This is a genomic window from Variovorax sp. HW608, from assembly GCF_900090195.1.
Classification (GTDB): Bacteria; Pseudomonadota; Gammaproteobacteria; order Burkholderiales; family Burkholderiaceae_C; genus Variovorax.
This window is the reverse complement of the sequence record NZ_LT607803.1, coordinates 2,057,691-2,279,722: the sequence shown is the minus strand read 5'-3', so window position 1 is coordinate 2,279,722 and position 222,032 is coordinate 2,057,691. Positions and strand designations below refer to the sequence as shown.

Below are 222,032 nucleotides of genomic sequence, written 5' to 3'. Positions count from 1 at the left end.
CAGCGAATCCGAGCTCGACGAGCTGGTCGAACGGCTGGAGCGCGCGCTGGCCGATCTGGCGGACGAAGTGACGCGACTCAAGCTGATCTGAGCGACCGCGCGAATCACTCGCAAGGCGCGCAACGGCGCGAACCCGTTCTGCACCACCCTTCCTTTCTCACGCTCCAACTCCGCAGACCCTCACCGAGGATGACCCCATGACGCTGCCCGCCCTGCTTCGCATCACGCTCGCCTGCACGGGCATCGCCTGCGCCTGTGCGGCCTCCGCGCAGGTGCCCACGGGCAAGGGGCCGCTGCGGCTGATCGTCGGCTACCCCGCGGGCGGCTCGGCCGACGTGCAGGCGCGCACGCTGGCCGACAAGCTCGCGTCGGAACTCGGCACGACGGTCGTGGTGGAGAACCGCACCGGCGCAGGCGGCCAGATCGCCGCCGACTTCGTGCGCGCCGCGCAGCCCGACGGCCTGACCGTGCTGCTGGCCAACATGCACATGATGGTGATGCTGCCGCTGACCTCGAAATCGGTGCGCTACGACCCGCTGAAGGACTTCCAGGCTGTCGGCCGCATCGCGACCTTCTACGAGGGCATCGCGGTGCCGACAGCGGTGCCGGTGCGCAACGTCAACGAATGGCTGATGCTGGCCCGAAATGACAAGTCGAAGTCCGGCTATGGCGTGCCGGCGGCCGGCAGCGTGGCGCAGTTCATGGGCTATCGCCTCGGCCGCGACGCGAAGATCGAACTCACGGCCGTCCCCTATCGCGGCGCGGCGCCGCTGGTCCAGGACCTTCTGGGCAACCAGGTGGTGGCCGGCATCACGCCGATCGCGGATCTCGTGCAGTACCAGCAGAGTGGCAAGCTCAGGGTTCTGGCGGTGAACGGCGTCAAGCGCACCTCGCTGCTGCCGGATGTGCCGACACTGAAGGAACTGGGACAGCCGAATTTCGACACCCTCGAATGGACCGGCCTCTTCGTGCCCGCCGCCACGCCGCGCGCCACCGTCACGCAATTGCATGCGGCACTCGGCAAGGCCCTCGCGCTGCCCGAAGTGCAGGAGCGTCTCGCCAAGCTCGGCAGCGACGCCAACCCCAGCACGGCGGAAGAACTCTCGGCGCTGATCGCCGACGACCTCAAGCGCTGGGGACCGGTGGTCAAGGCCTCGGGCTTCACCACGGAATGAGCCGGCCGATCCCGCCGCACCGCCCGCTGGCCGTGCCGGGCGTGCATGGCTACGCCAGCGCGAAGAGCGTGCATGCCGGCCAGCGCATCGACTTCCATATCAGCAGCGACCGGCCCTACGACATCTCCGTATGGCGCCTCGGCCACGACGCGGACAGCCGCCGCGGCGACACAGAGGTCGCGGATCTCGGCGCATCGGCCGCGTGCGTGCAACCGATTCACCCGGGCTCGTACGTGCATGTCGAGAGGGGCTTGCCCGCGACCTTGCCGTTGCCCGGGCTCACGCTCGAATGCTGGGTCATGCCGTGGCGCAGCACCGGCGCGCGGCAGGCGCTGATCACGCAGTACGACGGGCCGGCGCATTGCGGCTTCGGGCTTTTCATCGAGGCCGATGGCGCACTCTCGCTGTATTTGGGCGATGGCGGTGCGCAGCGTGATGCCGCCCTGCACATCGGCAGCCGGCTGATCGCACGGCGCTGGCAGCATGTGGCCGCGACATGGGATGGCCGATGGGCGGCCTTGTGGATCGACGGCGTGTGCTCCGGCCGCTGGCCGTCGACGGGTCCGGTGTGTCCGGGCCCGGCACCGCTGCGTCTGGGCGCGGCCGGCGAACCCCATGGCACCGACGCGCTCGCCGATGTGGACCTTGCGATGCCCGCGATCTACGAGCGCGCCCTGCCCGCCGACGAGATCGCCGCGCGCGTGGCCTTGCGTGCGCAGCAGCTTCCGTCCGACCCGGCGCTGCGCGCCTGCTGGCCGCTGCGCGAAGGCCGCGGCGATTGCGTGGCCGACGCCAGCGGCCACCAGCGCGACGGTCGCATCGTCAACCACGGCACGTGGATGATCCGCGGCCCGGCCTTCGATGAAGAGGCCGAGGATGCGCGCGACCCATTCGCCGTGCCGGGACAGCGGCAAGGGCTGCGTCTCGCGAGCGACGACCTCTACGACTGCCGGTGGGCCGCGAGCCACGGCATCACGCTGCCCGCCGACGCACGCCCCGGCCTGCATGTGGCGCGGCTGCGCTTCGACTGCGAAGGACGCGAGGCGGTCTACGACATCACCTTCCTCGTCAAGCGCCCTGCCGGTGCGCGGCCCGCGCCGCTGCTGGTGCTTTGCGCGATGAGCAGCTGGCTGGCCTACGCGGCCACGCCCTTCGCGCGCAACCAGGTGGACGACCCGGTGTGGCCGCGCCGCTCCACCGGCTTGCCCAACAGCCATCCGCAGGCGCCCGCCTTCTGCAGCTACACCTGCCACCATGCCGGCCAGCCCAGCTACTTCACCGGGCTGCGCATGCCATGGCCCAACGCGAGCCCGGCCGCGCTCTACGATCCGGCGGGCAGCGGCTTCTCGCAATGGACGCGGCTGGAGCGCCGCCTGCATGCCTGGCTCGAACGTGAAGGCTACCAATTCGACCTCGTCGCCGACCTCGACGTGCACGCCGATCCGGACCTGCTCGCGCGCTACCGCACGGTCGTGGTCAACGGCCACAGCGAGTACTGGTCCACGCCCGTCGTCGATGCCTTCGACGCCATGCTCAGGCGCGGCGGCAACGCGCTGGTGCTCTCGGGCAACACCATGTACCTGCGCGTGAGCTTCGACGAAGCGATGGGCGTGATGGAGCAGCGCAAGAACGAAGAGCGCGGCGCCGATCCGGCCGATGCCGAACTGCGACCGCCCGCCGGCCCCTTCGGCGAAGCGTTCCACAGCCAGGACTGGGCGCGCGGCGGACAGTTGCGTGCGGTGGGCCGTTCGGCCGCGAGCATCATCGGCCTCGAATCCGCAGGCTGGGGCTTCGCCGACGCGGAGGATTTCGGCGTCTACCACGTGGCCGACCCGGGGCATGTGCTGTTCAACCATCCGCACTCGCTGGGCCTGGAACGCGGCCGGACCTTCGGCCATGCGCCCGGCGGCGGCCTGCCGCGCGCCATCGGCCACGAATGGGACCTCTGCACCGCGACCCTGCTGCATATGACGCACGACACACCGCCCGGCGCTACGTTGCCCGAGCCGCCGGCCGGTCTGACCGTGATCGCACAAGGCATCCGCCGCGTGCCCGGCGCGATGGACACCTACCTGGACTGGCACTCGCGCGTGACCGACTCGCTGGACGGCCTGTCGGCGGAGATGATCTACTGGGACCGCCCCCAGGGCGGCCACGTGTTCCACGCCGGCGCCGTCGGTGCCGCATGGGTGGTCGGCAGCGATCCGGTGTTCGACGGCCTGCTGCGCAACGTGCTGCATCGCTTCGGGTGCAAACCGCGCAGACCTAGTGGGGCACTTCCGCCGGCCCGCTGGACGCGCGCCGCGGCTTGCGGATCAGCAGCAGCAGCGGGATCGACACCGCGGTCATCGCCATCATGATCCAGAAGTCGTCGAGGTAGGCGATCATCGCCGCCTGGCGCGTCACCTCCGCGTTCAGCGCGGCCAGGCCGGACTGGGTGCCGATGTTCACCGCGCTTCCCAGATAGGCCAGGGCCGCATTGCCGGGCGCGACCAGGGACGCCAGGTTGGCGTGGGCACTGGTCGAGCCTTCGGTCAGAAGCGCCTGGACGATCGAGATGCCCACGCTGCTGCCGATGTTGCGCAGCAGGCTGAAGATGGGCGTGCCCTGGTGCCGCAGATGCGGGGCCAGCGTGGCGAAGGTGGCGGTCGACAGCGGCACGAAGGTGAAGCCGATGCCCAGGCCCTGGATGAAGCCCGAGGTGATGATCAGCGTGCTGTCCATGTCGGGCGTGAAGCGCGTCATCTGCCACAGCGAGAAGGCCGTGAGCCCGAAGCCCACCGCCATGATCCCGCGCACGTCCACGCGCTGCACCAGCCGGCCGACGACCATCATGGCGATCATCGTGCCCACACCGCGGGGCGCCGTGACCGCGCCGGTGTAGACCACGGGGTAGCCCATCAAGCCCTGAAGGAAGGTGGGCAGCAGCGACATCGTGGCGAACAGGATCATGCCGACGATGAAGGCGAACAGCAGCCCGGTGACGAAGTTGCGGTCCTTGAGCAGCTCGCGGTTGAGGAAGCTCACGCCCTGCACCGTCCAGGTATGGATCGCGAAGAACGCGAGCGCGACCAGTGCGCCCGCGGCTTCCAGGCGGATCTCCCATGAATCGAACCAGTCCAGTTGCTCGCCGCGATCGAGGAACAGCTGCAAAAGGCCGATGCCGAGGCTCAGCGTGACGAAGCCGAAGACATCGAGCTTCTCCGCGCGCGGCCGGCTCTCGGGCAGGAAGCGCCCGATGCCCCACAGCGCGAAGAGGCCCACCGGCAGGTTGATGAAGAACACCCAGCGCCAGTCGAACTGGTCGGTGAGCCAGCCGCCCAGCAGCGGGCCGAGGATGGGGCCGACCATGATGCCGGCACCCCAGATCGCCATCGCCTGGCCGACCTTGTGCGGCGGATTGATGTCCAGCAGCACCGCCTGCGAAAGCGGCACCAGCGCCGCCCCGAAGATGCCCTGCAGGAGCCGCGCCCCCACGATCTGCGCCATCGAGCCCGCGAGTCCGCAGAGCGCGGACGCGATCGTGAAGCCGATCACCGAGACCAGGAACACCCGGCGGCGCCCCCAGTGCCCGCACAGCCAGCCGGTGAGGGGCAGCGCGATCGCGGAGGCGACGATGTAGGAGGTCAGCACCCAGGTGATCTGGTCCTGCGATGCCTGCAGGCTGCCCTGCATGTGCGGCAACGCGACGTTGGCGATGGTGGTGTCCAGCGCCTGCATGATGGTCGCGAGCATGATCGAGATCGTGATCATTCCGCGGTTCGGCACGGCGTAGGTGGATGGGCTCATGCCTTCCCCGCTTCCGTTGCGCCCGGTTCCCAGGCCAGCAGGCCTTCGCGCGCCTTGCGCAGCAGCGCGATGAGCTGCTTGCGCTCGGCCGCGCTGAGGTTGCGCAGGCCGTGCGCCTGCACCTCGTCGCTGATCTTCAGCGCTTCGTCGAATGCGGTCAGCGCGCGCGGCTGCGGATGCACCCAGTTCACCCGGCGGTCGGTGGGGGAAGGCTCCCGGCGTATCCAGCCCGCGGTTTCCATGCGGTCGCACAGGGCGGCCACGCCCATCGCGCTCTGCTCCAGCCGCTGCGCAAGCTCGGCCTGCGAAAGAGGCACCGAGCCTTCATGAATGGCCAGGGCACCGATCAGGCGGCACTGGGCCAGCGAGAGCCCGAGTCGTTCGCGTGCCAGCCGGTCGAAATGCCCACCGTGCAGCTTGGCCACATGGTTGACCAGAAAGCTGAAACGCTGCGTGTGGTCGAATTTCATAAACGCATAGATATTAAACACATTTATGAATTGCTGCAGAAGCAGCCCGCGTCGCCCCTTTCAGGTCAGCACCGACGGCCGCGACAGGGGGGAGAACGCCGACTCGCCGGGCTCGACCTTCAGCGCGAGCGTGAGGCAGGTGCCGCCCTCGGCCGACCCGTCGATGTGGAACTTCGCCCCGATCGAGGCGGCCCGGGAGCGCATGTTGTCCAGGCCGCGTCCGCCGCGCCGCCGGCCGGCACCCGCCGCGGCCGGGCTCCCCCGCAGGCCGACGCCGTTGTCGGCGATCTGCAGGGTCACGGCCGCCCCGTCGTCGCACAGGCGGGCGCGGACGATGATGCGTGTCGCGCGCGCGTGCTTCAGCACATTGGTGAAGGCTTCGAGCAGGATGCGCTGCACGTGCATGACCACGTTGGGAGACAACTCGCGCAGCTGCGGCAGCTCCGCCACGTCCCACACGACGCCGATGCCCGCGGCCTCCAGCCTCGGCTGCAGCCGGTAGCGCAGCGTCGCGAGCACCGTGGCGAGATCGTCGTTCTCGGGCCGCAGCGAATCGACGGCCATGCGCATCTCGTCGAGCGCGACTTGTGCATGCTCGCGCAGCGCCTGCGGATCCGCTCCGGGGTGGGCGACCATGTTCAGGAGCGCGACCAGCTGCGAGCCCACGCCGTCATGGATCTCCCGCATGATCCGCTGGCGTTCGTTCGAGATGGCCTGGTGGTGCTGCTGCTCGCGCAGTACGTCGAAGGCGGACTTGAGCTGCTGCTCGCGCTCGTCCACGCGGCGCGAGAGCTCGGCGTTGAGCGCGTGGAAATTCGCAGCGGTGCGGCTGTAGCGCTCCGCGATCAGCCAGCCCATGATGGGCACGAACGCGAACATCGCGTGCTGGAGATAGGTCGATCGCAGTCCGCTCGCGTTGGACAGCCGGACCAGCAGAAGATCGTGCAGCCCGGCGGCGATCGACGCCGCAAGCGCCGCCGCGAGAAGCCATGCGCCCGCTCCGGCCCGTGCCCAGGCGCGCCTTGCGACAGTCCACAGGCACGCGAGAGCCATCGGCACGATCGTGCAGATCCCGAGGGTCAGCCACAGCGGCTTGCGAAGCGCGAACGAAAGCACGGTGAGCGCGGCGCTGACCAGGATGGCGACATCGACCGCGCGATCGACGGGGCGCGGCGCCGGGCCGGTCGCGAGCACCGCGAAGCGGCACATCAGGGCCATGTGCGACATGTAGCAGATCGCCGCCAGGGCGCCGAGCCAGGGCCACGGCACGGGCACATCGGCCCAGGCCCGGTCGATGATCCGCAGCATGCCCAAGAGGGCCCCCAGGCTGAACCAGCCGTACATCGGCAGGCGCTGCCGGACCCAGAGCACCCCGGTGAACACGCCCATGCCGAGCAGTCCGACCGCGAACACGAGCATGGCGATCTCGCGCCCGCGACGGTTCGCGTCGTACAGGGCCTCGATCTCGTCCTGCGGGCCGTAGCGCAGCACCGACAGCCCGCCGAGGCGTTGCGGCTGGATCGTCACCTCGACCCGCAGTTCGTTCTCGCGGTCGGCATGCAGCAGCGCGGCCGGCACCACGGCCATCACCGGGTGCTTGGCCGCGTCGAAGAGCGGGTCTCCGAGGCGCCCCCAGTGCTGGACGATGCCGCCGTTGACGAGGACTTCGACCTGGTTGCCGACGCGGGAGAACAAGAGCGCCATCGGCGCCTGGCCCTGGTGGGGCGGCAGCATGATGCGGTAGCTCGCGCGGCCGCCCTGCCCCGGGAAATCGCCGTCCCAGCGCCGCGCCAGGTCGACCCGCCCTTCGATGGACGGCTTTCCGTCGGGCTCGAGCACGGCCTCTGCCGCATCGAAGGTCCGGATCGTTCCGGCGGGCTCGGCGGGCGGCGCGATGGCGGCCTTCATGCCCAGGGCGAGAGCGACCACGGCCGCGCATGCGAAGAGCCATCGCAGGGCGCCTGGCGATGAGCTCGATGAACGCACGGTCATGCGCCCGTCTGCCGGTCAGCCCAGGATGCCGAGCTGCCGCGCTTCGAACAGGGCCTCGGCCTTGTTGTGCACGTCGAGCTTGCCGTAGATGTTGCGCACGTGGCTTTGCACCGTCGACAGCAGGATGTCCATGCGGGTCGCCACCTCCGCATAGGTGAAGCCGCGCGCGATCAGGTTCAGCACTTCCGTCTCGCGCGGCGACAGCGCGTCGCTGGAAGGCGCCGCCGCGGGTTGCGAGGGACTGCGCCCCCGCCAGCGCACGAGGAGTTGCCGCGCGATGGTGGGCGACATCGGCGAGCCGCCCGCATGAAGGCTCAGGATGTGCGCGGCCAGGTCGGCTTCGGTGCCGTCCTTCAGCAGATAGCCGCTGGCCCCCGCTTCGAAGGCGCTGAGCATGTTGACCTCGTCGCCGAAGATCGTCAGCACCATCGTCGCGCAGTGCGGCTGCAGCTCGCGGCAGCGCCGGATCACCTCGAGGCCCGGCTGGTCCGGCAGGCCCAGGTCGACCAGCAGCACATCGATCGAATGGACCTCGAACCATGCGAGCAGTTCCGCAGCTGTGGACGCACCGAAGGCAAAGCGCAGGCTGGGTTCGGCGCGGATCACGCGCTCCAGGGCATTGCGCATGGCCGGATCGTCTTCGACAAGGGCGACGCTGATGGAGGCTGGACTCGACATTTCGGGGGTGGGATGGACTGGGCGTGAATATTCGCACGTCCCGGCGATCTTTCGATGCGACCCCGACCCCATGAACTAGGGATGTGGGCCGCGCAGCACACCGATAGCCTCTCTTCGTCGGTCGCGGCCCGAGGGGGGCGGCGGCAAGAACAACAACCTTCGGAACTGAAAGAAAGATCGATGAAATCAGCAAAGCGTTGGGGAATCCATGGTGCCGTCCTGGCACTCGCGGCCTCGTTGGCCGCATGTGGTGGGGGCGGTGGCAGCAGCGGCATCGCCGGGCTGGGCACCGGGAGCGGCACCAGCACCAGCACCAGCACCAGCACGGGCTCGGGCACGGCCAGCGGCGGCGACACGCAGTCGAGCGCCACGATCGCCGGCGTCGCCGCAGTGGGCGCGCCGCTGGTGGGCACCGTCACGGTGAAGGACGCAAAGGGCGCGACCCGGACCGCCCCGATCGGCACCAACGGCAGCTATTCGATCGACGTCAGCGGCATGACCGCGCCGTTCGTGTTCCGCGCCGAGGGCTCGGCCAATGGCGTGTACGCGATCGTGCATTCGATCGCCACCGAGGCCGACCTCAACGGCCGCATCAACATCACGCAGCTCACGGACCTGGTGGTCTCCAACATCGCCGGCCAGCTCGCGCAGAACTATTTCGACAAGTTCGAGCAGAGCGGCAACGCCGACCTCGCGAGCAAGGCGCTGGTGGATGCAGAGGTCGCCAAGCTCAAGGAGAAGCTGCTGCCGGTGCTCACGGCCCTGGGCGTCGATGCCGCGATCGACCTTCTGCACAGCGCGTTCACGCCGCTGTCCGATCCGCTCGACAAGGCGCTCGACGTGATCCGTGTGAGCTACGACACCGCGGCGAACACGGCCACGATCTCCAACGTGGTCAACGCCGTCACGGTCACGGACGATCTCGCGGTCAAGGCCGCGGCAGAGACTTCGCCGGCGACCCTCAGCGATGCCAACGTCGCCTCCGGCGCGACCGACCAGGACCTCGTGCGCCAGGTGCTCAAGGACTTCAGCGCCAAGTTCGCGAACGGACTGCCCACGAATGCGGACCTGACGCCGCTGATGACCAACGGCTTCCTCTGGAACGACATGAACCGCGCGACGGCGCAGGCCGCGCTCACCCAGAACGTGGATCTCATCGGCGGCTCGTTCACCGACATCGAGTTGCGCCAGATCGACTACGCCAACCCCAACGGCGTGACCGCGCACCTGTCGTTCTCCGTCAAGTCCGGTAGCGGCGTGGAGCTCGGCCGCCTCGACAACTGGAAGGTCCGCAAGAGTCTGACGGACGGCCTCTGGCGGCTGCACGGCGACCAGCGTTCGCTCGACCTGGAGTGGTTCGCGGTCACGTCGCAGCACCACGGACTGCCGGGCAGCGGCACCTGCGTGAAGACCGGCCTCGAGTTCAACATCGAGAACCCCAACACCGCCAACGACGGCGGCACCATCGCCTACATCATCGTGCAGGGGCCGGGCCTGCCGGCCGCGGGCCTGCGCTACGAGCAGCCCGCGCTCGGCGGACGGTGGATGATCAAAGGCACCAGCTCGGAGACCTACCTGCTGGCCACGACCTGCGCGAACACCTCGTCGGCCGCGATGAGCGACGACCAGATCGCCGCCATTCCGGACAACGCGCCGTACACGCTGACCGCGTATGACAGCACCGACATGCAGGTGAAGGCGCCTAGCGCACCGTCCGACGGCATCTATCGCTTCAAGATCGAACGGCGCCCGCTCACGCTGGCGGAGGCCGGCGCGAGCGGCGTGTTCCCGGTGATCGACGACGCGACCGTCAGCGCGTTCACGGCCTTCGACACCGCGGGCGGCACGATTTCGTTCGGCGCGAGCAATCTCTATCCTCTGTCGCAGGCCTACGTGCAGATGCGGCGCTCGGATGCGACGCTCGCCAACATCGATGGCGTCGAGAAATCGGTGCTGCCGAACACGTCGGGCGCCGTCTCGACCACCCTCAGCTTCGCGGCGAACGCGTCGGTCGCTTCGCAGACGATGTGGGTCGAGTCGCCGGACGCCCATCGCCGCAGCATCCAGACCTACTATTACAAGTAGTCGCAGGCATCAGCGCCCCGTTCGGGGCGCTGGCTCTTTGCAACGACGGTTTGCCCTTTATCACGATCTGTGATACCACCACCCGATGGAACTCACAGACCTTGATCTCAACCACCTCGTCCTCTTCCATCAACTGACGGTCGAACGCAGTGTCTCCCGCGTTGCGGAAACGCTCGGCGTCTCGCAACCCGCGGTCAGCAATTCACTGGCCAAGCTTCGGCGCCACCTCGGGGACGCCCTGTTCGTTCGCACGGGCGCCGGCATGGTCCCGACGCCCTTCGCCGAGCAGCTCGCGGAGCCGGTCGGCAAGGCGCTGGGCATGATCCACAGCGGCCTGAACCAGCAGCCCCAGTTCGACCCGGCGAGCGCCCGGCGCTTGCTGACGATCGGGATGACCGACATCGGCGAAGTGGTCTTCCTGCCGGCGCTGGTGAAGCGGCTGCGCGAGGTGGCGCCCGGCGTGCGGCTGAACACGGTGCGCAACTCGGCCACCAATCTTCGCGAGGACATGGAGTCCGGCAAGGTCGATCTCGCGATCGGCCCCCTGCCGCAACTCCGGGGCGGCTTCTTCCAGCGGAAGCTCTTCCGCCAGCGCTATGTGTGCCTGTTCCGGCGCGGGCACCGGCTCGACCGCAAGCGCATCACGTTGGCGGATTTCAAGGCCGCCGAGCACCTTGCGATCGTTTCGGCAGGAACCGGACACGGCAGGATCGACGACCTGCTGCGCCGCGCCGGCGTCGATCGCAACATCATCCTTTCAGTGCCGCACTTCGTGAGCGTCGGCCACATTCTTCGCGAGACGGACCTCGTCGCGACGGTGACCGAGACGCTGGCCGCGAGCCTCGTCGAGCCGTTCCAGCTCAGCTATCGCCCGCATCCCGCTCAGCTCCCCGAAGTGGCCATCAACGTGTTCTGGCACGCGAAGGTGCATCGCTCGCCGATCCACCAATGGCTCAGGGAGCTGATCTTCGAACTGTTCGGGCAGGACGGCGGCCCGGTCGGCGCGATCTCGAGCTGACGCCTTTCAGGCGTTCGCGCCCGGCTCGCCGATCTGCACCCGGTGCGCGTGCAGCGCCTCGAAGATCGGCGCGTCGCCGAAGCGGAAGAGATCGAGGCTCGGCACGTCGCGCGCCGCGCGCGCCGTGAAGGGCGCCCATGACGACACGACGAACATGTCGCCGCGCGCGACCTCCCACTGGCGTTCGCCGACGGTCACGGTGCCCGTGCCATCGAACACCTGGTACACCGACGAGCCGACTTCCCGCCGCTCCAGGGATTGGAACCCGCCGCGCAGGCGATGCATCTCGGCGCGGATCGTGGGCATCACGTCGCCGCCGGTGCCCGGATTTGTGAAGCGCACGGCCGCGTGCCCGGGGCTCAGCGTCGCCTGGTGGCCCTCCTGCTCGAGCGCGAGCTGGTCGGCGAGCGCCCTGTCGGTATCGACCCAGCGATAGGCCAGCAAGGGCGTTGCCGCCGGCGAATCGGGCTGCGACAGCGGACGCAGGCCCGGATGCCCCCACAGGCGCTCCGAGCGCGAGCGCTCCGGCGTGCTCTTTTCGGCAGGGCCGATGCGTTCGCGGCCCACCTCGAAGAACTGGCTCTCGGTGTAGTAGGAAAACGGGATGTCCAGGCCGTCGATCCATGCCATCGGCTGCGTGGCCGCGTTGTGGTGCGCGTGCCAGTTCCAGCCCGCCTGCGGCAGGAAGTCGCCGCGCGACATGCGCACCGGGTCGCCATTGACGACGGTCCACACGCCCTCGCCTTCGACGACGAAGCGGAAGGCATGCTGCGTGTGGCGGTGCTCGGGCGCGTCTTCGCCGGGCATCAGGTACTGGATCGCCGCCCACAGCGTCGGCGTCGCGAAGGGCCGGCCGCCGAGCGAGGGGTTGGCGAGCGCGATCGCGCGCCGCTCGCCGCCACGGCCGACCGGAACGATCCGGCCCGCTTCCGAGGCCAGCTCGACGAGGCGGTCCCAGCGCCAGAGGTGCGGGCTCGCCTTGGACTTCGGATGGACCGGCATCAGATCGCCGATCTCGGTCCACAAGGGCACCAGCAACTCGCGCTCGAATCCGCGGTAGAGGCTTTCGAGCGCTTCGGTCGGCTCGGGCTGCCCGCGGCCCTGGACGGCCTTGAGCCGCACCGGGGACGGAACCGAAGCGGTCGGATCGACAGTGGTCATGGCTGCTCCGGCCCCACGTTCAGCACGATGGACCCGATGCCCGCCACGTGGCCTTCGATGCGGTCGCCCGGCTGCAACGGTCCGACGCCCTCGGGCGTGCCGGTGAAGATCAAATCGCCCGGCTGCAGGTGGTAGTACTTCGAGAGATCGGCGATCAGCTCGGGGATCGACCAGATGAGCCGCGACAGGTCGGACTTCTGGCGCAGCTTGCCGTTCACCGTCATCGCGAGCTCGCCGCTGCCCTGCACCACGCCGGGGGCCGGAACGATCTCGGAGACGACGGACGAATCCTCGACGTCCTTGCCGAGGTCCCAGGGGCGGCCTTTCTCGCGCGCCACCAGCTGCAGGTCGCGCCGGGTCATGTCGAGGCCGCAGGCGTAGCCGTAGATCAGCGAAGCGGCCTGGCCCTCGCTCACGCGGAAGCCCGGTGCACCGATCGCGACCACGAGTTCCATCTCGTGCTGGTAGTCGCGCGTGCCCGGCGGATAGGCGACCGTCGCGCCCGAGGCAACCAGCGTCGAGGGGCTCTTGGTGAAATAGAACGGCACCTCGGCCGACTTGTCGACCGGCCGCCCCATCTCGATCGCATGCGCGTGGTAGTTGCGGCCGACGAAGAAGAGCCGGTTGACCGGGTAGCGCTCGCTGCGGCCTTGCACGGCGACCGAAGGCACCGGCGGCGGGTTCCAGAGGTAAGTGGTGGGTTCGTTCATGGCTTGTCCTTTCTTCAGATTTGGCCGAGGGCCGGCTTGCCGCTGCGGTGCGCGGCTCGGGCACGATGCGACGCCGACTTGTCGTGATCGATGAGCAGCACAGCGATCATCCCGATCAACGCCGGCACCGCGATGGCGACGAAGTTCTGCTGCAGCGGGAGGTTCATGCCGACCAGCACACCGATCAGGATCGGGGCGATGATCGCGCCGCTGCGTCCGATCCCGAGCGCCCAGCCGAGCCCGGTCGAGCGCACCGCCATCGGATAGAACTGCCCGGTGTAGGCATTGGCCACGATCTGCGTGCCGATGGTCGAGGCGCCGGCAAGCGCAACGAGCACGTAGAGCGCCGCTGTCGGCATCCTGAAGCCCAGCAAGGTGATCGACACCGCGGCCAGCGCGTACATGCCGGCCAGCACGTGCTTGATGTGGAAACGGTCGGCGAGCCAGCCGCCGCCGACCGAGCCGGCGATCGCGCCGACGTTCAGCACCAGCACGAAGGTCAGCGCCGAGCCGAGGCTGTAGCCCGCATTGGCCATGAGCTTGGTGAGCCAGGAGCTCAGCGCATAGACCATGAACAGGCACATGAAGAACGCGACCCAGAACATCACGGTGCTGAAGCCTCGGCCCTCGGCGAACAGGTGGCGGATGGGCGCGCTGTCGGCCTTGTCCTCGCGCGGCACCACGAACTCGTCGCCGCCTTGCGGACGGTAGTCCGGATCGAGGCGCGCTGCGATCGATTTCAGTTCGTCCACCCGGTCCTTGCCGAGCAGGAAGGGCATCGACTCGGGCATCAGCCGGAGCATCGGCGGGATCAGCACGACCGGCAGCGCCGCCGCGAAGAACACCGATTGCCAACCGTAGGTCTCGATGAGGCCCTTGCCGAGCACCGCCGCGACGATGCCGCCCACCGCGTAGCCGCTGAACATCAGCGTCACGAGCGTCGCGCGCATGCGCCTGGGCGAATACTCGGTCATCTGCGCCACCACGTTCGGCATCACGCCGCCGATGCCGACACCGGCGAAGAAGCGCGCGATGCCGAAGACGAGCGGATCGCGCGTCAGGCCAGCCGCGGCGGTGAACAGGCTGAACAGCAGGATGCAGATCGCGATCGTCCAGCGGCGGCCGATGCGGTCGGCCACGGTGCCGAAGACGATCGCGCCGAACATCATCCCGAACAGGGCCGAGCTCACCATGAAGCCGGCGTGGGTCGGATCGACATGAAGGTCCTTCATGATCGAAGGCAGCGCAGCCCCCACGACGGCGAGGTCATAGCCGTCGAAGATGATGATGAGCGCGCAGATGGCGAGCACCCGCAGATGGAAGCCGCTGAAGCGGGCCTCGTCGGCCAGCGCATGAACATTGATCTTTCGCATGAATTTCGTCTCCGTCGTCGTCGTTTGTCTTGAGGTCGTGTGTCAGATCCTGGCCATCGGCACGTCGGGGTCGGCCAGCCGCGCGGCCTCCACCGGCTTGCGCTGCTCGATGAGGCGGCGCGCGAAGCGCAGGTCGCGTGCGGCATTGGCGCCGATCGCCGCGCGGACGACCTCGCCATCGAGGTAGAACAGCAGGAAGCTGCCGGCGCCGGGCTGGCCTCGCATCACGACGCGATCCGTCGCCGAGGGCATGCCGTAGATCTGCAGGTTCATGTCGTACTGGTCGGACCAGAACCACGGCAGCGGCTGATGGTCCACCGCCTGGCCGAGCGCCGATCGCGCGGCGGCCATGCCCTGCTCCTGCGCGTTCTGCCACGATTCGAGGCGCAGGCGCCGTCCGGCCCAGCGATTCGGCGTCACCGCGACATCGCCGGCGGCGAGGATGTCCGCATCGGAACTCACGCAGCGCGCATCGACGATCACGCCGCCGTCGCATTCCAGGCCCGCCTCGCGTGCCAGCTCGTCGTTCGGGACCAGGCCGACGCCGACGAAGATCGCGTCGGCGCGCAAGCTCTCGCCGTCGCCGAGCTCGACCGTCGAGCGCCCCTCCTCATCCCTGCCGAAGGCTTTGACCTTGGCATCGAGCACGACGCGCGTGCCGTGGGCGCGATGGAGTTCCAGCAGGTGCTCAGACACCTGGGCCGGAACGCTGCGCTCGCAGAGACGGCGCTGCGATTCGAGCACCACCACGTCGAGCCCTTTCTTGCGCGCAGTCGCGGCCACTTCGAGCCCGATCCATCCGCCGCCGATCACGACCAAGCTGCGCGCACTCCCGAGCACCGAACCCAGGCGCTGCGCGTCGTCGATGGTGCGCAGCGTGTGAACGCGCGCCGTATCGGCACCCGGCACGGCGAGCGGCCTTGCACGGCCGCCGGAACAGAGGATCAGCTTGTCGTAGACGATCGGCTCGCCGTCGGCGAGATCGACCCGCTTGAGCGCCCGGTCGATGCGCGTGACGCGCGCCCCGGGGCGCCAGTCGAGACCGAGCGCCGCGAATGCGTCTTCCTTGAAGAGCCAGGTGCTCTCGGGGGCCGCTTCGCCCGCGAGCACCGACTTCGACAGCGGCGGTCGCTCGTGCGGAAGATGGGCCTCGTCGCCGACGAGCACGATGCGGCCGCCGAAGCCTTCGCTGCGCAGGGTCTGCGCAGCCCAGCCGCCGGCCTGTCCCGCGCCGACGATCACGATCGTCGCGTCCGGGCGGACGCCGGCCGCGACACCCATTGCCATGGTGTCCATGTAGACCTCGGGAGTGGAAAAGGACTACTCGATCGCGAGCCAGATGCGGCCGCCTTCGACCTTCACCGGATAGCTGCGGATCGCCTCGGTGACCGGCGCGCAACTCGGCTTGCCGGTACGCACATCGAACCTGCCCTGGTGCAGCGGGCATTCGATCTCGTGGCCCTCGAGGAAGCCGTCGCACAGGCGTGCATGGCCGTGCGAGCAGATGTTGTCGGTGGCGAACACTTCGCCTTCGACGCTGTAGAGCGCGATGTCGCGTCCGGCAACTGCCAGACCGATCACGTCTTCCTGCGGCACGTCTTCGTGTGCGGCCGCGTCAACCCAGTTGATCGTCATGGTCATGGAGTGCCTCTTCAGATGGGATAGATGATCGAGTTCGGGATCATTTCGCTGTCGTAGACGACGACACGCGAGGCGAACCTGAGTCCGCCGGGGGTGCGCACGATCTCGTCGATCGTCCGTCCCACGTTGAAGACCGTGCTCTCCTTGGACAGCCGCGTCCTGAACACCGCGTAGTTTGCTTCGCAGTGGATGCGGCCGTCCGGATCGGTCCGGCGCACGATCGGCGCGCCGACCACGTGGCGCTGGTAGTACGGGTCGTGGAACAGCGTCTCGCGGATGCCGTAGACGCGGTCCTTCAGCATGCCCTTGCTGTCGAAGGCGAGGGTCGCGAGCGGGAAGCCCCGCTCGTGGTTCTCGCGCGGCTGCAGTTTGTAGATGCACTCGTCGATGAAGAACTCGGGCCAGGCATCCCAGTCGGCCCGGTCGAGGGCCGAGGCGTACTCGGCGTAGAGCTGCGTGAGTTCGAAGTAGTCCTGAAATTCCATCATCAGGCCTCCATCGCCTTGCGCCAGTACGCGTACATGCCGCGGATCAGGGTCTCGGTCACCATGTGGTCGGTGTCGCCCACCTCGCGCCCCCCGAGTTCAGCGACCGTGCGGTGGTAGGGCTTGGTCTCGAAGCCTTCCTGGGACCACTCGATCACCTCGCCGTCGTCCGCGGAAACAAAGCCCGCCGGGCCGAAGAGGTTCGCCTGGCGCAGGCGCCGCTGGGTCATCTCCTCGGTGTCGTCCTCGAAGCCGAAATGGGTCCAGACGAAATCGAAGGCGCCATGCCCGTCGGGCTGGATGTGCCGCGTCGACACGCTGTTGACCTGCTGCTGGAAGATCACGCTCGGGAAGATGGTGGTCATCACCGCGGTCGGTCCGCCCCACCAGGGCTCCTGCACGATGTCGAGGAAGCGCGCGTCGTGCAGCTGCATGCTGTCCTTGAAGCTCGACACCTGCGTCACCTGGTCCGCCTTGCCGGCCGCGCCGCGCGTCGACACCATCGCCGCGTGACGATGGCGCTCGTCCATCAGGAGCTGCGACTTGTTGTCCGCACGCCAGAGCCCGAAGGTCACGAACCAGGTGTGGAGCAGCCCGGGGTGGTACGGGTCCTTGATGTTCTCCTGCATCAGCTTCCAGTTGCCCGGGATGCGCTGGCGGTTGTAGCCGAGGATCCTGAGCTTGCGGCCGTTGAAGAGCCGATCGAAGTAGCCGAGGATCACCGGCCCGAGGAAGTCCTCGAGCGGCTCGACCTCGTGGTCGAACGATGCGAACACGACGCCGCCGCGCGTCGCCACCTTGAGCTTGGTGAGCCCGTGGTCCGCAGGCTTGAAGTCCGCCGGCATGCCGCCGTGGACCTTGCCGTCCTGCTTCACGCCGCGCCGGAACGGCACGCCCTGGAGCTCGCCCGAGAGCGTGTAGTTCCACTGGTGGTAGGGGCAGGTGAAGCTCTCGCGGTTGCCGTGCCGCTCGCGGCAAAAAGCCATGCCGCGATGCGCGCAGACGTTCTCGACGACGTGGATCGATCCGTCCTTGTCGCGCACCATGATGACGGAGCGCTCGCCGACCACGGTGCGCTTGAAGTCGCCCGCATTCGGGATCTCGGCTTCGAGGCCGACGTAGCACCAGTGGTTTCGGTAGAAGAAGCGGTCGAGCTCCTTCTTGTAGATGGCTTCGTCGGTGTAGGCCTGGAAGGGAATCCGGCTGGTTCCATCGCTTTCCCACTGGATGCGGGGCGGGAACACCGTGACGGGGCATTCACTCATGGGGTCTCCTTGGCTGTCGGCAGCCACTGGCGGGCGCCTTTGCGGTGATGTTCGAGCCGCACTAGCTCGCGGCTTGGGACGAATCATTGATTTGGCGCAATATTCCGTCAATGCGGCAAGCGTGATTCGACGCATCACCAATCGAAATAACCACCCGGTGGACCCGGCGCGGCGTACCATCCGGCTTCGCCATCCGGAGCCCGCCATGCCCGATGAAAACGCGAAGTTCGACAAGGGTGCCCTGTCCCTGATCGAGTCCCTCAAGGGAAGGCGCAAGCCCGCCAAGCGCGCGCCGCGGAAGAACGCGCCGGCGCAGACCGACAAGCCGCCGGCCAAGACGGCGGTCCAGCGGCGGGCGACGGGTCGCTTCTAGGCCGCGATCATCGATCCAGTGGCCCTCCCCACTCCACCATTCGCTATCGCAGCTTGCCGAGCCAGAGCGCGGTGAGCGCCGAGCGATTCCGCACGCCGAACTTGCTGTAGATCGTCACCTGGGACACGGGGCCGCGCGCCGGTTCGGGCCGGCGCGCCTTGCTCGCCGCCCGCGTGTGCGCTACGCTGAGCCGCGGCCGGACTTCTCCAGGCTGTGGAGTGACACATGTCGATGTACGAACGCATCCTCGTTGCGACCGACGGGTCCGAGCTTTCGGACCTGGCGGTTCAAAGCGCGATCGATCTGGCCCTTTCGATGCAGGCGGAGCTGGTGGCGATCAGGGTCGTGCGCCGCGACCCCACCAGCTACTTCGAAGGATCGGTGGTGCTGCCGCAAGTGGACGTTGCCCGGCTGGCCGAGCAGATGAACGCCGAGGCGCAGCGCACGGTCGATCAGGTCAAGGCCGCGGCCGACGCCAAGGGTGTGAAGAAGACGCAGGCCATCGTCGTGCAGGCCGAGGTGGTCTCCGATGCCATCATCGAGGCCGCCCAGACGCATCAATGCGGGCTGATCGTCATGTCCTCGCACGGCCGCAAGGGCCTCAAGCGGCTGCTGATGGGGAGCGAAACCCTGCAGGTACTGACGCACTCGCACACGCCGGTGCTGGTCCTGCGCTGAGCGCGGGCGCGCAGTCGCGCTTCACAGCAGCCAATCGATGGGCAGGGGCTCGAGCAGCCACACGGCAGCCCGCTGCCACCATGTCGTGGCGGGCTCGACCGACAGGGTCGAAGGCGGCGTGCCGGCGGCGCCGAACCACTGCAGTGCGCCGCTGTCGGGATTCAGCTTCACCTCCCAACTGCGCAAGGGCACGCGCTTCTCGAAGATCTCTGCCATCGCCGCCGCCAACCGGGGGCTGTCGATGATGATCCCCAGCTCGGTGTTGAGCCGGGCCGAGCGCGGGTCGAAGTTGAACGAGCCGACGAAGATGCGTTCCTTGTCCACGCCGAAGGTCTTGGCATGCAGGCTGGAGCCCGAACTGCCGGCACTGCCCGAGCCGCCCGGCATGCGGAATCCTTCGTCCCTTCGCTCGGCCTTGCCGGCCGGCTCGACGAGCTCGGGCTTGAGTTCGTACAAGACCACGCCAGCCTCCAGCAGCCGCTGCCGATGGCGCGCGTAGCCCGAATGCACCGGCAACACGTCGGTGGCGGCCAGCGAGTTGGTGAGGATGCGCACCCGTACGCCGTGGCGGGCCAGGTCCACGAAATAGTCCGTCCCGGGATCGGTCGGCACGAAGTACGGGGAGACCAGGTCCAGCGCAAGCTTCGGCGTGCCCACGGCCTCGTTCATGTGGTGCAGCAGCAGTTGCTCGGGCTCGGCCAGCGCCAGGCCCTTGGCCGGGTCGTCCACCAGCAGGTGCGCAGGCGCCCAGACCAGCAGCAGGTCGCCCCGGATCAGCGCGCCGTACGACGGCAGCTCGCGCACCGCCTTCTTGTAGGTCGCCGCCAGCTCGGAGCGATCGATCAGGGCTTCGCGTGCCGCGATCGCGGCCACGGCTTGCGCGGAAGGCGCCTTCACCATCGAGGCGATCGGATAGGCGGATGCGCTGGCCCAGTAGGCATCGAACGAGTTCGAGATCTGCTCGACCACCGGTCCCGTCGCCAGCACGTCCAGATCGGCGAAGAGCACACCATCGGTGGCGCCGAAGTATTCGTCGCCCACATTGCGGCCGCCGAGGATCGTGATCGCGTTGTCGGCGGTGAAGCTCTTGTTGTGCATGCGCCGGTTGGCGCGCGAGAAGTCGGTCACGAAGCCCAATGGCTTGAAGGGCCGGAACACGAACGGGTTGAACAGGCGCACCTCGATGTTGGGATGCGCATCGAGCGCGGCCAGCTCTTCATCCAGGCCCGCGATGCCGTTGTCGTCCAGCAGCAGACGCACCCGCACGCCACGCTCGGCGGCCGCACGCAGCGCCTCCAGCAGGAGGTGGCCGGTGGTGTCGTTGCGCCAGATGTAGTACTGCACGTCCAGCGTGCGCTCGGCGTGCTGTGCCAGTTGCACCCGCGCAGCGAATGCCTCGTGGGCGTCCAGCAGTGTATGAACCCCGGTGAGGCCCGGATGCAGCTGCGCCGCGGCGGCGACGGCCTGGCCCAGCGCCGTGTTGCGGGCTTCGGCCGCCGGCAGCGCATGCGACTGGCTGCGGCCCTCGAGCGGAGGCAGCGAGCAACAGGCCACCAGGAGCGCAAGCACGCAGGAAACAAGACGGGCGAAGCTGTACATGAGATTTTTCGCACGATTCTGCCCCGAGGCACTTAAGTAAATAGGTTACACTTTGTGTAACATAAAGTTTTATACGCCCGCCGATACAGCTCAGAGTCCGATGACAATGGCCCGCTTGCTCCTGATGCGAAAGAACAGTGCCCCGAAGCAAATCGAACTGTCTGGCGAACGGACGCTCATCGGACGCGACGCGAGCAACGACCTCCAGATCGACCATCCCCAGGTGAGCCGGCACCACGTGGAGCTTCGCGTTGAAGGGGCCACGACCTGGGTCATCGACCTGGGCAGCCGCAACGGCACCCTGGTCAACGGCCGCCGGGTGAAACACTGGCCCTTGCACCACGGGGACGTGGTGTCCATCGGCGACTGCAGCATCCGCTTCCTGACGCGCCACACCCACTTCGAACTGCCCAAGGAGCTGGCGCTGGCGGAGCAGGCTGCTCGCCAATGAGCCGCGAAGTCCGCGTGGAATTTTTACACCGTATTTACGCGGCATGAGTCAGGATGAGGCCCGTGCGCCGCGCCAATAATGAATCCGAATGATGGGAGCGACCATTCAATGAGCAGTTCTCGCTCTTCACTCGGCGCGCTTTGCCTGGGCGCCGTCGGGGTGGTGTACGGCGACATCGGCACATCGCCCTTGTATGCGTTCAAGGAAGTCTTTGCCAGCGGGCACGTTGCGGTCACGCCCGACAACATCCTGGGCATCCTGTCGCTGATCTTCTGGACCCTGACGATCGTCGTCTCGGTCAAGTATGTCGGGCTCGTCATGCGCGCCGACAACCACGGCGAGGGCGGTCTGATGGCCCTCCTCGCGCTCGCGTCTCACTCGGTTCGCGATCGCCCGCAGGTCCGCCGCGTGCTGATGGTGTGCGGGATCTTCGGACTGGCGTTGTTCTTCGGCGACGGCGTGATCACGCCCGCGATCTCGGTGCTGTCGGCAGTGGAAGGCCTCGAGATCGTGACACCGGCGGCCAAGCCCTACGTGCTGCCGATCTCCTTTGCCGTGCTGGGCGCGCTTTTCCTGGCGCAAAAGCACGGGACGGCGCGGATCGGGCGCTACTTCGGCCCGATCATGGTGCTGTGGTTTCTTGCCATCGCGCTTTGCGGCCTGGTGCCGGTGCTGCGCAATCCGTCCGTGCTCTGGGCCCTGTCGCCCCATCACGCGCTGCGATTCGGATTGGCGAATCTGCCGCTTGCCTTCGTGCTGCTCGGCGCGGTCTTTCTTTGCGTCACCGGGGCCGAGGCGCTGTACGCCGACATGGGGCACTTCGGCAAGGCTCCGATCCAATCGGCCTGGTTCGCCCTGGTGATGCCGGCGCTGGTGCTGAACTACTTCGGCCAGGGGGCCCTGGTGCTGGCCGATCCGAAGGCGATCGAAAACCCCTTCTTCCTGATGACACCGACCTGGGCGCTGATGGGCATGGTCGGCCTCGCCACCGCCGCCACCGTGATCGCCTCGCAGGCGCTGATCTCGGGCGCCTTCTCGGCCACCAAGCAGACCATCCAGCTCGGCTACCTGCCGCGCATGACGATCCTGCACACCTCCGAGCACGACAAGGGACAGATCTACGTGCCGGCGGTGAACCTGGCGCTGCTGGTCGGCGTGGTTCTCGCAGTGGCGATGTTCCACTCCTCGTCCGCGCTCGCCGCCGCGTACGGCATCTCGGTCAGTCTGGTGATGGTGATCACCACGGCCATGACCTTCTTCGTCATCCGCTATGGCTGGGGCTATCCGCTGCCACTGTGCATTGCGGCCACGGGTTTCTTCCTGGTGGTCGATACCGTGTTCTTTGCTTCGAACCTGCTCAAGATCGCGGACGGTGGCTGGTTCCCGCTGCTGCTGGCCGCTGCGCTTTACATCATTCTGGCGACGTGGAGCGACGGTCGGGCCATTCTTTCGGACAAGCAGCGCGCCGAGGCGCTGGACCTGAAGACCTTCCTGGAGAGTGTGGTCAGCCATCCGCCGACCCGGGTGCCCGGCACCGCGGTATTCCTCACCGCCCAATCGGAGACGGTCCCCAACGCGTTGCTGCACAACCTGAAGCACAACAAGGTGCTGCACGAACGCAATCTGTTCGTGACCGTTCGCACGCATGAGGTCCCGAGGCTGGAGCCCGACCAGCGCGGCGAGATTGCCCCGATCTGCCCGGGCTGCTGGCGAGTGGCGCTGGACTTCGGCTTCATGCAAAGTCCGGACGTACCCGAGGCGCTCAGGCACGTCACGCACGGCCACTTCGAGCTCGATTCCATGACGACCAGCTACTTCCTTTCGCGCGACATCGTGGTGCCGACCGTCGGCGACGGCATGGCCGACTGGCGCGAAAAGATCTTTGCGGCGATGCACAGCAGCGCGAGCGCCGCTGCCGAATACCTCTACCTGCCCAACAATTCGGTCGTCGAACTGGGGTCGAAGGTCGAGATCTGAGTGCGGGGCCCTGGAATCAGTGCCGGGCGGCACGCTCCAGGTATTCGACCAGCAACTCCGCCGCCTTCGGAAGCTTCTCCTTCGGGCGCCTGCAGATCACGAAGCGGCGCTTCGCCCACGCATCGGCCAACGGGATCACCCGGATTCCGAACGTGCTCACGTAGGTCTCGGCAATCTCGCGCGGGATGATCGAAATCCCGAGATTCGCGCGCACGACCCGCAGTGCCGACTCGAAGTTGGAGACGATCGCGCGGTACTGCACCCGCTTGCCCGCCATGGCCGCCGCGCGCGCCTGCATCTGGTTCGCGGCACTCGCGGGGTCGAGCCCGACATGCTCCCAGGCCAGCGTCTCGACGAACTCGCAGCGGCGCTTCTTCGCGAGCGGGTGCTCGGGGTGGACGACCGCGGCGAGATGATCCGTGCGGTAGGGACTGGTCTGCAGATCGCCCAGGTCCGTACCGTCCCAGAGAACGCCTACCCGGGCGCTGCCCTCGCTGATGCGTCTCACGATATCGCGACTCACCTCTTCTTCGATGTCCACCTTGATCTCGCGGTGCTCGGGCATCTGCATGAATGCGGCGACATCGTCGGGAAGCGCTTCGGAGATCACCGAGACCGACGCCAACAGATGGACCTTGCCGCGCACGCCGGCGGCAAAGGCGGCCATGTCGTTCATGATGCTTCTCGAGGTCGCGAGCATGGACCTGGCGTGATCCATCAGCGTCTCGCCGGCCGGCGTGAGGCGCACGCCCCGGCGCTGCCGCTCGAACAGCGGCACGCCAAGGTCCAGCTCGAGCTGCGCGACGCGCTTGCTGATGGCCGAAGCAACGATGTGCTCCTGCGCGGCAGCCCGCGTGATGTTCCCCGTGTCACCCACCGCCACGAAATACCGCAGGGATACCAGGTCGAGCTCCTTCATCTCCTTTTGTGCCTTTCCGAAACGGAACGTTGATCGTTCCAAAATACCGTTTTTCATTCGATCAGGAAAATCCTAAGCTCCTGTCCATCCCCACGTCAAACAGAGGAGACAACCATGTCCTATCCGGACAAGGTCACGGTACGCGAAGTCGGCATGCGCGATGGGCTGCAGGCCATCGCCACGATCGTCAGTACAGACCACAAGCGCCAGTGGATTGGTGAGGCGCACGCCGCCGGGCAGCGCGAGATCGAGGTCGGCTCGTTCGTCCCACCCAGACTGCTCCCGCAGATGGCCGACACGGCCGAGGTCCTCGCCTATGCCAAGACCCTGCCGGGCCTCTTCGCATCGGTCCTGGTGCCGAACCTCAAGGGCGCGGAGCGCGCGATCGAGGGCGGTGCGGACCTGATGGTGCTGCCGGTCTCTGCCAGCGAGGCGCACAGCCGGGCCAACCTGCGCAAGTCCACCGATGAGGTCGTTGCCGAACTGGGTCGCATCCGTGCAGCACGGGACGCCGCGGGTTCCAGGACCCTGATCGAAGGCGGCGTCGGTACCGCATTCGGTTGCACGCTGCAGGGAGAAGTGAAGCCCTCCGAGGTGCTTCGCGTGATGCAGGGCCTGCTGGACGCCGGCGCCGACCGCGTGAGCATCGCCGACACCGTGGGTTATGCCGATCCGGCGTCCGTCAGCCGCCTCTTCGAGCAGGCCTTGCGGATTGCGGGCGACCGCTTCTGGTGCGGCCACTTCCATGACACCCGAGGCCTGGCCCTGGCGAACATCCATGCCGCCATGCAGCTCGGCGTGGCCCGATTCGATGCCTCCCTGGCAGGCATCGGCGGATGCCCTCATGCACCGGGTGCGAGCGGCAACGCCAGCACCGAAGACCTGGTCTTCATGCTGGAGGCCATGGGCATCGACACCGGCATCGACATCGAAGCGCTCCTGCGCCTGCGCGAACGGATTGCCGGCTGGATTGCCGGCGAGCAGACACACGGGGCCCTGTGGCGCGCCGGCCTGCCGAAGGGCTTTGGCCGGGCGACCTCCGCAGTCGCGGCGTGAGGGCGACCATGACCCACACCGAGACCATCCGTTTCGACGGCCGTATCCTGTTCCTCTGCGAGGACCCCGCCGTCATCGAGCGCCAGCTGGCCGGGCAGGACCTGACCCTGCAAGAGGCGCAGCCGCTGCGCACCGACATCTCCACCGACGAGATCTCGCCGACCTGGATCACCTACCACTACGACGAAAAGCTCGGCGACTATCCCTACCTTGGCCTCAAGGCCGGCGACCGCACGCCGATCGTTCCCAACAGCGTCCGCAACGGCGGCTTTGGCGTGACCGTCGCCGGGCGCCGCTATGGCAAGGGCTCGTCACGGGAGGCCAGTCCCTTCGCCGAGTGGTGTGCAGGCATCCGTCTGGTGATCGCCGAGAACTTCGAGCGCATCTATCGGCAGAACTGCCGCAACCTGGGCATCTTCACCTCGACCGATTTCGGTCTCATCGATCGAATCCGCCGGGGCGAGGCCATTCCGGTCGAGGAATTCACCCGCGGCGAAGACGAACTCACCACCGAGCTCATCCGCCGGCGAGGTCTCTTCAACCTCATGCGCGCCCGCCGCGACGGCTGGACCTTGCCGCCTCGGCCGACGGCCCCGCGTCCGATGACCTACGCCGAGAAGATCATCGCGCGAGCGAGCGGGGGAGCGACTGTCCGGCCCGGGGATTCGGTCTTCGCCAAGGCCGACTGGCGCTATGCGCACGAGTACAGCTCGCCGCTCGGCATCGCCGCGCTGGAGCGCGAGATGGGCACCGATGTACGGCTGCATGACCCGTCGACGATCATCTTCTTCTCGGACCACCTCACCTTCGTCGAACGCGCGATGCCCGAGGAGCGCAAGAAGATCGGCATGCTCGATCTCGCGCAGGCCCTCGCCAAGGTGCAGCAACGCTTCAGCCGGCAGCATGGGGCGACGCTGCATGGTTTCCTCAAGGACCGCGAAGGGTCCGAAGGCATCAGCCACTCGATCATGAGCGAGCGCTATGTCCTGCCGGGACAACTCGCGATCGGCACCGACTCGCACACGACGCACTGCGGTGCCCTGGGCGCGTTTGCCTTCGGCGTGGGCTCCACGGACATGGCATGCGCATGGCTGACCGGCGAGATCCGCACCCAGGTTCCTGCGACCTGCCGGGTGAAACTCCATGGAAGGCTCCGGCCGGGCGTCGAAGCCAAGGACATCGTGCTGCACCTGCTGCGACTGCCGTATGTTCGCGAGGGCCGGGCCATCGGCCAGGTGTTCGAGTACACGGGCGAGGTCGTCGCCACGCTCGGCACCGACGAGCGGTCCACCCTCACGAACATGGTCGCCGAGATCGGGGGCATGACGGGACTCGTCATTCCCGACGCCGAGACGGTGCGATTCCTTCGGGAACGGCGTGGCATCGAGGTGCAGCTGGAACCCTGGATGACAAGCGACCCCGATGCCGAGATCGAGCACGTTCTCGAGGTCGATTGCAGCAGCATCGAGCCCATGCTGGCCCAGCCCGGCGACCCAGGGCGAGGCATGGCCGTATCGGAACTTCCCGCGCCGGTGCGCGTGGACATTGCCTACGGTGGTTCCTGCACGGGTGGCAAGCGCGAGGACCTGCAGCGGGTCCATGAAGTCCTGCACTGGGCTCAAGACCACGGATTGCGGGTGGCCGAAGGCACACGGCTCATCCTGCAGTTCGGCAGCCAGGACGTGCGCGAATACTGCGCCAGGCAAGGCATGCTCGATACGTTCGAGCGCGTCGGGGCTGAACTCATCGAGCCGGGTTGCGGGGCGTGCGTCAACGCCGGCCCGGGCGTCTCCGAGCGCCCGGACCAGGTCACCGTGAGCGCCATCAATCGAAACTTCCCCGGTCGCTCGGGACCCGGCCAGGTCTGGCTGGCCAGCCCTTCGACGGTCGCAGCGAGCGCCATCGCCGGTCACATCCTCAGCTTCGAACAGCTGCGTGCGCGGGCTGTCGCCTGACTCTCAAGGAACATCATGGAAAAGCAAGAAGGAAGCGGCCTGCCGCTGGAAGGCGTTCGCGTCGTCGAGTTCACCCACATGGTCATGGGTCCCACCTGCGGGATGATCCTGGCCGACCTGGGCGCCGAGGTCATCAAGGTCGAGCCACCCGGTGGCGACAAGACCCGCAACCTTCCCGGTCTTGGCATGGGGTTCTTCCGGACCTTCAACCGCAACAAGAAGAGCGTCCTGATCGACATCAACACGCCAAGCGGCCGCGACACGGCCGAGGAGCTCATCGGCCAGTGCGACATCGTGCTGGAGAACTTCCGCCCCGGCCTCATGGCGAAGTTCGGGCTCGACTACGCGCAGCTCTCGAAGAAGTTCCCGTACATCATCTACGTGTCCCACAAGGGCTTCCTGCCCGGACCCTACGAGAGGCGCCTCGCACTCGACGAGGTGGTCCAGAACATGGCCGGCCTCACCTACATGACCGGACCGAAGGGCCAGCCGCTGCGCGCCGGCTCTTCCGTCAACGACATCATGGGCGGCATGTTCGGCGCCATCGGAGCCCTTGCGGCGCTGCAGGAGCGCCATCGCACCGGCCGCGGACAGGAAATCCAGAGCGCGCTGTTCGAGAACTGCACCCTGCTGGCGGCGCAGCACATGCAGCAATTCCTGATGAGCGGCGAGCCGCCCCCGCCCATGCCGTCGCGTGTTTCGGCCTGGAGCGTCTACGACATCTTCACGCTCGCGGACAACGAGCAGCTCTTCATCGGCGCAACGAGCGACAAGCAGTTCGCGATTCTTTGCAACGTGCTCGATCGCCCCGACCTCGCGGCCGATCCCTACCTCGCGACCAACGCGCAGCGCGTCGCGCAACGCCCGCAGCTGCTGGAGCGACTCGGCCAGACGCTCAAGACCCACAAGCTCGCCGAACTGACGCCGAAGCTGGAATCGGCGGGCATCCCCTACGCCCCCATCGTGAGCCCCGACCAGCTCGTGAGCGACCCGCACCTGATCCAATCCGGCGGACTCGTGGACATGCAGACCGAGGACGGCAGCATCACCAAGGCGGTCTTGCTTCCGCTCCTGATGGGCGGCCGGCGCCCCGGCGTGCGTCGCGCATTGCCGCGCGTGGGTGAACACACGGACGAGGTTCTTTCGAGGCTTGAAGCCAGCCGCACTGCGTAATCATTCAAGAGTCAGAGTAGGAATGTCAGTCACCCAACACCCCCTCCACAGATCCGTACGTGCGGAGCTACCGCATACGGCTCCTGCCTTGGGTCATGACGATCAGACGCTGGTTCGGGTAGGGGTGGCAGATGTTCGGGACAGGCAGCCAGCGCGCCATCAAGCGATACATGCGTCGCCAAGGCAGGTCGTGGCTCTGGCTGCGGCGGCACAGCGTGCGATGCCACAGCCCGACGACCTGATGGCGGAATGTCCTCAGCCGCGCGCCGTTGCACGGCACGCCGAAGTAGCGCGCATGCCCAGTCACCACCGCCCGCAGGTACTGGCCCTGCTCCGGGATGGGTTGGTGCATGCGCCTTCTGAGTTCGAGCTTGATCACCTGCAGCTTGGCTCGCAGGCGTTTGGCACTGGTGAGTCGCAGGACCATGAACTTGCCCTTTCGGGTCGTCCCGCAGCAATGCGTGAACCCCAGGAAGTCGAAGGTCTGCGGCTTGCCTTGTCCCTTGCGGCGTCGGTTCTCGTGGGCGAAGCGCCCGAACTCGATCAGCCGCGTCTTCTCGGGATGCAGCTTCAACCCGAACTGGCCCAGCCGCTCGGCCACCGCGCGCTGGAAGCGCTCGGCGTCATCACGGAACTGGAACCCCGCAACCCAATCGTCGGCGTAGCGCACGACGATCACGTCACCCCGGGCATGGCGCCCCCTCCACTGCTTCACCCACAGGTCCAACGCATAGTGCAGGTAGATGTTGGCCAGCAGCGGACTGATGCTCCCGCCCTGAACCGTCCCCAACTCACCTTGCGTGAGCCTGCCGTCCTCCAGCACGCCCGCGTGCAGCCATTTCTTGATCAGCCGCACCACGCGCGTGTCAGCCACGCGATGTTCGATGAACTTCACCAGCCAGTCCCTTTCGATCGTGTCGAAGAACTTGGCGATGTCCGCATCGAGTATCCAGTTCACCTTCCTTGCGCCCACACCCACCGCCACGGCATCCAGCGCGTTGTGCGCGCTGCGCCCGGGCCTGAAGCCGTAGCTGAACCCGAGGAAGTCCTGCTCGTAGATGGCGTTCAACACTTCGACCGTGGCACGCTGGACGAGCTTGTCCTCCAGCGCCGGCACGCCCAGCGGGCGCTTGCTGCCGTCGGCCTTGTCGATGTACGCCCTCTTCACAGGCTGGGGCCGGTAGCCCCCTCGGGCCAGCCGCTCGGACAACTCCAGGAGATTGCCCTCCAGGTCCTGTCCGTACGTCTGCCAGGTCTGGCCGTCCACCCCGGCGGCCGCGTCGCGCTTGAGCGCGAGGTAAGCCGCCCGCAGGCGTTCGACCGCGTAGATGTGATGCAGCAGTCCCGTGAACTTCGCATCACGACGGCCCTTTGCCGTCTGTCGTATGCCATCGAGCGCGGTTCCCATGTCATAGACCCGCACCGATCTGCGGGACATGCGCGCCGCGATGGCATTTCCCTTGGCCTGCCGCCTTCCCTCCACCACCTCCGCCGCCGCAGGAGCTTCCCCCGCAGCCTTGTTCGGCAGCTTCTTCGGTACTACGCAGCAGTCCGACTTCCCGCGCCTGTGGCTCATCGTCGTACGCCCTTGGGCTTCACGATGCGCTCTGCAGCCAGCGCTTCCCAGCGCTGCGCAGAAGGACGCGGGATCTCCCGGTTCCCGAACAAAGTGCTTGCGTGCGTGCTCGGGGTCTTTGACCGCGCGGGGTCCGCCTCTGCCTCGCCAATGCGGCAGCGACGGTGTGACCTTCGGCATTCTCCTACTGCCTCGGCACCCCGGACCACCCGCAGCTGTCGCCACGGGGCATGTATTACGCGGCTCGATACCCGGCCCGCTCGTCCCCCTATCAACGCTTCGCCCACACCCTCGCGGATGTGCACGCATGACTCGGGGCCGCCGTAGCTGGCTAAGCCTTCAACGTATGAAACTTTCATTCACAACACTTTGCCGGTTTTGACCGGCGCACAGGAGACAACATGCAATTCAACCTGACTCGCCGCAGCCTGCTCGCCACCGCCATCGCCGGATTCGCCGCCGGCGCGGTCCATGCAGAGGACAAGCCGCCCGTTCGCTTCATCGTGCCTGCGAGCGCCGGCTCGGGCATCGATATGCAGCTTCGCTCCGTGGCGCCCCAGATGACCAAGGCCCTCGGCCAGCCGCTCGTGGTGGAGAACATTGCCGGCGCCGGTGGCATTCCCGGCACTCAGCAGATCGTCAGGGCCGCGCCTGACGGCAACACCCTGGGGTGGGTTTCCAACAATCACGCGGTGAACCCGAGCGTCTTCAAGAAGATGCCATTCGATTCGCTGAAGGACATCACGCCGATCTGCGTGATCGGCGCCACGCCATTCGTCCTGGTGGTCAATCCCAAGGTTCCGGCCAAGAGCGTGAAGGAGCTGCAGGCGATGCTGAAGGCGAAGCCCGGCAAGTACAACTTCGCATCTTCCGGCAATGGCACGATCATCCACCTGGCTGCGGCGCAACTGCTGGACGAACTGGGCGTGGAGGCCAGGCACATCCCCTACAAGGGAATGGCACCCATGGTGACGGACATCATTGCCGGCGTCGTCGAGTTCGGAATCATTTCCGTGCCGGTTGCGCAGCCCTATGTCCAGAGCGGCGCGCTGCGCCCGCTCGCCGTCGCCACGCGCCAGCGCGTCGCATCGATGCCTGATGTTCCGACCTATGCGGAGCAAGGCTTTCCGAACGTGGACATCAACGGCTGGTTCGCGGTCATCGGCCCTGCCAAAATGAAGCCGGCCGACGTCAACAGGATTCACGACGCAGTGGTCACTGCATTCAACACGCCCGAGGCCAAGCAGGCCATGGCGGAACAACAGAACGTGATCCGGCCGATGTCGGTGGCAGATTCGCGCAGCTACTTCGAAACCGAAATCAACCGGTATGCCGGCCTTGTCAAGAAGGCGGGCGTCCAACTGGACTGATGCCATGACTGATCTCTTCGACAATCCCATGGGCCTGTGCGGCTTCGAGTTCGTCGAATTCGCCTCTCCGGCGCCCAACGTCCTGGAACCGCTCTTCGAGAAGATGGGCTTCGAGCTGGTGGCGCGGCATCGCTCGAAGGACGTGCTGCTGTACCGCCAGGGCGGCATCAACTTCATCGTCAACCGGGAGCCGAAGAGCCAGGCCGCGTACTTCGCCGCGGAGCACGGCGCTTCGGCCTGCGGCCTGGCCTTCCGCGTGAAGGATTCGCACAAGGCCTACCATCGCGCGCTCGAGCTGGGCGCACAGCCGATCGAAATTCCCACCGGACCGATGGAACTGCGCCTGCCTGCCATCAAGGGCATTGGCGGCGCGCCGCTGTACCTCATCGACCGCTTCGAAGACGGCAAGTCGATCTACGACATCGACTTCGAATTCCTCCCGGGCGTGGAGCGCCACCCCGAGGGCCACGGCTTCCAGGTCGTCGACCACCTCACGCACAACGTCTATCGTGGGCGCATGGCCTACTGGGCCGACTTCTACGCCAAGCTCTTCAACTTCCGCGAGATCCGCTACTTCGACATCAGCGGCGAGTACACCGGGCTGACCTCCAAGGCCATGACCGCACCCGACGGGCTGATCCGCATCCCGCTCAACGAGGAGGCGAAGCAGGGCGGCGGCCAGATCGAAGAGTTCCTCATGCAGTTCAATGGCGAGGGCATCCAGCACATCGCCCTCTTGACCGACAACCTGCTCGACTCGATCGACCAACTGCAGATGGCCGGCATTCCCTTGCTGACCGCGCCCAACGACATCTACTACGAGAACCTGGAAAAGCGTCTCCCCGGCCACGGCCAGCCGGTGGGTGAGCTGCAGGCACGCGGCATCCTGCTGGACGGCACGACGGAAGGCGGCCAGCCGCGTCTGCTGCTTCAGATCTTCTCGCAGCCGATGCTCGGACCGGTGTTCTTCGAATTCATCGAGCGCAAGGGCGACTACCGCGAAGGCTTCGGCGAAGGCAACTTCAAGGCGCTGTTCGAATCGCTGGAGCGCGACCAGATCCAGCGCGGCGTCTTGCAGGCCGACTGAGTTCCTTGCAGTGAGAGAGAGCCTGCAGAACGGGCGAAAACGACTTGCTCCGGGATGTGCGTAAACGCACATTCAAGTTCGGCCGCGGCAAGCAAACTCCCGCTCATCGAAGCGCAGCGCCCGAGGGGCTAAGCTGGCTCGAATTCTCAATTCACCCCCCTTTCAAGGAGTTCATCATCAACACGATGTCATTCGTGCTCGCCCGCGCTCTTTCGCAGGCCGAAGCCATGTCAATCGCCCACGCACCCAACCAGAACCTGGAGCATCTGCAATGAACGCGGTAATGGCTGCCCCCGCAACCGACTCCAGGCAGGGGCTGGCTCCATCCTGGGGCGATGACGCCGGCAAGTTGGTCCTGCGCGTGACTGTCGGCGTGCTGGTGCTTCTCCATGGACTGTTCAAGCTCGGCTCCGGTCCCGGCTTCGTCCTCAAGATGCTGGCCGCCCACGACCTGCCCGGTGCGCTGGGCTATCTCGTCTACGTGGGCGAGATCCTCGCGCCTGCCTTGATGATTGCAGGACTGTGGACGCGCGCCGCGGCCGCCGTCGTGGTCGTCAACATGGTCGTGGCCGTCCTGCTGGTGCATACCGGCCACCTCTTCGAGCTGACGAACCAGGGCGGTTGGGCGCTCGAACTGCAGGGCCTGTACCTGTTCGGCGCGTTCGCCGTGATGTTGCTGGGCGCCGGCCGCTACGCACTGGCAGGTCGCCAGCGCGGCCTCAACTAGATCGAGATCCCGAAAGCAAAGCGACGCAGCGTCGGGCTGGAGGAGGATCGGCATTCATTCATGCGGCGCTATGCTCATGCGCCGATGACTTCGTTGCTCAAACAGCCCGCGCTGCCTCCACTTTCCCGCCGCAACCTGCGCTGGGCCAGTGGCTGGGTGCTCATGATCTATGTGGCGCTGCACCTGCTCAACCACGCCATGGGCCTGGTGTCGCTGGAGGCCGCCGAGACGACATTGCGCTGGGCGACCGCGCTCTGGCATTCGTGGCCAGGCACATTGCTGCTGTATGGTGCCGCGTTCATTCATCTCGTGCTGGCGTTCTCGGCCCTTTGGGAGCGCCGCACGCTGCGCATGCCCGTCCCCCAGATGCTTCGAATCGGCCTCGGCCTGGCACTGCCGCTGCTGCTGGCCTCGCACCTGGCAGCGACGCGCGGGCCCTACACGCTGGCCGGATTCGAGGCGACCTATGCGCAGACCTTGCGAAATCTCTGGGGTACCGGCGGCTGGTGGCAGATGTTCATCATGGTGGTGGCCTGGACCCATGGGTGCATGGGACTGCACTTCGCCCTGCGCCAGCGTTCTTCCTGGCGACATGCACAGCCTCTCCTGCTGACGGCCGCCGTCGTCCTGCCCCTCATTGCGGCGCTCGGCTTCTTGTCGATGGGGCGCGAAGCCGCAGCCCAACCGATCGCGAACAGTCAGCCGCCTTCAAGCGTTTCCGCGCTGCTCAAGGACGCTGTCGGCACTGGGCGCATCGGCTACGCTGCCGGCCTGTCGGCTTTCCTGCTCGCGCTCGCATGGAGGGCAAGATCGGAGCGCCTGGGAGGACGAACGATCACGCTGACCTACCCCGACCGGACAGTCAGGGTTCCCTTGGGCTGGAGCGTCCTGGAAGCCAGTCGGAAGCACGGCATCGCGCACTTGTCCGTGTGCGGCGGTCGGGCCCGGTGCTCGACTTGCCGCATTCGGGTTTCGGGCCCCATTGCAAACTCCCCTCCGCCAGGCCCGGATGAACAGCGAACGCTCGCCCGGGTGCGCGCTGGAGAGAACGTCCGACTGGCATGTCAGTTGCGACCGCTGGGTGACCTGCAGGTCACGCCGGTGATGACCGCCCGAACAGCCAGCCTGAACAGGCTCGACAGCGAGCGGGAAGTGGCCGTGCTGTTCGTCGATCTGCGGCGTTGGTCCGGGTTGTCCGAGAAGCAATGGCCCTTCGACCTGGTCTACGTCCTGGACCACTACTTTGCGCTGGTCGGCGACGCAGTCCATGAGTCGGGCGGCGTTGCCAATCAGTACATCGGCGACAGCGTCATGGCCCTCTTCGGCCTGGAAGGAAATCTTCAGAACGCCTGCCGCGGCGCCGTCCACGCCGCAAAGCTCATCGACGAACGCATGCGCGCCTGGAGTGCGGTGTTCGAGGCGGACTTCGGGCAGCCGCTGGCGTTCGGGATTGGAATACACGCTGGCAGCGCCGCCGTGGCCGACGTGGGGCATCGCGGCGTACGTTCGTTCACGGCCGTGGGCGAGGTGGTGAACACGGCGAGCCGCCTTCAGGACCAGACCAAGTTGAGCAGTGCGACGCTCGTGATCTCGGACTTCGCAGCCCGTAACGCAGGCATTCCGGAATCCGAGATGCCACCCGTGCAGCGCATCTCGGTGCGCGGAAGACAGGCCCCCCTGGATGTCCTTGTGCTCGATTCGCCCGCCCTGGCGCGGCTTGAAGTAGACGCTCGAAGTCGATGATCTCTTTCCAAGGAGTTCACCGTGAAACCCTTCATGGCTCGCCGGCGGTCGTTTCTGTTTCTGCTGTTGTTCGTCCTGTCCCTTTCGCCGAGGGCGCAGACCGCAGCCCAGGTGGTCGACATTCCGACACGACCCGGCGTGACGCAGCGCTTCCTCTACCTCGCCCCTGACAAGCCGCGCGCCGCGGTCATTCTGCTGGCCGGCGGTCACGGTGGCCTGCAGATATTTCCTAACGGAAGCGTCAACTGGGGCGATGGCAACTTCCTTGTGCGCACACGCGACCTGTTCAGGCAGCAAGGCCTCGCCGTGGCGGTCGTCGATGCACCCTCGGACCGGCAGTCGGCGCCGTTCCTCAATGGCTTTCGCCAGACGCCCGAGCACGTGGCCGATCTGAAGGCGGTGATCGGATGGATGCGCGACAAGACCGGGGTTCCGGTGTGGCTGGTGGGCACCAGCCGAGGCACACAGTCGGCCGCCTGGATCAGCACGCAACTGCCGCGTGCCGATGGAGGGCCGGACGGCCTGGTGTTGACCTCCACCATCCTGAGCGACCCGCGCGGCCGCCCGGTGCCGGCCATGCCACTGGATCGCGTCACCGTACCGGTGCTGGTGGTGCACCACCAGCAGGACGGTTGCAAGCAGTGCCCCTTCAGCGAGACCTCGGGCCTGATGGAGAAGTTCACCAGCGCGCCGCGCAAGGAACTCATCCCGGTCAGCGGCGGCATCAGCAAGGGCGACCCCTGCGAGGCTTGGAGCCACCACGGCTACAACGGTTTGGAGACCGAGGTGGTGGATCGTATTGCGGCCTGGATCACCGCACATTGATGGCGGCCGCGCTTCATCAGATGGCGTTGGCGCTTCGCATCGACGCGATCTGCTCGTTCATCCAGCCGAGTTCGTGCAGGATGGCGTCCGTGTTCTGGCCAAGGCCGGGCACGGCATCCATCCGCGGGGCGTAAGCCTCCGTCCTTCCGGGCGGCAACAGCGCGGGGATCGGCCCGCCTGGCGTCGAGACCTGGGTCCACCGCTTGCGTGCCTTCAGTTGCGGATGCTCCCAGACATCGTGCATGTCGTTCACGCTGGCGTTGGCGATCTGGGCGTCGTCCAGGCGCTGGACGACCTGCTCGAGCGTGAGCGACGAGAAGCCTTGAGCGATGAGCGCCCGGAGCGCCTCGCGGTTGGCTACGCGCCTGGTGTTCGATGCAAAGCGTTCGTCGACCGCGAGTTCCGGCTGCCCCAGCACCGTCTTGCAGAAGGCCATCCACTCGCGCTCGTTCTGCAGTCCCAGCATGACCGTGCGGCCATCGCCGGCCGGGAATGGCCCATAGGGATAGATCGTGGCATGAGCCGCGCCGGCTCGCGGCGGCGGGGCCGCCCCCTCGAACGCGTAGTAGAGCGGATAGCTCATCCATTCGACCATGCTCTCGAGCATCGAGACATCGATACGGCTCCCCTGGCCCGTCTTGTCGCGCTGGATGAGAGCGGCAAGGATACTGGTGTATGCATACATCCCGGCCGCGATGTCCGCGATGGAGCAACCCGCTTTCGCAGGCTCCGCATCCGATCCGGTCACCGAGAGGAAGCCCGACTCGCTTTGAATCAGGAGGTCATAGGCCTTCTTGTCGCGGTACGGGCCGTCGTCCCCGTAGCCCGAGATGTCGCACACGATGAGTCTGGGATGCTTCTCATGCAGCGCTTCGAAAGACAAGCCCAGCCTGGCGGCCGCACCGGGCGCCAGGTTCTGTACCAGCACGTCCGCGCCTTCGAGCAGCTGTGCCAGCACCTTCTGCGCCTCCGGATGCTTGACGTCCAGCGTCAAACTCTCCTTCGAGCGATTGGTCCAGACGAAATGCGAGGCCATCCCTTGCACCCGCTCGTCATAGGCGCGCGCAAAGTCGCCCACACCGGGGCGTTCCACCTTGATCACACGGGCGCCCAGGTCGGCCAGTTGACGCGTACAGAACGGGGCCGCGATTGCGTGCTCCAGGGTGACGACCGTCACGCCATCCAGAGGTCGTTTCATGACAGGCTCCTCGCAGGGTCAGAACGAACGCGGCAGACCGAGGATGTGCTCGGCAACGTACGCGTAGATCAGATTGGTGGAGATGGGCGCCACCTGGTAGAGGCGGGTCTCCCTGAACTTGCGCTCGATGTCGTATTCCTTCGCGAAGCCGAAGCCGCCATGCGTCTGCAGGCACACGTTGGCCGCCTCCCAGCTCGCCTTGGCGGCGAGAAACTTGGCCATGTTGGCCTGTGCGCCGCAAGGCTGATGCGCATCGAAGCGACGCGCCGCCTCGAAGCGCATGAGGTTGGCCGCTTCGACCTCGATGAACGCATCGGCCAGGGGAAACTGAACCCCCTGGTTCTGCCCGATCGGCCGATCGAACACGATGCGCTCGTTCGCATATTTGCGGGCACGTTCGATGAACCAATAGCCGTCCCCGATGCACTCGGCCGCAATCAGCGTGCGCTCCGCATTGAGGCCGTCGAGGATGTACTTGAAACCCTTGCCCTCCTCGCCGATCAGGTTCTCCTCGGGAATCTCGAGGTTGTCGAAGAAAAGCTCGTTGGTCTCGTGGTTCACGAGGTTGGGAATGGGACGCACCTCGAGGCCCTTGCCGATCGACTGGTGCAAGTCGACGATGAAGACCGACATCCCCTCGGACTTCTTCTTCACCTCGGCCAAGGGCGTCGTACGGGCCAGGAGAATCATCAGGTCGGAATGCTGGACACGCGAGATCCAGACCTTCTGGCCGTTGACAACCCAACGGCCGTCCTTCCTTAGCGCGGTGGTCTTGGTCTTCGTCGTGTCGGTCCCGGTCGTCGGTTCCGTGACGGCCATCGACTGGATGCGCAGCTTGCCGGCTGCGATGCCGGGCAGGTACTTCTCCTTTTGCGCCTTGCTTCCGTTGCGCAGCAACGTGCCCATGTTGTACATCTGGCCGTGCACAGCACCCGCGTTGCCGCCGTTGCGGTTGATCTCTTCCATGATCACCGTGGCCGCCGTGAGGCCCAGCCCGGTGCCGCCGTACTCCTCGGGGATCATGGCCGCCAGCCAGCCGGCCTCCATCAGCGCGTTGACGAACGCTTCGGGGTACGCATCCTTCCGATCGATCTCGCGGAAGTATTCGTCCGGAAACTGGCGGCACAACTGGCGGATGGCGTCACGGATTTCCTGATACTCGTCGCTCTCGTTGAACATGGGTGTCTCCTTGCAGGCGTGTTCAGTACAGACTCGCGGTGGCGTCCATCGCGAGATGGCCCTCCGGGCTGCGGGCCCAGAGCTTCACGGTCTCGGCGTCCTCGCGACGACCACAGACCGTGAAGGGCGCAACGTCGAACAGCGGCTTGATGGCGCGAAATGAGAAGTTCCTGACCTGCGCATCGGGCAGGCTGCGCCGCAGCAGATCCAGCAACAGCGTGGCAATCAGCGGTCCGTGCACGATGAGGCCCGGGTAGCCCTCCACTTCCGTCACATAGCGGCGGTCGTAGTGGATTCGATGGCCGTTGAACGTGAGCGCCGAGTAGCGGAACAACAGCACATCATCGGGTTCGATGCGGCGGCTCCACTCCTCGCCCTCAGGCGCCGCCACGCCGGCCGGAGCGCTCTCGCCGGGAGCAGGCATGTCGCGGTACACGATGTCGTGGCGCTCCGAGATCGCCAGTGTCCCCTCAGCGTGAATCTCGTGATCGACGTTCACGAATACCAGTGGCCCCGTGCGACCTTCCTTCAAGCGAACATCCGCGATCCGCGATGTCCTCGAGATGCGCTGGCCGACGTGCAGAGGACTGTGAAAGCTCAGCTGGCTGCCCGCCCACATCCGTCGCGGGAGCGGCACCGGCGGCAGGAAGCCTCCTCGCCGGGGATGCCCGTCGGGGCCGATTTCCGACTGCTGGGGAAGCGGCAGGAAGTACAACCAATGCCAGCAGGGCGGCACCGCACTATCCGGGCCTACAGGTGGATCGTCGCGATCAAGCGTCGCGGTCAATGCCTTGAGCGGCACAGGTGTCACCAGGTCGTCGATGACGACGGTCTTGTCGATCCAGGTGCGCAGATGATCAATGTCGACAGCCATTGACTTGTCTCCTTTTGAGTGGGGTCCGGTGCAGTCATTCTCGGGATTCGGACGCTCCTTGAGAAATACATAATGGGGCTATCCGATAGACGATTTACGGATAGCCATGGAACTACGGCAACTTCGCTACTTCATCGGCGCCAGCGAGGCCGGAAGCCTGCTCAAGGCCTCGACCCGGCTTCATGTCGCGCAACCGGCGCTGGGTCAGCAGATTGCCGCCCTCGAGTCGGAGGTCGGCGCTCAACTCTTCAATCGGTCGAGCCGCGGCGTCACGTTGACCGATGCTGGAAAGGTCTTCCTGGACCACGCAAAGGTGGTCCTTTCCGACATTGAAAGAGCGCGTGACGCCGTGCGCGAACTTGGCTCGGTGCCGCGAGGCGAGGTGGCCATTGGCCTGCCGACCACCGTTGGCCTGACCGCCACGGTTGCGATCCTCAGCGCCTGCCGGACTCGGCTGCCCGAGGTGCGCCTCAAGGTCGTCGAGGCCTACAGCGGGTTTCTGCGCGAGTGGCTGCAGTCCGGACGACTCGATCTGGCGGTGCTCTTCGGTGACGCCATCGAACCCGGCCTGCTCAAGCAGCCACTGTTGGATGAATGGTTGGTCTTCGTCGATGGGCCAACGGGCCCCAAGCTACCCAAGCGCCTTCCTTTGTCGGCGCTCGCCCGGCGGCCGATGATCCTGCCGGGAAAAGAGCACGGATTGCGCAAGATCATCGACGACGCCTGCGCGCCCCTGTCGATCGAACCCAATGTCGTGGCCGAAGTCGAAGCCCTGCGCAGCGTCAAACTCGCAGTGCAGTCGGGAATCGGCGCAACCATCCTGCCCCTTGGCTCCGTGGCCGAAGAGGTGGCGCAAGGCAATCTTCGAAGCGCCCGCCTGGAAAGCTCCGCGATGACGCGCAGGGTCGTGTGCGCCACCAGCATGGCGCGTCCGACCACTCCGGCGAAGTCGGCCGTCCACTCGTTGGTGCACGACGTGATACGCGATATGGTTCTTTCCAGCGCCTGGCCGGCTCGCTGGATCGGGGAGATTCCCTAGGGAACGGACGATCGATCAGGCGGCTGCTGGCAGACAGCACGCCTGGCCGCCGTCGCGGACGCCGCTCAGAGGGGCATCTGCGCGCCGGTATCGCGGCGGTTGACCGCATAGAAGAGGTCCCGCAACCAGCGGTTCGCGGGGTCGTTCTGCATCCGCCGATGCCAGAACTGCCGCACCTGCAATGGAGGCGGCTTGAACGGCAGCGCGATCTCGCGCACCTTGACCAGTCGCCCGAGGACCGTCGCGATGTCCTGGGGCACCGTGGCGATGAGATCGCTGCCCGGCAGGATCGACACCAGGCTCATGAAATGCGACAACTCCAAAGTCACCGGCCGATGCCAGCCCTTGTCATCGAGGTAGCGGTCCAACAGGTGCTCCCGTCCATCGGGTCTTACAACCACATGTCGAGCCGCAAGGTATTGTTTGAGGGTCATGCGATCGCCGGCCGCATCGTTGCGCGCGCATGCGACGCACGCATAGGAACTCGTGAATAGCGCCTGCTGGAAATAGCCCGCGCGCTGCAGGTCGGGAAAGAAGCCGACCGCCAGATCCGCTTCACCTTTTTCCAGGGATTCCGCAGCCGCCGCTCTGGGCTTGGAGAGCGCATGCAGCCGCACCCGTGGCGCCTCCTGCCGCAGGCGCCGCAGCACGCCCGGCAAGAAAGCCACCTCGCCGATGTCCGGCGTGAGGATGGTGAATGTCCGCTCGGCACGAAGCGGATCGAAGCTCGGCTGCTGAAGGATCTCCGACTGGATGGCCTGAACCACCCTGTGCACTGCCGGCGCAAGTTCCAGCGCCCGCGGCGTGGGCTCCATTCGCGATGCCGTTCGCACGAACAGCGCGTCGTCGAACACTTCCCGCAATCGTGACAGCGCGCCGCTGGTGGCCGATTGGCTCAGGCCGATCTCCTCGGCCGTCTTGTTCACGCTGCGCAGCCGCGCCATCGCATCGAACAGCACCAGGAGATTGAGGTCGACCGAACGAATATCCATGAAACCGATTTTATGTATCGGCCAAAACGGCTGTACAGGATTGACGCCGATTTCTAGGATTGCGCCCCGGAGACAGTCTCGACACGATGAAACATACGACCGCCTGCAACTGCGGCATCGACGTGCATGCGCACGTGGTGCCCGAATCCTTCCCGCGCTATATCGGCGCGAAGGTGCCTGCCGACTGGCCGTCCATGGCCCCCGCACACGCATGTCACCGGCACGTGATGATCGCGGACAAGGTGTACCGAACGGTGTCCGATGCCTGCTGGAGCACCGCCCGCCGCCTGGAGGATCTCCCCGGGATGGGCCTGGCGCTGCAGGTGGTCTCGCCGATGCCCGAGCTGCTGTCGTACTGGATGGCAGCAGGTGACGCGCAGCAACTGCTTCGCTACACGAACGATTGCATCGCGGAGATGGCCCGGCAAGGCGCCGGTCGCATCGCCGGACTGGGGGCCGTGCCGCTGCAGGACATCGACCTGGCGATCTCCGAACTCGAATACGTCGTGAGGACGCTTGGCTTTGCCGGCGTGGAGATCGGCAGCAATATCAATGGCGTCCCGGTTGGCGCCCCGCAACTCGACCCGTTCTTCGAAGCCTGCGAGGACATGGGGGCAGCGGTGTTCGTGCATGCCTTGCGGCCCGCTGGCATGGACCGCCTCGTCGGACCCGCCCCCTTGCAGCAGGTGCTGGCCTATCCGGGTGACGTGGGCCTGGCGGCAGCATCTGTCATCACCAGCAATCTGCTGCTGCGACGACCGCGGTTGCGCATCGCTTTCAGCCACGGCGGCGGCACCTTGGCCTCGCTGCTGCCGCGCCTTCAGCAGGGATGGGGCGTCTTTCCGGCCCTCAAGGAAAGCATCGGCGCCTCCCCTGCCCTGCAGGCACGCCAGCTCTTCTACGACACCCTCGTGTTCGACACGCCGATGCTTCGCCATCTGGTCGATCAGTTCGGTCCCGGTCAACTGCTGGTGGGAACCGACTACCCCTTCAACTTCCACGATCGCACGCCGGTGCAACGCATCGAAGCCGCCGGCTTCGACGCCGACACCGCCTGCGCGCTCGTGCACCGCAACGCCGAGCGCTTTCTCGGCCTGACGACGAAAGAGACCACCCCATGAGTTCACCCTGGATCGAGAGTTTGCGCAGCGTGGCGCTCCTTGTTCCCGACCTGGCGAAGGCCGAGGACTTCTATACACGCACCTGGAACCTCGAAGTGGCGCATCGAGGCGACGACGCGCTGTACCTGCGCGGCACAGGCAGCAACACCTACCTGCTGGCGCTGCATCGCGGTGGCGAGGTGCCGCAGCTTCGACAGGTGACATTGCGTGCGCGCAGCCGCGCGGCGCTCGATGTGATCCAAGGCCAGGTGCTGGCCGCCGGAGGAACCTTGCTTGCGGCGCCTCATGAACTGACGCGCGATCCGGCCGGGGGTATCGGCCTCAAGTTCAAGGATCCGCATGGCCGGGTCTTCCAGGTCGTGCACGGCGACGCGCGTCGCTCCGAGGATGCGCTCGTTGCCGATCGGCCCATCCGTCTCACGCACGTGGTGCTCAACAGCCACGCGGTGGATGAAACGCAAGCATTCCTGCAGCAGGCGCTGGGGTTCCGTCTCGCGGATCGCACCGGGATCATGGCCTTCATGAACTGCGCGAGCGATCACCACACGATCGCCATCGGCATCTCGGACAACGACGCGCTCAACCACATCGCGTTCCTGATGCCGGACTACGAGTCGGTGATGCGCGGCGGCGGTCGCATGAAGGATGCCGGATTCCCAATTCAGTGGGGACCGGGCCGCCACGGGCCCGGCAACAACCTCTTCAATTACTTTCTCGACCCCTTTGGCGTGGTCATTGAATACACGGCCGAAGTGGAACAGATCGACGACAGCTACGCCTCGCACGGCCCCGAACACTGGAAGTGGCCTCCCGGCCGCGTGGACCAATGGGGCATCTCGCCGCCTCCCGGCGCCACGCTGAAGCAGGCGCAAAAGCGCGTCTTCTTCGCTCCGAATCCCTGATCTCCAACCAAGCACCTCTGTCATGAAATTCACCACCTACCTGCGCGATGGCGCGCCCCGCCTGGCCGTCGTCGAAGGCGACACCCTGATTGACCTGAATGACGCGCAACCGCAAGTTCCCAGCGATCTGCGGCGTGCGCTCGAGGCGGGCGTCGACCTGCACGCCGTCGGCCGCGCCGCGCTCGAGAACCCGAAGTCCAAGGCGAAGCTGGCCGACACGCCTCTTGCTCCGCTGGTACCCGAGCCGGGAAAGACCGTCTGCCTCGGCCTGAACTACTTCGATCATGCGAAGGAAGGCGGCCGCGAGAAGCCGGACTACCCGTGGTTCTTCTTCCGCGGGGCGAGCTCGCTGATCGCGCACGGAGATGCGGGCGTGGTGCCCAGCGTGTCCTCGAAGTTCGACTTCGAAGCCGAACTCGCCGTCGTCATCGGACGCAAGGTGCCGCGTCACACCAGGGAAGCCGACGCCCTGCAATACGTCTTCGGCTACAGCTGCTTCAACGACATGAGCGTGCGCGACTACCAGAAGCGCACGCCGCAATGGACCATCGGCAAGAACTTCGACGGCACCGGCGGCTTCGGCCCGGTACTGGTCACGGCCGATGAACTGCCGCCCGGTGCAGTGGGCCTCAAGATCCAGGGCCGCCTCAACGGCGAGGTGATGCAGGACGCCAACACCACCGACATGATCTTCAGCGTCGCCGAGACCATTGCCCTCTTGGCCGACGTGCTCACGCTGGAGCCCGGCGACGTGATCGTGATGGGCACGCCCGCGGGCGTCGGCCAGGCCCGCACGCCTGCCGTCTGGATGAAGGCCGGCGACACCTACGAGGTGGAAATCGAGCGCGTCGGCATGTTGTCCAACCCGATCGTGAACGAGGCGTCATGAGCCCCCGCCCGGCCGTTCCGAAGGGGGCTCGCACCGCAGTGCGGAGCACGGAGGTTACCCAATGAGCGCCGCCGTGTTCGATGTGGCGATCATCGGCTACGGCCCGGTGGGCCAGGTAGCCGCTGGGCTGCTGGGACAACGCGGACTGCGTGTCTATGTGTGCGAGCGCCTCGTCGATGTCTACCAGATCCCCCGCGCGATCGCACTGGACCACGAGATCATGCGCGTGTTCCAGCAACTGGGGGTCGCCGAGGCCGTGCAGCCCTTCTGCGAACCCTTCACCAACTCCGAGTACTTCGGGGTCGACGGCCAGCTCATTCGTCGCATGACGATGGTCGATCCGCCGTACCCCCAGGGGTACACGCCTTCGCTGGTGTTTACGCAGCCGGCGGTCGAGCGCACCCTGCGTGAACGGGTGGCCAGGATGCCGAACGTCGAAGTCGATCTTGGCGTGGAGATGCTGCGCATCGACCAGGACACGGATGGCGTCTCCCTCGCGATCGACAGCCCCGGCAAGGGCATGAAGACCGTCCGTGCCCGCTACGCGATCGCGTGCGATGGCGGGTCGAGTGCCGTGCGCACGCAGCTCGACATGCCGCTCGAGGACCTCGACTTCGATGAGCCGTGGCTCGTCGTGGACGTTCTGGTCAACGAGCGCGGGCTCGCCAAGCTGCCCCAGGTCAGTGTGCAGTACTGCGAACCCGAGCGCCCGTGCACGCTGGTGATCGGCCCCAGGAACCACCGGCGCTGGGAGATTTCGCTGAAGCCCGGCGAGGATCCGCGCCAGGTCGAAAAGGCCGAGGAGACCTGGAAGTTGTTGGCCCGCTGGCTCGGGCCCGAGGATGGGCAGTTGTGGCGCCAGGCAAGCTATCGCTTCCACGCCCTGGTCGCGGTAGAGTGGCGCCGAGGTCGCGTCTTCCTGGCGGGCGATGCCGCCCATATGCAGCCGCCCTTCCTGGGCCAGGGCATGTGCCAGGGCGTGCGCGATGCGGCCAATCTCTCCTGGAAACTCGGCGCCGTCCTCGCCGGCGAGGTGCACGGAGCAGCTGCCGACACGCTGCTCGGCAGCTATGGCACCGAACGCAAGGCGCACGTGCGCGAGCTCACGAGTCGGATCAAGGGCATCGGCGCGGTGATCTGCGAGCGCGATGTCGACAAGGCTCGAGAGCGTGACTCGCGCATGCTGGCCGATTGCGGCGGTCAAGTCCGCGGCACGCCGCGCCAGGACATCCTGCCTCGGCTCGAAGGTGGACTCCTGTCGAAGCAGCCGCATGCCGCCCGGGGAACCCTCTTCCCGCAGCCTTGGCTTCGGACCCGGACGGGCAAGCAGCGCATGGATACGGTTTTCGGCAATGGCTGGCGACTCGTGCTCGCCGATGCCGCGACGTTCCGGGGACCTGCGAGTGCGCCTCCCGGGCTGCAAGTCGTCGATCTCGCATCGGCCCCGGAGACGGAAGGCGTCGCAGCGAACTGGTTCCAACGCAACGAATGCCGGGCGGCCTTGGTGCGGCCCGACAACTATGTCTTCGGCGTGGCCGCTTCCACCAGCGCGGCCGCGGAACTGGTCGACGAAGCCGCTGCAATGCTCGGAGTCGCGCAGGCCTGCCTCGCGTGACCAAGACCCACGAGAACAAGACATACCAACTCAGGAGACATGCAATGAATCGACGTCAATTCACCCTTTCGGTCAGCGCGACGGCGCTCTACGCCGCCACCTTCGCCGCCTCGGCGCAGACCTGGCCCGACAAGCCGGTCAAGCTTGTACTGTCGCAGCCAGCCGGCTCGGGTGCCGATGCCATGGCGCGAATGATCAGCGACCAGCTCTCGAGAAAGTGGAACCAGCCGATCGTCGTGGAGAACAAGCCGGGCGGCCAGAATGCCATCGGTGCTCAGGCGGTCACCAGGGCTGCTCCCGACGGCTACACCTTCTATTTCGCTACTGCGGCGGCGCTCGTCACCAACGTCTACCTCTTCAAGAACCTGCCCTACGAACCCAGGAAGGACTTCGTTCCCGTGGGCATGGTGGGCAAGGTGCCTTTCGCGATCTCCGTCAACGCGAACTCGAAGATCAAATCGCTCTCCGATCTCGTCGCCTACGCAAAGGCAAACCCCGAACAGCTGAGCGTGGCCAACGAAGGCCCCAAGACCTTCAGCGGCATGATGACGCGCCTCATTGCCGCACAGCTCGGCATCCAGGTGAATTCGGTGCCTTATGCATCGGTGTCCGCTGGCGTGACCGACACGGTCGGCGGCCAGACCGAGGTGATCGTGAGCGACGTTCCATCGATCGCTCAAATGGTCAAGGCCGGAAGGCTGCGCCCGATCGCAGTGACCACGGCAAGGCGCATCGCTGGCTGGGAGAGTGTTCCGGCCCTTGCGGAAACCCTTCCCGGCTTTGACTACGCCGGTTGGGTCGGCATCGTCGCGCCCGCTCGCACTCCAGCGGCAGCCATCCAGCGATTCAACCGAGATCTCGATGCAGTGCTGAGCGACAAGGATATGGCAGCGCGCCTGCTCGACATCGGCCCCATGACCGAGGGCGCGGGCACCGTGGATCAGATGGCTGCCTACCTTGCCGCCGAGCACTCGCGCTGGGCCAGGCTCACCAGCGACCTGAACATTCTTCCTGAATAGGAACGAGGAGCACCGGACATGGCATTCCTGATGAACGCCTGGTACGTCGCCGCATGGGCCGACGAACTCGGCGCGAGCATGCTGGCGAAGCAGCTGCTCGGCAAGCCCGTCGTGATGTACCGGCGCAGCGATGGCGTCGCCGTTGCACTCGAAGATCGCTGCCCGCATCGTTTCGCGCCGCTGCACATGGGGCGCCTTGTCGACGACCAGATCGAATGCGCCTACCACGGCCTGCGGTTCGACTGCAGCGGCGCATGCACCCTCAATCCTCACGGCAACGGCAACATCCCGCCGAGGGCGGTGGTGCGTAGCTATCCGCTCGTCGAGCGATACGAGCTTCTCTGGATCTGGATGGGAGACGCAGAAAAGGCCGATGCGGCCGCCATCCCCGAGTTCGACTTCCTGAGCGATCCGAACTTTCAGAACGTCAAGGGCTACACGCTGGCGGAGGGCCACTACGAGCTCATGACGGACAACATCATGGACCTCGGCCATATCGAGTTCCTGCATCCTGGCCTGCTTGGAAGCGACGCTGTGCGGCGTGCCCAAACAGAGATCGTTCAGGAAGGCAACACCGTCTACTCGAATCGCCTGACCAGCAACGAGGTGCTACCGCCGGTGCTGCAGAAGTGGTACGAGGCCGGCGACCGGCGCGTGCAACGCTGGCTCAATGTCCGCTGGGATCCCGCCGGTGTGATGAAGCTCACGGTGGGTGTCCTGCCTGAAGGAGAGCCTCGCGAGAACGCGCACGAAAGCCAGGGCTGTCACCTGATGACGCCCGCGACGGAAACCACGACGCACTACTACTGGGCGCAAGGGCGGAACTGGGGCGAGCGGGACCCGGCGATGGACGCAATGCGGCTGGACTCCCTGCGCAAGGCCTTCGACACCCAGGACAAGCCCATGATCGAGGCCGTACAGCGCAACATGGGCACGACCGACCTCGACTCGCTGCGTCCCGTGATGCTGGCAACCGACGGCGGCCCGGTGCGTGCACGGCGCGTCCTCAAGCAACTGATCGCCAACGAGGAAAAGCCGACTCCAACACGGGCTTGACGCTTTCCAGCGCCCCGCCCCCATCGCAGGGGATCAGCGCGCCCGAGATATAGCTGGCATACGGCGATGCCAGGAACTTCGGGCCGGTGTAGTGTGATTAGCGCAATGTCGTCGTGAATGGTCAGTTCTGCGCTCATCGTCAGGGTCCTTTTCTTGATTGAAACCCACACGAGGCCGTGCGCCCGGTGGGAAACGGGTGCATCACGATGCGCCCCGTCGTTCTTCGTTCCAGCATGGCGTTGAGCATGTGCGGGACGTCCTCCATGTCAACGATCTGCGTGAGACCGAGGGCTCGGACCGGCTTGAGCTCGTCGGCGAGCCTCGCCATCAGTGTGTCCATCAGTTCCGCGTACTCGGTAAGGTTGACGCCGATGATCCTGACGCCTCGCAGGATAAAGGGCAGAAGGTTGGACGCGAAGGTGTTTCCGGCCGCGTTGCCCACACTGGCGATGCAGCCCCTGGGCATCATCCGCCGGATCATCAGATCGAGGCCATCGCCGCCGATGGTGTCGATGGCCGCGGCCCAGGTTGCGCGTTCGAGCGGCTTCCCGGGACGTTCGGTTGCGGTCGTGCTGATCACGTCCGAGGCCCCGAGGTCGAGCAGGTGCTGCCGCATCTCAGGCTTTGCAGTGTGTGCGATCACCTCGTGGCCCAGACGGGCCAGCATCTCGATGGCCATGGTGCCGACGCCGCCAGTGGCGCCCGTGACGAGCACGGGCCCCGCTCCGCACACGAGCCCCTGCGCCTCCAGAAGGTGAAGGGAAAGCGCGGCCGTAATCCCGGCGACGCCCAGGGCGCATATCTCAAAGGCGGACAACGCGGCGGGTAGATGTCGCAGGTGGGTACCGTCGATTCTTACGAATTCGGCAAACCCGCCATCCCGATCCACACCAAGCCCATTCGCGCAGGAGAACACCTTGTCGCCCGGCCGAAAGAAAGGGTCCAAGGACTCCACCACGACGCCGGAGAAGTCGCTGCCACCGATGCGGGGGAAGTGACGCAACACCTTGGAATCGGGCATCGTCGCCAACGCGTCCTTGTAGTTCAATCCCGCGTATTCGACTCGTACAACGATACTGCCTGGGGTTGTCGCCGACAGGGGCCGTCTAAGAAGAGATGCGCCCGGCCGATTCGGACCCAGGATGCAGATGCAGTCAATGTTTCTCATGTTCGACAATCGTGATTGCGATGCTGTCGCAGACCGGTTGGTGAAGAGAGGTCTTCGATAAAATGAAGTAGTTCATTTCCCCATGCAGATGACTCAAAGACCCGCTTCGGATGAGATTCCCGCCCACGCCGAGGCGGCCACCCCTGATCCTTTTTCTCGCAGCCCGCGTTCGCTGGTTCGGGTCCTCAACATCTTCGAGACTCTCGCGAATGTCGAGGAGGGCATGACGTTGACGGAATTGAGCCAGGTGTTGAACTCGCCGAAGAGCAGTTTGTTGGCGCTTCTGCGCCCGCTGGTGGGATCGGACTATTTGGTCCACTCGGCAGGCCGTTACCGGCCGGGCCCGGCCATCCTGCAGTTGTCCATGAATCTCATGGCGGGCCATTCCTACACCAGCCTCGCGCATGGCTTCCTGCAAGAGCTGGCCAGCCAGAGCGACGAAAGCGCATATCTCACTGCTCTGGACCGGCAGCACCGCATCGTCTCGTACATCGACGCTATTGAAAGCCGGCAGGCCGTCCGATACGCCGTCGGAGTCGGCGCGGTCCGACCTCTGTTCGTGTCCGCTGCGGGCCGTGTCTTGCTGGCGTATCAAACGCCTGAGTGGATCGAGTCCTTCCTGTCCACGGGCCCTTTCAACAGTCCCGTCACCGGCGAAGTTGTCGCGATAGAGGAACTGCGCCAGGATCTGCACAAGATCCGCGAGGATGGCTGTGCCATCAGTCTGAGTCAGGCCGTGGAGGGGGCGGCGGGCATCGCCGCGCCCCTCGTTGACGGAATGGGTCAGGTCTCTCATGCCTTGCTGCTTGCTGCCCCGATAGATCGGATGGCGAAGTCGCTGCCCAAGATGCGCGAACTCGTCATCGATGTCGCCGGCCGGGCATCGCGGGCGCTCGCGAACGCGCGCACGTACAGGCCGGCCGGCCGGCGATCCTGAGGCGGCCTCAAACGCCGGTCCGCGCAATCTGACCGGACCATCTGTTCGCCCCATCCTCTCCCAGCCAGTTGCGCAGGGCATCCAGGCTGCTGCGCTCGCTCGGCGCCTCCGGAGGTTTTGGCTCATCTGGCGCGCTGCGGGAAAAGCGCGGCGCCGGGGCCGGCTGCGTCACGCCCGCCACTTCCACGAAGGTTTGACGTGCCTTCAGATGCGGATGCGAGGCTGCCTCGTCGGGCTCCATCACGGGCGAGAAGCATGCATCAGTCCCCTCCAGCAACGCGCACCATTCGTTCCGGGTCCTGGACTCGAAGATCTGCCGAAGTTTCTCCTTCGAAGTGTCCCATGCCTGTCGGTCCTGCTGGAGCCCGATTTCCTCGGACGAATGCCCGAGCAACTTGCAAAGCTCTGCGTAGAACTTTGGCTCGATGGATGCAACGCAGATGTACTTGTCATCCTTGCAGCGGTACACGTCATAGAACGGCGCACCACCATCGAGGATGTTGGTGCCCCGTGCCCCAAGTAGGCCCGCAGCGTGCATACCGAATGCCGAAGTAGCCAAGGACGCAGTGCCATCGACGATGGCGGCGTCGACCACTTGGCCGCGACCGGACGTGCGGCATTCCAGCATGGCGGCGAGCATGCCGAGCGCCAGATAGAGTCCGCCTCCCGCGAAATCGCCGAGCAGGTTGAGAGGAGGCACCGGCTCTTGAGCGCATCGGCCGATCCAGGACAAGACCCCCGTCACAGCAATATAGTTGAGGTCGTGTCCGGCGGCCTGCGCCAATGGGCCCTCCTGGCCCCATCCCGTCATCCGCCCATACACCAGTCGCGGATTGCAGGCCAGGCAGGGATCGGGGCCCAGCCCCAGGCGCTCCGTGACGCCGGGTCGAAACCCTTCAATGAGGCCATCCGCCTTTTGCACCAATTCCAGGACCAATTCCCTGCCCGCCTCGCTCTTGAGGTCGATCGACAGGTTCTGCCTGTTGCGCAACAGCAGGTTGAACTCTAGGGGGCGTTCGATACCGAGTCGAGCCGGAACGGGTCGATCGATCCGTATCACCGTCGCGCCCAGGTCGGCCAGCAGCATAGCCGCGAAGGGTGCGGGACCGATTCCCGCGAGCTCGATGATCTTGACTCCCTGCAGCGGACCCATGCCTTGGTTCTCCCAGAGTGATTGACGAATGGTGTGGCGCGGCTAATCCAGCTTGATGCCGGAGGTCTGTACCACCTTCTCCCAGCGTTTGATCTCGGCATCCATGAAGCTCTTCAATTCCTCGCCTGAGGAGCCCACTGCCTCCGCTCCTTCGGAAGCCAACTTGGCCTTGATGGCAGGATCCCGCAGTGCGGCTCGGTAGGCTTGCCGCACCTTCGCGACGATCTCCGGCGACGTGCCCGCGGGGGCGAACACCGCCTGCCAGGCGCCAATGGTGAAACCAGGCAGAAGAGACTCATCGACCGTCGGTACATCCGGTGCAAGTGCCGAACGCTTCGCGCCCGTGACTGCCAGGGCGGTGACCCGCTTTTCGCGCACATGCGGAAAGGCGGAATTGATGGGATCGGAGAACAGGTCGACACGTCCGGCGATGACGTCCGGGAAAGCTGCGGCGCCCCCTTTGTAAGGAATGTGCGTCGCATCGGCCCCCAGCGCATGCAGGATGACATACATGGCCAGATGCGTGAGGTTGCCGTTGCCCGATGAGGCGTAACTGACCTTGTTGTCGTTCTTGCGAAGGTACTGCCGCAGGGTCGCTGCATCGACGACGCCGGACTGTAGGCTGGACATGATCAGCAGCGGCTGATTGACCGCCAGCGTCACCGGCTGGAGATCCTTCGACAGGTCGTAATGGACCTTCTGCCTGAAGGCGGCAGTAAACGCGATGGAAGAGGTGGTGTGGAGAAAGGTATAGCCGTCAGGCGCCGCCTTCGCGACAAGCTCGGCGCCGATGTTGCCATTTGCTCCGGTGCGGTTGTCGATGATGACTGTGGTGCCCAGTATCGTGCCCATCTTCGAGGCGACAAGCCGAGCGACTTGGTCCGTCGCACCGCCTGCCGCGAAGGGAACGACCAGCTTGATAGGCTGTGTGGGCCATTTGTCCTGGGCGGCCGCTGGCAGCACCATGCCAAAACCGAGGGCGATCGCGCCAAGCCTCTTGCAGATTTGTCTGCGGCTGCTCTTCATGATTCTCTTTCGTGTCAATGGGTGGTGGATCCGGCTCAATTCGCCGCGGCGGGGGGCGGCGACAGAGGTCGGGCCCCTGTCATGTAGAGGCCTCTGCCGCTGGCAACGAGCTTGCCCTGCGCATCCGTGACCTTGGCCGTCGCGACGCCCAAGGTGGAACCGAGATGCGTGATGCTGGCCTCGACCTCGAGGTCGCCTGGCAGGGCGATCCTGTGATAGTCGATGTGTAGATCGATCGTCGGCACCGCGTGGCCTACGTCCGCCGCGATCACGTAGTCCGCTGCGCAGTCGACCAGCGCGGCGATGACCCCGCCGTGGATCGACTGCCTTTCCGGGCTGGAGATCAGTTCGTCGCGCCAACTGATTCGCAAGGTCAAGTTGCTCTCGCCGACGGACACAACCTTCATCCCTAGCCAGCGATTGAACGACGACCGATCGACAACCGCCTGCAGCTGCTCCTCGTTCAAGCGAGTCATCCTGGACATTTCCCTTGCTTAATCCATCCGTACGCCATTGGCGCGGATGATCTGGGACCAGCGCAAGAGCTCGGACTGTATGAATGCGCCATACTGCGACGGCGTGCCATGCCGTGGCTCGGCACCCTGCATCGCGAATTTCTCCAGAAGCGCTTTGTCCTTCAGCGCCGTCCCGACGGCCGCGTTGAGCTTGTCGATGATTTCAGGCCTCGTGCCGGCGGGCGCCATGATGCCCGACCAGGCACCCAACTCAAGGTCCTTGGCCACAGTCTCCGACATGGTAGGGAGCTCTGGAGCGGTCGGCATCCGCTTGAGAGATGCCACGGCCAGTCCCAGTACGCGGCCATCCTTCATCAGCGGGGTCACCCCGGGAGCAGTGCCCAGATAGAACGCCACTTGGCCGCCCGCCACATCCGTGATCGCCGGAGCCTCGCTGCGGTAAGGGATATGCGTGGCCTTGGTACCAGTTGCCTGCAGGAACAAGAGCGCCGAAAGGTGGGTGATGTTTCCGTTACCCGCGGAGGCGTAGTTCAACTGCCCGGGGTGAGCCTTTAGATACGCGACGAAATCCTGCGCTGACTTCAGGCCGAGATTCTTCGCTGCGACCAGGATGATTGGCAAGTTGGCTGTTGGCGAGACCGGCACCAGGTCCTTGCTGACGTCGTAGGACAGCTTGGGATAGAGCGCTGGACTGATCGCGATGGACGAAGTGTTGTAGAGCAGTGTGTAGCCGTCAGGCGTGGCGCGCGCCACTGTCTCGGCAGCGATGTTTCCGTTGGCGCCCGCCTTGTTATCGACGATGACTGGCTGGCCAAGGAGTTCCCCCATCCGTTGAGCCAGGGCACGTGCGATGACGTCGGTGCCGCCACCGGCGGCGAACCCGAGCACCAGACGGATCGGTTTGGCGGGATACGCCTCCTGGGCATGCGACGCTGGAGTCCATGCCATGCCGATGCCAACAGCGGCCAGCAACGATCTGGCAATGGCTTTCAGGCTCATGTGTAGTCTCCTTGATATTTCTTGGTGAATGGCTGCCGCTGCTCAGCCCGCCATCGTCAGGCCACCCGACACGGACAGCACCTGGCCGGTGATGAACGCGGCGTCGTCCGATGAGAGGAAACACACTGCTCCCACCACGTCCTGCGGCTGGCCCAGGCGGCCGAAGGGAATGGCCTTCGCAAGCGCGCCGCGCAGCTTGTCGCCCGACTCGCCGGCACCGGCGAAATCGCGGAACAGCGCTGTCTCGGTGGGACCTGGGCAGACCACATTGACGGTAATCTGCTTCCTGGCGACTTCACGGGCGAGAGTCTTGGAGAAGGAGATGATTCCGCCCTTGCATGCCGAATAGACGGATTCCCCCGACGAGCCGACGCGGCCGGCATCAGATGACACGTTCACAATCCTTCCTGCGCCGCGGGCGATCATGCGTTTGACCACGGTGTGCTGCAGGTTCAGCGGTCCGACCAGGTTGATCGCGATGAGCTTCTGCCAGAGTTGCGGATTGGTGTCCACAAAGCGAGCGGCGTGGTCCCAGCCAGCGTTGTTGACCAGGATCTCAACCGGCCCGAGAGTGGCCTCGATGTCTGCGATCGTCACTTCGACTTGCTCGTAATCGGTGATGTCCAGGCCGTAGGCCTTGGCCGCTACGCCGCTGCGGCCCAACTCATCGGCGAGCGAAGTGGCTGCGTCCTTGTTCAGGTCCAGGATGGCGACCTTGGCGCCCTCCTCGTTCATCCTGCGGCACAGCGCTGCGCCGATGCCGCCTGCGCCCCCGGTGATCACGGCAACCCGGTTTTTCAGTCCATTCATGCTTGGCTCCTTTGGGTGCGGTTGAGCGATCAGGCAGCCACGGCCTTGGACTTGACCATGCGAAGCGGCGTGTAGCTCAACACCACCTGCCCCTTCTGGTTCACAACCTTGTTGGCCGTGCGCACGAGTGCGCGGCCCGGCCGGCTCTTCGACGCGCGCGACTCGATCACCTCGCACTCGACGTGCAGGGTGTCACCCGCGAAGACTGGGCTGTGCACGGTCAGCTCCATATTGAGGAAGGCGTAGCCGGTCTTCTGCATGGTCGACTGAGCCAGCAGGCCCTCGGCGATGCCGTAGATGAAGGCGCCCGGTGCAATGCGTCCCTTGATGTCCGACTCGTTCTTCACGAATTCCATGTCCGTGAAGAGGACCTCGGTCATGTGGATCACGTTGCAGAACGCGCAGATGTCGGCATCCATCACGGTGCGGCCGAGGGTCTTGAACTTTCGGCCGACCGGCAGGTCCTCGAAGTACAGGCCCAAGCCGACTGTCGGCATGTTGTAGTCGCTCATGTGTTTTCCTTTGGAAGAGATCAGTTGGAACGAGGGACGCGGCCGAGCAGGCTGTTGGCCACGATGTTTCGCTGGATCTGGTTGGTGCCTTCGATGATCTGGAGCACCTTGGCATCTCGGAAGTACCTGTTGATCGGGTACTCCGCGGACACGCCCGCAGCGCCGAAGAGCTGCACAGCGTCGGTGGCCACCCTCATCGCCGTGTCGCTGGCAAAGCACTTGGACATTGCGGCGACAGGCGCGAGTTCCGCACTCGGCGAAGATTGGTCGACCATCGATGCGGCGCGATAGACCAGATTGCGCGCGGCCTCGGTCTGGATCGCCATGTCGGCAAGCATCCAACGCACGCCCTGGAAGTCGGAAACATGCTGGCCAAAGGCGTGGCGCTCCTTGACGAAGGCGCTGGCGTGGTCGATGGCACCCTGGGCCAGGCCCACGCCGCGTGCGCCGATGAGGGGCCGGCTGGCGTTGAAGGCTTCCATCACGGCCTTGAATCCGCCGCCGACCAGGTTGATGTCTGGGACGAACACGTCGTCCAGAAAGAGCGGGCAGGAGGGCACGCCACGCGCGCCAATCTTCTCCTCCTTCTTCCCGACCGTGAAGCCAGCTGCGCCCTTTTCGATGATGAACAGGCTGATCCCGTCCTTCCCACCCTGCTCGTACTTGGCGGCTACCAGGACGAAATCGGCCAAGTCGGAATTCGTGCACCAAATCTTGGCGCCATTGATCCGGTAGCCATCCGCCACCTTCACGGCGCGCGTGCGGATCCCGCTGACGTCGGATCCGCTTTGCGCCTCCGTCGTCGAAAACGCACCCCGCATTTCTCCGGACGCTAGGCCGGGAAGCAACCTTTGCTTCTGCTCGGCGGTGCCGCCGTGCAGGATCGCGCCAAAGGGAACCCACTGCACCAGCAGCAGGTAGGCGGTGTTGTAGCAAACGCGCGCCAGCTCTTCGATGGCAATACACGCCGACAGCATGCTGCCCGTGCCGCCGTACTCGGGCGGAAATGGCAGCGTGAAAAGCCCCAGTTCCTTGAGCAATTCGTACATGTCGTGCGGGTACTCGGCCGTACGGTCAATCTCGTCCGCCCGTTTGGCCACCTTTTCTCGGGCCACCCTCCGAAGCAGGTCTTGTATCTGCCGCTGGTCGTCTGTCAATGCGTAGTACATGCTTGTCTCACCTATCCTTCTTCGCTGTTTCAATAACCCCGGAAACCTCGAGCTGCCTGAGTGCGTCTTCCGACAGATCGAGCACGCTCGAAAGAACCTCGTGCGTGTGCTCTGCGCGCAGTGGCGGTGGCCGCAGGTACTCGATCGGCGTCTTCGATAGGCGAATGGGGTTCCTTACGGTGGTGATCGCTCCACCGGCGGCATGCCGCTGGCAAACCTTGAGCTCGCGGGCCACGACCTGCGGATGCTCGAAGACCTTGTCGTACGTATTGATGCTTCCATTGGGCACCTCGCTGTGCTCCAAGGTCTTCAACCAAAAGGCTGTCGTCTCCAGCTCGAAGATGGTCGAGAGCTGGGCAATCAAAGGCTCCCGGTTGAGATTGCGATCGGCCATGCGGGCGAAGCGCGGGTCTTGGGCCAGATGCTCCTGTCCGAGTGCTGCGCAGAGCTTGACGAACTGCCCGTCGTTGCCGCAGGCGACGATGAAGTGCCCATCACGCGTACGGAACGACTGGTACGGCGTGAGATTGGGATGGGCATTACCCCAACGCTTGGGTACCTCGCCCGTGGTGAAGTAGCTGGCGATCTGGTTGGAGCCAAAGTGCACGATCGTGTCCAGCAGCGAGACGTCGATGTGTTGACCTTCACCCGTGTTGCGACGGTGCTCCAGTGCGGCAAGGATGGCGATGGTCGCGTTCAGGCCCGTCAGGACGTCGGTGATTGCGATCGAAGTCTTCATCGGGCCACCGCCGGGCTTGCCGTCCTCCTCGCCATTGATGCTCATCAAGCCGCCCTCACCCTGGAAGATGAAGTCGTAGCCGGGCTTCTCGGCGTAAGGGCCGTCCTGACCGTAGCCGGTGACCGAGCAATAGATCAGAGCTGGGTTGACGACCTTCAGGTCCTCGTACGACAGGCCATAGCGCTTGAGATCGCCGACCTTGTAGTTCTCGGCCAGTACGTCACAGTTTTTCGCGAGATCCTTGATCAGGCGCTGCCCATCCGGCTTCGAGATGTCGACGGCGATGGAGCGCTTGTTCCTGTTGGTGGAAGAGAAATACGCCGAGTCCGTCGTCGGCTCGCCGGATTCGTCCCTGATCCAGGGAGGTCCCCAATGGCGGGTGTCGTCGCCGAGGACGGGGCGCTCCACCTTGATCACATCGGCGCCGAGGTCCGCAAGCATCTGTGTTGACCAAGGCCCCGCCAGCACTCGAGTCAGATCCAGCACGCGCACGCGGGATAACGGTCCGGCCATATTCCTCTTTCCAAAGTTCATATTTAAGAATCTGGGTCGACTATACGAACGATGAGCGTCCAAAACATCAGGGGAAGTACCTATATATGAATCATGGTCGACTATGTGAACAATATGGGCCTGTTACCTCGAAAAGGTGGCGGTTTCCTCCCCCAATCCCTTGTTCCTGAAAGAGCACCGAATGCCTGACTACACCGATATCCAATACGCCGTGAAGGACGGCGTAGCCACCCTGCGTATCAATCGGCCCGAGAAATACAACGCCTTCCGAGGCAGGACCTGCGATGAACTCATCGATGCGCTCCATAGAGCGGGATGGGACAAGTCGATCGGTGCAATCGTCCTTACCGGCGCCGGCGACAAAGCCTTCTGTACCGGGGGGGACCAGTCAGCGCACGACGGCGGCTACGACGGCCGGGGCGTGATCGGCCTGCCGGTCGAGGAGTTGCAGGGACTCATCCGTGAGGTGCCCAAGCCCGTGATCGCGCGGGTGAATGGATTCGCCATCGGCGGGGGCAATGTGCTGGTCACCTGCTGTGACTTGGCGATCGCCTCGGACAAGGCGATCTTCGGGCAGGTTGGCCCCAAGGTCGGTTCGGTGGATCCCGGGTTCGGCACGGCCTTCCTCGCCCGCGTGATCGGCGAGAAGAAGGCTCGGGAGATCTGGTATCTGTGTCGACGCTACAGCGCGCAGGAGGCGCTGGAAATGGGTCTGGTCAACGCGGTCGTGCCGCACGACAAGCTTGATGAGGAAGTGGAGAAGTGGTGTGCCGAGATCATGGAGAAGAGTCCCACAGCCATCGCGATCGCAAAGCGATCCTTCAATGCTGACTCGGACTCCATCCGCGGTATCGCATCGCTGGGGATGCAGGCGCTGGCTCTGTACTACAACACTCCCGAATCCCACGAAGGGGTGGAGGCATTCCTGCAGAAACGCAAACCAAACTTCCGCAGCAAACTATGAAATGAGCGCAGGGATCGAGCACTGCTCGCTCACCAAACGCCAGACGCTCTCGCGCCGGCATCCGGTTTAATCGAGCGCCGCTCCCGACAACTTGGCGATGCGGCTCCACCGCGCCACGTCCTGCCGCAATTGATCGGCCAGTTGCTCAGGCGTACCGGCCACCGGCTCGCCGCCCGCGTCGAGGATCTTCTGGCTGACGGTCGGGCTGCTGAGCACGGTCGTGATCGCGCGGTGCAGGTACGCCACGCGGTCGAGGGATGTGCCGGCCGGCGCGAAGAAGCCATACCAGTCGTCGTAGGTCATGTCCTTGAAGCCCTGCTCCTCAAGGGTCGGTACGCTTTTGAAGACGCCCACTCGCCGCGGGCTGCTCACTGCCAGTGCGCGCAGGCTGCCCTGGTTGATGTACCCCGCGACGGAAGAAGTGGAGGTGATCAACACCTGGACCTGGCCACCCAATACGTCGGCCAGCGCAGGCCCCGCACCCCGGTATGGCACGTGCGTCAGGTTGATCCCCGCGTCCTTCTCGAGCACGACGCCCAGCAGATGCGACAGCGTTCCATTGCCGGGCGATGCGTATGTCACCGCGTGACTCCTCGAGACGGCACGCAGGTCGGCGATGGACTTGATGGGAGAAGCTGCGGGCACAACGACTGCAATCGGCGCCGCATTGACCTGCGTGATCGGCAAGAAGCTGCGGACCGCATCGAAGCCGGGCGCCTTGTACAGCGTGGGGTTGACCGCCATGATCGAAACCTGCGACAGCAGGACGGTGTAGCCATCGGCCTTGGCATCGGCCACGTACTTTGTGCCGATATTGCCGCCCGCACCCCCGCGGTTGTCGGCGACCGCTTGCTGCCCGGTGACTTGCGCAAGCTCGTTCGAGACGAGCCGTAAGTGGAAGTCATTGCCACCGCCCGGCGGGAACGGAGACACCAGCCGGATCGGCTGACTCGGGAAGTCGCCTGCGCGCGGAAGCACGTTGGCCAGCGAAGGCAGGGCCAGCGAACTGAGCGCGGCACCGAGAGTTGCGACGAACTCGCGCCGATTCGCGACATGGTTGGAAGGCATGTGAGGTCTCCTCGTTATCGGTGGATTGATGAAGGGCCAGTCGGTGTGCTAGAGGGCGGCGAAGCCTCGACCCAGGTCGGCGATCAGGTCCACCGGGTCTTCCAGCCCGATGTGCAGGCGCACTACCGGACCGCGTGCGCTCCAGTCCGTGACGGAGCGCGCGCGCTGCATGTTGGCGGCCGTCACCAGGCTTTCGTAGCCGCCCCAGGATGCGCCGAGGCCGAACAAGGACAGGCTGTCGATGAAGCGGTCGACAGCCGCTGGCCCGGTTCCTGGCTGCAGTTCGATCGAGAGCAGTCCGTTCGTGCCGGTGCAGTCCCGCTTCCACAGCGCGTGGCCCGGGTCGGCCGGCAGCGCCGGACAGAACACGGCGCGCACTTCGGCACGCCCGGCGAGCCATTGAGCCACCTGCAAGGCATGCTGCTCGTGCATCTGCAGCCGCGGCGCGAGCGAGCGCATTCCGCGCAGCACCAGCCAGGCGTCGTCAGGACTCGCAGTCATGCCGAATGCCTCGCAGCGCTGTTGGAGGGGCTGCCACACGTCCTTCGTCGTCGAGACGGTCCCCATCGTCACGTCGGAGTGACCCGACAGGTACTTGGTGGCGGCGGTCACGGAGATGTCGGCGCCCAGCGCCAGCGGGCGGTAAAGCACCCCGCAGCCCCAGGTGTTGTCGGCGGCGACCAGCGCGCCCCGCCCGTGGGCGAATCGCGCAAGTTCCGGCAGGTCGCACATCTCGTAGACAAGCGATCCGGGGCATTCGGCAAAGACCATGCGCGTGCCGGCTTGCCAGCGCTGTTCGAGGTCGGACCCATCCGCTGCGAAGAACGTCGTGCGGATGCCGTAGGGCTCCAGGAAGCTCCTCGCCAATGCGCGAGCCGGCTCGTACACGCCATCCGACATGAGCAAATCGTCGCCGGGCTTGAGGTAAGCCAGGAGCGTGAAGCCGATGGCCGCGAGGCCGCTCGGGAAAAGGCGCGTGCGATAGGCGCCCTCCAGCTCGCTCACGGCGTCTTCAAGCGCGAAGGTGGTCGGCGTGCCGCGGGCGCCGTAGGTGAAGAGTCGCTCGCTGTCGCGCCGTGAGCGCATGTCGCGCTGCTGCGCGGTATCCGCGAAAAGCACCGTGCTGGCGCGCACCAGCGGTGGGTTCACCGCATGGCCGCCGGAAGAGACCCCATCCTTGCCCGCCTGAACCAGGCGCGTCTGCAATCCCCGGCCCTTGCGATCCGCTTCATCGGTCATGTGAGCGCTCCGCCGCGGGCAGCCGGAAGGCGGCGATCTCCTGGTCGTCGAGTTGTGCCACCAATCCCGTCTCCCACGCGAGATAGCGGCGCGCGGCCTCCTTGTTGCCATCGTGGCGATCGTGCACGAAGAAGAGGAAGTCGATGCAGTCCGCATCTGGCGGCGTGCCAGTTGTCGCTTCCACGGGCAGGCCCGCTTGCCGCCACGCGGGCAAGCCGCCTTTGAGCAGCAGCGGCTGCGGCAGCGTCTGCGGCCATTCGGTTTCCACGGCCCATCGCGCTGCGGCGTCGTCATCCGCAACGATCACGACCGGGCGGCGTTCGTCGCGCAGGGCTTCAGCCAGGCGCGGACGGATCGTCCATGTCGCCCCCGCGATGTGGGCCTTGCGGAATTCCATGCTGCCGCGCAGGTCGATGATGGCGATCTCGTGCCGATCGGCAAGACGAGCGGCTTCGATTGCGTCGATGCGGGCCGGTGCAGGCGGCGACTGCGTTGCAGTCCGCGACGGCAGCGCGAGGCCACTGGCCAGGCCTTCTTGCAGCACCCACGCCTCATGCCCCATCTGCCGCAGCCAGCTCGCCACAGTGGGCGCGCGGACGCCGTCGTCATCGAACAGCACAAGGCGGGCGCCGCGAACCCCGACGTACTGATCGAACGCCTGCATCAACTGCCCGCCGGGCGTGTGCTGCGCGCCGGGCAGGCTGCCCTGCGCGAACTCTTCGGGCATGCGGACGTCGCAGAGGTACAAGGTGCGGTCGTGTTGCGCGGCCCACTCGCGCACGGTGGCGGCGTCAACGCTTGCTGCGCTGAAGCGCGCCGCCAGCTTTCGTGCGTTGTCGCGCAGCACGGTCGTACCGCTGTCCGGCGCATAGGTTCGCGTGCCGCCGTGCTCCAGCGCATGGTCGCGCAAGTACCAGCCCTGGGTGCCGTTCTCGAGCGCGTACACCGGATTGCGCAGGCCGAGGTTGATCAGCGTCTGCGCGCCGATGATGCTGCGCGTGCGTCCGGCGCAGTTCACCACGATCGGCGTACTCTCGTCCGGCACGATCGATTTGATCCGATATGGAAGTTCGCCGTTTGGGCAGCACAGTGCCGTCGGGATGTTCATCTTGCGGAACTCGCTGAACGGCCGGCCGTCCAGCACCACGAGCTGCTCGCCCCTGGCGAGCCGTTGCGCCAGGTCGTCCGCGCTGATGCGCGGCGTGCGATAGGCGTGCTCCGCCAATTCGCCGAAGCTCTTGGACGGCAGGTTCACACCGGCGAAAAGCGCGTATCCCGCAGCCTGCCACGCGCGGGTGCCGCCTTCGAGCACGCACACGTTCGTCCAGCCGAGCGCTTCCAGGCGGGCTGCGGCCCGCCGTGCGACGTCGAAGCTATCGTGAGCGCCGCTGTCGTAGACCACGCAGCGCACGCTGTTGCGGGGGACGAGACGCCAGATGTCCAGCTCCAGGCGGCTGAAGGGCAGCGGGACGGCATAGAACAAGTGCGATTCGCCGAACTGGCCGTGTTCGCGCACGTCCAGCAGCGCGATCTCGCCGCCATCGTGCAGCCAGGCCTTGAGGATCAGAGGGGAAATCGTTGCAGTCACGATGTTTCCGGTTCAGCGGCGCGTTTGCACGCCGATATCCATCGTCTTGCAGGTGCCGGCGACCAGATCGAAGGCCGTGCGGCGGTCCAGCGTCTCCAGGGCGCGGCCATACATGTGCAAGTGACGGATCACCTGATCGCCCCGGATCTCGACAGAGTGGATGTCGTCGGGCATCAGCGCGATGCCGGCTCCCGGTGCGACCACGATGCATTCGCGCTCCCGCAAGCGCGCAATGCCCGGCACATTGCCTTCGTCGAGCCGTTCGTAGACGCGGTTGTGTTCCGTACCTTCCACTGCGGCGATGCAGGCCCAGGTCGTATGGTCGTGCGGGACGATCTTCTTGCCCGGCCGCATAACGTTGAGATAAAGCGCGTAGCTCTGGTCCGAGTCTTCCGCGATCAGGTAGCGATTCTGGTGCTCACCCGGCTCCGGTGCCTCGAATCCGGACCACAACTCGCGACGGGACGCAAGCTCCAGCAACGTGGCCAGCACCTGTTGCAGCTTCGCGCGGTCGGGGCCGCTCGTTCCGATGATGGACTTCATTCGCGCGATCGCGGACTGGACTGCCTGCGCGCGCTCTTCGATGGTGATGGACACCTGGTGCTCCTCTTGTTCCGGTGGGGAAATCTAGCCGCACTGTACGAAGCGACGCCGCCCCGATCAATGCAGTACTGTCAGTCAATCCATCAGTAAAATTGAACTATGGCCTCGCTGGACCTCGACCTGTTGCGCACCTTGTGTGCGATCGCATCGTTCGACAGCTTCGGCGCGGCAGCGGTGCAGCTCGGCCGCACGCAATCCGCCGTTACGCAGCAAATGCAACGGCTCGAGGAGCAGGTCGGCCATGCCTTGTTCGAGAAGCACGGTCGCGGCAAGCGGCTCACCGAGCACGGCAGGCGGCTGCTGGCGTACGCGCGCCAGCTCCTGGCGATTCATGATGAAGCCCTGCGCGTGGTCCAGCAGGGGGGGCTCGTCGGACACTTGCGCATCGGCGCGCCGCACGATGTGGCGGACACGGTGCTGCCGCCCTTGCTGTCGGAGGTCGTGCGCAACTGGCCCATGCTGCAAGTCAGCATCCAGGTCGGCCGCAGCCCCTTTCTGGCGGAGGCCTTGCGCCGGGGCGACATCGACATGGCGATCAGCAACCGTGCCGAAGAGGACTTCGAGGGGCTGCCGTTGCGCAGCTCTCCCACCGTGTGGCTGTGCGCGGCCGACTACCTGCACCAGCTGGGGCAACCCATTCCGCTGGTAATGGTCGACGGGCCCAGCATCTTCCGCAAGCTGGGGCAGGAGGCACTGGAGGCGGCCGGCATCCCCTATGTCCAGCGCTACTCCTCCAGCAGCCTGATCGGCATCCGGGCTGCACTGCGGGCCGGGCTGGGTGTCACGGCACGCGGGGTCGAGCAGCTCGATGCCAGCCTGCGCGTCCTCGGGCCCAACGAGGGCATGCCTGCCCTGCCCGATCTCGTCTATTCGCTCTACGTGCGTCGGCATGTGGCCAACAACGTCACGCGCGAGGTCTACGAGCACCTTCGCGCTCGTCTGCGGCCGGGCGCCGCGTTCGCCTGAGTCCGCCTAAGGCCACCCGCGGCCTGATCGACGCCAAGGTGCTCGGCGGCATGAAGCGCGGCTCAGGGCGTGTCATGGCAATTTCGGCAGACCCAATGGTGGCCCGGGCACTGGCTGATGGGGGCGTTGAGGTACCCACATCCTGCGAGCAAAGACGCCGTGCCCCTCCCCTGCGAGATCACCTAGATCCGTGCGCCAGCCGACTCCAACGCGGGCTTGACGCTTTCCAGCGCCCCGCCCCCATCGCAGGGGATCAGCGCGCCCGAGATATAGCTGGCATAAGGCGACGCCAGGAACAGCGCAAGGTTCGCGATGTCGTCAAGGCTGCCGAATCGTTTGAGCGGCACCGCGTTGCGCGCTGCCTCACGCTCGCTTTCGGATGGCGCCATCAGTTTGCGAAACCCCTCGGTACCATCGATCGGCCCAGGCGAGATGGAATTGACTCGCACGCCCTGCGCTCCCCACTCGAGCGCGAGCACGCGTGTGAGCTGGTCGACGCCGGCCTTGGCGGCGCAGGCGTGCGCCTGGTAGCGCATCGGCACGAAAGATTGCGGCGCGGTGATATTGATCACCGCCGCACCGGGCTTGCGCAGATGCGCATGCGCCTGTCGCAGCACGTGAAAGCTTCCGACCAGATCGATGTCGACCACCACGCGAAAGCCGTTCGACGACATGTCCTTGGCTTCGCACAGGAAGTTGCCCGCGGCGCCGGACACGAGGACGTCGATCGGACCAAACCGATCGACCGCCCCCTTCAGCGCCGCACCCACCGCATCGTCATCGCGTACGTCGGCCGTGGTGCCGAACACCTTCCCGCCGTGGCTGCGCAGATCGGCCGTCGCGGCCTCGACGTTCTCCACCTTGCGGCTCGCCACCGTGAGATGGGCTCCCTGGCGCGCGAACGCATGCGCGATGCCGAAGTTGATGCCGGTCGTGCCGCCGAACACCACCACATGACGTCCACTGAAATCGAAATCCACCTGCATGAGACTGACCTTCTTGTTACGCGAACTGGTAGCGCGGTGATGCGGCCGCCGGACCGCCATAGAGTGCGAGCTTGCGGCTTCCCGCGAACATTGATTGGGGCGTGAGCCCTTCGGGGTCAGCCGACAGCGCGGGACCGGCCGCGCCAGTAAGGTTCGCGCAGCACGCGCTTGAGGATCTTTCCGCTCGGGTTGCGCGGCAGCTCGGCGACGAAGTCGACCGACTTCGGGCACTTGTAGTGCGCGAGGTTTGCGCGCATGAATTCGATGATGTCGCGCGGTGTCACCGCAGAGCCGGGACGCGGCACCACGCAGGCCTTGACCGCCTCGCCCCAGGTCTCGTCGGGCACGCCGATGATCGCGCCGTCGGCCACGGCCGGGTGGCGCATCAGCACGTTCTCGACCTCGGCCGGATAGATGTTCTCGCCGCCCGAGACGATCATGTCCCTGATGCGGTCGTTGATGAACAGGTAGCCGTTCTTCAGGTAGCCGCCATCGCCCGACCGGAACCAGCCGCCGTTGGCGTTGCGGCCTTCGGGGTACGCCGCCGCCGTCGCTTCGGGGTTGCGCCAGTACTCCTTGAGGTTGCGCTCGGACTCGATCCAGATCTCGCCGGTCTCGCCCTCGGGCAGGTCTTCGAGCGAGATCGGATCGACGATGCGCAGCCGCCCCCCGCCGATCGGCCGCCCCGCGGAGCGCAGCAGTTCGGCATCGCCGCAGCGATGATCTTCAGGCATCAGGAAGGTGGCCGGCCCCGAGACCTCGGTGAGCCCGTAGACCTGCAGGAACTTGCAGCCGAAGGCTTCGAAGGCCTGGTTGAGCACCGTCTCGCTGACCGGCGATCCGCCATAGGCAATGACCTGCAGCGTCCGGTAGTCGCCCCTGCATGCATCGGGCGACTGCAGCATGAAGAGGATCATCGCCGGCACGATGAAGGTGTGCGTGATGCCGTGATCGCCGATCGCTTTGATGTATGCGGCCGGATCGAATTCCGAATGCGCCGAGGTCTGCCCGCCGGTGTAGAGCGTGAGCAAGAGCATGGTCATGCCCGCGACATGGAACACCGGCAGCGGGTTGCCGATCACGTGGCGGCTGTCGAACTCCCATTCCTTCGACACCACGCGCGAGGTCGAGATGAGGCCCGCATGCGTGAGCACGATGCCTTTCGGCAGCCCGGTCGTGCCCGAGGAATAGAGCTGCAGCGCGGCGTCGTTCGCTTCGGCCTCGACGGGCGTGAAGTCTGCCGATTGCTCCGCGTACCAGCTCTCGAACGATGGGAGACCGTCGAGCGATTGTTCCGTGCACACCAGCGTGATCACGCGCGGCAGGTCAGCCTGGCGCACCGTCGGAATGAAGGCCATGTCGGCCATCAGGAAAGGCGCTTCGCCGTTCTGCAGGATGTAGGCGATCTCCGGGCCCGACAGGCGCCAGTTCACCGGCATGCAGACCGCGCCGACCTTGCAGGCCGCCAGTGTCAACAGCAGGGTCGGCGTGTGATGCCTCGTGAGCACCGCCACGCGACTGTCGCGCCCCACGCCCATCGCCACGAACGCATTGGCGATGCGGCTGGTCAGACGCTCCACGTCGGCGAATGTCAGACGGTGGTCGCCCGTTCGGTAGGCCACTGCATCCGGCCGCTCGTGCAACTGGCGCTTGAGGCCATCGATCAGCGTACGGTCTTCCATGCTTGTCTCCGGTCCCATCTTTTCTTGTTCAAGCCGTCGGGTCGGTGTGTTCAACGGCCGGTCCATGTCGGTTCTTGCGCCTTTCGTCGAAAGAGGCGAGGCCTTCTTGCGCGATCGCTTCGATTTCGGCAACGACGCGGCCGGCCGCGACCTGCTCGCCGGTCGCCACATGCACCGCCGTGAGCTTGCCGCTCACCGGTGCGGTGTGGACGTGTTCCATCTTCATCGCCTCCAGCGTGACGATCGGCTGGCCGGCCTGCACGAGTTGGCCGATATCGGCGAGGACCGCGACCACGCGCCCGTTCATCGAGGCCCGCAGCTTGCCGTCGCCGCCGCTCTCGCCTTGGCGGGCCGAAGCGGCGCGTGTCTTGTCTTCGACGCGCAGCGCAAGGCCTCGGTACTGGATCAGCAGTGTCGCGCCGTCGCGGTGATACGCGGCACCTTCGAGCACGCCGTCGCAGACGAAGCGCACCGCATCGTCGGAGAGCGAGGCAAGCTCGACCACGAAGGTCCTGCCGTCGATCGTCACATCGAAATTCCGATGGCTGCCGAGGGTCACGCTCGCGTTGCGCACCGTGCCGCCGAGGTCGAAGCGCAGCGAGATCGGCAGCTTGTGCGGCATACGCCGCCCCGGAGGCCGATGGCGCCCGTCGCCGGTGGTTTCGTGCAGCAGCACCGATACAAGCGCCGCCGCCCTTTCGCGCGCCTGCACATCGGGTGCGAGCAATGCATCCTGGTGCTGGCCGATGAACGCCGTGGTGGCGCCCCCGGCGGCAAACACCGGGTGCAGCAGGCAACTGCGCAGAAAGGCCTGATTGGTCGTCACGCCGAGCACCACCGCATCTTCGAGGCCGGAGGCCAGCTTGCGGCGTGCTTCGTCGCGCGTGCGGCCATGGCTGATGAGCTTGGCGATCATCGAGTCGTAGAACGACGGCACTTCGCTGCCGGAACGCAGGGCGTCCTCCACGCGCAACTGCGCGGGCATCTTCCAGAGCGCAACGGTGCCACTTTGCGGCATGAAGCCCCTGTCGGCGTCCTCCGCGCACAGGCGCACTTCGATCGCGTGGCCCGAGAAGCGGACGTCCGCCTGTGCAATCGGCAGCGGCTCGCCAGCCGCAACCCGCAGTTGCAGCTCCACGAGGTCGAGCCCGGTGATCGCCTCGGTCACCGGATGCTCCACCTGGAGCCGTGTGTTCATCTCCATGAAATAGAAGTTGCCTTCGCGGTCGAGCAGGAATTCGAGCGTCCCTGCACCCTCGTAGCGAATCGCCTTGACGGCGGCCACCGCGGTCGCGCCCATGCGTGCGCGCAACTCGGCATCGACCGCGGGCGAAGGCGCTTCCTCGACCACCTTCTGGTGCCGTCGCTGCACCGAGCAGTCGCGCTCGCCGAGGTGGATCGCGTTGCCGTGTCGGTCCGCGAAGATCTGGATCTCGATGTGGCGCGGCAGGGTGATCGCGCGCTCGAGGATCACTTCCGGATCGCCGAAGGCGCTCTGCGCCTCGGAGCGTGCGCTGCGCAGCAGGCCCGGGAACTCCCTGGCCGACGACACGAGCCGCATGCCGCGGCCGCCGCCGCCGGCCGTGGCCTTGATCATCACCGGGAAGCCGATGCGCGTGGCCTCCTGCGCGAGCCGCTCCTCGCTCTGGTCCTCGCCCTGGTAGCCGGGAATGCAGGGCACGCCGGCCGCCTGCATCAGCGACTTGGCACCGGCCTTGTTGCCCATCGAGACGATGGCCTCGGGCGAAGGGCCGATGAAGACCAGGCCTGCGTCCCTGCAGGCCTGCGCGAAGTCCTCGTTCTCCGCGAGGAAGCCGTAGCCCGGGTGCACCGCATCGGCGCCGGTGAGCTTCGCCGCCTCGATGATGGCCGGGATGCGCAGGTACGACTGCGCCGGCAGCGGCTCGCCGATGCAGACGGCCTGGTCGGCCTCCTGCACGTGGCGCGCGCCGGCGTCGGCGGTCGAGTACACGGCCACCGTGCGGTAGCCGAGCGCGCGTGCGCTGCGGATCACGCGCAGTGCGATCTCGCCGCGGTTGGCGATCAGGATCTTGTGGAACGGCGTCGCGTATGAGGTTGGGGCGGTCATGAATCGGGGTCCGTGATGAATGGCGTTGTACCGGTCACTGCGTCCATGGCGTGCTCAGGGCCGGGCGACCGAGAACTGCATCTTCTGCGGCTGGCGCAGCTCGGCGTCGCGGCAGATCGAGAGCACCTTGGCGAGCACCGCACGCGTGTCCCGCGGATCGATCACGCCATCGTCAAGGACGTGCGCACTGGTCGTGAAGACGCTCATCTGGCTGTCGAAGCGGTCGATGATGCGGCGCTCCATTTCCTGCAGCTTCTCGCGGTCGACCTCGCCGCCCTTGCGCTTCATCGCGGCCTCGGTCACGTTGACCATGGTCTGTGCCGCCTGCTCGCCGCCCATCACCGCTGTCTTCGCGTTCGGCCACGAGAAGCAGAAGCGCGGATGGAAGCCGCGACCGCACATGCCATAGTTGCCCGCGCCGAACGAGGCGCCGCAGTAGATCGTGATCTGCGGCACGGTGGCATTGGTCACCGCCTGGATCATCTTCGAGCCGTGCTTGATGATGCCGCCCTCCTCGTAGGCCCTGCCGACCATGAAGCCGGTCGTGTTGTTGAGGTAGAGGATCGGCGTCTTCGCCTGGCAGCAGGCCTGGATGAAGTGCGTGGCCTTGGTGGCGCCGGCCGGGTCGATCGGACCGTTGTTGGTGATGATGGCCAGCGGAAGGCCTTCGATCTTGATGTGGCCGCAGACGGTGGCGCTGCCGTAGTTCTCGCCGAACTCGAGGAACTTCGAGTCGTCGGCGATGCGCGCGATCACCTGCTTCATGTCGACCGGGCGCTTGGGGTCCATCGGCATGATGCCCAGAAGCTCCTCGGCGTCGTAGCGCGGTGGCTTGAAGCGGCGAGGCGGCTCCAGCGGCATGTCGCGGTTCCAGTCGATGTGTGCCAGGATCTCGCGCGCGATGCGTATGGCGTCGCGATCATCCTCCGCGAGGTAGTCGCCAAGCCCGGAGATCGACGTGTGCATCACGGCGCCCCCGAGTTCCTCTTCCGTCGCGATCTCGCCCGTGGCGGCCTTGAGCAGCGGCGGCCCGGCAAGGAAGGCCCGCGAGCGGCCGCGCACCATCACGATGTGGTCCGACAGGCCCGTCTGGTAGGCGCCGCCGGCCGTCGAAGAGCCGTGCGTGACGGTGATCACCGGAAGTCCCGCTGCCGACATCCGCGCGAGGTTGCGGAACAGATTGCCGCCGGTCACGAACTCCTCGACCTTGTAGGTCATGAGGTTGGCGCCCGCGCTTTCTACCAGCTGCACGTAGGGCAGCTTGTTCTCGAGCGCCAGCTCCTGGATGCGCAGCTGCTTCGGAATGCCCATGGGCTGCAGCGCGCCGGCATCGATGCCGGAGTCGGAGGCATTGATCATCACGCGCACACCCGAGACCCAGCCGATGCCTCCGATCACGCCACCGCCGGGCACGCTCTTCTCCATGTCGGGGTTGTCCAGACCAAGGCCTGCAAGGGAGGAAATCTCGAGGAACGGCGTGCCCGGATCGAGCAGCAGCGACAGGCGCTCACGCGGCAGCAGCTGGCCCCGCTTCTCGAAGCGTTCACGCGACCTGGCAGAGGCATTGACGGTGCGCTGTTCGTAGCCGTGCACGCGCTCGATCAGCGCCAGCATGCCTTCGCGATTGGCCTTGAAGGCCTCGCTGCCTGGGGAGATGGTCGATTCGATGGTGGCCATGTTCTTGGGATGTGTGTGTTGCAGGGACTTTAGGCAGCGGGGCCCGCGCGGTCTTGCGCGAACTGGCTGATGTGCTTCGACTCAGCCGCGCAGGCGGACCCGCAGCTTGGGAATGAGCGCCGCGGGTCCATAGGACCGCTTGCTGCGCCGGAAGCCCGCAAGGCCCATGTCCTGCTCGAAGTTGAGCCAGTCGACAGGACGCGTGAAGTTCCGGCAGAAGTGCTGGAACATGTAGGGATAGATGCCGATGTGCGTATCCAGGCCCTTGGCGAAGCGCATTGCGTAGACGCGGGGCTGAAGCGCCTGCGCGAGCACGAAGCCCACGGGCAGGCCGTCCGCGAAGTGCACGAAGCCTTCGAGGCCGAGGCGCGCGGCATGGGCGATCGCCTCGATGCAGGCCTGTTCGTCGGCTTCTCCCGCCGACTTTCCCTTCTGCCTCATCCAGCCTTGCAGCACCTCTTGCGCCGCCGTGCAGTGCGATTCATCGAAGGGCTTCGCATGCAGGCGATGTGCACCGAGCAGTTGGCGGATCTGGCTGCGCTTGTGCGCCAATGCCCGGCCCGGGTAGTCGGTGAATTGCCGGGCGGCGTAGAGATAGTCGGCGTCGTCGGGCGAGTCGGTCTGGCTGAAGAGACCCGGCGGCAGCCTCTGTGCATCGCACCGCGCGAGCGGGTAGAGGCAGTCATGTCCGCGGAGCAGCTCACGCAGCACATCGACCGGCGCATCGGCCGGCGAAAACAAGGGCATCAGGTGCCGCACGCCGTCATAGGTCCGGCCTGAAATGCAAGGCCACTCGCCCGGCAGGTAGCGATAGTCGTGCGCGTCGCGGAACAGATAGAGATTCGAGAAGGTGCGATCCGACAGGCACTGCTCGGCGCTGCCCTCGCGCAGGCGTGAGAGCGCCGCCTCGATCGGCGCCTGCATCTCGAGCGCCAGCGGAAGGCCCGTCATGCGACGTCGTAGACCACCTTGCGCACGCCGGGTACCGGCGGATCGGCCGGCGGACCCGCAAAGCACTGCGCGATCGAGAGCCATTGCGTTGCACTGCCTTCCGTGCATCGCAGGTCCGCGTCGGCGAGATTGCGCCTTTGCGTGACGACGAGACAGAAGTCGAGCGCCGAGCCGCGCACCGATTCGCTCGACGCGGGATCGCCCCAGCGCCAGGCGCTGCCATCCGGTGCCTGCAGTTCGATGAAAGGCATGACCTCCGGAACCGGCAGCTTGCGATTGACGAAGGTCCAGCCGAAGGTCGTGACGCCGATGTGTGCGATGTGCCTGAGCCGGCCTGTCAGCGGACGCCGGCGGCGCACCACGTCCCATACATCCTGCCCGTGGGCCCAGGTCTCCATGAGGCGTGCGGTGGCGAACGAGCGCGCGCTCATCGTCGGGCCATACCACGGCAGGCGCGCCTTCGGGTCGAGGGCCGCGAGCACGTCGACGAGCCGTATCGCGATCGGCTCCCAGTGCGCGAGCAATGCCGCGCCGCCCAGGTGGCCGTACTTCTCGCGCGCAATGGCGCTGATCTCCTTGCCGGTGTCCAGCATGGCGTTCAGCGCGACGGTGTCGCGGGCGAAAGCCTTCGCATCCGTGGCGGCCAGCAGCGCGGTCTCGTCGAAGAAGCAGAGATGGGCGACCTCATCCCACGGCGTCCAGCCGTAGAACGCACTTTGCAGGCGCCATTGGGCGGGCGTGAGCGTGCGGCAGAGGTCGGCGAGTTCGCGGTATTCGGCGCGGAGGTCGGTGGCAGTGTCCTTCATCGTGTCGAAGGCTATCCGCAGCGGGGCGAACGGTCTTGCGCGGACTGGCTGCGCACCAGGCTGCCTGGTGTCGCTCAGCCACTGAACGCAAGCCAAACGCGGCCAGGCTGTTCTAGCCTCGGGAGGCCCTCCTTCCTCATCCCACCATGCACATCACATCCAATGCCTCGCACCTTCCCGATACGCTCTATGCGGCTTTGCAGGACGCGGCTCAGCGATACCCCGGCGTGGCGGCCTATATCGATTCGGATCAGGCCCATCGGTTTGCTGAGATGCAGGCAGCAGCCGACCTGCTTGCAACAGCCATGCTCCGCCTGGGACTGAGCCGGGGTGACCGCATTGCGATCCTCGCGTACAACCAGATCGAATGGCTGCAGCTCTTCTTCGCAGCCGCGCGCATCGGTGTCGCCGTGGTCGCCCTCAGTCCCCGATACAGGGATGCGGAGATCGAGTACATGCTCGCCGACAGTCGCGTTCGCGCCGTCTTCACCATGTCTCGCGCCGAGGACTTCGACTACCTCGCGATGTTCGAGCACTTGTCTGCACGGCTGTCCGAGCTGCGCGACGTCATCGCCATCGGAGGCGTACGGTTCCGCGAGCTGGCCGCCGTGGCGCCCGATCCGTTCCGGCTGGCCAGCGCGGCGCAGGACGTTTCGCCGGATGACCTTGCCATGGTCATCTACACCTCCGGAACGACGGGCCGCCCGAAGGGCTGCGCGCTGACCCACGCGAGTCTGCTCGCCTCCGCACGCGCTCAAGCGCGCCACACGCGCATCCAGCCGGGCGAACTGTTGCAACTCTCGAACCCCTTGAATCACGTGGGGGGAATCACCTGCGGGGTGCTGTCCCAGATGGTCGCGGGAGGAAGCTGCGAGCTGGTGCCGGTGTTCAAGGCGAAGACAGTGCTCGACATGATCCGACGCCGTCCACCGGCGATCCTGGTCGGCGTGCCGACGATGATGACGCTGCTGCTCACGCACCCCGAAGCACCGCAGATCGACCTGAATACGGTGCGGCTCATCATCACCGGAGGATCCAACGTCGATCAGACGCTTCTGTCGCACCTGCGCCAACGAATGCCCCGCGCGACGGTCATGAACCTTTACGGCCTGTCGGAGGCGTCGGGCGCCCTGGTGATGACGCCATGGGCCTGCTCCGATCGGAATCTCATGGAGACCATCGGCACCGCGCTGCAGGGGGCCGAAGTGCGAATCACGGATCCCGGCGGCCGTGCGCTCTCACCCGGCCAGATCGGCGAACTGCAGTTTCGCGGCCTGGGGGTGGTGCGGGACTACATTGGCGCCGCGTCGAATCCGGACGCATTCGCGGGCGGCTGGCTTCGGACGGGCGACCTGGGTTCGATGGATGAGCGCGGCTACATCACGTTGAAGGGCCGGATGAAGGACATGTACATCCAGGGTGGATTCAACGTGTACCCGGCCGAGGTTGAGGCGCTCATCGCCACACACCCGAATGTGCTGATGGTTGCGGGCATCGGCATTCCCGATCCCGTGCTTGGCGAGGTCGGCCGCTACTTCGTGATCCCCAAGGAAGGCTGCCAGCTCGATGCCGCGGAGATCGTCGCCTGGTGTACGGGCAAGATCGCGGACTACAAGTTGCCAAGGCAGGTCGAGCTGCGCACGCAGTTGCCGCTGACGCCAGCCGGCAAGATTCACAAGGCGCAACTGCGCGCCGAAACTGCCCAGTCCGCGATGCATTGACGCCCGGGCCGAAGACGCGCAGCGAGTTGGCACAAGCAATTCGCGAGCTCGGGCGATAAGCTCAAGCGCATCCACCAAGCACGGAGAAAGCGCGGAGTCCATGACTGAATCCACAAGCAAAGACAAGGTCGTTCGAATCGGGGGTGCCTCCGGCTTCTGGGGCGACAGCATGGTGGCCGCACCCCAATTGGTCGGGCGTGGAGAGATCGACTACCTGGTCTTCGACTATCTGGCCGAGACGACCATGGCGATCCTCGCGTCGGCGCGCGCCAGGAAACCGGAGATGGGCTACGCGACCGACTTCGTGGACATTGCGATGAAGTCGGTGCTTGCCGAAGTGAAGAGGCGCGGCATCAAGGTCATCAGCAACGCCGGCGGCATCAACCCGCAAGGGTGTGCCGACGCACTGCGGGCGCTGGCCCAGGCGGAAGGGATCGAGCTTCGCATCGCGGTGGTGGAAGGCGACGACGTCGCCGCGCAAATGCCTGCTCTGCGCGAGCGTGGCGTCACCGACATGTTCACTGGAGAGCCGTTGCCCGAGAAGGTCCTGAGCGCCAACGCCTACCTTGGCGCCTTGCCCATCGCGGCGGCCCTGGACGCGGGGGCCGAAGTGATCATCACCGGCCGCTGCGTGGACAGCGCCGTGACACTGGGCGCGCTCATGCACGAGTTCGGCTGGAAACCGGGCGACTACGATCTGCTGGCCTCCGGCAGCCTGGCCGGCCACATCATCGAATGCGGCTGCCAGGCGACGGGCGGACTGCATACCGACTGGGAGGAGATCCCGGACTGGGCGCACATGGGCTATCCGGTCGTCGAATGCCACGCCGACGGCAGCTTCGTGGTGACCAAGCCGCCGGGCACCGGCGGCAAGGTGATTCGCGCCGGCGTCGCCGAGCAGATGCTCTACGAGATCGGTGATCCCGGGGCCTATTTCCTGCCCGACGTCACATGTGACTTCCGCGAGGTGACCATCGAACAGCAGGGCGTCGACCGCGTGCGCGTCAGCCCCGCCAAGGGGCGGGCTCCCCTGCCCACCTACAAGGTCTCGGCAACGCAGCTGGATGGATTTCGCTGCGCCGGAAGCATGGTCGTGGTGGGGATCGATGCCGAGAAGAAGGCGCGGCGCACGGCCGAGGCCATCATCGAGCGCACCAGCGAGATCCTGCGCGACAGCGGCCAGGCGCCTTTCACGTCGACCTACGTCGAGGTCATCGGGTCCGAGTCGCTCTATGGACCCCATGCACGGACGCCGGCCGTGCGCGAGGTCATGATGCGCGTGGTGGCCAACCATCCGCAGAAGGCCGCGCTGGCCATGTTTGCGCGCGAGATCGCTCCCTCGGGCACCTCGTGGGCGCCGGGCACGACCAGCCCGGGCGGAGGCCGTCCTGCGGTGTCTCCCCTGATCAAGCCATTTGCCTTTCCGCTGGACAAGCGGGCAGTGCCTGTTTCGTATGTGCTCGATGGGAAGCGGCACGCCGTCGATGTGCCCGCCGAGACGGGAAACGCACTGAACGAGGATCGCGCTCCTGTGCCGTCCGCCTACGTCGAATCCGGAGAGGATCAGGAAGAGGTGCGGCTCGTCGAGCTCGCGTGGGCGCGCAGCGGCGACAAGGGGAATCTCTCGAACATCGGCCTCGTGGCACGCAAGGCAGACTGGTTGCCGCTGCTCTGGAGCCGGGTGACCCCCGAGCGGGTGCGTGCGTACTTCGATCATCTGGTGCACGGGAAGGTCGAACGCTTCTATCTGCCGGGCTCGGCGTCGATGAACCTGCTGCTGCATGAAGCGCTCGACGGCGGGGGGCCCTCCTCCATGCGCATGGATCCACTGGGAAAAGGCATGGGGCAGATGCTCCTGGACATGACTGTCCCGGTCCCGCGCAGCTTCGCGGATGAGCTGCGCAGATAGCCGGTTTCCGCCTCGTTTTCCGGCCCGATTCACCCTTTAGGGGAATTGCGGCTCAGGGGCCCACGGCGTCGAATCAACGCGAGTGATCCGATCACTCGCGAGATTCCACCCATAGGAGACGAGAAATCATGAGCAAAGCCCCCTACGAGCGTTCCGAAGTCCAGCCGGACCTGGATCGTCGCCGACTGAGCATCGCGGCACTTGCAGGCGTCGCGGGAACGGTCCTGCCGGCAGCATCGCGCGCGGCCACCGCGAGGCCATCCGAAGAGGTCGACGTCGACAACATCGCCTACCTGACGGCCGGCGAGGCGATCGCGAGGTTCAAGGCCAGGAAGCTCTCGCCGGTCGAACTGCTGCGGGCGCAGATCAAGCAGGTCGAAGCGTGGGAGCCCGCGCTCAAGGCACTCACCTACACCTATTTCGACGAAGCGCTGGAACAGGCGCGGATCGCGGAGCGCAAGTATGCGCGCGGCGAACCGGTCCGCCCGCTGGAAGGCATCACCTGCGCCATCAAGGACTATCACTCCGTCAAGGGCAAGATCACCACCTACGGCTCAAGGCTCTACAAGGACTTCGTTCCGGATCAAACCGCGCCGACTGTGGAGCGCCTTCTCGCCGCCGGAGCGATCATGCATTGCCGCACGACGACACCGGAGTTCGCGCATTCAGGCGTGACCGCTTCCTCGCTTTGGGGCGTCACGCACAACCCGTGGAACCCTGCGTATACCCCCGGCGGCTCGACAGGCGGAGGCGGCGCGGCCCTGGCCGCCGGCTACACGACCTTGTCGGACGGAACGGACGGCGGCGGGTCCATCCGCATCCCGGCTTCGATGAACGGCGTGTTCGGCTACAAGCCGCCATGGGGGCGCAACCCGAACGACCGCGAACACCCGAACGAGTGGCTGATCCACTACGGCGAACTGGCCCGCAGCGTCGGCGATTGCGCTCTGATGCAGAACGTCACATCCGGCCAGCATCCGGCCGACATGTCGTCCTTGCGGGACAAGGTGGTCATCCCGCCGACGTTCGCCGGCATCGCCGGAATGAGGATCGCGCTGTCGGTGGACCTGGGCTATTTCGCGGTCGACCCCGAAGTCGAGAAGAACACGCGCCATGCTGCGTCGGTCCTGCGTTCGCTCGGCGCCGTGGTCGACGAAGTCGACATCGGCTGGACGCAGGAAATCGAAGAGACATGGAACACCCGGTGGCAAGGTGTCTTCTATGCACTGGCAGGAAGCCTCTTGACCAAGTCGAGGAATGACGTGGACCCCTACGTGATCAAGATCCTCGAAGAAGGGAAGAAGGTCGATGTGTCCCGGTTCTACGGCCTGAACCTCGTGCGCCAGAAGATGTACGCGTCGCTCGCGAAGATCTTCGAGACCCACGATGCGCTGATCTGCCCGACAACAGCGACGACGAAGATCGTGGCCGGGCGCAGCAGCGAGGAACCGCTGGCCATCAACGGGAAGTCGGTGAACCCCTTCATCGGCTGGTTCATGACCTATCCGTTCAACCTCGTCGGCACTTTGCCGGTGATGTCGGTCCCGACCGGCTTCGACGGCCAGACCGGCGTTCCCACGGGGATGCAGATCGTCGGTCCTGCCTATGACGACCTGAAGGTGTTCCGCGTCGCGTCCGCGTTCGAAGGCGCAACGCGTCCCTGGCAGCATCGGCGGCCGAAGTTGATCGCCTAGCCTTGACACGCGCGGGTCGCGGGAGAACCATCGGGAACACCGGCGGCGCCAGCCCTGGCTGCAGAAAGAGGTGATCCATGACGTCTCTCATGTCGGACGAAGCTCCCGCCTCCCTGCAGGGCGACCTGACGGGAGGCCTGGCGGCGGACCTCGAGCAGGCTGCCGATCTCGAATCGGCTCTGGACGCGTTGCATCAGGCCTTGGCGGGCCTGGGCTTTTCATCTTTTGCCTATGGCAGGACCGCCATGCCGAGGCTGCCGGACGGAAGCCTCGCATCCCCGGTCGTGAAGACACGCTCTTTCCCGAGCCGTTGGGACCGGCACTGGAGCCATCTGTGCGACCCTTACTACAGGTTCTGCCTCAACACGACGCTGCCGCTCAAATGGATCGAGGTGCAGAGCGGCGAATGCCTGAGCGCCGGGGAGCGCGCCTGCGTCGACCATCTCAATGACAAGAACCTGCACTAGGGCATCACGATCCCGCTGCACATGCCGAATGGTTCGTTCGCCTTCGTGAGTGCGATCTCCGAAAACTCGACCACGTATCTCGACGGGTCGTCGCAGCCGACCGTCAATACGCTCTTCGCCCTGTGCCACTACTTCCAGAACACGTCGCTTCGAAAGTGGTTGTGGAACGACGCCGCCGCTTCGAAGGCATGGCTCAGCGCGCGCGAGAAGGAGTGCCTGTCCCTCGCCGCACAGGGAAGGACTTCGGACGACATCGCGCTGCTCCTGGGCTTGTCCTGCGAGACGGTGCGCTCCCACATGAAGCGTGCCATCGTGCACCTCAACGCATCGAACAGAGCGCATGCGATCGCCAAGGCGATCCAGCTTCGGCTCATCGACGTGCCGTTCGTCTAGGGCTTGCGTCGGCCTGCCTTGAAAAAATCTACTCGACGAACAGCAGCGCTGGGTCTTGCGTCCACAGTCGCGCCCAGCATGAACCGAAACGCGAACCTGCGCTGGCGCTGGCTGCCCGTGGAAGGCAGCTGGCGATATCACCTGCTGCTCGCGGCGGCGGGCATGCTGGTGCTCGGGCCGCTGGCCGGCGTGACCGCGGCGTACATGAACTTCTCGCTGGGCTTCTTCGTCGGCGGGCAGGTGCTCGCGGGGCTGCTCGGTTCGGCCGTCACCGCGGGCTATGGCGCGGCCGGCCGTCATGGCGCGAACTACATCCAGACCGCCGCGGCCTCGGTCGCGAGCATGAGCGGCTTGGGCGTGCTGCTGCAGGCCATGGCATGGCTCGGCCTGCCGCAACCGCCCGCCTGGCAAATGGTGCTGTATCTCACCTGCGTCGGCATGTTCGGCGTCGGCGTGGGCATGCTCTACACGCCGGTGCTGGTGGATCGCATGCGGCTCGCGTTTCCGTCGGGGCTCGCGGTCGCGAACATCCTTCGGGCGCTCACCGATCCCGATCTGCTGCGGCGCTCGGTGAAGCAGCTCGGCGGCGGTGCGCTGGTGGGCCTCGCGTCGGGGCTGGCCGCGAGCCGCCTGCCGCTGCTGGGTGCGATCGAGCTCTCGGCGTCCACCTTCGGTGCCGGGCTGGTGATCGGCGCGCGCATCGGCGTGCCGGCGGTGGTGGGCGGGTTGATCGGCCTCGCCCTGAAACCCTACTTCGTCGGCATCGGCTGGCTGCAGCCAGGCGATCCGCCGCGCAAGATCATGTTCCTGATCGCGCTCGGCACCATCATGGGGGCGGCGCTGATCGACCTCGTGCGGATCTTCGCGCAGGCGCTGCCGCGCGCGCGCCGCGAAGCCGCCGGCGGTTCATCTCCGCCGGCCGACGCGTGGAAGCGCGTGAACACGGCCCGCCTCGTGCTGTGGGTGCTGTCCTGGGCGATCGCCACCGTGGTCTGCGGGCACGTGCTGCTCGGCCAGCCGGTCCTCTATCTCGCGGTGGCGGTGGGGCTGGTCTTGCTGTTCGCGCTGGTCAACGGCATCTCGGTGGGCATCAGCGACTCCAATCCGATCTCGTCGGCCTTCGTGGTCACGGTGATCATCCTCGCCGCGCTCGGCCTGCGTGACCCCGGCGTGGGCCTGATGGCCGGCGCCGTGCTGCTGGTGGCGACCAGCGTGGCCTGCGACATGCAGCAGGACCGCTCCACCGGCTGGCGGCTCGGAACGCCGCGCGTGCTGCAGTTTCGCTACCAGGTGCTGGGCATCCTGATGGGCGCGACGATGGCCGTGGTGTTCGCGCGGCTCTTCATGGCGGCCTACCCGGTGCTGCTGCAGGACCAGACCGTGATGAAGGCCGAGCAGCAACCCGCCGAATGGGCCTCGGCCATGACCTACAAGCTCGTGGGCGTGCTGCGCGGCCTGACCAACGAGATGCCCCACCAGCGCACCGCGATCGGCATCGGCGTCGCGGCCGGCGCGGTGATCGAGCTGCTGCGCAAGTGGCTGCGGCCGCGCAGCTTCGTGCTCGATGCGATCGTGCTGCCATCGCCTTACGCGCTGTCGTTCGGCGGCTTCGTCAACCTGCCGACTTCGCTGTGGCTGGGCGCGGGCGGCGTGGCGGGCAGCCTGCTGGGCGCACGCACGCCACGACGCAAGGACCTGCCGCAGGACATGGGCAGCGCCTCCCTCTTCGGCGGCGGGCTGATCGCCGGCGATGCGCTGGCGGCGGTCGGGATCGGCATCGCGAGCCTCGTCGCGGCATTGGTCTAGCATGCGGGCGCATCGCATCAACAGCCAGGAAGCACAACCATGACATCCGAAAAAGTAGCACTCGTCACCGCCGGCGGCAGCGGCATGGGCGCGGCAGCCGCCGAACGCCTCGCGGCCGATGGCTTCAAGGTGGCCATCCTTTCATCGTCGGGCAAGGGCGAGGCGCTGGCGCAGCGGCTCGGCGGCGTCGGCGTCACGGGCTCGAACCAGTCGATCGACGACCTGCGCAAGCTCGTCGATCTGGCGATGAACCGGTGGGGCCGCATCGACGTTCTGGTCAACAGCGCGGGCCATGGTCCCCGCGCGCAGATCCTCGACATCAGCGACGAAGACTGGCATCGCGGCATGGACACCTATCTGATGAATGTCATCCGCCCGACGCGTCTCGTCGCGCCGGTGATGCAGCAGCAGAAGGCGGGCGCGATCATCAACATCTCGACCGCGTGGACCTTCGAGCCGAGCGCCCTCTTCCCGACCTCCGCGGTATTCCGCGCCGGGCTGGCGTCGTTCACCAAGATCTTCGCGGACACCTACGCGGCGGACAACGTCCGCATGAACAATGTGCTGCCGGGCTGGATCGACAGCCTTCCGGCCACCGAGCCGCGCCGCGATTCGGTGCCGATGAAGCGCTACGGCAAGCGCGAGGAAATCGCGGCGACGATCGCCTTCCTGGCGTCGGAAGGCGCTGCCTACATCACCGGGCAGAACATCCGCGTCGACGGCGGGCTCATGCGCTCGGTCTGATCGGTCATCACGCCCGGCGGCGCGGCGTTTTTTCGCGCCCCGATTCTGGCGGCAATGTGAGACGATTGCACCTGGTGCACCGACGAGGTTCGCATGATGCCGATCTCATGGAAGCGTCGCTTCATTCTGTTCATCAAGCGTTTCTGGCAGCCGACGAGCGCCTGCATGACCTGCATGCCGGGGAGCCTCGGCAACATCCTGAGCGCGCCCCACTGGGTTCTCGCGCTGCAGACCGGCTTGTTTACCGGCATCCTGGCGCTGGCCCTGACCTTCACGCCGGCGGTGAAGCTCTATGCGAACCGCCTCGGCAATGCGCTGCTGGTCGGGCTCCTGACGATGGTCGGCGACAGCTTCTCGCATCCGGGGCACTACGGCTTTCCCCGCCTGGAGGCCATCGTGACGGGGATCGTGTCCGGCCTGCTCGCGCTGGCCGGCTCCTATCTGTTCGAAGACCGCGCGCGGCGGCTGCGGGCACTCTGGGCGCGACTGCGCGGGCGCGAAGCGCTGCGGCGCTGAACGCTTTTGCTCAGTGCGGCAGACCGGGCTCGCCGAGCAGCTGCAGGATCGCCACCCGCACATGCTTCTGCATGGTCGAGACCGCGCGCCTGTCGCCGTTGAGGTGCCTGAGCAGGCACTGCTGGAACAGGCCGTCGAACACCGCATAGGCGACGCCCGGCGGCACCGTGAGCGGCCGGCCGCCCAGCTCGGAGAAGCGCACCATGACGCGCCAGATCATGCGTTCGAGGCTCTTGTCGATCTCGGCCACGTCGGCGCGGAAGGCGTCCTCGAACAGGGACTGCGAGCGCAGGTCGTACCACAGGCGGTGCAGCGGCGCCTCGTCGCGCACCGTGGCGCCGAGCGCATCGAGGAAGCCTTCCATCAGTTCCTCGAAGCGGGTGGATTCCTCGACCACCTGGTCGTAGCGCTTGACGCACACCGCCTTGTACTGCCGCACGCTGCACAGGATCAGGTCCACCTTGTCCTTGAAGTAGTAGTGCAGCACGCCGTGCGAGTACTCGGAGTTCTGCGCGATCTCGCGCAGGCTGGTGCGCGCGTAGCCGAGCGATGCGAGCGTCTGCAAGGTCGCTTCGCCGAGCTCGGCGCGGCGCTGCGAAAACTTGTCGACCTGAGAGCGGGAAATACGGTCCATCGGCAGTGTGGAAATCGTGAGGGCCCTCGGTGTTTACCCGAGGTGTGACGCTCGAAAAGATAGCACACGAGACGTGTTTTGACACATGCCCAGTTTTTTCTTGACACCTGTCAAGTCGACTCCTAGCATGGCCTCCGCTTCGTTTTCCAGATCCACGAATCACAACCGGAGACAAGACATGACGAAGATCGACCTGACCGGCCGCAAGGCCCTGGTCACCGGTGCCGCGCGCGGCATCGGTGCCGCGATTGCCAAGGCACTGACCGACGCCGGCGCGTCGGTGATGATCGGCGACGTGCTCGTCGATCTCGGCAAGGAAACCGCACACACGCTCGGCAGCGGCGGCGCCACCGCCCGCTTCGTGAAGCTCGACGTCACGAGCGACAGCGACTGGGAAGCCGCCGTCGCCGCCACGGTGAAGGAACTCGGCTCCTTCGACCTGCTCGTCAACAACGCCGGCATCGAGATCACCTCGCTAGTGATCGACGTCAAGGCCGAGGACCTGCGCCGCATGTTCGACGTCAACGCGGTCGGCACGCTGCTCGGCATCAAGCACGCGTTCCGGGCGATGAAGCCCGGCGGCGCGGCAGGCCACGGCGGCTCGATCGTCAACATCGCATCGGTGGCCGCGACGATCGCCTTTCCCGCCATTGCCGGCTATTCGGCCACCAAATCCGCGGTGGACCGCATGACGCGCATCGCCGCGAACGAGTCGGGCAAGCTGGGCTACGGCGTGCGCGTGAACTGCGTCTATCCCGGGCTGGTGCCGACCGAGATGGGCATGAAGCTCGCGAACGACATCGTGGCCGCGGGGCTCGCACCGAGCGTCGACGCGGCCGTGGCGGACGTGATCGGGCAGACGCCGCTGGGGCGTCTCGGCGAAGTCGGCGACATGGCCGATGCGGTCGTGTTCCTGAGTTCCGACGCCGCGCGCTTCATCACCGGCATCGGGCTGCCGGTCGACGGCGGCATGGGCATGTAGCCAGCTCTTCCGCATCAACAGGAGACACGCATGAGCAGCAGCAAGAAACCCGTGGTCGTCTATGGCGCGTCCGGCTACACCGGACGGCTGGTGTGCGAATACCTGCGCGAATACGGCATCCCGTTCATCGCGGCCGGCCGCAACGCCGAGAAGCTCAACGATGCGATGAAGAGCCACGTGCCAGGCATCGAGACCGCAAGCTTCGAGGTGGCCGAGGTGCAGCACAGCACCGAGGCGCTGACCAGAGTCTTCAGCGGCGCGTCGGTGGTGCTGAATACCGTCGGTCCGTTCGCGAAGTTCGGGCCTGAGGTGGTGCAGGCCTGCCTCGCGGCGAAGTGCCACTACACCGACACGACCGGCGAGCAGGACTGGCTGATCACGCTCGAGCGCGAGTACGGCGCGCAGTTCGCGTCCGCGGGGCTGCTGCTCGCGCCGGGCCTCGCGCAGATGTACACCACCGGCGAGATCGCGGCCCAGCTGTGCCTCGAAGCGCCGGGGCTCGACACGCTCGACATCGCGGTGTTCTGGGGCGGCAGCCCGACGATCGCTTCGACCCAGACGATCCTCGTCAACGCCGCGACCTCGAAGGCCTACTACCTCGAGCAGAAGCAGTACGTCGAATGGCCCGCCGACGCGGGCCTGTACCAGGTCGCGATCCCGGGCCAGCACGAGCTCGCGCTGGCGCTGCCGTGGGGCGGCACCTCCCACCCGGTGTGGTTCAAGCGCGATCCGCGCGTCGCCAACGTGAAGGTGCTCGGCGGCGTGTTCAACCGGCCGCTGATGCTGGGGGTGCCGCAGATCGTCGCCGCCGCATTGAAGGCCACCGAGGGCATGAACGACGACGACCGCTACGCGGCGCTGGCGCAGACGGCTGCGAGCGTGATGAACACCATGCCGCCGCGCGAGAACCCGCGCCTGAACCGCTCGCTCGACTCGGTTTACGCCTCGGGGCCGATGGGCCGCGCGCATTGCGTGATCCACGGCCATTGCAACTACAAGCAGACCGGACTGCTGCAGGCCTATGGGGCGTACTCGCTGCTGCAGCAGCCGCCGCGGCGTGCCGGCTTCGCGTCGGGTTGCCAGGCTTTCGGCCACCGAGAACTGCTCGGTGCGCTGAAGACCTTCGGCCTGGTGATGGACCCGGTGTTGACCCGGTCCTGATCGCAGCGTGGTTGCGTCATGCGGCTGACCGACTATCTCGACAAGGGCGCGCAGCTCGGCGCCGATGCGCCCTGCCTGACCATGAACGGGCAGGACCTGAGCTATGCCCAGGTGCAGCGCTTCAGCCACCGGGTCGCGCGGGCCTTGCAGCGCTCGGGCATCGCGCCGGGCGACAAGGTCGCGGTGCTGTCGGGCAACGACGCGCATGCCTTCGCCTGCGTGTTCGGCATCTCGCGTGCCGGCGCCGTGTGGTGCCCGATCAATCCGCGCAACGAGGCGGCCGAGAACAGCTACGTACTCGATGCCTTCGACTGCGCGGCGCTGATCTTCCACAGCGCCTTCCTGCCGATGGTCGAGCAGATGCGCTCGCAGCTGCCCAAGCTGAAGACGCTGGTCTGCCTGGACCGCGCGTGCGCGATCGCTCCCGCGTGCGCCGACTGGCTCGAAGGCGTCCCCGACGAGCCCGTGCAGATCGAGCCGCCCGACGACGTCGCGATGATCGCCGGCACCGGCGGCACCACCGGCCGTCCCAAGGGCGTCATGCTGACCGGCCGCAATCTGGAGACGATGTCGGCACTGACGCTGATGGGCTATCCCTTCATCGGCCGGCCGGTCTATCTCGCGCTCGCGCCGCTGACGCATGCGGCCGGCGTGCTGTGCCTGCCGGTGATGACGCTCGGCGGGCGCATCGTGATCCTGCCCAAGCCCGACATCGGCGATTTCCTCGCGGCGATCGAGCACCACGAGGTCACGCACACCTTCCTGCCGCCGACGCTGATCTACATGCTGCTCGCGCACGAAAAGCTGGCGGCGACGAAGCTCGATTCCCTCCAGTGCTTCTGGTATGGCGCGGCGCCGATCTCGGCCGCGCGGCTCGAAGAGGCGCTCACCAGGATCGGACCGGTGATGGCGCAGCTCTTCGGCCAGACCGAGGCGCCGATGATGATCTCGATGATGCATCCGCGCGATCACTTCAAGGCCGACGGATCGGTCGCGCGCGAGCGCCTCTCGTCGGCGGGCCGGCCGGGCCCCCTGGTGCAGGTGGCGATGATGGACGCCGACGGCCGCCTGCTGCCGCGCGGCGACACCGGCGAGATCGTGGTGCGCAGCTCGCTCGTGATGGCCGGCTACTACAAGGACCCCGAGGCCACCGCCGAAGCCTCGCGCCACGGATGGCACCACACCGGCGACATCGGCTACCTCGATGCCGACAACTTCCTCCACATCGTCGACCGCGCCAAGGACATGATCATCAGCGGCGGCTTCAACGTCTATTCGGTCGAGGTCGAGCAGGCGCTGATGCAGCACCCCGACGTGCAGGACAGCGCGGTGGTCGGCCTGCCCGACGACAAGTGGGGCGAGCGCGTGGTCGCGGTGCTCCAGTTGCGCGCGGGCAAGAGCGTCGATCCCGCGCAGATCCAGGCGTTCGTCAAGACGCGCATCGGCAGCGTGAAGGCGCCCAAGCAGGTCGAGATCTGGCCCGACCTGCCGCGCTCGAAGGTCGGCAAGGTGCTGAAGAAGGAGGTGCGCAGCGCGCTGCTCGACAAGCGCAGCGGCGCGGCGCAATGAGCCTCAGGCGCCGGCGTGTTCCTCGCCGAGCGCGCGCGCCTGCAGGGAGATGTCGATCAGCTTCAGCTTGCTGGCGTAGTAGTGATCGAGCCGCCATTCCTCGAGGATGGACAGCGCCAGCTCGAAGGTCTCGTAGTCGAGCTTGTAGAGGCATGTGACATCGAACGAGGTCTCGCTCTGCAGGGCCAGGACCAGACGGACGAGCGCACGCGATGATTCGCTCTGCGGGTCGCGCTCGATCCGCTGTCGTGCAATCTTGATGGCATTCATCGAGCATCTCCTGGTTGAACCTGTAGCGCAAAAGCATAAGGACCCGGGGCCCGCGTGCCAACGCCCGGCCGTCGGTTCCTTGATCTGGGGCAATCCCGGGCCCAGGTTGCCCCCGTCCGCCGCCTCAAAGCGGCTTGAGCCGCTGCAGCATCGTCGGGATCAGCTCGCTGACGGTGGGATGGATCGGCACGCTCGCCGCGATGCTGCGCACGTCGGCCCCGGCGCTCGTGATCGCGATCAGCGAGTGGATCACCTCGTCGGCCTCGATGCAGACCAGGGTGGCGCCGATGAGCCGCATCGAATCGGCATCGACGAGCACCTTCATGAAGCCGCGCGTCTCGGAGCGCTCGCGCGCGCGGCCCACGTTCTTCATGGGCATGAGCCCGACGAGCACACGCCCGCCGCGTTCGCGTGCCTGCTGCTCCGAATCGCCGATCCGCGCAAGTGGCGGGTCGACGTAGAGTGCGTAGCGCGCCACGCGCTCGTCGACGCTGCGCGCCTCGCCATCGAGCAGGTTCGCGGCCACGATCTCGTGGTCGTTCCACGAGGTGTGCGTGAACGCGCCGCGGCCGTTCACGTCGCCCAGCGCCCAGATGCCGGGGACGCTGGTGCGCAACTGGCTGTCGACGCGGATGAAGCCGCGCGCGTCCAGCGCGACGCCTGCGAGGTCGAGCCCGAGGTCCTCGGTGTTGGGTTGCCGGCCGACGGCCACGAGGACGTGCGTCGCGGCGCGGCGCTCGCGAAGCGGTCCGCACGCGAAGCCCACCACCACCGGCTCGTCCTGGTCCCCCGCCTCGAGGCCGAAGCAGCCCGAGCCGAGCTCGAACCGGACGCCTTCGTCTTCGAGCGCCGCGCGGACTTCCGCCGCGGCCTCCGGATCTTCGCGCGGGAGCAGGCGATCGGCCATTTCGAACACGGTCACCCGGCTGCCCAGGCGCCGGAAGATCTGCGCGAACTCGAGGCCGATCGCGCCGCCGCCCACGATCGCGAGATGGGGCGGCAGCGCCTCCAGCGCGAGCAGCGTTTCGCTGGTGAGGAAGGGAACGGCCGAATTGCGCGCCCAGTCCGGCACCACCGGGCGGCAGCCGACGTTGAGGAAGATCTTCGGCGCCTCGAGCACGCGCTCGCCCACCACGAGGGTGTCGGGCGCGGTGAAGCGTGCATGGCCCGAGACGAGCTCGAGTCCTGCGGTCTGCGTCAGCCACTTTTCAAGGCCGAGCGTCGACTGCCCGACGACGCCGCGCATGCGGGCCATCACGCGTGCGAAATCGATGGCGACTTCGCCGCCGATGGCCACGCCGAAATCCGCCGCCCTGCGCGCCAGCGCGGCGACACGCGCACTGGCGACCAGCGTCTTGGTCGGCGTACAGCCGGTGTTGACGCAGGTGCCGCCCAGGCGGTCGCGCTCGATGAGCGCGGTCCGATGGCCGGCCTGCGCGAGCCGCACGGCCAGTGCGGGCCCCGCCTGGCCGGCCCCGACGACCAGCGCATCCCAATGTTCGGGGGTCATATGCTCTCCTTCGTGTTCAGCGGGGCCGGGTGCGGCACTCAGCCGATCGCGCGCCGCTCGGCGCTTTCCCGCCCGACGCGACTGCGGTAGCTGCCCGGCGAGGTGTTGAACCACCGCTTGCACGCGCGATGGAAGATGCTCTGGTCCGAGAAGCCGAGCAAGTAGGTGGCCTGGACGAGCGAGACCTCCGGTTGCCGCAGATAGCGCTGCGCGAGTTCACGGCGCGTGCCGTCCAGCAGTTGCTGGAAGGAGGTGCCCTCTTCCTGCAGGCGCCGCTGCAGGGTGCGAGCGGTGGCGGCACGGGGTGCTCGCCGTCGAAGAGCTCGAAGGCCAGGCGCCAGCCCGCCGGGACCTCTTCCAGCCGCACATCGCCGGCCTCGGTGACGATGCGCAGGTAGCGCGCGAGCCGCTCCAGGCCGGCGAGCAGGTTGGGGCAGGACATCATCGCGTAGCCCAGCACCTCGAAGCTCGCGAGCTGGGCCATGCACGGCGCGGTCAGCGCAATGTGGGGATTGCCGGAGCGCTCGGCGGCGAGCTCCCACAGATGGTTGAGCTTCTCGGTCTCGACGCGCGCGTCGGAGCGGCCCAGCAGCGCGGGATCGATCGCCAAAGCCTCGAACAGGGCGCGCGGGTCCAGCCCCTGCGACTCGAGCATGCTGGCGATGCCGCCGACCCATGCAGCGGACGTGGTGCGCTTGCTGCCGTTCATCGTTGTCTCCAAGGAAGCGATCCGGATTGTGCTGCAAAGCCAAAAAACTGGCCGCGACGGTCACTGACGCCCGAGGGGCCTCTTCCTACGATGGACGCCCTTTCAAGGACTGCCCACCATGCCTCCCCGCCCCTGGCTCGCCAGCTATGCCGGCTTCGGAATCCCGGCCGACATCGACCTCTGTCCCCATCCTTCGGTGGTGCACATGCTCGACGGCGCGATGACGCGCCATGCCGCCCGGCCGGCCTTCCGCGCCCTCGGCCAGACGCTGAGCTATGCCGACGTCGACCACGGGTCGGCCGCGTTCGCCGCCTGGCTGCAGCATGCGCTCGGCGTGCGCAAGGGCGATCGCATCGCGGTGATGGCGCCCAACCTGCCGGGCTTCGCGATCGCCTTCCTGGGCATCGCACGCGCCGGCGCGGTGCAGGTCAACGTGAACCCGCAGTACACGCCGCGCGAGCTCGAGCACCAGCTCAACGATTCGGGCAGCGAGACCATCGTGATCTTCAACGGCGCCACGCCCACGCTGGCCGAGGTGCTGCATGGCACGCGCATCCGCACGGTCATCACGATGGCGCCGGGCGACGGCTGCGGCGTCGAGCTGCCGGGGCCGGCAGTGGACGAGCGGCTGGCCGGCAGCTTCTCCTTCGCGGAGGTGCTCTGCCGTGGCGCCGCGATGCAGCGCCAGCCGGTGGCGCTGTCGCCGTCGGACCCGCTCTTCCTGCAATACACCGGCGGCACCACCGGCCTGTCGAAGGGCGCGTGCCTGTCGCACGGCAACCTGGTGGCGAACACCGCGCAGTTCCGGGCCTTCCTGCCCGACGCGATGCGGCCCGGCGAGGAGGTCATCGTCACCGCGATCCCGCTCTATCACATCTTCGCGCTGATGGTGAACTTCATCACCTACTTCTCCATCGGCGCGGAGAACTGGCTGGTGCCGGATCCGCGCGACATGGACGGCTTCGTCGACGTGCTGAAGGCCGCCCGGCCCACGGTGTTCATGGGCGTGAACACGCTCTATGCCGGACTCACGATGCATCCGCGCCTCGGCGAGGTGGACTTCTCGCGCCTGAAGCTGGCCGGCGGCGGCGGCGCGGCAGTGCTCGCCGCGACCTCGGCGAAGTGGGAAGCCATCACGGGCACCTTCATCCGCGAGGGCTACGGGCTGTCGGAGACCAGCCCGGTGCTGTCCTTCAATCCCGGCGGCATCGATGCCTTCTCGGGCACGACCGGCCTGCCGCTGCCGGGCACCGACATCAAGCTGCTCGACGCGGACGGCGCGGAGGCGGCACCCGGCGAGCCCGGCGAGGTCTGCGCCAAGGGACCGCAGGTGATGGCCGGCTACTGGAACCAGCCCTCGGCCAACGCCGAGGCATTCACCGAGGACGGCTACTTCCGCACCGGCGACGTCGGCGTGTTCGACGAGCGCGGCTTCCTGCGCATCGTGGACCGCAAGAAGGACATGGTGATCGTCTCGGGCTTCAACGTGTTCCCGAACGAGATCGAGGCCGTCGTCGCCGCCTGCCCCGGCGTGGCCGAATGCGCCTGCATCGGCGTGCCCGATGCGAAGACCGGCGAGGCGCTGCGGCTCTTCGTGGTCCAGGCGCCCGGTGCCGCGTTGACCGAGCAGGACCTCATCGCGCACTGCCGCGCGCACCTCACGCGCTACAAGGTGCCGAGGCTCGTGACCTTCGCCGAGCGCCTGCCCAAGAGCACGGTCGGCAAGGTGCTGCGCCGCGAACTGCACCACATGGCTTGAAGAGGCGGGCTTGGCTTTCGCCTGCTCCTTTGGGAAGATATGTCGGCCGTACTCGGCAGCCCGTCCCCGATGCACGAGCGCCGAGCATCGTTCCATGAAATGGGGAGGTTCATGCTTCAGGCACGTATTGCTGCCGGTCTCGCGCTGATGTTCCTGGCCCTGCCCGGCCTGTCCGGCTGCGCCGGCGCACCGTCGATCCCGCTGGCCGGCGCGTACTTTCCCGCGTGGCTGCTCTGCGCATTGGTCGGCGTGCTGGGTGCGGCGCTTGCGCGCGCCCTCTTCGTCATGAGCGGCGTCGCGCAATTGCTGCCGCTGCAGCTCTTCGTGTGCACGGCCATCGGCGTCGCTGTCGCGGCGCTGCTCTGGTGGGTCTGGGTGGGCCTGTGACGAGGAACGCCAGCCGGTCGGCATGGGGGCGGCGCCTGGCGCTTTCGCTGGCCATCATTGCGGTCTGCATCGTGGTGGCGGTCGGTGTCAATGTGGCGAGCCGGCCTTCGACCGATGACGCGACCATCGATGCCGACATCGTCCACGTGGCGGCGGCGGTGGGCGGCCGCATCATCGAGCTGCCGGTGCGCGAGAACCAGCAGGTGCACAAGGGCGACCTGCTGTTCCAGATCGATCCCCTGCCCTACAAGCTGGCCGTCGCGCAGGCGCTCGCCAATGTCGACGTGGCACGCGCGGCGCTCGATTCGCAGCGGCGCGTCGTCTCCACGCAGCGCTCGGCGGCCGCGACCGCGGCCGACCAGACACGCCGCGCCACCACCAACCTGGGCCTGACCGAGCGCACCGAGGAGCGGCTGCGTCCGCTGGTCCAGAAGGGCTATGTGCCGCAGCAGCAGCTCGATCAGGCACAGACCGCGCGCCAGGACGCCGCCACGTCGCTGCGGCAGGCCCGGGAGCAGGCACTGGCCGCGGAACGGGCAGTCGCCGACGATGCGGGCGGCGTTGCCGCGGTGGCGGCGGCCGATGCCGCGCTCGCCATCGCCAGGCGCGCGCTGGACGACACCACCGTGCGCGCACCGCACGACGGACGCGTCGTCGGGCTCACGGTGTCGGCGGGCGAAATGGTCGTGCCGTCGCAGTCGCTGTTCACGCTCATCAACACCGAGGAATGGTTTGCCATTGCCAACCTGCGCGAGACCGACCTGCACCAGGTGCAGGAAGGCCAGTGTGTGACCGTCTATTCGATGGTCGATCGCCGCCAGCCGATCCGGGGGGTGGTGGACGGCATCGGCTGGGGCGTGCTGGCCGACGACCGCGTCAACCTGCCGCGCTCGCTGCCCTACGTGCAGAGTTCGCTGAACTGGGTGCGGGTGGCACGGCGGTTTCCGGTGCGGGTGCGGCTCGAGGAACCGCCGCCGGCGCTCACGCGTGTCGGCGCCAGTGCGGTGGTCGAGGTGGGGCATGGCGCCGCCTGCCGCTGACACGACCTCATCCGCCGCGACGGATTGGCTGCACCTGCTGGCGCCGGAACCGGGCCGGCTCGAATTCGCGGCCCGCCTCGCGCTGGTCTGCACGCTGACCGTGATGGTCACGGTGCTCTACGGCACGCCCGAACCGGCACTCACGGCCTACGTGGCCTTCTTCCTGGTCAAGCGCGATCGCGCGAGCAGCCTGCTCCTCTGCGTCGCCGCCGCACTGCTGATCACGCTGCTGATCGGCTTCGTGTTCGTTGTCGCCAATGCCACGCTGGAGCGGCCGCCCTGGCGGGTCGCGAGCATGACCGTCATCGCCTTCGGGCTGCTGTTTCTGGTCTCGGCCAGCAAGCTCGGTGCGGGCGGTGGGATCTTCGCGCTGATCGTGGCCTACGCGCTGGATGTGCTCGGCCGCGTGCCGTTCGGCGAACTCGCGACGCGCGGGCTGCTGTATGCCTGGCTGTTCGTCGGCATCCCGGCCGCTGTGGGTGCGGTGGTGGCGCTGCTGATCGCGCCCTCGCCGCGTCAACTGGTGCAGCGCGCGCTGGCACATCGGCTGCGGCTGGTGTCGGCGATGCTGCGCGGCGGCGATGCGCAGGCCGCGCACGCCTTCGCCGACCACGTGCGTGAAGGCGACGGCGAAGTCCGGACCTGGCTGAAGCTCGCGGGCGCCGAGCGCACTTCGCCGGCATCGGAGATGGCCGGGCTGCGGCAGGCGGCCGGCAGCACCGCCGCGCTGATGTCGCTCACGGCCTTCGCCTTGCAGACCCCGCAGGCGCAGCCGCCGCTGGAGGCGCGCGAGGCGATCGCGCGCTCGGTCGACGCGAGGGCGCAGGAGATCACCGGGGGCCGCCTTTTCGCTCCCGGGCCCGCCGCGGCGGACCTCGCGAACACCTTGCCTGCGGCCACGCTGGCCGCGCGCGTGCAGCGCGCCTTCGAAGCCCTGCTGGCCCGCTTCACCCGACCCGCGCAGCAGGTCGCACCCGCTGCGCAGCCGGAACGCGGCGGCTTCCTGCGGCCCGATGCCTTCACCAACACCGACCACGTCCGCTTCGCGCTCAAGACCACCGGCGCGGCGATGTTCTGCTATCTGCTCTATTCGCTGCTGAACTGGCCGACCATCCACACCTGCTTCATCACCGTCTTCATCGTGTCGCTCGGCACGGTCGCCGAGAGCGTGGAGAAGCTCAGCCTGCGCATCGCCGGCGCCCTCGTGGGTGCGGTGCTCGGGCTGGTCACGCTGCTCTACGTCGTGCCCTCGCTCACTTCGATCGGCGGGCTGATGGCGGCGGTGTTCGCGGGCACGCTGCTTGCGGCCTGGGTCGCGGCCGGCAGTCCGCGCATTGCCTATGCGGGCTTCCAGATCGGCTTCGCGTTCCTGCTGTGCGCGGTGCAGGGCCCCGGCCCGTCGTTCGACATGCTGACCATCCGCGATCGCATCATCGGCATCCTGATCGGCAACCTGGTGGCCTACGTCGTGTCTGCCCATTTCTGGCCGCTCGGCGTGGCGCAGCGCATCGAATCGGGCATCGCGGGCCTTCTCGAGCGCATGGCTGCAGAGACGCGCGGCGGTGCACGGCCGACCGAGGCCGCCGGCGAATGGCTCGGCCGCCTGGGCGCGATCGAGTCCGATCTCGACATCGCGCGCTACGAGCCGGATTCGGTCCGGCCCGCCGACGAATGGCTGGCGCATCGCCGAGGCGTCGTGCGGCAGCTCGGTGCACTGCAGGAGCCGCTGGCATTGCTGGCGAGCGAGAGTGAGCTCTGCGCCTTCCAGCCGCGGCTGGACCGCATCGCGGGCGCACCCGTCGATGCGCCGGAGGCATCGCCGATGCCGGACATGCACGATCCGCTCGCGGCGCTGGTGGACCAGCGGCTTCATGACCTGGAAACTGCGCTTGCGGCGTCGGAGCCGAGCGATACGGCACGCGTCGAGACTTCGCCGGAGAGGCCTCATGCGGCGGCGTAGCGCGTCGATGCACCTCGCAGCGGCTTGCCTGCTGGCCGCCTGCGCCGCGCCGCCGGCCGATCTCGCGCCGCCTTCGCCCGACCGGCCGTGGCGTCCCTCGGTCGATGCGGCCGGGAACATCCGGCCCGCCAGGACGGCCGGCGAATCGGGCGGCGCGGCGGTGTCGCATGTGCTGCCGCCCAACCCGGCGCTGGGCGTCCTGCCGCCGGCGCCGCCGACCATCGATGCGGACCATGCCTACACGCTGCCCGAACTCATCGACATCGCGCAGTCCAACAGCCCGCAGACGCGCGTCGCCTGGGCCACCGCGCGCGCGGCCGCTTCGGCGGTGGGCATCGCGCGGGCGGCCTACCTGCCGCATCTGTCGGCCAGCGCGATCGGCGGCTACCAGCGCTTCAATTCGCAGAACTCGACGCTCGGCATCGGCGTGAACAACAACCTGTCCGGCAGCGGTGCGGTGGGTGCGCTGGCGCTGCAATGGCTGCTCTTCGATTTCGGCGAGCGCGATGCGGTGGTCGAGGCGACCGAGCAGCTCTCGTCGGCGTCGAACATCGTTTTCACCTTCGCGCACCAGCGCGTGATCCACGACGTGAGCCTGGCGTTCTATGCGCATGCCGCCGCGCGCACGCATGTCGACGACGCGGAGAAGGCGCTGGTCAACGCGCGCGAGATCGAGGCCGCCGCGCAGGACCGCTACAAGCATGGCGTCGGCACCGTCATCGACGTCGCGCAGACGCACCAGGCGACCGCGCAGGCGCAACTCGCGCGCGTGCAAGCGCAGGGCGCGGCGCAGACCACCTACGTGGCGCTGCTCTCGGCCATGGGCATCTCACCGCTCACGCGGCTCCAGGTGGCGGATGTATCGGGCCGCAAGCTCTCCGCGTCGATGGCAGAGCCGGTCGAGAAGATCGTGTCCGAAGCCCTCGCGCGCCGGCCCGACATGCTGGCCGCGTATGCGGCGCAGAAGGCGAGCATGGCCAAGGCGGCCGCGGCCGAGGCGGCCTTCAAGCCCAAGGTCTTCGCCTCGGCCGTCGGCACCTACGGCACGGGCCGGCTGGGCGTGACGGCGCTCCCGTCGTTCGACCAGCAGTCGATCACCAACAACGTGACCAGCCGCGGAGCGGGCGGATCGCTGCTGTTCGGCGTCTCGGTTCCGCTCTACGACGGCGGCCTGCGCAACTCGGCCCGCGAACAGGCCCGCGCCGACGTGGACAAGGCGATGGCGGTGCTGGACAAGACGCGCTCGGACGCGGTCCTGCAGATCGTGCAGGCACAGGATGCGCTGCAGACCAGCCTCGCCGCCTTCGAGGCGGCGACCGCGCTGGACGCCGCAGCGCGCATCACCTTCGATGCACGCCTGGATGCCTACCGCCACGGCGTCGGCACGGTCACGGAAGTTGCCCTCGCCGACACGCAATGGCTGCTGGCCCGCAATGCGGCGGCCGATGCGTACAGCCACGCGCTCTCGGCGGCGGCGACGCTGGCCTTCGCGACCGGTTCGCTCGGTGCGGCGCTGCCCTAGATTGGCCGCAGCGAAGAAGGCGGCGCCACGGACTTATTGCTGTCGCTGGAAAAGGGCGCGGATTTTTGCAGTCTGCGCAATGCGCCACTCCTGAATGGGTGGTTTTTCTTCCTGGTCCCGCGGCACAAACTTCATCGCACAGGGCAGCCATCCATCGCGCTGCCCTGAATGGCCAGAGTCCTGTCAACCCCTTTCCGAGGAATTCACATGAACCCGAACCACAACGCCAAGACCGTCGCCCTCGTGACCGGTGCGTCCAGCGGCATCGGCGCGATCTACGCCGACAGGCTGGCCCGACGCGGCCACGACCTCATCCTGGTGGCGCGCAGCGCGGACAAGCTCAGGACGCTGGCGGCGAAACTGCACGCCGACACCGGCCGCAGGATCGAAGTGCTTGCTGCAGACCTGACGCGCAAGGAAGACGTGCTGCGCGTCGAGCAGGTGCTGCGGTCCGACGACCGGATCGGCATCCTCGTGAACAACGCCGGCATCGGCGCCACGAGCACGCTCGTCGAGTCCGACGCCGATCGCCTGGAGGAAATGATCCAGCTCAATGTGACGGCGCTGACGCGCCTGACCCGAGCGGCCGCGCCCGGCATGATTCGCCGTGGCACGGGCGCCATCATCAACATCGCCTCGATCGTTGCGCTGACGCCGGAACTACTCAACGGAACCTACGGCGGCAGCAAGGCTTTCGTGCTTGCCTTCACCCAATCGCTGGCACACGAACTCGGCCCGCATGGGATCCAGGTTCAGGCCGTCCTGCCCGGCGCCACGCGCACCGATTTCTGGGAGATCGCAGGCACGCCGGTCGATGCACTGCCGGAGCAGATCGTCATGAGTGCCGAGGACCTGGTCGACGCGTCGCTGGTCGGCTTCGATCGGAAGGAACTGGTTTCCATCCCCGCGCTGCCGGATGTCGGCGACTGGGAGCGCTTCGAAGCCGCACGCCAGGTCCTCGCACCCAATCTCTCGCACGCCAGCGCGGCGCAGCGCTATCGCGTCTGAACCTCTTGCAGGAAGTATTCGTCCTTCTCTCCCACAGGAGCGACGTAGTGCATCGCGCTTTTGGCCGCCTCGATGCCCTCCAGCCGGGCAATCATCCACGCGGCCAGATACTGCGACGCCAGGCAGCCGCCCGCGGTCGCGACATTGCCTTTGGCGACGAACGGCTGGTTCAGGACACAGACGCCGGCCTCCTCGACCCACGGCTTCGTGATCAGATCCGTGCAGGCGGGCACGCCGTCGAGCAGCCCCAGCTTGGCCAGGATGAGCGTGCCGGAGCATTGCGCACCGAGCAGTTGCCGGGACGGGTCGAGCCGCAGTCGGGCCATCAGCGCCGGGTCGGCGACAACTTCGCGCGTCTGCCTGCCACTGCCGACAGCGCGGCAAAAATATAGTTTCCCCCTGCCCATTCGGTGAGCATCGCAAGGAAAGCCAATCAGGAAGCGGCTCCGGCGAGATACGCATCGAGTTATCCACAGAGTCATGCACCGGCGAAGGGGAAAACCGGGGCTTGACGGCTCAAGAAGAAGCTCGAACATGCCCGACCACTTCATGGAGGCGCTCCATCGCCGCGTCGCGGATACCGAGTTCCCTGAGCTTGCGCACGGTCGCATCGAAGTATTCACTACAGGTTCCGAGCACGCCGCGTCCGCAGTTGATGAGGCGTGCGGTCTCCTGCAGCGACAGCTTTCCGACATAGCGCTCATGCCGTCGATCGACGACGAAGACCAGCGCCGGCACGGGCGCCGAGTCGACCCACGCGGTCACCCAGCGTGCCTCGTAGGTGCCCCAGGTCATCTCGCGGCGCCACAGGATGGCCGCCTCTTGGCTGACCTTCGATGCGGGAATGCGCAACAGCACGCCGTTGCAGGAGCCTCCCTTGTCGAGCGCGAGCATCAGGCCCGGGCATTCGGGCGTACCACGGCCGACGAAATTGCGGATGCAGAAGCTGCGATGCCAGCCATGGATGCGCGCCTTGAATTGGCCGTCGTGCTCCAGCGCAGGGTTCCACATCAACGAGCCGTAGGCAAAGACATGAAGCGGATCGCCGGTACGGTGACTGCTCAGGATTCGTTCCCGCGTTCCCTCGAATTCCGCGTGGGTACGCATCCTGAAGCCGGCGGGAGCGCTTGCCCGGGCGTTCGCGAGAAAGTCGGCATGCGACAGCCGCTCGCGCATTCCGAGCGCAGCCGGGTCCAGTTCAATTGGCATCCCATGAATCTACGAAACGGCGCGACAGACAGACACCTCCGCCGAAGCAATAGGCCATTGCGAAACGCGCAACGAGCGGCATCGGCTTCGGATGTGCAGGGGTATCATCCCGCAGCACTTCAGTCGGGAGGGCCTGCAAGCATGGACCGCATTGCCGCAATGACCGCCTTCGTGCGTGTGGTGGAGGCCGGCACCTTCACCAAGGCAGCCGACACGCTCAATCTTCCCAATGCCACGGTCACGCGACTGATCCAGAGCCTCGAGGAAGACCTCAAGATTCGGCTACTCCACCGGACCACCCGGTCGGTCACGGTGACGGCCGAAGGCGCCAGCTACTACGAGCGCGTCGTGCGCCTCCTCGCCGAACTGGCGGACATCGAATCGTCCGCGAAGCAGTCGGCCGCTTCCCCTTCCGGAAACGTACGGATCGAGACCGCCGCCGGCTTGGCCGCGCTGGTCATCGTGCCCGCCCTCGACGAGTTCTACCGGCGCTATCCGCAGGTGCAGGTCGAACTCGGCGCCACCAACCGGCAGGCCGATCTGGTGGCTGAGGGCATCGACTGCGCGATCCGCGTGGGCGAAGTCACGGACCAGTTCCTTGTTGCGCGCCGTGTCGGCGAGTTCCGCTTTACCACCGTCGCGACGCCGCAGTTCCTCGCGGCGCATGGAACGCCCGCGAATCCGCAGGACCTCTACGCATTGCCGACCATCGGCCTGAGTTCGTCACGCGCGGGCAAGCCGCTGCCGTTTCGCTTCAGAAAAGGCGAGGAACGCCTCGAACTCTCCCTTGCGCATCGGCTGGTGGTGAACGACACGAACGCCTATCTCGCCGCGGGCACCGCAGGGCTCGGCATCATCCAGGCGCCCACGTATGGCGTGGAGCCCGCGCTGGCCGACGGCGGCCTGGTCACGCTCTTCGAGGACTGGACGATCGACCGCATCCCGGTCAACGTGATCTACCCGCCGAACCGCTATCTCAGTGCGAAGGTGCGGGTGTTCATCGACTGGGTCGTCGAGCTCTTCGAAGGCCACGAGTTCCTCCAGCGACGGCCCCGGCCAGTCCGCTAGGCAGAACTGCGGCGCGTCACCATCAGCTTGGCCGTCAACTCCTGCACGACGTCGCCCCGCTGCGTCAGGGTCTTCGAGCGCAGCACGACCATGCCCCGGTCGGGACGCGAGCGAGACGGGATCAGTTCGACCACCTCGCTCTCGACATGCAGCACGTCGCCGGGCCGCGTCGGCGCCTTCCACTCGATTCCACCGCCGGCTCCGATGATGCCGTTGGCGAGACGAGGCCCGCCGGTGACGAGCAAGCGCATCGTGAGCGCGGCGGTATGCCAGCCGCTGGCGGCGAGCCCGTCGAAGAAGGTGCCCTGCGCCGCGGACTCGTCGAGATGGAAGGGCTGGGGGTCGAACTCGCTCGCGAAGCGCTTGATGTCCTCGGTCTTCACCTCGTGGCTGCCGGTCGTGAACGTGTCGCCGACCTTCAGATCGTCGAAGTAGAGAAGGGGCTGGGTCATGAGTTGCTCCTCGTTGGGTCGGCGCTCAATCTAAGCCGACTCGCCTCGGCGCGGAAGGGACCTCCCTGCAACGGTCTTTTGCGGGATCCGGAATGCTCGATTGTTGAGACTCCGCGAAAAGCGTTTTGGCCGTTTCGCGCTGTTTCTTCTCCGCTTCGATTCCTACATTGCGATATCGATATTCGACGACTCTCTGGCGGAGATCCTCATCATGACCACGAAGATTGAAGGCACCGATTCCCCCGTCGCGGCGAACCTCGCGAAGCGGCGCAAGTGGCTGACCGCGGTCGGGGCCGTCGTGGCCGTCGGCGCGCTCGCCTACGGCGGCTACTTCGCGGTGTCCGCAAGCCGCCATGAGTCGACGGACAACGCCTATGTGCAAGGCAACATCGTGCAGATCACGCCGCAGGTCAGCGGCACGGTGATCGCCATCGGCGCGGACGACACGGATTTCGTGAAGGCCGGTCAAGACCTGGTGCTGCTCGATGCGGTCGATGCACGGGTGACGCTGGAGCAGGCAGAGGCCCAGCTCGCTCAGACCGTGCGCGAGGTGCGCACGCTCTATGCCAACAACGGCACGCTGGCAGCGCAGGTCAGGCTGCGTGAGGCGGACGTCGACAAGGCGCGCAGCGACGTCGCCAAGGCCGAGGACGATGCGCAGCGGCGCACCGCCCTCCTGCGCGATGGCGCGGTGAGCAAGGAAGAGTTCAATCACACCAACGCGCAGCTCGCTTCGGTGCGCAGCGGCCTGGTTGCCGCGCAGGCCGCCCTGGCGGCCGCGCGCCAGCAGCTCGCCTCGAACCAGGCACTCACCGACGGCACCACCGCCGAGACGCATCCGAGCGTGCTTCGGGCCGCCGCGCGGGTGCGCGAAGCCTTCATCGCGCTTCACCGCACCGCCTTGCCGGCGCCGGTCGACGGATACGTCGCCAAGCGCGGCGTGCAGGTCGGACAGCGGGTTGCGGCCGGAACGCCGCTCATGGCGGTGGTTCCGCTGCGCAGCGTCTGGGTCGATGCCAATTTCAAGGAAGGCCAGTTGCAGAAGCTGCGCATCGGGCAGGCCGCGAGCCTTCAGGCGGACTTCTACGGCAAGAAGGTCGACTACCGCGGCAAGGTGGCCGGACTGGGTGCCGGAACCGGCTCGGCCTTCTCGCTGCTGCCGGCGCAGAACGCCACCGGCAACTGGATCAAGATCGTGCAGCGCGTGCCGGTGCGCATCGAATTGCGGCCCGACGAGCTCGCGGCGCATCCGCTGCGCGTCGGCCTCTCGATGGACGTCAGCGTCGATGTGCGCGACGCCACGGGCAAGACGCTGGCCGATGCGCCGCGCGTCCAAGCCGTGGCGAGCACCGCTGTCTTCGACGACCTGCTGCACAACGCCGACGAACGGGTGCACGACATCGTTGCGGGCAACAGCCCGACGCATGCCACCGCAGCCGCAGCACCCACGGACGTGCGCAAGGTGGCGGGGACGCCGAAGGCGCCCGCCGCGGTGTCCGCCCTCTGAGCGCGAAGGAAAGCTGCGCCATGTCCGCCGCACCGCGCCCGCTCTCCGGCGTCCCGCTCGTCCTGGGCACGCTCGCACTCTCGCTGGCCACGTTCATGAACGTGCTGGACACCTCCATCGCCAACGTGTCGTTGCCCGCGATCGCCGGCAACCTCGGTGCGAGCCCGAACCAGGGCACGTGGATCATCACCAGCTTCGGGGTCGCCAATGCGATCTCGGTGCCGCTGACGGGATGGCTGGCGCAGCGCGTCGGCGCGGTGCGCCTGTTCACCGCGAGCGTGCTGCTCTTCGTGCTCACCTCGTGGCTGTGCGGCTTCGCGCCCACGCTGGAGGCGCTGATCGTCTTCCGCATCCTGCAGGGCCTCGTCGCGGGGCCGATGATCCCGCTGTCGCAGACGCTGCTGCTGTCCACCTATCCGCCGCAGCGCTCGGGCACCGCGCTGTCGATGTGGTCGATGACGACGCTGGTCGCGCCGGTCGCGGGGCCGCTGCTGGGCGGATGGATCACCGACAACGTGTCGTGGCCGTGGATCTTCTACATCAACGTGCCGGTGGGCGTCCTCGCTGCGGCCGTGACCTGGGCCATCTACCGCCACCGCGAGACGCCCACGCGCAAGCTGCCGATCGATGCGGTGGGTCTCGGCCTGCTGGTGCTGTGGGTCGGCACGCTGCAGGTGCTGCTGGACAAGGGCAAGGAGCTCGACTGGTTCCACTCGCCCGCCATCGTCGCGATGGCCGTCGTCGTGGCCATCGGCTTCGTCGTCTTCCTCATCTGGGAACTGACGGCCGAGCACCCGATCGTCGACCTGCGGCTCTTTGCGAGCCGCAACTTCGCCATCGGCGTGATGACGCTGTCGCTGGCCTGGCTGGTCTACTTCGGCAACGTGGTCCTGCTGCCGCTGTGGCTGCAGCAGTACATGGGCTACACCGCCACGGCGGCGGGCTTTGCGCTGGCGCCGGTCGGCGTGCTGGCGGTGCTGCTCTCGCCATTCATCGGGCGGATCCTGCCCCGCGTGGACCCGCGGTGGATCTCGACGACCTCCTTCGCCGTGTTCGTCGCCGTGCTGCTGATGCGCTCGCAGTACACGCCGCAGGTCGACCAGTGGTCGATCATGGTCCCGACCTTCATCCAGGGCGCGGCGGTTGCGTGCCTGTTCACGCCGCTGGTGGCGGTCATCGTCTCGGGGCTCCCGCCCTCGAAGATCGCGTCGGCCACCGGCCTCAGCAACTTCGTGCGCATCACGGCGGGCGCCTTCGGCGCCTCGATCACCACGACGCTCTGGGACAACCGCGCGACCCTGCATCACGCGCACCTGACCGAGTTCTTCACCTACGCGAGCCCCGATGCCGCGGATGGATTCGCCGCGCTCGGCAAGCTGGGTCTCGATGCGCAGCAGGCCGCGGCGCAGCTCAACCGGTTCATCGACCAGCAGGCCTTCACGCGCGCGGCGGACGACATCTTCCTGGGCTCGGCCCTGCTGTTCGCGCTGCTGATCGCGGTGGTCTGGCTGACCCGGCCGGCGCGATCATCGGCACCGGTCGATACGGGCGGTGCGCATTGACGCTCGCGGCGCCGGTCGCCGAAAGCCCGTCTTCTTCGCCACGGTAGCCAAGGGCCCGCTGTCACACTCCTGCCACAACCCGCTGCCATCATGTTCGGTTTCGCGGGTGCGAGTCCGCCCGTCCAAAAGGAGGTCCCATGACTTCAATGATCAGGCGGGCCACCGCCGCTGTCTTGATGGTCGCGGCACTCGTGCCGGTTTGCGCCTTCGCCGAAGAGGCCACGGGCGCCGGCGCCAGCTTCCCGGCGCCGCTGTATTCGAAGTGGGCCTCCGACTTCAACAAGGCCACCGGCGCCAAGATCAACTACCAGTCCGTGGGTTCGGGCGCCGGCATCAAGCAGATCGACGCCAAGACCGTGGACTTCGGCGCCTCGGACATGCCGCTGTCGGACGACGAGCTCAAGAGCAAGGGCCTGATGCAGTTCCCCACCGTCATCGGCGGGGTGGTGCCGGTGGTCAACATCCAGGGCATCAAGGCCGGCGAGCTCAAGCTCAGCGGCCAGGTGCTGGGCGACATCTACCTGGGCAAGATCGCCAAGTGGAACGATGCGGCCATCAAGGCGCTGAACCCGTCGCTGAACCTGCCGGACGCGGCCATCGCGCCGGTGCGCCGCGCGGACGGCTCGGGCACCACGTTCCTGTTCACCAACTACCTGAGCAAGGCCAACCCCGAGTGGAAGGCCAAGGTCGGCGACGGCACGGCCGTGAACTGGCCCACCGGCGCGGGCGGCAAGGGCAACGAGGGCGTTGCCGCGTTCGTGAACCGTCTGCCCAACTCGATCGGCTACGTGGAGTACGCCTACGTCAAGCAGAACAAGATGAACTACGCCCAGATGCAGAACAAGGACGGCCACTTCGTGTCGCCGGACGATTCGGCCTTCAAGGCGGCTGCGGCGGGTGCGGACTGGTCCAAGAGCTTCTACCAGGTGCTGACCGACCAGGCGGGCAAGGAGTCGTGGCCGATCACCGGCGCGACCTTCATCCTGATGCACAAGACGCAGGACAAGCCGGCGCAGGCGACGACCACGCTGAAGTTCTTCGACTGGGCCTACAAGAACGGTGACAAGACCGCCGGCGACCTGGACTACGTGCCGATGCCCGACAAGGTCAAGGGCGTGATCGCCACCGCCTGGGGCGACATCAAGGACGCGTCGGGCAAGCCGATCCCGTTCAAGTAGAGACCAGGCTCAGGCTCTGCGCAGGAGCCACGCGATCGCGCCGACGCCTGCGAGGACGGCAAGGAGGGTCAGGACGAGATCGGCCGCACCGGTGCCCTGCGGTGCCTCGGCAGCCGGGCCGTGCCGGGCTGCCGCACTGCGGGTCGACGGCGTCGGCGCGGCGCTGGAGAAAGGCGTGAACATCGCGCCGCCCGATTCCGCGCCCTCTTCGCGACGGACCGGATCCGGCGGCACGGGCCCGCTGCCTGCGTCATTCGCGGTGTTCGACAAGGGATGCGGCGACACCCATGCCTGCGCCTGCGCGGGCGCGCTCGACTGCTCCGGTTCCGGCGCCACGGCGAGCGTGTTGAAGTCGACCTCCGCACTCCACGTTGCCGACGACGCACACAGTGCGATCAGGGCCGCGCCGAGCGCGGCGGTGGAGAGAAGGCGTTGCATGGGTGAATGTGCTGTCGGAAAGAGCGGGCCATTCTGGAAAGCGCACATGACAGAACCATGACCCCATCCGCGCGCTGCCGACGCCACAATGCGGGCGATGGACGAAATCACAGGACTCTTTCCCATCCCGTTCATGCGCTCGCCGCAAGTGCTCGGGCCTGCGCTGGTGCAAGGACTGGTCGGTCACTTCTCGTCGCTCGCAGTGCAGGACAACAACTCTTCGGCCAAGCTGTCTCACACCGCGATGCTGCAGCCCGGCGACAGCCCGCTGTTGGTCGAATGCGCGGGCCTGATCACGCCCCGGCTGGCGGACTTCGGCGCGCTGCTCTTCGGCGAGCGCATCGGCTGGTCGATCAAGGAGATGTGGGTCAACGTGCTCCACACCGGTGGCCGGCAGGCGATGCACAACCACGCGAACAGCTTCGTCTCCGGCGTGGTGTACCTCACGCCCACGCATGAGGATGCGCGCACCGTGTTCATGAAGTCGCCCGGTGGCCACGACTTCGCCTTCCGCAACGACCACGCGGGCACGGCGCCCGGCCCCTACAGCGCGGACAAGTGGATCAGCCCGATGCCCGAGCCCGGCGACATGGTGCTCTTCCCGAGCTACCTGATGCACGCGGTGCCGCCGAACCCCGGCGAGCGCCGCGTGACGATGGCGTTCAACGCGATCCCTTCGCGGCTGGACTCCTGGGGCTACAAGATCAGCTTCGGCGGCTGAGCGATGCGCCATCGCGTCGCCTGCATGCTGATGGTGGGCTCCGGCTTCGCGGGCCTCGGCTACCAGATCGTGTGGACGCAGCAGAGCGCGCTGTGGCTCGGCCATGAATCGGCCGCGGTGCTCGCGGTGGTGGCGGGCTTCTTCGGCGGCATCGCGCTCGGCACCTTCGCGGTCGGGCCGCGCGTGGTTCGCAGCGCGCGGCCAGAGCGCTGGTATGCCGCGAGCGAAGCACTGATGGCGCTCTGGAGCGTGGCGCTGGCGCTGCTGCTCGCGCCGGTCAGCCAGATGCTGCTCGATGCCACGGGTCCGCAGCCGACGCCCGCGTGGCAGTGGACCCTCGCCTTCTTCGGCACCTTCGTCGTGCTGCTGCCCGCGACCGCCGCCATGGGCGCGACGATGCCCGCGATGGAGCGCGTGATGGCGCGGCTCGGCCACGAGAGGCGCAGCATCGCGGCGCTCTATGCCTGCAACACCTTCGGCGCGGTGCTGGGCGTGCTCGGCGCGGCGTTCTGGCTGGTGCCGCAGTTCGGCCTTGCGCACACCGCCTTCGTGTGTGCCGCGCTGAACCTCCTCTGCGCGGCGGCGGCGTTCTCGCTCGGCCTGCCCGGGGGACGCGATGCCTCCACGGCGATTCGTCCCGCCGGCACGAAGCTGCCGGGCATCCTCGCCGCGACGGGCCTGCTCGGCATCGGCTACGAAGTGCTGGTGGTTCGGGTGCTGAGCCAGGTGGCGCAAGACACGGTCTACACCTTCGCGTTGCTGCTCGCGGTGTATCTCGCGGGCACCGCGATCGGCGCGGCGATCTGGCACCGGCTGGGCGGCGGCGAACGCGATCCGGCACGGGCGCGCGATCGGCTGCTGTCGCTGCAGGGGGCGGCCTGCCTCGTCGGCACGCTGAGCCTCTGGGGTGCGGACGGATTGCGGCGGGCCGTGGTCGAAGCGCTGGGCACGGGCATGGCCTCCGCGCTCGCATCGGAAGCGGCGCCCGCCGTCGCCGCCTTCCTGCTGCCGACGATGGTGATGGGGGCGCTGTTCAGTCATCTGGCGGCGCAGGCTCGTGCAGAGGGCCATGCTTTCGGCAAGGCGCTGGGCTTCAACACGCTCGGTGCGGCCGCCGCGCCGCTGCTGTTCGGTGTGGTCCTCTTGCCTGCGCTGGGCCCGAAGCTCGCGCTGCTGCTGGTCGCGGCCGGCTACCTCGCCCTGACGCTGCCCGGTGCGATCTCCAGGCCGCCCTTCTGGCTGCCGGCGGCCGCATTGCTTGCAGTCGGATGGATTGCGCCGCGGCTGGCCTTCGTCGAAGTGCCCGAGGGCGGGCGCATCGTCAGCTATCGCGAAGGCGCGATGGCCGCGGTCAGCGTGGTCGAGGACGCGGCCGGCGTCGCGCGCCTTCGCATCGACAACCGGCAGCAGGAAGGCAGCAGTGCGACATTGCCGGCCGATGCGCGGCAGGCGCTGATCCCGCTGCTGCTGCATCCGGCGCCGCACCGTGCGTTGTTCCTCGGGCTCGGCACCGGCGTGACGGCCTGGTCGGCCGCGCACGACCCCGCGCTGCAGGTGGACGCGGTGGAGCTGCTGCCCGAAGTGGTCGCATCGTCGTCGTTCTTCACCGAGGCGCTCGAACGCGGAGCGCCCGATCGCCGTCCCCGGGTGATCGTCGCCGATGCGCGCCGCTATGTGCGCACCGCCGCACAGCGCTACGACGTGATCGTCGCGGACAACTACCACCCGGCGCGCAGCGGCACCGGTTCGCTCTACACGACCCAGCATTTCCGCGCGATACGCGAGCGGCTTGCCGAAGGCGGCGTGTTCTGCCAATGGCTGCCGCTGCATCAGCTCGACATCGAGACCTTGCGCAGCATCGTGCAGTCGTTCATCGCGGCGAATCCGCATGCGCTGGCGGTGCTCGCCACCTTCAGCCTCGAAACGCCGGTGCTCGGTCTCGTGGCGCGCGCGGACGACCGTCCGCTGGACCTGGCGGACCTCGACCCCCGGCTCGCGGCCAAGGCGCTTCCGGTGCGCCCCGAGGCGCTCGGCATGGCGGATGCCTTCGGCGTGCTCGGCAATTTCATCGCGGGACCTTCGGCGCTCGCGCGTTTCGCAGGAGCGGCGCCGGCGAATACGGACGACCACCCCGTGGTCGGCTACAAGGCGCCCCGCATCACCTACGCGCCGGATTCGCTGCCGCGCGAGCGCCTCTTCGCGCTGCTGCGCGAGCTCGACGTTACGCCCGCCGATGTGATCGGCGCGGATGCCGCCGCGGTCCGCGCCGAGCGCCTTGCCGCGTACTGGCGGGCGCGCGACCGCTTCCTCGACGCGGGCCAGTCGGTGCGGCCGCTGACCGATGTGCGACGCATGCTCGCGCAGGTGCGCGAACCGCTGCTGTCGGTGCTTCGCATCAGCCCGGATTTCCGCCCGGCCTACGACCCGCTGCTGCGCATGGCGGGTGCGCTGGCGCGCACCGATGCGGGCGCGGCGCGCACGCTTCTGGAAGATCTGCAGCACATCCAGCCCGCGCGCACCGAGGCCGTGCTGGCCTTGCGCCAACTCGCCGGGCCCGCGCCTTGAGCGCAGCGCCGTTCGTCGCCTCGATGCGCGCGGTGTCACGGCGCGGTCATCGCCGATCAGTACTTTCGGCTGCACCAGCGGCGGGGGTGAGGGACCTCATGCGGCTGGTCCTTGCCCGCCCAACCTGATGGAGCCACGCTGATGAAAATCCAATTCACCAAGAACCAGCTCGCCCTCGCTGCGGTCGCGACCGCCGGTGCCGCTGGCCTTCTTGGCATTCCAAGCGCCGCCAGCGCCGGCGGGAAGCCCGCCGGCACCTACGTGACCGGCGACTTCCACAACCACACGACCTGTTCCGACGGCTCGATCTCGATGCAGAAGCTGGTCAAGAAGGCCACCGACACCCAGGACACGCCCTGGGGTCTCGACTGGTTCGTGCAGGCCGGCCACGGCGGCAACGGCAATCGCAATTGCACGCTGGCCGAGGACGAAAGCCTCGGCACGCCGGCCTATCCGTACACCGGCCAGGCCCCCACCACCACCTGGACCGCCACCATCGGCGCAGCCAACCTCAAGGGCCTGAACGGCGGCGTCGGCGGCAACGGCAACATGTGGCGCTGGCAGTCGATCCAGGAGTACCAGTACCCGATCCTGGAGTACCTCGCCCGGCTGCGCGACCTGCCGCTGTTCATCGGCGTCGAATCGGTGTCGGCGGGCCACGAGCACGTGTCGACCTCGGTGATCACGGGCCAGATGCCCAAGTCGATCGATCAAGCAAAGCTGCCGACCACGCCGGGCTACACCCCGCTCGGCAATGCCACCGCGATGGCGCAGTGGGAGTACTGCTTCGATCGCGCCGATGCCGACACCGGCCGCGGCAACACCGTGGTCGGCGGCACCGTCGGCAACAACTGGAACTGCTCGGTGCCGGGCAGCCTGAACGCCGCCGATCCGAGCTGGAACGCGACCGCGCAGAAGCTGATGCCCGCGAGCGGCGCCGGCACCGGCACGCGCGGCCACGCGAAAACCGTCGAGGCGATGAAGTGGATGGCGCAGTTCCACCCGAACGGCTCCTACTACGTGCCCTCGCACCTCGAGCGCGCCGGCCCGTTCAACCCGGACGGCAACAACGGCTTCAACATCGAGCACCTGCGCGACTTCAACAACGCGGCGCCCAAGTCGGCCTTCGGCTTCGAGACGCAGCCGGGCCACCATGCGTCGTCGGATCGCGGCGAGTACTTCCCCAAGCGCAACAACATCGGCGGCGTGCTGGTCGACTCGGTCGGCGGCACCACCTACGGCGGCACCGGCGTCTACGGCGCGCAGGTCGGCGGCGTGTGGGATGCGCTGCTCGGCGAGGGCCGCAACTACTGGTTCTTCGCGAGCTCGGACTGGCACAACCGCGGCATGTTCGGCCCCGATGACCGCCGCTCCACGCAGGACTTCCTTCCCGGCGAATACCAGCGCGACTTCGTGATGGTGCGCAACGGCAAGGGCAACGGCCAAGCCGAGGGCCACGAGAAGAACGGCAAGGACGACCTGACGCCGCAGTCGATCGTCGACGGCTTGCGCAGCGGCAACAGCTTCACGACCACCGGCCAGCTCATCGACCGGCTGGCGTTCGTGGCCTGCGCGTCCTATCCGCGCGGCCGCTCCACGCCGGCGCTCGATGCGGGCGGCAACGCGGTGGTCGAAGGCCTGGCCTTCGCTGCCGCGTTGCAGAACACCGACGTCGACCGCGACGAGTGCGCGACGATGGGCGAGAAGCTCGTGGTGCGCCCCGGCGCGGAGATCATCGTCTCGGTCGTGGTGCGCGATCCGTCGGGCACCAACTACTCGCCGTACAGCTTCCCGAACCCGTCGCTCGCGCAGATCGGCATCAAGCAACCGCTGAACAAGCCGGTGCTCGACCACATCGACGTGATCCGCGGCATGGTCACCGGCTACAGGAACCCGGCCGATCCGTCGCAGTACGCCGGCGAATGGCCGCGCGACTGGCTGACGAACCCGAACCTCGCCAACGTGCCGGCGGCGGCCAAGAACACGACGGCCGCGGTCATCAAGACCTTCAACAGCGCGAACTGGAAGACCGCGCCGGGCGACTTCCGCCGCATGGTCTTCCGCCTGCCGGGCACGGTGACCACGTCGCAGTACCTGCGCCTGCGCGGCACCAACATGCCGCCGAGCGTGCCGCACGAGACCGACGCCAACGGCAACCCGCTGCCCGACCTCGCGACCAATGCGAGCAACGTCGCGAACCTGATGATCCCGTGCAACGACGCCGCCTGCCCCGATCACCTCGCGGTGAACAACGGCCAGAAGTACGTGAGCTACGACGTCGCCGCGTGGTCCGACCTCTGGTTCTACAGCAACCCGATCTATATCGAAGTCCGCGGCGGGGTGACGGTCGCCGGCGTCAAGTAGGGAGTGGCACACAGGCATGGCAAACACGCCCGGCTGGCTGCGCGAACCGCTGCTTCACTTCGTGCTGCTCGGCGCGGCGCTCTTCGCGGTGGACCACTACCTGGTCTCCCGCGAGGACGACCCGCACACCATCGTCGTCGGCGCGGAGGTCGACGAGGAGGCCCGCCGCCTCTTCGCCGCGTCGCGCGGCCGCGAGCCGAACGCGGATGAACTCAAGACGCTGCGCGAGCGCTGGGTCGACAACGAGGTGCTCTACCGCGAGGGCCTCGCGCTGCGCGTGGACCAGGGCGACCCGGCGATCCGCGAGCGCGTGATCTTCAAGGCGCTCAGCGTGGTCGATGCCGGCGTCAAGCTGCCGCCGATCGACGAGAAGGTGCTGCGCGACTGGTTCGAGCGCAAGCGCGCGAAGTACGACGAGCCCGCGCGCTACGACTTCGAGGAAGCGGTGGTCTCGCCGGACACGACCGAGGCGGCGCTGCGCGGGTTCGTAGGCGCATTGAACACCGGCACGCCCGGCGATGCCAAGGCGGGCCTGCGGGTCTTCAAGGGCCGCCCGCGCGCGAACCTCGAGCAAAGCTACGGCGCGGACTTCGTCGCGGCACTCGAGGCCGCAAAGCCGGGCCAGTGGCTCGCCCTTCCGACCCGGGACGGCCTGCGCGCGATCCGGCTCGATGCGGTCACGCCCGCGAAGCCGGCCGACTTCGAGAGGCTGCACGGCGTGGTGCTGCAGGACTGGACCGATGCGACGCTGGCCGATCAGCGCACCGCGGCCGTGCGCACGCTGGCGCGCAAGTACAGCATCCGCTACGAGGGCGCGAAGCCGTGATGGCCTGGCTTCGTCGGCTGATCGGACTACCCTCGCGCAGCGGCGCTTCGGGATTCGCCTCCGGAGCGGCCGCGCGGCTCATCCTCGCGGCGCTCGCGCTCGTCGCGGTGACGGCGCATGCGCACGAGATGAGCATCGCCGAGATGGAGCTGCGCGAAGTCTCGCGCGGCGAGTTCATCTGGCAGTGGACCGCGACCGACCGGCGCGCGGGGACCGAGGACCTCACACCCGCGTGGCCCGAAGGCTGCCGCGCCGACGACGCGAACGCGCTGCATTGCGGCGAGGCCGGCCTCACCGGGCCGCTGTCGCTCGACGGCGTCGGCAAGCGCTACTCGGCGGCACTCGTGAAGATCACCTGGCAGGACGGCCAGTCGCGCGTGTACACGCTCACCGCCGGGCAGCCGACGGTGCATCTCTACGGCTCGGCGGACGACAAGCGAAGCCGCTGGGAGATCGCGTCCGCCTACACCGTGCTCGGCATCGAGCACATCCTCACGGGCTGGGACCACCTGATGTTCGTGATGGGCCTGCTGTTCCTCGTGGGCTTCAACCGCCGGCTGCTGTGGACCATCACGGCCTTCACGGCCGCCCACAGCATCACGCTGGCCAGCAGCGCGCTGGGCCTGCTCACGCTGCGGCCGCCACCGGTGGAAGCGACCATCGCGCTCTCGATCATGCTGGTGGCCGGCGAGGCGCTGCGCGATCGGCAGACGCTCGCGCGCCGATGGCCGGCGCTGGTGGCCTTTCTTTTCGGGCTGGTGCACGGGCTCGGCTTCGCGGGTGCGCTGAAGGAAATCGGCCTGCCCGACAAGGACCTCTGGGTCGCGCTGCTCACCTTCAACGTCGGCGTGGAGATCGGCCAGCTCATGACGGTGGCCGCGGCGTGGGTGGTCTATCGCGCGGTGCGGAACATGCCCATCGTGCCGCTGGCGCGCCGCGCGTCGCTCTATGCCATCGGGACGATGGCCGCCTACTGGTCGCTCGCGCGCATCGTCGCGATCCTCGCCTAGGGCCCTCGGCGTCACCGCAGCGTCACCTTCGGCCCCGATAGTTTGCCCGCGCGTGAGCGCCTCGCGTGCTGCTCACGACCAATCCCGAATTCCATCAATGACCCGGAGGGCAACTCATGTCGAAACACCGCTTCTCGCTTCTTTGCGCGCTGACGATGGTCGCCGCAGGCATCGGACCGATGTACACCCCGGCGCACGCGCAGAATGACGACCACCGCGGCCCTCCCGAGCCGATCAAGGTCAAGATCATCGGCTTCAACGACTACCACGGGAACCTGCAATCGCCGGGCACTTTCGGTGTCAACACGGTGGTGCCGGCGGCGCAGCGGCCCGCGGTGGGCGGTGCCGAGTACCTCGCCGCGTACGTGGCGCGGCTGAAGTCGCAGAACGTCAACAGCGTGGTGGTGGGCGCGGGCGATTTCATCGGCGCGTCGCCGCTGATCTCGGCGCTGTTCTTCGACGAGCCTGCGGTCGAGACGCTCAACAGGATCGGCGTCGAGTTCAACGCGGTCGGCAACCACGAGTTCGACAAGGGTTCGGCCGAACTGCGCCGGCTGCAGAACGGCGGCTGCAAGATCACCAACGGCGTGCCTGATCCGAACAGCTGCAAGGGGCTGGGCTCGAATGCGCCGGGCACCTTCGACGGCGCGCGCTTCAAGTGGCTGTCGGCCAACGTCTTCGAGACCGCGACCGGCCGCACCCTGCTGCCCGCCTACGGCATCAAGAGCTTCCAGGGCGCCAAGGTCGCGTTCATCGGCATGACGCTGAAGGGCACGCCGGGCATCGTCACGCCCACGGGCGTGGCCGGCCTGGAGTTCCGCGATGAAGCGCAGACCGTGAATGCGCTGGTGCCGCGCCTGCGCGCGCAGGGGGTCAAGGCGATCGTGGTGCTGGTGCACCAGGGCGGCTTCCAGACCAGCCCCAATGTCGGCGACATCAACGGCTGCGACGGCAACCTCAAGAACGCCGATGGCACCGATTCCGACATCGCCAGCATCGTGAAGAACCTCGACGATGCGGTGGACCTGGTCATCAGCGGCCACACGCACGCGGCCTACAACTGCTCGGCGAACACGCTCGACGTGAAGAACGCGAGCGGCGCGGCGGTGAGCACGCCGCGCCCGACCGGTCTGCCGAACAGCGTGGGCCGGCTGGTGCCGGTCACGAGCGCCAGCGCCTTCGGCCGCATCCTGACCGACATCGACATCACGCTGCATCCGCGCTCGCACAAGGTGCTGTCGGTGTCGCCGACGAACCGGCTGGTGGATCGCACGGACGTCGCGATCAACAACGCGATCGCTGCCGACCCGAGCGTGAAGAATGTGGTCGCCAGCTACAACGCGCTGGTCTCGCCGCTCGCGAACCAGGTGATCGGCACCATCACCACCGCGCTGCCGAACACCGCCAACGCCGCGGGCGAGATGCCCGCCGGCAGCCTGATCGCCGATGCGCAGCTGCAGGCCACGCAGCCCGCGGCGCTCGGCGGCGCGGTGATGGCGTTCATGAACGCCGGCGGCGTGCGCAGCCCTGGCTTCGTCAATGCGGCCGGCACCTACCCGTACAACGTGACCTACGGCAATGCCTTCACCGTGCAGCCCTTCGGCAACAGCCTGGTGACGATGACGCTGACCGCGCAGCAGCTCAAGGATCTCCTCGAGCAGCAGTTCACCGGCTGCAAGGGCCAGACGGCGCAGCGCGTGATGCAGGCGTCGAACGGCCTGAAGTACGCATGGAGCGCCTCGGCGCCGGCGTGCTCGAAGATCACGAACGTGACGCTGACGCCCACCGACGTGACCGTGACGCCGCCGGTGGTGTCGGGTCCGGCGGACAACATCGTGGTCAACGGCGTGGTGCAGAACCCGACCAGGACCTACCGGGTGACGGTCAACAACTTCATGGCCACGGGCGGCGACGGCTTCACCGTGCTGCTGGGCGGCACCAACACGCTCGGCGGTGCGCAGGACATCGATGCGCTGACCGCCTACCTGAGCGGCGGCTACAAGGCGCCGAAGGCGGCCTATGACCCGTCGCTGCCGGCGATGGCGATCCCGCGCATCACGGTGCTGCCCTGAGGAAAGCGCGTTGCGACCCGGAGCCGGCGTTCTGTTGATGGCGGTGCTCGCGGGCGCGCTGCCGCTGCATGCCGGCGCGCAGGAGCCGCGCGCCGCTGCCGAGATCACCGACTTCCGGGTGAACGATCCGGCGCTGATGGATGCCCGCGCGAAGCTGCTGGCGCAGGCCGAAGGCGAACTCGCGCGCGGCGAAGTCCCGGCGGCCACCGACACCTTCGAACGCGCGGCCATGATGCTGCACGCGCCCGACACCGAGATGGGCCTGGTGCGCGCCTCCATGCAGGCCGGACAGTACCGCCGGGCCCTCGCCTTCTGCGCCCACGTGGCTGGCGCGCACCTCGAATCCGGGCCCGCGGGCGGCCTCTATGCGTGGCTGCTGCGCGCGGGCGGACAGAACGATTTCGCCGACCGCGTGCTGCGCGAGACGCTGGGCCGCCTGCCGCAGGATCCGGTTGCCCTCGAGGTGCGCCGCGCCTTCGCATCGCCCGCGCCGGTCGCGACCGGATCGCTGCTGCGGACACCGCATCGCATGGCGCCGCAGCCGCTGCTGGCGGGCGACCAGCCCCCGGTCGCCGAGGCGGCCCGCGTGGTGTCGGGCGGCGTCTTGATCGGCAACGGGACGATGGCGCTGGTGCCGAGCGCTGCGCTCGCGCCCGACGCAGCAAAGGCGATCTGGGTGCGCGACGGCCTGGGCCGGGCCACGCGCGCGCATGCGGATGCCGCGGCGCAGCCGCTGGCGCCCTTGGCGGTCACGGTGCTGCGGCTCGATCCGCCGCTGCCCGCCGAAGGCCTGCCGCCGCTGGCCGCGCGCGATCCTTTCGCGGGAAGCGCGGGCTTCGCATTCGAATACGCCGCGCAGGAGGACGCGAGCCCCGCCTGGCCGTGGCTGAGCCAGGGCTTCTTCGGCACGCTGCAGAACGGCGACGCGCCGCGCAGGCTCGGCATCGGCGTCGCCGGGGCCACGCATGGCGGGCCGGTGCTCGATGCCGCGGGCCGTCTCGCGGGCATGGTGCTGCCGGGACGCGATGAGCCCGTGATGCTGCCGGCGTCGCGCTGGGCGGATGCGCTGCCCGGCAGCGGCCAGGCCGCGGGGCCGGCCGCCGCGCCGCAAGGCGGTGCCATCGCGCGCCCGGGCGGCGCCATCCCATCCGACGAGGCCTACGAAAGCGGCCTGCGCACCGCGCTGCAGCTGATCGTGCTGCGCTGAACCGAAAACCCGGGCGTGCGTGATCTAGTTCACGCCAGGGGAGCCACCCGACGCGGCCTTGTCATGCGGGCCTCATAGCCTCGCGCCGCATGAATCCACAGAAGTCTCTTCAGCGCCGCCACCTGCTCCAGGCCGCGGCCGCCACCGCCGCGTGCGCCGTGGCCGGTGTTCCGATGCTCGCCATCGCCCAGCCACGTGCCGCCGACAGCGCGGGGCCGCGCGTCACGCAGCTGCTCGACATGTCGCCGGACCAACAGGAATTCTCCCGCGACTACGCAACCGGCATCCGCCTTGCCTTCGCCGAGCTGCACAAGGCCAACGGCACGGCGCCGCAGCTTGCCACCGTGGAGACCGACGGCACCGACATCTCGGCGCGCAACGCGATCCAGCTCGTCAAGAACGACCCCAGCCAGGTGGCCCTGCTCGGCACGGTGGGCGAGGCTCTGGCGCTCGCCAGCCTCAAGGAAGCGGCCGCGGCCAAGATGGACATCGCCCATGTCGCACCGTGGCTCGCCGATTCGCAGTTCGACCGCGATCCGCGGGTGTTCAGCCTCTTCGCCTCGCGCGAGGACCAGATGCGCTACGTGCTCAAGAACCTCGCCGAGATGGGCGTTTCCGAGCTCGGCATCGTGTACCCGAACCCGGCGCGTGCCGAGGCCCTGCGCGCAGGCACCGAGGCGATCGGCGGCCGGCTCAAGATCAAGCTGCGCACGCTGGCCATCCCGGCCGGGCAGGACCCGGCGACCTACGCAGCGCAGCTGCGGCCGGATGCGCCCTTCTTCCTCGTCTTCATGGGCGCGGGCATCGAGCTCGCGCAGTTCACGCAGGGCCTGAGCCGGCGCGGCACGCAGCGCTACGTGGTGTGCCTGGCCGACGTCGACACCAACACCTTCCTGCAGCTCAATCCCGGCAAGTCGGTGCCGATCATCTTCACGCAGGTCGTGCCCAATCCGCGTTCCAGCAAGGTGCCGGTGGTGCGGGCGTACCGCGATGCGCTGCAGCGCCTGTTCGACGAGGCCCCGACGCCGGTGAGCCTGGCCGGCTACCTCGCCGGCCGCTACGCCGCGCAGGTGATCGCGGGCGCGGGCGCGAATCCGTCGCGCGCCAAGGTGCTCGCCGAGTTCCAGCGCCGCCGCTCGATCGACGTCGACGGCTGGCGCATCGAGTATGCGGACGGCGGCCGCGCGAGCAGCTTCGTCAGCCAGACGATGCTGAATACGCAAGGCTACTTCGTCGGCTGAAAGGCGCGGGGCGGCTCCCTATACTGGCGAGCGGGTTCGACGCCCGTCTCGTCCGTTCAGGAATGACCACCACGCACGCCCCCGATTCGATCTCCCCCAGCCACGGCGACCTGACCTCGCGCTCCCTCGGCCCCTTGCTGCGCGAGATCCGCGCGTGCACCCTGTGCGCGGCGCGACTGCCCAAGCCGCCGAGGCCGGTGCTGCAGGCGCATCCTGCCGCGCGCATCCTCATCGCGGGCCAGGCGCCGGGCAGGAAGGTGGATTGCAGCGGCATCCCCTTCGACGACGCGAGCGGCGATCGCCTGCGCCTGTGGATGGGCGTCGACAACGACACCTTCTACGACCCCACCCTCATCGCCATCGTGCCGATGGGCTTCTGCTATCCCGGGACCGGCGCATCGGGTGATCTGCCGCCGCGGCCGGAATGCGCCCCGGCGTGGCGCGATCGGGTGCTGGGCGCGCTGCCCCGGATCGAACTGACGCTCGCGATCGGCCAGTACGCGCAGGCCTGGCATCTCGGTCGTCGCGCGAGGATCGGGGTGACCGAGACGGTCCGCGCGTGGCGGGACCATTGGCCGGGCGTGCTTCCCCTGCCCCACCCGAGCCCGCGCAACAACATCTGGCTGCGCCGCAACCCGTGGTTCGACGAGGAAGTGATCCCGGCGCTCCGGGCGCGGGTCCGGCTGTTGCTGGACGTGGCCTCGGGCGCTGGCGGACCAGATCGTTCTCCGGTTGGAGTCTCCAGATCTTTACAACGCCTCAGGGCCATGCCGGCGCCATAAGATGGGCGAATGGAAACGTCGGCGGCCGCGCTCGGCCCGCCGAACGGCGTCGCTGGGTGGGCCGAACTTTCCCGAGTGGTGTGTGCCGCATTGATCGGCGCGGGTGCGGCCTGCACGATGGGCTGCACCGTGGGCCAGGGCCTGTTTGCCGTCTCGAGCGCAAGCGCCATCGAGTTGCGGCAAAGGGTCGAAACTTCCCGGCAGCGCTCGACCGAGGAGCTGGCAAGAACCAATGAAGACAATGCCCAGCTTCGTCGCAGCGTGCTCGATCTTTCCAACGAGATCGAGCAGTTGCACGACGAATTGGCGACCTTGCGCGGACAAAACGAGACGCTGACACATGACATCGAAACCATGCGCATGTCCGAGCCGGCCAAAGTCGCGGTGGATGGCCCGGAGTTCGTCGCCGAGGCAGCCGAGACGCAGGCCTTCGACGCGGCGCTTGCCGCTTTTCACAAAGGCAACTTTGCCAAGGCGCAGGTCGCATTTGCGTCTTTCGTGAGACGCTATCCGCAAAGCGGCTACAAGGCTTCTGCGCTGCTCTGGCTGGGCAACTGCCAGCTCGAACTCATGGACGTCAAATCGGCCCGCAGGACGTTCGAAGACCTCGTGAAGGCGTATCCGCAGTCCGAAGCGGCGGGTGTGGCCAAGGAGCGCCTCGCCAGGCTCAGGCAGCGCTCACCCTTGTGACGGCACCTTCCTCTTGTCCCGGCCTTCGTACGTCGGGATGAACTGCCGGGGAATCGGACCCTTGATGCGCCCGCCTTGCTGCGTTTGTTCCCACGCGTGAGCAAGTACGCCGACCGACCTCGACAGGCAGAAGAGCCCGCGAGCCAGTGGCGCGGGAAATCCGAGCTCGGCGTAGATGACCGCAGTGGCCCCATCGATGTTCATCGGAATCGGCTTGCCCTTGCCTGCGCCGAGCTTCGCTTCGACGGCCCGGCCAATGCGCGCGAACTCGCCGCTCACCTCGCCCTTCCTGGCCGCCTCGTCGACGAGTTCGAGGAGCGGGGCACTGCGCGGGTCGATCGGGTGGAAGCGATGGCCAAACCCCGAGATCACCTTGCCGTGGACCTCGACGAACGCTTGAAGGCCGGCGGCGACTGCGTCGTCTTCGGTTGCACCGCCGTCCATCCGCCGCGCGATGTCTTCATAGAGTTCCACCGCCTGCTCGCCAGCGCCCCCGTGAACGTCGCCGAGGACGTTGACGGCGGAGGCCATGGCGCTGTTCAAGCCGACGCCGCAGGTTGCCGCCATTCGCGCGATGGCAATGCTCGGCGCCTGCGGACCGTGATCGACCGCCGCCATCAATGCGGCCTCCAGGAGCTCTGCCTGGACGCGGGTAGGCAGTTCGCCGCGTGTCATCAACCAGATCATCTGTGCCAGGCTGACGCGCTCGCGGATCAGGTCCTCGATGGGATAGCCGCGATAGCGGATGACCCCGGGGGACATGTCGATGATGCTCGTGCGCCACCAGTCTTCGGTCATCTTGCGTGCGTCCTGCGTCGTATCCGTCATACCGCCTTCTCCTCTTTCAGCGCCTCGATTTCCAGAGGCGAGTAACCCAGGTCGGCCAGGATTTCCTCGGAGTGCTGCCCCAGGGTCGGGGGCGGTGCGTCGACACGAGGTGCCTGGCCGTTGACCTTGAAACCGGTGCGCACCAGGCGGATGTCCCGTCCGACACCGGGCGCGTTGGCGAAGCTGCCGACCATGCCGCGTCCGGCCACCTGGGGGTGGTCGAGCGCCTGAGGTACCGAGTAGACGGGGCCAGCGGGCACGCCAGCCTGGTTGAATCGCTTCCACCAATCGTCCGTGGACCTGGCGGCCATGGCTTCCTCGAGGAGCGCCTTGAGTTCAACCCGGTGCTGCAGGCGGGCCTGGCGCTCGCTGAAGCGAGGGTCGGCCACGAGCTCGGGTCGGCCCACGACACGGCACACGGCCTCGAATTGCTCTTGCTTGTTGGCAGCGATGTTGAGAAGCCCGTCACCGGTACGGAAGGTCCCGGACGGGCTGGCGGTGACGTTCTCGTTGCCCATGGGCCTGGGTTCGCGGCCGGCAATCAGGTGGTTCGAAACCGCCCATCCCATCGTAGCCATGACGGCTTCGAGCATCGAAACGTCGATGAAGGTTCCGCCGCTGCGCTCACGGTCCGCCAAGGCAGCGGCGACCGCGAATGCCGCAGTGATGCCGCCGATCGTGTCGGCGACCGGGTAGCCGACACGGTACGGGGCGTTCTCGGGCGCCCCGGTGATGCTCATGACGCCGGACATGCCCTGGATGATCTGGTCATAGGCCGGCAGGTCGCGCAGCGGCCCGTCCTGGCCAAAGCCCGAGATGGCGCAGTAGATGAGCCTGGGGTTCTCCTCCAGGAGGTCTTCGTACCCGAGTCCCAGGCGTTTCATGACGCCGGGCCGGAAGTTCTCGACCAGCACGTCGGCCGTGCGCACGAGCTTGCGAAAGACTTCCTTGCCGGTCGGGTGCTTGAAGTCGATGGTGATGGAGCGCTTGCCCGGGTTCTGCGCCAGGAACGAGACGCCCATGTGGCGCTTGTTCAGCTCCGGGTCGGCACCCAGCTGTCGGGCCAGGTCGCCGCCGTTGCGGGTCTCGACCTTGATGACGTCGGCGCCCATGTGGGCCAGTTGGTGGCAGGCGAAGGGCCCGGCGAGCACATTGGTGAGGTCGAGGACGCGGATGCCGCGCAGCGGGTTTGTCATGGCGCCCTCCTCAGTCGGCCTTGATGCCGGCCTGCTTGATGACCGCGCTCCAGCGCTCGATCTCGCTGTTGACCAATTGCGTGGCCTGCGCGGGCGTGTTGGCGACCACCGTCAGGCCCATCTCGGCGATCTTCTTCCTGGCGTCGGGCTGGGCGAGAGACGCGACGAACGCCTTGTTCAGTTTGTCCACGACGGCTTGCGGCGTGCCCGCCGGCGCGCCGATGCCGATCCAGTAGTCCATGTCCATCCTGGGAATGCCGGCCTCCTTGGCCGACGGGACATCGGGCAGCATGGCGTTGCGCTCGGAGCCCGTGACCATGAGGGCACGCAGCTTGCCGCTCCTGATATGTGGAAGCGCGGTCGGCACGGAGGTGATGAGCGCCTGCACCTGGTTGCCCATGAGGTCGGTCAGCACGGCGCCAGCGCCTTTGTACGGGACGTGGACGATGTCGACGCCCGTCGTGCTCTTGAAGAGTTCGCCGGCCAGGTGCGTGTTGGTGCCGTTGCCGCCGGAGCCATAGTTGAGCTTGCCCGGTCGTGCCTTGGCCAGTGCGATGAACTCCTGCACCGTCTTCGCAGGCACTGCGGGATTGACGACCAGGACGTGCGGAACCTTGACCGCCGTGATGACCTGGGTGAAGGCCGTCCTGGGGTCGAAGGGCAGCGTCGGAATCAGGCCGGCGGCGATGGCGTAGGAGAGCTCGACGGTGAGCAAGGTATTGCCGTCCGGGGCGGACCGTGCAGCCGCGCCCCAGCCCACCACGCCACCGCCACCGGTGCGGTTGTCGACGATCATCGGCGCGCCGACGGCAGGCGCAGCGAACTGCGCGATGACGCGCGTCACCAGGTCGGCGCTGCCGCCGGGCGCATACGGAACGATGATGGTGACGGGCTTCTGAGCCAGCGCAGCGTTGCAGATAAGGGATGCGGCGCCGGCGAGGACGAAGGCGCGGCGAGCGGCGTTGAATGTCACTGGGGTCTCCTGGATGTCCGAGGGAAATGTCAGTCGAGCTTGGCGCCCGATTCGCGAACCGCGCTTCCCCAGCGTGCCTGCTCGCTCCTCATGAAGGCGCCGAGTTCTGCCGGCGTACCGCCGCGCGCGACGCTCCCTTCGTCCCGCAGGCGGGCAATGACCTCCGGCCGCTTCAGGGCCGCATTCATGGCTTCGTTCATCCTGGCAATGGCCTCGGGCGGCGTGCCGGCCGGTGCGACAAGCGCCTTCCAGTCCTCGGCGACGAAGCCCTGGTAGCCCGACTCGGCCACCGTGGGAACATCGGGCAGCACTTCGATGCGCCCCAGCGAAGTGACGGCCAGGGCGCGCAGCTTTCCGGCCTTGACCATGGCGATGATGCTGGGCGGGGTGGCGAAGTAGATGTCGACCTGGCCGCCCAGCAGATCGGTCGTGGCAGGAGCGGCGCCCTTGTAGGGCACGTGCATCAGCTTGATGCCCGCGCGGCGGGCGAACATCTCGCCGCCGACATGGCCCACGGTGCCGGTGCCGGCCGAAGCCATCGTCAACTGCTTGCTCTGGCCCTGGGCCTTCAGGTCGGCCAGGTTCCTGATGGGCGAGTCGGCCCGCACCACCAGCACGAGAGGCTGCGATGCCAGGAGCACCACCGGCGCGAAATCCTTCGAAGCATCGAAGGGCATCTTCGTGTAGAGCGCCGGGTTGATGGCCAGGTTGGCGGTCTGCCCTGTTCCCACGCTGTAGCCGTCCTTCTTCGCCTTGGCAACGGCGTCCATGCCGATGTTGCCGCCGGCACCGGGCTTGTTGTCGACGATGAAGGTCCACTTGCCGTCCTTCGACGTCACTTCGTTGGCCACCAGGCGCGTGAGCACGTCGGTACCGCCGGCCGGCGGGAATGGCACGACGACCTTGATGGGCTGGCTGGGATAGGCGGCTTGTGCGCCGGCAGCAACGCTGCAGATGGCGAGCGCAACGGATACGGCCAGGCGGGCGGCGGATTTTTGAGTGTTCAAGAAAGTCTCCTGTTGGAACGGGACGGACCGTCGGGTCGGCTCAGGACTGGGCGAGGCGATAGACCCGGGTCGCCGTCCCTTCGAAAAGTGCCTGGCGCTCGTGGGCACTGGCGCCGGAAGTCAGTCGCTTGAATGCGTTCCAGCACGTGACGTAGCTGTACGAACCCTTGTCGACCGGGAAATTGCTTTCGAACATGCAGCGCTCTGCACCGAAAGCCTCGATGCACGGCTCCATCCAGGGCTTCCAGGTCTGGGCCAGTTGCTCGGAGCTCGGCGGGAGTGCGCCCTTCTCGAAGTCGAATCCGTTGATGCGCATGCCCAGGCCCCCCAGCTTGACGTAGACGTTGGGCAAGCTGGCCAGCTGCTGCATCGAATGCAACCAGCTCTCGTGGACTTGCTGGCGATGCGTCCCGTAGGCACCCACCCGGACGATGCCGCCGCAGTGGTTGATGACGACCGGAGTATCAGGAACCGACTTCGCCAGTTCGAAGAGTTCCGGCAGTTGATGGAAGAACAGCCACGCGTCGTAGGAGAGTTGGAGCGAAGCCAACTGGGCAACCCCACGGCCATAGGCCTTGTCCAGGAGAAGCCCTCGCGCAGCGGCAGACAGTGGATTGACCAGCGAAGCGTCGGCATCCCAGGTGGCGAGGTGCCGCACGCCCTTGAAACGACCTCCACCGGCCTGGACATGCGCCTCCAGCGCTTCCCGGACCTCGTCGCCAAGCCGGAGGTCGACGTGCCCGACGATGCCTTTGGCGAGTTGCGGAAGACCATCGGCGTGCTTGCGTGCGATTGCGTTGACGTAGTCCGTTTCTCCCACGGGCCTGAGCGCCACAGGTCCCTCCGGCCGGTAGCGTGTCTGCGCCTGCATGTAGACCGAAGCGACCACGTTGTGGCCCGAGCGCGCATCGGCCAGGTATTCGTCCTCGAGGTAGGTCCACCCCGGCCGATCGTAGAAGTGGTGGTGGGCGTCGACGATGGGCAGTTCCGGCTCGAGCACCGCCTCCTGGCGCAGCGCGAGCCAGTCCTCGCGGACGGCCAGATAGTTGCTGCTGGTCATTGGTTGCGTCTCCGAATTCTTTCGAGGTAGTTCTATTAGATAGAACCACGATCTGTAGAATAGAACTATACGGACGAGCAACGACCCTTTGAATGCGGGTTAACCCTTTCGTTGCTGCCATTCGGGCGTACTGGCGCCGGCGTGTCACACTTTGCGTCGGCCACCTGGCGAAAGGGGTGCCGTACCGCCTGTCCCTTGTTCCTCATGACTGAATCGACCACCGCATCACAGCCCGCCGAGACCACCGAATCGAGTGGCGTCGCGGTCCTGGACAGAGCGTTTTCGCTGCTCGCCGCTTTTGGACCGGACGATGGCCGTTTGACGCTGACCGAGCTTTCGAGGAGGACCGGGCTCTACAAGAGCACCGTGCTGCGGCTGCTGGGCGCCCTGGAGCACGGTGGTTTCATTCGCAAACTGGCGGACGGCCAGTACTCCATCGGCCCGCAGCCGCTGCGGCTCGCTTCGATCTACCAGCGCTCTTTCCAGGTCGGGCACGTCATCGAGCCTTTGCTGAAGCAACTGAGCGCGACGACTGGAGAGACAGCGTCGTTCTATGTCCGGCACGACGACAAGCGGATTGCGCTGTTCCGCGTCGAGCCCGCAAGGTCCGTTCGTGCATCAGTGCAGATCGGGCAGGCGTACGCCATCGCTCAAGGTGCATCCGGCAAGGTCCTGCTCGCGTTCTCCGTGCCGCAGGCCCAAGGCTACGAGGCGATTCGCGAGCAGCTCTGGGCCGTGTCGTATGGCGAGCGCGACCCCGAGACGGCCTCGGCGGCAGCACCCGTGTTCGGAGTGAGCGGTGAACTTCAGGGCGCGATCGCAGTGTCCGGCCCTAGAGCTCGACTCGAACCGCCCGAAGCCATGCTGACCGCGTGCCGCCAGGTCCTCGAAACAGCCCGCGATGCCACCTCGGCGCTGGGTGGAAGCACCGCTCGCTACCCCCAGTGTCTGGATCAACTCACTGTCGAGCGACTGAAGGAGTGCTCCGCCGTCAGCCAGCCGCACGAGCCTTGACAGGGCACAACGCCCCGGATGCGAGGGAGGTGCATCATGTGCGTTCAGGATTGGCGCCGCTGGCGAGCAGGAGAGAACCATGTCCCTGAGTGAGGAAATCGACCGTCTGGCCGAACTGCACCGCAGCGGCGCGCTGTCGGACGAGGAGTTCGAGCGCGCCAAATCGCGCCTGCTGGGTACCGGGAGCCAGGCATCCGGACAGCCGTGGGCTTCGGCTGTCAATGCGCTGCGCCGCAGCCGCAGCGAGCGCTGGATCGCCGGCGTGTGCGGCGGCCTGGCGCAGGCGACCGGCCTGGAGGTCTGGGCATGGCGACTCATCTTCGCCGCGCTGTTCTTTTGCGGCGGCGCGGGCCTGGTGGTGTACCTGCTCCTTTGGATCTTCGTGCCGAGCGAGTGATGCCGCCTTGACGGTGCTTTGGCGGGCTTGAGCCCGCCTTCGTGTTGTCATACAACAAGGCCCCAAATCCGGCGAATACTCGCCCCTTCTAAGGAATATCCCCAAGATCGAGGCGTCGATCTCGGCGAGAGAATCCGCCTAGTTGTACGACAACATATGACTCCCGGCGCCGAGGCGCGTCAATCAATTCCACAAGGGGACTTCTTCATGCGAGTGCGAACGAGCAGGCTTGGCCGTGCTGCCCTGTTGTCCGGCGTTGCCGTCCTTTTCGGCATGGCGGCCGCCCAGGCGGCCACCTATGTCTACGTGGCGAACGCCGACAGCCAGGAGATCTCGGTGCTCGAGCTCGACCGCGCGCAGGGCCAGCTCAAGCCGGTCGAAACCGTCGGGGTGGCCGGCACCGTGATGCCGATGGCGGTGAGCCCCGACAAGCGCTTCCTCTATGCGGCGCTGCGTTCGCAGCCCTTCCGCGTCGCCAGCTTCGCGATCGACAACGCGAGCGGCCGCTTGCGCAAGCTCGGCGAAGCGCCGCTGGCCGACAGCATGGCCAACATCGACGTGGACGCCACAGGCCGCTGGCTGTTCGCTGCGTCCTATCCCGGCCACAAGATCACGGTCAATTCGATCGGCAGCGATGGCACGGTGGGGGCAATTCAGCAGCTCATTCCGACTTCGCCGAATGCACACGCCATCCACGCCGACGCAGCGAACCGGTTCGTGCTCGCGACCAGCCTGGGCGGCGACAACCTCTCGATCTGGCGCTTCGATGCGGACAAGGGGCAGCTCACGCCGAACGATCCGGCGCTGGTTTCCACCGCCCCGAAATCCGGCGCGCGTCATTTCGTCTGGGACAAGTCGCAGCGCTACCTCTATCTGGTGAACGAACTCGACGCATCGCTGGACGTCTTCGCGTGGGACGACGCGCGCGGCAGCCTGCGCGAGCTGCAGCGAACGACCACCCTGCCCGCCGGCTTTGCAGGCAAGCCATGGGCCGCGGACATGCATCTGACGCCCGATGGGAAGTACCTCTACGCCTCCGAGCGCACGTCGAGCACGCTCTCCACCTTCCGCGTCGATCCGGCCACGGGTCTCTTGCAGCCCCTCGGCCAGACGCCGACCGAAAAGACGCCGCGCGGGTTCGCCATCGATTCGACCGGCCGCTATCTGATCGTGGCCGGACAGGACTCGCATAGCGTGTCCGTGCACCCCATCGACCCGGCAAGCGGCGCCCTGGGCGCGCCGAAGCGCATGGCTGTCGGCAAGAATCCGAACTGGATCGAGATCATCGACCTGCCGTGAATCATGCATGACTACTATTCAGCACGGGCCGCCGAGTACGACAAGATCTATCTGAAGCCCGAGCGACAGCCGAACCTGCGGGAGATGGAGACGTGGATCTCCCGTGTGTTCGAAGGGCGCTCGGTACTCGAGATTGCATGTGGCACGGGATACTGGACGCAGTTCTTCGCGCCACGCGCCGCCAGGGTCCTTGCCCTCGATGCGGCAGAGGAAACCCTGAAGATCGCACGAGCTCGCGTTCCTCCATCGAAGGTCGAATTCGTCCAGGGCGATGCCTATGAGATTCCCGCAGCGACCGGGTCCTTCGACGCCGCCTTTGCCGGCTTCTGGTGGTCGCACATTCCGCTGAACCGCGTGGAGACGTTTCTTTGCGGGCTGCATCAGGCGCTCGAACCGGGCGCCACCGTGGTCTTTATCGACAATCGTTTCGTCCAAGGCAGCAGCACCCCGATCTCGTTGCAGGATGCCGAGGGGAATACCTACCAGACCCGAGCGCTGTCGGACGGCACGACGCACCGCGTCCTGAAGAATTTCCCCGCGCGCGCCGAGTTGCTCGAGGCAGTCCGGCGCTACTCGCAATCCGCGGCGTACCGGGAGTGGGACTACTACTGGGCGCTCGAGTACACATTGGCTGCATAGCGAGCGCCCCTGCGCGCCGGCGGCGCTCAGCCCATGCCGATCGCGGGATCGGTGAAGCTGGCGCGCCCGGTCTCCACATGCCCGGCGATGCGCCGCAGGAAGCCGTCGCTGCCGGAGGTCGTCACCGACAGGTCGTACCACCCATGGCTTCCTGCCAGGACCCAGAAGCTTTCGGCGCTGCCGCCGGGTTTCAGCATGAAGCTCTTCTTTTCGTCGCCGTTGCCGTTGCCGTAGGCATTGGCAACCGAGACCTGGCGCATCGACGTGCCGCGATTCGTCAGCTGCAGGCGGATGTTGCCGGTGGACGTGTCGTAGACGTAGCCCACTTCGATCTCCGTGGGACTGCGATCCTGGTCCGAAGGGAAGTTGCCCTTGAACTGGCACAGGAACCCGTTCGGGCCGTGGACGGAGAAGTCATAGCCGGCCTGCGTCGCCGTCTGCGCGCTCCACGTGTACGCGAGCCGCCTGCCGGCCTCGATCGTGAAGGTCCACGGGCCGTCCGAACGGTTGCCCGCGTTCACGAGGAACGACGCACCGGCCGTGCCGGTGTTGTCGAAATCGATCGAGAGCCTGCGCGTGGCAGCGTCGGCGCGTCCGGTCACGACCAGCTGGTACGGCAGCGCGCGTGCCCGCCGCAGCCCCCGCTCCTGCTTCGGCAGCGACTGGTCAACGGGCGGCACCGGCACATAGTCCGGGTGCCGCAGGCGGTCCGGCGGCGCATAGCGGCTCGTGTCCACCTTCGGCAGGACCGGCCCCTCGCCGTTGGGCTGCGCGAAGTTGAAGGCCGAGCTCAGGTCGCCGCAAACGACCCGGCGCCACGGCGTGATGTTGGATTCGGTGACCGCGAGCTGCCCCGCGAAGCGCTGCTCGATGAAACGGATCAGCGAGGTGTGGTCGAAGACCTGCGAACACGACCAGCCGCCCCGCGTCCAGGGCGACACGATGATCATCGGCACGCGCGGGCCCAGGCCGTAGGGCCCGGCCACGCGGCTGGCGTCGCCGGGGTAGTACTCGTTGGCGGTATCGATGGTCGACGCGCCGTCCTGGCTGGTGTGCGGCGCGTACGGCGGCACCATGTGGTCGAAGAAGCCGTCGTTCTCGTCGTAGGTGATGAACAGCGCGGTCTTGCTCCAGAGCTCGCGGTTCGAGGTCAGGGTCTTGAGCACCTGCTCGATGTACCACGCGCCGTAATTGGCAGGCCAGTTCGGGTGCTCGGTGTAGGCCTCGGGCGCCGCGATCCACGACACCTGCGGCAGGGTTCCCGCGGCGACATCCTTCTTCAGCACGTCGAACAAGGTGCCGGAGACGCTGACGTTGGTGCCGGTGCGAGCCTTCTCGTAGAGCGGGCTGCCCGGCTGGGCGTTCTGGTACTGGTGGAAGTACAAGAGCGAGTTGTCGCCGTAGTTGCCGATGTAGGGGTCCTCGGTCCAGCCCCAGTAGCCGGCCGCATCGAGGCCGACGCCGACGTCCTGGTAGATCTTCCAGGAGACGCCGGCCTTCTCGAGCAGCTCGGGATAGGTCGACCAGTCGTAGCCGACTTCCGCGTTGTTGAGCACGGGACCGCCGCCGTTCCCGTCATTGCCGGTCCAACCGGTCCACATGTAGTAGCGGTTCGGATCGGTCGATCCCATGAAGGAGCAGTGGTACGCGTCGCAGATCGTGAAGGCATCGGCGAGCTGGTAATGGAAGGGGATGTCGCCGCGCGTGAGGTAGGCCATCGTCGTGTTTCCCTTGCTCGGCACCCACTGGTCGTAGCGCCCATGGTTCCACGCGGCATGCGTGTCCTGCCAGCCGTGCGGGAGATCCTGGAGGAACTGCAGCCCCAGGTTCGCGGCGCCGGGATGGAACGGCAGCACGTAGCCCGAACCGCTGGGCTGGTACCAGACCGGCTTGCCGCTCGGCAGCGTGACGGGCCGCGGATCGCCGTAGCCGCGCACGCCGCGCAGGGTGCCGAAGTAATGATCGAAGGAGCGGTTCTCCTGCATCAGGATGACGATGTGCTCGACATCGCGGATCGTCCCGCTGCGGAGACTGGCGGGGATCGCCAGGGCGTCGAGCACTGTCTGCGCAAAAGTGCCTTCCGTGGCAGCGGCGCCTGCCGCGGCAAGCGCGGCCTTCAGGAAACGACGACGATCGTTGGAACTCATGGTGGTGCCTCCTCGATGGGTTGTCGGACTTCGTCATCGCGCCTTCGAGGCGCGGTGCGGGGGGACTCTAGGAGTCGACCGCGACAACCCGATGACAAGGCGAGCCCCATGTCGGTGCGCAAGGGCTACTGACCGCTGCAAGCATTCGGTGTATTGGCCATGCCTGTTGCAAAGCGCTGGGCGTACTCCCTCGGGCTCACGCCCAGACGCCGTGTGAATGCCTTGCGCAATACGTCCACGCTGCGGTAGCCGCACCGGCGCGCAATTTCCTCCAAGGAGCGTCCACCGAACTCGAGCGCCCTGCAGACGGCTTCGAGGCGGACCTCCTCGACGTACTTCGCAGGCGTGGTGTCGAGCTCTCGCTCGAACATCCGCATCAGCGTCCTGACACTGGTCGATAGCCTGTCTGCAAGTACCTCGACCGTGAGGTCCGTGTGGAGATGCTCGCTGATCCATGTCCGCAGCTCTTCCAACCTGGGGCCGACTCCGCGCTGCGCCTGAAGGGAAACGCTGAACTGCGCCTGCCCACCGGGACGCCTCAGGAACAGGACCAGATTCTTGGCGATTTCGAGGGCGAAGTCGTTGCCCAGGTCATCACCGACCAGGGCCAGAGCAAGGTCGATTCCCGCCGATATCCCGGCTGAGGTGTACACGTTGCCGTCTTTCACCCAGATGGGATTTGCATCGACCCGAACCGCAGGATAGAGCTCAGCCAGGCGCCGTGCCATTCCCCAATGCGTTGTCGCCCGGCGACCATCCAGCAGACCCGCATCGGCGAGGGCAAAGGCGCCAACGCATATCGAGCAAATGCGCCGCACGGTGCGCGAGCGCGTGCGAATCCAATCGATGGCTGTGCGGTCCAGGTTCTGGTGGGGACTGAAGCCCGACGCAACAATCAAGGTGTCGATGGGCCTGCTCGCACGGCGCTCCTGTTCGATCGTCCTGTGCGCCCGAAGAGCAATGCCGGATTCACTCTCCAGATCGATGTCAGGCCCCGGGCTCAACAACTCCAGCACGTAGGGCGTCGGCGCCGCGCCATGCAGGCGATTCGCCAGCGTGAACACCTCCGCGGGTCCGATGACGTCGAGCGCGTCCACCGGCGGCAGGGCAAGGATGACGATGCGTCTGCGCGTTGCCACGTCGAGAGGCTTGCCGGGCGCTTTCCGTTGGGTCATCGCGGATTCCTCCTGGTAGCCACACTTTGGCAGAAATCATCCTGAACATGTCATTCATGCCGATTCGTCGGCTCCTACAGTGGAGACCTGTCAACGAATCAACGACTGAAAGGAACACGATCATGACCCAGGCAGACATTCTCGTGACCGGAGCAACAGGCCGCACCGGCGGCGCCGCGATAGACACCCTGTTGAAGATGAACCGGCGCGTGCGAGCCTAAGTTCGTTCGGATGGCGAGGCTGCCCAGGCCTTGCGCGACAAGGGTGTGGAGATCGCCGTGGGCGATTTCACGGACCTCGATGCCATTCGCTCTGCGATGGAAGGAATTCGCTCCGCCTACTTCCTGCATCCCATCAGCCCGGGCATCGTTCACGCAAGCGCCTTCTTCGCGCAGGCGGCAAAGGAGGCGGGGGTCACGGCCATCGTCAACATGTCGCAGATTTCGGCGCGGCGAGACTCCAGGAGCCACGCGGCACAGGACCATTGGGTTGCCGAACGCGTGTTCGATTGGTCGGGCGTGGCGACGACCCACCTGCGTCCCACGTTCTTCGCCGATTGGCTGGTGTACCCCCATTTCGCGCACGAGATCTGGGAGAACAAGCGCATCCTGTTCCCCTTCGGCAATGGCCGTCATGCGCCGATCAGCACCGATGACCAGGGAAGAGTCATCGCGCACATCCTGGACAAGCCTTCAGCGCACGCCGGAAAGACCTACGCCCTCCACGGGCCGGTCGAGATGAATCACGACCAGATTGCCGCCGCCATGAGCGACGTCCTCGGTGCACGGATCGAATATGCGCCGCTGACCATCGAGGAGTTCCGGCATCGGATGGAGCACGCCTACAAGTTCAATCCTTTCCTGGTCCAGCACCTGGTCGAGGTGGCCCAGGACTATCAGGACGGCGTCTTCGCAGGGACCAACGATGCCGTCGAGCAGGTGACGGGCACGCCCGCGCTTTCCGTTGCCGACTTCATCGCCAGGAACCGGGCCGCGTTCGTCTGACGGACTGCTTCGCTGGAACCGATGTCCCGAAACGCCAAGACGGTCAGCGCGAGGGACAGGAGTTCTCGCGAGACACCCTCGAATTCCCAAACTCGAATGTGACAAAGGGTAGCCCTGGCACGTCTGCAGCGTGGGTCGCATCACGCTCAAGTCACGCAGCCTGGCGTAACCTTCCAGGCAAGATTTGGTTACGCATCAACACGAGCGTGCGAGTATGTTTCGCCTCCCATGCGCCGTCCGCGAGGAGAGCGAAACATGTCCCGATACCTCTACGAACTGAAGAATCTGCTGGGCGACCTCGTGGCCCGTTACGGTGAGGACGACGATTCGGTGCAGTTGGTAAAACACGAGCTCGAGGCTGTCGAAGCCAGGGAATCCGGGCATCAGGGCTTGTTCGCCCTGGGTCGCGGCGGCCCTTTGCCTACGGGCGGCAGGCACAGCTGGGAAGGCTACTCAAGCCTGTTGCGCACAACCCAGCGCCCCGCGCCCCTCGGCTCGGACCTGCGAGCGGGATAGGCGTCGTGGGCGACCTCGGGCCGCGCCGGCTCAGTTGCCCTTCTTCTTCGGCCGCCCCGCTTTCAACGGCGTCAGCGAATCAAGCGCGCCTCGCAGTTGGGCGTCGCCGAGCTGCTGAAGCGCATGCAGGCCTGCCCGCAGAAGCTCGCTCTTCTTCGCGGGGCGCTTGAATCCCAGCGCGCGGTCCTTGAGGACGGCAATCAGACCGAAGTCCTGCTCGGGCATGGTGAAGCTGTCGCGCACGAGCTTGGATTTGGCTTTGACCGCGTCATGCGCGCGTTCGTGGGAAGCCGCGGCTTTGACCGGTTTCGCCGGTACAACGGGCGCGGCAGCCTTTGGCACTTGAGGCGGTGCGACCACGGCCTTCGCGGCCCTGGCCTTCAGCGGTCCGCTCTTCTTCGCAACCGCTTTCTTCGCAACTGCTTTCTTCGCGATCGTCTTCTTCACAGCCGCCTTCTTCGCTGGCGTCTTCTTCGCTGGCGTCTTCTTCGCCGTCGTTTTCTTGGCGGTCGTCTTCTTGGCGGTCATCTTCTTCGCCGTCGTTGCCTTCACTACGGGCTTTTTCGCCGCGGCTTTCTTTGCTGGAGACTTCGAAGCCACGGGCTTCGCCGACTTCGGCTCCGAAACTTTCTTGGCCGCAGCTTTCTTGGCGGCGGCTCGCTTGGGACTGCTTGCCGGTGCCTTTTCGACCGTCGCCGCTTCAGGCTCTGTCCGAGCCTCGGCGGCCGCGCTGGACGGAAGCTCTGGTGTCGCGGGCGGCGTTGGCGCCGTTGGCTGCTGAGCCGGCAAATCGATCACCGAGGGTTCGGTCACGCCGCTGGGCTCGGACGCCATGTCGCTGTCAATCAGGTGAAAGTCGGTCATCCAGGTGCCTCAATTATGGTGTAAATGATTTACACCATATTTTGACCCAATCCCGGCTGTCCAACAAGAGCCTGCCGCGGCAGGGCTCGCCCCTCCCGTCCGCTACTACGGCAGGAGCTCGTACTTCAGATCCGCCAGCGGCGTCACCTTCTCGTCGCGTGTCAGCTTGTACTCGGTGTTCGGCCCGAGCCACTTGGCCCAGAGCTTGTCGATCTCGCCGGCCTTGTCCAGCGCGTAGAGCGCCGCGTTGACCTTGGCGAGCAGCACCGGCTCGTCCTTCTTCATGCCGATGCCGATCGGCTGGTACACCATCGGCTCCTTGATCATCTTGAGTTCGACGCCCGAGGTCTTCGACTGGTTGACGAGCTTGGTGATGGTCATGGTGTTCGCCACCATGCCGACCGACTTGTTCTGCTGCACGGCCATGAAGGCGGAGCCGGTGTCCTGGAAGGTCACGGCCTCGGAGCCGTTCATCTTGATCGAGAGCTCGGAGGTCGAGCCCTTGGTCGAGCTGAGCCGCTTGCCCTTGAAGTCGGCCTTGGTCGTGCCGGGGTCGGAGGCCTTCACCGCGAGCATTTCCTTGGCGATGTAGTACGGGTCGCTGAACTGGATCTGCTCGCCCCGGCTCTTGGTGTAGGCGAGGTTCGCGACCGTGACGTCGACGCGCCCGAGCTTGACTTCGGGCACCCGCGCCTCGACCGACAGGGGCGTGATCTTCGCAGTCAGGCCGAGTTGCTTCGCGAGCGCATTGCACAGATCGACGTCGAAGCCGACCATCTCGCGCGTCTTGGGATCGGGCGCGGCAAAAGGCGGAACGTCGGCGAAGGTGCCGCACTTGAGCTCCTTGCGCTGGTTGATCTCGTCCCATTGGTCCGCGTGCGCGAGCACGGCGAGTGCGGACAGGCTACAGCCGATGACGGCCAGACGGATCGCAGTCTTCTTCGACATGATGAACTCCAGGTGACGTGGTGGTTGGCAACGAAGGGTGAAAGAAATTGGCGGCGGATCAATGCGAGCGCAGATCGGAAAGAAAGCGTTTCGCTCGCGGGTGCTGCGGGCTGCTGAAGAAGGCGGCCGGCTCGGCCTTCTCGAGGATCTGGCCAGCGTCCATGAACCAGACACGGTCGGCGACCTCGCGCGCGAAGTTCATCTCGTGCGTGACGCACATCATGGTCATGCCCTCGTTGGCGAGGCTGCGCATGACCGAGAGCACCTCGCCCACCATCTCGGGGTCGAGCGCGCTGGTCGGCTCGTCGAACAGCATGGCGGGCGGCTCCATCGCGAGGGCGCGCGCGATCGCCACGCGCTGCTGCTGGCCGCCGGAGAGCTGCGCGGGATAGGCGCCGGCCTTGTTGGCGAGGCCCACGCGCTCGAGCAGCTGCATCGCCTTGTCGCGCGCCACCGAGCGCTTCACGCCCAGCACCCGCGTCGGCGACAGCATGATGTTCTCGAGCACCGACAGATGCGGGAACAGGTTGAAGCTCTGGAACACGAAGCCGATGCGGCTGCGCAGCCGGTTCAGCGCCGCGCTGCTCATCGGCGCGTGGATGTCGTGCCCGTCGAACAGCAGCTGGCCCGACTTGATCTCCTCCAGCCGGTTGACGGTGCGGATGAGCGTGGATTTGCCCGAGCCCGACGGGCCGCAGACCACGACCACCTCGCCGCGCTTGACTTCGGCGTTGACGTTGGTGAGCGCCTGGTAGTCGCCGTACCACTTGTTGATGTTGGAAAACAGAATCATCGGTGTGTCCTCTGCGGCCGCGTGCGGCCTGCCGTGGGCGGTGTCGGGTTTCATGCTTTCTGTCTCCTTTGTCATCGTGCCGTCGTGCGCGGCCTCATGAATTCGTTGCGACCGTCGGCGACGGCAGGGGGACCTCGCCTTCGGCGGGCTTGGCCGGTGTCATGCCGAGCCGCTTGTGGGCGATGCGGCGCTCCACCCAATGCGCCAGTTGCGTGAGGCTGAAGCACACCACGTAGAAGGTGATGGCCAGGATGAAGAACACCTGGAACGGCTTGGTCAGCAACTGGTTGTTGATCTGGTTCGCGGCGAAGGTGAGCTCCTGCACGTTGATCACGTAGCCGAGCGTGGTCTCCTTGATCGTGGAGATGAACTGGCTCAGCATGCTCGGCAGCATGTTGTAGAGGGCCTGCGGAAGGACCACGTACCACATGGTCCCGAGATGGCTGTGCCCGAGCGACCGCGCCGCCTCGACCTGCCCCTTGGGCAGCGCCTGGATGCCGGCGCGGACGACTTCCGACAGGTAGGCGCCTTCGTAGATCACCAGCGTGCACAGCATGGTGGTGAAGCCCGAGACTTCGCGCCCGATGAGCAGCGGCACGAGGAAGTAGACCCACAGGATCACCATCAGGAGCGGCACGCCGCGCACCACGTACACCAGCACCGCCGCGGGCCAGCTCAAGAGCTTCCAGGGCGACAGGCGGGCCAGCGCGAGGAGCACCGAGAGCGGGAAAGCCATCAGGATGCCAAGCACGGAAAGGATCAGCGTCGCGCAGATGCCGCCCAACGGCCCGCTCGGGTACTGGCCGACCAGCAGCAGCAGCCAGTTGTCGCGCAGGATTTCGAAGATGCTGTACATGGCTTACCTCGCCCCTGCGATGCGATAGCGGCGTGCGACCCAGGCGCCGATCGTCATGATGACCAGCGACAGCACGAGATAGAGCACCGTGGCCACGCTGTAGGCTTCGAAGGCGCGGAAGCTCTGGCTTTCCACTTCCTTCACCGCATGCGTCAGCTCGGCCACGCCGATCGCCATCGCGAGGCTGCTGTTCTTGAACAGCGACACGCTGTGGTTGATCAGCGCGGGAATCGCGTTGCGCATCGCCTGCGGCAGGATGACGTAGCGCATGGAACCGATGAAGCCGTGGCCCAGCGCGCGGGCGGCCTCGGCCTGCCCCGCGGGGATCGCGCGCAGCCCCGAGCGGATGTCCTCGCTGAAGTACGCGGCCTGGCACAAACCGAGCGCGATGACCGAGATCAGCGCTTCCGCGTTGTGGTCCGACAGCCAGCCCTGCACGGCGTCGGGCAGCACGCTGAAGATGCCGAAGTACCAGAACATCAGCTGCACCAGCGTCGGCACGTTGCGGTGGTAGGAGATGTAGGCAGCGACCGTGCGTTCGGCGATGCGGCTGGGTGTGAGCCGCACGACCAGGAGGACGATCGCGATCGACATCGCGAGCAGCCATGAGCCGGCCGCGATCTTCAACGTCATCTCCACGCCGTGCAGCAGCATGGCGCCGAACTCCGGCTTCAGGAGGACGGCCAGTAGATCGAAGTCTTTCATGCCCCGTGCCCTCTCTGTTGGTATTGCGCCGCGGCGGTCCGGCCGATCAGGCCTTGGCCTCTTGCGGACGGGTGGTGGAAAGCCCGCCCGGCACCTGCAGCGTCGGCGTGATTTCCATGTGGCCGACGTTCACCGCGATCGGCGCGGCGATCGCGAAGGCGATGGCGTTGGCGATGTCCTCGGCCTGCGGCAGCTCGAAGCCTTCGACGAAGCGCTTGTAGGTCTCCTCGGATTCGCCGTGCACGTGCGCAAAGATGTCGGTGGCGACGCGGCCCGGGCAGATCTCGGTGACCCGCACGCGCTTGCCGAAGCAATCGATGCGAAGCTGGCGCGACAGCATGCTCACCGCCGCCTTGGTCGCGTGATAGGTGCTGTTGCCGTTGAAGTTGTAGGCGCCCGCGATCGAGCTGATGTTGATCACGTGGCCGCGATCGCGCGCCGCCATGCCCGGCACCACCAGCCGGCACAGGTGCAGCACGGCACGCAGGTTCACGTCCACCAGCAGGTCGATGCCTTCGGCGTCGGCCTGCAGGATCGAGCCCGGCCGGTCCACGCCCGCGTTGTTGACCAGCACGTCGAAGGGAACTTCCTTCGCGAGCCGCGTGATGCCTTCGAGGTCGGCGACGTCGAGCGCATGCGGAATGCAGCCGGTGCGCGAAGCGAGCTCGTCCAGCTTGCCGGCGCTGCGCGCGATCGCATGGACCTGCAGGCCCTCCTTGGAGAGACGCTCGACCACGGCGGCGCCGATGCCCGACGAGGCGCCGGTGACGAGTGCGGTCTTGTAGTCGGAGAACGGCATCTTTGCTTCTTTCGTTAATGAAATTTCACTGTATCGACCGGCGGGAATGGGCGCCAAGACGGAATGTCTGTGGAGAGATAAGGGGTCCTTATGTCCGGGCAGACCCGGCCGTCCGGGCGAGCTGCTGCGAGATCGGCACCACGCGCCCGCCGGCCTCGACCGCGCCGCGCACCGCGCGCGCCAGCGCCACCGCGCCGGGGGTGTCGCCGTGCACCAGGATCGAACGGGCCTTCATCGGAATGCGCTTGCCGCTGTAGCTGGTGACCGTGCCGTCGTCCAGCAGCTGCCGCACCCGGGCCAGCACCGCATCGGGGTCGTGGATCACCGAATCGGGCAGCTTGCGCGGCACCAGGAGGCCGGCGTCGTCGCAGGCGCGATCGGCCAGGAAGGTGGTGGCCACGCGCAGGCCGCATCGCTCGGCCGCACCCTCGATCGCGCGGCTCGCGGAGGAGCTGATGATGAGCTCGGGGTCGAAATCCGCGACCGCGCGCACCAGCGGCGCAGCGAGCGCCGCATCCGCCGCGGCCATGTTGCCCAGGGCACCATGGAAACTCATGTGCGTCACGCGAAGCCCGGCGGCGCGCGCCATGCCGGCCAGCGCGCCGAGCTGGTAGGTCACGTAGGTGGCGAGTTCCGCGGTGTCGATCTGCATCGGGCGGCGCCCGAAACCCATCAGGTCGGGAAAACCCACATGCGCGCCGATGTCCACACCCTTGCTGCCGGCGGTGCGCACGGTGCGGTTCATGATGACCGGATCGCCGGCATGGAAACCGCAGGCGATGTTGGCGGAAGAGACGATGTCCAGCAGCGCCTCGTCCTCGCCCATGCGCCAGGGGCCGAAGCCTTCGCCGAGATCGGCGTTCAGATCGATGTCCATGGGGTGTCCTTCTCAGTCGATGTTCAGTTCGAAAAGCGCGGTGCCGAAGCCCACGGCCGTGCCGTCCTCTTCGCACACGGCACGGACCTGTCCCGCTGCCGGTGCGCTGACCGGCACGAGCAGCGGGCCGATCCGCAACAGGCCGAGGCCCTGCCCCGCCGCCACGCGTTCGCCGATGCGCACCACGGGCCTGTCGTGCAGCGGATGGGCGTGCAGGAACACGCCGACGCCCGGCGCGCTTGCCATGGCCTGCGCGGGCACGGCTTCATCGTCCTGCGCTTCGGCCTCCAGTTGCACGACCTCGCTGCCCGGCGCCGGGTCGCGGCCCAGCCGGATGCTGCCGTTGGGCGTGCGCAGTTCCAGCAGGCCGATGTCGGTATCGGCCAGCCACGCGGCCATCTGTTTGAGCTCGTCCGCAGTCGGCATGTCACTTCCTTTGCGGCGCACTGCGGTGCAGGTCCACGATGCGGCTGACCTTGTGCAGCCACGCCTCGGTTTCGTCGAGGGCGGCGATCGCCTCGGCCCAGCTGACTTCGACGAAGCGGATGCGGCTGCCGATCGGCGCCTGCCCGAGGCGCCAGAGGTCGGCCTCGATGACCGTCCCGAACTTGGGATAGCCGCCCGAGGGCTGCGCATCGCGCATCTGGATGATCGGCTGCCCGCTGTGCGGGACCTGGATCACGCCCGGCACGATGCCGTGCGAGCGGATCTCCATCGGCGCGACGGGCCGCAGGGCCTCGCCCTCCAGCCGGTAGCCGTAGCGGTCGCTCTGCGCCGTGATCTTCCATTCGCCGGCCCAGAAGGCGGCGCGCGAGGATGCCTCGAAGCCCAGGTATTCGGCCGCGGGCAGCACGCGCACCGCGGACACGCCATCGACCTGAAGCGGCAGCGTCAACGAAGGCGGAACGAGCCCGAATTGGGTGCGGCACGGCTCGCCGGCACGGCCGGCGCGCAGCACGTCGCCGCGCCGCAGCGCGCGGCCCTCGTGCCCGCCGAAGGCGCCGCGCAGTTGCGTGCTGCGCGAGCCCAGCACTTCCGGCACGTCCACGCCGCCGGCCACGCACAGCATCGCGCGGCTGCCGCGCTGCGCGCCGCCCTGCGGCAGGCCCAGCGTGAGCACCTGGCCCGCGCGCGCCTGGTGCACCCACCACGGCATGAGCGGCGCGTCGTCCAGGCGTGCGGCGCAATCGGCGCCGGTCAGCGCGAAGGCGCAGTCCTCGTCGAAGCGCACCTTGAACGGGAACACCGGCACCTCGATGGCCGCCGCATTCGCGTCATTGCCGAGCAGCAGGTTGCCGGCCGCCAGCGCCAGGTTGTCCATGGCGCCGGAGGTGCCCACGCCCCAGCGCAGGCTGCCCTTGCGTCCCGCGTCCTGCACGGTCGCGAGCGCGGCGGATGAGAGGACTTCGATCATCGGATGATTCCTTCCACCCGGAAACGGATCATGTCGCCCGGCTGCAGCAGGGCGGGTGGGTCCTGCGCGGGGTCGAAGAAGCACATCGAGGTGCTGCCGATGGTGTTCCACCCGCTCGGGCCGGCGGAGGCCGACACGCCGGTCTGCGCGCCGCCGATCGACACCGAGCCGCCCGGGATGCTCAGCACCGGCACCTTGCGGCGCGGGGTGGCGATGCGCGGGTCCATGCCGCCGAGGTAGCAATAACCCGGATGGCTGCCGAGCGCATACACCGGATAGGTCGGCGCGCTGTGCAGCTCGACGATTTCGTCCACGCTGAGCCCGGTGTGCGAGACCACATCCGCCATGTGCGGCCCGCCCTCGCCGCCGTAGACCACGGGCAGCTCGACCAAGCGGCCTTCGAGCGGCAGTGCGATGGCCGAGGCCCATGCGGCATGCAGCCGCGCTTCCAGCGCTTCGAGCGCCTTGGCATCGCGCGGCGGGCGCTCGAAGGTCAGCATCAGGTTGTTCATGCCCGGTACCGCTTCGCGCACCTCGGGCCAGTCCTGCGCCTCGCGGGACAGGGCCCAGATGCGCTGCTGCGATGCCAGCGCCAGTTCGCCCGGGGCCTCGAACAGCAGCGCGGTGGTCCCGAGCAGGCTGATGGTGCCGGTGGGCGGTGCGGGGGGCGCCTTGACGGACGCGCGCGTCTTCAGGGCGGTCGTCGCCTGCGGATTCATGTCGTGCTCCTTTGCTGAAGCCAACGTTCGAGATGATGGATGTCCACGCCGCCGGCGGCAAAGCCTTCGTCGCGCAGGATGTCGCGATGCAGCGCCACGTTGGTCGCGATGCCTTCGACATGCATCTCGGCCAGCGCGAGCCGCATGCGGTCGAGCGCGTCCTCGCGGCTTGCGCCCTGCACGATGAGCTTGGCGATCATCGAGTCGTAGTACGGCGGCACGCGGTAACCCGCGCCGGCGTGCGAATCCACGCGCACGCCGAAGCCGCCGGGCACCTGCCAGCCGGTGATGCGGCCGGGCGACGGCGCGAAGGTGGCTGGGTCTTCGGCATTGATGCGGCACTCGATCGCATGGCCCTGGCAGCGCACGTCGGCCTGCGCCAGCGCGAGCCGCTCGCCGCGCGCCATGCGGATCTGCTGCTGCACGATGTCGATGCCGGTCGTCATCTCGGTCACCGGATGCTCGACCTGCAGGCGCGTGTTCATCTCGATGAAGTAGAACGCGCCGCGCTCGTAGAGGAATTCGAAGGTGCCGACGCCGCAGTAGCCGATCTGCCGGCACGCGGCCGCGCAGCGCTCGCCGACCTCGGCGATCAGCGCCTCGTCGATGCCGGGCGCGGGCGCTTCCTCGATCACCTTCTGGTGGCGGCGCTGGAGCGAGCAGTCGCGACTGCCGAGCCACACCGCATGGCCGTGGCTGTCGGCCAGCACCTGGATCTCGACATGGCGCGGGTGCAGCAGGAACTTCTCGATGTACACCTCGGGATTGCCGAAGGCCCGGCGGGCTTCCTCGCGCGTCAGCGCCATCGCCTCGGGCAATGAGGCCTCGTCGTGCACCACGCGCATGCCGCGCCCGCCGCCACCGCCGGCGGCCTTCACGATCACCGGATAGCCGACGTCGCGCGCCAGTGCCTTGACGGCTTCCGGATCGTCCGGCAGGCCGTCGTCCGGCCCCGGCACGCAGGGCACGCCGGCCAGCCGCATCGCGCGCTTGGCGGCGACCTTGTCGCCCATGGTGCGGATGCAGTCGGCACTGGGGCCGATGAAGACGAGCCCGGCCTGCGCGACGCGGTCGGCGAAGGCGGCGTTCTCCGACAGGAAGCCGTAGCCCGGATGGATGGCCTGCGCGCCGCTCACTTCGGCGGCGAACAGGATCGCCGACTGGTTGAGGTAGCTGTCGCCCGGCGCCGCGGGCCCGATGCAAAGCGCCTGGTCGGCCTGCGACACGTAGCCTGCTTCGCGGTCGGCCTCCGAATGAACCACCACGGTCTTGAGCCCGAGGCCGCGGCAGGCGCGCAGGATGCGCAGCGCGATCTCTCCGCGGTTGGCGATGAGGACGGTGTCGAACATCGCCTCACCCCTGCGCCAGCCGGAACAGCGGCCGGCCGGCTTCGACTTCTTCGCCGGAGCGCACCAGCACTTCGGCGATCGTGGCGGCATGGTCGATCTGCACCTCGTTGAAGACCTTCATGGCCTCGATCACGCAGAGCGTCTGCCCGGCCTGGATCGATTGGCCCGCCTGCACGAAGGGCGGCTCGCCGGGGCTCGATTGGAGATGAACCACGCCGTAGAGGGGCGCGCACAATTCGGCCGGCGCCGATGCGGCAGGTGCAGGTGCCGGCTCGTTCCTTGCCGGTGCGGCGTCCACCGCGTTCTGCACTGCGCGCGGCAGCGGGCGGCGCGGGGCGCTGCCCGCCGCCGACTGCTTCACCAGCCGGAGCGTGCTGCCGTTTTCGCTGTACTCCAGCTCGGACAGGTCCGAGCCTGCCAGCGCGTCGATGAGCGTCTTGATCTGTTCCTGTTTCATGCCGGGTCCGTCGCCGAGGACCGAACGTCCTTGGTTGGCATGAAAGGTACTGGCCCGGCGGCCTGCTGCCAAAGACGGATTGGCTGTGCCGGGATAAGGGCCGCTTATGACGGAGCGGTCAGGACAAGGCGGTCAGCTCCGGCTCCGGCGTGGACTTGACCGTGCCCGCCAGATCCACCACCAGTTCGAGCAGGATGTCCTTCACCGCCTGCGCGGGTTCGGAGAGCGGCAGATGGTCCGACTGGCACAGCGCGAGCGGCGCCTCGATCACCGGCTCGACGATCTGGAACTGCCAGGCGCCGCAGGCCGCCACCACTTCGCGCGCCATCGAGGCGGGCAGGATGCTCGCACCCAGTCCGTCCGCGATCGCCGCCGTGAGCGTGAACGCCGATTCGATCTCGGCCACCACGCGCGGCACCATGCCCGCGCGCACGAAGGCCGCATCGACCAGCTTGCGCACGACGTTGTACTGGCGCGGCAGCATCAGTTCCATCTCGCGCAGGTCGGCCAGGCGCACCGGTGCCGCCGGGGCGGGCGTGGTGGCCGGGCCGACGAGGTAGAGCGGTTCCTTGAGCAGCGGCAGGAAGGTCAGTCCGTGAATCGCCTTGTCGCCGTAAAGGACGGCCAGGTCCATGCGGCCGTTCATGATGAGTTCGCTCAGCGTGGTGCCGTAGTTCTCGTTGAGGTAGAGCAGGATGCCCGGATGCCGCGCGCGTACGGTGCGCAGCAGCGGCAGCGACAGCGCCGAGGCCGCGGTGCCCGGTGCGAGGCCCACCGACACCTGGCCCGAAAGCCCCTCGCCCGCGGCCTCCATGTCGACCCGCGCTTGCTCGCATTGCCGCAGGATGATCTGGGCGTGGCGGTAGAGCACCTTGCCGGCTTCGGTCGGCGTGACGCCGCGCTTGGTGCGCACCAGCAGCTGCTGCCGCACTTCGCCTTCGAGCGTCGCGAGTTGCTGGCTCAGGGCCGGCTGGGCAATGAAAAGAACCTCGGCGGCCTGCGTCAGGCTGCCGATGTCCACGATTTTGACGAAATATTTGAGGCGTCTGAGATTCACGCCTTGTCCCCAAGCAAAAGCCAAGCCTAGCACCGGGGCGGCGCAGTGCCTATGGGGCCGCACCATAAGCTCTGCCTATCGAACCAGAGCGAACTCGTCTTGGCCGAGTCGGAGGGATCTGCGTACCGTTACGTCCAATGCATCCCCCACCCCAAGGAAGAGCCGTGAACACCTCCCGCATCGCCGCCCGCGTCCGGCGAATCAAGCCGTCGCCGAGCACCTCCGCCGCCGACCGGGCCAATGAACTGCGCCGCCAGGGCAAGTCGATCGTCAACCTGGTGGTCGGCGAACCCGACTTCGACACGCCGGTGCACATCCGCCGCGCCGCCACCGAGGCCATGGACAAGGGCGCGACCCGCTACACGCTGATGGCCGGCACGGTCGAGCTGCGGCAGGCCATCGTCCAGAAGCTGGAACGCGAAAACGGCCTCAAGTTCGAGATGAACGAGATCATCGCGACCAGCGGCGCCAAGAGCGCGATCTACAACGCGCTCGCGGTCACGCTCGAGCCGGGCGACGAGGTCATCATCCCCGCGCCCTACTGGGTCTCGTATCCCGACATGGTGCTCGCCTGCGACGGCGCGCCGGTGATCGTCGCGTGCCCGGAAGCCAACGGCTTCAAGCTCACGCCGGCGCAACTCGAGGCGGCGATCACGCCGCGCACCCGCTGGCTGCTGATCAATTCGCCGAGCAACCCGACCGGCGCCAGCTACACCGCCGCCGAATACCGGGCGCTCGCCGACGTGCTGCTGCGGCACCCGCACGTGATGGTGATGACCGACGACATCTACGAGCACATCCGCTTCGACGGCCAGGCCACGCCGCACATCCTCGCGGTCGAGCCCGGGCTGCGCGACCGGATGCTGGTGGTCAATGGCGTGTCGAAGACCTACGCGATGACCGGCTGGCGCATCGGCTATGCGGCAGGACCGCGGGACCTGATCGTCGCGATGGACACGCTGCTGTCGCAGTCCACCGGCAACTGCTGCTCCGTCAGCCAGGCCGCGGCCGCGGCAGCGCTTTCCGGCGACCAGAGCTTCGTCGCCGAAAGCGTGGTGATCTACAAACAGCGGCGCGACCGCACGCTCGCGCTCATCAATGCGATCCCCGGCCTGAGCTGCGCGACGCCGCCCGGTGCCTTCTATCTCTATATCAACTGCGCCGGCCTGATCGGCAAGACGACGCCCTCGGGCAAGCAGTTGAAGGAAGACGGCGACGTCGTGATGTACCTGCTGGAAAGCGCGGGCGTGGCGACGGTGGCGGGCACGGCCTACGGCCTCTCGCCGTACTTCCGCCTGTCGATCGCGACCTCCATCGAAACCCTCGAGGAAGGCTGCACGCGCATCGCGCGGGTGGTCGCCGAACTGCGCTGAACATCGAAGGAAGCACCATGCCCTACAAAGCCATCCGGAAGAACCCGTCGGCCCCCGCGGTCGAGGCGAAGATCCTCGCCGCATTGCGCGAGATCCCTGTCGCGGCGCTCAGCGACAACATGCACCGCAACATCGGCACCGCGGGACTCGACCCCTATCACAAGCCGGTCGCCGCGACCATGGCGGGCACCGCGGTCACCGCGCGCTCGCGCGGCGGCGACAACCTGACCTACCTGCGCGCGCTGGAGTTCTGCCGCCCCGGCGACGTGCTGGTGGTCGATGCCGGCGGCGACCTGAACAACGCGGTGGTCGGCGGCATCCTGTCGTTCTATGCAGCGCAGATCGGCGTCCAGGGCGTGGTGATCGACGGCGCGATCCGCGACGTGGCCGAGATCCGCGCGCGCGAGTTCCCGGTGTATGCGCGCGGCGTCACGCATCGCGGCCCCTACAAGGACGGCCCCGGCGAGATCAACGTGCCGGTGTGCGTGGGCGGCATGGTGGTCAATCCCGGCGACATCGTGGTCGGCGACCAGGACGGGCTGATGGCCTTCGCACCGGACGAGGCCGAACTGCTGATCGAGAAGGCGCTCGCGCATCTGGCGGCCGAGGCCGAGACGATCAAGGCCATGAAGGAAGGCCGCTGGGACCGCTCCTTCATCGACGTGCTCGAGGCGCGCTGCAACAACTGAGGGCCGAAAGGGCCGTGCAGACATCCAAGGAGACAACGTGCGCCCATCGATCCTCATCACCCGAGCCACCTTCCCCGACGTCACCGCGCGCCTGCAGGCGCATTTCGACGTCGAGGACAACCCGGCCGACACGCCGTGGAACCGCGCCGAGCTGACCCGCCGCCTGCAGGGCAAGCAGGGCGTCATGAGCACCGGCAGCGAGCGCATCGACGCCCCGCTGCTCGATGCCTGCCCTTCCCTCAAGGCGGTCTGCAATGTCGGCGTCGGCTACAACAACATCGATATCGCGGCCTGCACCGCGCGCGGCGTGCTGGTGACCAACACGCCCGACGTGCTGACCGAAACCACGGCCGACTTCGGCTTCGCGCTGATGATGGCGACGGCCCGCCGCATCACCGAATCCGAGCGCTTCCTGCGCGGCGGCGGCTGGACCCGCACCGGCATCTACGACATGTTCATCGGCGGCGACGTGCATGGCGCGACGCTCGGCATCCTCGGCATGGGCCGCATCGGGCAGGCGATCGCGCGGCGCGGCGCGGCCGGCTTCGGCATGAAGGTGATCTATCACAACCGCTCGCGCCTGCCTGAAGCGCTGGAGTCCGCCTGCGGCGCACGCTACGTCGACAAGCAGACCTTGCTCCGGAAAGCGGACCATCTCGTGCTGGTGCTGCCCTACTCCCCCTCTGCGCACCACGCGATCGGCGCGGCCGAGCTGTCGCTGATGAAGCGCAGCGCCACGCTGACCAACATCGCGCGCGGCGGCATCGTCGACGACGCGGCGCTCGCCGAGGCGCTGCGCGACCAGACCATTGCCGCCGCCGGGCTCGACGTCTTCGAGGGCGAACCGGACATCCACCCGGACCTGTTCACGCTGCCGAACGTGGTGCTCACGCCGCACATCGGCAGCGCCTCGGTGCGCACCCGTCTCGCGATGGCTGCGCTCACGGCGGAGAACCTGATCGCGGCGCTGGGCCTGGGCGCTTGTGCAGGCCAGCCGCCGACGCCGGTCAATCCCGAAGTCCTGGCGAGCTGAACGGTGGCTCGAAGCCATCGACAATCACCACTTGAACAAATGGAGACACCCTTGCAGCCCACCCTCAAGCAGTTCGACCTCAGCGGTCGCACCGCCCTCATCACCGGCTCCAGCGCCGGCATCGGCTATGCCATCGCACGCGGGCTGGCCGGCGCCGGCGCGCGCGTGATCCTCAATGCCCGCTCCACCGACAAGCTGGAGCGCGCCGCCGCGCAACTGCGCGAGGAAGGCGCCACCGTCTTCACCTCGGCCTTCGATGTCAGCGCCGGCGACGCGGTGAACGCGGCCGTGGACCGCATCGAGGCCGAGGTCGGACCCATCGACATCCTGGTCAACAACGCCGGCATGCAGCGCCGCGCGCCGCTGGACCAGTTCGAGGAAGCCCACTGGCACGAGCTCATGAAGACCAACCTCGACAGCGTCTTCCTGGTCGGCAAGGCGGTGGCACGCCACATGATCGGGCGCAAGGAGGGCAAGATCATCAACATCTGCTCGGTGCAGAGCGAGCTCGGCCGCCCCGGCATCGCGCCCTACACCGCGAGCAAGGGCGCGGTGAAGATGCTCACCAAGGGCATGGCGATCGACTGGGGCCCGCATGGCCTGCAGGTCAACGGCATCGGGCCGGGCTACTTCAAGACCGAGCTCAACGATGCGCTGGTCAAGAACGCCGACTTCAGCGCCTGGCTGATCGGCCGCACGCCTTCGCGCCGCTGGGGCGATGTCGAGGAGCTGATGGGCGCGGCCGTGTTCCTCGCCAGCGATGCCTCGCGCTTCGTGAACGGCCACATCCTCTATGTCGACGGCGGCGTCACCGCAACGCTCTGAACCAACCGCAAACAGGAACATCGATGGAAGCCCTTGTCATTCACGCGCCCGGCGACCTGCGCGTCGAGGAAGTCCCGACCCCCGCGCTCGAAGCCGGCCAGCTGCTGGTGCGCGTGCGCTGCGGCGGCATCTGCGGCTCGGACCTGCACTACTACCAGCACGGCGGCTTCGGCACCGTGCGCATCCAGGAGCCGATGGTGCTGGGCCATGAAGTGGCCGGCATGATCGAAGCGGTCGGCCCGGGCGCATCGTTCAAGGCCGGCGAACGCGTGGCGATCAGCCCGAGCCGCCCGTGCGGGCGTTGCAAGTACTGCCAGGTGGGCCTGCAGAACCATTGCCTGGACATGCGCTACTACGGCAGCGCGATGCGCACCCCGCATGTGCAGGGGGCGTTCCGCCAGCAGATCGTGGTGGAGCAATGGCAGGCGCATCGCCTGGCCGATTCGGTGAGCGACGGCGAAGGCGCGATGGCCGAGCCGCTGTCGGTGGCCCTGCATGCGGTGCGGCGTGCCGGCCCGCTGCTGGGCAAGCGGGTGCTGGTCACCGGCTGCGGGCCGATCGGCGCGCTGGCGATCATCGCGGCGCGGCGTGCGGGGGCGGCGCACATCGTGGCGACCGACGTCGGCGCGCACACGCTGGGCAAGGCACTCAAGGTCGGCGCGGACGAGACGATCAACGTGGCGGAGCAGCCCGATGGCCTCGACCGCTTCGCGGCCGACAAGGGCAGCTTCGACGTGCTGCTGGAGGCCAGCGGCAATGCACGCGCGCTGGTTGGCGCCTTCGCGGCGCTGCGGCCGCGCGGCGTGATCGTGCAATTGGGGCTGGCGGGCGGCGAGATCCAGCTGCCCATCAACACCATCGTGGCCAAGGAGTTCGAGCTGCGCGGCGCCTTCCGCTTCCACGAGGAATTCGCGGTTGCGGTGGAACTGCTCAACAAGGGCCTGGTGGATGTGAAGCCGCTGATCTCGGCAACGCTCTCCTACCGCGATTCCGCGCGCGCCTTTGCGCTCGCGGCGGACCGCTCGCAGGCGATGAAGGTGCTGCTCAGTTTCGAGTAACGCCTTCGACTCTGCCGCGACCTCAGCCGTGCGCGAGGCCCGCGGCCTGCACGCCCGCGATGCAGATGGCCTCGTCCTCGTCGCCGGTGCCGCCACTCGCGCCCACGGCGCCGATCAGCTTGCCGGCCGCATCGCGGATCACGACCGCGCCGGTCTGCGGCAGGAACTTGCCGTCGGCGGTGGCGGCGAGCGAGACGAAGAAATTGGGGTTGTCCTTGGCGCGCTCGGCGAGCCTGCGGCTCGCCACGCCCATGCCCACCGCGCCCCAGGCCTTGGCGCGCGCGATGTCGAAGCGGAACATGCTCGCGCCGTCCTCGCTCGCGAAGGCCTTGAGGTGGCCGGCGGCATCGAGCACCGCGATGCCCATGGGCTGGTAGCCCGCTTCCTTCGACTTCTTCAATGCGGCGTCGATGATGGTCCGGGCTTGCTGCAGGGTCAGTGGGGTCATGAGTGATGTTCCTTGTCTTTCAGTTCATTGGCCGGCATCGGGCGCACAGAGCGCGTCGAAGCCGTAGCGGTTCATGCTGCCGAAGGCGGGCATGGCCGGATGCGGCACGAAGCGGGTCTGGCAGTCGATCACCGCGGGCAGGCCCGAGGCCAGCGCGCGCCGGATCGCCGGACCCACTTCGGCCAGCGCCGTGACCCGCTCGCCGTGGCAGCCGAAGCCGCGCGCGATGGCCGCGTAGTCCGTCTCGTCGAGCGCGGTGCCGAGCTCGAAGCCGAGCGCGTTGCGCTGTCCGGCGCGGATGATGCCCCAGGCCGCGTTGTTGTGCAGGATGCAGAGCACCGGCAGCCGATAGCGCCGCGCGGTGTCCAGTTCGTTGAGCGTGAAGCCGAAGGAGCCGTCGCCGGTGATGAGCGCGACCCTGCGCGCCGGGTCCTGTGCCTGCAGCGCGATGGCATAGGGCAGCCCGAATCCCAGATGGCTCATGCCCGGTTCGTGGAAGCGCGTGCGGACCTCGCGCACCGGTGTCAGGTCGTTGCTCCAGAAGGTGGTGTGGCCGCCGTCGAAGACGGCCAGCGCATCGGTGGGCAGCGCTTCGCCGATGGCGCGGGCCAATGCGGCCGGATGCATCGGCTGGCCGGGTTCGCCCTGCTTCGCCAGTTCGGCGAACCGCGCCTCGTAGGCCGCGCGCGCTTGCCGCAGACCCGGCAGCCAGTCGCGCTCCACGCCGACTGCCAGGTGGTCGCCGCAGAGGCCCAGCAGATCGTCGAGTGCCGCGCCTGCATCGGCCTGCAGCGCCACCTCGTGCAGCGCCGGCTGGCCCAGCGCGGCAGGGTCGATGTTGATGCTGACGATGGGCTGCGAGCGGCGCGCGAGCGGCCCGCGCTCGTCCCACATCCATGAGGACCATCGGCAGCCCACGGCGAGGACCAGGTCCGCGCCTTCGAAAGCCTGCCGCACGGGTTCGCCCGCGATCAGGCCGCCGTGGCCGATGAAATGCGGGCTGTCCGATGCGATGACGCCCAGTGCCATCTGGGTCGGCAGCACGGGTGCGCTCCACTGCTCGGCCAATGCGCGCACCTGTGCAGTCGCGCCGCTCGCGACCACGCCGCCGCCCGCGACGATCAGCGGCCGCCGGGCCGACCGCATGAGCGCCGCGGCGCGCGCGAGCTCACCGGCATCCGGACGGATTCGGCCGAGGGCGCGATAGCGCGAAGGCGGCAGTTCGAATTCCGCTTCGTCGACGCGGCAAGGCTGGCTGAGCACGTCCTGCGGAATATCCAGATGCACCGGACCCGGCCGCCCGCCCAGTGCTTCGCGAAAGGCGCGGCGCACCATTTCCGGCAGGCGCCGCGCATCGTGCACCACCGCGTTCCACTTGGTGATGGGCCGGGTCACGGCCACGGTGTCGAGGTCCATGAACATGCCGTTGTGCGGATAGCTCGCGGCGCGGTGCTGGTTGGTGGTGATCGCCACGAGCGGCAGGTTGTTGCCGAAGGCCACGCCCAGGCCCGACGCGAGGTTGAGTCCACCCGGCCCCATCTCGCCCAGCGCCAGCGCGATCTGCCCGGTGCCGGCGTAGGTCGCGGCGGCCATCATCGGCCCCGCGGCCTCGTGCCGCACACCGAGGAAGCGAAGCTGCTCCTGCTCGGAGATCGCATGCAGCAGGGGCCCGAGCTTGCCGCCGACGATGCCGTAGATGTCGCGCACCTTCTCCGCCAGGAGGAGCCGCACGAGGACCTGCGCGCCATTCAATTGCAAGGAGGCCACCGTCAGTCCTCCGCCGTGAAGTTGGCTGCCTTGACGATGGGCGCCCAGCGCTGCTGGTCGGCACGCACCATGCGGGCGAATTCCTCGGGGCTCTGGTGCATCGGCTGCAGCCCGACCTTGGCCAGTGCGTCGATGAACTCGGGCGACTGCAGGCCCTCGCGCACCAGCGCATTGAGCCGCTGCACGATGTCCGGCGGGGTGCGCGCGGGCAGGAACCACCCGAGCCATTCCTGCACCACGAGGTCGGCGAAGCCCTGCTCGGTGAAGGTGGGCACCTCCGGCAGGAAGGGCGAACGCTGCGGGCTCGACACCGCGAGCCCGCGCAGCTTGCCGCCACGGATGTACGGCATCACCTCGCCGAGCACGCTCACGCTGACCGGCACCTGCCCGCCCAGCACATCGTTGAGCAGCGGCGCGCCGCCGCGATAGGCCACTGCGGTGAGCTGCGTGCCGCTGGCCTTCTGCAGCATCATGCCGACGAAGTGCAGCGCGGAGCCCGCAGCCGGCACACCGTAGTTGGCCTGCCCGGGATTGGCTCTGGCCCACTTCAGGTAGTCGGCCACCGTCTTCATCTCCGCCGGCAGGCCCGGGCCGGCGGTGAGCACGAAGGCATAGTTGACCGTGCTGGTCACCGGCGCGAAATCGGCCACCGGGTCGTAGTTGAGCTTGCGGTAGGTGTTGGGGTAGAGCGTCATCGGCGAGCTCGGGATCTGCAGGATGGTCAGCCCGTCCGGCGCGGCGCGCTTGACGTACTCCACCGCAATGCGGCCGCCGGCGCCGGTCTTCGAATCGGCGATCAGGCTCGTCGCGTAGCGCCCGCGCAGCTTCTCGGCCAGCGGACGCGCCACGTTGTCGCCCATGCCGCCCGCGGGAAAGCCCGAGACGATCGACGCATTGCCGTTCAGTTGCGCGAAGGCCCGGCTCAGTGGCGCGAGCGCGGCCAACGCGCCGCCGGCCTTGAGAAGATGAAGGAAGTGCCTGCGGTCCATGGCGTGTCTCCTGGGCGTGCGTGCCCTTGTTGTCCTGGCCCGGATGGTCGGGCCACCGGGTGCTCCTGCGAATGGACAAATCGCGCCGCGGCGGGTAGTTTTCCGGCCTCGACTGCATTCAACCCGCCGTGAAGCCTGCTGCCGCACCCCTGCTCCTCGTTCCCTTCCGTGAAGTTCGCCATGACGAGCCCGACGACTGCCTGCACTACGAGCCCGTCGCCGTGCGCGGGCAGGAAATGGACTGGACGATTCCGGCGCATCGGCACGAAGGCCTGCACCAGATCCAGTTCCTCGAAAGCGGCCACATCAGCGGCACGGTGGACGGACGCGCGGTGGATGCGCAGGGGCCGGCCATCCTGCTGATCGCGCCGGGTTCGGTGCACGGCTTTCGCCACACGCGCGACACCATGGGGCACCAGCTGACCATCCCCAGCGCGACCCTGCAGCAGCTGCTGTCGGGCACGCGCCTCGCCGATACCGGTCTTGCCGGCTCGTTCGTGCTGACCGGGCTCACCGACGAGGCGCGCGAAGAATGTGCTTCGCTCTTCGAGAGGCTCGCGCGCGAATTCCTCGGACACAGCGCGGGCCGCGTGCCGGCGCTGCTGGCCATCGCAACGCTGCTCGCGGTGCTGCTCCTGCGCCTGCACGGCGAGCACGTCCACAAGACCCACCTTCCGGGCGCGCGCGATGCGCTGGTGCAGCGCTATCTCGCCCTGGCCGAGAAGCACTTCCGCGAGCACCGCGGCCTGCCGTTCTACGCCGACACGCTGGGCGTGACGCCCGACCACCTGAGCCGCACCTGCCGAAACGTGACGCGACAGTCGGCCCTGCAGCTTCTGCACGAGCGCCTGATGCTGGAAGCGCGAAGGCTGCTGGCCTACACGCCGATGTCGGTGCTCGAAGTCGCCGCCGCGATCGGCTATCAGGACCCCGCCTACTTCAGCAAGTTCTTCACGCGCGCGATGGGCTGCTCGCCTTCGCAGTACCGGACGCAGGCGGCACAGGGCGTCAAGGCACCGCGATAGGCGGCCGACCGTTCAGGACCAAGCGTCGAGGGGCGGGCACCTGTAGGCCGGATGCTTCATGAAGAAGCGGCCGCCGCTGGCACGGCGGCATCGATCGCCGCGGGCACGCTGGCCGGGTTTCGATCCCAGACGCCGGAGATACCCATGACCTGCTCTGCCGCCCGCCTCGCCCTGCCCGCCCTCGCCGCTTCCTGCGCCATCGCGCTGTCGGGTTGCGGCGGCGGAGGAAGCAGCGGCGGCAATGCGCTGGCGCTGGCCATCAACGGCGCCAACACGATGCCGCCGCGCGGCACCGCACTCACGGCGACGCCGGGGCGCGTCGTTCGCCTGTCGGCCGACGAATTCAAGGCGCTGCTCGAAGCCGATTCGACCGGCAAGCGGATCGAGCAGGCCGCGGGCGTACCCAGGTGCGGCATCGACGTGCGCTACCTGCAGTACCAGACCGTCGGCGCGCAGAACGAGTCGGTCCCGGCCAGCGGCGCGATCATGCTGCCCGCCGGCACCGACCCCGCCTGCAACGGGCCGCGCCCCATCGTGCTGTACGGGCACGGCACCGCGACCGAGCGCAACTACGACATCTCCCACGTGACCGACCCCAACCAGCCGGCTGCCGCCGAGGGCATCGTCGTGGCGGCCATGTTCGCGGCGCAGGGCTTCATCGTGGTGGCGCCCAACTACGCGGGCTACGACAAGTCGTCGCTGCCCTACCACCCGTACCTGAATGCCGACCAGCAGGGCAAGGAAATGATCGATGCGCTCAAGGCCGCGCGCTCGACGCTGGCGGCGCTCTCCGCGACGGACGGCGGCTCGTTGCTCGTCACCGGTTATTCGGAAGGCGGCTTCGCGGCACTGGCCGCGCACCGCGCGATGCAGGCGGCGGGCATGACGGTGACGGCGTCGGCCCCGATGTCCGCGCCGACGGCCGTCAGCCTGTTGATCGACTACACCGCGAGCGGTCTGCCCGCACTCGACAGCACGGTGTTCTTCCCGCTCGTCACGACCAGTTGGCAGAAGCAGTTCGGCAACGTCTATGGGACCACGAGCGACATCTACGAAGACAACTTCGCCACCGGCATCGACACGCTGTTGCCGAGCTACCTGTCCCGGGATGAACTGTTCTCATCGGGCAAGCTGCCGAGGTACGCCTTCTTTCCGGCCAATGCCACGCCCGGCCCCCTGAATGCCAGCGTGGCCATCAACTACGGCGCGGGCAACCTGGTGCGCCAGCGCTACCTGACGACATGGTTCGACGATATCCAGGCCGGCCCTTGCCCCGGCAATGCCCTGCCGGCGACGGTCGGGTCGCTCGGCACGACAGCGCCGCTCGGCTGCGCCCCGATGACCGGCCTGCGCAGGGCGGCGGTGGCCAACGACCTGCGCAACTGGCTGCCCGCGCGCCCCGTGCTGATGTGCGGCGGCTCCAATGACCCGACCGTCAACTTCACCAGCAGCCTGGCGACGGCCGGCTACTTCCGTGCGCGCGGAATGCCCGCGTCGTCGCTCACCGTCGTCGATCTGGAGACGGCCGGCGTGAACGATGCGTACGCGGCAGCGCGCGCCGGCTTTGCGCTGGCCAAGGCGCAAAAGCGGGCGGACTCGCCGGGCACCGATGCGCAAAGGGACCAGTCGGTGGCCATCGCCTACCACGGCGAGCTGGTGCCGCCCTATTGCATGCAGTCGGTCCAGGTGTTCTTCGAAGGCGTGCTCAACGGCGGAGGCTGACGCTCACCGGTTCGGCTGCGGGGTGATGCGCAGGTGCGGACGCACGGCGAATGGGTGCGCGGCGGGCTTCTTGCTTGACATCGTTGCAGCAGCCCGTCGCGCTGCGCAGGAGGACTCGGATGCCGAATTTCTACTTGCCGCTTTCCGGCGGTGTGCGCCAGGAAATCAATCCCTGGACCTGGTTCACCAGGATTGCCAATGGCCAGCTTGGGTTCATCAACATCAACATGGGCAAGTCATCGGACCCTGGTCTGGAGCAGCAGATCCTGGACGACGTCGGAAGCTACGGACGCCAGATCGGGCAGCTGGGCGATGCGCTGGAGGCGGTGCTCGCGCACATGAAGACCGACACCTGGGAGCCCGAGGCCCAAAAGGCAGTCGACGCCTTCAAGTTCCAGCTTGCCGAGATTCGCCGGCTGAAGCGCAAGCGCGCTGGCGACAAGGCTTAGCGTCGTTCGTATCGCCGCGATTGCTCGTCACTCACGGCAAGCATGCTCCGTGCGCGCTGAACATCATCCAAATGGATGAGGTGCAATCCTGCGATGTTCGAATAGCCTCCGGCGCAAGGTCGGTTCACGACGCTTGGAAGGAGCTCGATCATGGTGACCCATCGACAGCGATCGCAATCCGACGCGCAGGAGCGCTGCGTGCGGAATCGCCGCTGCTCGCGCCTGCCCGTGATGGCATGCGCTCTGTTCGCCGTCATCGCCTGCGTCCTCACGCCGGTGACGCCTGCCGCGGCTCAAGCCACGGGCACGGGCCTCGGCCTCGGCCTGCAGCCGTTGAATGTCGTCCCGCCACCGGCGCCCTTCAATGATCGCGGCCCTGGCCAGGACAAGCAGCCCAAACCGCGGCCGACGCGCGAAATGCAGACGATCCCGTGGTGGTGGTCGAGCTTCACGGTCGACGGCCAGACCTACCCCTATGCGATGGTCGGCACGGACCCCGCATTGGGGCCGATCACCACGGCGATCAAGGCCCGCATCGTCCCGCTGCGCTTCGTGTTCCTGTCGGACGGCCAGGTGATCGACGACCCGGGCATGGCGGCCGCCGCGATCGCGTCGCCGGTGTTCACGCCGGTGGACGTCGGTCTCGGTCCGCTGCAATGGCATAACTTCGTGCAGCGCATCAGCCTTGCGGCCGCGCCCGGCTATCAGACGATGCTCCTGCCCGACGTGCTGCCGACGCAGACCGTTCATATCCCGGCCGACCAGGGCTTGACGATCTTCGATCCGGTCACGCAGCGACGGGTGGGCATCGTGAGCTGGGATTGGACGAGGCGTCTGGTACGGCAACTCATCCAGGCCTTGCAGATCGCGCCCGACGAGCTGCCGATCTTCCTGGCTGGCAACACGATCACATCGCTCACGAGTGCGGCTGATTGTCTGAGCCCGAGCGGCTGCAACTCGTATGCCGGCCTTCACGACGGCTTCGTGGTGTCGGATTCCCCGACGGCGGCGCCGCCGCGCTTCTACACCTACGTCTGGTCGGGATGGCGCGACTACGGCCCGGCGCTGCCGTCCTGGCTCGACTTTCGAGGCAGAGCGTTGAGCCATGAGATCGCGGAGTGGGCCGCCGACCCGTTCTTGTCCAACGTCGTGCCGCCATGGCCGTTGTCTCGGCGGACGGTTCAGTGCTATCCCCTCCTCGAGGATGCAGATCCGGTCGAGAACTTGAACATCGGGCTCACCGGCCCGGACGGTCGCGTCACCGTGGTGACCAATGCGGTGACGCTGTCGTGGTTTGCGCGCCAGTCGCCGTCGCAAGCGCTGTTCGGTCTGTACGACCTCACGGGACAGGTGACTCAGCCTGCAGCGGCCTGTCCATGAGCGGCTTTTCAAAGCTCGTTGCCGCCTAGCTCTCTTGAGTTTGCGGTGACTTTCGATACGAGGCGAGCCCGGCCAGGGCGAGCACGCAAAAGGCGGCCCCCGCATGGAACGTGACCGACGGCCCCAGCAGATCCCACAACAGGCCGGCGAGAACGCTGGCAAGCAGCATGGCGATGCCACTGACCAGATTGAAGAAGCCGTAGGCCGTACCGCGCAGGTCCGGGGGTGTGGTGTCGGCGACCATCGTGGCGAGCAGCCCTTGAGTGATCCCCATGTGCACACCCCAAAGCGTGACGCCGGCAAGAACGACAACCCAATGGTGGCTCGCTGCAAGAACCAGGTCGGCAGCCATCAGAACGACGAGCCCGAGCGCAAGCAGGGTGCGGTGGTTCATCCGGTCGGACAGTTTGCCGAACGGGTACGCCGCGAGCGAATAGACGAGATTCATCGCCACCATGACCAGGGGCACCAGGGCCACCGCAATGCCTCCCTGCTGGGCGCGCAGGACCAGGAAGGCCTCGCTGAAGCGGGCGAGCGTGAACACCGCGCCGATCGCGACGACCCACCAGTAGGGCGCGCCGAGACGCCGCAGGTTCTCGCGCCGGATCGGATTGGAACGCTGGTCTGTTTGCGCACGCTCGGGCTCACGCAGCCCGAAGGCGAGCAATGCAACGGCGGCGAGACCGGGAACGACGGCCACCCAGAACACGGCGCGGAAATCGTCGGCCCACAGCAGCATCAGCCCGACCGCCAGCAGCGGTCCGACGAACGCGCCGACGGTGTCGAGGGCCTGGCGCAGGCCGAATGCAGCGCCGCGAACGTGCGCCGGCGTGAGATCGGCCACCAGCGCGTCGCGCGGCGCACCCCGGATGCCCTTGCCGACGCGATCGATCAGTCGCGCCGCAAGCACGACCCCGGCGGTCGGCGCAATGGCGAACAGCGGCTTGGTCAACGCCCCCAAGGCATAGCCGAAGACGGCAAGTCCCTTGCGCCTGCCCAGGTAGTCGCTCAATGTGCCAGAGAAGACCTTGACGATCAGCGCGGCAGACTCGGCGATCCCCTCGACCACGCCGACCACGAAGGCATTCGCACCCAGCGTCGTCACCATGAACAGGGGCAGCAGGCTGTGGATCATCTCCGATGAGATGTCCATCAGCAGGCTGACAAAACCGAGTACCCAGACACCCGCGGGAATCTGCCGCAATGGGGAGTCGTTGCGGCTGGGCGAAGCGGGTGAAGACACGAGACTATCGCCTCAACGGCCCATCCGATCCTGCAGGACCAGCAACAACAGCCATTGCAGACCGATCGGAATGAAGAGCGCGGCCAGCACCCACAGGACGTGAAGCAGGTGGGCGATCATGCGGTCAGTCGCGATCGTCGTCGTCGCGATCACGCCGGTGGTGCCAATGCCTCGGTCGATAGTAGCCAGGAGCGGGAGGCCCGTAGTAGGCAGGCGCGCCATAGACCGGCGCGGGCCGGTAGTACACAGGCGGCGCAGGGTATTCGACGCGTGGCGCCGGCCCGTAGTAGACCGGGGCGGGTGCTGGTGCATACACCGGCGCAGGCTCCACGTACACCGGTGCCGGCTCAGGGACGACAACCGCGGGAACGCCGACATTGACGGACCAGTTCACTTCGGCGCTGGCCGTGGTCGCGATCAAGGTGGCGCAGGTCGCGACAACACCGGCCGCAATGAATTTCAGTAGGGAAAATGTTCTCATCACGCGGGCTCCAAAAGGGCAATCACTCCGAGGATCAACGCATGAGTGGACCGGGCGGCGGACAAGCGAGGCGTAACCTTGTGCAATGACGTGTGGCCTCAGCGCTTGCGCGTCGCGGCGTTGCGCCGCACCGCCGCCAGGATCCCGCGCAGGATCTCGATCGGCGCCGGCGGGCAGCCGGGTACTTCCACGTCCACCGGGATCAGCGCGGCGACGCGCCCGCAACTGGCGTAGCTCTCACCGAAGATGCCGCCCGAGCAGCCGCAGTCGCCGACCGCGACGACGAGCTTCGGTTCTGGCGTCGCCTCGTAGGTACGCCGCAGGGCCTCGGCCATGTGGCGCGAAACCGGGCCGGTCACCAGCAGCATGTCGGCATGGCGCGGGCTCGCGACGAACCGGATGCCCAGGCCCTCGAGGTTGTAGTAGGGGTTGTTGACGGCGTTGATTTCCAGCTCGCAGCCGTTGCACGACCCGGCATCGACTTCGCGGATCGTCAGCGCCTGGCCCAGCGCATCGAGGATCTCCTCCTGGATGCGCACGGCTTCCACGCGCAGCGCGTCGTCGGTCGGCGGCGCGGCCTCGGTGACGATGCCGGTGCGGGCAATTTGACGGAGGATCTGCCACATCAGAGGTCGTGCCCCGAATAGCTGAGGTTGAAGGACTTGTTGATCAGCGGGAAGTCGGCCACGATGTTGCCGATCACCGCATGCTCGAGCACCGGCCAGTTCTGCCACGAAGGGCTGTGCGGATGGCAGCGCAGGACACGCCCGCCGGGGCCGAGCGCAAGTGCCACGACCACCTCGCCCCGCCAGCCCTCGACCCAGCCGAGGCCCCGTTGCAGCGGACCCTCGGGCAGGCGCAGGTGCCGCAGCCTCGGCCCACCGGGCAGGCGCCGGCTCATCTCGCGCACGAGGCGCAGCGACTCGAAGAGCTCGTCGAAGCGCACCGCGACTCTCGCCGCGACATCGCCCTTCGTGTGAACGGCGGGCTGAGGACTCAGTTGCCGGTAGGGCTCGAAGGGATGGTCCGCGCGCAGATCGCGGGCCACGCCGCTGGCCCGTGCCGCCAGCCCGGTGAGCCCGAGGCCCAGCGCCAGTTCGCGCGACACCTGGCCCGTCATCATGAAGCGGTCCTGCAGTCCGGCGTGCTCGTCGTAGATGCCGCGCAGCGTGCGCACCTCGCGCTCGATCGCATCGCACTGGGCGAGCAGCCGATCGACCGACGGAGCGTCGAGGTCGACCGCGACCCCGCCCGGACAGACCGCGTCCATCATGAAGCGGTGGCCGAACAGATCCTTCGACAGGCGCTGCCAGTCCTCGCGCAAGCGCGAGAACTGCGCCAGGCCGAAGGCGAGCGCCGCGTCGTTGCCGAGGGCGCCCAGGTCGCCGAGGTGGTTGGCCACGCGCTCGCGCTCGAGCAGCAGCGCGCGCAGCCAGGCCGCGCGTTCCGGGATCTCGACCTGCGAGGCCGACTCGAGGGCCATGCAATACGCCCAGGCATAGGCGACGGTCGAATCGCCGCTGATCCGTCCGGCGAGCCGGTGGCCCTCCAGGGTGGGCAGCGTCGTGAAGCGATGCTCGATGCCCTTGTGCTTGTAGCCGAGGCGCTCCTCCAGCCGCAGCAATTTTTCGCCGACCACCGAGAAGCGGAAGTGGCCCGGCTCGATGATCCCGGCGTGCACCGGGCCGACAGCGATTTCATGCACGCCATCGCCTTCCACGCGCACGAAGCGATAGTCCGCGGGCAAGGTGTCGAGCGACGCTGCCGGCACATCGGGCGCGCGCCTGAGCGGCGGGCCCTCGCCCCACAGGCCGTGGTCGAGCCAGGGGCGCTCGTCGCGCGCGCCTTCGGCATGCAGGCCGCTGAGATCGGCGGCCGCACGCTGCATGCGGGATGCGCAGGGGTAGATGGGCGACAGGTCGGGATAGCGGTCGCAGGGCCGCAGCGGCAGTTCCATCCACAGCAGGCCGGTGTCCGCGGCCAGGGCGGCGCAGATCGCCACCGTCTCGGGGCCCGCGTCCGCACGATCGGCCGCCCAGAGGGCGACGAGGCGGCCGCCGGCCGCGGCGACCCCGGCGGCCGTGGCAGACCACTGCGTCCTGTCGACTTCCGTATGCCAGACCGGCAACGGCGCCGGAAGGCGCTGCGCCACGAAATCCACGGTCGTCAGCATCGTCGTCTCAGCCTCCGAGCATGGCCGCGGCAAGTCGGTACCAGCCGTTGAGGTAGGGCGGGATGTACAGGCCCAGCATCAGGCCGAGGGCGAGGTGCACGAACACCGGCACCAGCGCGGGCGGATGGGCCAGCCGCTTCAGCGTCGTCTCGCCGAAGACCATCGGCTGCACGCGGCTGAAGACCGAGGCGAAGGCCACGCCCAAAGCGACGAGCAGGAAAGGCGTCGCCCAGGGCTGCTCGCGCATCGCCGTCGTCACGATCAGGAACTCGCTCGCGAAGACGCCGAAGGGCGGCATGCCGAGGATCGCCAGCGCGCCCAGCATCAGGCCCCAGCCCACCGTCGGGCTGATGCGGATGAGCCCGCGGATCTCCTCCATGATCTGCGAGCCGGCCTTCTGGGTCGCATGGCCGACGGCGAAGAAGATCGCCGACTTGATCAGCGAATGCACGGTCATGTGCAGCAGCCCGGCGAAGCTCGCGATCGGCCCGCCGATGCCGAACGCGAAGGTCATCAGGCCCATGTGCTCGATCGACGAGTACGCGAACATGCGCTTCACGTCGCGCTGCCGCATGATGAAGAACACCGCCGTCACCACGGACACCAGACCGAAGCCCATCATGAGCCGGCCGGTCAGCTGGCTGCCGCCCAGCGCCGCATCGGTCAGCACCTTGCAGCGCAGCACCGCGTACAGCGCGACGTTGAGAAGCAGGCCCGAAAGCACCGCCGACACCGGGGTCGGCCCCTCGGCATGTGCATCGGGCAGCCAGTTGTGCAGCGGGACCAGGCCCACCTTGGTGCCGTAGCCGATGAACAGGAAGGCCCAGGCCAGCGTGATGATGTTCGGATCGAGCTGCGCCTTGACCGCGTCGAGGTTGGTCCACAGCAGCGCGCCGCCCTCGGGGCCGATCACGCGCGCGGCGGCCATGTAGAGCAGCACGGTGCCGAACAGCGCCTGGGCGATCCCCACGCCGCAGAGGATGAAGTATTTCCACGCCGCCTCGAGGCTGGCGGCGGTGCGGTAGACGCTGACCAGCAGCACCGTGCTCAGCGTGGCGGCCTCCATCGCGACCCAGACGATGCCGAGGTTGTTGGTGGTGAGCGCCAGCAGCATCGTGAAGTTGAAGAGCTGGTACATGCTGTGATAGAGGCGCAGGCGCGGCGGGGTCATCTTCCCGTGGTCGCGCTCGATGCGCATGTAGGGCCGCGAGAAGATCGAGGTCGTCAGGCCGACGAAGGCCGTGAGCGTGACCAGGAAGACATTCAGCGCATCGATGTAGAAGTTCTGGGCCCACAGCCGCATCGGCCCCGCCGCGATGACCTCGGCGGTCAGGGCGCAGGCGGCCAGGAAGGTGCCGGCGCTGAAGGCCACGTTGAAGTCGCGCGCGTTGTCGCGATGGCCCACGAGCGCGAGCACGATGCCGCCGAGGAGAGGAATCGCGAGCAGGAACGCGAGCGCGGTCACGGCTTTCAGTCCTCCTTGAGTTGTTCGAGGTGGTGGATGTCCAGGCTGTCGAATTGCTCGCGGATCTGGAACATGAAGACACCGAGGATCAGCACGCCGATCAGCACGTCCAGCGCGATGCCCAGCTCCACCACCATCGGCATGCCGTAGGTGGCCGAGGTGGCGGCGAAGAACAGCCCGTTCTCCATCGAGAGGAAGCCGATCACCTGCGGCACCGCCTTCGCGCGCGTGATCATCATGAGGAAGGACAGCATCACGCAGGCCAGCGCGATGCCCAGCGTGCCGCTGGCCAGCGCGCCCGACAGCCGGGAGATCGGCAGCGCGAGGTTGAACGCGAAGATGACCACCAGGATGCCGATCAGCATGGTCGTCGGGATGTTGATCAGGCTCTCGAGCTCCCACCGGATGTCCAGCCGCACGATCACCCGGTGCAGCAGCCACGGGATCAGGAGCACCTTGAGGAGCACGGTCAGGCCGGCCGACAGGTACAGGTGCGGCTGGTGGGTGACGTAGCCCACCACCGCGGTGGCCAGCGCCAGCGTCGCCCCCTGGGCGGTGAACAGGTGGACCAGCGACAGGATGCGGCGCTGCGCGATCATCGCGAAGGCCAGGATCAGCAGCAGCGCTCCGAGCAGGTCGACGAACTGGATGAGCAGCGCATTCATGGTGCGTCCCTCAGCGTGCGAGCAGCAGGTGGACCAGCATGCCGATCACCGCCAGCAGGAAGGCGGCGGCCAGGAACTCCGGCACGCGGAAGATCCGCATCTTGGCCGACACGGTCTCGAGCAAGGCGAGCAGGAAGCCGCCGATCGCGAGCTTCAGGGCCAGCACGGGCAGCGCCAGCAGCATCTCCAGCGGCGCCCGCGCCTGGGCCACGCCCCAGGGGAAGAACAGTGCAAGGCCGATGCACGAATAGGCGAAGAGCTTCAGGCTCGTGGCCCACTCGATGAGCGCCAGGTGGCGGCCCGAGTATTCGAGGATCAGCGCCTCGTGGATCATCGTCAGCTCGAGGTGGGTGGCCGGGTTGTCGACCGGCACGCGCGCGTTCTCGGCCAGCGACACCATCGTGAAGGCCACGCCCGCGAAGGCCATGCCGGGATAGATCGCGAGGTCCCGGTGGGCCAGGGTCTCGACGATGGTGGTGAGCGAGGTCGACTTGGAGACCAGCGAGGCCGAGAACAGCACCATCAGCAGCGCCGGCTCGGCGAGGAAGCCGATCAGCATCTCGCGGCGGGCGCCGAGCGTGCCGAACGCGGTGCCGATGTCCATCGCCGCGAGCGAGATGATCACGCGCGCCAGGGCGAACAGCCCGACCAGCGCGATCGCGTCGGCGGCCGGCGCCAGCGGCAGGTCGGTCGACAGCGTGGGGATGATCGCGCACGCGAGCACCATGCAGCCGAACACGATGTACGGCGCCACGCGGAACAGGCGCGACGCGTTGTCAGCGACCACGGACTCCTTGACGAACAGCTTGTGCAGCATCCGGTAGGGCTGCCAGAGGCTCGGCGCGGACTTGTTCTGCAGCCATGCGCGCCACTGGTTGATCCAGCCCGTGAGCATCGGCGCGAGCGCGATCGCCAGCACGATCTCCAGCAGCTGCGAGAGGACGCCGGACCAGGTCATGACATCGGGCCTCGTTGTCAGCGCATGACGGCCAGCAGCGTGGCCACTAGAGTGATGAAGCTGTAGAGCAGATACACCGCGATGCGGCCCTGCTGCATCAGGCCGACCAGTCGCGCGATGGCGCCGGCCAGATCGGCGATCGGCAGGTAGAGCCAGCGCCAGAAGCGGTCCTCCAGCTCGACCTTGTAGCGCGGCTCGTCGTCGAACGGCGTCGGCAACTCGCGCCGCATGAGGAAGAAGGGCTCGAAGATCTGGCGGATCGGCTGGCCGAAGCCTTCGGCGGTGTCCTGCATGCGCGCGGTCCCCCAGGGGAAGCCGCAGGCCCAGGCCCTGCCGTGGCGCACGCGACCGTGATAGAGGCGGCGCACCAGGGCGAAGGCCAGCAGGAAGCTGGCCAGGATGCCGAGCAGGAACACGACCGGCCCATAGCTCGCCTGCTCGATGCCGTTGGGCGCGAGCAGCCAGCCGTGGGCCGCGACGCGCTCGGCCAGCCCGGCGCCCGCGAGCTGCCGCGTCACCGGATCGATCAGCGTGATGAAGGGCACGGGCAGCAGGCCCAGCGCGAGGCAGCCCGCCACCAGCCAGCCCATGCCGATGCGCTCATACGTGCCCGCGTCGTGCGCGTGGGCCAGCTTCTCCTCGCGCGGCAGGCCGAGAAACACCACGCCGAAGAACTTGACCATCGTGTAGCCGGCCAGGGCGGCCACCAGCGCGATGATCGCGGCGACCACCGGGATCAGCATCGTGAGCAGCGACACTGGCAGCCCGGGCGCGAACAGGAAGCTCTGCAGCAGCAGCCATTCGGAGACGAAGCCGCCCAGCGGCGGCAGGCCCGCGCTGGCCAGCACGCCCAGCAGCGTGAACCAGCCCACCCAGGGCATGGTGCGCAGCAGGCCGCCGAGCTTGCCGAGGCTGCGCTCGGCCGTGGCATGCAGCACGCTGCCCGTGCCGAGGAACAGCAGGCTCTTGAACAGAGCGTGGCTGGCGACCTGGTAGAGCGAGGCGGTCAGCGACAGCGCCGCCATCGGCGCCATGCCATAGCCCGCGAAGACCAGCGTCAGCCCCATGCCGACGAAGATCAGCCCCATGTTCTCGATCGACGAATAGGCCAGGAGCCGCTTCATGTCCGTCTGCACGGCCGCGAAGATCACGCCGTACAGGGCCGTGAACAGGCCCGCGGCGAGCAGCAGCGCGCCCCACCACCACAGCCGCAGGTGCAGCAGGTCCATGGCGACGCGCAGCAGGCCGTAGATCGCGGTGTTGAGCATCACGCCGCTCATCAGCGCCGACACCGGCGACGGCGCGGCGGGATGGGCCTCGGGCAGCCAGACGTGCAGCGGCACGATGCCGGCCTTGGCGCCGAAACCGGACAGCGCGAGCAGGAAGGCGATCGAGGCCCAGAACGGCGAGAGCTGCTGCGCGCGCATGTTGGCGAAGGTGTAGTCGCCGGTGCCCGCCTGCAGCACGCCGAAGCACAGCAGGATCGCGATCGCGCCGATGTGCGCCATCGTCAGGTACAGGTAGCCGGCGCGCCGCACCTCGGGGACGCGGTGGTTCGCGGTGACGAGGAAGTAGGACGAGAGCGCCATGGTCTCCCAGGTCACCATGAAGCCGTAGGCATCGGCCGCCAGGACGACGCCCACCATGCTGGCCAGGAAGACGTGGTACTCGAGGCACAGCAGGCCGGGCGGCGTGCCTTCCCCGCGGCGGAAGTAGCCGGCCGCGAAGATCGAGATGCCGGCCGACGCGGTGCCGAGGATCAGCAGGAAGAACGCCGCCAGGCTGTCCAGCCGCAGGTGCAGCGGCAGGCCCGGCAGGCCGATCGGCAGGACGGCGCCCTCGGGCGTGCCGAGCAAGGCCGCGACAGCCAGGCCCGCGAGCGCGAGCCCGAGCAGCCCGCCGGCGGGGAACAGCACCCGCGCGACGAATGCCAGCCGGTGCAGGTTCGCCACGCCCACGGCCCCCACCGCGAGCCAGCCCAGCACGACCGCCAGGATCCAGTCGATGACGAGCCAGCCGGCCGGTGTCACCGCGAGGCCCATGACTTCAGGCCTTGGGCGCGCGGCGTCCCCGCTTCGCGGGCGCCCTGGTTTCTTCGGTGGCGTAGAGCTCGTCGGCGATGCCGCTGGGCTGGTAGCTCACCCCGTGATGAGCCAGGTAGTCGCGGATCAGGCGACGCACGACCTGGGACGGCGTCAGGTCCTGCTGCTCGCACAGGCGCTCGAACGCCGCTTTCTTGTTCGGATCGACGAGCACAGTCAGACGCGCGGTCTTGAGTTCCATGGAACCCTCCGATATGGCAATCGAATGTCAATCTGACGCACATGCTACTCCGCGTGCACGCACATGCAAGTACCACGGCGCCTGCGCCCGGTCAGACCGCTTGCATCAGGCTTGCACCAGGTACGGAGACAGGACCATCGCCGGCGCCGGTCGTCGGTCCCCAGCGTTCAAGGGGCTCGCGCCGCGCTCAGATGTGCATGGCCGCCAGAGCGCCGACGACCACGCCGAGGCCGGCCACTGCGAGCATGCCCCACTCCAGCCACTTTCTTCTGGTCAGCAACGCCATGGCCGCCAGGGCGATGGAGACCTGCAGTGCCGTGGTCGCCTGCGCCCAGCGATGATGCTGGTGCATTTGCGCCTCCGACTTCTGGTCCCAGTCGGCTGCCTCTGCCTCGAGCTTTTGCGCGACGCGCATGATTTCGGCTTTCTCCTGCTCGTAGCGCGAAACCTTGGTCTGCCAGTCTGGCTTGCGTTCGTCGGGCGACATGTCCCTGGCGAACTCGGCAAGAGACTGCTTCGTGCTCTTCGACTGGAAGTAGTTCCACTGGTTTGCGGCCTCGGTCTTCTTCATGCCGGCGTTGTTCTTGTAGAGGCCCGCATTGGCTTGGGTGAGTCCTCCCATGTACGCGAATATCGCTCCTACGGTGGCGATGACAGCCGTCCATACGGCGATCTGACTGGTCATGCTTCTGTGGCCAGTCTGTGTCGAAGCTGATTCGGCGTCGCCATGCGCACCAGCGTGCTCGAGTTCGTGGTCGTGCGGGCCGTGCACATGAAAACCGCTTGCAGACATAGATTTCCTTTTTGTCGTGGGGAGGCGAGTATGACAAGGACCGAGGAGTCCCCTTCACTCCATGCGATGGCTATCGCAATGCCGCCGGCACCGGCAGACGCAAGCGCAGGCGGGTCTCCCCAGGCCGTGAGTGCAGCGTGAGGCTGCCTCCGAGAGCCGCGGCGCGCGTGCGCATGTTCGCCAGTCCTCTGCCGGCCGACACCGCGTTCATGTCGAAGCCGCGGCCGTTGTCGCACAGTTCGACCTCGACGACCTCGACCTGCGCGCCATCCGCGCCGCCGGCGGGCACCTGTCGTGCATTCAGCGTGGCCCGCGTTGCCGCCGAGTGCGTCATCATGTTGGAGAAGGCCTCGAACAGCAGCATCTGCATCTGATGGGATTCAGCCACGCTCCAGCCGGTCATCGGCGGCAGCGCACTGACGTCCCAGTGCAGGTCGATGCCGGCGGCCTGCAGGCGCGGCGCGAGCCGGTATCGCACGGTGCCCAGGGCTGAAGCCACATCACCCTCGCCGTCATGCATGGCGTCCACCGTGAGCTTGAGCTGGTCCACGGCGTCGCGCAGGTGCAACGTGACGTCCTCGCGGGCCGTCCCGGGCTGCTGGGCCATCCGCAGCAGACCCACGAGCTGGGCACCGAGACCATCGTGCAGGTCGCGCATCACGCGCTGACGCTCCTCCAGTGCGCCGCGCGCCTTCTCCCCCTCGCGTTCCCGGGCGAAAGCGGCCTCCAGCGCGGCGTTGCGCTGGGCGAGTTCCGCTTCCAGCGAGGCGTTCATCTGCGCCATCGCCCGGGCGTCCTTGCGCATGCGCTCGGCGATGACCCAGCCCAGCGAGATAGCGAAACCAACCCAGGCGAAGCGGATCCACGGCACCATCTCGTAGGCCTGGGGCGAGGAGCGCATCACCCAGGTGTCGCGCGCGCCGCACAGTACGACCAGCACCACCGCCACGGCGAGCACGCGGTGCTCCAGCACGGCGCTGCGCCGCGCCACGCCGAGCACCGTGACCATCATCGCCAGGCCGACCACGAGGTTCAGTACATGCCACAGCGGCATCACCCACAGCCAGGGGACCATGATGCCCAGCGCCGCCGCGACCGGCGCGAACCACGCCATCAGGCCCAGGAAGCGCGCCAGGCGGGTATGGTCCCGTCCCACGACGGCCAGTGCGAAGCGACACAACAGCGGTATCGCCGCCTGGAAAGCCGCCAGCGGCACCACGCCCCACCAGGGCCAGGGCAGCGGCGCGTGCGTGAACAGCACGCGCACCGTCTGCACGGACCACAACAGCTCGCCCAGCCCGTAGTAGAGGTAGATGGATTCGCGCTGGCGCAGCCACACCAGCAGCGACAGCGCGCCCAGCACGCCGCTCACGATGGCGATGAAGCGGCCGCCGCTGATCTGCCAGAACTCGGCGCGTTCATACAAGGGACGAATCTCGTCCACGCTGCCCGCCACGATCGGCGACAGCCCGCCCTGGCGTGCAGCCTGCGCCGCGATGACGACCTCGACGCGCCGCGCCGACGCCGAGGGAGGGAGCACGAAATACTGCGGCGCAAATGAAGCATCGTCGTACGGCCCCGGCGGCATGGCGCCGAAACGCGCCAGTTCCTGGCCGTCGACCGACAGTCGAAAGCTGTTTCCCAGGCGCGAGACGAACAGCGCGGCCGGCGCATCGGGATCGCCGGCCGGCAACTCGAACGCAAACCGCGCCTCGCCATCGACTGCACCCTGGCGTTGATCCCAGTGGTAAGGCAGGGTGACGACCTCCGGCTTGGCGTCGGACGCCGGCGCTTGCCCGTTCAACGTCAGCGTGAGCGCCGCTTTTTCAACCAGCGTCAGGGCATGGGCGGAGACGCTCCATCCGAGTCCCAAGACAGCGAAGATCAGTGTTAGCAGGCGCCACCGCAGCGCTCCAGTTTGTCGTCCCATGGCGCGGACAACTTTAGCAACAAATTCTTACCGGTCCGGCTCCCAGCTCCGCCCGGTCCTGCGCGGACGCTGCTAGGCCTTGTCGGATGCCAGCTCACCCCACAGGCGATCCGGCACGCTGGCCCCCGCATCCGCTGCGGTCGCCGCGGCCATCAGCACGCCGCGGAACCATTGATGCGCCGGGTCGGCGCTCAGGTGCCGCGGCCACTGCATGCACCACACCATGGTGGGAAAGTCGAGCGGCAGCGGCACGATGCGCAGCGGCAGCGTCCGTGCGAAGAGTTGGGCCAGCCGCGTGTGCATGGTGGCGACGCGGTGGGTGCCCAGCACGAACAGCGGCAGCGTGTTGAAGTTGCTGGTGGTCACCTCGATGCGGCGTGCCAGCGCGCTGCTCTTGAGGAACCACTCCTCCAGGCTGGGCTGGCGCCGGCTGCCGAACATGGTCGTGACGTGGCTGAGCGACATGTACTGCTCCAGCGTCAGGCTGTCGCCCACCTGCGTGTTGCCGGCCCACACCACGCAGCTGTAGCTCTCGGTGTAGAGCGCCTCGCTGGGATGGCCCGGCGCCAGGTACTGGCGCGGCATGATCAGCATGTCGACCTCGCCGCGCACGATGGCGTCCTGCACCTCGTCCCACGGCATCACGATCTCCAGCGTGACGCCGGGCGCCTCGTCCCCCATGCGCCGGGCCGCCTCCGCCAGCAGCACGCTGATCGGGTAGTCGGACGCGATGATGCGGAAATGACGCCGGCTGGTGGCAGCGTCGAAGCCCGGCGGGACGGCAATGGTGGACCGGATGGTCAGCAGCACGTCGCGCACCGGGGCCTTGAGTTCCTCGGCCTTCGGAGTCAGGCGCATGGCGCGGCCGACCTGCATCAGCAGCGGGTCGCCGAAGTAGTCGCGCAGCCGGGCCAGCACCCCGCTGGCGGCAGGCTGGCTGAGGTTCAGCCGCTGCGCGGCGCGGGTGATGTTCTTCTCGTCCAGCAGCACGTCCAGGGCCACCAGGAGGTTCAGGTCGAGTCGATTCAGGCGCATGGATCTATTCGTTGGGCCGATACCTCGAATCTTACAAATCAATTTCTGCAATGCGTGCAGGGTCCCTAGAGTCGCGTCCCGGAGACAGACCGAATGAACGACCCGAAGACCCGCAACCCCCTCATCGGCTGGCAGGTGGACCGCGCCGCCATCCGCACCATCGGCCACGACCTGCAGCGCCCCGAATGCGTGCTGGCCGAGCGCGACGGCACCCTGTGGACGGCCGATGCACGAGGCGGCGCCATGCGCATCGCGCCAGACGGCTCCCAGACCCTGATCACGCCGCGCGTGGCGCACGCTGCTGCGGCTGCCGAGGCGGCCTCCTTCGACGATCGCTACGTGCAGGCCCAAGGCTCACTCCCGAACGGCATGTGCTTCCTGCCGAACGGAGACCTGCTGATCGCCAACTGGGGCACCGACCATGTGGAGGCGATGACCCGGGAGGGCGTGCTGCGCACCCTCTACACGGAAATCGACGGCCGCCCGCTCGGCAAAGCCAACTTCGTCACCCGCGACAGCCGGGGCCGTGTCTGGCTGACCGTCACCACGCGCATGCAGCCGTGGTGCTCACGCTGCTGGACGATTCCAACCCCGAGGCGACGGCCACCTTGAACCGCCACTACCAGGCCCGCACCCTCACGCCCGAGCTCATGGCCGCCACGCACGGCACGCTGGCGCCCTGGATGGCCAGCCTGACCTTCGGCGGGCCCGACCTGCGCACGGTGTACCTGGGCAGCCTGCATGGCACCACGCTGCCGTATTTCCGCTCGCCGGTGGCCGGCCTGCCGCTGAGCCACTGGTGAGAAGGCGTTCCGTGCTGAACGAACTGACCCGCCTGGACGGTCAGGCCGCCCTCGTGACCGGTGCTGAGGAACACCCCCGACACGGCCGCGCTGCTCGCGCCCTGAGGCCCGCCTTTTCCTCTTCCTCACTGTCCACTCAACCATGATCCAGCACATCAAGACTGCAGAGGCCACGCGCCGCACCCGCGACGGCCAGGACGCCCAGGTGCGCCAGACCGTCGAGACCATCCTCGGCGACGTCCAGCAGCGCGGAGACGAAGCGGTCCGCGACTACTCCGCAAAGTTCGACCAGTGGAGCCCGGCCGCCTTTCGCCTGAGCCAGGCGCAGATCGACGCCTGCATCGCCGCGCTGTCGGCGCAGGCCCTGGCGGACATCAGGTTCGCACAGGCCCAGATCCGCCGCTTCGCCCAGATCCAGAAGAGCTCGATGCACGACGTCGAGATCGAGACGCTGCCGGGCGTGGTGCTGGGCCACCGCAACATTCCGGTGAACTCGGTCGGCTGCTACATCCCCGGCGGCAAGTACCCGCTGATCGCCTCGGCCCACATGAGCGTGCTGACCGCCAAGGTCGCCGGCGTGCCGCGCGTGATCGCCTGCGCCCCACCCTTCGAGGGCAAGCCGTGCAACGAGATCGTGGCCGCCATGCACCTGGCCGGCGCGGACGAGATCTATTGCCTGGGCGGCGTGCAGGCGGTGGCCGCGATGGCCCTGGGCACCGACAGCATCGCACCGGTGGACATGATCGTCGGACCCGGCAACGCCTATGTGGCCGAGGCCAAGCGCCAGCTCTTCGGGCGCGTCGGGATCGACCTGTTCGCCGGTCCGACCGAGACGCTGGTGATCTGCGACGACAGCGTGGATGCGGAACTGGTGGCGGTGGACCTGCTGGGCCAGGCCGAGCACGGCCCCACCTCGCCCGCCTGGTGCGTGACCACCAGCCGCCGCATCGCGGCGGAACTGCCCGCCGCCATCGAGCGCGTGCTGGGCCGGCTGGACACCGCTGCGGTGGCCGGCAGCGCCTGGCGCGACTGGGGCGAGATCATCCTGTGCGACAGCGACGAGGAGGCACTGGCCGAGGCCGAGCGGCTGTGCTCGGAGCATGTGCAGGTGATGACGCGCGACCCGGACTGGTACCTGCAGCGCATGACGCGCTACGGCGCCCTGTTCCTCGGCGCGCGGACCAACGTCTCCTACGGCGACAAGGTCATCGGCACCAACCACACGCTGCCCACGCGCGGCGCGGGCCGCTACACCGGCGGCCTGTGGGTCGGCAAGTTCATCAAGACCCACACCTACCAGCGGGTGCTGACCGACGAGGCTTCGGTAGCCATCGGCGAGGTGTGCTCGCGCCTGTGCGCGCTCGAGCACCTGGCCGGCCACAAGGAGCAGGCCGACATCCGCGTGCGGCGTCTGTCGGGGGTCGCATGACCACGGCTTTGCCACTCGCGGGCCGCACGGCCCTCGTGACCGGGGGTGCCGGCGGCCTGGGCGCGGCCATCTGCCGCGCGCTGGCCGAGGCCGGCGCCTCGGTGGCCGTCGGCTACAACCGGTCGGCCGAGGCTGCGCAGGCGCTGGCGGCTTCGCTGCCGCGCCTGGGCGGCGCGCGCCATCTTGCCGTGGCCGCGCCGGTGACCGACAGCGCTTCCCTGGCGGGCACCGCCAGCGTCATGGGTGCCGAATACGGCCGCTGCGACATCCTCGTCAACTGCGCCGGCACGACGCGCTTCGTGCCCCATGCCGAGCTGGACGCACTCGACGACGCCCTGTTCGACGAGGTGCTGGCCACCAACGTGCGCGGCCCCTTCGCGATGGTGCGCGCGATGCTGCCGCTGCTGCGCGCCGCGAGCGTTCCCGGGCTGGTGGTCAACATCTCCTCCATCGCGGCCGTCACCGCCATGGGCAGCAACGTCGCCTACTGCGCCTCGAAGGCCGCGCTGGACAACATGACCCGGTCGCTTGCCCGCGCCCTTGCGCCGCAGGTGCGGGTGGTATCGGTCTCACCCGGCCTCGCGGATACCGAGTTCGTCAAGTCGATGGATCCGGACTGGCGCGACCTTCAGGCCGAGCGCACCCCGTTGCGCCGGCTGGCCAACCCCGAGGAAGTGGCGTTGGCCGTCCTGGCCTGCGCCACCCATCTGCCCTTCACCACCGGCGCCGTGCTCCCTGTCGACGGCGGCCGCCCCCTTGTCTGAATCCCACACCGGAGACCCTCTGCATGAAACTCGCAACCCTCAAGAATGCCCGGCGCGATGGCCGTCTCGTGGTCGTCTCGCGCGATCTTGCCAAGGCCGTCGACGCGGCGCCCGTGGCCGCCACGATGCGCGAAGCCATCGAGAACTGGAGCGCGGCCGAGCCCGGCCTGCAGAAGCTGTACGACGCGCTCAACGCCGGCCAGGCGCGAGACGCGTTTGCCTTCGATCCCGGTCAGGCCATGGCCCCGCTGCCGCGCAGCCACCAGTTCGTGGACGCCTCGGCCTTCCTCAACCACGGCGACATCATGGAGCGCGCCTACAACCTGACGGTCAAGAAGACGCCGGGCGTGGCGGTGCTGGTGCCGCGCCAGGGCGACGATTTCCGCGGTCCCCGCGATGACTATGAATTTCCCGCCGAGGCGGACCAGTGCGACTTCGAGGGCGAATTCGCCGTCATCACCGACGACGTGCCCATGGGCGCCACGCCGGCCGAGGCGCTGGGCCATGTGCGCCTGGTCACCATCCTGAACGACGTGAGCATGCGCGGCCACCTGTTCCGCGAGCTGCAGATGGGCTTCGGGCTGGTGCAGGCGAAGCCGGCCACCATCTTCGCGCCGGTGGCCGTCACGCCGGACGAACTCGGCGATGCCTGGAAGGACGGCCGCGTCCACCTGGACATGAAGGTCTCGCGCAACGGCGAGTGGTTCGGCCATCCCAACGGCCGGGAGATGGACTTCGGCTTCGGCGAGATGATCGCCCATATCGCCTACAACCGCCGGCTGGGCGCCGGATTCGTGCTCGGCTCCGGCACGGTGTCGAACAAGGGCTACGAACAGGTGGGCTCGGCCTGCCTGGCCGAGCGCCGCGCCATCGAGACGCTCGCCCACGGCGAGGCCCGCACCGGCTTCCTGAAGTTCGGCGAGCAGTTGCGATTCGAGGTGCTGGACGGTGCGGGCCAGTCGGTGTTCGGCGCCATCGAGGTGCGCTTCGTGCCGTTCGAAAGGAAGAGCGCGGCATGAGCCGCGCGGCCGTTCCGGAGGCGAATCCCGAAGCGCCGCTGCGCGCGAGGTCAGCTCATTGACCCGTGTACTGGTCACCGGTGCCGCCGGCTTCGTGGGCGAGGCGCTGGCCGCGCGCGATCCGGCGCTGGGCATCGCCGCCAACCTGCACGCTCCGGTGCGGCACGCCAGCCCCGGCGATCGATCGCCTGAACAAGGCGATGAATACGGCGCTGGCGGACGCCGGCCTGCGCAAGACCCTGGGCGACATGGGAGTCAATCCCGCTGGTGGCGCGCCGGACCGGATGGCCCAGGCGATCCGTGAAGACATCGCGCTTCATCGGAAGATCATCGCCGACACCCACCTGAAGATCGAGTGACCGGGTCACGTGCGCATTCAGCGCCCCTTCGCGCGCACCGGGCCGCATTTGCAGGCTTACAGCCAGCGGCGAACCTTGGCCCTGTAGGCTGAATAGCCGTCGCCGAACATGGACAGGAGAGCCCTCTCCTCGGGTGCGATCTGGAAGCGGTTCATGTAGGCCACGAATACCGCCGGTCCGATCAGTGCCCACGGCGCGCACAGGAACGCAGCCCATGCGAGGAGCACCAGGAGCAAGCCGACGTACATCGGATTGCGAGTCACGCGATAGATGCCGCCGGTGACCAGCGACGAGGCAGCGTCCGGCTTCATCGGGTTCAAGGTCGTCTCGGCACGTCGAAACGCGGCAACGCCTGCTGCGCTGAACGCACCGCCAGCGAGGGCGATGGCGGCCGCCACAGGGACGCGCAGCGCAGCATCCACCTCGAACACAAGGGTGAACCGCGACACGGCCCACATGGCCACTGCCAGGACCAGCGCAACGACGGGTGGCGGCACCTTCAGTTCGAGATCGTTCATGGATGTACCGAGGACACGCGGGCCTGTAGCTCAGTCGGCCCGTCAGCTGCGCATTTCCTCCAGCGTCTTTCCTTGCGCGATGGCTTCCTTGAGCCAGCGCGGTTGCGGGCCCCGACCGGTCCACGAACGACCCGCGCCGTCGCTGTAGAGAACACTCGACGGCCGCCGCTTCTGCGCCTTCTTCCTGGTGGCAGGCTTCGTCGCTGGGGCGGTCAGTTGAAAGTCCTCCAGGTTCTTCCCGGCAGCCAAGGCCTCACGCAGCCAAGTGGGGCGCTTTCCCCAGCCGCCCCAGGTGTTGCCTTGCCCGTCGCCGTATGCAATTGAGCCTTGCTTCTTCTGCACCTGAACCTTGGCGACACGTTCTTTATTGCGATTCCTCGCAGTCTTTCCGAAGAGCTGCTCGGGCGTCAGACCGTAATGAGCAATTGCCACCTGAATGCGTTCAACGACTCCGGCCACTTCCCTCGCCAAAGCGCTGTCTGCTTCTTTCTGCAGTGCGGCAATCTTCTTCCGAATCTCTGCGTAACTATTTGCCATGAGACTGGCCCTTTCTTCTCTTCAGTTGCAAAAGACCGCAAGCTTAGTGGTTCCAGGCACTCGAAGCTGCCTGCGCCCTGACTGCGATCGGATCGATTCTGCCTTCTGTGATGTCGAATCAGGCCACAGACTGCTGCCCGCGACTCACAAAAGAAACGGGACAAGGGCGGCGACACGCTGGCTGTAAGTCAAATACTTTTCACCGAACTGCTCACGCATCCAGCGCTCTTCGATGTTCAGTTTTCGCCACAAAGCCCAAAAGGCCAGCGCAACTGCGGCGACGCCCGCGAGGTCGCCGCGTGCGAAAGCGGTGCCCAAGATCGCCAGCAGCAGGCCCGTGTAGATCGGATGACGGACAACGCTGTAGGGACCACGGGTGATGAGTTCGTGGTTCTCCTTGACCGTCACCGTACCGCTCCAGTTCCCGCCCAGATAGGCGCGCGCCAATACGCTGAACAACAGCCCCGCCAGGGTGACTGCCGCCCCAATCCAAAAGGTCCATGCGGCGCGAGGAAGAATGCGTTCTCCGAGTAGAGGCAATAGCGCTCTTGGAAGCCACAGCAGACCCATGGCCACCGCGAGTGGAACGATGTGCAATAGCCGCGAGCGAACCGACTCGTGGCGCACCGTTGGCTTGACGCTCCGCGACATCGCCCACCAGTAGAGCGCCCAACCGAGCCACATGGCCGGAAACAGGTATCGATAGACGAGCAGCATGTGCACGCCATTGTGGGCCTGGAGCCATCCTGCCGGGACTGACTGCAACGGTCCTGGCCGCATTGCGACAGATCCTGGAAGGCGTCCTGCCAGCCTTTGCACATGACTTCCACAACTCGGCTTCCAGGGCACCCTCATCGCGCATCAGACCATCGTCTACGGCATCGAACCCGGCGCGCGCAGCCGCCTCAACGCCGTGCTCTTCACGGGGATTCGGTGCGAATGGTGAAGGGTTCCGCGCGCCGGTGAATCCGCGGCTCGCGAGGCCGGGATCAGTGCGAGAGCGGGCGCAGCACCTCGGAGGCCGCCAATTCCAAGGCCCGCGCGGGCGGCAGGCCGTTCATCACGAGCCCCTTCAACCGCCGATACACCTCGAACATCAATGGCTCGTTGTATTCGCTCGAATCCGGGTCGATGACCGGGTATTCCTGCTCCAGGTAGCTGAGCGTCCATTCGTATCGGTCCCTGACGTCCACAGGATCCTCGTTGAACTGCAGCCGCTGCATGCGCGGCGAGCGGAAACTGGACTGAATTCTCATGGCACCCCCGAAAAGTTGTCGGAAGCCAGGAAAGCTGGGCGTGCCGAGAATGTAATACCAAAGATAACAAACACGCCAGCCCGCCTGTCAGGCGCCTTCGACCGCTTCGGGGGTCGGCGCTTCATGGCAACTCGTGTGAATACACGATGAATCCGATGTGCCTGGCCACACGGTCATAGAGCGCCCGCCCCGCCTCGTTCGTGGCCTTGGTTTGCCAGTAGACCCGTCGGGCTCCCGCCTCGCCTGCCTGCTCGTAGACACCCTGGATCAAGGCCCGCCCGACACCTCGACCACGCGCTTCGGGATCGGTGAACAGATCCTGGAGGTAGCACACGGGCTCGATTCTTGTCGTGCTGCGATGAAACAGGTAGTGGGCGATCCCCACCACTTTTCCATCGACCTCCGCGACGAGTGCGAACACCGGCTCCAGCGGGCTGAAGAATCGCTCCCATGTGGTCTCTGTGATCGACGGCGCCAGCGCCGTCTCTCCTGCCCGGTCGTAGAAGGCGTTGTAGCCGCTCCACAAAGGCAGCCATTGCTCGCGGTCGGTTCGCTGGATCGGCCTGACAAGGGTGTCTTTCACGTTTCGCTCCTGATAGCGGCGTCCTGGAGAATCGATGCTACCTACGTTCCGAACTCGATTTCTGAAGGTGCTTCGATGAGTCAAACCTGCGTCGTTCTCTTGCCCGGCCTGCTCTGCGATGAAACCGTCTGGCAGCGCCAGCGTTCGGCACTGGCGCCGGCGAACTGCTTCATTCCCTCCTATGGCACGGCGAGCTCGATCGGAGACATGGCGCGTGGCGTGCTCGCGGGCGTGCCGTCCGAGCGATTCAGCCTGGCTGGACACTCCATGGGCGGGCGCGTGGCACTCGAGATCATGAGAACCGCCCCCGAGCGTGTCGAACGACTGGCTTTGCTGGATACCGGCATCGATCCGCTCCCCGACAGAGAGGCCGGCATCCGCGAACGGGACCAGCGCATGGCCTTGCTTCAGATCGCGCGAGAGCAAGGAATGCGCAAGATGGGGGAGAAATGGGCGCGTGGCATGGTCCATGAAGACCACGTGGACACACCCGTATTCGCCGAGATCCTCGAGATGATCGGGCGCTGCACGCCCGCCCTCTTTGCAGCGCAGATTCAGGCCTTGCTCGATCGCCCCGATGCAGCGCCGGTTCTCTCTGCCCTGCGCTGCTCCACGTTGATCCTGTGCGGTCGCCAGGATGCCTGGAGTCCCCCGGCGCGCCACGAGCGCATGCACGAAATGCGCCCAGGCTCCCGGCTGGTCGTGATCGAGGACAGCGGGCACATGAGCACCATGGAACAGCCCGCGGCGGTGTCCCAGGCGCTCATCGAGTGGCTCAGTCGCTGAAGCGAGCCGGACGTCGATCGGCCATCAGAACGGCAACCCCACATAGTTCTCGGCCAGCACCCCCTTGGCCCGGTCGGACGACAGCAGGTACTCGAGCTCGGTTTTCTGCAACTCGTTGTCGTAGCCGCTGTTCTGCGGGAAGGTGTGCAGCATGGTGGTCATCCACCACGAGAAGCGTTGCGCCTTCCACACGCGGGCGAGCGCCTTGGCCGAGTAGTTGTCCAGGCCCGAGGAGTCGCCCTTGAGGTAGTGGTCGACCATCGCATGGTAGAGGTAGTGGATGTCCGAGGCAGCGGTGTTCAGCCCGCGCGCGCCCGTCGGCGGCACGATATGCGCGGCGTCGCCCGCCAGGAACAAACGCCCCCAGCGCATCGGCTCGGCCACGAAGGAGCGCAACGGCGCGATCGACTTTTCGATCGAGGTACCGGTCACGAGGCGCTCGGCGACTTCGGCCGGGAGCCGGCGTTTGAGCTCGGCCCAGAAGAGTTCGTCCGACCAGGCCTCCACGGTGTCCGAGAGCGGCACCTGGATGTAATAGCGGCTGAGCACCTGCGAGCGCATGGAGCACAGCGCGAAGCCGCGCTCGTGCTTGGCGTAGATCAGTTCCGGAGAGACCGGCTTGGTGCGCGACAGCACGCCCAGCCAGCCGAAGGGATAGACCTTCTCGTATTCCCGCAGGACGTCGGCGGGGATCGACTTGCGGCTCACGCCGTGGTAGCCATCGGCTCCGATCACGAATTCGCAATCCACGCGGACCACGTCGTCGCCCTTGCGATAGGTCACCCATGGTGCATCGGTGTCCAGATCGTGCGGCTGCACATCCTGGGCGTCATGAATCACTTGCCCCTTGGCACGATCGCGTGCCTCGTAGAGATCGCGCGTCAGCTCGGTCTGGCCATAGACCATCACCGAATGCCCGCCGGAGTATTTGTGCAGGTCCATCCGATCCAGGCGGCCATCGTGCGAGATGAAGAAACCATGATGAATCTCGCCCTCCCGGTCCATCCGCTCGCCGCATTGGGCCTCCCGCATCAGCTCGGCGAATCCGTGCTCCAGGACACCCGCTCGAATACGAGCCAGTACGTACTCCCGACTGTGCTTCTCCAGCACGATGTTCGAGATGCCCTTCAGATCGAGCAGCTGGGAGAGAAGCAGACCCGAAGGGCCGCCGCCGATGATGCAAACTTGGGTTTTCACGGGAAGTCTCCTGGTAGTGTCGCGCCGGGGATCGGCACGGGGCATACGTTAGGACTTGCAGGCCGCTCGCGGAATGGCTGCATCGGGTCAGTACTTGTACGATTCGAACATCATGCGCGCACCGGGTTCACATGCAAGCTCCATCCACTCGTATGGGCTCTTCGGCGAGGCGAGCCAGCTCCCCGACGTGCTGCATTGCGAGACGATTGCCGCACGCTCGGTGCTGCACAGCTGGGAACTGGCCTCGCACCGCCATTCGCGCCTGCACCAGCTGCTGCTGTTGCGGGAAGGCTCCGGCAAGGCGTGGCTGGAGTCCGATTCGATGGCGCTGGGCAGGCACACCCTGGTCAATGTGCCGGTCGGCGATGTGCACGCCTTTTCGTTTTCGCCTGGCACCCAGGGCTGGGTTCTGAGCCTGCCCGATGAGCTCGTGGCGCAGCAGCTGGCCCACGAGCCGATGCTGCGTCAATCGCTCGCACGCGCCGTTGCGATTCCGGTGAAAGCGGTCGTCGCGTCACAGTTGATTTCGCTCTTCACCTTGCTCTGGAAGACCTACGGCGACGATGGCGCTTCGGGACGATCGCTGCTCCTCACCGGCCTGGGCACGGCCGTGCTGGCACTGGCCGGCAAGGCTTTGGTGGAGGCTTCGTCCCGCGACAGCGATCTGGGGGGATCGCGGGTCCTGCGCCGCTTCGAAGCGCTGCTCGAGCGGCAGTTCGCCTCCGCGTGGCGAGTCAGTGACTATGCGCAGGCCCTGGGCGTGACGCCCGCCCATCTGAGCCGCGTTGCCCGCGGCGCCACCGGCCTGCCGGTGTCGCGTCTGGTGGATGCCCGCCGCATGCGCGAGGCGCGAAGACAACTTGCCTACACCACCGCGAGTGTTGCAGCGGTGGGCGAATTGCTCGGCTACGAGGACCCTGCTCATTTCAGCAAGGTGTTCAGCCGTACTTGCGGATGCTCTCCGCGCGCGTTTCGTGCAAGCGTCACCCAGCTCGCCGGTCGGTCATCTCAAAGGAGTGGGTCGGGCGAAGCAACCTGACCCAACCGGGCTTCGAGCAGTGCCGCGATGCCCAGCAGGAAGCGATCGTCATGCCAGCGCCCCGCGAGCTGCAAGCCGATCGGCAGGCCCAGGCGGCTCTTGCCGCAAGGCATCGAAAGCGCCGGGTGGCCCGTGAGGTTCATGGGATAGGTGTAGGGATACCATGCGCCGCGGATCGTGCCGGCCGGCTCGCCGGCGATCTCGACGCTGCCGTTCGGATCCTGCTCGACCGGCAGCGGCGGCGCCGAGACCGTGGGCGAGACCAGCACGTCGAAGCGCTCGAACAGGGCCTGCAGTTCAGCAAAGCAGCGGGTGCGCGCGAATCCCGCCTCGTGGAGCGCGACTGCGCTGTGTTCCCGACCGCGGCGCACCGCACCCGCAAGCGACGGATCGATCCGGGATTCGAAGCGTTCGAGCTGATCGCCGATGCGTGCCGCAAGAACCGATTCGAGCACGACGAGGAAATGCCGCTCGAGCGACACGAAGTCGAGCTCGACCGTTTCCACGATCGCTCCTTCGCGCTCCATCAGGCGCACCGCCGCAGTGCTTGCCGCCTCGACTTCCGGATCGAGCCGGTTGCCGCAGCGCGGCAGCCACGCGACGCGCAGTCCGTGCAAGGCCATCGGCACGGCCCTGCCGGACGGTGTCGGTGCCTGTCCGTACGGGTCGCGCCCGTCGCCGCCCCGGATCGCCTCGTACAGCAGCGCCGTGCCGGCAACATCGCGCGCCATCGGTCCGACATAGGAGTTGGCCGCGAACAGGTCGGGCGGCTGCAGGTTCGCCACGTGGCCGAGCGTCGGCTTGAGCCCGACGATGCCGCAGCACGAGGCCGGGATGCGGATCGAGCCGCCGCCGTCGGTTCCCAGCGCGATCGGACCCATGCCTGCGGCGACTGCGACCGCCGCCCCGCTGCTCGACGCCCCGCAGGTGAAGCGTGGGTCGACCGGATTCAGCGTGCGGCCGAAGATCGGCGCGTCAGCGCCTTGCTTGTGGCCGAACTCCGGCGTCGTGGTCTTGCCGATCAGGATCGTGCCGGCCGCCTTGGCGCGCGCCACCGGCAGTGCATCCTCCTGCGGCACGAACTGCTCGTAGAGCAGCGAGCCCATCGTGGTGCGGACGCCGGCCGTCAGCGTGAGGTCCTTCACCGAGTACGGGACGCCGTGCAGCGGCGGCAGCGCGGCCCCGGCCATCACCTGCTGCTCGGCCTTCCGGGCCGCATCGAGCGCCAGGTCGGCGGTCACGGTGATGAAGGCATTCAGCTCGCGCCGCGCCTCGATGCGCGCGAGCGCCGCGCGCACCGCCTCGACGGGCGACACTTCCTTGCGACGGATGCGCGACGCCAGTTCGCGCGCGCTCAGGTCGGCCAGGTCGGTCATGCATGTTCCCCTTTGTTCAGAGCATCCAGCGGCCACCGTCGACGAGGATCGTCTGGCCGGTGATGAAACGCGCTTCGTCGCTGGCAAGAAAGGCCACGAGCGCCGCCACGTCCGCAGGCTCCCCGACGAAGCCGGCGGGCGTGCCGGCGCGGATGCGGTCGAGCACCTCGGGCTTCAGCTGGTCGTGCGCACGGGTGCGGATCGCACCGGGACAGACGGCATTCACGGTCACGCCCTGCGGCGCCAACTCGCGCGCCAGCGCGCGCGTCAGACCGACGATGCCCATCTTGGCGGAGGCGTAGTCGGCGAGACCGGCGTCCCCGACGAAGGCTGCGTCGCTGCTCATGTTGATGATGCGCCCGCGACCACGCTCGCACATGCCCGGGGCGATGCGGCGCGAGGCGCGCATCGTGGTGAGCAGCGACACCTCGAGGACGAAGCGCCAGGTGCTCTCCTCGGATGCCGCGAACGGGCCGCCCTTGTCACGCGCGCTCTGACCCACGTTGTTGAACAGCACATCCACCGGCCCCAGCCCGGCTTCCAACTGGTCGAAGAATGCCGCGACTTTGCCGGCGTCGGTGCAATCGCCATCGAAGGCGAGCGCCACGCGGCCGGCGACCTCCTTGCAGTCGAGGTCCATGACGGCCACGCGGGCGCCCTCGTGCGCGAAGCGCAGCGCCGTCGCCGCACCGATGCCCTGGCCGCCGCCGGTGACCACGACCACGCGGTCCTGAAATCGTGCATGCATGTCGAACTCCCGCGGTGGCTCAGTGGAAGCTGCGCCCGCCGTCCACCGCGTGGGCGGTGCCCGTGACGTAGCTCGATGCGGGGCTGCTGAGGTAGAGCACCGCCTCGGCGAGCTCTTCGGGTCGGGCCACGCGGCGCAGTGCATAGCGCTGCCGGATGGCCTCGAGCGCAGCGGATGCGTCGTCCGCATCCTCGTAGCTGGTGCGCAGCAGCGGCGTATCCACCGCGCCCGGGCACACGGCGTTGACGCGGATGCCGTCGGCCGCCAGTTCCATGGCGAGTGCCTTGCCGAACATGATGACGCCGGCCTTGGTCGCGCAGTACGCGCTGCGGCCCGGCAGCGGGACCAGCCCGGCGGCCGACGCGACGTTGACGATGGTGCCGCCGCCAGCCCGCCGCAGATGCGGCACCGCCGCGCGACAGACGAGCATCGGCCCGGTGAGATTGACCGCGAGCGTGCGCGCCCAGTCCTCGTCGGCGATGCGATCGAGCGGCGTCAGGTGGTCCACGCCGGCCGCGTTCACGACCGCGTCGAGCCGCCCAAGCCGGGCCGCCGCCAGCGCCACGGCTTCGTTGACCCGGGCTGCATCCGCGACATCGCAGGCGACGGCCTGGGCGTCGCTGCCCAGTGCCTGCGCCGCCCGCATCAACGCGTCGCCGTCGCGGTCCACGACGCAGACCTTCGCACCCCGCTGCAATGCAAGCCGTGCCACCGCCAGCCCGATGCCGCTGGCCCCGCCGGTGACGAAGAAGGCGCGGCCCTCGACGCCCGTCATTTCTGCGCCGCCTCTTGCAGCCGGGGCCGCATGTCGTCGCTGATCCTGTCGCAGCGGTCGATCCAGACGTCCGGCTGTGCCAGGGCATGCTCGATCAGGCCCTCGAGCACCTTGATCCGGGAGGGCTGCCCGATGATCTCGGGGTGCATGCCGAGCATCATCATGCGGTCCTCGGCATGGAGCACGTCGAACTCGCTCTTCCACGCCTCCAGCACGGCCGAGGGCGCCTGCAGCGTGCGGCCGGGCAGGACGATCGAGTACTGCCAGAACGGCGCGTCGTCGAGCACCCAGCGGAACGGCAGTTCGACGATGTTCGTGCGCTGTCCGCCGATCTCCAGCAGGTAGGGCGAATCGTCATCGAAGAAGTTCGACGAATAGTCGAAGCCGTATTCCTCGATCAGGTCCAGCGTGATGTCGCTGAACTCCGCCGCCGGCGAGCGCCAGCCCCGCGGACGATGTCCGGTGATGCGCGTGAGCACTTCCATGCCCCGCTCCATCTCCTCGCGCTCTTCTTCCGGCGAGATGTTGACGATCCAGCGGTGGCTGTAGCTGTGGTGGGCCACTTCGTGGCCGCGCGCGACGACGTCCTTCACCAGGGCTTCGTTGCGTTCGGCCACCCATCCGGGGATGAAGAAGGTGGCGTGCACGCCGTAGCGTTCGAGCAGCTTCAGCACACGCGGCATGCCCACCTTCCATCCGTAGGCCCCCTGCGACATCAGGATCGGGCGCCTGGCGTAGGCGGGGTCGCGCGCCGTCCACATGGTCTCGGCGTCGAGATCGAAGGTCAACATCAACGGGAAGCCCTTGCTTGTCACCGGCATCGCGGCACTCCTTGCGGTCAAACGTATTTGTGAAATCCCGTCCAGCGCTCCGCCAGCACCAGCACCACGCCGGTGGCGGCGATCAGCAGCGTCGACACGGCCGCGATGCCGGGGTCGACGCCATGCTCGACCGAGGTGAAGATCTTCACGGGAAGCGTGCTCTGACTCGCCGACAGCAGGAATACCGTGACCGGCACGTTGTCGAGCGAGGTAATGAATGCGAACAGTCCTCCGGCCACCAGGCCGGGCTTCACGAGCGGCAGGGTGACGAGCCGGAAGCCCGTGGGCCCGTCGGCGCCCAGCACGCGCGCCGCGTCCTCCAGGGACGGGTCGACCGCCGACAGCCCGGCCAAGCTCGCACGCACCACATAGGGAACGGTGATCACGACGTGCGCGATCCACAGGCCCGCCGAATAGCCGCGCATGCCCGTGAGCGTGTAGTACTGCAGCAAGGCGACACCGAGCACCACCGACGGCAGCACCAGCGGCGCCATCAGCAACGAGGTGAGCATCTCCGAGCCCGGGACGAACTTGCGGTGCAGCGCGTAGGCCGCCGCCAGCCCGAGCACCAGTGACCCGCCCGTCGAGGCCAGCGCGAGCCAGAGGCTGGTCCATGCCGCGCCCAGGTAGTCGGCGTCGGTGAGCACGACCTCGAACCAGTGCAGCGTGAGACCCTGCGGCGGGATCGTCAGATAGGCCGTCTTGCTGAAGGCCGCCAGCACGACCACGAGGACCGGGATCTGCAGGAACACGATGACGGCCATGGAGACCGTTGCCAGGACCCAGCCCGGCCTGCCTTCGGCATTCATGCGCCACCGCTCCAGCGCTTGAGGATCCGGCTCGAGAGCCCGATGATGACGAGCGTCATGGCCGTCAGCGTGAAGGCCAGGGCCGCGCCGTTGGGCCATTCCAGCGTCTGCAGGAAGTCGTCGTAGATCAGCGTGGCCATCACCTTGTAGGTCGGGCCGCCCAGCATCCGCGGCGTGACCAGCGCGCTGATCGTGAGCACGAAGACGAGGATCGATCCCGACAGGATGCCGGGCGCGGTCATCGGCAGCGTCACCGACCAGAACACCCGCGGCCGGCTGGCGCTGAGCGTGTAGGCCGCGTTCTGGACGTCACGCGGAATGGCCTGGATCACGGGCACCAGCATCAGGACCATGAAGGGCAGGAAGATGTGCGACATGCCCAGCAGCAGCCCCGTGAGGTTGAACATCATCTTGATGGGGCGCTCGATCAGGCCCATGTCCACCAGCAGGTTGTTCACCAGCCCGCGATTGGCAAGCAGCGCGATCCAGCCGAAGGAGCGCACCACCAGGTTCAGCAGCATCGGAAAGATCACGAGCATCGTGAGCGCGAACCGCATGCGCGGGGTCGCGCGCGCCATGTAGTAGGCGAGCGGATAGCCGAGCACGAGGCAGATCAGCGTGACGCCGAAGCCGAGCTCCAGCGTTCGGACCACGACCTCGCGGTAGTAGTCGTCGGTGAAGATCTGGGTGTAGTTCTCGAGCGTCCAGCGGTCCGTGATGCCGGTGCCGGGCACGTACTCGCGCAGGCTGAGCGGCAGCATCAGCAGCACCGGCGCCGCGAAGACCAGCAGCAGGACCAGCAGCAGGGGCGACACGAGCGCCACGCCGGCGGGCTTGCTCTTGATGCTCATGCCGCGGCACTCACGTAGACATGGCGCGGATCGACCGCGACACGGATGGACGCGCCGGGCTCGAGCCTCGCGTCCGGGCCGTTGGTGGGCGCCTCGACGATCAGCTCCACGCCGCCGGCGAGCGCCACGACGTACTGCACCCGTGAGCCGACGAAGGAACGCAGGGCGACCTGGCCGGCATGGCCCTCGGTGCTCTCCGTGGCGATGCGGATGTCCTCCTGACGCACGACGATGTCGACCGTGCTGCCCACCGGCAGCCCGCCCGCCGCACCGAACGGCAGGCGCAGCCCGCCCGGGAGCTCGACCTCCCCACCCTGCCCATTGACGTGCGCCAGCCGGCCGCTCAGCCGGTTCGGCCGACCGATGAAGCTGGCCACGAAGCCGGTGGCGGGCCGATGGTAGATCTCCTCCGGCGTGGCGAACTGCTGCACCTGTCCATGGGCCATGACGCACACGCGATCGGACATCGACAGCGCCTCGGCCTGGTCATGCGTGACGAACAGCGTCGTGATCCCGACTTCGCGCTGCAGCCGCTTCAGCTCGATCTGCATCTCGTCCCGCAGCGCGGCGTCGAGGTTGGACAACGGCTCGTCGAAGAGGAGGATGCTCGGCCGCGGCGCGATCGAACGTGCGACCGCCACGCGCTGCTGCTGGCCACCGGACAACTGGCGCGGGAATCGGTTTCCAAGGCCCGCGAGGCGAACGCTCGCCAGGGCTTCCTCGACGCGGCGCTTCAGCGCATCGCCGTCGATGCCCTGCCGGCGCAGGCCGAAGGCGACGTTCTCGAAGACCGTCATGTGGGGAAACAGCGCGTACGACTGGAAGACCAGTCCGATGTTGCGCCTGTTCGGCGGCAGCCGCGTCACGTCGCGCTCGTCGATCAGGATGCGGCCGGAAGTAGGCTCGATCAGCCCCGCCACCATCCGCAGGATGGTCGTCTTGCCGCAGCCCGAGGGTCCGAGGAGCGAGACGAATTCGCCGTCGGTGATGCGAAGGGACACCGAGGCGACGGCGAGATGCTCGCCGTATCGCTTCTCGAGACGGTCCAGCGTCAGTCGAGGCATGCGCGGCCCCCGGTCAACGCGCCACTTCGCGCTGCCAGCGGCGGGTCCACTCGGGCAGACCCTTCACGACGGCCTCGGGGTCCGGAAACCACATGGCGTCGAAGGTGGGCCCGTTCGGAACGATCTTCGCCGCCTTGTCCGACAGCTTCACCAGCGTGTTGACCGGACCTGCATACTTGCGCTCGGCAAAGCAGGTCTGCCCCTGGCGCGAGAGCACTTCGTCGATGTACTTGAGCGCCAGCGCCGGGGACTTGGCGCCCTTCGGAATCACCAGCGCCGGGAAGATGCCAACGGCGCCCTCCTTCGGGTAGGCCACCGCCAGCGGCAGCCCCTTGTCGATGGCCGAGCCGGCCCGGTCGGGGTACCACACCGCCATCGTGATCTCGCCGCGCTCGAAGAGCGACACGATCTGATCGGCCTGCGTGTACAGCGTGACCGATTCCTTGGCGAGCGGCTTGATCGCCGCAAAGCCCGCATCCATATTCTCGAGCGTGCCGCCCTTGAGCTTGTTCAGCGCCATCAGCAGTTGCGCCCCCGAGGTGCCGCTGATGTCCCCGATGGCCAGCTTGCCCGCGAACTCGGGCTTGTAGAGGTCGTTCCACGACGTGGGCGGCGTCTTGACCTGCTTGGTGTCGTAGACGAGCACGGTGGCACCGGTCATGAACACGACGTACTGGTTGTCCTTGTCGAAGGCGCGCGGGGAGATCTCCTTCGCGTTGGAGAGCTGGCTGCGGTCGATGGTCTCGAGCAGCTTTTCGTTCTTCAGCTGCGTGGCCAGCGAGTTGTCGATGTAGACGACGTCGAAGTCGGACTTGCCGCCGGTCGCGCGAATGCCGGCCGCGAACTGCGCGGAACTCCCGAGCTTGAGCGCCACCTTGGCACCGGTCTTCTTCTCGAACTCGCCGATGTGACACGCCTTGGAGTCCTCGGCGAACGAGCCGCCGAAGATGCCGACGGCGAGTTCCTCGGCGCGCGCTGGGATCGACAGCAGGAGGCTGGTGGCCACGGCACCGGCGATCAGGACACGTTGCGGAAAGTACTTCATGAGCACCTCTCGAGTGGGAGTTTGACTAGCGTAGATCGTTTCCGCATATCTTTCAAGATAGCTTTCATGAAAGCTACTTGGGGTTTTCCCGTTCGAGTCGGGCGTCCGGTCTCTGCGATGATCGCGGCATGGACGCACGCGCTACGCCTTCGCACAAGAATCGGACGGGCTCGCGCCGCAAATCAGACGATCTGGTCGGTCGCGGCATCGCTCAATGGCGCGCCGAGCGGCCCGACCTCGACAGCTCCGGCAAGGAGGTCGTCGGGCGGCTGCTTCATCTCGAGGGCGTGGTGCTGCAGACGGTGAATTCGGCGCTCGCGCCGCACGGGCTCAAGTACCTCGAATACGCCGTGCTCGCCACCCTGCGGGTGTCGGGCGCCCCCTACTGCATGACGCCGTCCCAGTTGCAGGCCAGGTTGCTGTTCACGTCCGGCGGACTGTCGAACCTGCTCAAGCGCCTGGAACTCAATGGCTGGATCCAGCGCACGGACGACCCCAATGACGGCCGCGGCGTGCTCGTGAGCCTCACAGCAAAGGGCCGCCGGCTTGCCGACCGCGCCATGCCGGACCATGCGCAGGCCGAGCTGCGCCTGCTCAGCATGTTCTCGTCCGAGGAACGCGAGCAATTCGCCCAGTTCCTGGCGCGCATGATGGCCGGCAGTGAACCTGCGGATGCGTGACGCTTGCTGTCAGAGTCCGCGGGCCGAGGGCGGCAAGCGGAAGCTCGTCTCTATCTATCGCGAGAGCCCGTAGCGGTGCATCTTCGCGTACAGCGTGCTCTTGGCGATCTGCAGCCTGCGCGCGGCCAAGGTGAGATTGCCGTCGCTCGCGCTGATGGCGCGCCGGATCAGCACTTCCTCGCCCTCGGCCATCGAAACGGTCTCCGCAGGACTTTCAAATCCCGGCCCGGCGACCTCCAGTGACTCCAGGAACTCGCGCGGCAGATGATCGCGCGTCACGCTGGGGCCCTCGCAGAGCAGCACGGCACCCTCGATCAGATTGCGCAGCTCGCGCACATTGCCCGGCCATGGGTAGGACCGCAGCGCCTGCAGCGCGTCAGGCGCTATGTCGGCCGGCCCTTGCCCGTGCGCCTGCCGGAAGCGCTCGAGGAAGTGGCGCGCCAGCAGCTCGATGTCGCCCTGCCGCTCGCGCAGCGGCGGAATGCGAAGGCTCGTGACGGCGATCCGGTAGAACAGATCCATGCGGAAGCGCCCCGCCGCGATCTCCTGGCGCAAGTCGCGGTGTGTCGCGGCGACGAGGCGGAAGTTCACGCGGCGTGGGGCGTTCTCGCCCAGCCGATAGATCTCGCCCTGCTCGAGCACGCGCAGGAGGTTGGGCTGCATGTCCATCGGCATCTCGCCGATCTCGTCGAGAAACAGGGTCCCGCCATCGGCGGCCTCGATCTTGCCGATCATGCCGCCCTTGCGCGCGCCGGTGAATGCACCGTCGGCATAACCGAACAGCTCGCTGGCCAGCAGTTCGCGCGACAGGCCGCCACAGTTGAGTGCGACGTACGCTCCGCCACTGCTGCCGTGGATGCCGCGCGCGAACTCTTCCTTCCCCACGCCGGTCTCGCCCAAGAGCAGCACCGGTGTGCGCGTGCGCGTCAGCTGGCGGGCCTTGGCCACTGCGTCGCGCAGGCCGGGGTCGGCGGTGATGATGCCGGCGAAGGCGTCGGATGCGGCATCGATGCGAGGCGCGGCAACGGACGCGCCCCGACGCCCGAAGGCTGGCGGCACGACCAGCAGCGTACCGAGATGCTCGCCCTTGACCACCATGGGTTCCAGCCACTCATGTCGGACCCAGGGCGGCAAGGTCCCGTGCGCCCATTGCCGGCCGTGGGGGCGCGCCGCGAACTCGGGCATCCGCCGGCCGCTCGCCAGGTCGATGTGGCCCCCGGCCGCGTCGATCGCCAACGCCGCATGCTCGTTCGCCTTGATCGGATTGCCGCGCCGGTCGAACAGCACCACGCCGTCGCTGCCGGAGAGCCGCCCCATCGCATGCTCGAGCAGGCGGTAGCGGCGCTCCATCTCGCTGGCTGCGAGACGGCTCTCGATCCGGCTGGCCGCCGTGACGACCAGGGCGAGCGTCTGCCGGCTGTAGGTCCGCGACAGGCCCGAGGCGTCCAGCACGCCGACGATCTCGCCGTCCAGCGGATGGCGCAGCACCGTGGCCGAGCAGGTCCAGCGCTTGATGCCTTCGCAAAAGTGCTCGGCGCTGTGGATCTGCACCGGCTGCCCCACGGCCAGCGCGGTGCCGATCGCGTTGGTGCCGCAGATGACTTCGGACCAGGTCACGCCAGGCATCAGGTGGATGGTTTCGGCCGAATCGATCGCGGGAAGATCCCCTTCGGTGCTGAGGATGGTGCAATGGGTGTCGGCCAGCGCCATCAGCGTGCCGGTCTCGGCGAGAAAGTCGTGCGCGCATGCCATCACCGGCGCGCTGGCTTCGAGCAGCTCGCGCTGGCGTTCGCGCAGCAGGAACAGCTCGCCGTCGGACAGCGGCTGCGGGCCGCCGCGTGCACGCGGGTCGACTTGCGCGCTGAGGCAGCGCTGCCATGAGGCGTCCACCAGCGCACGCAAGGCCTCGGCCGGCCGCTCGTCGCCGCTCAGGAACGAGGCCCACGCCGCCATCACCGCCGCTTCGTCGCGGGGGTCCGAAAACAAACTCTGGCCGTCGGGACTCATGCTTGTCTCCAATGGCCGTGTGACCCGGCCTAGATCGCTTGCATCATAGTGCACGGGGCGGCGCGATGCGCCGCCCCGTGACTCAGTCCCACCGTCTCAGTCTGCGCGTGCCGGGAGGGGGAGATTCACCCAGTCCTTGTAGAAGGCCTCGATGTCCGGCTCGAAGTCGTGGATCACCGGGTACCAGGGCGTCGGGGCCTCGACATCGTGCATGGTCCCGCAGCTCGGGCAGTAGTACTCGCGATACACCTGCCACTGGGTGTCCGGGGCCATCAGCTTGGGATAGACCTCGGTCATCGCCTCGTCCGTGTCGCGCACGTAGAGGCTCGCGTGCAGCTTCCAGTTCTCCCGCCAGTCGCAGAAGACGTGGCCGCAATCGCATTTCGTGACCCAGCGCTTGGTCTTGGCGTCCTGCACGATGTAGAGGTGCGGGCCGAGCGGCAGCACGATGCGATCCTTGAATGTCACCTTGGCCTGCAGGGACGCCAGGTACTGCGCGAAGCGGCCCTGGTCCTTCGGCATCGAGAGCATGCGGAAGGTGGTTTCCCAGTCCAGGGTGCCGTCGACGAGGTGGGAGACCTGTTCGTTGGTGTAAGAGGACATTTGCTTGACTCCTTGATTGCGTGATTACTCTTCGACCTGCACGACGGTCTTGACGTCGGGCAGCAGCGACAGGTCCATGCGGTGCTTGGCGCCATAGGACGGCACGCCGAGCTCTTCCTCGCGCAGTTCCCAGTCGGCAGGCAGGCTCCAGAAGTCCTTGAACTGCTTCGTGAACTTCCCGGACAGCGCGAAGCTGGTGGCGAACATGTGTTGCACCTGGATCGAGGCGTGCTTGTTGAGGATGCGCTCGCGCTCTTCCTTCATCCACTCGCGGGTCGGCAGGGCACGGGCCAGGCGCTCCTTGCGGATCTCGGCCCGGCGGGCCTGGGTCTTTGCCGCATCGACCGTGAACACGCCCTTGGCGTCCTGCGTGAAGACGGCGCCATAGACCTTCTGCGCGTATTCCGGCAACAGGAACTTCTGGTTAAGGTCATTCTCGATCGCCTTCGGCTCACGATCGATCGGGTCGCCGAAGCCGGGGCCGCCACGCAGGTAGTTCAGATAGAGGTCGTGGTTGGCGTAGCAGTCCTCGGTGGTGATGCACTGCTTGTCGCGCTTGACCTCGGCCGTGGCGTCGATGTGGCGCTCGTAGTCCGGGGCGGACGGGTCGAGGTCGCCGCCCAGGGGCAGCGAGTCGCCGATCGCGATGCGCTTGTCGAGACCCGTGCCGTGCGCCTCGAAGCGGTAGCCGGTGGCGGACGGGTAGCCGCCCATCATCCCCCAGTCGCTGTTCATGAAGCCGTTGCCCATGAAGAACATCGTCCAGTCCTGGGCGTTCCACACCATGCGCAGGGTCTCGAAGCCGCAGCCGCCGCGGTACTTGCCGTAGCCGCCGGAGTTGGCCTTGACGTTGCGGCCCAGGTAGAGCAGCGGCTCGGCCATTTCCAAGATCTCGATGTCGCCCATGTCGCCTTCCGGGTTCCAGATGGCGGCGGCGTGGTTCAGGCCGTCCTTCACGGCGCAGGCGCCGGTGCCGCAGGAGCTGGCCTCGAAGCTGTTGACCGCATGGATCTCGCCGTCCTGGTTGATGCCGCCGCCCTGCAGCCAGTTGGAGGTGTTGGCGTTGCCGGCATTGACCTCCTCCAGGTAGCCGCGGCTGAAGTAGGACTGGCCGAGGCCGCGCCACAGCGCCGCCCAGCCCGAGACCAGGAAGTGCCAGGCGTAGGCGTGGCCGGTGCGGCGGTCGTCCGGGTTGCACCAGGTGCCCTTGGGCAGGCGGAACTCGGTGGCGAAGTAGGCGCCGTCGTTGATGCGCTGGGTCGGCACCAGGGTCTGGCACATCATGACCCAGATGCCGGACGTGAAGGCCACCTGGTGCGCGTTGAAGGTGTGCCAGCCCCAGCGGCTGGCGCCTTCGAAGTCGAGGCGCCACTTGCCGTCGGCCTTGATGGTCATCTCGCACGGCGAGTGCATGATCGAATCGAGCTTGGCGAAGGCGTTGGAGACTTGCACGTCCTCGTGCTTGTAGGGCACGTCGACGAAGGAGACCTTGCGGTACTTGCCGGGCAGGGTCATCGCCTTGATGCGGCTTTGCAGGCCGCGCCGGCCTTCCTCGATGACCTCGTAGGCGAACTTCTGGTAGGCCTCGATGCCGTCGGCGCGGATCACTTCCTCGACCAGCTCGCGGATCATGTGGCAGCCGGCGATGCGGGTCTTCTCGTCGAGGATCCAGTACTTCGGCGTGCGCACCGAGCGCTGCGACTCGTGCAGCCAGTCGCGCAGCGGCTCGTCGTTGATGCCGGTCTTGCGGCAGGTGATCATGTAGCCGTCGCCGAAGCGCTGGGTCTGGCCGGTGGACATCGAGCCCGGCGTCACCGAGCCGGTGTCGATGACGTGGGTCACGCCGCCGACCCAGCCGATCAGCCGGCCTTCCCAGAAGATCGGCACGATGGTGGCGATGTCGCAGGGGTGCACGTTGCCGATGGCGCAGTCGTTGTTGGTGAACATGTCGCCGGGGTTGATGCCGGGGTTGGCCTCCCAGTTGTTCTCGATCATGTATTTGATCGCCGCGCCCATCGTGCCCACGTGGATGATGATCCCGGTGGAGGTGAGCACGCAGTCGCCGACCGCGTTGTAGAGCGTGAAGCAGAGCTCGCCCTCCTGCTCCACGATCGGGCTGGCGGCGATCTTCTTGGCGGTTTCGCGCGCATGCACGAGGCCGCCGCGCAGCTTGGAGAACAGCTTCTCGTAGCCGATCGGATCGCTGTCGCGGAACGCGAGCTGCTCCAGGCCGTTGTAGTGGCCGGTGGCCTGGGTCCGCTCGATGATGCCGTCGCGGAACTGCTTGAGGGTCTGGCCGTTGCCCAGCAGATCGCCGAGGCCGAATTCCTTGTTGCTCATCATGTTCATGGCGTGTCTCCTTACTTGGTTTCCTTGAGGTGGAACAGGCGGTGCTTGTCGACCGTGGTCTCGAAACCGTCCGGCACCACGAAGGTGGTGGCATCCGATTCGATGATGGCGGGGCCCGTGATGTGGTTGCCGGCCTTGAGCGCTTCCATCTTCCAGAGCGCGGCATCGACCCACTTCTTGTGGCGGTAGAAGGGCCGGGTGCCGAGATAGGCCTCCTGGGGCGGGGTCGGGCCGGCGACGGCGTCTTCCGGCAGCACCGGCTTCTGCGTCACGACCATGCCGCGCAGGATGGCGCCGGTGATCGAGAAGCCCAGTTCCGGCGAGCGGGCGGAACTCGCGTAGACCCGGCCGTAGGTCGTCTCGAAGGCGTCGACGATCCGGTTCCAGTCGGCCGCAGAAGCGGCACTCGTCACGGGCGAAACGATCTCCAGATCGTTGAGCTGCCCCATGTACTGCATCTTGTAGCCGGGGATCAGGATGACGTCCTCGGGCTTGTAGCCGTTGAGCACGAACTCGTCGATGACCTTGACCGCCAGTTCGGACCAGGCCTCCTGCAGGGTCCTGCAGGCGGTTTCCTTGTCGGCGTCGGCGGCGTGCTGGGCGACACCGAGGTCCACCGACTTGTCGTAGCGGTACTCGAAGTCGGCGCAGGCGCAGCCGAAGGCCGAGAAGCCGGCGGCCCAGGCGGGCACGACGACGTCCTTGAAGCCGACGCCCCCGGTGTAGCCGTAGGTGTGCACCGGACCGGCGCCGCCGTACGAGAAGCAGGTGAACTCGGCCGGGTTGTAGCCCTTGGCGCTGATGTTGGCGCGCAGGTACTCGGAGAGCGTCAGGTCGAGCAGCTCGATGACGCCAGCCGCGGCATCCTCGACCGACAGGCCGAGCGGATCGGCGATCTGGGCCTTGATGTGCCGACGGGCACGCTCGACGTCGAGCTTGATGGCGCCGCCCAGGAAGTTGTCGGGGTTGAGGTAGCCGAGCACGACGTGGCAATCGGAGACCGAGACGGTGTCGAGGCCGCTTTCGGGCCAGCAGGTGCCGACGCGGTAGCCGGCGCTGTCCGGGCCGAGCTTGATCGACTTGCTGTAGGGATCGAGCCGCACGAAGCTGCCGGCGCCGGCGCCCACCGAGTCCATCGCCACCAATGGCAGCGACAGCACCAGGCGCGCCATGTCCGGGTCTGACTTGATCGCGAAATTGCCCTTGGTGATCAGCGCCACGTCGAAGCTGGTGCCGCCGATGTCGGAGCAGGCGATGTTCTCGTCGCCGAGCGCCTCGCCGAGCAGCTTGGAGCCGATGACACCGCCGATCGGGCCCGAGACGATGGTGCGCGCCAGTTCCTTGGCCTTCCAGCTGATGGTGCCGCCGTGCGTGGCCATGACGCGCAGGTCGAACTTGGCGCCGTGCTTCTTGAACCGGTCGCTCACCTTCTTCAGCGTCTGGCGCGAGGGCTCGGCGCCGTAGGCCTCCAGGATGGTGGTGTTCATGCGGTGGCTTTCCTTGCGCGACGGGTAGTAGTCCACCGAGGCGAAGACCGGGATGTCCACCTTCAGCCTGGCGAGCTCTTCCTTGGCGACGTCGCGGGCGCGCTGCTCGCTGCTCTCGTTCTTGTGGGACTGCAGCAGGCAGATCACGATGGCCTGGGCGCCGGCCTCCACCAGTTCGCGCGTGGCTTGGCGAACTTCGCCTTCGCGCAGCGGAATCACGACCTTGCCCTGCACGTCGGTGCGCTCGGTGACGCCGCGCGTGCGCGAGACGGGCACCAGCGGCTCGTCGTAGCGGTGGGTGTTGAGATGGATGCGGTCTTCCAGCGCATAACCCAGGTAGCTCTGCAGGGCGCGGCCCATGGAGTGGATCTGCTCGAAGCCCTTGTTGCAGATGAGGCCGACGTCGAGGCCCTTGCGCATCAGGATGCGGTTGAGCATGGCGGTGCCGGAATAGACGCAGGTCGCCAGCTCCGGATAGACGTCGTCCACCGTGCGCTGCCAGTGGGCCAGCGCATCCTGCGACGAGTTGTAGATGGCGAGCGATTCGTCGCCCGGGTTGCTCTGCGCCTTGCCGACGACGAAGCGGCCGTCCGAGCGAACGAAGAAGGTGTCGGTCATCGTGCCACCGGCATCGATGCCCATCACCTGCACTTGTGATTGCACTTCCATGAAGGGTCTCCTATAGGCCATTGATCGAATGAGCGTTGATGCGCTCGCGATCACTTGCGCATCGCCTGTGCCAGCAGGCGAAGAGCGCGCGGCCGACCCGCGCAAGTGCTTGATTCAAAAGGAGGTGCTAGGGGTTTACGAGAAGCTCTGGCGGGTCGCCGGAATGAACGCCCGAACGTTCGATTTCCGGTCGAACGTTCGATTTCCGGTCGAAGCAGCAGGGGGCTTGCACCTGTGGGCCTGGGCATCCGGGCTGGCACGTGCCATGCAGCGTGTTGCTCAAGCGGCAGCAGATCGCTGCAGCTGCAAAAGGAGAGCGTCATGAGCACGGAGACAATGGACCGAACCCAATATGAGTTGCGCTATCAATCCCTGTCGGATGCCGGACGCGCCCTGGCGTTTCAGTGCGATGCGGATGGCAGGGTCGATCTGAATGCACTCGGCAGAGCCACGTTCAACGACTACCTGTATGCCCGTGCCCTGGTCGGCCGGGACTTCGACTTTCCGTGCATCTGCTCGGTCGCAGCGACGACGCCTATCTCGATTCCGACGCTGTCTTCGGCGTGCACGCTTTACTCTGCATGACGATTGCACGATGATTTCCCGTCCATGAATCGTCCTGCCGGCTGCTCGGTGAAAGCTCGCGCGAGACCTTTTGCGCTTGCCGTTGCGCTCGCGATGTCGGCAATGCTCGCATTGCCGGCGTTCTGCGAGACGTCTGCGAAGCTCTCTGACAGGCCTCTGCGAGTCGCCACCAAGGTCATCGCGCCCTTTGTTCTTCCGGATACGGATCCGCCGGCCGGATTCAGCATCGATCTCTGGGCCGAGGTCGCGCGGCGCATCAATGTCCAATACCAATGGCTCGTCGTCTCCACCGTGCCCGAGTTGCTTCAGGCCGTGCGCGCAGGTGACGCAGACGTGGCCGTCGCCGCGATCTCGATCACGCCGGAGCGTGAGGAGCTTCTGGATTTTTCGTTTCCCTACTTCGACTCCGGGCTGCAGATCATGGTTGGCGCTGCGCACCAAGGTGCCATCCTGGCCTCGTTGCGTTCCTTTCCCTGGCTCGCGCTGGGCGAGTTGTTCGGCTTCGGGAGCGTCCTGATATTCGTGATGGCCAACGTGCTCATGGTGATCGAGAGGCGTCACGCCAACCCGAACTTTCGCAAACCCTACTGGAGGGCCGTCGGAGAAGGAATCTGGGGAATCATGCTGATCTTTTCGACCGGCGAGCATGGTGACCGCGACACCCCGCGCGTATGGAAGCGAATCGCCGTGGCCGCCATGTGGTTCCTCGGCGTCCTGTTGATCGCGCAGATGACGGCCACCGTCACCGCCATCCAGACCGTGGAGCGCCTGGAGTCGAGCATCCGGGATATCAACGACCTTCCGGGCAAGAAGATCGCAAGCGTCGCCGGAACGGTGGCGGGCGACGAACTGACGCAGCGGGGCCTTCCCTTCGTGCCTGCGAGGGATCTGGGCGATGCCGTGCGCATGCTGTCGCATGGCGACGTGGTGGCCGTTGTCTACGATTCGCCGACGCTGCAGTATCTGGCCGCGACTCAGGCGAGCGGTGCCGTGCAGGTGGTGGGGCCGATCTTTCGGCCCCAGAAGTACGGCATCGCCGTTGCCGAAGGCAGCGCGCTTCGCAAGCCGATCAATGAAGCATTGCTGAAGATCTACGACGACGGCACCTACGACCGCTTGCGCGCCAAGTGGTTCTCGAACAGGAAGTGAAGCCACCGGCACGTCGGTCCCGTCGTCACTGCGCTGCCGCACGATATAGTCGCCGGGCGAGGCCTCGCCCGGAATGTCGGACGCCTCGTGAATCCTTCAAACTTCAAGCAGAAAATCCCGAGGCATCGAATGCAACGACGTACCATCCTTCAAGCCGCCGGTCTGATGACCGTCCTCTCGCCCGTCTGGGCGCAGGAAAAGTATCCGTCCAAGCCGATCACTTTCATCTGCCCTTACGCAGCCGGCGGCGGCTCGGACCAGCGATCGCGGCAGATTGCGCGCTTCATCTCCGCGGAGCTCGGGGTTCCGGTCATCGTCGAGAACAAGCCGGGTGCCGGCGGCAACATCGGCACCGACTTCATCGCCAAGGCCAAGCCGGACGGCTATGTCATCGGGATGGGGAATTTCGCCCCTCTGTCGGTCAACGAGGCGATGTTTCCCAAGCTTCCTTTCAGCCCGGCCAAGGACCTGGTGCCGATCTGCCTGATCGAAAAGGGACCCCTGGCCCTCACGGTGCGGCCCGACTCGCCCTTCAAGAGCGTGAAGGACGTCATCCAGGCGGCGAAAGCCCATCCCGGCAGGCTGTCGTTCGCATCGGGGGGCCTGGGCGGATCTCACCATCTTTCGGGTGAACTGTTCAAGTCGACCGCGAAGATCTCGATGACCCACATCCCGTATCGAAGCGGGGCGCTGGCGACGACCGACCTGCTGGGCGGACAGGTCGACCTGATGTTCGAGCAACTCTATTCCGCGGCGCCGAACATCCAGGCCGGGAAACTGCGGGCCCTGGCCATCACCAGCACCAAGCGCTCGCCTCTGTTCCCGGACGTCCCGACGATGATCGAGGCCGGCGTGCCGGGCTTCGAGGTCGAGAACTGGCAGGGCCTGATCGCACCGGCTGGCACGCCGAAGGCCATCGTCACGCTGTTGAACGGCGTCGTGAACAAGGCGCTTCAGGATCCCGAGATCCGCAAGCAGATGCTCAGCCAGGGCAACGAGGTCATGGGCGGAACACCGGAGCAGTTCGCAGCCTACATCACTGCCGAAACTGCCAAGTGGAGCAAGCTCGTCAAGGCAGCCGGCATCAAGCCGGAGTAGGCTGGCCGGGGCCGGGCGGCCGGCGGCCGCCTGGCGTGGAAGGGTTCAAGGCTTCGAACCTGCATCGAAGTCTCCATCCGGCCCGAATTCTGCTCTCGTCTCAAGTCGTCCTCTTGGCCCAAAGTGCCAACGCGCCACTCGCAAGACCGACCCCTGGAATCACCAAGGCCATCGCAATCATCGTCGTTGCGGTCACCGCCTCGCGCAGCCACCAAGCTGCTCCGGCCGCAGTGACCACGGGAATCACCGCAAGGGTCAGCGATGCCGCAACAGCGCCCAGGCGCGCGATGGTCGCGGTGTAGGTGACGACGCCCAGAACGCCCGCAACGATGCCCTGGCCCACGAACTGGAACACCACGTCACCCCAAGGTGCGCTGACGAGTTTGGGCACTCCGGTCATTGCCAGAATCGGCAACAGGATGATGGTCGAGCAACCATTGACGAATGCGGCACCCTGCAAGGGCGTCATCCCGCTGAGCCTGAAATAGAGAGAGTAGGCCGCCCAGAGTGCAGCCGCGGCCACGAACAGCAAATCACCGCGCCATGTCCCCGAGCTATCGCCAAACGCGCTCAAGCCGAAGACGAGCATGCCGGAGGCGATGAATCCCAGCCCGAGAAGCCTCCAGCCGTCCAGCTTTTCGCCTCGTAGCAGCCAGGCGCCAAGAGCAGTGAACAGGGGCACTCCGCCCGCCAGTGCGAGCCCGATATGCGCAGCAGGAGCCCATTGAGCGCCAGCCAATACCAGCAGTCCGAATGGGAGTCCGCCGCCTAGCACCATGATGAGCAAAGTCTTGATCGACGCCGTCGGGGGTATGAAGCCGGCTTTGAAGTACAGGGGGCTCAAAAGGAGCGCGGGAACGCCGTATCGCATCATCACCATGTCGAGCGGCCCGAGCGATGTAGTCACTCCATGGCGCGACACGAGTTGCCAACTGCTGCCGACGACGACGGCGGCGACACCGGCCATCAATCCAGCGGCGAGTTGGCGTCCGATAGGAAGGGTCATACCGTCGGCCGAGCGCCCGACCGCGCCATCCTGAAAGCTTCAGCGGTATCGTGAGCCATGGCAATTCATGTCGAGTGCTGCGCTGGCCATCTTGGCGAGCCGGAACCTCTCGCCTTCTGGCTCGGTGAGCGCCGGCTTGCCGTACGCGACATCGTTGACCGCTGGTTTGGGCCGACACAGCGCTGGTTCAAAGTCGATGCAGATGACGGGAACCTGTACGTCCTTCGGCTCGACGAGAAGACCAGAGACTGGGAACTGGCTGCCTTCACGCTGGGGACCGGCTGAGTCCTGGGTCGCGTGATATCGCAAAGCGTCGCCGCACGCATCAGACGAGACGGCGCACGTCGCCGTTGGTCGGCGTGGCGTTTTCGTGGAACAGGTCGTACAGATACTGCTCCAGCTCATCGTCGGGGATGAAGTCGGGCACCACGAAGCCCGCAGGGCTGCGCTTGCCGTCCGTGCCGTGGAGGAACGCAACCCAGCGGGAGGCCGTGCGCTCGACGGAGTAGATGCGGCCGAACACGTTGAAGCGGTGGACGGTACTCATCGCACGCAGTGTGCCACGCGCCGGCGGCCATCGCGCCCTTGGCCCGGTGGCTATCCGCCGAAGAGACGCAGCGTCTGGCCGGGCCGCTCGCCGAAGCGGCGCCGGTAGTGGGCGGCGAAATGGCCAGCATGGAAGAAGCCGTAGTGCTCGGCGATGCGCGCCACGGTATCGCTGCCGGAGCCCGGCTCGGCGGCCCGCAGCGCCTGGCGCACCAGTTCCAGCCGCAGGCCGCGCCAGTGGCTCATCGGGCTCTCGCCGGTGGCGTTCAGGAAGGCCTGCTGCAGGCTGCGTGCGCTCACGCCGACGTGGCTGCACAGATCCGCCAGCGTCAGGGGCTCTGCGGCATTTGCACGCATGTAGTCCTGGGTGCGGCGAACCACGCGCGGCAGCAGCGGACGTCGGCCGGCATCCAGCAACGCCCTGTGGTTGTGCGGCAACTGCAACAGCAGGGAGGAGATCAGGTAGGCCTCTGCCTGCCGGGCGAGCACCGAGCCGGAGAACCCCGGGTCCGCATCCAGCGTGCTGCAAAGGTAGCGCACGAAGGCGGCGATTCCGGCCACGGGCGTCGCGTTCAGGTCCACGCCGGGCTCGAACACCAGCGACCCGCGCGGTTCCTGCTGGGCCAATTGCTCGAATTGGCGGGCCACGGCCGCCTGCGACAGCTGGACGATCAGTTGCGGGCTGTCGGCTGCCCAGCGCATGTGCAATGGCTCGCTGGGCGACGGCAGCGAGGCCACGCCGGTGTCGGAGCGAAGCTCCCGGCCGCCGCACCAGACCGTGGCGCCACCGCGCACCGGGATCTGCAGCAAGTAGAAGGTCCCCAGGTGCCCCGGGTCGATATCGACCGCTGCGCCGTATTGCACGTAATTCAGGCTGCAGCCCTCGCCCAGCGGCGCGCTGTGGTGGCGCGCATCGAGCAGTTCGCCCGCGTGGCAGGGATTCAGCGCATGCGGGCAGAACACGCGCGCCACGCTCTCGCGCGCCTGGTCCACATCGCGGGTGTGGAACAGGACGTGGCGCGAAAGCGGCAGGGGTTCGGTCTCGATCGGGTCCATCGCGAGGCCAATGCTGACGCAGCGCCCGCTACTGCGCAACCGGGCTCCCCCGGGGCCGCCCCCCACTCTGCCCGCGCGGCGCAAATTGCTGCGTTTTCGGGATGTTGGCTGCGCCTGGCGGATGCCGCGCCGCCGCGCCAGCGCCTATCTTTGTTCCACGTCAAAGACAACCAGGAGACAACAGCATGTTCAAGGGTTTATCCGGCAAGGCAGCCATCGTGACCGGCGGCGCCACGTTGATCGGCGCCGCCGTGGTGCGCGCGCTGCACGAAGCGGGCGTCAAGGTGACGCTGGCCGACATCGACGCCGCGGGCGGCGCCCGGGTGGCGGCCGGGTGCGGCGAAGGCGTGTGGTTCCGCGCCACCGACATCACCGACGACGCACAGGTACAGCGCTGTGCCGACGAGACGGCGGCGCGCTTCGGGCGGCTCGATTTCCTGGTCAACCTGGCCTGCAGCTACGTGGACGAGGGCCTGGCCTCCGGGCGCGCCGACTGGTTGGCGGCGCTCGACGTCAACGTGGCCAGCGCCGTGATGATGCTCAAGGCCGCCCTGCCCCACATGCGCCAGGCCGGCGGCGGCGCGGTGGTCAACTTCACCAGCATCTCCTCCAGGGTCGCGCAAACGGGCCGCTGGCTCTACCCGGTCAGCAAGGCCGCGCTGGTGCAGCTGACGCGCAACATGGCGATGGACCTCGCGCCCGAGAAGGTGCGCGTCAACAGTGTCTCGCCGGGCTGGACCTGGTCGGCCATCATGAACCAGCTCACCGGCGGCGACCGCGCGAAGACCGACCGCGTGGCCGCGCCCTTCCACATGCTGCGCCGCGTCGGCGACCCCGAGGAAGTGGCGCAGGTGGTGCTGTTCCTGTGCTCGGACCACGCCAGCTTCGTGACCGGCGCGGACTACGCCGTCGACGGCGGCTACTCGGCCATGGGCCCCGAATCCTTCGAGCCGGCCATCCCCAGGCTGATGGCCTGACCCATCCCGCAAACCCACCAGGAGACAACAGCATGCGCAACATCCTCGTCGTCGGCGCCGGCCAGTCCGGACTGCAACTCGCCTTGGGCCTGCAGGCCAAGGGCTATGGCGTCACCGTCGTTTCAAACCGCACCCCGGAGGACATCCGGAACGGCAAGGTGATGTCCAGCCAGTGCATGTTCCACGACAGCCTGCAGCACGAGCGCGAGCGCGGCATCGCCTTCTGGGAGAAGGACTGCCCGCCGGTCGAAGGCATCTCCTTCACCGTGCCGCATCCCGAGCAGGCCGGCGTCAAGGCGCTGCACTGGAGCCATCGTCTCGACGGCATCGCCCAGTCGGTGGACCAGCGCGTGAAAGTGCCGGGCTGGATGGCCGAGTTCGCCAAGCGAGGCGGTCGGCTCGTGATCCGGGACGCCGGCATCGACGACCTGGAGCAATGGACGCTGGAACACGACCTGGTGATCGTCGCCGCCGGCAAGGGCGAGATCGCGAGGATGTTCGAGCGCGACGCGGCGCGCAGCCCCTACGACAAGCCGCAGCGCGCCCTGGCGCTGACCTACGTGCACGGCATGCGCCCGCGCGAGGAGCACAGCGCCGTCAACTTCAACCTGATGCCCGGCGTCGGCGAATACTTCGTCTTCCCGGCGCTCACCAACAGCGGACCGTGCGAGATCATGGTGTTCGAAGGCCTGCCGGGCGGGCCGATGGACTGCTGGCGCGACGTCCGGACCCCCTCCGAGCACCTGGCGCGCTCGCTGGAGATGCTGCGCCGCTTCCTGCCCTGGGAGGCGCAGCGCTGCACGCAGGTGGAGCTGACCGACGCCAATGGCATCCTTTGCGGCGCCTTTGCGCCCACGGTGCGTCGTCCGGTGGGCAGGCTGCCCAGCGGGCGCGTCGTGATGGGCATGGCCGACGCCGTGATGCTGAACGACCCGATCACCGGCCAGGGCTCCAATAACGCGGCCAAGTTCGCCCACGCGGTGGAGAAGGCGATCCTGGCGCACGGCAACGCGGCCTTCGACGCCGCGTTCATGCAGGACACCTTCGAGCGCTTCTGGGCCGGCTACGGCAGCCACGTGACCGGCTGGACCAACGCCATGCTGCAGCCGCCGCCCCTTCATGTGCTGCAACTGCTGGGCGCGGCGGCCGGCTCGCCGAGCGTGGCGCGCCGCATCGTCAATGGCTTCAACGACCCGACGGACTTCGCCAACTTCTTCATGGCTCCGGACAAGGCCGAGGCCTACCTCGCGCAGGTGGCAGCATGACACACGCTGATCCGATCGCGCTGCCGCCGCTGCAGGCGCTGCGGCGCACCGCCTGCCTGCCGCCGGCCGATTTCAAGCTGGCGATGCGGCGCCTGGCCGGCGCCGTCTGCATCGTCGCCACCACCGACGGCCAGCGCCTGACCGGCCTCACGGCAACGGCCGTCACCTCGCTGTCGGCGGAGCCGGCACGCCTGCTGGCCTGCATCAACCTCAAGGGCAGCACCTTCCGCTTCATCGCCGACAGCCGCCGCATGAGCATCAACCTGCTGGGCCAGTCCCACACCGATCTGGCGCAGCGCTTCGGCGGCGCCGGCCCGGGCACGGGCGAGCTCTTCGAAGATCATCGCTGGGACACGATGGCCACCGGTGCGCCGATTCTGCGCGATGCGCTGGTCGGCTTCGACTGCGTCGTCGACGAGATGATGGTCGCCCACAGCCATGCCGTGATGATCGGCGAGATCAAGGCCATCCAGATGCACCCCGGCAACCAGCCGCCACTGCTGTATGCGGAAGGCCGCTATACCACCGTGGCACCTCAAGGAGACTCAAGAACATGACCACCCCTCGAACCAGTTCCCGAACCCTGCGCGTGCGCGCCAGCGACGGCAGCGGTGAATTCGGCGCCTACCTCGCCGTCCCCGCCGGCGGCAAGGGGCCCGGAATCGTCCTCGCCCAGGAGATCTTCGGTGTCAACAAGACCATGCGCCAGGTGGCCGACTACTACGCCGAGGAAGGCTACGTGGTGCTGGTGCCCGACCTGTTCTGGCGCCAGGAGCCCGGTGTCGAGCTCGACGAAAGCCAGTTCGACCGCGCCCTGGCGCTCTACCAGGGCTTCGACGAGGCCCGTGGCGTACACGACATCCAGGCCGCGCTGGGCGCGCTGCGCGCCTGCCCCGAGTTCGCCGGCGGCGCCGGCGTGCTGGGCTTCTGCCTGGGCGGCAAGCTGGCCTACCTGGCGGCCTGTCGCACGGACGCCGACGTCGCGATCGGCTACTACGGCGTGGGCATCGAGCAGGCACTGGGCGAAGCCGACCGGCTGAACGGCAAGCCCCTGGTGCTCCACATCGCCGAGAAGGACGGCTTCTGCCCGCCCGAAGCACGCGAGGCCATCCTGAAGGCGCTGGGCGGGCGCGCCGGCGTGGAACTGTACGTCTACCCCGGCGTGGACCACGCCTTCGCGCGCGTGGACGGCGCGCACTACGACAAGCCTGCGGCGCTGATGGCGCACCAGCGCAGCATCGCCGCGTTCCGGCGCGTGCTCGGGCCGCACTACGACCTGTCGGCGCTGTGGGACAAGCACTGCGAGTACGAGTTCGCCACCCGCGACGTGGACGCCACCATGGCCACCATGGTGCCCGAGCCCTACGTGAACCACATCCCGACCATGACCGGCGGCGTCGGCCACACCATGCTGGCGCGCTTCTACCGGCACCACTTCGTCGATGCCAACCCGCCGGACACCACGCTGATTCCGCTGTCCCGCACCATCGGCGCCAGCCAGATCGTGGACGAACTTCTTTTCTGCTTCACCCACACCTGCGAGATCGACTGGATGCTGCCCGGCATTCCGCCCACGGGACGGCGGGTGGAGATTCCGCTGGTGGCGATCGTGAAATTCCGCGGTGACAAGCTCTACCACGAGCACATCTACTGGGACCAGGCCAGCGTGTTGGTGCAGATCGGCAAGCTGAACCCGGAGGGCCTGCCGGTGGCGGGCGTGGAGACGGCGCGCAAGCTGCTGGACGAAAACCGACCCTCCAACGCCCTGATGGCGAAATGGCCGTCTTCCGAGGGACGCTGAGCACTGGTGCGAAGACCCGCCCGCCTGGTTCAGGAATCGCCGTCTCGCGCCAGCCATCGACGCAGCCGGCTGCGCAGGCTTCGCGGGGCTGTTCCACGTCCAGCGGACAGTTCGCAGTCACGGTAGATCTCCCGCTCGCGCTCGAGACACCGGCCGAGCGCCGCCAGATTGCGCTCGTTGTAGGCCCACACGCCCCGGACCACGAAGTTGCCCGGCGCCACCGAATCCGACTGTGGGCTGATCGTGACGCCGTGCGCTCCGATGCGCTGCAGCAGTGCCGAGCGCGCGGAGGCGATCTTCATGCCGTCCTCGTAGGATGCGACTTCGCTTCCGAGGGAAAAGCTGACCGTCTGAACGGCGACGAAGCGCTCGGAGATGAAGGAGATGGCCTCGAGAAGCACCAAGGGATCGAAGTTCCGCTTCCCGCTCTTGACGAATTGCGTAGCGACGAACCGGGTGATGTGAACGTTGGTCCCACCATGGGTCACATGAACGGGATCGAGAGTTCCCAGATGAGCGATCCGGTCGTAGACGTGGATCGGTTCGCCGAGCGCGTAGGGCGCGAGATCCGGCCCGCTGCAACGCAGTTCTTCGAATGTCTGCACAGGACGCGCACCCTGCACAGTCAGCGCTTCTGGCCACCCAGGGGGGTCGCCGGTCCATCGATGTCGATCAACAGACCCGGGACCGTCAGGAGGCGCAACGCGTCTATCTGGCTGTATTCCTGGTCGACGGCAAGAAAGCGCATCTCGCACTCGCCGATCCTGATGCTGTCGCCGTTCGCCAGAACCTGCTCGGATCCGACCTTGACGCCGTTCAGGAACGTGCCGTTGCGGCTGCCGAGATCCTTCAGGGTCACGAACGCCGGCCCGACCGTGATGGACGCATGCACGCGGCTCACCTGGCTCACGTCGATGACGAGGTCGTTGATCGAGGCGCGCCCGATCTTCGTTTCGTGTGCCTTCAGCGAGACCTGCTTGGTCTTGCCGGGGTGCTCCATCAGGATTAGTTTCGGCATGCGCTCTCCCTGTCAAACGCCGAAAGCAGTGCTGCTCATGCGAATCCATTGTGGGTTTCGGGGTGTTCGCCGTCTACTTCCCGAAGGGGAAGGTGCGCCAGGGCGCCCTTGTCGATAGCCTGCCTTGCGGCAATCAGGTCGCCGTCAGGCGGCGAATGGCATCGAGAACCTGAGCGCCGGAATCGCTCTTGCGAAAGTAGGCCGCGCAGCCCGTGGCATGCGCGCTGGCGCGCGTCTCGGGATCGTCGTGCGCGGTGATGAAGATGAATGGAGAGTGCCCGCCTTGCGCGACCAGGCGCTGGGCGAGTGCGATGCCGGACATGCCGCCGAGCTGTACATCGAGCACCAGGCAATCGAACCGGGGCTGCTTCGTATCCGCGAGGAACGCCTCTGCCGACGCATAGGTGATCGGCTGTATGCCGGTCGCGCGCAGCAGCCGTCCAAGCGATCGGCAAAGGCTTTCATCGTCGTCGATGACGGCGACATGGATGGGGGTGTTGGTGCTCATCGGAGATCAGTGCGGGCACTGTCGGCGTCCCGGCGCCGGTCGTCTACTGCCCCTAAGGGAAGGTGAGCGGGTTGGCGGTCTGAACGCCTGCCTCCTGGGTGAGTTGCGCAAGTGCCGCGACGGATCGCACTCCCAGCTTGGCCATGATGGCCGTGCGGTGCAACTTCACGGTGCGCTCCGTGATGCCGAGGTCGCTGGCCATCTGCTTGTTGAGCCGCCCCCGCAGGACATGGGAGAGCACTTCGCGCTCGCGCGCCGAGAGCGCATCGAAGCGCTCGCGCAGCGCACGCCGCTGGGCCCTCGCCTCGCGTTCCTGCGCGTCGCGCGCCAGGGCGCGCCGCACCGCGTCGAGCAGTTGCTCCATGGGTGCGCGCTTTTCGAGGAAATCCTCCGCGCCGCCGCGCATCGCCCGCACGGTCGAGGCGATATCGCCCTGGCCGGTCAGAAAGAGCAGCGGCATCGGATTGGACGTCCGGACGAGCGCCGATTGCAGATCGAGTCCGTTCAAACCGGGCATCTGCAGATCGGCCACCACGCAGCCCGGCGCGTCGGCGGTGTTCTGCGCGAGAAAATCGCTCGCACACAGGAAGGTCTTCACCGCGAAGCCGCTGGCCCGCAGCAGTCGCGACGTGGCCGTGAGGAACGACACATCGTCGTCGACAAGGTGGACCGTGGGTAGGGTCACGTTCATTGGGTAACCTCCGTGCTCCGCACTGCGGTGCGAGCGCCTTCGGGCGGCCGGGCGGCGTTCATGCCGCGGCAACCTCCATCGCAACCGGCAGCGTGAAGCGAAGCCTCGCCCCGCCCCCGTCGAGATTCTCGGCCCACAATCGGCCGCCATGCGTCTCCACGAGGGTGCGCGAGATCGACAGGCCCATGCCCATTCCGGTCGGCTTGGTGGTGAAGAACGATCCGAAGACCTGCTCGAGTCGTTCGGCGGGGATGCCCAGGCCGTTGTCGCTCACGGCGATCTCGACCGCCCGCGCCCCATCGCGCACGGCGGGCACGGCGGTCACGGCGATGCGCCGGACCTTTCTGCCCGCCTCGTCGATCGAGTCCATGCCATTGGAGATCAGGTTGAGCAAGACCTGCTGAAGATGCACACGGTCGCCAAGCACCGGCGGCACGTCGTCCGCGATCTCCAGCGCCAGGCTCACCTGCCTGGCCGCGGCGTCGGGACGCGAGAGCGCCGCAACGTCGCCGAGGAGCTCGCCCACGTCGAGCGGCTGCATGTCGATGTGGCGGCGCCTGAGCAGCGCGCGCATGCGGTCGATGACCGCACCGGCACGTTGGTCGTCGGCGAGGATGTCGGCGACGATCGCGCGGATCTCGTCCAGGTCCGGCGAGGGCGCCTGCAGCAGGATCGACGCCGCCTCCGCATTGCGCAGGATCGCACCGAGCGGCTGGTTGATCTCGTGCGCCAGGGCCGAGGCGAACTGGCCCATCACCGAGACCCGCCCCGCGTGGACGATGTCGTGCTGCAGCTGCAGCAGCTCCTGCTCGGCCTGTTTGCGCGCGCTGCAATCGCTGCAGACGCCGCGCATGCGGATCGGCCGGTGACCAGTATCGAGGTCGACCCGGCCCTGCGCCGCAATCCAGCGGATCCGGCCGTCCGGCAGCATCAGGCGGAATTCCGATGCGTACTCGCCGCCATCCACTGCCGCCTTCGCCAGCGTCTGCCGGACGGCATCGCGATCATCGGGATGCAGTCTCATCAGCAGGCGTTCCTGGTCCAGCGCTTCCGTGGGAGCAAAGCCGAACAGCTCGCGCCACTTGTCGCTGGCCCAGAAGTCGCTGCGAGCGAATTCCCGGACCCAGATCCCCAGGTTCGCGGCATCGGCGGCGAGATTCATTCGCTGTTCGCTTTCGCGCAACTCGTGAACGAGCTGCGACGACCGGAGCACTTCTCGACTCACCTCGTACCCGATCAGGACGATGAAGCCGGCATAGAACAGCTTGATCGTGACAGGCGCCTCGATGACGCCCCAGAACAGGAGCGCGGCCTGTACCAAGGCAGCGATCAGCATCACGGCAAGCATGCCTCCGACCCTGAGCGCGGTACGCCTGTTGCCGCGACGCCAGGCGGTGAGGCTGGCGTCGGCCACATAGATCAGAACCAGGAGCGCGCCGAGCTGCCCGACCAGCATCCACGGGTTCGGCACGCCCACCGGCACCGAGACGGATTCGCCGAGGAACGGAATGCGTCGAAGTTCCGTGACCGCCTTGTAGTTGAGATTCTGTCCCGTCGTGAAATCGAGCAGCAGCGAGATGGTGCGCAGCCCGATCCCCCCCCATGCGAGCCACGGGCGGCCCGCGTTCAGGTACACGCGCACGAAGGGGACGAGCGACACGAGCAAGAGCCATACCGGCACATGGACCCACCTCAGTGCAGTGCCGAATTCTTCGGGCGTCTGCGCATGGATCATCCACAGGTCGCAGAACACGAAGCCCGTGGTCGCCACGGCCATGAGCGAAAAGAAGAAGTAGGGCCACGCCGTGCGATCCCTGACCCAGACCGGCAGGAGCACCCCGGCGAACGTGAGACACGCCGCCGCGATCATGGACCAGATGACGGTGATCCAGCTCACGGCGACACGCGGCCCGGCGGGCAGATCCGCGCGGCGAGATTCTTCAGGCCCCGCGCGGACGGGCCGACCCGGGCCGGGCCGGCTGAGGGATGCGACTGGCGGTCAACGGACATGTGCGTCTTCGATGTTGCGCCGGCGCATTTTCATTCCGGCGCGATGGAGAACAGTGCGACGACATTATCCAGTTCCAATGCCGGTTTCTACGCCAGCGCCCGCAACTCTCGCAAGGCCACCGACAGCATGGCGGCGTCCGGTGCCGCCACCGCACGCAGTTCGGTCATGAGCTGGGCGGCGCGCTCCAGCGTGCGGCCATTGGTCGCCTGCCACGCGTCCACCACGGTGTCGGGCGATTCGCCCTCCTCTTCGCGGTGGCCCGCCAGCACCGAGGCCGTGATCGAGCGCTGCAGCCCCGACAGGTCGTCCAGCATCGCACCCTTGGCCAGCATCTGCCAATGCGCATCGCCCGCCAGCGCCGCGATGCGGTCGCGCAGCCAGGGCAGGCCCAGGCGGTTGGCCAGGTCGAAGTAGATGGCGGCCGCGAGTTCCACCGGCCAGCGCGCGCTGCCGGCCAGCTCCGCGATGTCGAGCGCGGCATTGAGCGAATCGAAGGCCACCACCCGCTCGGCCAGTTCGCGCGGTACGCCGCCCGCGAGGTACTGGGCGACCGCCGCCTCGTTGCGGCCGCGCTCGTCGGCATCGAGCAACTTCGGCAGACGCGCCGACAAGGCCTCGACGTTGGGCCTGAAGCGGTCGATGGTGGACTGCATGTCCTCGGCCAGTCGCGGCGATCGCAGGAACCACTTGGTGGCGCGTTCGATCTGGCGGCTGACATCGATCAGCAGCCGGCTCTGGACCGCGTCTTCGACCTTGTTGTCCAGCGCATTGGCCGCCGCCCACAGCGGCACCATGCCGAAGATCTCGCGGCTGAGCAGATAGGCGCGCACCACTTCGAAGGGCCGCGCGCCCGTGGTCTCCACGAGCCGGTGGACCAGGGTGCTGCCCACCCGATTGATGGTGCTGTTCGTCACATGGGTCGCGATGATCTCCCGCCGCAGCGGATGCCGGGGCATCCAGCCCGCGAAGCGCTGGCGCAGCAAGGTCGGGAAGTAGCGCTCCAGCGCAGTGGCCACCCACGGGTCGTCCGGCAGCGGCGATCCGAGCAGCTCGTCGTAGAGCCAGATCTTGCTGTAGGCCAGCAGCACCGCGGCTTCCGGCGTCGCGAGGCCCTGGCCGGCCGCGCGGCGCTCGGCGATGGCCTCGTCGGTCGGCAGGAACTCGATGGCGCGGTTCAGGCGTTGCGATTTCTCGAGGAACTGCATGAAGCGCGCCTGCGCATCGAGCAGCTGCGGCGCAACGCGGTTGGTGACCGACAGGATCTGCGTCTGGAAGACGTTGTCGCGCAGCACGAGTTCGGCCACTTCGTCCGTCATCTCGGGCAGCAGCGTGTTGCGCTGCTTCTCGGTGAGCTCGCCTTCGGCCACCGGCAGTCCCAGCAGGATCTTGATGTTGACCTCATGGTCGGAGGTGTCCACGCCGGCCGAGTTGTCGATGGCGTCGGTGTTGATCCGCCCGCCGGCGCGCGCGAACTCGATGCGTCCGAGCTGGGTGCAGCCGAGGTTGCCGCCCTCGGCGAAGACCTTGCATCGCAGCTCGCGGCCGTCGACGCGCAAGGCATCGTTGGCGCGATCGCCCACCTGCGCATGGCTCTCGTGGCTGGCCTTCACATAGGTGCCGATGCCGCCGTTGTAGATGAGCTGCACCGGCGCCTTGAGGATCGCGTTGACGAGCTCGGTCGGCGTCAGCGCATCCACTCCGGCGCCGATCCCTAAAGCGGTCTTCACCTCGGGCGTCAGCGCGATCGACTTGGCCGCGCGCGGATGGATGCCGCCGCCTTCGGAGATCAGGCTCGTTTCGTAATCGGCCCACGAGGAGCGCGGCAGCCTGAACATGCGTTCGCGCTCGACGAAGGACTTCTCGGCATCGGGCGACGGGTCGAGGAAGATGTGGCGGTGGTCGAAGGCGGCCACGAGCCGGATGTGGCGCGACAGCAGCATGCCGTTGCCGAACACGTCGCCCGACATGTCGCCGATGCCGGCCACGGTGAAGTCCTGGCTCTGCGTGTCGATGCCCAGCTCGCGGAAATGCCGCTTGACCGACTCCCAGGCGCCGCGCGCCGTGATGCCCATGACCTTGTGGTCGTAGCCCACAGAGCCGCCGGAGGCGAAGGCATCGCCGAGCCAGAAGCCGTATTCGGCGCTGATGCCGTTCGCATAGTCGCTGAAGGTGGCCGTGCCCTTGTCGGCCGCGACCACGAGGTAAGGGTCGTCCTCGTCGTGGCGCCGCACGTCCACCGGCGGCACGATCGCGCCGCCCGCCCGGTTGTCGGTGATGTCGAGCAGGCCGCGCAGGTAGTCCTGGTAGCAGGCCACGCCTTCCTTCATGAAGGCATCGCGGTCGGCCGGCGACGGCGCGCGCTTGAGCACGAAGCCGCCCTTGGAGCCCACCGGCACGATCACGGTGTTCTTCACCATCTGCGCCTTCACCAGGCCCAGCACCTCGGTGCGGAAGTCCTCCGGCCGGTCGGACCAGCGAAGGCCGCCGCGCGCCACGCGCCCTCCGCGCAGGTGCACGCCCTCGAAGCGGGTGGAATAGACGAAGATCTCGAACATCGGCTTGGGTGCGGGCAGCTCCGGCACCTTGCTCGAATCGAACTTGAAGGACAGGAACCGGCGCCGCTCGCCGGCCGCATCGCGGCGCCAGAAGTTGGTGCGCGTGGTGGCCAGGACCAGGTCCAGGTAGCGGCGCAGCACGCGGTCTTCCGACAGGTTGGACACCTGCTCCAGCGCGGCCTCGATCTCGGCCACCTTGGCGAGCACGGCCGCCGGGTCGGCCGACTCCGGCGCGGGATCGAATCTGAGGCGGAACAGCGCCACGAGCTCGCGCGCGATGGCGGCATTGCTCACCAGCGTGGCCTCGATGAAAGCCTGCGACAGCGCGAAGCCGATCTGCTTCATGTACTTCGCATAGGCGCGCAGCACCACGATGTCATACGCCGGCAGGCGCGCCGCCAGCACCAGGCGGTTGAAGTCGTCGTTCTCGACGCCGCCCATGTAGACGGCGCCGAAGGCTTCCTCGAACACCGGGCGCAGCGCGTCGACGTCGGGGTCGGCCTCGCCCACGGCACTGGCGAGGCCGAAGTCGTGCACCCACATGACGGCGCCGTCGTGCGCCGCGATGCGGTGCGGATGCTCGTCCAGCACCCGCATGCCCAGATGCTCCATCATCGGCAGGCTGCTCGACAGCACCAGCGGCGCGCCGCGCACGACCAGCTTGAAGCGCAGCATGCCGGGCGCGGCTTCGAGCGGCTTGTACAGGTTCATGCCGAGCGGCCGCGTGTCGCCGAGTTGCTCGATGAGCTCGATGTCGTGCACCGCCATGCGCGCCGCGAACTCGTCGCGGTAGCCGGCCGGGAAGGCATTGCCGTACTGACGCAGCAGCGCATTGCCGCGCGCCTCGCCGGTCGCCTCGACAAGGGCCGACTTCAGTTCGTCCTCCCAGCGGCGCGCGGCGGCCACCAGGCGCTGCTCGAGCTCGCGCACGTCGTAGGGCGGAATGCCCCCGGGGCGGGTGCGCACCGTGATCTGGATGCGCGCGAGCATCGATTCGGACAGGTGCACGTTGAACTCGGAGCCCGCGCCATTGAAGACCTGCTCCAGGATGACCTGCCACTTCTGCCGCAGGGCCGTGGTGTAGTTCTCGCGCGGTGCATAGATCATGCACACGACGAAGCGCTCGTAGGGCTCGCGCCGCACGAAGAGGCGAAAGCGCTGCCGCTCCTCGAGGTGCAGCACGCCCATCGCGGTGGCCAGCAGTTCGTCGCCACCGGTCTGGAAGAGCTCATCGCGCGGATAGGTCTCCAGGATGTTCACGAGCGCCTTGCCCGAGTGGCTCGCGGGCGGCAGGTCCGCGCGCGCGAGCACGTCGGCGACCTTCTTGCGCAGCAGCGGGATGTCCAGCGGACTCGCGCTGTAGGCGGTGTGCGTGAAAAGGCCGAGGAAGCGGTCCTCGCCCGTGACCTGGCCCTTGGCATCGAAGCGCTTCACGCCGATGTAGTCGAGGTAGCCTGGCCGATGCACGGTCGAGCGCGAGGTCGACTTCGTGATGATCAGCAGATTGGGCAGCCGTGCCTGCGCGCGCACCTGCGCCGGCAGCGCCGCGAACGCGGCGGCCGGATCCTTGACCGCCTCGCGCAGGACGCCCAGACCCGAGTCCGGTACCGCCTTGAGCGTGTCCTCGCCGTTCCGGCTCACGAGGTCGTGGCTGCGATGGCCGAGGAAGGTGAAGTTCCCGGCGGCCAGCCAGCGCAGGAAGGCAAGGTCCTCGGCGAGCTCCTGGGCCGGAACGGGCAGGGACTGCGTCTCGAGCTGCGCGACGATGTCCAGCACGCGCTGCTGCATCTTCTGCCAGTCGGCAACGGCCTCGCGAACGTCGCCCAGCACGCGCGACAGGTCCGCGGCCAGCGCCTCGAACTGCGCGGCATCGGCCATGCGGTCGACTTCCACGTGGATGAAGGATTCGCGCGGCGCATCGGCAGCACCGACCTCCACGAGCTGCCCCTGCGCGTCGCGCTTCACGCCGATGAGCGGGTGGATGATCAGGTGCAGCGTCAGGCCATGGCGGTTGACCTCCATGGTCACCGAGTCGACCAGGAAGGGCATGTCGTCATTGACGATTTCGACGATCGTGTGGGTCGACTGCCAGCCGTGCTCCGAGATGTTCGGATTGAACACGCGCACCTTGATCTTGCCCGGCTCCCGCTTGCGCGCGAAATTCCAGTGCGACAGCGCTGCGCCGTACAGGTCGGCCGGCTGGCGTTCGGCCAGGTCCTCCGGGTCGACCTGCCCGAAGTACTGCCGCACGAAGACGCCCAGCTGCTGCGCAGCGGCGGCATCGCCCACCTTGTCCTCGATCATCCGAACCACTTCGCCCAGACGCTCGTCCGTGCGCCCGGCCCCTGTTGCCTTCTTCAACATGGTCTTGTCTCCTTCGTCGGTTCCGCCGAATTCGACAATCTACATCCGCAACGTGTCAAGGCGTGCTAGGGCTGCTCCCGCAGGCAGCCCCCGGGGGCCGGTCCTGGCAAACGGCACTTTCAGGCTGCGAGAAGCGCCTTGGCTCGCGCGACGACCCTGTCGACCGTGAAGCCGTACTTCTCGAGCAGCACCCCCGCCGGCGCCGACGCACCGTATCGGTCGACACCGAGCATGTCGCCGCGCAGGCCGACATAGCGATCCCAGCCTTGGCGCACGCCGAGTTCCACTGCGAGGCGGGCCGTGACCTGCGGCGGGAGCACCTCGTCGCGATAGCCCTGGGGCTGCATTTCGAACAGATCCCAGCTCGGCATCGACACGCAGCGCACCGCCACGCCTTCGGCGCCGAGGCGGTCGGCGGCAGCGAGGATGAGGCCGACCTCGGAGCCGCTGGCCATCAGGATCAGCGATGGCAGCGCCGGGCCGGCGTCGCAGAGGACGTAGGCGCCTCGCCGCACGCCTTCGGCGCCCGCGTACCGGCCACGGTCGAGCGTGGCGACGTCCTGCCGCGTCAGCGCCAGCAGCACCGGCCGGTCGCGCGCCTCGACCGCGATCTTCCACGCGATCGCGGTCTCGTTGGCATCGGCCGGGCGCAGCAGCGTCAGGCGAGGGATCGCGCGCAGGCTGGCGAGTTGCTCGACCGGCTGGTGCGTCGGTCCGTCCTCGCCCAAGGCCAGGCTGTCGTGCGTGAAGACGTGGACGACGTGCAGGCCCATGAGTGCGGCCAGGCGGATCGGCGGCCGCATGTAGTCGGAAAAGATCAGGAAGGTCGAGCCGTAGCCGATGAAGCCGCCGTGCGCCGCCAGACCGTTGACGATCGCGCCCATCGCGTGCTCGCGAACACCGAAGTGGATGTTGCGGCCCGCATGACTCCAGCCGCCGCCGCCGGAGCCCTCGCTGTCCTTGTTCGGGGCCAGCGGCGGGTTGAAGTCGCCCTGCCCCTTCATCGCGGTGTGCGTCGACGGATCGAGGTCGGCCGAGCCGCCCATGAGCGCCGGCAGCTTCGGCGCCAGGGCGTTGAGCACCTTGCCGCCGGCCACGCGGGTCGCCATGCCCTTGGCATCGGCGGCGAACACCGGGACGTCGGCGTCCCAGCCGCCCGGCAACTCGCCCTGCAGGCGCCGCTGCAGTTCGAGCGCCAGCTCGGGAAGCGCCTGCCCATACGCCGCCATGCGCGCGTTCCAGTCGGCCTCCGCAGCCGCGCCGGCCCCCAGCGCTTCGCGGAACCGGGCCAGCGCGGGCGCGGGCACCAGAAACGGCGGCTCGACCGGCCAGCCGAGCGTCTCCTTGGTCTTCTTGACGTCGGCGACGCCGAGCGGCGAACCGTGCGCCTTGAAGCTGTCCTGCTCGGGCGAGCCGAAGCCGAGGTGGGTGCGAACGAGGATCAGCGACGGCCTCGTCGCGTCGGCGCAGGCCGTGGCGAGCGCCGCGTCGATCGCCTGCAGCTCGTTGCCGTCATCGACGCTCAGCACCTGCCAGCCGTAGGCCTCGAAGCGCCCGGCGCGATCCTCGGTGAAGGTCATGTCGGTGCCGGCAGAAAGCGTGACCGAGTTGTCGTCGTAGAGGCAGACCAGCTTGCCGAGCTTCAGGTGGCCCGCCAGCGACGCCGCCTCGGAAGCGACGCCTTCCATCAGGTCGCCGTCGCTGGCGATCGCCCAGGTGCGGTGGTCGACGATCCGGTGGCCGCCCTGGTTGTAACGTGCTGCCAGCTGCGCCTCGGCGATGGCCATGCCGACCGCGTTGGCGAAGCCCTGGCCGAGCGGGCCGGTGGTGACTTCGACGCCCGCCGTGTGGCCGCGCTCCGGGTGCCCCGGCGCCTTGCTGCCCCACTGCCGAAAGCGCTTGATGTCGTCGATCGACAGCTCGTAGCCGGTCACGTGCAGCAGGGCATAAAGCAGCGCCGAGCCATGCCCGGCCGAGAGCACGAAGCGGTCGCGGTCGGGCCACTGCGGGTTCGAGGGGTTGTGCTTCATGTAACGCGTCCACAACACGTAGGCCATCGGCGCGGCGCCGAGCGGCAGCCCGGGGTGGCCGCTGTTGGCCTGCTGCACCATGTCGACCGCGAGGAAGCGCAGCGTGTCGATGCATAGCTGATCCAGCGTCGTCGCTGTCATGGGAAGGCCTCGATTCGTTCAGGCGATGGGCGGCGTGGTCGAGGCCGTCTTGTCGGCAATCCCGTCGAGCAGGCTCTTCCACGACTTGGCGAAGGCATCGGCGCCTTCCCGCTGCAGCCGCTCGGCAAGCGCGGCATCGTCGATGCCGCGGGCGCGGAATTCGGCGATGACCGATTCGGCGTCGACATTCATGTCGTCTCCGGTCCGAATCTTTTCTCGACGTGCCCCCCGAACTCGTTGCGCATCGCCGAGAGCACCTGGTTGGCGAAGCCGGCCTCGCCGCGGGACGTGAAGCGCTGGTAGAGCGCCGCGCTCAGCACGGGTGTCGGCACCGCCTCGTCGATCGCCGCTTCGACGGTCCAGCGGCCCTCGCCCGAATCGGAGACGCGGCCGCTGTAGGCCGCGAGCTCGGCGTCCTTCTGCAAGGCGTTCGCCGTCAGGTCGAGCAGCCACGAGCCGATCACGCTGCCCCGCCGCCAGAGCTCGGCGATCTCGGGCAGCTTCAGGTCGTACTGATAGAACTCAGGGTGGCGCAGTGGTGTCGTCTCGGCGTCGACGCTGCGGTCGCGCGTGCCGACGTTGGCGTTCCTGAGGACGCCGAGGCCCTCCGCATACGCAGCCATGAGCCCGTATTCGATGCCGTTGTGGACCATCTTGACGAAGTGGCCGGCGCCGTTCGGGCCGCAATGCAGGAAGCCCTGTTCGGCCGGCGCCGGCTCGCCCGAGCGGCCGGGCGTTCGCGGCGCCGCGTCGACGCCCGGCGCCAACGCGGCGAAGATCGGCCTCAGGCGCTCGACCACGTCGGCCGCGCCGCCGATCATCAGGCAATAGCCGCGCCCCTGGCCGGCGATGCCGCCGCTGGTGCCGACGTCGATGTAGTGAAGGCCCGATCCGCGGAGCAGCTCGGCGCGCCGGATGTCGTCGCGGTAGTAGGAATTGCCCCCGTCGATGACGATGTCCCCCGCATCGAGATGCGGCATCAGCTGTTCGAGCCCGGCGTCCACAGCCGCCGCCGGCACCATCAGCCAGACGGCGCGCGGACGCTCCATCTTCGCTGCCAGTTCGGCGAGCGACGCGGCGCCCTTCGCGCCCTCGTTCTGCAACGCCGCCACCGCCGCCGCCTGCATGTCGTGGACGACGCACTCGTGGCCTTTCGCCAGAAGCCGCCGCACCATGCTGGCTCCCATTCGGCCGAGGCCAATCATCGCGAGTTGCATGATTGATCTCCTTTGGATCGAACGAACCAAGCTTCAGGCCGGGCATGGCCGGCGTCGCGACGGACGCGGCCTCGCTTTCGTGTCGGAGGCGGAGCACGCGCACAACGACGCCCCGATCCGGATCGCCCCTCCTCCGAATTGATGAGGCATCGGCTGTCCGATCGGCTCGCGTCCGAGGCACACTGGGCGACAGAGATCAAGACCATGTCGAACGACCTTCCACCCAGTCACCAAATCCTGAACGCCGCGCGCGATGCCAGTGGGGGCGACATCGCGCGGGCGATGCGCTGGTATCGCACCGAGCCGATCGTTCCGCTGGACTACAAGACCGCTGAAAGGCTGGTTGCCGAAGGCCGTGCGGCCGACGTGCTCCGCGCGATGAGATGCTCGGAGGTCGGCCTCACCGGGTGGCCCTTCAGGAATCGGGAAAGGCTGGCCTGAGCGGGTCGCTAGAGGCCGACCCTCTGGTATTGCTCGACCTGGCACCCATAGGTGCCTGGCTGCATTGAACACACCGAATACGAATAGCCCCGTGACGGGCCACTCGCGCAGCCGGCCACGACGAGACACACGAGCATTGCGCTCGCCAACTTGAACATGGTTCCTTTCGCTTTCAAGTCCGCATTCCCGCTCGAGCTGATACATTGCAACCGATTCAGACTTGCAATCCTCCGGAGCCAAGCCATGACCGCAGACCCATCCACGCGACAGGCGATCGAACAACTGTTGGGCATCGTGGAGGCCATGGTGGCGGATGGCGACCTGGATGATCTCGAGATCGAGTTTCTCGGCGCGTGGCTTGCCGAGAACTCCAGCCTCGCGCGCGTCTGGCCTGGCAGTGCGATCCGCAGCGCGATCGAGACTGTCATGGCGGATGGGCATGTCAGCGAAGAAGAGCGCGCCTATCTGCTGACGACACTCAGCCAGTTGGCGCGAGGAGATTTCGCGGCGGACGGTAAGAAAGGCTCGGCTGAACTGGCGCTTCCGTTGGACGACGAGATCGAGATCACGCTGCGCGATTCGCTGGTCTGCCTGGCGGGCGAGTTTCTCCATGGAACGAAGGCTGCATGCGAGCGGCTTCTGGAGCGGGTCGGCGGCTGGCCCGTGCGGGCAGTCAGCAGGGATGTCCGCTACCTGGTCATCGGGTCCAAGGTGTCGCCGAACTGGGCCCAGACACCCGACGGAAAGACGATCAAGGACGCGCTGGCGCTGCGGCAGGCCGGACACGCGATTGCGGTCATTTCAGAACGGCGCTGGCTCGAAAGCCTTGCGCAAGGAGCGGCACCTTGACTGCTTGCATGGCAGCGAGGGATGTCCTCGAAGCAGTCTCAGGTCGGGCATAGCACGAGCTTGCCCTCCAGGCCCCCCGCCTCGAGACGGCGGTGCGCATCGGCAACCTGTTCGAAGGAGATACGCTCGGCGACGCGAGGATGGATGGCGCGCGTTGCCAGCAATTCGAAAAGCCGCGCCAGGTCTTCGCGGAACCAGAGGGGATGCCGTGCGCGCATCACGTTGATCGAATAGAAAGCGGCGCGCTTGCTGCCGGGCAGCCAGCTCCAGAGATACAGGCGCGCGATCCACGTCAACAGGGCAAGCATGCCCCGCTGCGCCTGGACTCCCGCCGAGTAGCCATAGGCACAGAGGAATCCCCCGGGGGCGAGCGCGGCGAATGACCTGCGATAGCCGTCCTCGCCGATGCCATCCAGCACCACGTCGAAGCCGCCCGGCAGCACCTGCGTGAAGTCTTCGCGCTCGTAGTCGATCGGCGTGGCACCCAGTTCCCGGATCAGTGCCGCATGCTCGCCGCGTGCGGCGCCCCAAAGCTCGACGCCCGCGAGCTTCCCCAGGACAAGCAGCGCCTGGCCAACGGCACCGGCAGCGCCATGCACGAGCACGCGCTGGCCTCGCTGGACCCGGGCCGCGCGGTGCAGGAGCTGGTAGGCGGTCGTCCAGCTCAGGACCAGCGTCGCCGCCTCCGCGGCGTCGAGGCCCGCGGGCACCCGAGTCAGGTCACGGGCCCGAAGCGTGCGATACGCGGCGTTGGACCCGACGACCGTCATGTCCGCCACGCGCTCGCCAAGCTGGATTCCGGCGACGCCGTCGCCGAGCTGGTCGACCTCTCCGACGAGGTCATATCCCAGTGCGAACGGTGGCCGAAGGCGTGAAGTCTGTGGGTAGAGGTGGCGCCGGATCAGTACATCCGTGTACTCCAGGCCCGAGGCGAGCACGCGAACCCGCACTTCGCCGGGGCCGGCGGTCGGCATGGAGGCTTGCACCACCTCCAAGCCGTCGGGACCGCCGAAGCGGCTGACCTGAATGACCCGGTTGCGCGGCTCGCTCATGGCTGGAACCCCAATATGCCTCGACAGTGTGGCGCCCCCCGTCCCAAGGCGCTGTGATCTCGGTCAAAGACTTGGGCGAATCGACCTGATCGGGCAGAAACCTTATATTTCGTTACCGTCACTGCACCGCCCCGCCCGCATGGACAACGACGAGGTCAACCAGCTGCTGGCACGCATCGGCCGCGAAGACCAGGCAGCGTTTCGTCAGCTCTACAAGGCGTTCAGCCGCAAGGTGTACGCGTATGTGCTCAACATGCTGGGCGACCACGCACGAGCCGAGGAAGTCCTGGCGGACTCCTTTTACGAGGTCTGGCGCCACCCGGAGCGCTTTCGCGGCGATTCGCAGTTCTCCACGTGGCTGATCGGAATCGCGCGCAGGAAGGCGCTGATGGTCTATCGCGCGCGCCGCCCCGACGAGGTGCATGGAGATCTCGAAGACATCGCCGAGACCGCCGCCTCCGACACGCCGGACGGCTATGCGGAGCTGGCCGGCAAGCAACGGCGCGAAGGCGTGCAACTTTGCATGGGCAAGCTGTCGGACGAACATCGCGAGTGCCTGCACCTGGTGTTCTACGAGGGCATGAGCCTGGCTGAGGTGGCAGAGGTGCAGAACTGTCCCGAGGGCACCGTCAAGACGCGCCTTTTCCACGCCCGCCAGAAGATCAAGAATTGCCTGCAGGCGCTGCTGCGCAGTGAGGGCGGTGCCCCTGACGCCAGAGGCGCTCTCGCATCCTGAGGCTTCGGCGCACCTGGCCATCGCGCGAAAATTAAATTTGAACCGGAGGGCGATCTCGCGCAACCCAGAGCCGACACGGGCATGTCCCGGGAGCACGACATCATGAAAGAACGCTTCGAAGAACTACTTCCCTGGTACGCCAACGGCTCGCTGGGCGCCGAAGACCGCGCCTGGGTCGAGGCCTACATCGAACAGCACCCCGAGGCCCGCAGCGAGTTGGACTGGTATCGCTCGCTGCAGGCGCGGGTGCAGGAAAACGCCCCGGCCGTGCCGGCAACGATCGGCCTGGCCCGCACCATGCGCCTGATCCAGGGCGACCGCCCGACCCTGGCCGAGCGCATCAGCGCCTTTTTCGGCAACTTCGGCATGCGCCCGAGCTATGCGTTGGCCGCGCTGGCGGTCATGGTCGTGCAAGGTGGCGTGATCATGTCCCTGCTCGGCGACGCCCGCGACAGCGCCGACGAGATCCGCGCGCTGCACGCGGTTCAAGTCAACGAGGGCCCGATGCTGAAGATCAGCTTCGCGCCGGACGCCAGGGAGACCGACATCCGCATGCTGGTGGTCCAGGTGCATGGCGAACTGGCCGGTGGCCCTGGCCAGCTCGGCGACTACTACCTGCGTGTACCGGCCGGAAGCGAAGCGGCGGCGCTCGCCCAGGTCAAGGCCGCCCCGATCGTTCAGGCCGCCGCGCTCGCACCTGGCGTGCCGCCCCGGGAGTAGCCGACATGGCCACACTGCTGACCCGTCGTCTGCTGCTGCGCGGCGCGTTGGGTGCCGCAGCGCTGCCCTTCGGTCCCGCCATGAGCCGCCCGGCCGTTCCGAAGGCGAATACCGAAGCGCCGCTGCGCGAAGGTACTCCAATCAGCCGCCCGGCCGTTCCGAAGGCGAATACCGAAGCGCCGCTGCGCGAAGGTACTCCAATGAGCGCGGCGGCCGATCTCAACAGCGCCGGCTCGCGCATCGCCCTGGTGATCGGCAACGGCGCCTACCGCACTGCGCCCCTGAAGAACCCGCCGGGCGACGCCAGCGCCGTGGCGGCGGTGCTCCGAGGCCTCGGCTACGACGTGACCCTGCGCCAGAACACGCGGCTGCCGGACCTGATCGAATCGCTGCGCGAGTTTTCGGTTCGTGCGCCGAAGGCGGCGGTTCGCGTGTTGTTCTATGCCGGTCACGGGGTCCAGGTGAGGGGTCGCAACTACCTGGTGCCGATCGATGCCGATCCCCAGTCCGAAGAGGACATCCAGCGGCAAACCGCGGACGTCGGCGAGTTCGTCGACCGGCTCAGTGCCATCGGAACCGGCGCCAACATCGTGGTGCTCGACGCCTGCCGGGTGAACCCGTTCGCCGGTGGCGTCATCGTGGGCCCCGACGGACGGCGCCTGAAATTCCGCGGCGCGACGCCGGGTGGGCTGGCGACGCTCGATGCGCCCGTGGGCACGCTCGTGGCCTTCTCGACGGCGCCGAACGGCGTGGCGCTCGACAGCGCCAACAGCGAGCACAGCGTCTATGTGCGTCACCTGCTGGTCAACATGTCGATGCCAGGGCTGCAGATCGAGCAGCTCTTCAAGCGGGTGCGTATCGGCGTGGCCGAAGACACCGGCCGCGTGCAGGTGCCCTGGGAGTCCTCGAGCCTGACCGCCGACTTCTGCTTCAAATCGAACGACAAGGGACGCTGCGGCTGAGCCGGATCACCGCTCATGCATGGTCCTCGATGAAGCGCTCGAGCTCGCTGGCGAAGCGCAGCGACTCGCTGACATGCGGCGAATGGCCGGCACGCGGGAAGATCGAAATCTGCGCGTGCTTCACCGTGTCGCGATACCAGGCATCGAGCGGCACGCCGGCGTAGTGCGGGCTGCGCGCCCCGAGCACGACGAGCAGCGGCGCGTCGAGGCGCGACAGCGAAGCGCGGAAGTCGGCCTGCGCCATCGATTCGGCGAGGTCGAGCAGCGGCCTGACATCGATGCGTCCCAGTCGGCGGCGCAGCAGCCGTCCGAGCGCTGCTTCGACACTCAGCTGGCGCTGCACCCAGGCGCCTGCAAGCGCGCCGACCTCGTTCAGCAGTGTGCCGGCCAGATCCTGGCGCGCGCCGGCAATCAGCCCGGACAGCATCGCCGCGCTGCAGCCGCCGAACAGCCCGAGGCGCCAGCTGTCGTCCGTCACGATGCAGGGCGACTGATCGACCAGCGCCACCGCAGCGACTCGCTGGGTGCCATGCAGGTGCAGGTACTGCATCAGCGTCAGCGCGCCCATCGAGTGCCCGACCAGGATCGAACGCTGTAGCCCGAAGTGGTCGAGTGCCTCGGCCAGGTCGGTCGCGAGGCGCGCCAGCGTGATGCTGCCGTTCACCGACCGGCAACTGCCGTGCCCGCGTGCGTCCCAGGACAGCACGCAGTGGCGCCGCGCCAAGCGCCGGGCCACCGGCAACCAGTCGCGGTGCGTGCATCCGAACCCATGCACCAGGATCAGCGGCGACCCGCCGCCGAGCATCCACACGGGAACCACGTGGCCGTCACTGGCCGTGAAGCTTTCGTAGTCGCCCGCACCGGGCGTGCCGAGGCCCATCAGCCCGAAGTTCCGCAGCGCGTCGAAGACGCCGCGCAAGCCCGTCAGGCGTGGCGGCTTTGGAGGCGGATCAGGCGGCGCACTGTCGGGCATCGCGGGCGATCCTACCCCCGTGCGCCGTACGCCCGAAATCTCCTTGAACCGAATTCGGAAGCCCTGCAACCCATGGGCGGGAAGGCGAGCCATCCGGCAAGCCCGACCTCAACCTCAACCCCTGTCATCACTCTCTGGAGATCATCATGCAAATCGTTCGCAAAGCTTCCATCCTCATCGCCATCGGTTTCGCCTTCGGTGGCGCGATGGCCGGCGAAATCGACAACTCTACGGTGACGTCGACCAACGCCAACAACAGCTCGTCCGGCTTCCTGGCCTCGGCGCGTCAGAACATTGGCGTGTCGGAGCAGAACTCGAAGATCCAAGACAGCACGGTGACCGTCAACGGCGCCAACAACTCCGCGTCGGGCTTCCTGTCATCGGCGACGCAAAGCGTAGGCCACGCCGAAGGCAAGGGTCAGATCACCAGCAGCACGATCCAGGGCACGAACCTGAACAACTCTGCGTCGGGCTTCCTCGCCTCGGCCACGCAGGAAGTGGGTTTCGCCAAGGGCAACGGCGTGGTGAACAACTCGTTCGTGCAAGCCAATGACGCAAGCAACTCCGCATCCGGCTTCCTGTCCTCGGCCACCCAGCAGATCGGCGGCGCACAAGGCGACGGCAAGCTGGAAAACGCGACCATCATCGCCAACGGCTCCCACAACAGCGCAAGCGGCTTCCTGTCCAGCGCCGACCAGAGCATTGGCGTCGCCAAGTAAGACGAGCGCTGCACTCTCGTCCCCGTCCGCCAGCGCCACCGGCGCTGGCGGCCTTTCCAGCAAGGAGACCCGCCATGAATGCAAGCCTCGTTCGAACCACCCGCATCGTCCTTGTCGCCGTCACGCTGGGCGCCTGCGCCAATGCATTCGCGGGGCAGGAACTGCTGGACGTCGATTCGCGGTTCCGCGCCAAGATCGCGAAGGAGAAGGTCCGCATCGGCGCACAGGAGCGCAGGGCTGAAGAACAAGGGAAATCGCAGGATCAGAACCAAGGCGCCTGCGGCAGCCAGAGCATCGGCAACATCGACACCGGCGGGCGCGTCGGAGCCGCTCCGCGCGAGGTGTTCGTGTTCGCACCCAATGCCATCAACATCGTCGGCCGCGGCAGTTGCCGGTGAGCCCGAATCCCTCACATCGGAGATGTCATGAAACCGCGCCGCATGATGCGCTTCCTGGCGCTCGCCGCACTCGCAGCACTCGCGGGTTGCCAGGCGCTCGAGGTCAAGCAGCCAACGATCGAGCAGACCGCGGATATGCGCGTCGGTCCCGAGCAACGGCCCCAGCGTTCGATCACGGGCTTTTCGCAGCCGCTGCGCTGCATGGACACGCTGATGCTCGACTACGGCGTGCACGACATCACGATGCTGACCGAGGAAATCAACGACGAGACGAAGAAGCTGAACGCCGGAACGCGCGACATGCTGATCTCGGCGGTGTCGGACATGTCGCGGCGCAGCCGTGCGGTGCGTCTGGTCGCGTTCGGCAAGGACACATTGAACGTGGTCAGCTTTCTCTCGGCGGCGCAGACCACGGCGGTCTACCAGGCGATTCCGCGCTACGACATCAAGGGCTCCGTCTCGCAATTCGACGAGAACCTGATCAAGAACCAGAAAGACATGGGCGTCGGCTACTTCCCGTACTTCAACCTCGGCGTTGCAAAGGACGCGTCCACCAGCATGCTGGCGCTCGACCTGAGCGTGATGTCGACCAGCGACATGGGGGTGCTGCCGGGCGTCACGTCACGCAATTCAGTGGTGATCATGAAGCAAGGCAAGGGCATCGACGGCGATGCCGCGTATCACAAGTTCGGCATCAACTACAGCATGAACCTGGCACGCTCGGAAGGCCAGTCGCAGGCGCTGCGCGGGCTGGTCGAACTGGCGGTGGTGGAACTCGTCGGCAAGCTGACCAAGACCCCGTACTGGTCCTGCCTGGGCGTTTCCGACCCGAAGGCGAATGATGAAACGCGCCTCGAACTGCTGGATTGGTACAGCGCAATGGCCGCGACGCGCGTCGAGCTGATCGCCTACTTCCAGAACCAGCTGCGTCATCGCGGCTTCTACGACGGCCCGATCGACGGGGAATTCAATCCTGCCCTCGACGAGGCGATTTCGAACTATCGCGAACAGCTCGGCCTCAGCCACGCGGCAGTGCTCGACGAGAAGTTCTTCAGTGCCTTCCTCGCCGCGGATCACAGCAAGGTCAAGCGGCCGCCGCAACCGGCGCGCTACGTTCCGACCGGCACGCTGGCCACCACGATCGGATCGCCGACGGCTGCAGCACCCGCACCCGCACCTGCACCGGCAGCACCGGCCCACGCACCCGCGGCGCCAGCCCCCGCGCCAACAGCTGCTGCCGCCCCCGCGCCGACGGCGACGTCACTGAAGCTGTCGGTCTCGGCCTCGAACCGGCAGACGCGGTTTGCACGCGGGGAGTCGATCAGCCTCGCCCTTGCGCCATCGCAGGACGCACATGTCTACTGCTATCTGCGCGACGAGGACGCCAAGGTCATACGCTTCTTCCCCAACCGGTTCGCGCAGGACTCGCGCATCGCTGCGGCCAAGCCGCTCACCTTGCCCGGCCCGATGCGCTTCCGGCTCTCGATGAATGCGAAGGGCGTGCCCGAGACGGTTTCCTGCTTCGCAACGGCGCGCGACGTGATGCCGTCACTGCCCCCGGCCCTGGTCGGCATCGACTTCGAACCCTTGCCCGGCGTCACGCTCGACATGATCCGCGCAGCCTTCGACAAAGCCAGCGGCGGCACGCTCGCCCAGGAGAACTTCCATGTACAAGCCAAGTGACTTTCTTCCCGATCGTCGGAA

Annotated in this window: 210 protein-coding genes and 3 pseudogenes (2 of these 213 cut by a window edge); 100 read left to right on the top strand and 113 right to left on the bottom strand. The window is 67.2% G+C overall.

The window, feature by feature from the left end; translation table 11 throughout:
• From VAR608DRAFT_RS10560 to VAR608DRAFT_RS10550, 3 genes are all read left to right on the top strand, one after another.
• A protein-coding gene (locus VAR608DRAFT_RS10560; protein WP_088954030.1) for an aminotransferase family protein crosses the window boundary here: on the top strand, positions 1 to 91 show its 3' portion. The gene continues 1,328 nt to the left of window position 1, outside the view; the window shows 91 of its 1,419 coding nt (coding positions 1,329-1,419); its start codon lies off the left edge, out of view; the stop codon is at positions 89 to 91.
• Positions 92 to 197: 106 nt separating this feature from the next.
• The gene (locus tag VAR608DRAFT_RS10555; RefSeq protein WP_088954029.1) at positions 198 to 1,175 is read left to right on the top strand and encodes a Bug family tripartite tricarboxylate transporter substrate binding protein; all 978 of its coding nucleotides are present in this window, start codon (positions 198 to 200) and stop codon (positions 1,173 to 1,175) included.
• Complete coding sequence (locus VAR608DRAFT_RS10550; RefSeq protein WP_088954028.1) at positions 1,172 to 3,535, top strand: LamG domain-containing protein; 2,364 nt, start codon at positions 1,172 to 1,174, stop codon at positions 3,533 to 3,535. The genes VAR608DRAFT_RS10555 and VAR608DRAFT_RS10550 overlap by 4 nt, the downstream gene beginning before the upstream one ends.
• On the opposite strand, the gene VAR608DRAFT_RS10545 is transcribed toward VAR608DRAFT_RS10550, so the two are convergent.
• The 4 genes from VAR608DRAFT_RS10545 to VAR608DRAFT_RS10530 are packed head-to-tail and all read right to left on the bottom strand — an operon-like array spanning position 3,441 to position 8,104.
• Positions 3,441 to 4,964, bottom strand: coding sequence for a DHA2 family efflux MFS transporter permease subunit (locus tag VAR608DRAFT_RS10545; RefSeq protein ID WP_088954027.1), 1,524 nt, complete (start codon positions 4,962 to 4,964; stop codon positions 3,441 to 3,443). The two genes, VAR608DRAFT_RS10550 and VAR608DRAFT_RS10545, sit on opposite strands and share 95 nt — an antisense overlap.
• Positions 4,961 to 5,434, bottom strand: a complete 474-nt coding sequence (locus tag VAR608DRAFT_RS10540) for a MarR family winged helix-turn-helix transcriptional regulator (protein WP_088954026.1) — start codon at positions 5,432 to 5,434, stop codon at positions 4,961 to 4,963. Before VAR608DRAFT_RS10540 ends, VAR608DRAFT_RS10545 begins: the two co-directional genes overlap by 4 nt.
• A 60-nt stretch (positions 5,435 to 5,494) precedes the next feature.
• On the bottom strand, positions 5,495 to 7,426 hold the full coding sequence (locus VAR608DRAFT_RS10535) for a sensor histidine kinase (RefSeq protein WP_088954025.1): 1,932 nt from the start codon (positions 7,424 to 7,426) through the stop codon (positions 5,495 to 5,497).
• 15 nt (positions 7,427 to 7,441) lie between these two features.
• Positions 7,442 to 8,104 carry a response regulator gene (locus VAR608DRAFT_RS10530; RefSeq protein WP_088954024.1) on the bottom strand — a complete coding sequence of 221 codons (663 nt, stop codon included), beginning with the start codon at positions 8,102 to 8,104 and terminating at the stop codon, positions 7,442 to 7,444.
• 180 nt (positions 8,105 to 8,284) lie between these two features.
• Here VAR608DRAFT_RS10530 and VAR608DRAFT_RS10525 point away from each other — a divergent pair, with 180 nt between their 5' ends.
• Together VAR608DRAFT_RS10525 and VAR608DRAFT_RS10520 are read left to right on the top strand one after the other, a co-directional pair.
• A complete protein-coding gene (locus VAR608DRAFT_RS10525) occupies positions 8,285 to 10,189 on the top strand; it encodes a hypothetical protein (RefSeq protein ID WP_088954023.1) in 1,905 nt (634 codons plus the stop codon).
• Positions 10,190 to 10,274: 85 nt separating this feature from the next.
• Entirely contained in the window at positions 10,275 to 11,207 is a 933-nt protein-coding gene (locus VAR608DRAFT_RS10520; RefSeq protein WP_088954022.1) for a LysR family transcriptional regulator, read from the top strand.
• Positions 11,208 to 11,213: 6 nt separating this feature from the next.
• Here the strand turns inward: VAR608DRAFT_RS10520 and VAR608DRAFT_RS10515 are convergent, their stop codons facing one another.
• From VAR608DRAFT_RS10515 to VAR608DRAFT_RS10485, 7 genes are read right to left on the bottom strand one after another with little or no spacing between them, the layout of a single operon-like run.
• Positions 11,214 to 12,368: a cupin domain-containing protein gene (locus tag VAR608DRAFT_RS10515; RefSeq protein WP_088954021.1), complete on the bottom strand. Its 1,155-nt coding sequence runs from the start codon at positions 12,366 to 12,368 to the stop codon at positions 11,214 to 11,216.
• Positions 12,365 to 13,078 carry a fumarylacetoacetate hydrolase family protein gene (locus VAR608DRAFT_RS10510; protein ID WP_088954020.1) on the bottom strand — a complete coding sequence of 238 codons (714 nt, stop codon included), beginning with the start codon at positions 13,076 to 13,078 and terminating at the stop codon, positions 12,365 to 12,367. The genes VAR608DRAFT_RS10515 and VAR608DRAFT_RS10510 overlap by 4 nt, the downstream gene beginning before the upstream one ends.
• A 14-nt stretch (positions 13,079 to 13,092) precedes the next feature.
• Entirely contained in the window at positions 13,093 to 14,451 is a 1,359-nt protein-coding gene (locus VAR608DRAFT_RS10505) for an MFS transporter (protein ID WP_088954019.1), read from the bottom strand.
• A gap of 42 nt (positions 14,452 to 14,493) precedes the next feature.
• Complete coding sequence (locus VAR608DRAFT_RS10500) at positions 14,494 to 15,747, bottom strand: NAD(P)/FAD-dependent oxidoreductase (RefSeq protein ID WP_088954018.1); 1,254 nt, start codon at positions 15,745 to 15,747, stop codon at positions 14,494 to 14,496.
• 24 nt (positions 15,748 to 15,771) lie between these two features.
• Complete coding sequence (locus tag VAR608DRAFT_RS10495; RefSeq protein ID WP_088954017.1) at positions 15,772 to 16,092, bottom strand: non-heme iron oxygenase ferredoxin subunit; 321 nt, start codon at positions 16,090 to 16,092, stop codon at positions 15,772 to 15,774.
• 11 nt (positions 16,093 to 16,103) lie between these two features.
• On the bottom strand, positions 16,104 to 16,577 hold the full coding sequence (locus VAR608DRAFT_RS10490; RefSeq protein WP_088954016.1) for an aromatic-ring-hydroxylating dioxygenase subunit beta: 474 nt from the start codon (positions 16,575 to 16,577) through the stop codon (positions 16,104 to 16,106).
• A gap of 2 nt (positions 16,578 to 16,579) precedes the next feature.
• Entirely contained in the window at positions 16,580 to 17,842 is a 1,263-nt protein-coding gene (locus VAR608DRAFT_RS10485; protein WP_088954015.1) for an aromatic ring-hydroxylating dioxygenase subunit alpha, read from the bottom strand.
• 205 nt (positions 17,843 to 18,047) lie between these two features.
• On the opposite strand from VAR608DRAFT_RS10485, the gene VAR608DRAFT_RS36910 reads away from it, so the two are divergent.
• Together VAR608DRAFT_RS36910 and VAR608DRAFT_RS10480 are read left to right on the top strand one after the other, a co-directional pair.
• Complete coding sequence (locus VAR608DRAFT_RS36910; protein ID WP_157730801.1) at positions 18,048 to 18,215, top strand: hypothetical protein; 168 nt, start codon at positions 18,048 to 18,050, stop codon at positions 18,213 to 18,215.
• 231 nt (positions 18,216 to 18,446) lie between these two features.
• The gene (locus VAR608DRAFT_RS10480; protein ID WP_088958717.1) at positions 18,447 to 18,893 is read left to right on the top strand and encodes a universal stress protein; all 447 of its coding nucleotides are present in this window, start codon (positions 18,447 to 18,449) and stop codon (positions 18,891 to 18,893) included.
• A gap of 21 nt (positions 18,894 to 18,914) precedes the next feature.
• Here the strand turns inward: VAR608DRAFT_RS10480 and VAR608DRAFT_RS10475 are convergent, their stop codons facing one another.
• Positions 18,915 to 20,492, bottom strand: coding sequence for a phospholipase D family protein (locus VAR608DRAFT_RS10475; RefSeq protein WP_172843834.1), 1,578 nt, complete (start codon positions 20,490 to 20,492; stop codon positions 18,915 to 18,917).
• A gap of 106 nt (positions 20,493 to 20,598) precedes the next feature.
• Here VAR608DRAFT_RS10475 and VAR608DRAFT_RS10470 point away from each other — a divergent pair, with 106 nt between their 5' ends.
• Complete coding sequence (locus tag VAR608DRAFT_RS10470) at positions 20,599 to 20,943, top strand: FHA domain-containing protein (protein ID WP_157730799.1); 345 nt, start codon at positions 20,599 to 20,601, stop codon at positions 20,941 to 20,943.
• 108 nt (positions 20,944 to 21,051) lie between these two features.
• Positions 21,052 to 22,920 (top strand): potassium transporter Kup, encoded by a 1,869-nt coding sequence (locus VAR608DRAFT_RS10465; protein ID WP_088954013.1) that lies wholly within the window; start codon positions 21,052 to 21,054, stop codon positions 22,918 to 22,920.
• Positions 22,921 to 22,936: 16 nt separating this feature from the next.
• On the opposite strand, the gene VAR608DRAFT_RS10460 is transcribed toward VAR608DRAFT_RS10465, so the two are convergent.
• The gene (locus VAR608DRAFT_RS10460; RefSeq protein ID WP_088954012.1) at positions 22,937 to 23,839 is read right to left on the bottom strand and encodes a LysR family transcriptional regulator; all 903 of its coding nucleotides are present in this window, start codon (positions 23,837 to 23,839) and stop codon (positions 22,937 to 22,939) included.
• 114 nt (positions 23,840 to 23,953) lie between these two features.
• On the opposite strand from VAR608DRAFT_RS10460, the gene VAR608DRAFT_RS10455 reads away from it, so the two are divergent.
• From VAR608DRAFT_RS10455 to VAR608DRAFT_RS10445, 3 genes are read left to right on the top strand one after another with little or no spacing between them, the layout of a single operon-like run.
• Positions 23,954 to 24,895: a hydroxymethylglutaryl-CoA lyase gene (locus VAR608DRAFT_RS10455; protein ID WP_088954011.1), complete on the top strand. Its 942-nt coding sequence runs from the start codon at positions 23,954 to 23,956 to the stop codon at positions 24,893 to 24,895.
• Positions 24,896 to 24,903: 8 nt separating this feature from the next.
• A complete protein-coding gene (locus tag VAR608DRAFT_RS10450) occupies positions 24,904 to 26,850 on the top strand; it encodes an aconitase family protein (RefSeq protein ID WP_088958715.1) in 1,947 nt (648 codons plus the stop codon).
• A 15-nt stretch (positions 26,851 to 26,865) separates the two neighbouring features.
• Positions 26,866 to 28,023, top strand: a complete 1,158-nt coding sequence (locus VAR608DRAFT_RS10445) for a CaiB/BaiF CoA transferase family protein (RefSeq protein ID WP_088954010.1) — start codon at positions 26,866 to 26,868, stop codon at positions 28,021 to 28,023.
• Between the two features lie 67 nt (positions 28,024 to 28,090).
• Here VAR608DRAFT_RS10445 and ltrA read toward each other — a convergent pair whose 3' ends face one another.
• Positions 28,091 to 29,599: a group II intron reverse transcriptase/maturase gene (ltrA, locus tag VAR608DRAFT_RS10440; protein ID WP_231973419.1), complete on the bottom strand. Its 1,509-nt coding sequence runs from the start codon at positions 29,597 to 29,599 to the stop codon at positions 28,091 to 28,093.
• Between the two features lie 401 nt (positions 29,600 to 30,000).
• Between ltrA and VAR608DRAFT_RS10435 the strand changes: the two genes are divergently transcribed.
• The 6 genes from VAR608DRAFT_RS10435 to VAR608DRAFT_RS10415 are packed head-to-tail and all read left to right on the top strand — an operon-like array spanning position 30,001 to position 35,351.
• The gene (locus tag VAR608DRAFT_RS10435; protein ID WP_088954009.1) at positions 30,001 to 30,969 is read left to right on the top strand and encodes a Bug family tripartite tricarboxylate transporter substrate binding protein; all 969 of its coding nucleotides are present in this window, start codon (positions 30,001 to 30,003) and stop codon (positions 30,967 to 30,969) included.
• Between the two features lie 4 nt (positions 30,970 to 30,973).
• Positions 30,974 to 32,056, top strand: coding sequence for a 4-hydroxyphenylpyruvate dioxygenase (gene hppD / locus VAR608DRAFT_RS10430; protein WP_088954008.1), 1,083 nt, complete (start codon positions 30,974 to 30,976; stop codon positions 32,054 to 32,056).
• A 44-nt stretch (positions 32,057 to 32,100) separates the two neighbouring features.
• Entirely contained in the window at positions 32,101 to 32,331 is a 231-nt protein-coding gene (locus VAR608DRAFT_RS36905) for a hypothetical protein (RefSeq protein ID WP_231973417.1), read from the top strand.
• An 8-nt stretch (positions 32,332 to 32,339) separates the two neighbouring features.
• A complete protein-coding gene (locus VAR608DRAFT_RS10425; RefSeq protein ID WP_172843833.1) occupies positions 32,340 to 32,783 on the top strand; it encodes a DoxX family protein in 444 nt (147 codons plus the stop codon).
• Positions 32,784 to 32,843: 60 nt separating this feature from the next.
• Positions 32,844 to 34,526 carry an adenylate/guanylate cyclase domain-containing protein gene (locus tag VAR608DRAFT_RS10420; RefSeq protein WP_443082929.1) on the top strand — a complete coding sequence of 561 codons (1,683 nt, stop codon included), beginning with the start codon at positions 32,844 to 32,846 and terminating at the stop codon, positions 34,524 to 34,526.
• Positions 34,527 to 34,547: 21 nt separating this feature from the next.
• Positions 34,548 to 35,351: an alpha/beta hydrolase gene (locus VAR608DRAFT_RS10415; RefSeq protein ID WP_231973415.1), complete on the top strand. Its 804-nt coding sequence runs from the start codon at positions 34,548 to 34,550 to the stop codon at positions 35,349 to 35,351.
• A gap of 16 nt (positions 35,352 to 35,367) precedes the next feature.
• Here the strand turns inward: VAR608DRAFT_RS10415 and VAR608DRAFT_RS10410 are convergent, their stop codons facing one another.
• Genes VAR608DRAFT_RS10410 through VAR608DRAFT_RS10400 form a run of 3 tightly spaced genes read right to left on the bottom strand, consistent with a single transcriptional unit; the run spans position 35,368 to position 38,602 of the window.
• The gene (locus VAR608DRAFT_RS10410) at positions 35,368 to 36,549 is read right to left on the bottom strand and encodes a CaiB/BaiF CoA transferase family protein (protein WP_088954005.1); all 1,182 of its coding nucleotides are present in this window, start codon (positions 36,547 to 36,549) and stop codon (positions 35,368 to 35,370) included.
• 18 nt (positions 36,550 to 36,567) lie between these two features.
• Entirely contained in the window at positions 36,568 to 37,728 is a 1,161-nt protein-coding gene (locus VAR608DRAFT_RS10405) for an acyl-CoA dehydrogenase family protein (RefSeq protein ID WP_088954004.1), read from the bottom strand.
• 22 nt (positions 37,729 to 37,750) lie between these two features.
• Entirely contained in the window at positions 37,751 to 38,602 is an 852-nt protein-coding gene (locus VAR608DRAFT_RS10400) for an FAS1-like dehydratase domain-containing protein (protein ID WP_088954003.1), read from the bottom strand.
• Positions 38,603 to 38,708: 106 nt separating this feature from the next.
• Here VAR608DRAFT_RS10400 and VAR608DRAFT_RS10395 point away from each other — a divergent pair, with 106 nt between their 5' ends.
• Positions 38,709 to 39,641: a LysR substrate-binding domain-containing protein gene (locus tag VAR608DRAFT_RS10395; protein WP_088954002.1), complete on the top strand. Its 933-nt coding sequence runs from the start codon at positions 38,709 to 38,711 to the stop codon at positions 39,639 to 39,641.
• Between the two features lie 65 nt (positions 39,642 to 39,706).
• Here VAR608DRAFT_RS10395 and VAR608DRAFT_RS10390 read toward each other — a convergent pair whose 3' ends face one another.
• Positions 39,707 to 40,633, bottom strand: a complete 927-nt coding sequence (locus tag VAR608DRAFT_RS10390; RefSeq protein WP_088954001.1) for a LysR family transcriptional regulator — start codon at positions 40,631 to 40,633, stop codon at positions 39,707 to 39,709.
• Between the two features lie 86 nt (positions 40,634 to 40,719).
• On the opposite strand from VAR608DRAFT_RS10390, the gene VAR608DRAFT_RS10385 reads away from it, so the two are divergent.
• The 6 genes from VAR608DRAFT_RS10385 to VAR608DRAFT_RS10360 all read left to right on the top strand — a co-directional run bounded on the left by VAR608DRAFT_RS10385 (position 40,720) and on the right by VAR608DRAFT_RS10360 (position 47,235).
• Entirely contained in the window at positions 40,720 to 41,754 is a 1,035-nt protein-coding gene (locus tag VAR608DRAFT_RS10385; RefSeq protein WP_088954000.1) for an amidohydrolase family protein, read from the top strand.
• A complete protein-coding gene (locus tag VAR608DRAFT_RS10380; RefSeq protein WP_088953999.1) occupies positions 41,751 to 42,656 on the top strand; it encodes a VOC family protein in 906 nt (301 codons plus the stop codon). Before VAR608DRAFT_RS10385 ends, VAR608DRAFT_RS10380 begins: the two co-directional genes overlap by 4 nt.
• A gap of 22 nt (positions 42,657 to 42,678) precedes the next feature.
• Positions 42,679 to 43,545, top strand: coding sequence for a fumarylacetoacetate hydrolase family protein (locus VAR608DRAFT_RS10375; RefSeq protein WP_088953998.1), 867 nt, complete (start codon positions 42,679 to 42,681; stop codon positions 43,543 to 43,545).
• A gap of 61 nt (positions 43,546 to 43,606) precedes the next feature.
• The gene (locus tag VAR608DRAFT_RS10370) at positions 43,607 to 45,160 is read left to right on the top strand and encodes a bifunctional 3-(3-hydroxy-phenyl)propionate/3-hydroxycinnamic acid hydroxylase (RefSeq protein WP_088953997.1); all 1,554 of its coding nucleotides are present in this window, start codon (positions 43,607 to 43,609) and stop codon (positions 45,158 to 45,160) included.
• Between the two features lie 44 nt (positions 45,161 to 45,204).
• Positions 45,205 to 46,179: a Bug family tripartite tricarboxylate transporter substrate binding protein gene (locus VAR608DRAFT_RS10365; RefSeq protein WP_157730793.1), complete on the top strand. Its 975-nt coding sequence runs from the start codon at positions 45,205 to 45,207 to the stop codon at positions 46,177 to 46,179.
• Positions 46,180 to 46,197: 18 nt separating this feature from the next.
• Positions 46,198 to 47,235 (top strand): aromatic ring-hydroxylating dioxygenase subunit alpha, encoded by a 1,038-nt coding sequence (locus tag VAR608DRAFT_RS10360; protein WP_088953995.1) that lies wholly within the window; start codon positions 46,198 to 46,200, stop codon positions 47,233 to 47,235.
• A 139-nt stretch (positions 47,236 to 47,374) separates the two neighbouring features.
• Here VAR608DRAFT_RS10360 and VAR608DRAFT_RS10355 read toward each other — a convergent pair whose 3' ends face one another.
• Positions 47,375 to 48,403, bottom strand: a complete 1,029-nt coding sequence (locus VAR608DRAFT_RS10355; protein ID WP_088953994.1) for an acrylyl-CoA reductase family protein — start codon at positions 48,401 to 48,403, stop codon at positions 47,375 to 47,377.
• 82 nt (positions 48,404 to 48,485) lie between these two features.
• Here VAR608DRAFT_RS10355 and VAR608DRAFT_RS10350 point away from each other — a divergent pair, with 82 nt between their 5' ends.
• On the top strand, positions 48,486 to 49,340 hold the full coding sequence (locus VAR608DRAFT_RS10350) for an IclR family transcriptional regulator (RefSeq protein WP_231973411.1): 855 nt from the start codon (positions 48,486 to 48,488) through the stop codon (positions 49,338 to 49,340).
• 7 nt (positions 49,341 to 49,347) lie between these two features.
• Here the strand turns inward: VAR608DRAFT_RS10350 and VAR608DRAFT_RS10345 are convergent, their stop codons facing one another.
• From VAR608DRAFT_RS10345 to VAR608DRAFT_RS10310, 8 genes are read right to left on the bottom strand one after another with little or no spacing between them, the layout of a single operon-like run.
• Positions 49,348 to 50,493, bottom strand: coding sequence for a CaiB/BaiF CoA transferase family protein (locus VAR608DRAFT_RS10345; RefSeq protein ID WP_088953993.1), 1,146 nt, complete (start codon positions 50,491 to 50,493; stop codon positions 49,348 to 49,350).
• 42 nt (positions 50,494 to 50,535) lie between these two features.
• On the bottom strand, positions 50,536 to 51,519 hold the full coding sequence (locus VAR608DRAFT_RS10340; protein ID WP_088953992.1) for a Bug family tripartite tricarboxylate transporter substrate binding protein: 984 nt from the start codon (positions 51,517 to 51,519) through the stop codon (positions 50,536 to 50,538).
• Positions 51,520 to 51,554: 35 nt separating this feature from the next.
• Positions 51,555 to 51,986: a PaaI family thioesterase gene (locus VAR608DRAFT_RS10335; protein WP_443082928.1), complete on the bottom strand. Its 432-nt coding sequence runs from the start codon at positions 51,984 to 51,986 to the stop codon at positions 51,555 to 51,557.
• Between the two features lie 27 nt (positions 51,987 to 52,013).
• A complete protein-coding gene (locus VAR608DRAFT_RS10330; RefSeq protein WP_088953990.1) occupies positions 52,014 to 52,994 on the bottom strand; it encodes a Bug family tripartite tricarboxylate transporter substrate binding protein in 981 nt (326 codons plus the stop codon).
• Positions 52,995 to 53,036: 42 nt separating this feature from the next.
• On the bottom strand, positions 53,037 to 53,804 hold the full coding sequence (locus VAR608DRAFT_RS10325; RefSeq protein ID WP_088953989.1) for a glucose 1-dehydrogenase: 768 nt from the start codon (positions 53,802 to 53,804) through the stop codon (positions 53,037 to 53,039).
• A 29-nt stretch (positions 53,805 to 53,833) separates the two neighbouring features.
• Positions 53,834 to 54,316 carry a MaoC family dehydratase gene (locus VAR608DRAFT_RS10320; RefSeq protein WP_088953988.1) on the bottom strand — a complete coding sequence of 161 codons (483 nt, stop codon included), beginning with the start codon at positions 54,314 to 54,316 and terminating at the stop codon, positions 53,834 to 53,836.
• A gap of 20 nt (positions 54,317 to 54,336) precedes the next feature.
• The gene (locus VAR608DRAFT_RS10315; protein ID WP_088953987.1) at positions 54,337 to 55,485 is read right to left on the bottom strand and encodes an acyl-CoA dehydrogenase family protein; all 1,149 of its coding nucleotides are present in this window, start codon (positions 55,483 to 55,485) and stop codon (positions 54,337 to 54,339) included.
• Between the two features lie 7 nt (positions 55,486 to 55,492).
• On the bottom strand, positions 55,493 to 56,737 hold the full coding sequence (locus tag VAR608DRAFT_RS10310) for a CaiB/BaiF CoA transferase family protein (protein WP_088953986.1): 1,245 nt from the start codon (positions 56,735 to 56,737) through the stop codon (positions 55,493 to 55,495).
• A 181-nt stretch (positions 56,738 to 56,918) separates the two neighbouring features.
• Here VAR608DRAFT_RS10310 and badI point away from each other — a divergent pair, with 181 nt between their 5' ends.
• On the top strand, positions 56,919 to 57,701 hold the full coding sequence (gene badI, locus VAR608DRAFT_RS10305) for a 2-ketocyclohexanecarboxyl-CoA hydrolase (RefSeq protein WP_088953985.1): 783 nt from the start codon (positions 56,919 to 56,921) through the stop codon (positions 57,699 to 57,701).
• Between the two features lie 66 nt (positions 57,702 to 57,767).
• Here badI and VAR608DRAFT_RS10300 read toward each other — a convergent pair whose 3' ends face one another.
• The 4 genes from VAR608DRAFT_RS10300 to VAR608DRAFT_RS10285 are packed head-to-tail and all read right to left on the bottom strand — an operon-like array spanning position 57,768 to position 62,193.
• On the bottom strand, positions 57,768 to 58,769 hold the full coding sequence (locus VAR608DRAFT_RS10300) for a Bug family tripartite tricarboxylate transporter substrate binding protein (RefSeq protein WP_088953984.1): 1,002 nt from the start codon (positions 58,767 to 58,769) through the stop codon (positions 57,768 to 57,770).
• A gap of 48 nt (positions 58,770 to 58,817) precedes the next feature.
• Positions 58,818 to 60,008, bottom strand: coding sequence for a cystathionine beta-lyase (gene metC, locus VAR608DRAFT_RS10295; RefSeq protein ID WP_088953983.1), 1,191 nt, complete (start codon positions 60,006 to 60,008; stop codon positions 58,818 to 58,820).
• A complete protein-coding gene (locus VAR608DRAFT_RS10290) occupies positions 59,998 to 61,596 on the bottom strand; it encodes a rhodanese-like domain-containing protein (RefSeq protein ID WP_088953982.1) in 1,599 nt (532 codons plus the stop codon). The genes metC and VAR608DRAFT_RS10290 overlap by 11 nt, the downstream gene beginning before the upstream one ends.
• 12 nt (positions 61,597 to 61,608) lie before the next feature.
• Positions 61,609 to 62,193 (bottom strand): cysteine dioxygenase family protein, encoded by a 585-nt coding sequence (locus VAR608DRAFT_RS10285; protein WP_088953981.1) that lies wholly within the window; start codon positions 62,191 to 62,193, stop codon positions 61,609 to 61,611.
• Positions 62,194 to 62,298: 105 nt separating this feature from the next.
• On the opposite strand from VAR608DRAFT_RS10285, the gene VAR608DRAFT_RS10280 reads away from it, so the two are divergent.
• Positions 62,299 to 63,165 (top strand): LysR substrate-binding domain-containing protein, encoded by an 867-nt coding sequence (locus VAR608DRAFT_RS10280; RefSeq protein WP_088953980.1) that lies wholly within the window; start codon positions 62,299 to 62,301, stop codon positions 63,163 to 63,165.
• A 182-nt stretch (positions 63,166 to 63,347) separates the two neighbouring features.
• On the opposite strand, the gene VAR608DRAFT_RS10275 is transcribed toward VAR608DRAFT_RS10280, so the two are convergent.
• From VAR608DRAFT_RS10275 to VAR608DRAFT_RS10250, 6 genes are all read right to left on the bottom strand, one after another.
• Positions 63,348 to 64,151 (bottom strand): SDR family oxidoreductase, encoded by an 804-nt coding sequence (locus tag VAR608DRAFT_RS10275; protein ID WP_088953979.1) that lies wholly within the window; start codon positions 64,149 to 64,151, stop codon positions 63,348 to 63,350.
• Positions 64,152 to 64,267: 116 nt separating this feature from the next.
• Complete coding sequence (locus VAR608DRAFT_RS10270; RefSeq protein ID WP_172843832.1) at positions 64,268 to 65,833, bottom strand: AMP-binding protein; 1,566 nt, start codon at positions 65,831 to 65,833, stop codon at positions 64,268 to 64,270.
• Positions 65,834 to 65,861: 28 nt separating this feature from the next.
• The gene (locus VAR608DRAFT_RS10265) at positions 65,862 to 67,922 is read right to left on the bottom strand and encodes an acetyl-CoA carboxylase biotin carboxylase subunit (RefSeq protein WP_088953978.1); all 2,061 of its coding nucleotides are present in this window, start codon (positions 67,920 to 67,922) and stop codon (positions 65,862 to 65,864) included.
• 54 nt (positions 67,923 to 67,976) lie between these two features.
• Positions 67,977 to 69,599: an acyl-CoA carboxylase subunit beta gene (locus VAR608DRAFT_RS10260; protein WP_088953977.1), complete on the bottom strand. Its 1,623-nt coding sequence runs from the start codon at positions 69,597 to 69,599 to the stop codon at positions 67,977 to 67,979.
• Between the two features lie 81 nt (positions 69,600 to 69,680).
• Entirely contained in the window at positions 69,681 to 70,550 is an 870-nt protein-coding gene (locus VAR608DRAFT_RS10255; RefSeq protein ID WP_157730789.1) for a phosphatidylglycerol lysyltransferase domain-containing protein, read from the bottom strand.
• A complete protein-coding gene (locus VAR608DRAFT_RS10250; protein ID WP_088953975.1) occupies positions 70,547 to 71,356 on the bottom strand; it encodes a TIGR03084 family metal-binding protein in 810 nt (269 codons plus the stop codon). Before VAR608DRAFT_RS10250 ends, VAR608DRAFT_RS10255 begins: the two co-directional genes overlap by 4 nt.
• A gap of 146 nt (positions 71,357 to 71,502) precedes the next feature.
• Here VAR608DRAFT_RS10250 and VAR608DRAFT_RS10245 point away from each other — a divergent pair, with 146 nt between their 5' ends.
• The 8 genes from VAR608DRAFT_RS10245 (at position 71,503) to VAR608DRAFT_RS10210 (ending at position 80,606) form a co-directional block, all read left to right on the top strand.
• Positions 71,503 to 73,077 (top strand): class I adenylate-forming enzyme family protein, encoded by a 1,575-nt coding sequence (locus VAR608DRAFT_RS10245; protein ID WP_088953974.1) that lies wholly within the window; start codon positions 71,503 to 71,505, stop codon positions 73,075 to 73,077.
• A gap of 100 nt (positions 73,078 to 73,177) precedes the next feature.
• The gene (locus tag VAR608DRAFT_RS10240; protein ID WP_088953973.1) at positions 73,178 to 74,986 is read left to right on the top strand and encodes an acyclic terpene utilization AtuA family protein; all 1,809 of its coding nucleotides are present in this window, start codon (positions 73,178 to 73,180) and stop codon (positions 74,984 to 74,986) included.
• A gap of 128 nt (positions 74,987 to 75,114) precedes the next feature.
• Positions 75,115 to 76,680 carry an amidase gene (locus tag VAR608DRAFT_RS10235; RefSeq protein WP_088953972.1) on the top strand — a complete coding sequence of 522 codons (1,566 nt, stop codon included), beginning with the start codon at positions 75,115 to 75,117 and terminating at the stop codon, positions 76,678 to 76,680.
• Positions 76,681 to 76,757: 77 nt separating this feature from the next.
• A complete protein-coding gene (locus tag VAR608DRAFT_RS10230) occupies positions 76,758 to 77,147 on the top strand; it encodes an autoinducer binding domain-containing protein (protein ID WP_088953971.1) in 390 nt (129 codons plus the stop codon).
• A 21-nt stretch (positions 77,148 to 77,168) separates the two neighbouring features.
• On the top strand, positions 77,169 to 77,540 hold the full coding sequence (locus tag VAR608DRAFT_RS10225; protein ID WP_088953970.1) for a response regulator transcription factor: 372 nt from the start codon (positions 77,169 to 77,171) through the stop codon (positions 77,538 to 77,540).
• A gap of 78 nt (positions 77,541 to 77,618) precedes the next feature.
• Positions 77,619 to 79,346 (top strand): OPT/YSL family transporter, encoded by a 1,728-nt coding sequence (locus VAR608DRAFT_RS10220; RefSeq protein WP_231973407.1) that lies wholly within the window; start codon positions 77,619 to 77,621, stop codon positions 79,344 to 79,346.
• Between the two features lie 39 nt (positions 79,347 to 79,385).
• On the top strand, positions 79,386 to 80,090 hold the full coding sequence (locus VAR608DRAFT_RS10215) for an SDR family oxidoreductase (protein WP_088953969.1): 705 nt from the start codon (positions 79,386 to 79,388) through the stop codon (positions 80,088 to 80,090).
• Positions 80,091 to 80,186: 96 nt separating this feature from the next.
• Positions 80,187 to 80,606 carry a hypothetical protein gene (locus tag VAR608DRAFT_RS10210; RefSeq protein ID WP_088958711.1) on the top strand — a complete coding sequence of 140 codons (420 nt, stop codon included), beginning with the start codon at positions 80,187 to 80,189 and terminating at the stop codon, positions 80,604 to 80,606.
• Between the two features lie 10 nt (positions 80,607 to 80,616).
• Here the strand turns inward: VAR608DRAFT_RS10210 and VAR608DRAFT_RS10205 are convergent, their stop codons facing one another.
• Entirely contained in the window at positions 80,617 to 81,240 is a 624-nt protein-coding gene (locus tag VAR608DRAFT_RS10205; protein WP_088953968.1) for a TetR/AcrR family transcriptional regulator, read from the bottom strand.
• 178 nt (positions 81,241 to 81,418) lie between these two features.
• On the opposite strand from VAR608DRAFT_RS10205, the gene VAR608DRAFT_RS10200 reads away from it, so the two are divergent.
• From VAR608DRAFT_RS10200 to VAR608DRAFT_RS10190, 3 genes are read left to right on the top strand one after another with little or no spacing between them, the layout of a single operon-like run.
• A complete protein-coding gene (locus VAR608DRAFT_RS10200) occupies positions 81,419 to 82,222 on the top strand; it encodes an SDR family NAD(P)-dependent oxidoreductase (RefSeq protein ID WP_088953967.1) in 804 nt (267 codons plus the stop codon).
• A gap of 30 nt (positions 82,223 to 82,252) precedes the next feature.
• Positions 82,253 to 83,383: a DUF5938 domain-containing protein gene (locus VAR608DRAFT_RS10195; protein WP_088953966.1), complete on the top strand. Its 1,131-nt coding sequence runs from the start codon at positions 82,253 to 82,255 to the stop codon at positions 83,381 to 83,383.
• Between the two features lie 18 nt (positions 83,384 to 83,401).
• On the top strand, positions 83,402 to 84,952 hold the full coding sequence (locus VAR608DRAFT_RS10190) for an acyl-CoA synthetase (protein WP_088953965.1): 1,551 nt from the start codon (positions 83,402 to 83,404) through the stop codon (positions 84,950 to 84,952).
• Positions 84,953 to 84,955: 3 nt separating this feature from the next.
• Here VAR608DRAFT_RS10190 and VAR608DRAFT_RS10185 read toward each other — a convergent pair whose 3' ends face one another.
• From VAR608DRAFT_RS10185 to VAR608DRAFT_RS38485, 4 genes and pseudogenes are all read right to left on the bottom strand, one after another.
• The gene (locus VAR608DRAFT_RS10185) at positions 84,956 to 85,222 is read right to left on the bottom strand and encodes a hypothetical protein (protein ID WP_088953964.1); all 267 of its coding nucleotides are present in this window, start codon (positions 85,220 to 85,222) and stop codon (positions 84,956 to 84,958) included.
• Between the two features lie 124 nt (positions 85,223 to 85,346).
• On the bottom strand, positions 85,347 to 86,732 hold the full coding sequence (locus VAR608DRAFT_RS10180) for an FAD-containing oxidoreductase (RefSeq protein WP_088953963.1): 1,386 nt from the start codon (positions 86,730 to 86,732) through the stop codon (positions 85,347 to 85,349).
• A gap of 38 nt (positions 86,733 to 86,770) precedes the next feature.
• Positions 86,771 to 86,968 (bottom strand): helix-turn-helix domain-containing protein, encoded by a 198-nt coding sequence (locus VAR608DRAFT_RS38490; RefSeq protein ID WP_443082945.1) that lies wholly within the window; start codon positions 86,966 to 86,968, stop codon positions 86,771 to 86,773.
• Between the two features lie 92 nt (positions 86,969 to 87,060).
• Positions 87,061 to 87,387: pseudogene (locus VAR608DRAFT_RS38485) on the bottom strand (AraC family transcriptional regulator ligand-binding domain-containing protein); the annotation flags it as partial.
• 172 nt (positions 87,388 to 87,559) lie between these two features.
• On the opposite strand from VAR608DRAFT_RS38485, the gene VAR608DRAFT_RS10170 reads away from it, so the two are divergent.
• From VAR608DRAFT_RS10170 to VAR608DRAFT_RS10145, 6 genes are all read left to right on the top strand, one after another.
• Entirely contained in the window at positions 87,560 to 89,200 is a 1,641-nt protein-coding gene (locus VAR608DRAFT_RS10170; RefSeq protein ID WP_088953962.1) for an AMP-binding protein, read from the top strand.
• 111 nt (positions 89,201 to 89,311) lie between these two features.
• Entirely contained in the window at positions 89,312 to 89,587 is a 276-nt protein-coding gene (locus VAR608DRAFT_RS10165; RefSeq protein WP_231973405.1) for a YtcA family lipoprotein, read from the top strand.
• On the top strand, positions 89,584 to 90,627 hold the full coding sequence (mdtN, locus tag VAR608DRAFT_RS10160) for a multidrug transporter subunit MdtN (protein WP_088953960.1): 1,044 nt from the start codon (positions 89,584 to 89,586) through the stop codon (positions 90,625 to 90,627). The genes VAR608DRAFT_RS10165 and mdtN overlap by 4 nt, the downstream gene beginning before the upstream one ends.
• The gene (locus VAR608DRAFT_RS10155; RefSeq protein ID WP_088953959.1) at positions 90,608 to 92,587 is read left to right on the top strand and encodes an FUSC family protein; all 1,980 of its coding nucleotides are present in this window, start codon (positions 90,608 to 90,610) and stop codon (positions 92,585 to 92,587) included. The genes mdtN and VAR608DRAFT_RS10155 overlap by 20 nt, the downstream gene beginning before the upstream one ends.
• On the top strand, positions 92,574 to 94,109 hold the full coding sequence (locus VAR608DRAFT_RS10150) for a TolC family protein (protein WP_088953958.1): 1,536 nt from the start codon (positions 92,574 to 92,576) through the stop codon (positions 94,107 to 94,109). Before VAR608DRAFT_RS10155 ends, VAR608DRAFT_RS10150 begins: the two co-directional genes overlap by 14 nt.
• 207 nt (positions 94,110 to 94,316) lie before the next feature.
• Positions 94,317 to 95,117, top strand: coding sequence for an SDR family NAD(P)-dependent oxidoreductase (locus VAR608DRAFT_RS10145; protein ID WP_088953957.1), 801 nt, complete (start codon positions 94,317 to 94,319; stop codon positions 95,115 to 95,117).
• Here VAR608DRAFT_RS10145 and VAR608DRAFT_RS10140 read toward each other — a convergent pair.
• Together VAR608DRAFT_RS10140 and VAR608DRAFT_RS10135 are read right to left on the bottom strand one after the other, a co-directional pair.
• Positions 95,105 to 95,491: pseudogene (locus VAR608DRAFT_RS10140) on the bottom strand (AraC family transcriptional regulator); the annotation flags it as partial. The gene VAR608DRAFT_RS10145 and the pseudogene VAR608DRAFT_RS10140 overlap by 13 nt on opposite strands.
• A 142-nt stretch (positions 95,492 to 95,633) precedes the next feature.
• The gene (locus VAR608DRAFT_RS10135; RefSeq protein ID WP_231973402.1) at positions 95,634 to 96,326 is read right to left on the bottom strand and encodes a gamma-glutamylcyclotransferase; all 693 of its coding nucleotides are present in this window, start codon (positions 96,324 to 96,326) and stop codon (positions 95,634 to 95,636) included.
• A gap of 141 nt (positions 96,327 to 96,467) precedes the next feature.
• Between VAR608DRAFT_RS10135 and VAR608DRAFT_RS10130 the strand changes: the two genes are divergently transcribed.
• Positions 96,468 to 97,394, top strand: coding sequence for a LysR family transcriptional regulator (locus VAR608DRAFT_RS10130; RefSeq protein ID WP_088953955.1), 927 nt, complete (start codon positions 96,468 to 96,470; stop codon positions 97,392 to 97,394).
• Here the strand turns inward: VAR608DRAFT_RS10130 and VAR608DRAFT_RS10125 are convergent.
• Entirely contained in the window at positions 97,391 to 97,846 is a 456-nt protein-coding gene (locus tag VAR608DRAFT_RS10125) for a MaoC family dehydratase (protein ID WP_088953954.1), read from the bottom strand. The two genes, VAR608DRAFT_RS10130 and VAR608DRAFT_RS10125, sit on opposite strands and share 4 nt — an antisense overlap.
• Before the next feature lie 211 nt (positions 97,847 to 98,057).
• Between VAR608DRAFT_RS10125 and VAR608DRAFT_RS10120 the strand changes: the two genes are divergently transcribed.
• The 3 genes from VAR608DRAFT_RS10120 (at position 98,058) to pstS (ending at position 102,093) form a co-directional block, all read left to right on the top strand.
• Positions 98,058 to 99,353, top strand: a complete 1,296-nt coding sequence (locus VAR608DRAFT_RS10120) for an efflux RND transporter periplasmic adaptor subunit (RefSeq protein WP_088958710.1) — start codon at positions 98,058 to 98,060, stop codon at positions 99,351 to 99,353.
• A gap of 20 nt (positions 99,354 to 99,373) precedes the next feature.
• A complete protein-coding gene (locus VAR608DRAFT_RS10115) occupies positions 99,374 to 100,915 on the top strand; it encodes a DHA2 family efflux MFS transporter permease subunit (RefSeq protein WP_088953953.1) in 1,542 nt (513 codons plus the stop codon).
• Between the two features lie 176 nt (positions 100,916 to 101,091).
• Positions 101,092 to 102,093, top strand: a complete 1,002-nt coding sequence (gene pstS, locus VAR608DRAFT_RS10110; protein ID WP_443082944.1) for a phosphate ABC transporter substrate-binding protein PstS — start codon at positions 101,092 to 101,094, stop codon at positions 102,091 to 102,093.
• A gap of 9 nt (positions 102,094 to 102,102) precedes the next feature.
• On the opposite strand, the gene VAR608DRAFT_RS10105 is transcribed toward pstS, so the two are convergent.
• Positions 102,103 to 102,531, bottom strand: a complete 429-nt coding sequence (locus tag VAR608DRAFT_RS10105) for a hypothetical protein (protein ID WP_088953951.1) — start codon at positions 102,529 to 102,531, stop codon at positions 102,103 to 102,105.
• A 97-nt stretch (positions 102,532 to 102,628) separates the two neighbouring features.
• Here VAR608DRAFT_RS10105 and VAR608DRAFT_RS10100 point away from each other — a divergent pair, with 97 nt between their 5' ends.
• The 10 genes from VAR608DRAFT_RS10100 to VAR608DRAFT_RS10055 all read left to right on the top strand — a co-directional run bounded on the left by VAR608DRAFT_RS10100 (position 102,629) and on the right by VAR608DRAFT_RS10055 (position 116,009).
• The gene (locus tag VAR608DRAFT_RS10100; protein ID WP_088953950.1) at positions 102,629 to 103,252 is read left to right on the top strand and encodes a putative 2OG-Fe(II) oxygenase; all 624 of its coding nucleotides are present in this window, start codon (positions 102,629 to 102,631) and stop codon (positions 103,250 to 103,252) included.
• Between the two features lie 3 nt (positions 103,253 to 103,255).
• The gene (locus VAR608DRAFT_RS10095; protein ID WP_088953949.1) at positions 103,256 to 105,817 is read left to right on the top strand and encodes a fused MFS/spermidine synthase; all 2,562 of its coding nucleotides are present in this window, start codon (positions 103,256 to 103,258) and stop codon (positions 105,815 to 105,817) included.
• Between the two features lie 141 nt (positions 105,818 to 105,958).
• A complete protein-coding gene (locus tag VAR608DRAFT_RS10090) occupies positions 105,959 to 108,181 on the top strand; it encodes a hypothetical protein (RefSeq protein ID WP_088953948.1) in 2,223 nt (740 codons plus the stop codon).
• A 16-nt stretch (positions 108,182 to 108,197) separates the two neighbouring features.
• A complete protein-coding gene (locus tag VAR608DRAFT_RS10085; RefSeq protein WP_088953947.1) occupies positions 108,198 to 109,007 on the top strand; it encodes a peptidyl-prolyl cis-trans isomerase in 810 nt (269 codons plus the stop codon).
• The gene (locus VAR608DRAFT_RS10080; RefSeq protein WP_088953946.1) at positions 109,007 to 110,017 is read left to right on the top strand and encodes a HupE/UreJ family protein; all 1,011 of its coding nucleotides are present in this window, start codon (positions 109,007 to 109,009) and stop codon (positions 110,015 to 110,017) included. The genes VAR608DRAFT_RS10085 and VAR608DRAFT_RS10080 overlap by 1 nt, the downstream gene beginning before the upstream one ends.
• A gap of 116 nt (positions 110,018 to 110,133) precedes the next feature.
• Positions 110,134 to 112,089: a bifunctional metallophosphatase/5'-nucleotidase gene (locus VAR608DRAFT_RS10075; RefSeq protein ID WP_231973400.1), complete on the top strand. Its 1,956-nt coding sequence runs from the start codon at positions 110,134 to 110,136 to the stop codon at positions 112,087 to 112,089.
• A gap of 10 nt (positions 112,090 to 112,099) precedes the next feature.
• Positions 112,100 to 113,296, top strand: a complete 1,197-nt coding sequence (locus tag VAR608DRAFT_RS10070) for a hypothetical protein (RefSeq protein WP_157730787.1) — start codon at positions 112,100 to 112,102, stop codon at positions 113,294 to 113,296.
• A gap of 89 nt (positions 113,297 to 113,385) precedes the next feature.
• On the top strand, positions 113,386 to 114,537 hold the full coding sequence (locus VAR608DRAFT_RS10065; RefSeq protein WP_088953944.1) for an ABC transporter substrate-binding protein: 1,152 nt from the start codon (positions 113,386 to 113,388) through the stop codon (positions 114,535 to 114,537).
• A 62-nt stretch (positions 114,538 to 114,599) separates the two neighbouring features.
• On the top strand, positions 114,600 to 115,319 hold the full coding sequence (locus tag VAR608DRAFT_RS10060; protein ID WP_088953943.1) for a uracil-DNA glycosylase family protein: 720 nt from the start codon (positions 114,600 to 114,602) through the stop codon (positions 115,317 to 115,319).
• A 129-nt stretch (positions 115,320 to 115,448) separates the two neighbouring features.
• A complete protein-coding gene (locus VAR608DRAFT_RS10055) occupies positions 115,449 to 116,009 on the top strand; it encodes a tetratricopeptide repeat protein (RefSeq protein ID WP_331713026.1) in 561 nt (186 codons plus the stop codon).
• On the opposite strand, the gene VAR608DRAFT_RS10050 is transcribed toward VAR608DRAFT_RS10055, so the two are convergent.
• Genes VAR608DRAFT_RS10050 through VAR608DRAFT_RS10030 form a run of 5 tightly spaced genes read right to left on the bottom strand, consistent with a single transcriptional unit; the run spans position 115,998 to position 121,073 of the window.
• A complete protein-coding gene (locus tag VAR608DRAFT_RS10050; protein WP_088953942.1) occupies positions 115,998 to 116,837 on the bottom strand; it encodes a citryl-CoA lyase in 840 nt (279 codons plus the stop codon). The genes VAR608DRAFT_RS10055 and VAR608DRAFT_RS10050 overlap by 12 nt on opposite strands.
• A complete protein-coding gene (locus VAR608DRAFT_RS10045) occupies positions 116,834 to 118,033 on the bottom strand; it encodes a CaiB/BaiF CoA transferase family protein (protein WP_088953941.1) in 1,200 nt (399 codons plus the stop codon). The genes VAR608DRAFT_RS10050 and VAR608DRAFT_RS10045 overlap by 4 nt, the downstream gene beginning before the upstream one ends.
• Before the next feature lie 10 nt (positions 118,034 to 118,043).
• The gene (locus tag VAR608DRAFT_RS10040) at positions 118,044 to 119,006 is read right to left on the bottom strand and encodes a tripartite tricarboxylate transporter substrate binding protein (RefSeq protein WP_088953940.1); all 963 of its coding nucleotides are present in this window, start codon (positions 119,004 to 119,006) and stop codon (positions 118,044 to 118,046) included.
• A gap of 29 nt (positions 119,007 to 119,035) precedes the next feature.
• A complete protein-coding gene (locus tag VAR608DRAFT_RS10035; protein ID WP_172843831.1) occupies positions 119,036 to 120,013 on the bottom strand; it encodes a Bug family tripartite tricarboxylate transporter substrate binding protein in 978 nt (325 codons plus the stop codon).
• A 40-nt stretch (positions 120,014 to 120,053) separates the two neighbouring features.
• On the bottom strand, positions 120,054 to 121,073 hold the full coding sequence (locus VAR608DRAFT_RS10030) for an amidohydrolase family protein (RefSeq protein WP_088953939.1): 1,020 nt from the start codon (positions 121,071 to 121,073) through the stop codon (positions 120,054 to 120,056).
• Positions 121,074 to 121,277: 204 nt separating this feature from the next.
• Here VAR608DRAFT_RS10030 and VAR608DRAFT_RS10025 point away from each other — a divergent pair, with 204 nt between their 5' ends.
• The 4 genes from VAR608DRAFT_RS10025 to VAR608DRAFT_RS10010 all read left to right on the top strand — a co-directional run bounded on the left by VAR608DRAFT_RS10025 (position 121,278) and on the right by VAR608DRAFT_RS10010 (position 124,422).
• Positions 121,278 to 122,087 carry an IclR family transcriptional regulator gene (locus VAR608DRAFT_RS10025; protein WP_088958706.1) on the top strand — a complete coding sequence of 270 codons (810 nt, stop codon included), beginning with the start codon at positions 121,278 to 121,280 and terminating at the stop codon, positions 122,085 to 122,087.
• Positions 122,088 to 122,166: 79 nt separating this feature from the next.
• Positions 122,167 to 122,484, top strand: coding sequence for a PspC domain-containing protein (locus VAR608DRAFT_RS10020; protein ID WP_088953938.1), 318 nt, complete (start codon positions 122,167 to 122,169; stop codon positions 122,482 to 122,484).
• 207 nt (positions 122,485 to 122,691) lie between these two features.
• Positions 122,692 to 123,783, top strand: a complete 1,092-nt coding sequence (locus VAR608DRAFT_RS10015) for a lactonase family protein (RefSeq protein ID WP_088953937.1) — start codon at positions 122,692 to 122,694, stop codon at positions 123,781 to 123,783.
• Positions 123,784 to 123,786: 3 nt separating this feature from the next.
• Complete coding sequence (locus tag VAR608DRAFT_RS10010; protein WP_088953936.1) at positions 123,787 to 124,422, top strand: class I SAM-dependent methyltransferase; 636 nt, start codon at positions 123,787 to 123,789, stop codon at positions 124,420 to 124,422.
• 26 nt (positions 124,423 to 124,448) lie between these two features.
• On the opposite strand, the gene VAR608DRAFT_RS10005 is transcribed toward VAR608DRAFT_RS10010, so the two are convergent.
• On the bottom strand, positions 124,449 to 126,569 hold the full coding sequence (locus tag VAR608DRAFT_RS10005; protein ID WP_088953935.1) for a phosphocholine-specific phospholipase C: 2,121 nt from the start codon (positions 126,567 to 126,569) through the stop codon (positions 124,449 to 124,451).
• Between the two features lie 125 nt (positions 126,570 to 126,694).
• Entirely contained in the window at positions 126,695 to 127,744 is a 1,050-nt protein-coding gene (locus VAR608DRAFT_RS10000; RefSeq protein WP_088953934.1) for a GlxA family transcriptional regulator, read from the bottom strand.
• Positions 127,745 to 127,866: 122 nt separating this feature from the next.
• On the opposite strand from VAR608DRAFT_RS10000, the pseudogene VAR608DRAFT_RS09995 reads away from it, so the two are divergent.
• Positions 127,867 to 128,748, top strand: a pseudogene (locus VAR608DRAFT_RS09995) (NmrA family NAD(P)-binding protein).
• A gap of 255 nt (positions 128,749 to 129,003) precedes the next feature.
• On the top strand, positions 129,004 to 129,264 hold the full coding sequence (locus tag VAR608DRAFT_RS09990; protein WP_088953933.1) for a hypothetical protein: 261 nt from the start codon (positions 129,004 to 129,006) through the stop codon (positions 129,262 to 129,264).
• A 30-nt stretch (positions 129,265 to 129,294) separates the two neighbouring features.
• Here VAR608DRAFT_RS09990 and VAR608DRAFT_RS37425 read toward each other — a convergent pair whose 3' ends face one another.
• The 13 genes from VAR608DRAFT_RS37425 to nac all read right to left on the bottom strand — a co-directional run bounded on the left by VAR608DRAFT_RS37425 (position 129,295) and on the right by nac (position 140,102).
• On the bottom strand, positions 129,295 to 130,128 hold the full coding sequence (locus VAR608DRAFT_RS37425; protein ID WP_231973398.1) for a histone H1-like repetitive region-containing protein: 834 nt from the start codon (positions 130,126 to 130,128) through the stop codon (positions 129,295 to 129,297).
• Between the two features lie 105 nt (positions 130,129 to 130,233).
• Positions 130,234 to 131,076 carry an ABC transporter substrate-binding protein gene (locus tag VAR608DRAFT_RS09980; protein ID WP_088953932.1) on the bottom strand — a complete coding sequence of 281 codons (843 nt, stop codon included), beginning with the start codon at positions 131,074 to 131,076 and terminating at the stop codon, positions 130,234 to 130,236.
• A gap of 58 nt (positions 131,077 to 131,134) precedes the next feature.
• On the bottom strand, positions 131,135 to 131,869 hold the full coding sequence (locus VAR608DRAFT_RS09975) for an amino acid ABC transporter ATP-binding protein (RefSeq protein WP_088958705.1): 735 nt from the start codon (positions 131,867 to 131,869) through the stop codon (positions 131,135 to 131,137).
• 94 nt (positions 131,870 to 131,963) lie between these two features.
• Positions 131,964 to 132,725 carry an amino acid ABC transporter permease gene (locus VAR608DRAFT_RS09970; RefSeq protein ID WP_088953931.1) on the bottom strand — a complete coding sequence of 254 codons (762 nt, stop codon included), beginning with the start codon at positions 132,723 to 132,725 and terminating at the stop codon, positions 131,964 to 131,966.
• Between the two features lie 3 nt (positions 132,726 to 132,728).
• Positions 132,729 to 133,430, bottom strand: a complete 702-nt coding sequence (locus VAR608DRAFT_RS09965) for an amino acid ABC transporter permease (RefSeq protein ID WP_088953930.1) — start codon at positions 133,428 to 133,430, stop codon at positions 132,729 to 132,731.
• A 46-nt stretch (positions 133,431 to 133,476) separates the two neighbouring features.
• The gene (locus tag VAR608DRAFT_RS09960; RefSeq protein WP_088953929.1) at positions 133,477 to 134,229 is read right to left on the bottom strand and encodes an SDR family oxidoreductase; all 753 of its coding nucleotides are present in this window, start codon (positions 134,227 to 134,229) and stop codon (positions 133,477 to 133,479) included.
• Positions 134,230 to 134,317: 88 nt separating this feature from the next.
• Positions 134,318 to 135,106: a LamB/YcsF family protein gene (locus tag VAR608DRAFT_RS09955; RefSeq protein ID WP_088953928.1), complete on the bottom strand. Its 789-nt coding sequence runs from the start codon at positions 135,104 to 135,106 to the stop codon at positions 134,318 to 134,320.
• Between the two features lie 12 nt (positions 135,107 to 135,118).
• Complete coding sequence (locus VAR608DRAFT_RS09950; RefSeq protein ID WP_088953927.1) at positions 135,119 to 135,532, bottom strand: acetyl-CoA carboxylase biotin carboxyl carrier protein; 414 nt, start codon at positions 135,530 to 135,532, stop codon at positions 135,119 to 135,121.
• A gap of 1 nt (position 135,533) precedes the next feature.
• Entirely contained in the window at positions 135,534 to 136,520 is a 987-nt protein-coding gene (locus VAR608DRAFT_RS09945; RefSeq protein ID WP_088953926.1) for a biotin-dependent carboxyltransferase family protein, read from the bottom strand.
• Entirely contained in the window at positions 136,517 to 137,239 is a 723-nt protein-coding gene (gene pxpB, locus VAR608DRAFT_RS09940) for a 5-oxoprolinase subunit PxpB (RefSeq protein WP_088953925.1), read from the bottom strand. Before pxpB ends, VAR608DRAFT_RS09945 begins: the two co-directional genes overlap by 4 nt.
• Positions 137,236 to 138,588: an acetyl-CoA carboxylase biotin carboxylase subunit gene (accC, locus tag VAR608DRAFT_RS09935; protein ID WP_088953924.1), complete on the bottom strand. Its 1,353-nt coding sequence runs from the start codon at positions 138,586 to 138,588 to the stop codon at positions 137,236 to 137,238. The genes pxpB and accC overlap by 4 nt, the downstream gene beginning before the upstream one ends.
• Positions 138,589 to 138,592: 4 nt before the next feature.
• On the bottom strand, positions 138,593 to 139,045 hold the full coding sequence (locus VAR608DRAFT_RS09930; protein ID WP_088953923.1) for an acetyl-CoA carboxylase biotin carboxyl carrier protein: 453 nt from the start codon (positions 139,043 to 139,045) through the stop codon (positions 138,593 to 138,595).
• A gap of 118 nt (positions 139,046 to 139,163) precedes the next feature.
• Positions 139,164 to 140,102 carry a nitrogen assimilation transcriptional regulator NAC gene (gene nac, locus VAR608DRAFT_RS09925; RefSeq protein WP_172843830.1) on the bottom strand — a complete coding sequence of 313 codons (939 nt, stop codon included), beginning with the start codon at positions 140,100 to 140,102 and terminating at the stop codon, positions 139,164 to 139,166.
• Positions 140,103 to 140,266: 164 nt separating this feature from the next.
• Here nac and VAR608DRAFT_RS09920 point away from each other — a divergent pair, with 164 nt between their 5' ends.
• Genes VAR608DRAFT_RS09920 through VAR608DRAFT_RS09900 form a run of 5 tightly spaced genes read left to right on the top strand, consistent with a single transcriptional unit; the run spans position 140,267 to position 145,080 of the window.
• Positions 140,267 to 141,475 carry an aspartate transaminase gene (locus tag VAR608DRAFT_RS09920; RefSeq protein WP_088953921.1) on the top strand — a complete coding sequence of 403 codons (1,209 nt, stop codon included), beginning with the start codon at positions 140,267 to 140,269 and terminating at the stop codon, positions 141,473 to 141,475.
• Positions 141,476 to 141,492: 17 nt separating this feature from the next.
• Entirely contained in the window at positions 141,493 to 142,164 is a 672-nt protein-coding gene (locus tag VAR608DRAFT_RS09915; RefSeq protein ID WP_088953920.1) for an RraA family protein, read from the top strand.
• A gap of 37 nt (positions 142,165 to 142,201) precedes the next feature.
• The gene (locus VAR608DRAFT_RS09910; RefSeq protein ID WP_088953919.1) at positions 142,202 to 143,197 is read left to right on the top strand and encodes a 2-hydroxyacid dehydrogenase; all 996 of its coding nucleotides are present in this window, start codon (positions 142,202 to 142,204) and stop codon (positions 143,195 to 143,197) included.
• 39 nt (positions 143,198 to 143,236) lie between these two features.
• Complete coding sequence (locus VAR608DRAFT_RS09905) at positions 143,237 to 144,022, top strand: glucose 1-dehydrogenase (RefSeq protein WP_088953918.1); 786 nt, start codon at positions 143,237 to 143,239, stop codon at positions 144,020 to 144,022.
• 23 nt (positions 144,023 to 144,045) lie between these two features.
• Positions 144,046 to 145,080, top strand: a complete 1,035-nt coding sequence (locus VAR608DRAFT_RS09900) for an L-idonate 5-dehydrogenase (protein ID WP_088953917.1) — start codon at positions 144,046 to 144,048, stop codon at positions 145,078 to 145,080.
• 22 nt (positions 145,081 to 145,102) lie between these two features.
• On the opposite strand, the gene VAR608DRAFT_RS09895 is transcribed toward VAR608DRAFT_RS09900, so the two are convergent.
• The 3 genes from VAR608DRAFT_RS09895 to VAR608DRAFT_RS09885 are packed head-to-tail and all read right to left on the bottom strand — an operon-like array spanning position 145,103 to position 148,284.
• Positions 145,103 to 145,528 (bottom strand): GlcG/HbpS family heme-binding protein, encoded by a 426-nt coding sequence (locus tag VAR608DRAFT_RS09895; RefSeq protein WP_088953916.1) that lies wholly within the window; start codon positions 145,526 to 145,528, stop codon positions 145,103 to 145,105.
• Positions 145,529 to 145,552: 24 nt separating this feature from the next.
• Positions 145,553 to 147,295 carry a thiamine pyrophosphate-binding protein gene (locus VAR608DRAFT_RS09890; protein WP_231973396.1) on the bottom strand — a complete coding sequence of 581 codons (1,743 nt, stop codon included), beginning with the start codon at positions 147,293 to 147,295 and terminating at the stop codon, positions 145,553 to 145,555.
• A 2-nt stretch (positions 147,296 to 147,297) separates the two neighbouring features.
• Positions 147,298 to 148,284 carry a Bug family tripartite tricarboxylate transporter substrate binding protein gene (locus tag VAR608DRAFT_RS09885; protein ID WP_088953915.1) on the bottom strand — a complete coding sequence of 329 codons (987 nt, stop codon included), beginning with the start codon at positions 148,282 to 148,284 and terminating at the stop codon, positions 147,298 to 147,300.
• Between the two features lie 128 nt (positions 148,285 to 148,412).
• On the opposite strand from VAR608DRAFT_RS09885, the gene VAR608DRAFT_RS09880 reads away from it, so the two are divergent.
• The 4 genes from VAR608DRAFT_RS09880 to VAR608DRAFT_RS09865 all read left to right on the top strand — a co-directional run bounded on the left by VAR608DRAFT_RS09880 (position 148,413) and on the right by VAR608DRAFT_RS09865 (position 152,860).
• On the top strand, positions 148,413 to 149,309 hold the full coding sequence (locus VAR608DRAFT_RS09880) for a helix-turn-helix domain-containing protein (RefSeq protein ID WP_088953914.1): 897 nt from the start codon (positions 148,413 to 148,415) through the stop codon (positions 149,307 to 149,309).
• 144 nt (positions 149,310 to 149,453) lie between these two features.
• Positions 149,454 to 151,031, top strand: coding sequence for an alpha/beta hydrolase family protein (locus VAR608DRAFT_RS09875; RefSeq protein ID WP_088958703.1), 1,578 nt, complete (start codon positions 149,454 to 149,456; stop codon positions 151,029 to 151,031).
• A 119-nt stretch (positions 151,032 to 151,150) separates the two neighbouring features.
• Positions 151,151 to 151,480: a hypothetical protein gene (locus VAR608DRAFT_RS09870; RefSeq protein WP_088953913.1), complete on the top strand. Its 330-nt coding sequence runs from the start codon at positions 151,151 to 151,153 to the stop codon at positions 151,478 to 151,480.
• A gap of 150 nt (positions 151,481 to 151,630) precedes the next feature.
• Positions 151,631 to 152,860 carry a hypothetical protein gene (locus tag VAR608DRAFT_RS09865; protein WP_088953912.1) on the top strand — a complete coding sequence of 410 codons (1,230 nt, stop codon included), beginning with the start codon at positions 151,631 to 151,633 and terminating at the stop codon, positions 152,858 to 152,860.
• Between the two features lie 25 nt (positions 152,861 to 152,885).
• On the opposite strand, the gene VAR608DRAFT_RS09860 is transcribed toward VAR608DRAFT_RS09865, so the two are convergent.
• From VAR608DRAFT_RS09860 to VAR608DRAFT_RS09805, 12 genes are all read right to left on the bottom strand, one after another.
• Positions 152,886 to 154,055 carry an MFS transporter gene (locus VAR608DRAFT_RS09860; protein ID WP_088958702.1) on the bottom strand — a complete coding sequence of 390 codons (1,170 nt, stop codon included), beginning with the start codon at positions 154,053 to 154,055 and terminating at the stop codon, positions 152,886 to 152,888.
• Positions 154,056 to 154,227: 172 nt separating this feature from the next.
• Positions 154,228 to 154,584: a hypothetical protein gene (locus VAR608DRAFT_RS09855; RefSeq protein ID WP_088953911.1), complete on the bottom strand. Its 357-nt coding sequence runs from the start codon at positions 154,582 to 154,584 to the stop codon at positions 154,228 to 154,230.
• 98 nt (positions 154,585 to 154,682) lie between these two features.
• Positions 154,683 to 155,210 carry an NADH-quinone oxidoreductase subunit B family protein gene (locus tag VAR608DRAFT_RS09850; RefSeq protein ID WP_088953910.1) on the bottom strand — a complete coding sequence of 176 codons (528 nt, stop codon included), beginning with the start codon at positions 155,208 to 155,210 and terminating at the stop codon, positions 154,683 to 154,685.
• Entirely contained in the window at positions 155,210 to 156,757 is a 1,548-nt protein-coding gene (locus VAR608DRAFT_RS09845; protein WP_088953909.1) for a hydrogenase large subunit, read from the bottom strand. Before VAR608DRAFT_RS09845 ends, VAR608DRAFT_RS09850 begins: the two co-directional genes overlap by 1 nt.
• Before the next feature lie 7 nt (positions 156,758 to 156,764).
• The gene (locus VAR608DRAFT_RS09840; RefSeq protein WP_088953908.1) at positions 156,765 to 158,222 is read right to left on the bottom strand and encodes a hydrogenase 4 subunit F; all 1,458 of its coding nucleotides are present in this window, start codon (positions 158,220 to 158,222) and stop codon (positions 156,765 to 156,767) included.
• A 5-nt stretch (positions 158,223 to 158,227) separates the two neighbouring features.
• Positions 158,228 to 158,887 (bottom strand): formate hydrogenlyase, encoded by a 660-nt coding sequence (locus VAR608DRAFT_RS09835; RefSeq protein ID WP_088953907.1) that lies wholly within the window; start codon positions 158,885 to 158,887, stop codon positions 158,228 to 158,230.
• A gap of 10 nt (positions 158,888 to 158,897) precedes the next feature.
• Positions 158,898 to 159,845, bottom strand: a complete 948-nt coding sequence (locus tag VAR608DRAFT_RS09830; RefSeq protein ID WP_088953906.1) for a respiratory chain complex I subunit 1 family protein — start codon at positions 159,843 to 159,845, stop codon at positions 158,898 to 158,900.
• Positions 159,846 to 159,862: 17 nt separating this feature from the next.
• Entirely contained in the window at positions 159,863 to 161,887 is a 2,025-nt protein-coding gene (gene hyfB / locus VAR608DRAFT_RS09825) for a hydrogenase 4 subunit B (RefSeq protein ID WP_088953905.1), read from the bottom strand.
• Between the two features lie 4 nt (positions 161,888 to 161,891).
• A complete protein-coding gene (locus VAR608DRAFT_RS37905; protein ID WP_231973394.1) occupies positions 161,892 to 162,128 on the bottom strand; it encodes a ribbon-helix-helix protein, CopG family in 237 nt (78 codons plus the stop codon).
• A 187-nt stretch (positions 162,129 to 162,315) separates the two neighbouring features.
• Positions 162,316 to 162,921 carry a DUF4337 domain-containing protein gene (locus VAR608DRAFT_RS09815; RefSeq protein WP_088953904.1) on the bottom strand — a complete coding sequence of 202 codons (606 nt, stop codon included), beginning with the start codon at positions 162,919 to 162,921 and terminating at the stop codon, positions 162,316 to 162,318.
• 70 nt (positions 162,922 to 162,991) lie between these two features.
• Entirely contained in the window at positions 162,992 to 164,794 is a 1,803-nt protein-coding gene (locus VAR608DRAFT_RS09810; protein ID WP_088953903.1) for a sensor histidine kinase, read from the bottom strand.
• A gap of 129 nt (positions 164,795 to 164,923) precedes the next feature.
• On the bottom strand, positions 164,924 to 165,886 hold the full coding sequence (locus VAR608DRAFT_RS09805; protein WP_088953902.1) for a LysR family transcriptional regulator: 963 nt from the start codon (positions 165,884 to 165,886) through the stop codon (positions 164,924 to 164,926).
• Positions 165,887 to 165,979: 93 nt separating this feature from the next.
• Between VAR608DRAFT_RS09805 and VAR608DRAFT_RS09800 the strand changes: the two genes are divergently transcribed.
• From VAR608DRAFT_RS09800 to VAR608DRAFT_RS38360, 6 genes are all read left to right on the top strand, one after another.
• Positions 165,980 to 166,498, top strand: coding sequence for a hypothetical protein (locus tag VAR608DRAFT_RS09800; protein WP_231973392.1), 519 nt, complete (start codon positions 165,980 to 165,982; stop codon positions 166,496 to 166,498).
• Positions 166,495 to 166,689, top strand: coding sequence for a hypothetical protein (locus tag VAR608DRAFT_RS37900; RefSeq protein WP_231973389.1), 195 nt, complete (start codon positions 166,495 to 166,497; stop codon positions 166,687 to 166,689). The genes VAR608DRAFT_RS09800 and VAR608DRAFT_RS37900 overlap by 4 nt, the downstream gene beginning before the upstream one ends.
• Before the next feature lie 142 nt (positions 166,690 to 166,831).
• A complete protein-coding gene (gene hisD, locus VAR608DRAFT_RS09795; protein WP_088953901.1) occupies positions 166,832 to 168,118 on the top strand; it encodes a histidinol dehydrogenase in 1,287 nt (428 codons plus the stop codon).
• A complete protein-coding gene (locus VAR608DRAFT_RS09790; protein ID WP_088953900.1) occupies positions 168,115 to 168,882 on the top strand; it encodes an SDR family NAD(P)-dependent oxidoreductase in 768 nt (255 codons plus the stop codon). Before hisD ends, VAR608DRAFT_RS09790 begins: the two co-directional genes overlap by 4 nt.
• 23 nt (positions 168,883 to 168,905) lie before the next feature.
• The gene (locus tag VAR608DRAFT_RS09785; protein ID WP_088953899.1) at positions 168,906 to 169,901 is read left to right on the top strand and encodes a fumarylacetoacetate hydrolase family protein; all 996 of its coding nucleotides are present in this window, start codon (positions 168,906 to 168,908) and stop codon (positions 169,899 to 169,901) included.
• Between the two features lie 200 nt (positions 169,902 to 170,101).
• The gene (locus VAR608DRAFT_RS38360; protein WP_157730783.1) at positions 170,102 to 170,260 is read left to right on the top strand and encodes a hypothetical protein; all 159 of its coding nucleotides are present in this window, start codon (positions 170,102 to 170,104) and stop codon (positions 170,258 to 170,260) included.
• 56 nt (positions 170,261 to 170,316) lie between these two features.
• Here the strand turns inward: VAR608DRAFT_RS38360 and VAR608DRAFT_RS09780 are convergent, their stop codons facing one another.
• The 5 genes from VAR608DRAFT_RS09780 to VAR608DRAFT_RS09760 all read right to left on the bottom strand — a co-directional run bounded on the left by VAR608DRAFT_RS09780 (position 170,317) and on the right by VAR608DRAFT_RS09760 (position 173,154).
• Entirely contained in the window at positions 170,317 to 170,778 is a 462-nt protein-coding gene (locus tag VAR608DRAFT_RS09780) for a methyltransferase family protein (protein WP_088953898.1), read from the bottom strand.
• A 42-nt stretch (positions 170,779 to 170,820) separates the two neighbouring features.
• A complete protein-coding gene (locus tag VAR608DRAFT_RS09775) occupies positions 170,821 to 171,315 on the bottom strand; it encodes an H-NS family nucleoid-associated regulatory protein (protein ID WP_088953897.1) in 495 nt (164 codons plus the stop codon).
• Positions 171,316 to 171,459: 144 nt separating this feature from the next.
• Positions 171,460 to 172,032, bottom strand: a complete 573-nt coding sequence (locus VAR608DRAFT_RS09770) for a methyltransferase family protein (protein ID WP_088953896.1) — start codon at positions 172,030 to 172,032, stop codon at positions 171,460 to 171,462.
• A gap of 272 nt (positions 172,033 to 172,304) precedes the next feature.
• Positions 172,305 to 172,571 carry a hypothetical protein gene (locus VAR608DRAFT_RS09765; RefSeq protein ID WP_157730782.1) on the bottom strand — a complete coding sequence of 89 codons (267 nt, stop codon included), beginning with the start codon at positions 172,569 to 172,571 and terminating at the stop codon, positions 172,305 to 172,307.
• A gap of 121 nt (positions 172,572 to 172,692) precedes the next feature.
• Complete coding sequence (locus VAR608DRAFT_RS09760; protein ID WP_088953894.1) at positions 172,693 to 173,154, bottom strand: GNAT family N-acetyltransferase; 462 nt, start codon at positions 173,152 to 173,154, stop codon at positions 172,693 to 172,695.
• A 75-nt stretch (positions 173,155 to 173,229) separates the two neighbouring features.
• Between VAR608DRAFT_RS09760 and VAR608DRAFT_RS09755 the strand changes: the two genes are divergently transcribed.
• Positions 173,230 to 173,940 (top strand): alpha/beta fold hydrolase, encoded by a 711-nt coding sequence (locus tag VAR608DRAFT_RS09755; RefSeq protein ID WP_088953893.1) that lies wholly within the window; start codon positions 173,230 to 173,232, stop codon positions 173,938 to 173,940.
• 24 nt (positions 173,941 to 173,964) lie between these two features.
• Here VAR608DRAFT_RS09755 and pobA read toward each other — a convergent pair whose 3' ends face one another.
• On the bottom strand, positions 173,965 to 175,137 hold the full coding sequence (pobA, locus tag VAR608DRAFT_RS09750; protein WP_088953892.1) for a 4-hydroxybenzoate 3-monooxygenase: 1,173 nt from the start codon (positions 175,135 to 175,137) through the stop codon (positions 173,965 to 173,967).
• A gap of 94 nt (positions 175,138 to 175,231) precedes the next feature.
• Between pobA and VAR608DRAFT_RS09745 the strand changes: the two genes are divergently transcribed.
• Complete coding sequence (locus VAR608DRAFT_RS09745) at positions 175,232 to 176,176, top strand: helix-turn-helix domain-containing protein (protein WP_231973387.1); 945 nt, start codon at positions 175,232 to 175,234, stop codon at positions 176,174 to 176,176.
• On the opposite strand, the gene VAR608DRAFT_RS09740 is transcribed toward VAR608DRAFT_RS09745, so the two are convergent.
• Genes VAR608DRAFT_RS09740 through VAR608DRAFT_RS09705 form a run of 8 tightly spaced genes read right to left on the bottom strand, consistent with a single transcriptional unit; the run spans position 176,146 to position 183,665 of the window.
• A complete protein-coding gene (locus VAR608DRAFT_RS09740; protein ID WP_088953891.1) occupies positions 176,146 to 177,552 on the bottom strand; it encodes an amidase in 1,407 nt (468 codons plus the stop codon). The genes VAR608DRAFT_RS09745 and VAR608DRAFT_RS09740 overlap by 31 nt on opposite strands.
• Positions 177,553 to 177,568: 16 nt before the next feature.
• Positions 177,569 to 178,300, bottom strand: coding sequence for an SDR family NAD(P)-dependent oxidoreductase (locus VAR608DRAFT_RS09735; protein ID WP_088953890.1), 732 nt, complete (start codon positions 178,298 to 178,300; stop codon positions 177,569 to 177,571).
• Positions 178,301 to 178,319: 19 nt separating this feature from the next.
• Entirely contained in the window at positions 178,320 to 179,075 is a 756-nt protein-coding gene (locus VAR608DRAFT_RS09730; RefSeq protein ID WP_088953889.1) for an SDR family NAD(P)-dependent oxidoreductase, read from the bottom strand.
• A complete protein-coding gene (locus tag VAR608DRAFT_RS09725) occupies positions 179,072 to 179,896 on the bottom strand; it encodes a polysaccharide deacetylase family protein (RefSeq protein WP_088953888.1) in 825 nt (274 codons plus the stop codon). Before VAR608DRAFT_RS09725 ends, VAR608DRAFT_RS09730 begins: the two co-directional genes overlap by 4 nt.
• A 17-nt stretch (positions 179,897 to 179,913) precedes the next feature.
• Positions 179,914 to 180,705 (bottom strand): ABC transporter permease, encoded by a 792-nt coding sequence (locus VAR608DRAFT_RS09720; RefSeq protein WP_088953887.1) that lies wholly within the window; start codon positions 180,703 to 180,705, stop codon positions 179,914 to 179,916.
• Positions 180,702 to 181,556: an ABC transporter permease gene (locus VAR608DRAFT_RS09715; protein WP_088953886.1), complete on the bottom strand. Its 855-nt coding sequence runs from the start codon at positions 181,554 to 181,556 to the stop codon at positions 180,702 to 180,704. The genes VAR608DRAFT_RS09720 and VAR608DRAFT_RS09715 overlap by 4 nt, the downstream gene beginning before the upstream one ends.
• Positions 181,553 to 182,620, bottom strand: a complete 1,068-nt coding sequence (locus tag VAR608DRAFT_RS09710) for an ABC transporter ATP-binding protein (protein ID WP_088953885.1) — start codon at positions 182,618 to 182,620, stop codon at positions 181,553 to 181,555. Before VAR608DRAFT_RS09710 ends, VAR608DRAFT_RS09715 begins: the two co-directional genes overlap by 4 nt.
• Before the next feature lie 13 nt (positions 182,621 to 182,633).
• Positions 182,634 to 183,665, bottom strand: coding sequence for an ABC transporter substrate-binding protein (locus VAR608DRAFT_RS09705; RefSeq protein WP_088953884.1), 1,032 nt, complete (start codon positions 183,663 to 183,665; stop codon positions 182,634 to 182,636).
• A 128-nt stretch (positions 183,666 to 183,793) separates the two neighbouring features.
• Here VAR608DRAFT_RS09705 and VAR608DRAFT_RS09700 point away from each other — a divergent pair, with 128 nt between their 5' ends.
• On the top strand, positions 183,794 to 184,345 hold the full coding sequence (locus tag VAR608DRAFT_RS09700) for a MarR family winged helix-turn-helix transcriptional regulator (protein WP_088953883.1): 552 nt from the start codon (positions 183,794 to 183,796) through the stop codon (positions 184,343 to 184,345).
• 54 nt (positions 184,346 to 184,399) lie between these two features.
• Here the strand turns inward: VAR608DRAFT_RS09700 and VAR608DRAFT_RS09695 are convergent, their stop codons facing one another.
• The 4 genes from VAR608DRAFT_RS09695 to VAR608DRAFT_RS09680 all read right to left on the bottom strand — a co-directional run bounded on the left by VAR608DRAFT_RS09695 (position 184,400) and on the right by VAR608DRAFT_RS09680 (position 191,460).
• Complete coding sequence (locus tag VAR608DRAFT_RS09695) at positions 184,400 to 186,352, bottom strand: sigma-54-dependent Fis family transcriptional regulator (RefSeq protein WP_088953882.1); 1,953 nt, start codon at positions 186,350 to 186,352, stop codon at positions 184,400 to 184,402.
• Between the two features lie 96 nt (positions 186,353 to 186,448).
• Positions 186,449 to 186,955 carry an acetone carboxylase subunit gamma gene (locus VAR608DRAFT_RS09690; protein WP_088953881.1) on the bottom strand — a complete coding sequence of 169 codons (507 nt, stop codon included), beginning with the start codon at positions 186,953 to 186,955 and terminating at the stop codon, positions 186,449 to 186,451.
• Between the two features lie 24 nt (positions 186,956 to 186,979).
• Positions 186,980 to 189,304 (bottom strand): hydantoinase B/oxoprolinase family protein, encoded by a 2,325-nt coding sequence (locus VAR608DRAFT_RS09685; protein ID WP_088953880.1) that lies wholly within the window; start codon positions 189,302 to 189,304, stop codon positions 186,980 to 186,982.
• Positions 189,305 to 189,315: 11 nt separating this feature from the next.
• Positions 189,316 to 191,460 carry a hydantoinase/oxoprolinase family protein gene (locus VAR608DRAFT_RS09680; RefSeq protein ID WP_088953879.1) on the bottom strand — a complete coding sequence of 715 codons (2,145 nt, stop codon included), beginning with the start codon at positions 191,458 to 191,460 and terminating at the stop codon, positions 189,316 to 189,318.
• Positions 191,461 to 191,781: 321 nt separating this feature from the next.
• On the opposite strand from VAR608DRAFT_RS09680, the gene VAR608DRAFT_RS09675 reads away from it, so the two are divergent.
• The 3 genes from VAR608DRAFT_RS09675 to VAR608DRAFT_RS09665 all read left to right on the top strand — a co-directional run bounded on the left by VAR608DRAFT_RS09675 (position 191,782) and on the right by VAR608DRAFT_RS09665 (position 194,292).
• Entirely contained in the window at positions 191,782 to 192,045 is a 264-nt protein-coding gene (locus VAR608DRAFT_RS09675; RefSeq protein WP_088953878.1) for a hypothetical protein, read from the top strand.
• Between the two features lie 24 nt (positions 192,046 to 192,069).
• Positions 192,070 to 193,194 (top strand): transporter substrate-binding domain-containing protein, encoded by a 1,125-nt coding sequence (locus VAR608DRAFT_RS09670; protein ID WP_088953877.1) that lies wholly within the window; start codon positions 192,070 to 192,072, stop codon positions 193,192 to 193,194.
• A 129-nt stretch (positions 193,195 to 193,323) separates the two neighbouring features.
• Entirely contained in the window at positions 193,324 to 194,292 is a 969-nt protein-coding gene (locus tag VAR608DRAFT_RS09665) for a Bug family tripartite tricarboxylate transporter substrate binding protein (protein ID WP_088953876.1), read from the top strand.
• A gap of 100 nt (positions 194,293 to 194,392) precedes the next feature.
• On the opposite strand, the gene VAR608DRAFT_RS09660 is transcribed toward VAR608DRAFT_RS09665, so the two are convergent.
• Positions 194,393 to 195,298: a DMT family transporter gene (locus VAR608DRAFT_RS09660; protein ID WP_088953875.1), complete on the bottom strand. Its 906-nt coding sequence runs from the start codon at positions 195,296 to 195,298 to the stop codon at positions 194,393 to 194,395.
• A gap of 57 nt (positions 195,299 to 195,355) precedes the next feature.
• Here VAR608DRAFT_RS09660 and VAR608DRAFT_RS09655 point away from each other — a divergent pair, with 57 nt between their 5' ends.
• On the top strand, positions 195,356 to 195,583 hold the full coding sequence (locus tag VAR608DRAFT_RS09655) for a hypothetical protein (protein ID WP_088953874.1): 228 nt from the start codon (positions 195,356 to 195,358) through the stop codon (positions 195,581 to 195,583).
• A gap of 40 nt (positions 195,584 to 195,623) precedes the next feature.
• On the opposite strand, the gene VAR608DRAFT_RS09650 is transcribed toward VAR608DRAFT_RS09655, so the two are convergent.
• Complete coding sequence (locus VAR608DRAFT_RS09650; protein ID WP_088953873.1) at positions 195,624 to 195,845, bottom strand: DUF7661 family protein; 222 nt, start codon at positions 195,843 to 195,845, stop codon at positions 195,624 to 195,626.
• 50 nt (positions 195,846 to 195,895) lie between these two features.
• Positions 195,896 to 196,900, bottom strand: coding sequence for a helix-turn-helix domain-containing protein (locus VAR608DRAFT_RS09645; RefSeq protein ID WP_088953872.1), 1,005 nt, complete (start codon positions 196,898 to 196,900; stop codon positions 195,896 to 195,898).
• 185 nt (positions 196,901 to 197,085) lie between these two features.
• Here VAR608DRAFT_RS09645 and VAR608DRAFT_RS09640 point away from each other — a divergent pair, with 185 nt between their 5' ends.
• Genes VAR608DRAFT_RS09640 through VAR608DRAFT_RS09625 form a run of 4 tightly spaced genes read left to right on the top strand, consistent with a single transcriptional unit; the run spans position 197,086 to position 200,943 of the window.
• Positions 197,086 to 197,877, top strand: coding sequence for an SDR family oxidoreductase (locus VAR608DRAFT_RS09640; protein ID WP_088953871.1), 792 nt, complete (start codon positions 197,086 to 197,088; stop codon positions 197,875 to 197,877).
• Positions 197,878 to 197,909: 32 nt separating this feature from the next.
• Positions 197,910 to 199,142: a styrene monooxygenase/indole monooxygenase family protein gene (locus VAR608DRAFT_RS09635; protein ID WP_088953870.1), complete on the top strand. Its 1,233-nt coding sequence runs from the start codon at positions 197,910 to 197,912 to the stop codon at positions 199,140 to 199,142.
• Positions 199,139 to 199,699, top strand: coding sequence for a flavin reductase family protein (locus VAR608DRAFT_RS09630; RefSeq protein WP_088953869.1), 561 nt, complete (start codon positions 199,139 to 199,141; stop codon positions 199,697 to 199,699). Before VAR608DRAFT_RS09635 ends, VAR608DRAFT_RS09630 begins: the two co-directional genes overlap by 4 nt.
• A complete protein-coding gene (locus VAR608DRAFT_RS09625; RefSeq protein WP_088953868.1) occupies positions 199,696 to 200,943 on the top strand; it encodes a dienelactone hydrolase family protein in 1,248 nt (415 codons plus the stop codon). The genes VAR608DRAFT_RS09630 and VAR608DRAFT_RS09625 overlap by 4 nt, the downstream gene beginning before the upstream one ends.
• 29 nt (positions 200,944 to 200,972) lie before the next feature.
• Here VAR608DRAFT_RS09625 and VAR608DRAFT_RS09620 read toward each other — a convergent pair whose 3' ends face one another.
• The 9 genes from VAR608DRAFT_RS09620 to gnd all read right to left on the bottom strand — a co-directional run bounded on the left by VAR608DRAFT_RS09620 (position 200,973) and on the right by gnd (position 213,478).
• Complete coding sequence (locus tag VAR608DRAFT_RS09620) at positions 200,973 to 201,566, bottom strand: hypothetical protein (RefSeq protein ID WP_088953867.1); 594 nt, start codon at positions 201,564 to 201,566, stop codon at positions 200,973 to 200,975.
• A gap of 2 nt (positions 201,567 to 201,568) precedes the next feature.
• Positions 201,569 to 201,961: an FHA domain-containing protein gene (locus tag VAR608DRAFT_RS09615; protein ID WP_088953866.1), complete on the bottom strand. Its 393-nt coding sequence runs from the start codon at positions 201,959 to 201,961 to the stop codon at positions 201,569 to 201,571.
• Positions 201,962 to 202,094: 133 nt separating this feature from the next.
• The gene (locus VAR608DRAFT_RS09610; RefSeq protein ID WP_088953865.1) at positions 202,095 to 202,469 is read right to left on the bottom strand and encodes a response regulator transcription factor; all 375 of its coding nucleotides are present in this window, start codon (positions 202,467 to 202,469) and stop codon (positions 202,095 to 202,097) included.
• Between the two features lie 52 nt (positions 202,470 to 202,521).
• A complete protein-coding gene (locus VAR608DRAFT_RS09605) occupies positions 202,522 to 203,160 on the bottom strand; it encodes a response regulator transcription factor (protein ID WP_088953864.1) in 639 nt (212 codons plus the stop codon).
• Between the two features lie 58 nt (positions 203,161 to 203,218).
• Positions 203,219 to 205,057, bottom strand: coding sequence for an ATP-binding protein (locus tag VAR608DRAFT_RS09600; protein WP_088953863.1), 1,839 nt, complete (start codon positions 205,055 to 205,057; stop codon positions 203,219 to 203,221).
• A gap of 200 nt (positions 205,058 to 205,257) precedes the next feature.
• A complete protein-coding gene (locus VAR608DRAFT_RS09595; RefSeq protein ID WP_088953862.1) occupies positions 205,258 to 210,090 on the bottom strand; it encodes an NAD-glutamate dehydrogenase in 4,833 nt (1,610 codons plus the stop codon).
• Positions 210,091 to 210,209: 119 nt separating this feature from the next.
• Entirely contained in the window at positions 210,210 to 212,261 is a 2,052-nt protein-coding gene (gene tkt, locus VAR608DRAFT_RS09590; protein ID WP_088953861.1) for a transketolase, read from the bottom strand.
• A gap of 18 nt (positions 212,262 to 212,279) precedes the next feature.
• On the bottom strand, positions 212,280 to 212,453 hold the full coding sequence (locus VAR608DRAFT_RS36895) for a hypothetical protein (protein ID WP_157730780.1): 174 nt from the start codon (positions 212,451 to 212,453) through the stop codon (positions 212,280 to 212,282).
• A complete protein-coding gene (gene gnd, locus VAR608DRAFT_RS09585) occupies positions 212,450 to 213,478 on the bottom strand; it encodes a phosphogluconate dehydrogenase (NAD(+)-dependent, decarboxylating) (RefSeq protein WP_088953860.1) in 1,029 nt (342 codons plus the stop codon). Before gnd ends, VAR608DRAFT_RS36895 begins: the two co-directional genes overlap by 4 nt.
• Positions 213,479 to 213,682: 204 nt before the next feature.
• Here gnd and VAR608DRAFT_RS09580 point away from each other — a divergent pair, with 204 nt between their 5' ends.
• On the top strand, positions 213,683 to 213,919 hold the full coding sequence (locus tag VAR608DRAFT_RS09580; RefSeq protein ID WP_157730778.1) for a hypothetical protein: 237 nt from the start codon (positions 213,683 to 213,685) through the stop codon (positions 213,917 to 213,919).
• 243 nt (positions 213,920 to 214,162) lie between these two features.
• On the top strand, positions 214,163 to 214,768 hold the full coding sequence (locus tag VAR608DRAFT_RS09575) for a hypothetical protein (RefSeq protein ID WP_088953858.1): 606 nt from the start codon (positions 214,163 to 214,165) through the stop codon (positions 214,766 to 214,768).
• A gap of 38 nt (positions 214,769 to 214,806) precedes the next feature.
• On the opposite strand, the gene VAR608DRAFT_RS09570 is transcribed toward VAR608DRAFT_RS09575, so the two are convergent.
• Positions 214,807 to 215,820, bottom strand: coding sequence for a medium chain dehydrogenase/reductase family protein (locus tag VAR608DRAFT_RS09570; protein WP_088953857.1), 1,014 nt, complete (start codon positions 215,818 to 215,820; stop codon positions 214,807 to 214,809).
• Here VAR608DRAFT_RS09570 and VAR608DRAFT_RS09565 point away from each other — a divergent pair.
• From VAR608DRAFT_RS09565 to VAR608DRAFT_RS09555, 3 genes are all read left to right on the top strand, one after another.
• Positions 215,795 to 216,556, top strand: coding sequence for an RNA polymerase sigma factor (locus VAR608DRAFT_RS09565; protein WP_088958700.1), 762 nt, complete (start codon positions 215,795 to 215,797; stop codon positions 216,554 to 216,556). The genes VAR608DRAFT_RS09570 and VAR608DRAFT_RS09565 overlap by 26 nt on opposite strands.
• Before the next feature lie 102 nt (positions 216,557 to 216,658).
• A complete protein-coding gene (locus VAR608DRAFT_RS09560; RefSeq protein WP_157730774.1) occupies positions 216,659 to 217,276 on the top strand; it encodes an anti-sigma factor in 618 nt (205 codons plus the stop codon).
• 5 nt (positions 217,277 to 217,281) lie between these two features.
• On the top strand, positions 217,282 to 218,238 hold the full coding sequence (locus VAR608DRAFT_RS09555; RefSeq protein WP_088953855.1) for a caspase family protein: 957 nt from the start codon (positions 217,282 to 217,284) through the stop codon (positions 218,236 to 218,238).
• A 13-nt stretch (positions 218,239 to 218,251) separates the two neighbouring features.
• Here the strand turns inward: VAR608DRAFT_RS09555 and VAR608DRAFT_RS09550 are convergent, their stop codons facing one another.
• Positions 218,252 to 219,211 carry an alpha/beta fold hydrolase gene (locus VAR608DRAFT_RS09550; RefSeq protein ID WP_157730772.1) on the bottom strand — a complete coding sequence of 320 codons (960 nt, stop codon included), beginning with the start codon at positions 219,209 to 219,211 and terminating at the stop codon, positions 218,252 to 218,254.
• Between the two features lie 146 nt (positions 219,212 to 219,357).
• Here VAR608DRAFT_RS09550 and VAR608DRAFT_RS09545 point away from each other — a divergent pair, with 146 nt between their 5' ends.
• The 4 genes from VAR608DRAFT_RS09545 to VAR608DRAFT_RS09530 form a co-directional block, all read left to right on the top strand.
• Positions 219,358 to 219,930, top strand: coding sequence for a hypothetical protein (locus VAR608DRAFT_RS09545; protein ID WP_088953853.1), 573 nt, complete (start codon positions 219,358 to 219,360; stop codon positions 219,928 to 219,930).
• A gap of 74 nt (positions 219,931 to 220,004) precedes the next feature.
• Positions 220,005 to 220,328, top strand: a complete 324-nt coding sequence (locus tag VAR608DRAFT_RS09540) for a hypothetical protein (RefSeq protein WP_088953852.1) — start codon at positions 220,005 to 220,007, stop codon at positions 220,326 to 220,328.
• Between the two features lie 27 nt (positions 220,329 to 220,355).
• Positions 220,356 to 222,011 (top strand): DUF4384 domain-containing protein, encoded by a 1,656-nt coding sequence (locus VAR608DRAFT_RS09535; protein ID WP_157730770.1) that lies wholly within the window; start codon positions 220,356 to 220,358, stop codon positions 222,009 to 222,011.
• A protein-coding gene (locus tag VAR608DRAFT_RS09530; RefSeq protein ID WP_088953850.1) for a hypothetical protein crosses the window boundary here: on the top strand, positions 221,995 to 222,032 show its 5' portion. The gene runs 379 nt beyond the window's last position; 38 of the gene's 417 nt are visible here — the first part of the coding sequence; the start codon lies at positions 221,995 to 221,997; the stop codon falls past the right edge of the window. Before VAR608DRAFT_RS09535 ends, VAR608DRAFT_RS09530 begins: the two co-directional genes overlap by 17 nt.

Coding starts and splice junctions, on each gene's coding strand:
- VAR608DRAFT_RS10555 (WP_088954029.1), top strand. CDS start 198: ATGACGCTGCCCGCCCTGCTTCGCATCACGCTCGCCTGCACGGGCATC.
- VAR608DRAFT_RS10550 (WP_088954028.1), top strand. CDS start 1,172: ATGAGCCGGCCGATCCCGCCGCACCGCCCGCTGGCCGTGCCGGGCGTG.
- VAR608DRAFT_RS10545 (WP_088954027.1), bottom strand. CDS start 4,964: ATGAGCCCATCCACCTACGCCGTGCCGAACCGCGGAATGATCACGATC.
- VAR608DRAFT_RS10540 (WP_088954026.1), bottom strand. CDS start 5,434: ATGAAATTCGACCACACGCAGCGTTTCAGCTTTCTGGTCAACCATGTG.
- VAR608DRAFT_RS10535 (WP_088954025.1), bottom strand. CDS start 7,426: ATGACCGTGCGTTCATCGAGCTCATCGCCAGGCGCCCTGCGATGGCTC.
- VAR608DRAFT_RS10530 (WP_088954024.1), bottom strand. CDS start 8,104: ATGTCGAGTCCAGCCTCCATCAGCGTCGCCCTTGTCGAAGACGATCCG.
- VAR608DRAFT_RS10525 (WP_088954023.1), top strand. CDS start 8,285: ATGAAATCAGCAAAGCGTTGGGGAATCCATGGTGCCGTCCTGGCACTC.
- VAR608DRAFT_RS10520 (WP_088954022.1), top strand. CDS start 10,275: ATGGAACTCACAGACCTTGATCTCAACCACCTCGTCCTCTTCCATCAA.
- VAR608DRAFT_RS10515 (WP_088954021.1), bottom strand. CDS start 12,368: ATGACCACTGTCGATCCGACCGCTTCGGTTCCGTCCCCGGTGCGGCTC.
- VAR608DRAFT_RS10510 (WP_088954020.1), bottom strand. CDS start 13,078: ATGAACGAACCCACCACTTACCTCTGGAACCCGCCGCCGGTGCCTTCG.
- VAR608DRAFT_RS10505 (WP_088954019.1), bottom strand. CDS start 14,451: ATGCGAAAGATCAATGTTCATGCGCTGGCCGACGAGGCCCGCTTCAGC.
- VAR608DRAFT_RS10500 (WP_088954018.1), bottom strand. CDS start 15,747: ATGGACACCATGGCAATGGGTGTCGCGGCCGGCGTCCGCCCGGACGCG.
- VAR608DRAFT_RS10495 (WP_088954017.1), bottom strand. CDS start 16,092: ATGACCATGACGATCAACTGGGTTGACGCGGCCGCACACGAAGACGTG.
- VAR608DRAFT_RS10490 (WP_088954016.1), bottom strand. CDS start 16,577: ATGGAATTTCAGGACTACTTCGAACTCACGCAGCTCTACGCCGAGTAC.
- VAR608DRAFT_RS10485 (WP_088954015.1), bottom strand. CDS start 17,842: ATGAGTGAATGCCCCGTCACGGTGTTCCCGCCCCGCATCCAGTGGGAA.
- VAR608DRAFT_RS36910 (WP_157730801.1), top strand. CDS start 18,048: ATGCCCGATGAAAACGCGAAGTTCGACAAGGGTGCCCTGTCCCTGATC.
- VAR608DRAFT_RS10480 (WP_088958717.1), top strand. CDS start 18,447: ATGTACGAACGCATCCTCGTTGCGACCGACGGGTCCGAGCTTTCGGAC.
- VAR608DRAFT_RS10475 (WP_172843834.1), bottom strand. CDS start 20,492: ATGTACAGCTTCGCCCGTCTTGTTTCCTGCGTGCTTGCGCTCCTGGTG.
- VAR608DRAFT_RS10470 (WP_157730799.1), top strand. CDS start 20,599: ATGGCCCGCTTGCTCCTGATGCGAAAGAACAGTGCCCCGAAGCAAATC.
- VAR608DRAFT_RS10465 (WP_088954013.1), top strand. CDS start 21,052: ATGAGCAGTTCTCGCTCTTCACTCGGCGCGCTTTGCCTGGGCGCCGTC.
- VAR608DRAFT_RS10460 (WP_088954012.1), bottom strand. CDS start 23,839: ATGAAGGAGCTCGACCTGGTATCCCTGCGGTATTTCGTGGCGGTGGGT.
- VAR608DRAFT_RS10455 (WP_088954011.1), top strand. CDS start 23,954: ATGTCCTATCCGGACAAGGTCACGGTACGCGAAGTCGGCATGCGCGAT.
- VAR608DRAFT_RS10450 (WP_088958715.1), top strand. CDS start 24,904: ATGACCCACACCGAGACCATCCGTTTCGACGGCCGTATCCTGTTCCTC.
- VAR608DRAFT_RS10445 (WP_088954010.1), top strand. CDS start 26,866: ATGGAAAAGCAAGAAGGAAGCGGCCTGCCGCTGGAAGGCGTTCGCGTC.
- ltrA (WP_231973419.1), bottom strand. CDS start 29,599: ATGAGCCACAGGCGCGGGAAGTCGGACTGCTGCGTAGTACCGAAGAAG.
- VAR608DRAFT_RS10435 (WP_088954009.1), top strand. CDS start 30,001: ATGCAATTCAACCTGACTCGCCGCAGCCTGCTCGCCACCGCCATCGCC.
- hppD (WP_088954008.1), top strand. CDS start 30,974: ATGACTGATCTCTTCGACAATCCCATGGGCCTGTGCGGCTTCGAGTTC.
- VAR608DRAFT_RS10425 (WP_172843833.1), top strand. CDS start 32,340: ATGGCTGCCCCCGCAACCGACTCCAGGCAGGGGCTGGCTCCATCCTGG.
- VAR608DRAFT_RS10420 (WP_443082929.1), top strand. CDS start 32,844: ATGCGGCGCTATGCTCATGCGCCGATGACTTCGTTGCTCAAACAGCCC.
- VAR608DRAFT_RS10410 (WP_088954005.1), bottom strand. CDS start 36,549: ATGAAACGACCTCTGGATGGCGTGACGGTCGTCACCCTGGAGCACGCA.
- VAR608DRAFT_RS10405 (WP_088954004.1), bottom strand. CDS start 37,728: ATGTTCAACGAGAGCGACGAGTATCAGGAAATCCGTGACGCCATCCGC.
- VAR608DRAFT_RS10400 (WP_088954003.1), bottom strand. CDS start 38,602: ATGGCTGTCGACATTGATCATCTGCGCACCTGGATCGACAAGACCGTC.
- VAR608DRAFT_RS10395 (WP_088954002.1), top strand. CDS start 38,709: ATGGAACTACGGCAACTTCGCTACTTCATCGGCGCCAGCGAGGCCGGA.
- VAR608DRAFT_RS10390 (WP_088954001.1), bottom strand. CDS start 40,633: ATGGATATTCGTTCGGTCGACCTCAATCTCCTGGTGCTGTTCGATGCG.
- VAR608DRAFT_RS10385 (WP_088954000.1), top strand. CDS start 40,720: ATGAAACATACGACCGCCTGCAACTGCGGCATCGACGTGCATGCGCAC.
- VAR608DRAFT_RS10380 (WP_088953999.1), top strand. CDS start 41,751: ATGAGTTCACCCTGGATCGAGAGTTTGCGCAGCGTGGCGCTCCTTGTT.
- VAR608DRAFT_RS10375 (WP_088953998.1), top strand. CDS start 42,679: ATGAAATTCACCACCTACCTGCGCGATGGCGCGCCCCGCCTGGCCGTC.
- VAR608DRAFT_RS10370 (WP_088953997.1), top strand. CDS start 43,607: ATGAGCGCCGCCGTGTTCGATGTGGCGATCATCGGCTACGGCCCGGTG.
- VAR608DRAFT_RS10365 (WP_157730793.1), top strand. CDS start 45,205: ATGAATCGACGTCAATTCACCCTTTCGGTCAGCGCGACGGCGCTCTAC.
- VAR608DRAFT_RS10360 (WP_088953995.1), top strand. CDS start 46,198: ATGGCATTCCTGATGAACGCCTGGTACGTCGCCGCATGGGCCGACGAA.
- VAR608DRAFT_RS10355 (WP_088953994.1), bottom strand. CDS start 48,403: ATGAGAAACATTGACTGCATCTGCATCCTGGGTCCGAATCGGCCGGGC.
- VAR608DRAFT_RS10350 (WP_231973411.1), top strand. CDS start 48,486: ATGCAGATGACTCAAAGACCCGCTTCGGATGAGATTCCCGCCCACGCC.
- VAR608DRAFT_RS10345 (WP_088953993.1), bottom strand. CDS start 50,493: ATGGGTCCGCTGCAGGGAGTCAAGATCATCGAGCTCGCGGGAATCGGT.
- VAR608DRAFT_RS10340 (WP_088953992.1), bottom strand. CDS start 51,519: ATGAAGAGCAGCCGCAGACAAATCTGCAAGAGGCTTGGCGCGATCGCC.
- VAR608DRAFT_RS10330 (WP_088953990.1), bottom strand. CDS start 52,994: ATGAGCCTGAAAGCCATTGCCAGATCGTTGCTGGCCGCTGTTGGCATC.
- VAR608DRAFT_RS10325 (WP_088953989.1), bottom strand. CDS start 53,804: ATGAATGGACTGAAAAACCGGGTTGCCGTGATCACCGGGGGCGCAGGC.
- VAR608DRAFT_RS10320 (WP_088953988.1), bottom strand. CDS start 54,316: ATGAGCGACTACAACATGCCGACAGTCGGCTTGGGCCTGTACTTCGAG.
- VAR608DRAFT_RS10315 (WP_088953987.1), bottom strand. CDS start 55,485: ATGTACTACGCATTGACAGACGACCAGCGGCAGATACAAGACCTGCTT.
- VAR608DRAFT_RS10310 (WP_088953986.1), bottom strand. CDS start 56,737: ATGGCCGGACCGTTATCCCGCGTGCGCGTGCTGGATCTGACTCGAGTG.
- badI (WP_088953985.1), top strand. CDS start 56,919: ATGCCTGACTACACCGATATCCAATACGCCGTGAAGGACGGCGTAGCC.
- VAR608DRAFT_RS10300 (WP_088953984.1), bottom strand. CDS start 58,769: ATGCCTTCCAACCATGTCGCGAATCGGCGCGAGTTCGTCGCAACTCTC.
- metC (WP_088953983.1), bottom strand. CDS start 60,008: ATGACCGATGAAGCGGATCGCAAGGGCCGGGGATTGCAGACGCGCCTG.
- VAR608DRAFT_RS10280 (WP_088953980.1), top strand. CDS start 62,299: ATGGCCTCGCTGGACCTCGACCTGTTGCGCACCTTGTGTGCGATCGCA.
- VAR608DRAFT_RS10275 (WP_088953979.1), bottom strand. CDS start 64,151: ATGCAGGTGGATTTCGATTTCAGTGGACGTCATGTGGTGGTGTTCGGC.
- VAR608DRAFT_RS10270 (WP_172843832.1), bottom strand. CDS start 65,833: ATGGAAGACCGTACGCTGATCGATGGCCTCAAGCGCCAGTTGCACGAG.
- VAR608DRAFT_RS10265 (WP_088953978.1), bottom strand. CDS start 67,922: ATGACCGCCCCAACCTCATACGCGACGCCGTTCCACAAGATCCTGATC.
- VAR608DRAFT_RS10260 (WP_088953977.1), bottom strand. CDS start 69,599: ATGGCCACCATCGAATCGACCATCTCCCCAGGCAGCGAGGCCTTCAAG.
- VAR608DRAFT_RS10255 (WP_157730789.1), bottom strand. CDS start 70,550: ATGACGGGCCTTCCGCTGGCGCTCGAGATGCAGGCGCCGATCGAGGCG.
- VAR608DRAFT_RS10250 (WP_088953975.1), bottom strand. CDS start 71,356: ATGAAGGACACTGCCACCGACCTCCGCGCCGAATACCGCGAACTCGCC.
- VAR608DRAFT_RS10245 (WP_088953974.1), top strand. CDS start 71,503: ATGCACATCACATCCAATGCCTCGCACCTTCCCGATACGCTCTATGCG.
- VAR608DRAFT_RS10240 (WP_088953973.1), top strand. CDS start 73,178: ATGACTGAATCCACAAGCAAAGACAAGGTCGTTCGAATCGGGGGTGCC.
- VAR608DRAFT_RS10235 (WP_088953972.1), top strand. CDS start 75,115: ATGAGCAAAGCCCCCTACGAGCGTTCCGAAGTCCAGCCGGACCTGGAT.
- VAR608DRAFT_RS10230 (WP_088953971.1), top strand. CDS start 76,758: ATGACGTCTCTCATGTCGGACGAAGCTCCCGCCTCCCTGCAGGGCGAC.
- VAR608DRAFT_RS10225 (WP_088953970.1), top strand. CDS start 77,169: ATGCCGAATGGTTCGTTCGCCTTCGTGAGTGCGATCTCCGAAAACTCG.
- VAR608DRAFT_RS10220 (WP_231973407.1), top strand. CDS start 77,619: ATGAACCGAAACGCGAACCTGCGCTGGCGCTGGCTGCCCGTGGAAGGC.
- VAR608DRAFT_RS10215 (WP_088953969.1), top strand. CDS start 79,386: ATGACATCCGAAAAAGTAGCACTCGTCACCGCCGGCGGCAGCGGCATG.
- VAR608DRAFT_RS10210 (WP_088958711.1), top strand. CDS start 80,187: ATGCCGATCTCATGGAAGCGTCGCTTCATTCTGTTCATCAAGCGTTTC.
- VAR608DRAFT_RS10205 (WP_088953968.1), bottom strand. CDS start 81,240: ATGGACCGTATTTCCCGCTCTCAGGTCGACAAGTTTTCGCAGCGCCGC.
- VAR608DRAFT_RS10200 (WP_088953967.1), top strand. CDS start 81,419: ATGACGAAGATCGACCTGACCGGCCGCAAGGCCCTGGTCACCGGTGCC.
- VAR608DRAFT_RS10195 (WP_088953966.1), top strand. CDS start 82,253: ATGAGCAGCAGCAAGAAACCCGTGGTCGTCTATGGCGCGTCCGGCTAC.
- VAR608DRAFT_RS10190 (WP_088953965.1), top strand. CDS start 83,402: ATGCGGCTGACCGACTATCTCGACAAGGGCGCGCAGCTCGGCGCCGAT.
- VAR608DRAFT_RS10185 (WP_088953964.1), bottom strand. CDS start 85,222: ATGAATGCCATCAAGATTGCACGACAGCGGATCGAGCGCGACCCGCAG.
- VAR608DRAFT_RS10180 (WP_088953963.1), bottom strand. CDS start 86,732: ATGACCCCCGAACATTGGGATGCGCTGGTCGTCGGGGCCGGCCAGGCG.
- VAR608DRAFT_RS10170 (WP_088953962.1), top strand. CDS start 87,560: ATGCCTCCCCGCCCCTGGCTCGCCAGCTATGCCGGCTTCGGAATCCCG.
- VAR608DRAFT_RS10165 (WP_231973405.1), top strand. CDS start 89,312: ATGCTTCAGGCACGTATTGCTGCCGGTCTCGCGCTGATGTTCCTGGCC.
- VAR608DRAFT_RS10155 (WP_088953959.1), top strand. CDS start 90,608: ATGGCGCCGCCTGCCGCTGACACGACCTCATCCGCCGCGACGGATTGG.
- VAR608DRAFT_RS10150 (WP_088953958.1), top strand. CDS start 92,574: ATGCGGCGGCGTAGCGCGTCGATGCACCTCGCAGCGGCTTGCCTGCTG.
- VAR608DRAFT_RS10145 (WP_088953957.1), top strand. CDS start 94,317: ATGAACCCGAACCACAACGCCAAGACCGTCGCCCTCGTGACCGGTGCG.
- VAR608DRAFT_RS10135 (WP_231973402.1), bottom strand. CDS start 96,326: ATGCCAATTGAACTGGACCCGGCTGCGCTCGGAATGCGCGAGCGGCTG.
- VAR608DRAFT_RS10130 (WP_088953955.1), top strand. CDS start 96,468: ATGGACCGCATTGCCGCAATGACCGCCTTCGTGCGTGTGGTGGAGGCC.
- VAR608DRAFT_RS10125 (WP_088953954.1), bottom strand. CDS start 97,846: ATGACCCAGCCCCTTCTCTACTTCGACGATCTGAAGGTCGGCGACACG.
- VAR608DRAFT_RS10120 (WP_088958710.1), top strand. CDS start 98,058: ATGACCACGAAGATTGAAGGCACCGATTCCCCCGTCGCGGCGAACCTC.
- VAR608DRAFT_RS10115 (WP_088953953.1), top strand. CDS start 99,374: ATGTCCGCCGCACCGCGCCCGCTCTCCGGCGTCCCGCTCGTCCTGGGC.
- pstS (WP_443082944.1), top strand. CDS start 101,092: ATGGTCGCGGCACTCGTGCCGGTTTGCGCCTTCGCCGAAGAGGCCACG.
- VAR608DRAFT_RS10105 (WP_088953951.1), bottom strand. CDS start 102,531: ATGCAACGCCTTCTCTCCACCGCCGCGCTCGGCGCGGCCCTGATCGCA.
- VAR608DRAFT_RS10100 (WP_088953950.1), top strand. CDS start 102,629: ATGGACGAAATCACAGGACTCTTTCCCATCCCGTTCATGCGCTCGCCG.
- VAR608DRAFT_RS10095 (WP_088953949.1), top strand. CDS start 103,256: ATGCGCCATCGCGTCGCCTGCATGCTGATGGTGGGCTCCGGCTTCGCG.
- VAR608DRAFT_RS10090 (WP_088953948.1), top strand. CDS start 105,959: ATGAAAATCCAATTCACCAAGAACCAGCTCGCCCTCGCTGCGGTCGCG.
- VAR608DRAFT_RS10085 (WP_088953947.1), top strand. CDS start 108,198: ATGGCAAACACGCCCGGCTGGCTGCGCGAACCGCTGCTTCACTTCGTG.
- VAR608DRAFT_RS10080 (WP_088953946.1), top strand. CDS start 109,007: ATGGCCTGGCTTCGTCGGCTGATCGGACTACCCTCGCGCAGCGGCGCT.
- VAR608DRAFT_RS10075 (WP_231973400.1), top strand. CDS start 110,134: ATGTCGAAACACCGCTTCTCGCTTCTTTGCGCGCTGACGATGGTCGCC.
- VAR608DRAFT_RS10065 (WP_088953944.1), top strand. CDS start 113,386: ATGAATCCACAGAAGTCTCTTCAGCGCCGCCACCTGCTCCAGGCCGCG.
- VAR608DRAFT_RS10060 (WP_088953943.1), top strand. CDS start 114,600: ATGACCACCACGCACGCCCCCGATTCGATCTCCCCCAGCCACGGCGAC.
- VAR608DRAFT_RS10050 (WP_088953942.1), bottom strand. CDS start 116,837: ATGACGGATACGACGCAGGACGCACGCAAGATGACCGAAGACTGGTGG.
- VAR608DRAFT_RS10045 (WP_088953941.1), bottom strand. CDS start 118,033: ATGACAAACCCGCTGCGCGGCATCCGCGTCCTCGACCTCACCAATGTG.
- VAR608DRAFT_RS10030 (WP_088953939.1), bottom strand. CDS start 121,073: ATGACCAGCAGCAACTATCTGGCCGTCCGCGAGGACTGGCTCGCGCTG.
- VAR608DRAFT_RS10025 (WP_088958706.1), top strand. CDS start 121,278: ATGACTGAATCGACCACCGCATCACAGCCCGCCGAGACCACCGAATCG.
- VAR608DRAFT_RS10020 (WP_088953938.1), top strand. CDS start 122,167: ATGTCCCTGAGTGAGGAAATCGACCGTCTGGCCGAACTGCACCGCAGC.
- VAR608DRAFT_RS10015 (WP_088953937.1), top strand. CDS start 122,692: ATGCGAGTGCGAACGAGCAGGCTTGGCCGTGCTGCCCTGTTGTCCGGC.
- VAR608DRAFT_RS10010 (WP_088953936.1), top strand. CDS start 123,787: ATGCATGACTACTATTCAGCACGGGCCGCCGAGTACGACAAGATCTAT.
- VAR608DRAFT_RS10005 (WP_088953935.1), bottom strand. CDS start 126,569: ATGAGTTCCAACGATCGTCGTCGTTTCCTGAAGGCCGCGCTTGCCGCG.
- VAR608DRAFT_RS10000 (WP_088953934.1), bottom strand. CDS start 127,744: ATGACCCAACGGAAAGCGCCCGGCAAGCCTCTCGACGTGGCAACGCGC.
- VAR608DRAFT_RS09990 (WP_088953933.1), top strand. CDS start 129,004: ATGTCCCGATACCTCTACGAACTGAAGAATCTGCTGGGCGACCTCGTG.
- VAR608DRAFT_RS37425 (WP_231973398.1), bottom strand. CDS start 130,128: ATGACCGACTTTCACCTGATTGACAGCGACATGGCGTCCGAGCCCAGC.
- VAR608DRAFT_RS09980 (WP_088953932.1), bottom strand. CDS start 131,076: ATGTCGAAGAAGACTGCGATCCGTCTGGCCGTCATCGGCTGTAGCCTG.
- VAR608DRAFT_RS09975 (WP_088958705.1), bottom strand. CDS start 131,869: ATGATTCTGTTTTCCAACATCAACAAGTGGTACGGCGACTACCAGGCG.
- VAR608DRAFT_RS09970 (WP_088953931.1), bottom strand. CDS start 132,725: ATGTACAGCATCTTCGAAATCCTGCGCGACAACTGGCTGCTGCTGCTG.
- VAR608DRAFT_RS09965 (WP_088953930.1), bottom strand. CDS start 133,430: ATGAAAGACTTCGATCTACTGGCCGTCCTCCTGAAGCCGGAGTTCGGC.
- VAR608DRAFT_RS09960 (WP_088953929.1), bottom strand. CDS start 134,229: ATGCCGTTCTCCGACTACAAGACCGCACTCGTCACCGGCGCCTCGTCG.
- VAR608DRAFT_RS09955 (WP_088953928.1), bottom strand. CDS start 135,106: ATGGACATCGATCTGAACGCCGATCTCGGCGAAGGCTTCGGCCCCTGG.
- VAR608DRAFT_RS09950 (WP_088953927.1), bottom strand. CDS start 135,532: ATGCCGACTGCGGACGAGCTCAAACAGATGGCCGCGTGGCTGGCCGAT.
- VAR608DRAFT_RS09945 (WP_088953926.1), bottom strand. CDS start 136,520: ATGATCGAAGTCCTCTCATCCGCCGCGCTCGCGACCGTGCAGGACGCG.
- pxpB (WP_088953925.1), bottom strand. CDS start 137,239: ATGAATCCGCAGGCGACGACCGCCCTGAAGACGCGCGCGTCCGTCAAG.
- accC (WP_088953924.1), bottom strand. CDS start 138,588: ATGTTCGACACCGTCCTCATCGCCAACCGCGGAGAGATCGCGCTGCGC.
- VAR608DRAFT_RS09930 (WP_088953923.1), bottom strand. CDS start 139,045: ATGAAACAGGAACAGATCAAGACGCTCATCGACGCGCTGGCAGGCTCG.
- VAR608DRAFT_RS09915 (WP_088953920.1), top strand. CDS start 141,493: ATGCCCTACAAAGCCATCCGGAAGAACCCGTCGGCCCCCGCGGTCGAG.
- VAR608DRAFT_RS09905 (WP_088953918.1), top strand. CDS start 143,237: ATGGAGACACCCTTGCAGCCCACCCTCAAGCAGTTCGACCTCAGCGGT.
- VAR608DRAFT_RS09900 (WP_088953917.1), top strand. CDS start 144,046: ATGGAAGCCCTTGTCATTCACGCGCCCGGCGACCTGCGCGTCGAGGAA.
- VAR608DRAFT_RS09895 (WP_088953916.1), bottom strand. CDS start 145,528: ATGACCCCACTGACCCTGCAGCAAGCCCGGACCATCATCGACGCCGCA.
- VAR608DRAFT_RS09885 (WP_088953915.1), bottom strand. CDS start 148,284: ATGGACCGCAGGCACTTCCTTCATCTTCTCAAGGCCGGCGGCGCGTTG.
- VAR608DRAFT_RS09875 (WP_088958703.1), top strand. CDS start 149,454: ATGACCTGCTCTGCCGCCCGCCTCGCCCTGCCCGCCCTCGCCGCTTCC.
- VAR608DRAFT_RS09870 (WP_088953913.1), top strand. CDS start 151,151: ATGCCGAATTTCTACTTGCCGCTTTCCGGCGGTGTGCGCCAGGAAATC.
- VAR608DRAFT_RS09865 (WP_088953912.1), top strand. CDS start 151,631: ATGGTGACCCATCGACAGCGATCGCAATCCGACGCGCAGGAGCGCTGC.
- VAR608DRAFT_RS09855 (WP_088953911.1), bottom strand. CDS start 154,584: ATGAGAACATTTTCCCTACTGAAATTCATTGCGGCCGGTGTTGTCGCG.
- VAR608DRAFT_RS09850 (WP_088953910.1), bottom strand. CDS start 155,210: ATGTGGCAGATCCTCCGTCAAATTGCCCGCACCGGCATCGTCACCGAG.
- VAR608DRAFT_RS09845 (WP_088953909.1), bottom strand. CDS start 156,757: ATGCTGACGACCGTGGATTTCGTGGCGCAGCGCCTTCCGGCGCCGTTG.
- VAR608DRAFT_RS09835 (WP_088953907.1), bottom strand. CDS start 158,887: ATGAATGCGCTGCTCATCCAGTTCGTCGACCTGCTCGGAGCGCTGCTG.
- VAR608DRAFT_RS09830 (WP_088953906.1), bottom strand. CDS start 159,845: ATGACCTGGTCCGGCGTCCTCTCGCAGCTGCTGGAGATCGTGCTGGCG.
- hyfB (WP_088953905.1), bottom strand. CDS start 161,887: ATGGGCCTCGCGGTGACACCGGCCGGCTGGCTCGTCATCGACTGGATC.
- VAR608DRAFT_RS37905 (WP_231973394.1), bottom strand. CDS start 162,128: ATGGAACTCAAGACCGCGCGTCTGACTGTGCTCGTCGATCCGAACAAG.
- VAR608DRAFT_RS09815 (WP_088953904.1), bottom strand. CDS start 162,921: ATGTCTGCAAGCGGTTTTCATGTGCACGGCCCGCACGACCACGAACTC.
- VAR608DRAFT_RS09805 (WP_088953902.1), bottom strand. CDS start 165,886: ATGCGCCTGAATCGACTCGACCTGAACCTCCTGGTGGCCCTGGACGTG.
- VAR608DRAFT_RS09800 (WP_231973392.1), top strand. CDS start 165,980: ATGAACGACCCGAAGACCCGCAACCCCCTCATCGGCTGGCAGGTGGAC.
- hisD (WP_088953901.1), top strand. CDS start 166,832: ATGATCCAGCACATCAAGACTGCAGAGGCCACGCGCCGCACCCGCGAC.
- VAR608DRAFT_RS09790 (WP_088953900.1), top strand. CDS start 168,115: ATGACCACGGCTTTGCCACTCGCGGGCCGCACGGCCCTCGTGACCGGG.
- VAR608DRAFT_RS09785 (WP_088953899.1), top strand. CDS start 168,906: ATGAAACTCGCAACCCTCAAGAATGCCCGGCGCGATGGCCGTCTCGTG.
- VAR608DRAFT_RS38360 (WP_157730783.1), top strand. CDS start 170,102: ATGAATACGGCGCTGGCGGACGCCGGCCTGCGCAAGACCCTGGGCGAC.
- VAR608DRAFT_RS09780 (WP_088953898.1), bottom strand. CDS start 170,778: ATGAACGATCTCGAACTGAAGGTGCCGCCACCCGTCGTTGCGCTGGTC.
- VAR608DRAFT_RS09775 (WP_088953897.1), bottom strand. CDS start 171,315: ATGGCAAATAGTTACGCAGAGATTCGGAAGAAGATTGCCGCACTGCAG.
- VAR608DRAFT_RS09770 (WP_088953896.1), bottom strand. CDS start 172,032: ATGCTGCTCGTCTATCGATACCTGTTTCCGGCCATGTGGCTCGGTTGG.
- VAR608DRAFT_RS09765 (WP_157730782.1), bottom strand. CDS start 172,571: ATGAGAATTCAGTCCAGTTTCCGCTCGCCGCGCATGCAGCGGCTGCAG.
- VAR608DRAFT_RS09755 (WP_088953893.1), top strand. CDS start 173,230: ATGAGTCAAACCTGCGTCGTTCTCTTGCCCGGCCTGCTCTGCGATGAA.
- VAR608DRAFT_RS09740 (WP_088953891.1), bottom strand. CDS start 177,552: ATGACCGACCTGGCCGACCTGAGCGCGCGCGAACTGGCGTCGCGCATC.
- VAR608DRAFT_RS09735 (WP_088953890.1), bottom strand. CDS start 178,300: ATGCATGCACGATTTCAGGACCGCGTGGTCGTGGTCACCGGCGGCGGC.
- VAR608DRAFT_RS09730 (WP_088953889.1), bottom strand. CDS start 179,075: ATGACGGGCGTCGAGGGCCGCGCCTTCTTCGTCACCGGCGGGGCCAGC.
- VAR608DRAFT_RS09725 (WP_088953888.1), bottom strand. CDS start 179,896: ATGCCGGTGACAAGCAAGGGCTTCCCGTTGATGTTGACCTTCGATCTC.
- VAR608DRAFT_RS09720 (WP_088953887.1), bottom strand. CDS start 180,705: ATGAATGCCGAAGGCAGGCCGGGCTGGGTCCTGGCAACGGTCTCCATG.
- VAR608DRAFT_RS09715 (WP_088953886.1), bottom strand. CDS start 181,556: ATGAGCATCAAGAGCAAGCCCGCCGGCGTGGCGCTCGTGTCGCCCCTG.
- VAR608DRAFT_RS09710 (WP_088953885.1), bottom strand. CDS start 182,620: ATGCCTCGACTGACGCTGGACCGTCTCGAGAAGCGATACGGCGAGCAT.
- VAR608DRAFT_RS09705 (WP_088953884.1), bottom strand. CDS start 183,665: ATGAAGTACTTTCCGCAACGTGTCCTGATCGCCGGTGCCGTGGCCACC.
- VAR608DRAFT_RS09700 (WP_088953883.1), top strand. CDS start 183,794: ATGGACGCACGCGCTACGCCTTCGCACAAGAATCGGACGGGCTCGCGC.
- VAR608DRAFT_RS09695 (WP_088953882.1), bottom strand. CDS start 186,352: ATGAGTCCCGACGGCCAGAGTTTGTTTTCGGACCCCCGCGACGAAGCG.
- VAR608DRAFT_RS09690 (WP_088953881.1), bottom strand. CDS start 186,955: ATGTCCTCTTACACCAACGAACAGGTCTCCCACCTCGTCGACGGCACC.
- VAR608DRAFT_RS09685 (WP_088953880.1), bottom strand. CDS start 189,304: ATGAACATGATGAGCAACAAGGAATTCGGCCTCGGCGATCTGCTGGGC.
- VAR608DRAFT_RS09680 (WP_088953879.1), bottom strand. CDS start 191,460: ATGGAAGTGCAATCACAAGTGCAGGTGATGGGCATCGATGCCGGTGGC.
- VAR608DRAFT_RS09675 (WP_088953878.1), top strand. CDS start 191,782: ATGAGCACGGAGACAATGGACCGAACCCAATATGAGTTGCGCTATCAA.
- VAR608DRAFT_RS09670 (WP_088953877.1), top strand. CDS start 192,070: ATGAATCGTCCTGCCGGCTGCTCGGTGAAAGCTCGCGCGAGACCTTTT.
- VAR608DRAFT_RS09665 (WP_088953876.1), top strand. CDS start 193,324: ATGCAACGACGTACCATCCTTCAAGCCGCCGGTCTGATGACCGTCCTC.
- VAR608DRAFT_RS09660 (WP_088953875.1), bottom strand. CDS start 195,298: ATGACCCTTCCTATCGGACGCCAACTCGCCGCTGGATTGATGGCCGGT.
- VAR608DRAFT_RS09655 (WP_088953874.1), top strand. CDS start 195,356: ATGGCAATTCATGTCGAGTGCTGCGCTGGCCATCTTGGCGAGCCGGAA.
- VAR608DRAFT_RS09650 (WP_088953873.1), bottom strand. CDS start 195,845: ATGAGTACCGTCCACCGCTTCAACGTGTTCGGCCGCATCTACTCCGTC.
- VAR608DRAFT_RS09645 (WP_088953872.1), bottom strand. CDS start 196,900: ATGGACCCGATCGAGACCGAACCCCTGCCGCTTTCGCGCCACGTCCTG.
- VAR608DRAFT_RS09640 (WP_088953871.1), top strand. CDS start 197,086: ATGTTCAAGGGTTTATCCGGCAAGGCAGCCATCGTGACCGGCGGCGCC.
- VAR608DRAFT_RS09635 (WP_088953870.1), top strand. CDS start 197,910: ATGCGCAACATCCTCGTCGTCGGCGCCGGCCAGTCCGGACTGCAACTC.
- VAR608DRAFT_RS09630 (WP_088953869.1), top strand. CDS start 199,139: ATGACACACGCTGATCCGATCGCGCTGCCGCCGCTGCAGGCGCTGCGG.
- VAR608DRAFT_RS09625 (WP_088953868.1), top strand. CDS start 199,696: ATGACCACCCCTCGAACCAGTTCCCGAACCCTGCGCGTGCGCGCCAGC.
- VAR608DRAFT_RS09615 (WP_088953866.1), bottom strand. CDS start 201,961: ATGCCGAAACTAATCCTGATGGAGCACCCCGGCAAGACCAAGCAGGTC.
- VAR608DRAFT_RS09610 (WP_088953865.1), bottom strand. CDS start 202,469: ATGAGCACCAACACCCCCATCCATGTCGCCGTCATCGACGACGATGAA.
- VAR608DRAFT_RS09605 (WP_088953864.1), bottom strand. CDS start 203,160: ATGAACGTGACCCTACCCACGGTCCACCTTGTCGACGACGATGTGTCG.
- VAR608DRAFT_RS09595 (WP_088953862.1), bottom strand. CDS start 210,090: ATGTTGAAGAAGGCAACAGGGGCCGGGCGCACGGACGAGCGTCTGGGC.
- tkt (WP_088953861.1), bottom strand. CDS start 212,261: ATGACAGCGACGACGCTGGATCAGCTATGCATCGACACGCTGCGCTTC.
- VAR608DRAFT_RS36895 (WP_157730780.1), bottom strand. CDS start 212,453: ATGAATGTCGACGCCGAATCGGTCATCGCCGAATTCCGCGCCCGCGGC.
- gnd (WP_088953860.1), bottom strand. CDS start 213,478: ATGCAACTCGCGATGATTGGCCTCGGCCGAATGGGAGCCAGCATGGTG.
- VAR608DRAFT_RS09580 (WP_157730778.1), top strand. CDS start 213,683: ATGTCGAACGACCTTCCACCCAGTCACCAAATCCTGAACGCCGCGCGC.
- VAR608DRAFT_RS09575 (WP_088953858.1), top strand. CDS start 214,163: ATGACCGCAGACCCATCCACGCGACAGGCGATCGAACAACTGTTGGGC.
- VAR608DRAFT_RS09565 (WP_088958700.1), top strand. CDS start 215,795: ATGACCCGGTTGCGCGGCTCGCTCATGGCTGGAACCCCAATATGCCTC.
- VAR608DRAFT_RS09570 (WP_088953857.1), bottom strand. CDS start 215,820: ATGAGCGAGCCGCGCAACCGGGTCATTCAGGTCAGCCGCTTCGGCGGT.
- VAR608DRAFT_RS09560 (WP_157730774.1), top strand. CDS start 216,659: ATGAAAGAACGCTTCGAAGAACTACTTCCCTGGTACGCCAACGGCTCG.
- VAR608DRAFT_RS09555 (WP_088953855.1), top strand. CDS start 217,282: ATGGCCACACTGCTGACCCGTCGTCTGCTGCTGCGCGGCGCGTTGGGT.
- VAR608DRAFT_RS09550 (WP_157730772.1), bottom strand. CDS start 219,211: ATGCCCGACAGTGCGCCGCCTGATCCGCCTCCAAAGCCGCCACGCCTG.
- VAR608DRAFT_RS09545 (WP_088953853.1), top strand. CDS start 219,358: ATGCAAATCGTTCGCAAAGCTTCCATCCTCATCGCCATCGGTTTCGCC.
- VAR608DRAFT_RS09540 (WP_088953852.1), top strand. CDS start 220,005: ATGAATGCAAGCCTCGTTCGAACCACCCGCATCGTCCTTGTCGCCGTC.
- VAR608DRAFT_RS09535 (WP_157730770.1), top strand. CDS start 220,356: ATGAAACCGCGCCGCATGATGCGCTTCCTGGCGCTCGCCGCACTCGCA.